The organism is Xanthomonas sacchari, assembly GCF_040529065.1.
Classification (GTDB): Bacteria; Pseudomonadota; Gammaproteobacteria; order Xanthomonadales; family Xanthomonadaceae; genus Xanthomonas_A; species Xanthomonas_A sacchari.
This window is the reverse complement of record NZ_CP132343.1, coordinates 3,946,377-4,171,469: the sequence shown is the minus strand read 5'-3', so window position 1 is coordinate 4,171,469 and position 225,093 is coordinate 3,946,377. Positions and strand designations below refer to the sequence as shown.

The following is a 225,093-nucleotide window of genomic DNA, read 5'->3' as shown; positions in this document are numbered from 1 at the left end:
AGTCGCTGCCCTCGCGCATCGGCCTGATGCTGGACATGACCCTGCGCGACATCGAGCGCGTGCTGTACTTCGAAGCCTACGTGGTGACCGAGCCCGGCCTGACCGCCCTGGAGCGCCGCCAGCTGCTGACCGAAGAGCAGTACCTGACCGCGCGCCAGGAGCACGGCGACGACTTCGACGCCGCCATGGGCGCCGAAGCCGTGTACGAACTGCTGCGCACCATCGACCTGCAGTCGGAAATGACCCGCCTGCGCGAAGAAATCGCCAGCACCGGTTCGGAAACCAAGCTCAAGCGTCTGACCAAGCGCATCAAGCTGATCGAGGCCTTCATCGAGTCCGGCAACCGTCCGGAGTGGATGGTGATGACCGTGCTGCCGGTGCTGCCGCCGGATCTGCGTCCGCTGGTGCCGCTGGACGGCGGCCGCTTCGCGACCTCCGATCTGAACGACCTGTACCGCCGCGTCATCAACCGCAACAACCGCCTGCGCCGCCTGCTCGAGCTGAACGCGCCGGACATCATCGTGCGCAACGAAAAGCGCATGCTGCAGGAATCGGTCGATGCGCTGCTGGACAACGGCCGCCGCGGCCGTGCCATCACCGGCACCAACAAGCGCCCGCTGAAGTCGCTGGCCGACATGATCAAGGGCAAGCAGGGCAGGTTCCGCCAGAACCTGCTCGGCAAGCGCGTGGACTACTCCGGCCGTTCGGTGATCGTGGTCGGCCCGACCCTGCGCCTGCACGAGTGCGGCCTGCCGAAGAAGATGGCGCTGGAGCTGTTCAAGCCGTTCGTGTTCGCCAAGCTGCAGCGTCGCGGCCTGGCCACCACCATCAAGGCCGCCAAGAAGCTGGTCGAGCGCGAAGAAGCCGAGGTCTGGGACATCCTGGAAGAGGTGATCCGCGAGCACCCGGTGCTGCTGAACCGTGCGCCGACCCTGCACCGTCTGGGCATCCAGGCGTTCGAGCCGGTGCTGATCGAAGGCAAGGCGATCCAGCTGCACCCGCTGGTCTGCACCGCGTTCAACGCCGACTTCGACGGTGACCAGATGGCCGTGCACGTGCCGCTGTCGCTGGAAGCGCAGCTGGAAGCGCGCGCGCTGATGATGTCCACCAACAACATCCTGTCGCCGGCCAACGGCGAGCCGATCATCGTGCCGTCGCAGGACGTGGTGCTGGGTCTGTACTACATGACCCGCGCGCTGGAGAACAAGAAGGGCGAGGGCATGGTCTTCGCCAACATCGCCGAAGTGAAGCGCGCCTACGACAACCGTGCGGTCGAACTGCACGCCAAGGTCAAGGTCCGCATCACCGAGACGGTGATCGACGAGGACGGCAACCGCACCAAGAAGGCCTCGATCGTGGACACCACGATCGGGCGCGCGCTGCTGGCCGAAATCCTGCCGGAAGGCCTGCCGTTCGCGCTGGCCAACACCGAGCTGACCAAGAAGAACATCAGCCGCCTGATCAACTCCAGCTACCGTCAGCTGGGTCTGAAGGACAGCGTCGTGTTCGCCGACAAGCTGATGTACACCGGCTTCGCCTACGCCACCCGCGCCGGCGTGTCGATCGGCATCGACGACATGCTGATCCCGTCGGAGAAGAAGGGCATCCTCGGCGAAGCCGAGCAGGAAGTGCTGGAGATCCAGGAGCAGTACCAGTCCGGTCTGGTCACCGCCGGCGAGCGCTACAACAAGGTCGTGGACATCTGGTCGCGCACCAACGAGCGCATCGCCAAGGCGATGATGGACACCATCGGCACCGAGAAGGTGGTCAACGCCAAGGGCGAGACCATCGACCAGAAGTCGATGAACTCGCTGTACATCATGGCCGACTCCGGCGCGCGTGGTTCGCAGGCGCAGATCCGTCAGCTGGCCGGCATGCGCGGTCTGATGGCCCGCCCGGACGGTTCGATCATCGAGACGCCGATCAAGGCGAACTTCCGCGAAGGCCTGAACGTGCAGGAGTACTTCAACTCCACCCACGGTGCCCGTAAGGGTCTGGCCGATACCGCGCTGAAGACCGCCAACTCCGGTTACCTGACCCGCCGCTTGGTCGACGTGGCGCAGGACGTGGTGATCACCGAGCCCGATTGCGGCACCACCGACGGCCTGACCATGACCCCGATCGTGGAAGGCGGCGACGTGGTCGAGCCGCTGCGCGACCGCGTGCTCGGCCGCGTGGTGGCCGAGGACGTGTTCCTGCCGGGCAACGACGAGGATCCGATCGTCACCCGCAACACCCTGCTCGACGAGCAGTGGGTGGCCAAGCTGGAAGAGGCCGGCGTGCAGTCGGTCAAGGTCCGCTCGACCATCACCTGCGAATCGGCGTTCGGCGTGTGCGCGCGCTGCTACGGCCGCGACCTGGCCCGTGGCCACCTGGTCAACATCGGCGAAGCGGTCGGCGTCATCGCCGCGCAGTCGATCGGCGAGCCGGGTACCCAGCTGACCATGCGTACCTTCCACATCGGCGGCGCGGCCTCGCGTGCGGCGGCGGTGGACAACATCACGGTCAAGACCACCGGTTCGATCAAGTTCAACAACCTCAAGTCGGTCGAGCACGCCAACGGCTCGCTGGTGGCGGTGTCGCGTTCGGGTGAACTGTCGGTGCTCGACGGCCACGGCCGCGAGCGGGAGCGCTACAAGCTGCCGTACGGCGCCACCATCACCGCCAAGGACGGTGATGCGGTCAAGGCCGGCCAGTCGGTGGCGAACTGGGATCCGCACAACCACCCGATCGTGTCGGAAGTGGCCGGTTTCATCCGCTTCATCGACTTCATCGACGGCGTCACCGTCATCGAGAAGACCGACGAACTGACCGGCCTGGCCTCGCGCGAGATCACCGATCCGAAGCGTCGCGGCACCCAGGCCAAGGACCTGCGCCCGATCGTGCGCATCGTCGACGCCAAGGGCAACGACCTGACCATCCCGGGCACCGATCTGCCGGCGCAGTACCTGCTGCCGCCGCGCTCGATCGTCAACCTGCAGGACGGCGCGCCGGTCGGCGTGGGCGACGTGGTCGCCAAGATCCCGCAGGAAGCGTCCAAGACCCGCGACATCACCGGTGGTCTGCCGCGCGTGGCCGACCTGTTCGAAGCGCGCAAGCCGAAGGATCCGGCGATCCTGGCCGAGCGTTCGGGCATCATCAGCTTCGGCAAGGACACCAAGGGCAAGCAGCGCCTGATCATCAAGGACACCGACGGGTCGGAGCACGAAGAGCTGATCCCGAAGTACCGCCAGATCATCGTGTTCGAAGGCGAGCACGTGGCCAAGGGTGAAACCGTGGTGGACGGCGAGCCGAGCCCGCAGGACATCCTGCGTCTGCTGGGCGTCGAGCCGCTGGCCGCCTACCTGGTCAAGGAAATCCAGGACGTGTACCGCCTGCAGGGCGTGAAGATCAACGACAAGCACATCGAGGTCATCACCCGGCAGATGCTGCGCAAGGTCGAGATCACCGACCAGGGCAACAGCAAGTTCCTCAACGGCGAGCAGGCCGAGCGCCAGCGCGTCATCGAGGAGAACGCCCGCCTGGCGACCCGCAACGAGCTGCCGGCCAAGTACGAGCCGGTGCTGCTGGGCATCACCAAGGCCTCGCTGGCGACCGAGTCGTTCATCTCGGCCGCGTCGTTCCAGGAGACCACCCGCGTCCTCACCGAGGCGGCGGTCCGCGGCACCAGCGATACGCTGCGCGGCCTGAAGGAAAACGTGATCGTGGGTCGCCTGATCCCGGCCGGTACCGGCCTGGCGTACCACAACACGCGCCGCCGCAATGCCAGCGGCCTGACCGAGTCGGAGATGCAGACCCTGTCCGGCGGCAGCGCCGAGCCGGCGGTCGAGACCTCCGCCCCGGCGGCTGCCGGCAGCGAAGAGTAAGCAACACGCCGGACCGGTCCCGCCCGCGGGACCGGTCTACCACGCGAAAGGGGGCGCAGCGGAAGCGCCCCGTATTCCGGCCCCGGATGGGCCAGCAAGTAAAAATTCCGTTGTGTTGACGGCGCTTTGACTTGCCCGCTATACTTTCCTGTCTCGGCAGGCCGTCCTTCGGCCTGCCTTCGTTTTCACGCATCCAGGCCTGACGGCCTCAATCAGAAGAATCCACTGATGGCGACGATCAACCAGCTGGTCCGCAAGCCGCGGCAGGCGACCACCTACAAGAGCGCCTCTCCGGCGCTGGACAAGTGCCCGCAGCGCCGTGGCGTCTGCACGCGCGTGTACACCACCACCCCGAAGAAGCCGAACTCGGCCCTGCGCAAGGTCGCCAAGGTGCGCCTGACCAACCAGGAAGAGGTCATCAGCTACATCGGCGGCGAAGGCCACAACCTGCAGGAGCACTCCGTGGTCCTGATCCGCGGCGGCCGCGTCAAGGATCTGCCGGGCGTGCGCTACCACACCGTGCGCGGTTCGCTCGACGCCGCCGGCGTCGCCAAGCGTCGCCAGGGTCGTTCCAAGTACGGCGCCAAGCGCCCGAAGAGCTAAGGGAAAGTACACATGTCTCGTAAAGGTAATACGCCGCAGCGCGCCGTTCTCCCGGATCCCAAGCACGGGAGCGAAACCATCGCCCGCTTCATCAATATGGTGATGCTGAGCGGCAAGAAGTCGGTCGCCGAAAAGATCGTGTACGGCGCGATGGACGTGATCGGCGAGAAGAACCCCAACGCCATCGAGCTGGTGCAGAAGGCGCTGGACAACGTCGCTCCGGCGGTCGAAGTCAAGTCCCGCCGCGTCGGCGGTGCCACCTACCAGGTGCCGGTCGAGGTGCGTTCCTCCCGTCGCATGGCGCTGGCGATGCGCTGGCTGATCGACTCGGCGCGCAAGCGCGGCGAGAACTCGATGCCGCGCAAGCTCGCGGCCGAGCTGGTCGACGCCTCGGAAAACCGTGGCGGCGCCATCAAGAAGCGCGAAGAGACTCACCGCATGGCGGAAGCGAACAAGGCGTTCGCGCACTACCGCTGGTGACCTTCCGGGCCTTGGAAACGGGGCCCGCTGGCACCATCTGAGTGCCGCTAGCCGCGCCGTTGCGCGTGGCACAAATCCGAAGGCCGCCGCAAGGCGGCGTTCGGCCATCCGAAATCCAAGAAATTTGAGAGGCTCCCTGTGGCCCGTACCACTCCCATCGAGCGTTACCGCAACTTCGGCATCATGGCTCACATCGATGCCGGCAAGACCACCACCTCCGAACGCATCCTGTTCTACACCGGCGTCAGCCACAAGATCGGCGAGGTGCATGACGGTGCCGCGACGATGGACTGGATGGAGCAGGAGCAGGAGCGTGGCATCACGATCACCTCCGCGGCCACCACCGCGTTCTGGACCGGCATGGACAAGTCCATGCCGCAGCACCGCTTCAACATCATCGACACCCCCGGGCACGTGGACTTCACCATCGAAGTCGAGCGCTCGCTGCGCGTGCTCGACGGCGCGGTGTTCGTGCTGTGCGCGGTCGGCGGCGTGCAGCCGCAGTCCGAGACCGTGTGGCGTCAGGCCAACAAGTACGCGGTGCCGCGTCTGGCGTTCGTCAACAAGATGGACCGCACCGGCGCCAACTTCGACAAGGTCGTCGAGCAGCTGAAGGCCCGCCTGGGTGCCTACCCGGTGCCGATGCAGGTGCCGATCGGCGCCGAAGACGGTTTCGAGGGCGTGGTCGACCTGGTCAAGATGAAGGCGATCCACTGGGATACCGCCTCGCAGGGCACCGTGTTCGAATACCGTGACATCCCCGCGCACCTGGTCGACAAGGCCACCGAGGCGCGCGCGTTCATGGTCGAGGCCGCGGCCGAAGCCAACGAAGACCTGATGGACAAGTACCTCAACGAGGGCGACCTGTCCGAGGCCGAGATCCTGGGCGGTTTGCGCGAGCGCACCCTGAAGGTGGAAGTGGTGCCGGTGTACTGCGGTACCGCGTTCAAGAACAAGGGCGTGCAGGCCATGCTCGACGGCGTGATCCAGCTGCTGCCGTCGCCCAGCGACCGTCCGCCGGTCAAGGGCATCGACGAGGACGAGAAGGAAGACAGCCGTCCGGCCACCGACAACGCCCCGTTCTCGGCGCTGGCGTTCAAGATCATGACCGACCCGTTCGTCGGCTCGCTGACCTTCTTCCGCGTCTACTCGGGCACGCTGAACTCCGGCGACCAGGTGTACAACCCGGTCAAGTCGAAGAAGGAGCGCGTGGGCCGCATCCTGCAGATGCACTCCAACAACCGCGAAGAGATCAAGGAAGTGCGCGCGGGCGACATCGCCGCGGCGGTGGGCCTGAAGGACGTCACCACCGGCGACACGCTGTGCGCGCAGGACCACATCATCACCCTGGAGCGCATGGTGTTCCCGGAGCCGGTGATCTCGATGGCGGTCGAGCCGAAGACCAAGTCCGACCAGGAAAAGATGGGCATCGCGCTGAGCCGTCTGGCGCAGGAAGATCCCTCGTTCCGCGTCAACACCGACGAAGAGTCCGGCCAGACCATCATCCGCGGCATGGGCGAGCTGCACCTGGAAATCATCGTCGACCGCATGAAGCGCGAGTTCAACGTCGAAGCCAACGTCGGCAAGCCGCAGGTGGCCTACCGCGAGACCATCCGCAAGGCGGTCAAGCAGGAAGGCAAGTTCGTGCGTCAGTCCGGCGGTAAGGGCCAGTACGGCCACGTCGTGCTCGAGATCGAGCCGCAGGAACGCGGCCAGGGCTACACCTTCGAGAACGCGATCGTCGGCGGCGTGGTGCCGAAGGAATACATCCCGGCGGTGGACAAGGGCATCCAGGAAGCGGTGGCCAACGGCGTGATGGCCGGCTACCCGATCGTGGACGTCAAGGTGCGCCTGATCGACGGTTCGTACCACGACGTCGACTCGTCGGAAATGGCGTTCAAGATCGCCGGCTCGATGGGCTTCAAGGAAGGCTTCAACAAGGCCAACCCGGTGCTGCTGGAGCCGATCATGAAGGTCGAGATCGTCACCCCGGAGGATTACCTGGGCGACGTGATGGGCGACGTGAGCCGTCGTCGCGGCATCCTGCAGGGCCAGGACGACAGCCCGTCGGGCAAGGTGATCAACGCGATGGTGCCGCTGGGCGAAATGTTCGGCTACGCCACCACGCTGCGCTCGATGTCGCAGGGTCGCGCCACCTTCTCGATGGAGTTCGACCACTACGCCGAAGCGCCGGCCAACATCGCCGACTCGGTCATCAAGAAGAACTGAGATTAGAGCGACGGGATGCGTGCCGCGGACTCCGTCCGCGCCGCATCCCGCTCGCTCGTTCCCCAATACGAATCACGAGGTAGAGAAGACATGGCAAAGGGTAAGTTCGAGCGCACCAAGCCGCACGTCAACGTCGGCACCATCGGTCACGTCGACCACGGCAAGACCACGCTGACCGCGGCGCTGACCAAGATCGGCGCAGAGCGCTTCGGCGGCGAGTTCAAGGCGTACGACGCGATCGACGCGGCGCCGGAAGAGAAGGCGCGCGGCATCACGATCTCGACCGCCCACGTGGAATACGAATCCCCGACGCGCCACTACGCGCACGTGGATTGCCCGGGTCACGCGGACTACGTCAAGAACATGATCACCGGTGCGGCGCAGATGGATGGCGCGATCCTGGTGTGCTCGGCCGCTGACGGCCCGATGCCGCAGACCCGCGAGCACATCCTGCTGTCGCGCCAGGTCGGCGTGCCGCACATCGTGGTGTTCCTGAACAAGGCCGACATGGTCGACGACGCCGAGCTGCTCGAGCTGGTCGAGATGGAAGTGCGCGAGCTGCTGAGCAAGTACGACTTCCCGGGCGACGACACCCCGATCATCCACGGTTCGGCCCGTCTGGCGCTGGAAGGCGACCAGAGCGAGATCGGCGTGCCGGCGATCCTGAAGCTGGTGGACGCGCTGGACTCGTTCATCCCGGAGCCGCAGCGCGACGTGGACAAGCCGTTCCTGATGCCGGTGGAAGACGTGTTCTCGATCTCGGGCCGCGGCACCGTGGTGACCGGCCGTATCGAGCGCGGCATCATCAAGGTGGGCGACGAAATCGAAATCGTCGGCATCCGTGCCACGCAGAAGACCACCGTGACCGGCGTGGAAATGTTCCGCAAGCTGCTGGACCAGGGCCAGGCGGGCGACAACGCGGGCCTGCTGCTGCGCGGCACCAAGCGTGACGACGTGGAGCGCGGCCAGGTGCTGTGCAAGCCGGGTTCGATCAAGCCGCACACCGAGTTCGAAGCCGAGGTGTACGTGCTGTCGAAGGACGAGGGCGGCCGTCACACCCCGTTCTTCAAGGGTTACCGTCCGCAGTTCTACTTCCGCACCACCGACATCACCGGTGCGGTGCAGCTGCCGGAAGGCGTGGAAATGGTGATGCCGGGCGACAACGTCAAGATGGTGGTGACGCTGATCAACCCGGTGGCGATGGACGAAGGTCTGCGCTTCGCGATCCGCGAAGGCGGCCGCACCGTCGGCGCCGGCGTGGTGGCCAAGATCATCAAGTAATGCCCTCTGGCGGCGCAGGCCGCCGGTGACATCGCCAGCGACTGCGGTCGCCGGCATCGCGAAGGGTCGGCGCATGCCGGCCCTTCGTCGTTTCGGGCTATGCAAAATTCTTGCGATTTGCTCCGCCGCGGTGTTGCGGAGGCGTGAAGTCGTCGCTATAATGCGCAGCTCGGCGTTCCTGGGTAGGGCGCCGGTAAGACAGCGAAAAGAGAGGCAGGACGCCGCTCGTGTTCGCAGGACCGGGAAGGTCGCGTCGCATGGAGCACTCAACAGCCCCGGGTTGTTGACGCTGCTCTAGCTGCGCATTATGCTTTTCCGTCTGGGCAGGCCGGGTCGACTGGTCTGCCCCAGTTTTTGGGGCGGAGGAATGCCCCCGCCGAGCCGGATGCTCTGCGGTACGACATCAGGAAACAACCGGGGCAGGTATCCCAGAGGCCTTGCCCGTCGCTCTTTTAACGAAGGAACCCACCGTCATGGCGGACCAAAAGATCCGGATTCGGCTGAAGGCGTTCGATCATCGTTTGATCGACCGTTCGGCCAGCGAGATCGTCGAGACGGCCAAGCGGACCGGCGCGCAAGTGCGTGGCCCGATCCCGCTGCCGACCAAGATCGAACGCTACACCATTCTCGTTTCCCCGCACGTCGACAAGGACGCGCGTGACCAGTACGAGACCCGCACGCACAAGCGCGTGCTCGACATCGTCGACCCCAACGACAAGACCGTGGACGCGCTGATGAAGCTCGAACTCGCGGCTGGCGTCGATGTCCAGATCAAGTTGACCTGAGGACTACGACCATGACGAAGAAGTATTCGTTGGGCTTCGTGGGCCGCAAGGCCGGCATGAGCCGCGTCTTCACCGAAGACGGCCGCTCCATCCCGGTCACCCTGATCGAAGCGACCCCGAACCGCATCACCCAGCTCAAGACCGTCGAAGCCGACGGCTACAGCGCCGTGCAGATCACCGTGGGCGCCCGTCGCGCCGCGCTGGTCAACAAGCCGGCGTCCGGCCATTTCGCCAAGGCGAAGGTCGAAGCGGGTCGCGGCCTGTGGGAGTTCCGCGTCGAGGACGCGCAGCTGGGCGAGTTCGCCGTCGGCGGCGAAATCAAGGCGGACATCTTCGCCGTCGGCCAGAAGGTCGACGTGCAGGGCGTCACCAAGGGTAAGGGCTTCCAGGGCACCATCAAGCGGCACAACTTCCGCATGGGCGATGCCACCCACGGTAACTCGCTGTCGCATCGCGCGCCGGGTTCGCTGGGTCAGCGCCAGACCCCGGGTCGCGTTTTCCCGGGCAAGAAGATGTCCGGCCACATGGGCGCGGTGCAGCAGAGCACGCAGAATCTGGAAGTGGTCAAGGTCGACGTCGAGCGTGGCCTGATCGCCATTCGCGGCGCTGTGCCTGGCGCTGCCGGTGGCGACGTGATCGTGCGTCCGGCTAGCAAGGCATAAGGAGAGATGACGATGGAACTCGTTATCACGGGTAGCAACAACAAGGTCTCGGTCTCCGACGCCGTGTTCGGCCGCGATTTCAGCGAGGATCTGGTCCACCAGGTCGTCGTCGCCTATCGCAACGCCGGCCGCGCCGGCACCAAGGCGCAGAAGACGCGTTCGGAAGTCAACGGCACCACCAAGAAGTCGAAGAAGCAGAAGGGCGGTGGCGCTCGCCACGGCGCGCTGACCGCTCCGATCTTCGTCGGCGGTGGCGTGACCTTCGCGGCCAAGCCGCGCAGCTTCGAGCAGAAGGTCAACCGCAAGATGTACCGCGCGGCCATCTGCGCGATCCTCTCGGAACTGAACCGCCAGGGCCGCCTGATGGTCGTCGACGCGTTCGACGTCGAGGCCAGCAAGACCAAGGGCCTGGTCGAGAAGCTGAAGGGTCTGGAAGTGGGCAAGCGCCCGCTGATCGTGACCGAAGAAGCGTCCGAGCATCTGTACCTGTCCGCCCGCAATCTTCCCTACGTGGAAGTGCGCGACGTGCAGGGCCTGGATCCGGTGTCGCTGGTCGGGGCCGACACGGTCGTGATCACCGCCGATGCGGTCAAGAAGGTCGAGGAGTGGCTGGCATGAGCAGCAACGAAAAAATCTTCAGCGTGCTGCGCGCTCCGCGTGTCTCCGAAAAGACCGCGCGCCTGCAGGAACTCTCCAATCAGTACGTCTTCGAGATTTCGAACGAAGCCACCAAGGCCGATGTCAAGGCCGCGGTCGAGCAGCTGTTCGACGTCAAGGTCGAGTCGGTCAACGTGTTGAACGTCAAGGGCAAGAACAAGTCCTTCCGTTCGCGCAGCGGTCGTCGCGGCGATTGGCGCAAGGCGTACGTGCGTCTGGCCGAAGGCCAGTCCATCGACGTAACGGCCAAGGCCTGAGGTACATCCCATGCCATTGATGAAATTCAAGCCCACCTCCGCAGGCCGTCGTTCGGCCGTGCGCGTGGTCACGCCCGATCTGCACAAGGGCGCCCCGCACGCTGCACTGGTGGAAAAGCAGAGCAAGTCCGGTGGTCGTAACCACCACGGCCGCATCACCACCCGCCACGTCGGCGGTGGCCACAAGCAGCACTACCGCGTCATCGACTTCAAGCGCAACAAGGAAGGTATCCCGGCGCGCGTGGAGCGGATCGAATACGATCCCAACCGCACCGCCCATATCGCCCTGCTGTGCTACGCCGACGGCGAGCGCCGCTACATCATCGCGCCGAAGGGCCTGAAGGCCGGCGACCAGGTGATCGCAGGTTCGGATGCCCCGATCAAGACCGGCAACACCCTGCCGCTGCGCAACATCCCGGTCGGTACCACCGTCCACGGGATCGAGCTGAAGCCTGGCAAGGGCGCGCAGATCGCGCGTGCCGCCGGCGCCGCGGTGCAGCTGGTCGCGCGCGAAGGCATCTACGCCACCCTGCGTCTGCGCTCCGGCGAAATGCGCAAGGTGCCGTCCGAGTGCCGCGCCACCATCGGCGAAGTCGGCAACGACGAGCACAACCTCGAGAAGCTGGGCAAGGCGGGCGCCAAGCGCTGGCGCGGCGTGCGTCCGACCGTTCGCGGTGCGGCCATGAACCCGGTTGACCATCCGCACGGTGGTGGTGAGGCGAAGGCCGGTCAGGGTAATCCGCATCCGGTCACCCCGTGGGGTGTCCCGACCAAGGGTTACAAGACGCGCCATAACAAGCGCACCGAACAATTCATCGTCCGCGATCGTAGGGGCTAATCGACCATGGCACGTTCACTCAAGAAGGGCCCGTTCGTCGATCACCACCTCGTCAAGAAGGTGGAGGCCGCGGCCGGTAGCAAGCGTCCGATCAAGACCTGGTCGCGTCGCTCGATGATCCTGCCGGAGATGGTGGGTTTCACCATCGCCGTGCATAACGGCAAGAACCACGTTCCGGTGCTGGTCAACGAGAACATGGTCGGCCACAAGCTCGGCGAATTTGCCGTCACCCGGACCTTCAAGGGTCACGGTGGCGACAAGAAGTCGGGCCGGTAAGGAGAGATGACGATGGAAGCGAAAGCAATCCTGCGCACCGCGCGCATCTCCCCGCAGAAGGCCCGCCTGGTCGCCGACCAGGTCCGTGGTCTTTCCGCCGAGCGGGCGGTCAACCTGCTGAAGTTCTCGGACAAGAAAGCTGCCCACCTGATCAAGAAGGTGGTGGAGTCGGCGATCGCCAATGCCGAGAACAACCAAGGCGCGGATGTCGACGAGCTGAAGGTCAAGACCATCATGGTTGATGAAGGTCCGACCCTGAAGCGTTTCATGGCGCGGGCGAAAGGCCGCGGTACCCGCATCCTCAAGCGCACCAGCCACATCACTGTGGTTGTGGGCGCCGCCAAGTAAGCGGAAAGGAAAAGACGATGGGTCATAAAGTTCATCCGATCGGAATCCGCCTGGGTATCGCCAAGGACTGGAATTCCAAGTGGTACGCCAACAAGGCCGAGTTCGCCGGTTACCTGGCAGCCGACCTCAAGGTCCGCGAAATGCTGCGCAAGAAGCTGGCGCAGGCGGGCATCAGCAAGATCCTGATCGAGCGTCCGGCCAAGACCGCGCGCGTGACGATCCACACCGCCCGCCCGGGCGTGGTGATCGGCAAGCGTGGTGAGGACATCGAGAAGCTGCGCAAGGAAGTGAGCGAGATGATGGGCGTCCCCGCCCACATCAACGTCACCGAAGTGCGCAAGCCGGAGCTGGACGCGCAGCTGGTCGCCGAGTCGATCGCGCAGCAGCTGGAGCGTCGCATCATGTTCCGCCGCGCGATGAAGCGCTCGGTCGGCAACGCGATGCGCCTGGGTGCCCTGGGCATCAAGGTCAACGTCGCCGGCCGTCTGAACGGTGCGGAAATCGCCCGTTCCGAGTGGTACCGCGAGGGCCGCGTGCCGCTGCACACGCTGCGTGCCGACATCGACTACGGCTTCGCCGAAGCCAAGACGACCTACGGCATCATCGGCATCAAGGTCTGGATCTACAAGGGCGAGATCTTCGATTTCTCCCAGGTTGGCCAGGAAAAGCAGGACGATTCCCCGCGCAACGATCGTAACGATCGCGGCGACCGTGGCGACCGTCCGTCGCGTCCGGCCCGTGAAGCGAGGTAACGGCAATGTTGCAACCCAAGCGAACCAAATACCGCAAGATGCACAAGGGTCGTAACGACGGCCTGGCGTGGAGCGGAAACGCCGTCAGCTTCGGCGAGTACGGGCTGAAGGCCACGGCGCACGGTCAGCTGACCGCGCGCCAGATCGAGGCGGCGCGCCGCTCGATCAGCCGCTACGTCAAGCGCGGCGGCAAGATGTGGATCCGCGTGTTCCCGGACAAGCCGATCACCAAGAAGCCGATCGAAGTGCGAATGGGCTCCGGTAAGGGTAACGTCGAGTACTGGGTCGCGCAGATCCAGCCCGGTCGTATGATCTATGAAATCGAAGGCGTCGGCGAAGATGTCGCGCGCGAGGCGTTCCGCCTGGCCGCTGCCAAGCTTTCGGTGACCACCACCTTCGTGACCCGGACGGTACGCTGATGGACATCAAACAACTCCGCGAGAAGTCGGCCGACGATCTGAAGGCCCACCTGACCGATCTGCGCAAGGAGCAGTTCGCCCTGCGCATGCAGCAGGTCACCGGGCAGCTGCCGAAGACTCACGAAACCCGCCGGGTGCGCCGCGAGATCGCTCGCGTCAAGCACCTGCTCGGCAGCACGAAGTAAGGATGGCCGCGATGAGCGACAATAACGAAAGCAAGACGCTGCGCACGGTCGAAGGCCGTGTGGTCAGCAACAAGATGGACAAGACCGTCACCGTGCTGGTGGAGCGTCAGGTCAAGCATGCGCTGTACGGCAAGTACATCAAGCGCTCGACCAAGCTCCACGCCCACGACGCCGACAACGCCTGCAACGAAGGCGATGTCGTGCGCGTGACCGAGATTGCGCCGATGTCCAAGACCAAGAACTGGCGGGTGGTGGAAATCGTCACCCGCGCGGCCGAATAAGGGAGATCTGAATCATGATCCAGATGCAGAGCTACCTCGACGTCGCCGACAATTCCGGTGCCAAGGAAGTGATGTGCATCAAGGTGCTCGGCGGCTCCAAGCGCCGCTACGCGCACATTGGCGACATCATCAAGGTCACCGTCAAGGACGCGATCCCGCGCGGCAAGGTCAAGAAGGGCGAAGTCTACGACGCCGTCGTCGTGCGTACCCGCAAGGGCGTGCGTCGTCCGGACGGTTCGTTGATCCGCTTCGATGGCAACGCCGCGGTGTTGCTCAACAACAAGCAGGAGCCGATCGGTACGCGCATCTTCGGGCCTGTGACCCGCGAGCTGCGTTCCGAGAAGTTCATGAAGATCGTCTCGCTCGCTCCCGAAGTGCTGTGAGCGGAGGACATACACATGGCTAACCGTATCAAGAAGGGCGACCAGGTCGTCGTCACCACCGGCAAGGACAAGGGCAAGCAGGGCGAAGTCGTCCGCGTCGACGGCGACCGCGTGGTCGTCTCCAACGCGAACATCGTCAAGCGCCACACCAAGCCGAACCCGCAGGCGGGCGTCGCCGGCGGCGTGGTCGAGCGCGAAGCGTCGATCCATATTTCCAACGTTGCGATCCTCAACCCGGCCACGGGCAAGGGCGACCGCGTTGGCTTCAAGGTGCTGGAGGATGGACGCAAACTGCGTGTGTTCCGCTCCAGCGGTGAGGCGCTCGACGCCTGAGGAATGACACAATGACTTCCCGTCTCGAAAAGATCTACAAGGAAGAAGTGGTACCGGCTCTGATGAAGAAGTTCGGTTACACCAATCCGATGGAAGTGCCGAAGCTGGTCAAGGTCACGCTGAACATGGGCGTGGGCGAAGCCGCGACGAACAAGAAGATCCTGGAAAACGCCGTCGCCGACATGGCCAAGGTCTCCGGCCAGAAGCCGGTGGTGACCAAGTCGCGCATCTCGGTGGCCTCGTTCAAGATCCGCGATGGCTGGCCGATCGGCTGCAAGACCACGCTGCGTCGCGCCAAGATGTACGAGTTCCTGGACCGCCTGATCAACATCTCGCTGCCGCGCGTGCGCGACTTCCGTGGTGTCTCGGGGCGTTCGTTCGACGGCCGCGGCAACTTCAACATGGGCGTGAAGGAGCAGATCATCTTCCCGGAAATCGACTTCGACGCCGTCGACGCGATCCGCGGTATGGATATCGCCATCACCACCACCGCCAAGACCGACGCCGAAGCCAAGGCGCTGCTCGAAGCGTTCAAGTTCCCGTTCCGTAACTGATTGACAGCCGGGATTCGGGATTCGGGATTCGGGATGGAAGGGCGCTGCGCCCGTCACATCCCGGATTCTGGAAATCTCCAATCCCCACTCTCGAATCCCGAGGATTTACAGATGGCAAAGACCTCCATGGTCAACCGCGACATCAAGCGCAAGAAGCTGGCGAAGAAGTTCGCCGACAAGCGTGATGCGCTGAAGAAGATCATCGCCTCCGGCACCGCCTCGTACGACGAGAAGGCCGAGGCCGTGACCAAGCTGCAGAAGCTGCCGCGCGATTCGTCGCCGAGCCGCCAGCGCACCCGTTGCGAACTGTCCGGCCGCCCGCGTGGCGTGTACGGCAAGTTCGGCCTGGGGCGCAACATGCTGCGCAAGGCGACCATGAACGGCGACGTTCCGGGCCTGCGCAAGGCCAGCTGGTAATTCCAGCGGCACCGGTCCCGTCCGCGGGGCCGGGCAGGGCGGTCCAGCCGCCCGCGTGTCGTTCAGACAACGAGTCCGACGCAAGTCGGACTTTTTGTCGTATACTCCCGCTCCTTGCCTCGCGGCAGGGACGGGTATGGCAGCCGCCGCGGGTTCCTCCGGCGGCTGCGCGCTTCACCCCCTGCGTCATTCCACCGCTCCACCACAAGATTTTCGCGAAAGCGGATATCGGTGCACTCAAAGGTAGACACCATGAGCATGACTGATCCCATCGCCGACCTGCTGGTCCGCATCAAGAATGCGGCCGCGGTTGGCAAGCCGACGGTGAAGATGCCGTCCTCCAAGATCAAGGTTGCGATCGCGGAAGTGCTGAAGGCCGAAGGCTATATCAGCGATCTGCGCGTCAACGCGATCGAGAACAACAAGTCCGAACTGGAAATCGTGCTGAAGTATTTCGAGGGCCGTCCGGTCATCGATACGCTCAAGCGCGTTTCGCGTTCGGGTCTGCGTCAGTATCGCGGCAAGACCGAGCTGCCGAAGGTTCTCGGCGGTCTGGGCGTTGCCATCATTTCCACGTCCAAGGGCATCATGACCGATGCGCAGGCCCGTCAGGCCGGCGTCGGTGGCGAAGTCCTGTGCTTCGTGGCCTAAGGGAAGGAGCACTCACATGTCCCGCGTAGCCAAGAAGCCGATCTCCCTCCCGAAGGGCGTCGAACTCACCGTCCAGGCCGATCAGGTCAGCGTCAAGGGCCCGAAGGGCGCCCTGTCGCTGCCGAAGCCGGCCGGCGTCGAAATCAAGCAGGAAAACGGTGTCGCCACGCTGTCGGCGAACGATCCGTCGCACATCGCCATCACCGGCACCGTTCGCGCCATCCTGGCGAACATGGTGCAGGGCGTGTCCGCGGGCTTCGAGCGCAAGCTCGAGCTGGTGGGCGTCGGCTACCGCGCCACGATGCAGGGCAAGGACCTGAGCCTGGCGCTCGGTTTCTCGCACCCGATCGTGTTCAGCGCGCCGGAAGGCATCACCCTGGCCGCTCCGACCCAGACCGAGATCCTGGTGCAGGGCGCAGACAAGCAGCGCGTCGGCGAAGTCGCCGCCAAGATCCGCGGTTTCCGTCCGCCGGAGCCCTACAAGGGCAAGGGTGTGAAGTACGCCGGTGAAGCCATCATTCGCAAGGAAGCCAAGAAGGCCTAAGGCAGGTCCTTCTGCGAGGAGCCCGGCCTCCATGGCCGGACTCTTCAATGCAAAAGCCTGTTCCCCTTCAGCTTTCCTAGGACACATACCATGAGCATCAACAAGAACATCGCCCGCCTGCGTCGCGCCAAGTCGACCCGCGCCCACATCCGCGAGCTCGGCGTCGCCCGCCTGTCGGTGCTGCGCACCGGCCAGCACCTGTACGCGCAGGTCTTCACCGCCGACGGCTCCAAGGTCCTCGCCGCGGCGAACACCCTGCAGGCCGACGTCAAGGACGGCCTGAAGAACGGCAAGAACAGCGACGCCGCCGCCAAGGTCGGCAAGCTGATCGCCGAGCGCGCCAAGGCCGCGGGCGTCGAGAAGGTCGCCTTCGACCGTTCGGGCTACCGCTACCACGGCCGCATCAAGGCGCTGGCCGACGCCGCGCGCGAAGGCGGCCTGCAGTTCTGATCCTTGCGGACGCGGCGATGCCGCGCCCGTCCCGCCGATGCGGGCTGCATCGGACCTTGGCGCGCCTTCTGCGCGCGCCCGGGGAACACGGCTCCAGACCACAACCACAAGCGGCAACGAAGCCGTAAATCTTTTCCTCTATCAAGGACATCACAATGGCTGAAGAACAGCGTGCACCGCGGGGTCGTGATCGCGACCGCAACCGCGAAGAGAAAGTCGACGACGGCATGATCGAGAAGCTGGTCGCGGTCAACCGCGTCAGCAAGACGGTCAAGGGCGGTCGCCAGTTCACCTTCACCGCGCTGACCGTGGTCGGCGATGGCAACGGCAAGATCGGCTTCGGTTACGGCAAGGCGCGCGAAGTGCCGGTCGCGATCCAGAAGTCGATGGAGTATGCGCGCAAGGGCATGCTCAACATCGATCTGAACAACGGCACCCTGTGGCACCCGGTGAAGTCCGGCCACGGTGCGGCGCGCGTGTTCATGATGCCGGCCTCGGAAGGTACCGGCGTGATCGCCGGCGGCGCGATGCGCGCCGTGCTGGAAGCGGTGGGCGTGAAGAACGTGCTGGCCAAGGCCGTCGGCTCGCGCAACCCGATCAACCTGGTGCGCGCCACCCTGCGCGGCCTGGAAGACATGCAGTCGCCGGCCCGCATCGCGGCCAAGCGTGGCAAGAAGGTGGAGGATCTGACCCATGGCTAATGAATCCACCAAGACCGTCAAGGTGCGCCTGGTGCGCGGCCTGCGTGGTACCCAGTCGCGTCACCGCCTTTCGGTGCGTGCCCTGGGCCTGAACAAGCTCAACGATGTGCGCGAACTGAAGGACAGCCCGCAAGTGCGCGGCCTGATCAACAAGGTTCAGTACCTCGTCCAGGTTGAGGAGTAATCGACCATGACTTTGCATCTGAATGATCTGAAGCCCGCGCCGGGCGCGCGCACCGAGCGCACCCGCGTCGGTCGCGGCATCGGTTCCGGCCTGGGCAAGACCGCCGGCCGCGGCCACAAGGGTTCGTTCGCGCGCAAGGGCGGCGGCAAGATCAAGGCCGGCTTCGAAGGCGGCCAGACCCCCATGCAGCGCCGTCTGCCGAAGATCGGCTTCCGTTCGAAGATGGCCAAGGACACCGCCGAAGTGCTGTCCTACCAGCTCGACAACCTGCCGGCCGGCGAGATCGATTTCGCCGCGCTGCGCGCCGCGAAGCTGGTCCCGAGCACCGCGAAGAAGGCCAAGGTGGTCCTGAAGGGCGAACTGACCAAGAAGTTCGTGCTGAAGGGCGTTGCCGCGACCGCCGGTGCCAAGGCGGCAATCGAAGCTGCCGGCGGCAGCGTGCAGGAGTAACACGCAGATGGCGCAGGCTGGCATGGGGAATCTCGGCGGCGGGCTCGGCAAGTTCACTGAACTTCGCCAGCGCCTGTTGTTCGTCATCGGCGCATTGATCGTCTACCGCATCGGCTGCTATGTGCCGGTGCCGGGCGTCAATCCCGAAGCCATGCTTGCGCTGATGCAGGCGCAGGGCGGCGGCATCGTGGACATGTTCAACATGTTCTCGGGCGGCGCCCTGCACCGTTTCAGCATCTTCGCGCTGAACGTGATGCCGTACATCTCGGCATCGATCGTGATCCAGCTGGCCACGCACATCTTTCCGTCGCTGAAGGCGATGCAGAAGGAAGGCGAGTCGGGCCGGCGCAAGATCACCCAGTATTCGCGCATCGGCGCGGTGCTGCTGGCGGTGGTGCAGGGCGGCAGTATCGCCCTGGCGCTGCAGAACCAGACCGCACCGGGCGGCGCGCCGGTGGTGTACGCCCCCGGCATGGGCTTCGTGCTCACCGCGGTGATCGCGTTGACCGCCGGCACCATCTTCCTGATGTGGGTCGGCGAGCAGGTGACCGAGCGTGGCATCGGCAACGGCGTCTCGCTGATCATCTTCGCCGGCATCGTCGCCGGCCTGCCGGCGGCGGCGATCCAGACCGTCGAGGCCTTCCGCGACGGCAACATGAGCTTCATCGCGCTGCTGCTGATCGTGCTGACTATCCTCGCCTTCACCCTGTTCGTGGTGTTCGTCGAGCGCGGGCAACGGCGGATCACGGTGAATTACGCGCGCCGCCAGGGCGGCCGCAACGCGTACATGAACCAGACCTCGTTCCTGCCGCTGAAGCTCAACATGGCCGGCGTGATCCCGCCGATCTTCGCCTCGAGCATCCTCGCCTTCCCGGCGACGCTGTCGATGTGGTCGGGCCAGGCTGCCTCCAACAGCACCTTCGGCAGCGTGCTGCAGCGCATCGCCAATGCGCTCGGCCCGGGTGAACCGGTGCACATGATCGTGTTCGCTGCGCTGATCATCGGCTTCGCGTTCTTCTACACCGCGCTGGTGTTCAACTCGCAGGAAACTGCGGACAACCTGAAGAAGTCCGGCGCGCTGATTCCGGGCATCCGTCCGGGCAAGGCCACTGCCGATTACGTGGACGGCGTGCTGACCCGCCTGACCGCGGCTGGTTCGGTGTACCTGGTGATCGTGTGCCTGCTGCCGGAAGTGATGCGTGCCCAGCTCGGCACCTCGTTCCACTTCGGCGGCACCTCGCTGCTGATCGCGGTCGTGGTGGTGATGGACTTCATCGCGCAGATCCAGGCGCACCTGATGTCGCACCAGTACGAAAGCCTGTTGAAGAAGGCCAACCTCAAGGGTGGCTCGCGCGGCGGCGGTTTTGCCCGCGGTTGATTGCTATACTGTTTGAATCCTTCCGCGAAGACGCCCCGGCTCCCGGGCGCAGTCTTCCGACTTGAAGGGCGGCCCGTGCAGCGGTCTCGTGCGCGGGTGAGACGTGGTGGTCCTGCGCTGGAGTAGCGCGGGCGGCAGGGCGGAGGTTTCTCCCTGTCAACGACGTCCGGCGCCGGAGCATGGGCACACTCCCCATGCCGGGCTTGCGGAACCTCGCGGTTCCGCGGGCTTCCATGTAACCCGAGACCTTGCTAGACTTACAAGTTCACTTTTTGATCCATCCTGCCGGATGGCGCCGTGGTGCGCCGTCGGGCCATCACTCAGTTGGAGAACCGCGTCATGGCGCGTATTGCAGGCGTCAACCTGCCAGCCCAGAAGCACGTCTGGGTCGGGTTGCAAAGCATCTACGGCATCGGCCGTACCCGTTCGAAGAAGGTCTGCGAAGCCGCAGGCGTGACCTCGACCACCAAGATCCGCGACCTGTCCGAGCCGGAAATCGAGCGCCTGCGTCTCGAAGTCGGCAAGTACATCGTCGAAGGCGACCTGCGTCGCGAAATCGGCATCGCCATCAAGCGACTGATGGACCTGGGCTGCTACCGCGGCCTGCGTCACCGCCGTGGCCTGCCCCTGCGCGGTCAGCGCACCCGTACCAACGCCCGCACCCGCAAGGGTCCGCGCAAGGCGATCAAGAAGTAAGGGACCGACATGGCTAAGCCCGCAGCAGCAAAGACCAAGAAGAAGATCAAGCGCGTCGTCACCGACGGCGTCGCCCACGTCCACGCTTCGTTCAACAACACCATCGTGACCATCACCGACCGTCAGGGCAATGCGTTGTCCTGGGCGACCTCCGGTGGCGCCGGTTTCCGCGGTTCGCGCAAGTCCACGCCGTTCGCGGCGCAGGTGGCCGCCGAGAAGGCCGGGCGCGCTGCGCTCGACTACGGCGTGAAGTCGCTGGAAGTGCGCATCAAGGGCCCGGGTCCGGGTCGCGAGTCCGCCGTCCGTTCGTTGAACAACGTCGGATACAAGATCACCAACATCATCGACGTGACGCCGATCCCGCACAACGGGTGCCGTCCGCCGAAGAAGCGTCGCGTCTAAAGGAGCGATAAGAAATGGCTCGTTATATCGGTCCTACCTGTAAGCTCGCGCGCCGCGAAGGCGCCGATCTTTCCCTCAAGAGCCCGGCGCGTGCGCTGGACTCCAAGTGCAAGCTGGAGCAGAAGCCCGGCCAGCACGGCGCGACCGCCCGCAAGGGCAAGCTGTCCGACTACGCCACCCAGCTGCGCGAAAAGCAGAAGGTCAAGCGTATCTACGGCCTGCTGGAGCGTCAGTTCCGCAACTACTACAAGAAGGCCTCGACCAAGAAGGGCAACACCGGCGAGAACCTGCTGCAGCTGCTGGAAACCCGCCTGGACAACGTCGTCTACCGCATGGGCTTCGCCGTCACCCGTCCGGCCGCGCGCCAGCTGGTGTCGCACCGTGGCGTGCTGGTCAACGGCAAGTCGGTGAACCTGGCCTCGTACCAGGTCAAGGCCGGCGACGCGATCGCCCTGTCGGAAAAGGCGCAGAAGCAGCTTCGCGTGCAGGAAGCGCTGACCGTTGCCGAAACGCATGACCTGAACCCGTCGTGGGTCGAGGTCGATTCGAAGAAGTTCAGCGGCATCTTCAAGGCCGTGCCGGACCGTGCGGACCTGCCTGCCGACATCAACGAAGCGCTGATCGTCGAGTTGTATTCGAAGTAATCACATCGGAGAGCCTCCGGTCCACGGAGGCTCGTCAGGAGAACCCGCAACATGACGGTTACCGCCAACCAGGTTCTGCGCCCGCGTGGGCCGCAGATCGAACGCCTTACCGACAACCGCGCCAAGGTCGTGATCGAGCCCTTGGAGCGCGGGTATGGGCATACGCTGGGCAACGCCCTGCGTCGCGTGCTGCTGTCCTCGATTCCCGGCTTCGCGATCACCGAAGTCGAGATCGACGGCGTGCTGCACGAGTACACCACGGTCGAAGGGCTGCAGGAGGACGTGCTGGAAGTCCTGCTGAACCTCAAGGACGTGGCCATCCGCATGCATACCGGTGACAGCGCCACGCTGTCGCTGTCCAAGCAGGGTCCGGGCACGGTCACTGCCGCCGACATCAAGACCGACCACAACGTCGAGATCCTCAACAACGACCACGTGATCTGCCACCTGACCAAGGACACGGCGATCAACATGCGTCTGAAGATCGAGCGTGGCTTCGGCTACCAGCCGGCCGCCGCGCGTCGCCGTCCGGACGAAGAGACCCGCACCATCGGCCGCCTGGTCCTGGACGCCTCGTTCTCGCCGGTGCGCCGCGTCGCCTACGCGGTCGAGTCGGCCCGCGTCGAGCAGCGTACCGACCTGGACAAGCTGGTCCTGGACATCGAAACCAACGGCACGATCGATGCCGAGGAAGCCGTGCGCACCGCCGCCGACATCCTCAGCGACCAGCTGTCGGTGTTCGGCGACTTCACCCATCGCGACCGTGGCGCGGCCAAGCCGGCCAGCAACGGCGTGGATCCGGTGCTGCTGCGTCCGATCGACGATCTGGAACTGACCGTGCGTTCGGCCAACTGCCTGAAGGCCGAGAGCATCTACTACATCGGCGATCTGATCCAGAAGACCGAAGTGGAGCTGCTCAAGACCCCGAACCTGGGCAAGAAGTCGCTCACCGAGATCAAGGAAGTGCTGGCCCAGCGTGGCCTGTCGCTCGGTATGAAGCTGGAGAACTGGCCGCCGGCCGGCGTCGCCCAGCACGGCATGCTCGGCTGAGTGTTGCGCATCCGGCCGGTGCCGCAAGGCATCGGCCGCGTGTCGTTCGCTTCATCCGCATCACCACGTCGACGGGTCGCCAAGCCCGCGGCGTCGCCCGGTCAGGGACGGCCGGCACGGACCATCCGCAGTCCACATTCAACGCCAGGACGGCGACAGCGATCTCCAACAGTCCCACTCTTCCATAGGAATCCCAACCCATGCGTCACCAGAAATCCGGCCGCAAGTTCAGCCGCACCAGCGCCCACCGCGAAGCGATGTTCAAGAACATGGCGGCGTCGCTGATCAAGCACGAGCTGATCAAGACCACCCTGCCGAAGGCCAAGGAACTGCGCCGCGTCGCCGAGCCGCTTATCACCCTGGCCAAGGTCGACAACGTCGCCAACCGCCGCCTGGCCTTCGCGCGCCTGCGCGACAAGGAAGCGGTGGGCACCCTGTTCACCACGCTGGGCCCGCGCTACCAGGCGCGCCCGGGTGGCTACCTGCGCATCCTCAAGTGCGGCTTCCGCGCCGGCGACAACGCGCCGATGGCGTACGTCGAGCTGGTCGACCGCCCGGCCGTGGCCGAGGAAGTGGCCGAGTAATCGGTTCGCACCTGCAGCAGCAAGAAGCCCGGCATGTCCGGGCTTTTTTGCTTTTGGGGCGGGGATTTGGGAGTCGGGATTCGGGATTGGTAGCGCCGTTGTCGCCGGGCTGGCGAACGGTTGCAAAAGCGCCGTAGCGCATGGTGATGGAGCGCACGATCGCGGATAATGCGCGGATCGTCGATGCGAGTTCTAGTCCGATGAATCCGTTACGTTGGGGTTTCCGCGCGCAGTTCCTGCTCGGCTTTCTGGTCTGCGCCGGCTTGCTGGGCTATGCGATCTTCGTGCAGCTGCAGCTGGGCATCGAGCCGTGCCCGCTGTGTATCTTCCAGCGCATCGCCTTCGCCGCGCTGGGCGTGCTGTTCCTGCTCGGTGCCCTGCACGGGCCGCGCAGCGCCGGCGGGCGCAAGATCTACGGCGTCCTCGCGTTCCTGGCCGCGCTCGTGGGCGCCGGCATCTCCACCAAGCACGTCTCGGTGCAACTGTTCCCGGATCCGATGGCGTCCTGCGGCCCGCCGCTGAGCTTCCTGCGCGAGACCATGGGGCCGTTCGAGGTGCTGCGCCGGGTGCTGACCGGCACCGGCGACTGCGGCAACATCGACTGGCGTTTCCTTGGCCTGTCGATGCCGATGTGGTGCCTGATCTGCTTCGTGCTGCTGGCGGTGTTCGCGCTGTATGCGGGCTTCAAGAGCCGGCGGCGCACGCTGATCTGAGCGTGCCCCTGGCTGCGCGCTGATCGCTCGGCCTGGCCGCCTCTGGCGGCGCCGCTGGGCCGTCCCTTTGGCAACCCCCCGGGGCCGCCCGCGCCTGCCGCCGCGCAGCCACGTTCTGCAAACGGTCCGGCCGCCGGCTCCACCGCTGATCGCGCGATGCGGCCTGCGTCAGCGCGGCGCGCTGGCCGGTGCAGGCGCGCTTGCGGGCTGCGCCATGACCTGAGCGAGAAATGCTGCCACTGGTTCGGCCCACACCGATGGATCGGCCTGGGCGAAGGTCTTGTGGCCGTCGTCGCCGAATGGCGGTAGATCGACGAAGGTTACCGGCGGCGTCGAGCCGGCCCGGTAGGCGGCATACATGCGGTGCGCCAGTTCGCGTCGGAAGAAGTGATCGTTCTCGGCGTACAGCCACAGCTGCGGCAGCGTGTTGGCCGCGCCCAGGGTCTTCTCCGCCTCGACCAGGCGGTCCTCGCCGGCGCAGATGACCTCCTTGCCGTTGCTGCCGCGCCCGCCAGCGAAGCTGATGACGCCGCGCACGCCCGGCGGCGGCGCATCGGCCAGCGCCACCGCGCCGAGGCCGCCGGCGGACTGGCCGACCACGACGATGCGCTGCGGGTCCACGTCGGGAAGACGCGCGGCGGCGTCGACGATCGCCGCCTCGGCCGCCGCGATCCTGTGCCCGGTGACGACGAAATCGACGTCGTGGCAGTTGCCTGCGCCTTCCAGGTAGCTGCCGCTGGAGCTGCCGTAGCCGGGCCGCAGCGCCAGCACCACCATGTAGCCGCGGGCGACGAACCAGCGCGCGGCGCGGGCGAAGCCAAGGCGGGTGTCGGCGAGCTTGCGCTTGTCCGCAGGCGTGCCGTGGTGGATGACGATCAGCGGGAACGGACCGTGGCCCGTGGGGCGATACATGCGCGCGGCGAGATCGTAGTCGACGCCTTCCACGACCACCGGCATCCGGAAGTCCGTGACGCGATCGGCATGCACCGGCAACGGCGTAGCGCAGGCGAGGAGGGTGGCCGCGAAGGCGGCGAATAGGTACTTGCGCATGTGCGAAACCTGCCTGGACGGATGCGTGGCAATGCGTCGTGGCGGTTCATGTGCGATCGGCGTGCCGTGTGGCGCTGCCTCCGCTGGGCGACCCCACGGCCACGACGCGGCGCGCGGCCTCGTGTACTGCTGGACGTGTCTTGGTCGGATATTCCGGATGCATCTTACCTGGCGATTGGCGGCGGCCCCTCGACCGGCCGGGAGCCACTTCCAGGTGGTGGCTGCGCCTGCATCAGTCCGCCGCAACCACCGTCGTCCACTGTGTTGCGCCCTGCGGCACGTCGATCGACATGCCGCAGGCCGCCGTCAGGCACTTGCTCAGAAGTCCTGCTGCAGGCTCAGGTAGACGCCACGGCGCGGCGCCCACTGCGGCGCGAATACGCCGATGCCGCCGCCGTCGCGCAACTGGTAGTGGCGGTCGAGCACGTTGAGCACCGCCAGTTGCGCGTGCAGCGGGTGGCTGCTGGCCAGGGCGAAGTCGTGGCCGGCGCTGAGGTTGAGCTGGAAGTACGCCGGCAGCTCGCCGCCGTTGGGCACGCCGTCGGCGTCGGTGCGCAGGCCGCTGCCGAACAGGTAGTCGGCGCCGATGCGGCTGTCGTCGGCCAGGGCGTAGTTGATGCCGCCGGAGGAGGTCAGCTTCTGGTCGTGGTCCAGGTGGATCCAGTGGTCGTTGGCGTAGGCCAGCGCATCCGGGTCGAAGTTGTACAGGCTGGTCATCACCTGCTTGCCCATGGCCTTGCTGTAGGCCGCGTTGAAGTAGGCGTTGATCGGGCCATTGCTGTAGTCGGCGCTGAACTCGGCGCCGCGGATGCGGCCGTAGCGGTAGTTGAAGGTGGAGTAGACGTAGGCGGCGCCGAACTGGCCTTCGTCCTGCAGGCGATCGGCCTTGCGGTAGTAGGTGTCCAGGCCCAGGGTCAGGTGATCGCCGACCATCTGCGAGATGCCGAGGTCGTAGTAGTCGCTGCGCTCGCTCAGCGGCTTGGTCGAGGCGCCGTTCGGCGACTGCTGGTTGGTGGTGCCGTCGTACAGGGCGATGTCGCTGGTGGAGATCAGCTCGGTGGCCGGCGGGGTGAAGTAGCGCGCATAGCCGGCGTGCAGGGTGGTGCTGTCGCTGGCGTGCCAGACCATGCCCAGGCGCGGGCTGAGCTGGCCCTCGGTGGTGCCGAAGGCCTTGTAGCGGTCGCCGCGCACGCCGTAGTTGATGGTCCAGGCGTCGCTCGGCTGCCATTCGTCCTGCAGGTAGACCGCGTAGGTGCTGGCGTGGAAGCGGCTGCTGTCGGGAATGAACAGCGGCACGTCGCTGCTCTGGCTGCCGTCGTCGTTGGCCGGGAACACATAGGCGTTGTTGCTGGCGTTGGCGTGTTCGAAGTTGCCGTACACGCCGTAGCGCAGGGTGTGGGTGCTGCCCCACGGCGTGGAGAAGTCGGCCTGCAGGGTGCTGGCGCGGTTGGCGCGCTGCACCTGCGAGGCGATGCCGTTGAAGATCAGGTCGCCGGCGATGTCCGGGGAAAAGGCGACGCTGCTGTAGCGCTGGCCGGCCGACAGCTGGTAGCTGGTGTCGCCGAGCGCGCCCTGCAGCACCAGGGTGCCGAAGCGGGTGTTCTCACGCTGATTCTCGTCGAGCTGGGAGGAATCGAAGGTATTGGTGCCCTGGTAGGTGAACGCCGGCGTCTGCCCCGGGTTGTTGGGGATCTGGAAGCGGTTGTTGGCGTAGCCGACCAGCAGGCTGAGCCGGGTGTTCTCGTTCAGCAGGTAGCTGAGGTCGGCGAAGCCCTTGCCCTGGTGGGTCTTGTCGTGGATCGGGTTGTCGCTGTCGGTCGGGTTCTCCATGCCGATGCGGTTCTGCAGGTAGTTGCCGCTGGCGAACCAGCTGAAGCGGCCGTCGCTGCCCCACCACGAGGCGTTGGGGTTGAGCGTGCCGTAGGAGCCGGCGGTGATGCCGACGCTGCCGCCGTTGCCCAGTTCCACCCCGTTCTTGGTGGTGATGTCGACCACTGCCGCGGTGCGGTCGCCGAACTGCGCCGGCAACGCGCCATCGAGCAGGCGGATGTTCTTGATCGTGCGCGGGTCCAGGGTCTGGCCGAAGCCGGAGATCGACTCGGGGATCATCACGCCGTTGATGCGGTACTGCAGGTTGGCGTGGTCGCCGCGCACGTGCACGCCGCCGTAGGAGTCCTGTACCACGCCCGGCGCCTGCAGCAGCACCTGGTTGAGCGGTGTGGAGGCGCCCAGCGGCAGGCGCGCGATGTCCTCGGCGCTGATCGCGTACTGGCTGCTGCCGATGTCCGGCGACAGCGCGTTGCGCGCGGCTTCCAGCTTGGCGGTGACGGTGACCGGGTCGAGATCGACGGTCGGTTCGGCGGCAGCGGTGCTGTCGGTGGCGTCCGCGGCGAAGACGAGGCCGGGGGCGAGCAGCAGGACCAGGGCGATGGCGGAGGAGAGGGGGCGAGGTGTCATGGCGAGGCGGACCGAAGGGGAAGGAATTGTTACTTAATAACAGTGTGCTTTCGCAAAAACGCCGGCGTAGGCCGGAAGTCATGGTGGCATCGTGGTGTTGCTTGCCGTTCATGTCCTGGCGCTGCCAGCGTGACCGGGGTGCGGCGCTATGCGGCGCGCCCCGGCTCTGCGAACATCGCACACTGCCAAGGAGTCCTTTCATGAATCTGTCCGCCGCCGCCGTGTCCACCTCCCCCTCGCCGTCCTGGTCACCTGCCAGTTGGCGTGAGCGGCCGGCGCTGCAGATGCCGGTGTATCCGGACCCGCAGGCGCTGGAGGCCGCGCTGGCGGAACTGCGGCACTTGCCGCCGCTGGTCACGTCCTGGGAGATCTTCGCGCTGAAGAAGCAGCTGGCCGAGGCGCAGGAGGGCAAGCGCTTCCTGCTGCAGGGCGGCGATTGCGCGGAGAACTTCAACGATTGCGAATCCGGCACCATCTCCAACCGGCTCAAGGTGCTGCTGCAGATGAGCCTGGTGCTGGTGCACGGCCTGCGCCTGCCGGTGGTGCGGGTCGGCCGCTATGCCGGGCAGTACGCCAAGCCGCGCTCGGCCGATACCGAGACCCGCGACGGCGTGACCCTGCCCAGCTATCGCGGCGACGTGGTCAACGGCCCGGAGTTCACCGCGCAGGCGCGGGTGCCGGATCCGCGACGCATGATCACTGCGCACTCGCGTTCGGCGATGACCATGAACTTCGTGCGTGCGCTGATCGACGGCGGCTTCGCCGACCTGCACCACCCCGAATACTGGAACCTGAGTTGGGTCGGCTATTCGCCGCTGGCCGAGGACTACCAGAAGATGGTGGCCTCGATCGGCGATGCGGTGCGCTTCATGGAGACCCTGTCCGGCGCGCAGCTGTACAACCTCAATCGCGTCGATTTCTACACCTCGCACGAGGCCTTGCTGCTGCCCTACGAGGAAGCGCTGACCCGTGAGGTGCCGCGGCAGTGGGGCTGGTTCAACCTCAGCACGCACTATCCGTGGATCGGCATGCGCACCGCGGCGCTGGACGGCGCGCACGTGGAGTACTTCCGCGGCATCCGCAATCCGATCGCGATCAAGGTCGGGCCGTCGGCGCAGCCGGATCAGTTGCTGCGCCTGATCGACGTGCTCAATCCGGAAGACGAACCGGGCCGACTGACCTTCATCCATCGCATGGGTGCGGCGCAGATCGCCGAGAAGCTGCCGCCGCTGCTGGACGCGGTGAAGCGCGACGGCCGCCGCGTGCTGTGGGTGTGCGATGCGATGCACGGCAACACCGAGAGCACCAGCAACGGCTACAAGACCCGCCGCTACCAGAACGTCCTGGGCGAGGTGGAGCAGTCGTTCGACATCCATGCCGCGGCCGGGACCCGCCTGGGCGGCGTGCATCTGGAGCTGACCGGCGAGGACGTCACCGAGTGCACCGGCGGCGCGCGCGAACTGACCGAGCGCGACCTCGAGCGCGCCTACCGTTCCAGCGTCGATCCGCGCCTGAACTACGAGCAGTCGCTGGAGATCGCGATGGCGATCGTGCGCAAGCAGAACGGGCGTACCGTCGCCACGCCGCTGGCGTAGTCGCTTGCTGTCGCCGGCGGCGCGCGCAGCGCGCGTCGCCGCGGGCAGTGTGCAAGGACCTGTGCTGCGGCGTTGCGCAGCGGGTCGGGACGCAACTGGTTTCTGAAACGTGCACAGGCGCGGTGCCCTCCGCGATGGCGGCCGTCGCCTGGCGCCGCCGCACCCGCTCGACATCGCGCTAATCCCCGCGCTGCCAGACTGTCGCGACTCCTCCCCCCAACAAAGGAGCGCATCTTGACCCTCGATCTTCATTGGGTGCCCTGGCGCGCCTATACGCTGCCGATCGGCGCCGCACTGATTCTCGGTTTCCTGGCCTGGTGGCTGCTGCTGCGCATCGCCCAGCGCATGCGCGGCCGCGACTACCGCCGCGCGCGCATCGTGCGCGTGATCAGCGTGCCGGTGGCCTTCCTGCTGCCGATGCTGATGCTCAGCTTCGCGCTCGAATCCACGCCGCTGGACGAGAAGGCGTTGACCGACCTGCAGCACCTGCTGCACATCGGCATGATCGGTTGCGTGACGTGGTTGCTGGTGCGCGGCGTGGCGGCGCTGGAAACGGCGATCCTGCGCAGCCATCCGATCGAGGTGGCGGACAACCTCACCGCGCGCCGCGTGCAGACCCAGACCCGGGTGCTGGCACGGGTGGCGATGGGCACGATCATCCTGGTCGGCACCTCCATCGTGCTGCTGACCTTCCCGGCGGTGCGGCAGATCGGCACCACCTTGCTGGCCTCGGCCGGCATCATCGGCCTGGTCGCCGGTATCGCCGCCAAGCCGGTGTTCGGCAACCTGATCGCCGGCCTGCAGATCGCGCTGACCCAGCCGATCCGGCTCGACGACGTGGTCATCGTCGAAGGCGAGTGGGGTCGCATCGAGGAGATCGGCAGCTCCTACGTGGTGGTGCGGATCTGGGACGAGCGGCGCATGGTGGTGCCGCTGACCTGGTTCATCGAGAACCCGTTCCAGAACTGGACGCGCAACAGCGCCGACCTGCTCGGCACCGCATTCCTGTGGCTGGACTACCGCACGCCGATCGCACAGGTGCGAGCCGAACTGGAGCGCATCTGCAAGAGCGAGCCGCTCTGGGACGGCCGGGTCTGCGTGACCCAGGTGACCGACACCAGCGAACGCACGATCCAGGTGCGCCTGCTGGTCAGCGCACGCAACTCCGGCGATGCCTTCGACCTGCGCTGCATCGTGCGCGAGCGCATGCTGGATTTCCTGGTGCGCGAGCATGCCTACGCCTTGCCGCTGCTGCGCGCGGAAATCGCGCCGGAGCCAGCACGTGTGTCGCATCCGCCGGTGCGCGCCAGCGATTCGGAGGCGATGCGGTCGCCTGGCGCCGAGGATGGCGTGCCGGCTGCGCCAGTTCCTGCGCAGCGCGGTACTGGGTAAGAGGCGCCGCGACGCAGGTCCCGCGAAACGCACGTCGCCGGCACGCGATGCGGTGCCGGCGATGGTCTTGCCTGGCTGACAGGCGTGTCAGTTCGACTGCAATTCCCAGGTCTGATTGACGTTGCCCAGGCATTCCCACATCTGCACTCGTGCGCCATTGAGAGTGCCGCCGGCAGAGTCGTCCAGGCACTTGCCGTGTAGTTCGCTGCGGATCTGGCCACGGATCCGCCACGCTTGTGCGCTGCTGCCGGTGCATGTCGCCATCCGGATGGAAGTGCCGTTCTGGGGTGTACTCGCTATTTCCAGGCAGTTGCCGCCATACCCCACGATCGCGCCGTTCTTGCCGAGCTGCCAGGCCTGATTCTGGGTGCCGTTGCAATCCCAGATCTGCACCGGCGTTCCGGGGGCGGTGCTGAAATTCACGACATCCAGGCAACGTCCGGTCGAGACCCGGATTTCGCCGCTTGCGGGGTTGAACGACCAGCGTTGGTTGGCACCACCGAGGTTGTCCCAGAGCTGCAGCGGCATGCCGTTGGTCGATCCGTAAGCCACTACGTCCAGCACCTTGCCGCCGGTGGCGATGAGCGAAGCGTTGGTGAAGTACCAAGCCTGGTTCGCCGTGTTCAATGATTGATAAAGCTGCATAGGTGCACCGTTGGCGCGGCTCACGGCGCTAATGTCGAGGACCTTGTCGGTGCCCTGGCCGCGCAGGCTGCGGCTGCCGCGCTGGAAAGACCACTTCTGCTGGCGGAACCCGTTGCAGTCCCACATCTGGATCGGGGTGCCGTTGCCTGTCTCCCCATTGATGACATCGATGCATTTGCCGGACGGACCCATGATCTGTCCGGGGGAACTGGAATCGTCGAATGGCACCACGGTCTGTCGGTACTGGACCACGTTGGGCACCGTGGTGAGGAAGGCGCGGGCATTGTCGGCCTGGTCCGGCACGCCGCAGGATTGCCCGTTGCAGGTGCTGATCGCCGGCGACGAATACACCAGGATCTCGCTCTGTCCATTGACCGCGTAAGCCATCGTGGTGTGGAAGCTGCCGGTGTCGCTGCGGTGGCCGAAGTTGAAGCCCGGCTCCTGGCCGGTCTCGTGCTGGTGCCCGGAGCCGAGCAGATGGCCGAACTCGTGGGCGAGGGTACCGCGGGTGCAATAGTAGCCGCCGTCGACACCGTCGGAGATCACCGAATACCCCCAGCGCGAATCCGTGCCGCCCGATTGCCAGGCGACGCCGCAGCTTTGTTGGGAGTTGTTGAAGCGCCGCACCAGGCCGACCAAGTCGGCGCCGAATCGGTCGCGGGCGTCGTGCAGCGGCACCAGCGCTGCGGCGGTGGCCTGGCTGACGCCGGTGAGCTCGTTGAGGGTGCCGTCGTTGGGCGTGTTGTCCGGGTAGTCGACCTGCACGGTCCCGACCAGGCGATAGCGCACATTGATGTTGGCGTTGGCGAAGGATTGGTTCGCCGTTTCCACCAGATTGGTCAGCACGGTGTCGATTGCCGTTGCCCCGCCGCGATAGTCGCGGTAGCCGGGCGTATAGCCGAGCAGCACGTCGATCGTGTTGGTCGAGGTGGTGCCGGCTTGTGCGTTGACCTGCGCGAGGCTGCTGTACCCGGCGATATAGCCCTCGGCGGTGTTGCCTGCCGGCAGTTGTGTGACCGACTCTGCCAGGCGCCGCGCATCCGCGTGGCTTCCGGCCGAATGCAGGTCGGCGCTGGCGGCCGCCATGATGTAAGGCTTTCCCTCGATGGTGGTGAGCTGGTAGGTCATGCCATCGATGGTGCCCAGCGATCCGAACACCGCGTCCTTGCCGAAACTGATGACCGTCTCGTTGCCCATCGGTTGGCCATTCACCCGGCCGACCCAGGTCCAGATGCCACGCTTCGCGTCGCGTCGGCTCTGGTAGGTGATTTGCAGGTTCTTCCCGTCCGGCGTCGGCACCGTCATCGTGCCGTCGACGCTGGCCTTGATGGCGTGCGCCTCGCTGAGGGTGATGGGGTACAGGGCGAACGCGCCGTCGTGTCCGGTCGGGGTGCGGCTGGTGTAGCGGATCAGGGCGCCGCTGTCCTTCGCGTCGAACAGGGACGCGCGCTGAGTGGCTGCCATTGGCTGCGCGACGGTGGCCGCAGCGGACGCGTGCATGCCGCCCGAGGCTGCGCTGTGTTTTTGATCGATAGCGCCACCACAGGCGCTCAGGCCGGCGCAAAGTAACGCTGCCACACTCCAACCCATCGCGTTCGCGAGTCGCATCGTTGATTCCCTTGTGTTGGTCTCCGCCATCGGCCGATTGGTAATGGCGCGCGTTCCGGGGTGCCCGGACCGTGTCAAGGGTCAGAATCGACCGGATTGGACAATTCTGTAGACAATTTTGTGGCGCGATCGCGTTGCGGGGATTGTGCACATAAGTGCGGTGGAAGACATCACAAATCCAACGGCCGGGCACGCTGTCGGCTGAGGCGCCCTGTCCTCAGGATGGCAGCGTTCCGAGACGGGATGCCCGCCGAGCCCGTGGTGCGGCGAGGCGGTCGTCAGGAGGATGTCCGTTGGGGCGTCACGGCGGTGGCCGCCGTGGCAGGGATGCGGCGCGGCTCAGGCCGGAGGATGCCGCCGGCGCCGCACCAGGTCGCGGGCCAGGATGCCGACCACGGCGAGGTTGATCGCCAGTACCGCCCACGAGGCCCAGCCGGGGTGGCGCACGATCGCGTAGACGTCGAATGGCAGGTAGATGGCCGCGGAGATGCAGCCCAGCAGCGAGGCCCAGGCCTTGGCGCGCCACAGGCCCCAGGCCTCGATGATGTGCAGCACGCCGTAGGCGAGCATGCCGGCGGCGGCCAGATGCACCGCGCCGGGGTTGATCATGGTCAGTAGCGAGGGCAGGGCGCCGTGGTCCGGGTCCAGGCTGAAGCGCACGATCAACCGGTCCACCCCCGCGCGCAGCGGGGCCGGACCCATCAGTTCCAGCCCCGTGGCCGCCAACACCGCGAGCAGGCCCTTGCCGGCCTCCAGCAGTGCGATCAGGTGCAGACCCGGATGCGCATGCGGATCCGGGTTGTACGCCTTGTCGGCGGCCATGGGCGTGCGCTGCCGCTCAGCCCGCGCGGCCGGCGCGCTTGCGCTCGTTTTCGGTCAGGTGCTTCTTGCGCAAGCGGATCTCCTTCGGGGTGACTTCGACCAGTTCGTCGTCCTCGATGAAGTCCAGCGCCTGCTCCAGCGTGTACTTGATGGCCGGGGTCAGCTTGATCGCATCGTCCTTGCCCGAGGCACGCATGTTGGTCAGCGGCTTGGTCTTGATCGCGTTGACGGTCAGGTCGTTGTCCTTGGAGTGGATGCCGACCAGCTGCCCTTCATACACGTTGTCGCCTTCGGCGGCAAACAGGCGGCCGCGCTCTTCCAGCGGGCCCAGCGCGTAGGCGGGAGTGGCGCCCGGCGCGTTGGCGATCATCACGCCGTTCTGGCGCTTGGCGATGGCGCCCTGTTCCTTCGGGCCGTAGTGGTCGAACACGTGGAACAGCAGGCCCGAACCCTGGGTCAGGGTGCGGAACTCGTTCTGGAAGCCGATCAGGCCACGCGCCGGGATCATGTAGTCCAGGCGCACGCGGCCCTTGCCGTCCGGCTCCATGTTCTTGAGCTGGCCCTTGCGGATGCCCAGCTTCTCCATGACGCCGCCCTGGTGCTGCTCCTCGATGTCCACCACCAGCTGCTCGACCGGCTCCATCAGCTGCCCGTCGATCTCCTTGATGATCACTTCCGGGCGCGACACGGCCAGTTCGAAGCCCTCGCGGCGCATGTTCTCGATCAGCACCGACAGGTGCAGTTCGCCGCGGCCGGAGACCAGGAACTTGTCGGCGTCTTCCAGCTGCTGCACCTTCAGCGCCACGTTGTGCACGGTCTCGCGCTCCAGCCGGTCCTTGAGCTGGCGGCTGGTCAGGAACTTGCCGCCGGACAGGTCCTTGTTGCCGGCGAACGGCGAGTTGTTGACCTGGAAGGTCATCGAGATGGTCGGCTCGTCCACGGTCAGCGGCGGCAGCGCCTCGGGGGCTTCCAGCGCGCACACGGTGTCGGAGATGGTCAGCTCCTGGATGCCCGAGATGGCGACGATGTCGCCAGCCTGCGCGCTGTCCTGCTCGATGCGCTCCAGGCCCAGGAAGCCCAGCACCTGCAGCACCTTGCCCTGGCGCTTCTTGCCTTCGCGGTCGATCACCGCCACCGGCATGTTCTTCTTCAGCACGCCGCGCTGGATGCGGCCGATGCCGATCACGCCGACGAAGTTGTTGTAGTCCAGCTGGCTGATGCGCATCTGGAACGGGCCGTCCGGGTCCACGTCCGGCTTCGGCGCGTGCTGCATGATCGCTTCGTACAGCGGGGTCATGTCGCCGTCGCGCACGCTGTCGTCCAGCGAGGCGTAGCCGTTCAGCGCCGAGGTGTAGACGATCGGGAAGTCGAGCTGCTCGTTGGTGGCGCCGAGCTTGTCGAACAGGTCGAACACCTGGTCGATCACCCAGTCCGGACGCGCGCCCGGACGGTCGATCTTGTTGACCACCACGATCGGCTTGAAGCCCATTGCGAACGCCTTCTGGGTCACGAAGCGGGTCTGCGGCATCGGGCCGTCCATCGCGTCGACCAGGATCAGCACGGTGTCCACCATCGACAGCACGCGCTCCACCTCGCCGCCGAAGTCGGCGTGTCCGGGGGTGTCGACGATGTTGATGCGGTTGCCCTGCCAGGTGATGGCGGTGTTCTTGGCCAGGATGGTGATGCCGCGTTCCTTTTCCTGGTCGTTGCTGTCCATCACGCGCTCGGCCAGCACCGTGCGCTCGGACAGGGTGCCGGACTGCTTCAGCAGGCAGTCGACGAGGGTGGTCTTGCCATGGTCGACGTGGGCGACGATGGCGATATTGCGAAGATTTTCGATGGACATGCGAAAGGGGGCCAGCCGGCGCCAGGAGGAAGGAAAGGAAGCCACCTAGTATACCCGGATCCCGTGGCGCCTGCCGGCGCCCGGCGGCGGTGGGCCGGGCGGGCCCGTTCAGGCGCCGGCGGCGGGTGCGGGCGAAGCCTGAACAAGGCGCCGTGTATCCTATGCGCCCCTCATGACGCCCCCGTTTCCAAGGAATCCCATGTCCCTGATCGCCCATTTCGACACCGCCCGCGGCCCGATCAAGATCGAGCTGTATCCCGACAAGGCCCCGCTGACCGTGGCCAACTTCGTGAACCTGGCCAAGCGCGGCTTCTACGACGGGCTGAACTTCCACCGCGTGATCGCCGACTTCATGATCCAGGGCGGTTGCCCGGAAGGCTCCGGCCGCGGTGGCCCGGGCTACCGTTTCGAGGACGAGACCAACAACGGCGTGCGCCACGAGCGCGGCGTGCTGTCCATGGCCAATGCCGGCCCCAGCACCAACGGCAGCCAGTTCTTCATCACCCACACCGCCACCCCGTGGCTGGACGGCAAGCACACCGTGTTCGGCAAGGTGCTCGAGGGCCTGGACGTGGTCGACAGCGTCGCCCAGGGCGACGTGATCAACAAGATCACCATCGAAGGCGATGCCGACGCGGTGCTGGCGGCCAAGGCCGACCGCGTCGCCGAGTGGAACCGCACCCTCGACGCCTGATCCGGCGCTGTCCGCGCGACCGGCCCTGCGGCCGGGCGCGCGGAGCCTGCGTGCTACCATTTTCCTGATCGATTGCCGCACCCGACCGCCGATGACGATGCGCCCCCTTGTGTTGTGCCTGCTGCTGCTCGCCATCGGCAGCGGCGTGCATGCCTGGTGGCGCAGCGCGGATTCGGCGCCGTCGGCCGCACTGGCCGCGGGCGACCCGCGGCGGCTGACCGGCGACGACGGCATCGTCATGCTCGCCGCCGACTGGTGCGGCTACTGCCGCCGGCAACAGGCCGATTTCGCCCGCGCCCAGGTCCGCTACACGGTCCTGGACGTGGAACAGGAGGCCGGCCGCCAGGCCGCTGCCGCGCTGGGCCTGGAAGGCGTGCCGATCACCGTGATCGGCCAGCATGTGGTCGAAGGCTACGACACCGCCGCCCTGGACCTGCACCTGCAGCCGCTGGGCTATCGCGTCTACTGATCCACCCCACCCACTTTCTTAGCAGAGGAATCCCCCATGAAAGCACCCGTTCGTGTTGCCGTGACCGGCGCCGCCGGCCAGATCGGTTATGCCCTGCTGTTCCGCATCGCCTCCGGCGAAATGCTGGGCAAGGACCAGCCGGTGATCCTGCAGTTGCTGGAACTGCCGATGGAGAAGGCCCAGGCCGCGCTGAAGGGCGTGATGATGGAGCTGGAAGACTGCGCGTTCCCGCTGCTGGCCGGCATGGTCGGCACCGACGACGCCGAAGTGGCGTTCAAGGACGCCGACATCGCCCTGCTGGTCGGCGCGCGTCCGCGTGGCCCGGGCATGGAGCGCAAGGACCTGCTGCTGGAAAACGCCAAGATCTTCACCGCGCAGGGCGCGGCGCTGAACAAGGTGGCCAAGCGCGACGTCAAGGTGCTGGTGGTCGGCAACCCGGCCAACACCAACGCCTACATCGCCATGAAGTCGGCGCCGGACCTGAACCCGAAGAACTTCACCGCGATGCTGCGCCTGGACCACAACCGCGCGCTGAGCCAGCTCTCGCTCAAGCTCGGCAAGCCGGTCGGCGGCATCGAGAAGCTGGTGGTGTGGGGCAACCACAGCCCGACCATGTACCCGGACTACCGCTTCGCCACCGCCGACGGCGCCTCCATCGCCGACGCGATCAACGACCAGGAATGGAATGCCGGCACCTTCATCCCGACCGTGGGCAAGCGCGGTGCGGCGATCATCGAAGCGCGCGGCCTGTCCTCGGCCGCCTCGGCCGCCAACGCCGCCATCGACCACGTGCGCGACTGGGTGCTGGGCAGCAACGGCAAGTGGGTGACCATGGGCGTGCCGTCCGACGGCTCCTACGGCATCCCGGAAGGCGTGATCTTCGGGTTCCCGGTCACCACCGAGAACGGCAAGTACACCATCGTCAAGGATCTGCCGATCGACGACTTCAGCCAGAAGTACGTCGACAAGACCCTGGCCGAGCTGGAAGAAGAGCGCAGCGGCGTGGCCCACCTGCTGGGCTGATCGCCAACGCGATCGCGTCGTCACGGAACGCCGGGCCCCGCCCGGCGTTTCGCGTTGTGGGAGCCTGACATGATGAATCTGATCCACTGGCGGCTGTACGTCGCCGTCGTCGAGTGCGGCAGCATCAGCGCTGCCGCCGCGCGCTGCGGCATCACCCAGTCCGGCGCCAGCCAGGCCATCGCGCAGATGGAACACGTGCTCGGCGCGGCGCTGCTGCTGCGCGAGCGCGGGCGGGTCCGGCCGACCCCGTTCGGCATGCGGGCGCTGGCACATGCACGGGCGATGCTGGCCGAACTGGGGCAGATCCAGGCCCTGGCCAGGGTGCAACGTGCAGCGGGTGCGGCCTCGCTGCGGGTGGCCGGCTTCGCCTCGTCGCGGCCGTGGCTGGCACCGCGCCTGCGTGCGTTCGAGCGGGCGCATCCGGACGCCAGCGTGGTCTGGCTGGAAGGCAGCGACGAGGAGGTCGAGGCTTGGCTGGCGGCCGGCACGGTCGACCTGGGCGTGGTGCTGGATCCGGCGCCGGAGCGCGACGCCACCGTGTTCGGCCGCGATGAATGGCTGGCGGTGCTGCCGCCGGCGCTGGCGCGTCCGCAGGCGCGCGACATCGCCCTGGCGGAACTGCTGGCGCTGCCGTTCGTGCTGGCCACCGGCGGCTGTTGGCTGCACGCGCAACGCCTGGCCGAACGCGCCGGGCTGGCGATCGCCGACCTGCGCCTGCAGGTGCGCGACTGGTCCAGCGCCTGGGCGCTGGTGCGCGATGGCGCGGGCGCCAGCCTGCTGCCGGCGTCGGTACTGCCGGCCGAGCGCGACGGCGTGCAGGTGCTGCCCTTGCAGCCGCGGCTGCAGCGCCGCTTCGCGTTGGTCTCCGCTGCGCAACCGGCGTCGGCCGCACTGCAGTTGCGCGAGTTCCTGGAGCAGGCCATCAGCAGCGCTACTGACCCGCACTGACATTCTTGTTTCTCTGCAGGCCGCCATGCCGCGCACACTGCGTGCGCCGACTGTCCGGCGCCCCTGCGAGACCGTTCCGATGCTCCTCTATGCCGCTCCTGGCGCCTGTTCCCTGGCGCCGCACATCGTGTTGCGCGAACTGCAGCTGCCGTTCCGGCTGCTGCGCGTGGACAACCGCAGCAAGCGCACCGACGAGGGCGGGGATTACCTCGCGATCAACCCCAAGGGCTACGTGGCCGCGCTGCAGCTGGACGACGGCCAGGTGCTGACCGAAGGGCCCGCGATCCTGCTGTATCTGGCCGATCGCTGCCCACAGGCGGCGCTGGCGCCACCGGCGTACGCAGACACTTTGCCGCTCTACCGCCTGTACGAGTGGCTGGCCTTCATCAACAGCGAACTGCATGCCGGCAGCGTGCCGCTGTTCGATGCCGCGCTGGAACCGGAGCGGCGCACCGCGGTCGCCGCCCGGCTGCTGCAGCGCTACGCCCATGCCGAGGCCGCGCTGCGCACGCAGCCGTACTTGCTGGGCGAGCGCTTCGGCGTGGCCGATGCCTATCTGTTCACCGTGCTCGGCTGGCTGCCGCGGTTCGGCCTGTCGCTGGACGCGCATCCGGCGTTGGCCGCCTATGTCGCACGCATCGCGCAGCGTCCCAGCGTGGTCGCGGCGTTGGCCGCCGAGCAGGCGTTGGCGCCGGCCTGAGCGCGGCGCGCGGTCGGGCAGGGCATGACCTTCGGCGCTCGGCTGCGGCGCGGCGGCCGTGCTAGGTTGCCGGGGTCATTCGAAAGGGGATTTCGACCATGCTCATGCCGTTCCGCTGGATCGGCGCGCTGGCGCTCGCCAGTGCGTTGCCCGTCGTCGCCCACGCCGCCACCGCCGACAGCGGGTATCGGCAACCGCCCGAGCCGCTGCTCGGGGTGATGCGCGCGCCGCTCAATCCGTCGCCGCGGCTGGATCCGACCGGCCGCACCCTGTTGCTGGTGGAACGCCAGGCCTACCCGCCGATCGCGCGCGTCGCCGAGCCGTACCTGAAGCTGGCCGGGGTGCGCGTGGAACCGCGCACCCATGCCCGCCACGACATGTCCAACGGTTATGGCATCCGCGCCTGCCTGGACGGCTTCAGCCTGGTCGACGTGGCCAGTGGCAAGCAGACCGCGGTGACCCTGCCGGCCGGCGCCTGCCCGGCGCAGCCGGTGTGGTCGCCGGACGGGCGCCGCTTCGCCTTCAACAACACCGCCGCCGACCGTGTCGAGCTGTGGCTGGGCGACGTCGCCACCGGCGCGGTGCGCCGCATCGACGGCGTGCAGCTCAATCCGGTGCTGGGCGGCGAGATCCAGTGGCTGGGCGGCAGCGACACGCTGCTGGTGCGCGCGGTGCCGCAGGATCTGGGGCCGGCGCCGGTGAAGGCGGCGGTGCCGCCGGGGCCGGAGGTCAAGGAAGCGATCCGCGGCAAGGGCGAGAGCAGCACCTACGAGGCCCGCGACACCCTGTCCAGCCCCGAGGACGAGGCGCAGTTCACCTACTACGCCACCTCGCAACTGGTCACCGTGGACGCCGCCAGCGGCAAGCTGCGCACGGTCGGCAAGCCGGCGGTGTACTCGGTGGTCGACGGTGCGCCGGACGGCCGCCACGTGCGCGTGGAGCGCCTGCAGCGCCCGTACTCCTACGTCACCACCTACGGCCGCTTCGCCCACGACGTGGCGGTGCTGGACCTGGCCGACGGCAGCGAGCGGGTGCTGGCGAACCTGCCGGTGGCCGACCGGGTGCCGGTGCATGGCGTGCCGACCGGGCCGCGCGCCTACAGCTGGCGCGCCAATCAGCCGGCGACACTGGTGTGGGCCGAGGCGCTGGACGGCGGCGACTGGAAGACCAGCGTTCCTGCCCGCGACAAGCTGCTGACCCTGGCGGCGCCGTTCACCGGCAAGCCGCGCGAACTGGCCAAGGTGACCCAGCGCTACGCCGGCCTGAGCTGGTTCGCGCAGGGGGGCCAGGTGCTGCTGGACGAGGACGACGAGAACCGCCATTGGCGCCGCACCACGCTGCTCGACGCCGACCGCCCCGGCAGTGCCGGGCGGGTGCTGTTCGACCTGTCCACCGACGATCTGTACGCCGATCCCGGCACGCCCGAGCTGCGCCGCCTGGCCAACGGCGAGTACGTGCTGCGCGAGGACAACGGTGCGCTGTTCCTGAGCGGGAAGGGCGCGACTCCGGCCGGCGACCGGCCGTTCCTGGACCGCTACGACCTGGCGAGCGGCAAGACCCAGCGCCTGTTCCGCAGCGGCACCGACGTGGACGAGGCCTTCGCCGGGTTCGCCGGCGACGACGCCGCCCGCCTGCTCACCTGGCGGCAGTCGCCGAGCGACCCGCCGAACGTGTACCTGCGCACGCTGGGCCTGCCGCAACCGGCCGCGGCAGCCGGCGAGGCGGTGGTCGCCTCCACCCTGGCGCCGGTGACCCGCTTCCCCGACCCGACCCCGGTGGTACGGCAGATCAAGAAGCGCCTGGTGACCTACAAGCGCAAGGACGGCGTGGAGTTGTCCTTCACCCTGTACACGCCGCCCGGCTACAAGGAAGGCACGCGGGTGCCGGCGATCCTCTACGCCTATCCGCTGGACTACGCCGATGCGTCCAAGGCCGGCCAGGTCAGCGGCGCCAACGACCGCGACTTCACCCGCCTGCATTCCTACCAGCTGCTGTTGCTCGCGGGTTACGCGATCATCGACGATGCCGCGTTCCCGATCGTCGGCGATCCCAAGACCGCCTACGACACCTATCTGCAGCAACTGGTCGACAACGCCCAGGCGGCGGTGGACAAGGCGGTGGAGTTGGGCGTGGTCGACCGCGACCGCATCGGCGTCACCGGGCACAGCCACGGCGCGCTGATGGCGGCCAACCTGCTGGCGCACACAGACCTGTTCCGCGCCGGCGTGGCGACCAGCGGTAGCTACAACAAGACCCTGACCCCGTTCGGCTTCCAGAACGAGCGGCGCTCGTTCTGGGCCGCGCCGGAGGTGTACGCGCAGGCCTCGGCGTTCTTCCACGCCGACAAGATCAACGAGCCGCTGCTGCTGGTGCACGGCATGGACGACGCCAACCCCGGCACCGAGACCACCCAGGCCCCGCGCATGTTCCAGGCCATCCGCGGCCTCGGCGGCACCGCGAGGCTGGTGCTGCTGCCGTTCGAACCGCACTGGTACACCGCGCGCGAGTCCAACGAGGACGTGGTGGCGGAAATGCTGGAGTGGTTCGATCGTTATGTGAAGCAGGCGCCGCCGCGTGCGACGTCGCCGACCGCGGCGGCACAGAAGCAGTAACGCGACGATCTGGGAGCGCACAATGAAATTGCGTTTTCTTTGTGCGCCAGTGCTGCTGACGCTCACCGCATGCGGTGCCGTCGACACGGTGAAGAATGCGTATGCGTATGCGTATGCGCATTCGCAGGAGGTAGCTGCCGACCTGGAGAAATCCGTCGGCAGCAAGCCCGCGGTCGGCTTCAACTGGGCGAACGGCTCGCTGGTCCAGGTCACGGTCAATTTCCAGGGCGTGCCGCACAAGCCACTGGCGCAGATCGTGCAACTCAGCAAGGATTCGGTGGCCACGCGCTTCGAGCAGGCGCCGGGGAATGTGGTGGTGACGTTTACGGTGCCGGGGAAATAGGTCCGTCTCCGGCGATTCGTCCAGCCGACGCCGCATTGCGGCGCAAGGTTGCTACACGCAGTGCTACTACACGCATGTTTTGCGAGACTAAGCTATGTCAGAGCAAAGTTGGCTTGCTTACGCCGGAGCAATTGCAGGCATCGTCGGCGGAGTGACTGGCGCTATAGGAGCAGTGGTCGCAATTCTGGCGTTCCGCCGAACCGGCGAAATCAAAGCTCTTGATCTCCGTGTGGAACTTAGACGCATGGAGAGCACACTGCGATCGGACATCCAAGGTTTAATTCCGCTTCTTGAACGCGCAAAAAAATCCCACACAAGACTAGCCGCTGCCCAAGGTTGTTACCGATCAGGCGCTATGGTCCATTGGCTATCCGAGTGGGATATAGACTTCGCTGAATCTAATCAATTGGTCGCCGGCGCTTCTGGACTGGATCTAGACTGTTCTAAGTTTTCTCAAAGAGACCTTGAGGCAAGAATAGTCACTGTTCACAAGCTGCAGCGCCAAGTCGCTGAACTTTCTGACAAGTACCGAACATGCCTTGCATCTGATGATGCGGATCGGCAGCAGCTTCGAGCAGACCAGAGGCTAATCACTCAGGCGCGCATCGACGGAAAGCTATAGATCGGCCCCTTCGACCAAGGTCGGAACGACGCCCTCCCCGCCGAAGGACTATGCTCGGAGCCGGTGCACCGGCCTTGGGAGGGGCGGCATGGACTACGCGACGCTGTACCGACGTTCGATCGAGCGGCCCGAAGAGTTCTGGGCCGAGCAGGCCAAGGCGATCCACTGGAAGCGCCCGCCGCAGACGATCCTGGAGTACGACACGCCGCCGTTCCGGCGCTGGTTCGCCGGCGGCCTGACCAATCTTTGCCACAATGCGGTCGACCGGCACTTGCCGGCGCGCGCCGCGCAGTTGGCGCTGGTGGCGGTGTCCAGCGAAACCGGGCAGACCCAGGAAATCACCTATGCGCAGCTGCACCGCGAGGTCAACGCCTTCGCCGCAGTGCTGCAGCGGCTGGACGTGCAGCGTGGCGACCGCGTAGTCATCTACATGCCGAACATGGCCGAGGCGGTGTACGCGATGCTGGCCTGCGCGCGCATCGGCGCGGTGCACTCTGTGGTGTTCGGCGGCTTCGCCGCGCACAACCTGGCGCTGCGCATCGACGATGCGCGGCCCAAGCTGCTGATCGCCGCCGACGCCGGCAGCCGCGGCGGCAAGCGCATTCCCTACAAGCCGCTGGTCGATGCGGCGTGCGCCGAAGCCAGCGCGCCGCCGCCCAAGGTGCTGATCGTCGCGCGCGGGCTGGATCCGGCGCAGCCGCGCGTGCCCGGGCGCGACGTCGACTATGCCGAGTTGCGTGCCGACGTCGGCGATGCGCAGGTGCCGGTGGTGTGGCTGGAATCCAACGAACCCAGCTACCTGCTGTACACCTCCGGTACCACCGGCAAGCCGAAGGGCGTGCAGCGCGATGTCGGCGGCCATGCGGTGGCGCTGGCGCTGTCGATGCGCACGGTGTTCGACTGCGGCCCCGGGCAGACCATGTTCTCCACCTCCGACGTGGGCTGGGCGGTGGGGCATTCGTACAACGTGTACGGTCCGCTGATCGTCGGTGCGACCTCGCTGTTGTACGAAGGCCTGCCGGTGCAGCCGGATCCGGGTGTGTGGTGGGCGCTGTGCGAGAAGTACCGGGTGCGCACCATGTTTTCCTCGCCCACGGCGATCCGCGTGCTGAAGAAACATCCGGCGCGTTACCTGCGCGAGCGCGACCTGAGCGCGCTGCGCTATCTGTTCCTGGCCGGCGAGCCGCTGGACGAGCCCACCGCGCTGTGGATCGGCGAGGCGCTGGGCAAGCCGGTGATCGACAACTACTGGCAGACCGAAACCGGCTGGCCGGTGCTGACCCTGTTGCCGGGCGTCGAACTGCGGCCGGTCAAGCCGGGGTCGCCGGGCTTTCCCAATCTCGGCTATCGCACGCGCATCGTCGACGAGCACGGTGTCGAGGTGCCGGCAGGACGCAAGGGTGTGCTGGTGATCGAGCCGCCGTTGCCGCCTGGCTGCATGACTACGGTGTGGAACGACGACGCGCGCTTCCTGCGCAGCTACTTCAGCCACTTCGACACGCTGCTGTACAGCTCGCTGGACTGGGCGATCCGCGACGAGGACGGCTACACCTTCATCCTCGGCCGCACCGACGACGTGATCAACGTCGCCGGGCATCGCCTGGGCACGCGCGAGATCGAGGAAGCCATCGCTGGCCACGCCGATGTGGCCGAAGTGGCGGTGATCGGCATGCACGACGAGTTGAAGGGGCAGGTGCCGGTGGTGTTCGCGACGCTGAAGCAGGCTGCGCCGGATGCCGCGGCGGTGGTCGAGGAACTGCGCCAGTGCGTGGTGGAGCGTCTTGGCGCGGTGGCGCGGCCGGCGCAGGTGTATCTGGTGCAGGCACTGCCGAAGACGCGCTCGGGCAAGCTGTTGCGGCGTTCGCTGCAGGCGCTGGCCGAGCAGCGCGATCCGGGCGATCTGTCCACGCTCGACGATCCCGGCGCGCTGGAGGAAATCCGTCGCGCCTTGCGCGGTTGACGTGCGACGCCGGCGCAGACGCGCCGGCGTTCGCTGCGCCGATCAGCTCAGCCCTTCGGCCTGCAGCGCCGCCTGCACCTGCGGATCGGCGCACATGCGTTCGAAATGCAGCTGCAGATTGGGGCCGAGCGCGATCTGCTGCGCGCGCGCCCAGCGCAGGGTGACGAACAGGTACGCATCGGCGATGGAACGGCGCGCGCCGCCCAGCCAGGTCTGCTGTTCCAGCGCGGCTTCCACGCGCGCGTACAGCGTGCGCACGCGCTCGCGCGCATGCTCCTGGGTGCGGGCGATCACCGCGGCATCGTCGAGATAGCGGGTGCTGCCGAACAGCGGATGGAAGGCTGGATGCAGATCGGCGTTGAGGAAGGCCAGCCAGCGCTGCACCTCGGCACGACTGCGCGGGCTGCCGTCGCCGGCCAGCTGTGCGTCGGGCGCGAGATCGGCGATGTAGTTGAGGATCGCCGAGTTCTGGGTGAGCACCCAGTCGTCCATCTGCAGCGCGGGCACCGCGCCGGCCGGATTGATCGCCAGATATGCGGGCGCCTTCATCGCGGCGGCGTCGAGCAGCTTCAGCTCGAACGGCAATCCGGCCCAGCGCAGCGCGATGTGATCGGCCAGCGAACAGGCGCCGGGCTTGGAATAGAGTTTCATGGCAGGCGGCTCCGCATCGGTCAGAACGCCAGAGCGTACCCGCTGCGCGGGGCGCTTGGCGATCATGGCGCGCCATGCGTGGCGCGCGGGAGCCTGCGTCAGGACGTGCCTGCGCGGCGAACGCTTACGACGCGTTGCGCGGACGCAGCTTCTGCACGCGATAGAAGGTGTGGTCGCCGATGGTCGCGACCTGGTAGGCATTGCGCCAGCTCGGGCTGGCGATCGCGTGCGCGGCGAAGTGGCTGGCGCCGGGCACGATCTCTTTGCGCTGGCCCTGCGGCAATGCCCAGTTGCGCTCGGCGTCGAAGGAGACCTTGACCGCATCGGCCCAGGCGTCGTCGTTCTTCAGTTCGGTGCCCGGCTTCACCAGGCCCGGCGCGAACTGCTTGCGTGCGGTGACCACCTCGCACATGGAATCGCCCCAAAGGCCGCTGTCCAGGCGACGCAGCGCGACTTCGGCGACAGCTTGCTGTCCGCGCAGCGTCTGGTCGCGCGCTTCCAGGTACACGGTGGTGCTGAGGCAAAGCGAATCGGCAGCGGGTTGCGGCAACAATTGCGACAGCCAGAGGATCCAGGCCAGTTTCATCGTACTCCTTGCTCCGTATGGGCCGTGGTCGTGGCGCTGCGCCGGGATGGCGCGGCAAGCGATGCGGCTTGGCGTCATGGGGAGGCGGCCTGTCACGGGCCGCCCGGGTGCCGGCAATCTGAAGTCCGGCGGGACCCGCCAAGATGGGCGGATCGGAAGAGGGGCGCACAATAGGCGCCGCTTCCCGAATCGCAACTGAACCCCGTGCCTTGACAGGGTTCACATCTCGCTCTGCGGCAATGCCGTCGCGTCTGGCTGCGCGACGGCATGGTGCAGTGCCGCAATGGTGACATCACACTCAGGGAAATTGTTTGCGCTGCATCAGCATCGCGTACACCTTCACCACCGGATCGGCGTGTCCGCTTAGTTGCGCCAGACGTTGGTCGCGATCCGGCCAACGCTGCGCCTGTTCGGCGAGCACGTGCAGATCGCCGAACCAGGTGTCGTGATCGCGTGCGTAGTAGGGGCCGCTCAGCAACGTGGCAAGCAGGCGCATGCCGCGGTCGCGCGCCGCGCCGGCCGGTGCATACTCGAGATAGCGCAGCAGCTCGCGCAGGCGCGCGCGCTGCACGCGGCCGCTGTCGTCGCTGGCTGCGGCCTGCTGCAGCACGCCGTGGTCGAGCTGGTCGAGAAATTCCATCGATGCCTTTTCCGTGGCGGGATCGCCCGCACTGGCGGTGGGATCCAGCAATTGCGCGCGGATGTTGTAGCCGGCCTGTCGGATCAGCGAGATCGCATCGGCATCGACCGTCATCGCGGGCACCGGCGGCGCCGGCATGATGCGTTCGGCCGGCACGTCGGCGACGAAGCGCTGCTCCAGCAGCCAATGGTCGCCGAGCATGCTGGACGCACAGCGGGTCTGCGCCAGATGCGCGGCGACATAACCGCGGTAGGCGCCATGCAGGCGCTCGCGCAGCGCAGGGTCGGACACTTGTTGCAGCAGCAGTGGCATGTCGCCGGCCACGCTCAGTTCGGTGGCAGTGAATCCGGCATCGTCGCCGCGGATGCGCTCGAACATGCGCACCAGGCTGTCGGCGAGCTGTGCCTGCCCCGCGCTGTCCAACGGCGCCGCAGCGAGCGCCATCTTCAGCGCCGGGGCGGTGTCGGTTTCGTGTTGCGCCGCGTCCACGCGTGCGGCGATTGCGCTGGCGCGCGCTGCCGGTTGTGCCGGCTGCAGTGCGCTGGCCAACGCATAGGTCGGGCTGGGATCGTCGAGATAGTCCGCATCGCAACTGCCAGCGTGCGGCGTCGGCAGTGCGGCGAACACCGTCTGCGCCTGCGCCGGGGCGGCACGCTGGGCGGCGCGCGTCTGCAGCGTCAGTTGATCCAGGCCGGCGGTGCGCAGCGTCCGCAATTCGTTGTCGCGCTCTTCGTCGATGCTGCCGACGCGGGCCAGACCAGGCATGCGCCGTTGTGCGCGCTCGGCCAATGCCACGGCCTGTTGCGTCAGCCGTTGCGCAGCAGCGGCGCGATCGCCGTCGGCTGGCAGATCGGCGGATGCAGCCAGACGCAGCAGCACATCGGCCTGGAAGTCGGCCGGCAGCGCCTGCGCCGCGGCCAGCACCGCACTCGCAGGTGGCCCGGGCACGGCGCTACCGTTCATCGAAGCGGCGCCAGTGGATGGCGGCGTCTGCGCACCGGTCGGACCGGCATGCGGGTGCGTTGCGAGGGAGGCCGGCGCTGCGGTTTGCGCGCCGTGGGCGGTGGCCGCGCGTTGCAGCAGCGGCACGCAGGCGCCGGCGACCAGCAGCGCGAGAAGCAGATGGCGGGGACGTGGGGCGGAACGCATGGGAGCTCCTGATGGCGGGCGACGGGCTGCACGGCGCATGGGCGCCGTGCAGGGCCGGGGAGCGCGCTCCCCGGCGCGACCAGCCAGTGGTCAGTTGTAGCGCGCGGTGTTGCGCGGCACGTTGGCGCGGATCACGCCGAGCGGATCGTCGGTGATGATGCTGGTGAAGCCAGCGGTGACCTGCGCGCGGAAGTCCGGACGGTCGTCGGCGGTCTCGTTGCCGAAGTACTTGGTACGCGTCAGGTAGTCGTCCAGCGACGCACAGCAGGTGCCATTGCTGCGCACGTAGTGCTGGCCGTCATGGCTGCTGAGGCGGTACTCGGGCACCGGCGAGAACGCACCGATCGCCTGCTTCTGGGCCTGGTTCTCGGCCAGCAGCTCGGCAGTCGGGTCGCCGCGGCGCGGCTGCTTGTTGCCGATTTCCAGCCAGGCGAACCCGCTCTGCTTGCGTACTTCGGTGATCCAGGCGCTGACCCGGCACTGCGGCGTGTTGGGCGCGGTGAAGCCGCACAGGCCGACGTAGTTGTCGGCGATCCTGTCCATGTCGCCCGCATAGACGGTCGGGGCGAACGGCACGCCCTTGGTGAAGCGGGTGATGTCGCTGGGCGTCTTCGGCAGCAGCGAGGCGCTGAACTTCAGCACCACCTGGTTCTGCATCTTGAACGCATTGACCTGGTCGGCCGCGCGCGACACCGCATCCAGCGACTTCAGGTCCAGCACCACCACCATGTGGTTGGCATAGTGGCTCACCGCGTCCAGTGCGATGCCCAGCGAGGCCGGATGGTCGTTGGTCTTGGCGAAGTTCTTGTCGCGCAGGTACATGTTGATCAGATCATGGCTGCTCAGGGTGCTGATATCCGGATTCCAACCCGACGGATTGGCGGCGGGCTGGAAGATGTTGAAACCGGGGGTGTGATCGATGACGCGGCCGGCGTTCTGGTCGTGGAACAGCCAGAGGATGCCGTCGGACGCCTGCTTGACGTCCAGTTCGATCGCTTCGATGTTCTCGTTGTAGGTATCGAGGATCGAGCAGGTGGAGTTCTCGGCGCAGCCGTTGCCGACCAGCCCGCGATGCGAGATCACCACGACGTCGGCGTGATTCCCCTGGTAGGGATTCTTCATCACGTTGAGGATGTGTTCCGGGTTCCAGTTGCTGGCGGCCGACGCCATGCCGGACAGCGCCGTCAGCGACGCGCAGGCCAGCGCCAGGGCGAGAACCTTGGCGGGTTTCTTGGGCAGTTTCATGTGCTCTCTTCCGTTCGGGGTTGATGGAATGAAGTGAAGCAGGCGCAGCGCACTGCAAGCGACGGACGCATGGGCGTGGTCGTCTGCAGCGCAATGCTCGAAGCGACGGGCATCGTCCTGGGTTGCATGCCACCCGTCTGAAACTGAGCTCCTGGCGACACCCCGCGTGGGCCACCGGGTGGCGTCGCCGGGATTTGGACCGAAGCCGGCTACCGCGGCGTGTCCGTGCCGTGCAGGTAGCGTTGCAATGCCAACGGTTCGTCGGTTTGGATCATGCTGACGCCGTGCTTGCGCAGCCCACCCCAGACCGCGGCCGGATCGCGCAGCGCGCGCTGGTCGGTGTAGTTGGCCGACAGCCGCATCGGCCTGCCGCTGGCGATGTCGTTGGTCATGGTGTTGACGAACAGGCGCGTGTGCGGCGTCAGTTCGCGCTGCGCGATGTCCAGCACCGCCGGGTCGTCGAACATCAACTGCACCACCGCCGGCTGCAAGCTGGCGGCGCGGCGCAGGGCCTGCTCGGGCGGCAGCGTCGATTCGCGCTGCAGGTACAGTGCCTGCACCGCGATGTCGGCCTTGCGCGCGCGCTGCAGCACCGCTGCGGGAACGTCCAGCGGCACGTTGAGCAGCACGTCGCGTTGCGCGCCGGCGGCCTCCACCGCGTCGATCACCTGGTCCAGTGCCGCGGCCTTGATGTCCAGGTTCACCAGCACCTTGCCGCGCGCCTCGGCCAGTGCCTGCGCCAGCGTCGGCGGGTGCCGCGCGGTGAGCGTGCTGTCGCGTCCGCCGCCCCGGCTGCGCACGCGCAAGGCGGCGATCTGCGCCGCCGTCAGGTCGGCCACCGCGCCGTGCCCGTCGGTGGTGCGGTCCACGGTGTCGTCGTGCATCAGCACCAGCGCGCCGTCGCGGCTGGTGCGCACGTCGATCTCGACCATGTCTACGCCGTGCGCGATGCATGCGGCGATGCCGTCCAGGGTGTTCTCGGACGCGAACGTCCAGCAGGCGCGGTGCGACACCACCAGCGCCGGTCCGTGCGGGTCGCGCAGGCGCTCGGGCAGGCTCGGTGTCGCCGCCAGGGCCAGCATCGGCGCCGACAGCGCTGCGCTCATCAGCAGTCTCCGGCAGCGCATGCTCACCACCTCCAGGTCAGCGACGCGTTGTAGTTGCGGCCGAAGATCGGCCGGGCGTAGATCGCGTCGGCGGTGCCTTGCCCGGACAGCGTGTCCACGCGCGCATTGCCTTCGGTCAGGCCGAGCGCGTTGCTGACGTTGGCCGCGTGCAGCTGCAGTTCCAGGTGGTCGGTCAGCCGCGCGAACAGGCCCAGGTCGTAGGCGGTGTAGGCGGGCAGGGCGGTGGCGTTGGTGTAGTCCACATAGCGCTGGCCCATGCGATAGGCGGTGGCCGACAGTTCGACCGGTCGGCCATCGATGTCGACGTACAGGGTCGGGCTGAGCGAGGCCATGAACTTGGGAATGCGCGAGATCTGCTTGCCGTCCAGGTCGCCGTAGCTGAGGCCGCTGGTCGCGTTGCTCAGGCCACGCGTCTGCGGATCCTGCAGCGTGGCCGAACCGGTGATGCCGAACATGGGCAGCGGCCGCCAGGTGAACTCCGATTCCAGGCCCAGGGTGCGGGTCTTGCCGACCAGCGCCAGGCTCTGCACCGCCCCGCTGCCGTCGAGCACGATGGCGCTGATCGACAGATCGTTGAAGCGGCTCCAGAAGCCGACCGTGGAGAACGAGAAGGTGTCGCCGAAGCTGCCGCGCAGGCCGGCCTCGGCCTGGTCGATGTCGGTGACGTCCGCGTTCTGGGTCTGGTAGACGTTCTGCAGCCGCGGTAGGCGCTGCGACTGGGTGTAGCGGGCGAAGGTCTGCAACTGCGGGGTGAGCGCGAACTCGGCGCCGAGCGTCCACTGCGTGGCGTGGCGATGATCGGTGCGCGGACTGAACGCGCCGCTGAGGCCGCCGACGTTGTCGTCGGCCAGGGTGGTCGGGTCGCCGAGATTGCGCGTGGTGGTGGCGTCGACGCCGCCGTTGGCGTTGTAGCGGGTGTAGCGCACGCCGGCATCCAGGCCGAGGCGGCCGAAGCGCACCGAATTCCATAGGTACGGCGACAGGTAGGTGCCGTTGGCGAAACCGCTGGTGACGCCGTTGCCGTAGCGCACGAAGCCGTTCTGGGTGACCGAGCCCACCACGTTGCCGGTGGCGTCGTAGGCCAGCACGTCCAGCCGCTGCGCGTTGTTCTGCAGCGTGGTCAGCACGGTGTTCTGCAGCCGGTCCTGGCGGTACTCGAAGTGCTGCACGTCGAGGCCGGCGGTGAGCGTGTGCTGGCCCAGCGCCGTGTCGTCGAACGCCTTGCTCAGGCGCAGGTCGTCGGACAGCGTGCGCAGATGGGTGCGCGCATTCCACAGGCCGCTCTCCAATACCAGGCCGTCGGCCGCGGCGGGATCGTAGGCGGCACCGTTGCGGGTGGTGACGTAGCCGACCCGCGCCACCCGCGCGCCGAAGCCACTGCGTGCACGGCCGAGTTGCGTGTTGAGGTAGGCGCCGGCGTCGTAGGGTGCCGCGCCGGAGAACAGCGCGGTGTAGTCCACCTCCGCATCGACGAAGCGCATGCGGTTGTTGAGGGTCAGGCCGTCGCCCAGGTCCCATTCCAGGTGCGTGCCGAGTTGCTTGACCTTGTTGTGGATGCCGTCGGCCAGGTCCAGGTTGCGCGCCAGCGGTGTAGTGCCGTCGAAGGTCAGCGCCGTGGTGTGGCGCAGGTCGTTGGACAGCAGCGTGCCGTCCAGCGGGTCGAGCAGCGCCGACAGCGATTGCGACGGATTGCGCGGGTCGGCCAGCGGGATCGGGTTGTAGAAGGCGGTGCGGTCGTTGAGGTACTTGGCGTCGACGTCGAGTACCGCGTCGCCCATCAGGAAGGTCAGGTTGCCGCGCAGCTGGCCGCCCTGGTCGGCGGTGTAGCCGGTGCGGCGCAGGCCGTCGTCGCTGCGGTGGTAGCCGCCGATGCTGTACAGCACGTTCTCGCTGAGCGGGCCGGCACTGTAGGCGTCCTCGCGGCGCAGGCCGTCGCTACCGACGGTCATGCGCACCGCGCCTTCGGGCGTGGCGGTGCCGTGGCGGGTGATGGCGTTGACCGTACCGCCCGGCGCGTTGGTCGCGAACAGCGGCGAGGTGCCGCCGCGGACCACTTCCAGACGCTCGGTCATCATGTCCAGCGCGAACAGGGTGTCGACGTTGAAGAAGCTTTCCTGCGGCTCGTCGAACAGGGTCAGGCCGTCTTCCTGGTATTGCACGTAGTACCAGCCGCCCGCCGGCAGGCCGCGCACGTAGAGGTTCTGGCCGCCACCCTGGCCGCCGGAGGGTTCGGCGGAGAAGCCGGGGACCGCCCGCAGCATGTCCACGCTGCTGCTCGGGGTGCTGCGCTCCAGGCGTTCCTTGGACACCACGCTGATCGCGAAGGGGGCGTCCTTCTGCGATTGGCCCTGCGGCGTGCCGGTGACCACGATCTGGTCCAGCGTGGTGGTGGCATCGGCCGGCGGCGCCGGCGCGTCCTCGGCGTGGACGGCGGCGGCGCTGCCGAGGATGGATGCGAGCGCCAGTGCCAACAGGCTCGGGTGCGGGTGAACGGTACGCATGAAGACCCCCAGTAAAAGAATGTGGGGTTAATAGTATTTACCATGTATGAAACTTCCATGTCCACGTGCTAGGTTGTCGCGGTCGTGCATCCATCACGCTTTGCGCCTGCCTATGCCGCATCCCGATTTCCCGCCGCGCGTCAGCGCCGGCGGCCGCCAATTGCTCGACCGTGTGTTCAAGACCGGGGTGCAGACCCAGGCGGCGCTGAGCCGCGACCTGGACCTGTCGCAGCCCACCGTGGCGCGCCTGCTGCAGGGGTTCGTGCAGGACCGCATGGTCCAGCTCAGCGCCCGTGCCGCCGAGGGCCGCGGCAATCCCAGCGTCGACGTGCGGCTGGCGCCGGACTACGCCTATGCCTTCGGCATCGGCCTGATGGGCGACGTGGTGGCGCTGGCGCTGGTGGATTTCGCCGGCAACGTGCGTGGCCAGCGCCGCATCGGCCTGGCCGACATGCGCCGCGCGCCGGTGCTGGCACAGTTGCAGCGGTTCCGTGCCGAGTTGCTGGCCGAGAGCGGGGTGGACCCGGCGCGGGTGGTCGGCACCGGCATGGCGATCTCGGCGTTCTTCACCGGGCAGGGCCGGCAGATGGCCGGGCCGCCAGCGCTGGAGGACTGGACCCAGGTGGACCTGGTGCCGATCATGGAAGAGGCCCTGGGCGGCGCGGTCACGCTGGAGAACGACGGCGCGGCGGCGGCGGTGGCCGAAAGCCTGTACGGGGTCGGCCGCGACTGCCGCGACTTCGTCTACCTGCACCTGACCAACGGTTTCGGCGGCGGCATCATTGCCGATGGCCGGCTGTTCCGCGGCTACCGCGGCAATGCCGGCGAGTTCGGCGGCATCTGGACCGTCGGCGGCATGGCCTATCCGAACCTGGACGCGCTGCTGTCGCTGGTGCGCGCCGCCGGCCAGGACTACGCCGGGGTCGAGCAGATGCTCGGCGCGATCGACGCGCACACGCCGGGCGTGGACGCCTGGCTGGACATGGCCGAGGCACCGTTCTCGCAGCTGTGCGCCTACCTGGCCTACGCGCTGGATCCGCAGGCGATCGTGATCGGCGGGCGTCTGCCGGCCGCGATCGCGCAGCGCCTGGTCGAGCGTATCCGCATCCCGCGCGCGCCCAACCGCCACGGCCTGGCGCCGCCGCTGCCGCAGTTGTGCATTGCGCGCACCGTCGGCGACGCGGTGACCCTGGGCGCTGCGTTGATGCCGCTGCAGCAGGCGTTTTTTGCCTGAGGCGTGCAGCGGCGGGCGCAGTGTGCGCGCCGCGCTGCGGATGCTGCTGGCCAGGCGCTCGCTCGCGGTGCATCGCGGCGGTATCGACCGTGCGCCTCGGTCTCAGCCGCTGCTCGCGTGCGCCGCCAGGCCGGCACCGAGCGGAGGCGATCGGCCACGCCCGGTGAGCCATGCCAGCAGCAGGCACAACGCCCCGCACAGCAGCGGGCCGGCCGCCATCGCCCAGCACAGCAGCAGGCAGTGCCCGTCGCGGTAGTCCAGCGCATCCAGCAGCACGCCGATCAGCACCACCCCGGCGGCCAGCGCGACCTGCGCGGCCGCGGTCAGCGCGGCGAAGCACAGTGCGTGCTCGGCGACCGCCCGGGTCGCGGTGCACTGCGCATGCCAGGCCCACACCAGTTGCCCGCCGCTGCCGCCGATGGCGCCGATGCAGGCGGCCGCGGCCAGGCTCAGCAGTGGCTGCGCCGGCAACGCCAGCGCGAACAACGGGGCGCACAGCAGCAGGGCGCCGCCGAGCCAAGCTAGCCGTTGCGTCGGCGTGCGCTGCCGGCCCCAGCGCGCGGCCAGCGGTTGCACCAGCACCGTGCCGAGCGCGTAGGCGATCAGGACCGCACTGCCCCAACCGGGCGAGAGCAGGCCGTAGGCGGCCACGTACGGGGCGAGCTTGGTGAACGCGGGCAGGGTCAGCGAGACCGCCGCGATCAGCGCCAGCGGCTGCCAGGGAATCGCGCGCCAGGAGGGCGCTTGGTCGGTTGCGGCCACGGCCTGGGTGTCGGCGGGTGCGGCGTGGACGGCGGCGTGGCGCAGCACGCGCTGCAACTGCCAGGCGCACAGCATCGCCACGGCCGCCAGCACCGCGCTGGCCTGCAGCGCCAGGCTGCCGCCATCGGCGCCGCGCGCCAGCACGGCGCCGACCACGCTGCTGATCAGCAAGGCCGCGGCGCCGCTGCCGGCCAGGCGCAGCGCGCTGGCGCCGTCGTGGCCGCGCCAGGGCCACTGCGCCAGGCTCAGCAAGGTGTTCTGGGCCACGTCACAGGCGGCGTAGGCCAGCCGGAACAGCAGGCTCACCGCCAGCACGTAGCCCAGCCGCCACGGCGGCGGCAGCAGTGGCGCGGCGAACACCAGCAGCAGCGCCAGCGCCGCTGCGGCCAGGCCATGCCATTGCAGGCGCCCGGCGCTGCGCACGTCGCGCAGGCGCCGGCGCAGGCCCCAGCCGGCGCCGAGGCCGATCGCGGCGCTGAGCAGCAGGCCCAACGCCAGCACCAGCCCGGCCGCGATCGCGCGCAGGCCGGCGTGTTCGGTCAGCGAATAAATCAGCAGCAGCTCGCCGGCGTACCACAGCAGGCTCTTGCCGAAATGCGCGCCGGCATACGCCGCCAGGGCCGCCTGCGGCAGGTGGGGCAGAACGGGCAGGGGCGAGGGACGCGGCATGCCCAGGCTTATATCCGCGCGATGCGACAGCACCAAGTCCGCTGCCCTGGCCGGCGGCCTCCCGGCTACCGGCGGACCATCCCTACAGTTGCGCCGCCAGCCGGCTGCCCTGGGCGATGGCGCGCTTGGCGTCCAGTTCGGCGGCGACGTCGGCGCCGCCGATCAGATGCGCGCTGCGGCCGGCGGCCTGCAGCGCCGCCTGCAGGTCGCGCCGCGGTTCCTGGCCGGCGCAGATCACCACGGTCCCGACCGGCAATAATTGCTCGGCACCGTCCACGCGGATGCGCAGGCCGCTGTCGTCCACGCCCAGGTATTCGACGCCGCCGAGCATGGTCACGCCCTTGGCCTTGAGCGTGGCGCGATGGATCCAGCCGGTGGTCTTGCCCAGCCGCGCGCCGGGCCGGCCCGGGCTGCGCTGCAGCAGCCACACGCTGCGCGCCGGCGGCTCCGGGCGCGGCTTGCACAGCGCGCCGCGGCCTTCGAACTGCGGGTCCACGCCCCACTCTGCCATCCAGCGCGCCGGGTCCAGCGCGGTCGACGCACCGGCGTGCACCAGGAACTCGCCGACATCGAAGCCGATGCCGCCGGCGCCGATGATCGCGACCTTGTCCGCCGCCTGCACCCGGCCCTGCAGCACGTCCAGATAGCTGACCACGCTGGGATGATCGGCGCCGGGGAAGTCCACCGCGCGCGGCACGATGCCGGTGGCCAGCACCACCTCGTCGAAGTCGGCCAGCAGCGCCGCATCGGCGGTGGTGTGCAGGCGCAACTCCACGCCGGTGACGTCGATCTGGTGGCGGAAGTAGCGCAGCGTCTCGTGGAATTCCTCCTTGCCGGGAATCCGCTTGGCCACGTTGAACTGGCCGCCGATCTCGCTGGCGCTGTCGAACAGGGTGACGCGGTGGCCGCGCTGTGCGGCCACGGTCGCGCAGGCCAGGCCGGCCGGGCCTGCGCCGACCACGGCGATGCGCTTGGGCGCGCGGGTCGGCAGGTAGTTCAGTTCGGTCTCGGCGGCCGCGCGCGGATTGACCAGGCAACTGGCGGTCTTGTTCTCGAATACGTGGTCCAGGCAGGCCTGGTTGCAGGCGATGCAGGTGTTGATCGCCTGCGCCTGGCCGCGCTGCGCCTTGTTCGCCCATTCCGGGTCGGCCAGCAGCGGCCGCGCCAGCGACACCATGTCGGCGCCGCCGCCGGCCAGGATGCGCTCGGCCACGTCGGGCATGTTGATCCGGTTGGTGGCGATCAGCGGCAGCCGCACGTGCGGCTTGAGCTTGGCGGTGACCGCGGCGAAGGCGGCGCGCGGCACCGAGGTGGCGATGGTCGGCACGCGCGCTTCGTGCCAGCCGATGCCGGAGTTGATGAGGGTCGCGCCGGCGGCCTCGATCGCCTGCGCCTGCAGCACGATCTCCTGCCAGTCGCTGCCGTCCTCGACCAGGTCCACCAGCGACAGCCGATAAACGATGATGAAGTCCGGCCCGCAGGCGGCGCGGATGCGGCGCACGATCTCCACCGCGAAGCGCATGCGCTTGGCGGCGTCGCCGCCCCAGGCGTCGTTGCGGCGGTTGCTGCGCGGGGCGATGAACTCGTTGATCAGATAGCCTTCCGAGCCCATCACTTCGACGCCGTCGTAGCCGGCCTCGCGCGCCAGCTTGGCGGCATGGGCGTAGGCATCGATCTGGCGTTCGACGCCGCGCGCCGACAGCGCACGCGGGGTGAACGGGTTGATCGGCGCCTTCAGTTTCGACGGCGCCACCGACAAGGGGTGATAGGCGTAGCGCCCGGCGTGCAGCAGCTGCAGGCAGATCTTGGCGCCATGCGCGTGCACCGCGGCGGTCACCTGCCGGTGCGGGCGCACCTCCCACGGCCACGACAGCTTGCCGCCGAACGGTTTCAGCCAGCCGACCACGTTCGGCGCGAAGCCGCCGGTGACGATCAGGCCTACGCCGCCGGCGGCGCGCTCGGCGAAGTACGCGGCCAGTTTGGGGAAGTCGCGGGCGCGGTCTTCCAGGCCGGTGTGCATGGAGCCCATCAGGATGCGGTTGCGCAGCTGGGTGAAGCCCAGGTCCAGCGGGGCGAACAGGTGCGGGTAGGCGGTGGGGGTGGGGTCGGGCTGGCCGGGGGCGGGCGACATGGCGTGGATACGCAGGCGTACGGAAGGGCGCAGGGTGCCGTGAAACCTGGCTGGCGGCAAGAGGGGTGTTGGCCTTACGTGCCCTGCCATGCCTTACGGTGACGTTGAGGGGGCACTCGTTCTGGCGCTTCGATTTGAAGCATGAAGCTTTGAATCAAGAGCAAAAGCTTCCGCTGGCGCGGGTCACTTTTCTTTGCTTGTGCAAAGAAAAGTAACCAAAAGAAAGCACACCCCGCAGCGCGCCTTCCGCGCTAACGCGCTCCAGGTTCGCAGCCACGTCGGGCATTTTCCGACGGCACATCCATGTGCCGGCGGAAAACGACGCGCATCCTGCGCGTCGCCCTTCGGGTATTCGCCCGCCGTGGCTGCCGCGCCGAGGGGACCCGGTAGATCAAAAGCAAAGCGAAAGCACAGCAACAGCACAGCAACAGCACCAGCACCAGCACCAGCACCAGCGGGAGCGGTTACGGTCGGCGGCGCGATCGCGCCAATGTTCTGGTCGCTGCGCCGCCCGCTCAGCCCCAGCCGACCAGGGCCAGTTTGCCGATGGTGCTGCCCGACTCCAGGCGCCGGTGCGCCTCGCGCAGGGTGGTGGCGTTGATCGGGCTCAGTGTCTCGGTCAGGGTGGTGCGCAGTTCGCCCGCGTCCACCAGGCTGGCGGTGCGCGCCAGGATGCGGTGCTGTTCGATCATGTCGTCGGTGCGGAACCGGGCGCGTGCGAACATCATTTCCCAGTGGATGCCGATGCACTTGGCCTTGTACGGGTCGCCGATGTGCAGCGGACCGCTCGGTTCGACGATCAGGCCGACGTGGCCCTGCGGCGCCAGCAGCTCGCCCAGCGGTTGCCAGTAGCGGTCGGTGTCGGCCAGGTTCAGCGCCGCCTGCACCTGGTCGATGCCCAACGCCTGCAATTGCGGCGCCAGCGGCCGGCGATGGTCGATCACGTGGTGCGCGCCGAGTTGCAGGCACCAGTCGCGGGTTTGCGGCCGCGAGGCCGTGGCGATCACCTCGAAGCCGGCATGCCGCGCCAACTGGATCGCGATCGAGCCGACCCCGCCGGCGCCGCCGATCACCAGCAGGCGGCGGCCGCGGTTGCGTGCGTCGTCGAAGTCGAACGGCATGCGCTGGAACAACAACTCCCAGGCGGTCAGCGTGGTCAGCGGCAGCGCCGCGGCCTGGGCGAAGTCCAGCGTGGCCGGCTTGCGCGCGACGATGCGCGCATCCACCAGTTGGTACTGCGCGTTGCTGCCGGCGCGGGTGATGTCGCCGGCGTAGTAGACCTCGTCGCCCGGCTCGAAGCCGTCGACCTCGGGCCCGACCGCCTCGACCACGCCGGCGGCGTCGTAGCCCAGCACCTTGGGCTGGCCGTCGCTCGCGCCCTTGGCGCGGACCTTGGTGTCCACTGGATTGACCGACACCGCCTCCACCCGCACCAGCAGGTCGTGGCCGCCGGGCGCGGGCGGCGCCGGCAGGTCGAGGTCGTGCAGCGACTGCGGATCGTCGATCGGCAGGGGGTGGAGGGTGGCGACCGCTTTCATGGAGGCTCCTGGACGTGAGGGAAAGGAGGGCACGGCCGCGGCTCAGACCGGCCGCGGGTTGCGCTCGGCGAAGCCGCGCTGGTGCCAGTACGGATACGCCGGCACTGCGGCGCTGGCTGCATCCAGTTGTTGCAGGTGCGCGGCATCGAGGGTCCAGCCGACCGCCCCCAGATTCTGCCGCAACTGCTCCTCGGTCCGTGCGCCGATGATCACGCTGCTGACCGTCGGCCGCTGCAGCAGCCAGTTCAGCGCGATCTGCGGCACGCTTTTGCCGGTCTCCGCGGCGATCGCCTCCAGCGCGTCGATCACGCGGTACAGGCGCTCGTCCTCCACCGGCGGGCCGGCCTCGGTCACCGCCTTGTCGTGCAGGCGGCTGCTGGCCGGCAGCGGCTGGCCGCGACGCAGCTTGCCGGTCAACCGGCCCCAGCCCAGCGGACTCCACACCAGCGCACCCACGCCCTGGTCCAGGCCCAGCGGCATCAGTTCCTCCTCGTAGTCGCGGCCGATCAGCGAGTAATAGGCCTGGTGCGCGATATAGCGCGACCAGCCGTGGCGGTCGGCCACCGCCAGCGACTTCATCAGGTGCCAGCCGGAGAAGTTGGACACGCCCAGGTAGCGGATCTTGCCGGCACGCACCAGGTCGTCGAGCGTGGACAGGGTCTCCTCCACCGGCGTGTGCGCGTCGAAGCCGTGCAACTGGAACAGGTCGAGATAGTCGGTGCCCAGGCGGGTCAGCGCCGCCTCCACTGCACGGATCAAATGGAAGCGCGAGGAACCGACGCTGTTGGGCGACGCGCGGTCGAAGCGGAAACCGGCCTTGGTCGAGAGCAGCACCTGGTCGCGGCGGCCCTTGATCGCCGCGCCCAGCACCGATTCGGCGGCGCCGCCGGAATAGACGTCGGCGCTGTCGAACAGGGTGACGCCGGCTTCCAGGCAGATGTCGATCAGGCGCCGCGCCTGGTCCACGTCCGAATTGCCCCAGGTGGCGAAGAACGGATCGGTGCCGGCGAAGGTGCCGGTGCCGAAGCTGAGCACGGGAACCTTGAAGCCGGATGCGCCGAGATGACGGTATTCCATGGAGAACTCCTGATAGCGAAGGGGGAGTGAGGGTGGAGAAGGCGTCAGCGCGCCGCCGCGTCGGTGTCGACGGCGGCGGTCGCAGCGGAGGTGGAAGCGGGCGTGGTGGCGCCGAGCAACTGCGCAGCGGCCTCGGCCATGGCCGCGTAGCCGGCATCGCCGGGATGCAGGTGATCGCCCGAGTCGAAATCCGCACGCATCCGCGTGGGGTGCGCGGGATCGCGCAGTAGCGCATCGAGATCCAGGATCGCGTCGAAGCCATTGCCGGCGCGCAGCCAGGCATTGACCTGCTGGCGCACGGCCTCCTTCTGCGCGGTGTAGTAGCCGGGGATCGGCGAGTCCGGCAGCGCGCCCTCGAACGGGGTGAGGGTGGCGCCGATCACCCGCAGGCCGCGTGCCTGCGCGCGCTGCAGCAATTGCCGGTAGCCGGCGATCAGGTCCTCGGCCGGCACCGGCGCATCGTCCGGCGCGAACGGCGTGCCGTACCAACTGATGTCGTTGATGCCCATCAGCAGGATCACGGTGTGCACGCCGGGCTGCGCCAGCACGTCGCGGTCCAGCCGCGCCAGCGCGTTCTGGCCCATGCGGTCGCGCAGCACGCGCCCGCCGGAGATGCCAGCGTTGAGCACCGCCACCCGCTGCGCGGCCAGCCGCGTGGCCAGTTGGTCCGGCCAGCGCCTGTCCTGTCCCGGCGTCGAGGCGGCCCCGTCGGTGATCGAATCGCCCAGCGCCACCACCGCGCCGATGGCATCGGCCCGGCGCACCTGGATGCCGCTGACGAACAGCCGCACCGGCAGCGCCGTCGCGTCGGCCAGGCTGGCGTCGGCGGTGCGCTCGCCCTCGGCCAGCCAGGCGCTCTGCAGGCCTTCCCAGTGGAAGGTGGACGGTGCGGTCGGCTGCGGCAGGTACAGACTGATGCTGAGCCGGGCCAGGTCCGGCACGCTCAGCGCCACCGGGTCGCTGAGCACCGGCGCGCCCGGCGGCACGGTCACCTCGGTCCTGCCGCCGAAGCGCAGAGGCCGCTGCGAGCCGGGCAGGATTGCCGCGCCGTCGCCGGCCAGCGCCAGCGACGCGGCGCCGATGTGCAGCGGCGCATCGCCATAGGCGTTGCTCAGTTCCACCCGCACCTCGCTGCCGCCGAGGCTCACCCGCGCCACCTGGCGCACGGTCTGCCGCCACAGGTGGAACGGCGTCTGCGTCGGGAACGGGAAGTCCGCGCTCCACAGCGGCTGCGGGCTGGCCTGCCAGGTCGCGATCCAGTCGCGCGGGGCCGCATCCGCCATGATCGCCGTGCCCAGCAGCGCCGCCGCCAGCCCGGCCGTCGCCATCGGCCGGCTCATGCCGCACCGCCGGCGGCGCAACCCGCGCCGTGATTGGCGGCGGGTGTGGCGGCAGCCGGCGACAGCCGCAGCGCGCCCAGCGCCACCGCCAGTCCGGCCAGGGTCAGCAGTGCCGCCACCCAGGGCAGTTGCGACAGGTTGCCGCCATGGCCGAGCACCAGGCCGCCGAGCCAGGCGCCCAGTGCATTGCCCAGGTTGAACGCACCGATGTTCAGGCTCGAGGCCAGATGCCGGCCGGCCTCGCCGGCCTTGCCCAGCACCCACACCTGCAGTGGCGCCACCGTGGCGAACGCGGCCACGCCCAGCAGACCGATGCCCAACGCCATCGCCGGCGCCGAGGGCAGGGCGAGGGTCAGCGCCGCCAGCACCACCGCCAGCACGCCCAGGCTCAGCGGCAGCGCCTGCCGCGGGCGGCGGTCGGCCAGGCGTCCGCCGAGCACGTTGCCGACGATCATGCCCACGCCGAACACCAGCAGCAGCGGCGACACCGCACTCTCGGAAACCCCGGTGATCTGGGTCAGCAGCGGCTGCACATAGGTGTACACGGCGAACACGCCGGCATAGCCCAGCACTGTCGTCGCCAGGCCGAGCAGCACCGGCGCGCGGCCGACCGCGCGCAGTTCCTCGCGCAGCGGCACGGTCGCCGGTGCGGCGCGGTCGGCCGGCACCAGCGCGGCGATCACCACGGTGGCCAGCGCGCCGATCCCCGCCACCGCCCAGAACGTGGCACGCCAGCCGTCATGCAGGCCCAGCCAGGCCCCGGCCGGCACCCCGAGCAGGGTGGCGACGGTGAGGCCGGTGAACATGGTCGAGATCGCCGAGGCCTTGCGCTGCGGCGGCACCAGGGTGGTGGCGACCACCGCGCCGACGCCGAAGAAGGTGCCGTGCGCCAGCGAGGTCACCACCCGCGCCGCCATCAGCGCCGCGTAGTTCGGCGCCAGCGCGCAGGCCAGGTTGCCGGCGGTGAACACCAGCATCAGCGCCAGCAGCACGCGCTTGCGCGGCCAGCGCCGGCTGGCCACGGTCAGCAGCGGCGCGCCGAGGAACACGCCCAGCGCATAGCCGGAGATCAGCAGCCCGGCGGCCGGAACGCTGACCCGCAGGTCGGCGGCGACCTGCAGCAGCAGGCCCATGATCACGAACTCGGTGGTGCCGATGCCGAAGGCGCCGGCGGTCAGCGCGTACAGCGCGAGCGGCGTGCGCCCTGCAGCGGGTTGTTGGGGAGGTGGAGCGAGCGAGGCGGCCATGCGGCGGCTCCGGAAGTGGCGGGAGGACGGCAGCCTAGGCCTGCATGTCTTCAGTAAAAACAGTAAAAATGTTGAACGACTTTCAATGGAATCCACACAATGGACCGGATCGGCGACATCGCCCTGTTCCTGCGCGTGCTCGACCTCGGCTCGATCAGTGCCGCCGCGCGCAGCCTGGACCTGTCGGTGGCGGTCGCCAGCCAGCGGCTGCAGCGGCTGGAACGCGCGCTCGGCGTGCGTCTGCTGCACCGGACCACGCGGCGCCTGCACCCGACCCCGGAAGGCCTGCAACTGGCCGAGCAGGGGCGGCCGCTGGTCGAGGACCTGGAATCGCTGGCCGGCGGCCTGCGCCAGGCCGGCGCCAGCGCCGCCGGCACCCTGCGTGTGACGATGTCAGCCGCGTTCGGGCGCCTGTATGTCTCGCCCGTGCTGCCACGCTTCATGGCCCTGCATCCGCAGGTGCGGCTGAGCGTGCACCTGAGCGACAACGTCGTGGACCTGGTCAGCGAAGGTTTCGATTTGGCGATCCGCATCGGCACCCTGCGCGACTCCAGCCTGGTCGCGCGGCGCCTGGCCGGCAATCGACGCATGCTCTGCGCCTCGCCCGACTACCTGCGCCGCCACGGCACCCCGGCCATGCCGGCCGATCTGGCCGCGCACGCCTGCCTGCTGTTGACCGGCAGCGACGGCCGGCAGGACACCTGGCGGCTGCAGGGACCCGACGGCGAGATCGCGGTGCGCGTGGCTGGGCCGCTGGAGACCAACTTCGGCGAGGTGCTGCGCGATGCCGCGGTCAACGGCCAGGGCATCGCCCTGCATTCGGAATGGCACGTGGCCGAGGACCTGCGGCAGGGACGGCTGTGCCAGGTGCTGGCCGACTACCCGCTGACCGAGACCGGCATCTACGCGGTGATGCCGCAGCGGCGGCTGGTGCCGCCACGGGTGCGGGCCTTCGTCGAGTTCATGCAGGTCGAGTTGGCCGACCCGCCGCCGTGGGCACGGCCGGGGTGAGACCTCGGTCGCCCTGCGGGTCCTTGTCTACGACCGCAAACGGTCACGCGCCTGCCGCATTGCGGGATTTCATCAAGCTGTATAGGGTGTATCCACGGCCTGGCAGCGGCTGGCGTTGACTTTCACATGTTACGTGCTCGTTAACGCCATCTTCACTATGCCGCGCATAATGTGCGCGGCGATGGCGTGCGGAAACGGCCGTCTGGATGTGACGAGACATCTGTACAGAACCATGCCTCTACCGGTTTCTATCTCCCCGAAACAAGGAGTTGTATTAATGAACAAGAAAATTCTCACCGCCGCGTTGCTGGGCGGTCTGGCCGTCGCCCAGGCAGCGTCCGCGCAGGAATTCGACGACCGCTGGTACCTGACCGGTTCGGCTGGTTTCAACTTCCAGGACAAGGACCGCACCACCAACGATGCGCCCTTCGTCACCCTGGGCCTGGGCAAGTTCATCAACCCGAACTGGTCGCTGGACGGTGAGCTGAACTATCAGAACCCGAACTTCGACAAGAACCAGGACCTGAACTGGAGCCAGTACGGCATCTCGTTCGACCTGCGTCGCCACTTCATCCAGGAAGGCCGCGGCTGGAACCCGTACCTGCTGTTCGGCCTGGGCTACCAGCGCTCGGAAGAAGAGTTCGACACCGGCGGTCCGGTCTCCCCGGGCCAGCGTAAGGACGGCAACTTTGCCGCCAAGGCCGGCGTCGGTCTGCAGACCACCTTCGACAAGCGCGTTGCCGTGCGTGCCGAAGTGGCCTACCGCGCTGACTTCGACGACCAGAGCGTTGCCGCTCCGTCGCAGAACTGGTTCGGCGACGTGCTGGCCTCGGTCGGCGTCGTGATCCCGCTGGGCCCGCCGCCGGCCGCCCCGGTCGCCCCGCCGCCGCCGCCGGCCGCTGCGCCGAGCTGCGCCGATCTGGACGACGACGGTGACGGCGTCAACAACTGCGACGATAAGTGCCCGAACTCCCAGCCTGGCCAGACCATCGGTCCGGACGGCTGCCCGGTGCCGGTGTCGATCGACCTGAAGGGCGTCAACTTCGACTTCAACAAGGCGAACCTGCGTCCGGACGCCGTGGCGATCCTGGGCGAGGCCACCGAGATCCTGAAGCGTTACCCCGACCTGCGCGTCGAGGTTGCCGGTCACACCGACTCGAAGGGTACCGAAGCCTACAACCAGAAGCTGTCCGAGCGCCGCGCCCGCGTCGTGTACGACTACCTGGTGAAGAACGGCGTGGACGCTTCGCGTCTGGTCGGTCCGATCGGCTACGGCGAGAGCCGTCCGATTGCGCCGAACACCAACCCGGATGGTTCGGACAATCCGGAAGGCCGCGCCAAGAACCGTCGTACCGAGCTGAACGTCCAGAACTAATCGGACGCTTCCAGTCTCAAGCAAAGCCCGGCCTCGCGCCGGGCTTTGTTTTTGTGGGGTGGGGATGTATGTCGGTGTCGTTGTAGGAGCGGCTTCAGCCGCGACAGACGTCCCGGAAATGCCTGTCGCGGCTGAAGCCGCTCCCGCAGGATGCACAAAGCGTTCAAGCTGAACTTTTTCAGCAATCCCAATTATTTAGCGCATGTAGTGCCGGTAACAGTTGAAAGCACGCCGGGGCCTGCCTACACTCGCTCGTCGACTCGCCTGAATGGAAAAAAACCGATGCTGCGTATCGTGACGGCCAGCCTGCTCGCGCTTGCCCTGATTCCTGCGGCCCACGCCGCACCGGATTGCTCCGGCGATCTGCTGCCCAAGCCGCTGGCGTTGCCGGCCACGGTCGCCGCGCCGGTCGCTTCGGAACTGTTCAGCCGCAACGTGCAGCTGGGCATGCCCAGCGGCGTGCTGACCCAGTCCTACAGCAGCGACCAGTCGCTGGACCGCGTGCTGCTGCGGTTGCGCGCCGAAGGTTGCCAGAGCCTGGCCAACGCCACTCCTGGCGCGGTGAAGCCGAACGATCCGGCCGCCTACAAGCCGGCCACCGCGTTCGACAACACCCCTTGGCGGTTCGACATGAGCCAGAACGGCAAGCGCATGACCGCCGAGGAGTTCGACGCCTGGATGAAGGCGCGTGGCGTGCGCGTGGTCAAGGCGCGTCCGGCGCCGGCACCGGCTGCCGCCGAAGCGCCGGCACCGGCTCCGGCCGAGGCCAACAAGCAGTAAGTCCGGTGCGCGGCCGCCCGCGGCCGCGCCCGTCGACGCCGTGCGAGGGGTGAAGCCGCCGCGTTCCCGCCGTCCGGCGTCGCCCCAGGCGGCGCCCGCGCGTCCGCGCCCGCCGGCGCGCGACGCCACGCCGGCCGCGCCGCGGCACGGCCTGGCCCGCACCCTGTCCAAGCTGGGCCTGTGCTCGCGCACCGAGGCCGCGCGCTGGATCGCCGCCGGCCGCGTCGCCGTCGACGGACGCATCGTCACCGATCCCGAATTCCCGATCCTGCAGGGCCGCCACCGGCTGGCCCTGGATGGCGCGCCACTGGCCGATACCAAGCGCCTGTACCTGATGCTCAACAAGCCGCGCGGGCTGGTCACCAGCGCGCAGGACGAACGCGGCCGCGACACCGTCTACCGCTGTTTCGATGGCGCCGGCCTGCCGTGGCTGGCCCCGGTCGGGCGCCTGGACAAGGCCAGCGAGGGCCTGCTGCTGTTCAGCAACGACCCGCAGTGGGCGGCGCGGGTGACCGATCCGGTCAGCGGTCCGGACAAGACCTATCACGTGCAGGTGGATGCGATCCCCGACGCGGCGCTGCTGGCGCGGATGTGCGCCGGCGTGGTTGCCGAGGGCGAAGCCCTGCGGGCCAAGCAGGTGCGCCCGTTGCGCCAGGGCGAGCGCCATGCCTGGCTGGAAGTGGTGCTGGACGAAGGCCGCAACCGGCAGATTCGGCGGCTGCTCGCCGCGCTGGGCCTGGACGTGCTGCGGCTGGTGCGGGTGGCGATCGGCGAGCTGGCGCTGGGCGAGCTGGGCAAGGGCGCGTGGCGCGAACTCAGCGCCGCCGAAGTCACGGCGTTGGCGCCGGCGGCGGACGCCAGCGCGCCAGCCGCGCGCTGAGCAGGGCGGCGACTACCTCACGGGCGCGCGCGTCCTGCGGCCCGCGCGCATCGTGGTGGCGGCCCTTGGCATGATTGCAGCCGGCACAGGCCAGCGCCAGGTTGCGGGCATCGTTGGGATCGTCGCCGACCTGGGCGCACAGTGCCGTGGCGACGCGGCGCCCGAACCAGGCCTGCGGCACTACGTGTTCCAGCGTGCTGTGCCCGAGCGGTTCGCCATCAGCGCGCAGGCGCAGGCGCCGGCGGCAATGCAGGCAGCGGGTCTCCCAGCCGTCCTCCAGCGTTTGCGCCTGCGCGTCGGTCTGCGCCGCCAGCAACAGCCGTTGGCGCAGCGCGGCGCGCATCTCAGGCGGTGATGACGCCCAGTTCGCGGCCGATGCGGGTGAACGCGTCGATCGCCCGGTCCAGGTGCTCGCGGGTGTGCGCGGCGCTGATCTGGGTGCGGATCCGCGCCTGGCCCTTGGGCACCACCGGGAAGAAGAAGCCGATGGCGTAGATGCCTTCCTCCAGCAGCCGTTCGGCGAAGCGCTGCGCCAGCGGCGCGTCGTACAGCATCACCGGGCAGATCGGATGGGTGCCGGGCTTGATGTCGAAACCGGCGGCGGCCATGCGCTCGCGGAAGTAGGCGGTGTTCTCGACCAGCCGCGCGCGCAGGTCGTCGGCGGCGTCGAGCATCGCGAAGGCCTTGCTCCCGGCGGCGACCACGTGCGGCGGCAGCGAGTTGGAGAACAGGTAGGGCCGCGAGCGTTGGCGCAGCAGTTCGATCACTTCGCGGCGGCCGGTGGTGAAACCGCCCAGCGCCCCGCCCATGGCCTTGCCCAGGGTGCCGGTGAAGATGTCGATCCGGTCCAGCACGCCCTTGACCTCGGCCGAGCCGCGGCCGCTGGCGCCGAGGAAGCCGGTGGCATGGCATTCGTCGATGTGCACCAGCGCGTTGTACTTCTTCGCCAGCGCGGTGATCTCGTCCAGCGGAGCGATGAAGCCGTCCATCGAGAACACGCCGTCGCTGGTGATCAGCTTGGTCTTGCAGCCGGCGGCGTCGGCCGCCTGCAGCTGCGCTTCCAGGTCGGCCATGTCGCAGTTGGCGTAGCGGAAGCGCTTGGCCTTGCACAGGCGCACCCCGTCGATGATCGAGGCGTGGTTGAGCGCGTCGGAGATGATCGCGTCGTGCTCGCCGAGCAGCGGTTCGAACAGGCCGCCGTTGGCGTCGAAGCAGGCGGCGTAGAGGATGGTGTCCTCGGTGCCGAAGAACGCGGCGATCTGCGCCTCCAGTTGCTTGTGCAGGTCCTGGGTGCCGCAGATGAAGCGCACCGAGGCCATGCCGAAGCCGTGCGTGTCCAGCGCGTCCTTGGCGGCCTGGATCAGTTCGGGATGATCGGCCAGGCCCAGGTAGTTGTTGGCGCAGAAGTTGAGCACGCGGCGGCCGTCGGCAAGGACGATTTCCGCCGCCTGCGGGCCGACGATGATACGCTCGGACTTGAACAGGCCCTGGGCGCGGATCGCGTCCAGTTCCTCGGCGTAGTGCTGGGTGAGGCGGGAGTCGGTCATGACGGGCACGCGCGGCGAAAGAAGTGGCGATTTTACCGCGGTGCCCGCAGGCGTCGGTGTCGTCATGCGCAAATGGCATGAGCCGCTGCCCGGAAGTCATTTCACCCGTCGCCTGCCGCTGCGCAGCATGCGTCATGGTCCGCGGCGGGCATTGGCCGCGGCGTTTGCCTGTGGGTTTCCCGGAGAACCATCCATGTCCAGCCTTCCGTCGCGCCGCTGGCGCCTGCTCCTCGCGCTCGCCTTGTGCACGCTCGCCGGGGCCGCGGCCGCCGCCGAGACGCAACTGCTCAACGTGTCCTACGATCCCACCCGCGAGCTGTACCGGGACTACAACGCCGCCTTCGCCAAGCACTGGGCGCAACTGCATCCCGGCGAGCAGGTGGCGGTGGAGACCTCGCACGGCGGCTCCGGCAAGCAGGCGCGCGCGGTGATCGACGGGGTCGAGGCCGACGTGGTGACGCTGGCGCTGGCCTACGACGTCGACGCGATCGCCGCCAAGAGCAAGCTGATCGATGCGAACTGGGCCACGCGCCTGCCCGACAACAGCGCGCCCTACACCTCGACCATCGTGTTCCTGGTGCGCAAGGGCAATCCCAAGGGCATCAAGGACTGGCCGGATCTGCTGCGCAGCGGCGTGTCGGTGATCACCCCCAATCCGAAGACCTCCGGCGGCGCGCGCTGGAACTACCTGGCCGCGTGGGCCTACGCCGACCACATCTTCAAGGGCGACCGCGAACGCATCCTCAACTACATGCGCGCGCTGTTCCGCAACGTGCCGGTGCTGGACACCGGCGCGCGCGGCGCCACCACCACCTTCGTCCAGCGCGGCATCGGCGATGTGCTGCTGGCCTGGGAGAACGAGGCGTTCCTGGCGCAGCAGGAACTGGGCCAGGACAAGTTCGAGATCGTCGTGCCGAAGCTGTCGATCCTGGCCGAGCCGTCGGTGGCGCTGGTCGACAAGAACGTGGACAAGCACGGTACCCGCGCGGTGGCCGAGGAATACCTCAAGTACCTGTACTCGCCGGAAGGACAGAAGATCGCGGCCAGGCACTACTACCGGCCGCGCCATCCCGAGTATGCCGACCGCGCCGACCTGGCGCGCTTGCCGAAGGTGCGCCTGGTGACCATCGATCAGGCATTCGGATCCTGGGCCAAGGCACAGGCCACGCACTTCGACGATGGCGGCCTGTTCGATCAGATCCAGGCGAGCAAGTGACGCGATGGCCGTGACCGCCGATGCCGTTCCCCGCGCACCGCGCCAGCGCCGGGTGATGCCCGGCCTGGGGTTGAGCCTGGGCATCACCCTGACCTGGCTGGGGCTGGTGGTGCTGATCCCCTTGCTCGCGTTGCTGCTCAAGACCAGCGGGCTGGGCTGGGAGGGCGTGTGGCGGGTGTGGAGCGAGCCGCGGGTGCTGGCGGCGTTGCGCCTGAGCTTCGGCACCGCGCTGGCCGCGGCCGCGTTCAATGCGGTGATGGGCACCTGGGTGGCCTGGGTGTTCGTGCGTTATCGCTTTCCCGGCAAGCGCCTGTTCGACGCGATGATCGACCTGCCGTTCGCGCTGCCGACGGCGGTGGCCGGCATCGCCCTGACCGCGCTGTACGGCAGCAACGGCTGGATCGGCCGTTGGCTGGAGCAGCCGGCGCAGGCACTGGCGGCCAGCCTGCCGGTGCTGGCCTGGTGGTGGCCGCGGCTGGCACTGTTGCTGGTGTTGTCGGCCATCGGTTACGCGCTGCTGCGGCGCAGCCAGCCGCTGCTGCCGGCACCGCTGCGCGCACTGCAGCGCCTGTTCGGCACGGTCGCGGTGCTCAGCCTCGCCGCGCTCGGCGTGGGTGGCCTGCTGATCGGCTATGCCGGGCTGATGCACAGCAGCGGCGCAGGCGGGATCAAGGTCGCCTACACGCCGCTGGGCATCGTCGTGGCGCTCGTGTTCGTGGGGCTGCCGTTCGTGGTGCGGATCGTGCAGCCGGTGCTGGCCGAGGCCGAGCGCGAGCTGGAAGAGGCGGCGGCCACGCTCGGTGCCGGGCGCTGGCAGACCGTACGCCGGGTGCTGCTGCCGACGCTGTGGCCGGCGGTGCTGACCGGGTTCGCGCTGGCGTTCGCGCGCGGCGTCGGCGAGTACGGCTCGGTGATCTTCATCGCCGGTAACCTGCCCAACGCCACCGAGATCGCGCCGTTGCTGATCACCATTCGTCTGGAAGAATTCGACTACGGCGGCGCCAGCGCGATCGCCGCGGCGATGCTGCTGTTGTCGCTGCTGTCGTTGTTGCTGGTCAACGCGGCGCAGGCCTGGTTCGCGCGGCGCGGCCGGGCGGTGGCGTGATGGCGTCGGTGGTGGCCGCGCTGGCGGCACGCGGCCCCGGGCAGGCCGGTGCGGGCGCCGTCCAGGCGCACGTGCAGGCCTCGGTGGTCGACGAGCCCCGCTGGGTGCGGCGGCTGCTGATCGGCGGCGCGCTCGGCTTCCTGCTGGCGTTCCTGCTGCTGCCCTTGCTGCTGGTGTTCGTCGAGGCGTTGCGCGGCGGCGCCGGCGTGTTCTGGCGTGCGATCTCCGATCCCGATGCGCTGGCGGCGATTGGCCTGACCCTGGTGGTGGCGGCGATCGTGGTGCCGTTGAACCTGGTGTTCGGCGTGGCTGCGGCGTGGGCGGTCAGCAAGCACCGCTTCCCCGGCAAGCGCCTGCTGGTGAGCCTGATCGATCTGCCGTTCTCGGTGTCGCCGGTGGTCGCCGGCTTGCTGTTCATCCTGCTCTTCGGCCGCAACGGCTGGGCCTGGCCGCTGATCGACGAGGGCGTGCGCCTGCACCTGCCGCTGTTCGGCGAGGTCCTGCTGCACCTGCCGCGGATCGTGTTCGCGCTGCCGGGCATCGTGCTGGCGACCACTTTCGTCACCTTCCCGTTCATCGCCCGCGAGCTGATGCCGCTGATGGAACAGCAGGGCGACGACGAGGAACTGGCAGCGCTGAGCCTGGGCGCCAGCGGCTGGCAGACGTTCCTGCGGGTGACCTTCCCGAACATCCGCTGGGGCCTGCTGTACGGCGTGCTGCTGTGCAGTGCGCGGGCGATGGGCGAGTTCGGCGCGGTGTCGGTGGTATCCGGGCATATCCGCGGGCGCACCAACACGCTGCCGCTGCATGTGGAGATCCTCTACAACGAATACGCCTACAGCGCTGCCTTCGCCTGCGCGAGCCTGCTGGCGCTGACCGCGCTGCTGACGCTCGCCGTGAAGTCCTGGCTGCACTGGCGCCACGGCGCGGCGCTGGCCGCCACTCACCGACATTGAGGTTGCAATGAGCATCCGCGTACAGCACCTGAGCAAGCGCTTCGGCGACTTCGCCGCGCTCGACGACATCAGCCTGGACATCCGCCAGGGCGAACTGCTGGCGTTGCTGGGGCCGTCCGGCTCCGGCAAGACCACGCTGTTGCGGGTGATTGCCGGACTCGAACACGCCGATCGCGGACGCGTGCTGATCCACGGCGAGGACGCCACCGCGCTGTCGGTGCAGGCGCGCCGGGTCGGCTTCGTGTTCCAGCACTACGCCTTGTTCAAGCACATGAGCGTGTACGAGAACGTCGCCTTCGGCCTGCGTGTGCGCCGCGAGGCGCGCTGGACCGAGGCGCGTATCCGCGCGCGGGTGCAGGAGCTGCTGGCGTTGGTGCAGTTGCACGACTTGGAGCGGCGCTACCCGGCGCAACTGTCCGGTGGTCAGCGCCAGCGCGTGGCGCTGGCGCGCGCGCTGGCGATCGAGCCGCGCGTGCTGCTGCTCGACGAACCGTTCGGGGCGCTCGACGCACAGGTCCGCCGCGACCTGCGGCGCTGGCTGCGCGAACTGCACGAACGCACCGGCCTGACCACGGTGTTCGTCACCCACGACCAGGAAGAGGCGCTGGAGCTGGCCGACCGCGTGGCGATCCTCCACCGCGGACGGATCGAGCAGGTCGGCAGCCCGGCGCAGGTCTATGAGCAGCCGGCCTCGCCCTTCGTGTACGGCTTCGTCGGTGCGGTGAACCGGCTGCCGGCGCGCCTGCACGACGGGGCGGTGCAGGTCGGCGGGTTGGCCTTGCCGGCGCCGTCGACCCTGCTGTCCACCGGCCCGGTCGAACTGTACGTGCGACCGGAAGACCTGGCGCCCGGCAGCGAGGGCTGGGCGGCGACGGTGCTGTCGATCCAGCGCAGCGGCCCGCGCCTGCGCCTGCGTGCGCAACTGGCGCATGGCCACGACGAGGTGGAGGTGGAACTGCCGGCGGGCGAGGGCGCATCCGACTATGCGCCGGGCCAGCCGCTGCACCTGCGCGCGCGCCGCTACGGTGTCTTCGCCCGGCCGGATTGAGGCGCCATCGCGGCATTTTCAGCGGCCGCTGACACGCTTGCGTGCCGGTGCCCCTGGCGGCTGTCCGCTCGGTCGCGGCCTGACCACCACGGCGCCGGCCGCCCCTCCTGTCTGGCGGGCCCGTGACCGCGATCGACGGACCGGGGATGTCCGCGCCTGACCCGGACTGGCGGCTGTGTGTCCGGTCATGTCGCGCGGCAGACGAAAAGTTGTTGCGCTGCAAGATCAAAGCGGTTAAAAAACCGTGAAGGCGCTTCTGCGCCAGCGCTGCAACCCCCTCCCTCGTCAACCACAGGAGAATGACCGGTGAACAAGACCACTCTCGCCCTGGCCGTCGCACTGGCCGCTTCGCCGCTCACCGTCCTGGCCCAGGACGCGCCCACCTCGCCGATCACCGGCTCCTACGGCGTGGTCAGTGACTACGTGTTCCGCGGCGTCTCCCAGACCGACAAGGGTCCGGCGTTCCAGGCTGGTCTCACCTACACCTCGCCGTTCGGCCTGTACGTGGGCGCCTGGGGGTCCAACGTCGATTTCGGCGCGGGCGATCCGGATTGGGAAACGGACGGCTTCGTCGGCTACAACGTCGATTTCTCGCCGGACTGGAACTTCGACGTGATGGTCAACCGCTACGGCTACCCGGGCGCCGGCCGGTTGAACTACAACGAACTGATCACCAAGACCAAGTTCCTCAAGACCTACACGCTGACCGTGGCGTACACCGACAACGTGTACAACCTGGACAAGGACAGCTTCTACTACGCGCTGGACGGAAACTGGTCGCTGCCGCAGGGCTTCAGCGTCGGCGCGCACGTCGGCCGCACCACCTACGAAAGCGCGCTGACCGCGTACCAGGACTACACCGACTACAACGTCAGCGTGGGCAAGATGGTCGGCCCGCTGGCGCTGAGCGTGGGCTACTACGACACCGACAACAAGGGCCCGGAGAACTTCACCGAGCGCCTGGCCGGTCACCGCGTGGTGGTTTCGGGCACGATCGCGTTCTGATCGCGTCGCTGCCGCGATGAACGACGAAGGGCGCCGCAAGGCGCCCTTCGTCTTTTCCAGCACCGCCGCGTTGCCGCGGCGCGCGCATTACCAGCTCAGCACGACCTTGCCGGCCTTGCCTTCTTCCATCAGGTCGAAGCCCTTCTGGAATTCGTCGATGGTCAGCTGGTGGGTGAGGACCTTGCCCAGCGGGAAGCCGGACAGCACCAGTTGGGTCATCTTGTACCAAGTCTCGTACATCTTGCGGCCGTAGATGCCCTGCACGGTCAGGCCCTTGAAGATGATCTTGTCCCAGTCGCAGCCGGCGCCGCGCGGCATGATGCCGAGCATGGCGATCTTGCCGCCGTGGTACATGCAGTCGAGCATGTCGTTGAACGCGCGCGGGTTGCCGCTCATCTCCAGGCCCACGTCGAAGCCTTCCATGTGCAGGTCGGCCATCACGTCCTTGAGCGAGGTGTTGGCGACGTTGACCACGCGGGTCGCGCCCATGTCCGCGGCCAGCTTCAGGCGGAAGTCGTTGACGTCGGTGACCACCACGTTGCGCGCGCCGATGTGCTTGCAGATGCCCGCGGCGATGATGCCGATCGGGCCGGCGCCGGTGATCAGCACGTCCTCGCCGATCACGTCGAACTCCAGCGCGCAGTGCGCGGCGTTGCCGTAGGGGTCGAAGAACGCGGCCAGCTCGGACGGGATCTGGTCGGGGATCGGCCACAGGTTGGAGGCCGGCATCACCATGTACTCGGCGAAGGCGCCGTTGACGTTGACGCCGATGCCGACCGTGTTCGGGCACAGATGCGGACGCCCGCCGCGGCAGTTGCGGCAGTGGCCGCAGACGATGTGGCCTTCGGCCGAGACGCGCTGGCCGACCTCGTAGCCGGTGACCGCCGAGCCGAGCTGGGCGATGCGGCCGACGAATTCGTGGCCGATGGTCAGGCCGGGCTTGATGGTGCGCTGGCTCCACTCGTCCCACAGATAGATGTGCAGGTCGGTGCCGCAGATCGCGGTCTTTTCCAGCTTGATCAGCACTTCGTTGGGGCCGGGGACCGGCACCGGCACCTGTTCCAGCCAGATGCCCTTGGCGGCGTCGCGCTTGACCAGCGCCTTCATTGTTTGCGCCATGTCGGTGCAGATTCGATAGGAAGAGGGCGCGCAGTATAAGCGCCCGGCCGATGCGCCCATGTTGCGGCGCGGTCAGGGTGCCATTGGTCACGGTCCGGGCAATTGGTTGCAGCCGTTACACTCTAACGTCTGTCATCAAGGAAACCGCTCGATGCGTTCGAATTCGTTGGCTGTCGCCATCGCCGCCGTGGCCGCCCTGTCCGGCGCCCCCGCCGCCCATGCCGGCGAGGGCATGTGGGTCCCGCAGCAGTTGCCGGACATCGCCGGGCCGCTGCAGCAGGCCGGCCTGAAGCTGTCGCCGCAGCAACTCTCCGATCTCACCGGCGACCCGATGGGCGCGGTGGTCTCGCTCGGTGGCTGCACCGCCAGCTTCGTCTCCCCGCAGGGCCTGGTGGTGACCAACCACCACTGCGCCTACGGCGCGATCCAACTCAACTCGACCCCGCAGAAGAACCTGATCCGCGACGGCTTCAGCGCCGCCAGCCAGGGCGCCGAGCTGAGCGCCGGCCCGAACGCGCGTATCTATGTGCTGGACCGCATCACCGACGTCACCGCGCAGGCCAAGGCGGCCATGGCCGCCGCCGGCACCGACGCGCTCAAGCGCACGCAGGCGCTGGAGGATTTCGACAAGACCCAGGTCGCCGCGTGCGAAGCCGACGCCGGCTACCGCTGCGAGCTGTACAGCTTCTCCGGCGGCAACACCTACCGCCTGGTCCGCACCCTGGAAATCCGCGACGTGCGCCTGGCCTACGCGCCGCCGTCGGGCATCGGCAAGTTCGGCGGCGACGTCGACAACTGGATGTGGCCGCGCCACACCGGCGATTTCTCGTTCTATCGCGCCTACGTCGGCAAGGACGGCAAGCCGGCCGCCTACGCCAAGGACAACGTGCCGTACCAGCCCAAGCACTTCCTGAAGTTCGCCGACCAGCCGCTGGGCGCCGGCGATTTCGTCATGGTCGCCGGCTACCCGGGCCGTACCAATCGCTATGCGCTGGCCTCCGAGTTCGATGCCACCGCGAGCTGGGGCTATCCCACCGCCGCGCGCCAGTACCGCGACCTGATCGCGCTGGTGGAGCAGGCCGGCAAGCAGAACCCGGACATCCAGGTGAAGTACGCCGCGACCATGGCCAGTTGGAACAACGTCGCCAAGAACTACGAGGGCCAGCTGGAAGGCTTCAAGCGCATCGACGCGGCGGCCAAGAAGCACGCCGAGGAAGACGCGGTGCTGGCCTGGCTCAAGCGCCAGGGCGGCGAGGGCAAGGCCGCGTTGCAGGCGCATGCGCAGCTGCTGGCGCTGGGCGAGCAGGCCAAGGCCACCCGCGACCGCGACCTGGTGCTGCGGCAGATGCAGCGGACCGGAACGCTCGGCAGCGCGATCATGCTGTACCGCCTGTCGATCGAACGCGCCAAGCCGGATGCCGAGCGCGAGCCGGGCTACCAGGAGCGCGACCTGCCCGAGCTCGAGGGCGCGATGAAGCAGATGGAGCGCCGCTATGTCGCCGCCATGGACAGCCAGCTGCAGCGCTACTGGTTCGAGCAGTACCTGAAGCTGCCGAAGGCGCAACGCCTGCCGGCGCTGGACCAGTGGCTGGCCGGTGCCGACGCGCAGGCCGCCGCCACGCGCCTGGCCGGCACCCAGCTGGGCAACACCGATGCGCGCCTGAAGTGGCTGCATGCCGACCGCGCCGCGTTCGAGGCCAGCGACGACCCGGCGCTGCGCTATGCGGTGGCGTTGATGCCGACCCTGCTGCAACTCGAGCAGGACCAGAAGCGCCGCGAGGGCGAGGAACTGTTGGCGCGGCCGCGCTACCTGCAGGCCGTGGCCGACTACAAGAAGAGCCAGGGCGAGTTCGTGTATCCGGACGCCAACTCCTCGCTGCGCATCACCTTCGGCAACGTCAAGGGCTATGCGCCCAAGGATGGCGTGGAATACACCCCGTTCACCACGCTGGAGGGCGTGGTCGCCAAGGACACCGGCACGGAGCCGTTCGATTCGCCCAAGGCGCTGCTGGATGCGGCCAAGGCCAAGCGCTACGGCGGCCTGGAGGACAAGCGGCTGGGCACGGTACCGGTGAATTTCCTCTCCGACTTGGACATCACCGGCGGCAACTCCGGCTCGCCGGTGATGGACGCGCACGGCAAGCTGGTCGGCCTGGCCTTCGACGGCAACTGGGAGTCGGTGAGTTCGAACTGGGTGTTCGACCCGGCGATGACCCGGATGATCGCGGTCGATGCGCGCTACCTGCACTGGATCATGCAGGAAGTCATGCCGGCACCGCGGCTGTTGAAGGAGTTGAACCTGGCCAAGTGAGCCAGATCCCGGCGGGCGGCGGCCACGGCCGCCGTCTGTGTGTCCGCCCCGGTGCGCCGGGGGGGAGGCACGGGGATGCAGCGCAGGGTTTCCGGCGACGGAGCGGGTATCATGCCGCTCCGTTTTCGTTTGCGAGACGGGCCCTTCCTCCCCCCAAGGATTCCAGCGCATGCGCATTCTGCTCGCCCGCCATGGCGAAACCCCGTGGAACGCCGAAGGCCGCTACCAGGGCCAGATCGACATCCCGCTGTCGCCGGTCGGCGACGCGCAAGCGCAGGCGCTGGGCGCACGCCTGCGCGAGGTGCCGCTGACTCGCGCCGTGGCCTCGCCGCTGGCCCGCGCGCAGCGCACCGCGCGCTTCGCGCTGGGCCCTGAGCGCGAGGCGTTGCTGCAGACCGATCCGGACCTGCAGGAGATCGCCCACGGCGAGTGGGAAGGCCTGTTGGCCAGCGAGATCCACGAGAAGGACCCGGCGCGCCTGCGCGCCTGGCGCGAGGAGCCGGATACGGTGCTGATGCCGGGCGGCGAGTCGCTGCGGCAGGTGCTGGAGCGCTCCTGGCGCGGCCTGGCCCGCGCCGCCGAGGGCCTGGGCGAGCACGACACGCTGTTGGTGGTGGCGCACGATGCGGTGAACCGGGTGATCCTGTGCCGTGTGCTGGGTCTGCCGATCGCGCGGCTGTGGAGTTTCCGCCAGGCGCCGACCACGCTGAACCTGCTGGAAGGGCCGGACGTGGAGCATCTGGAAGTGGTGCGCTTGAACGATTGCGCGCACCACACGCCGTTCTTTGGCGAGGCGAAGCATCGGGCGCTGTAGGGCGGATCATGATGCGCGTATAGCGTGCGTCGTCTCGTCGACGAGTTAATCCGTCCCGCTTCCGATGCGGTTTGTTTGGCCGTTGCCGTTGCCGTTGCCGTTGCTGTGCTTTTGCTGTCGCTTTTGCTTTGCTTTCCGGGATCCCGTGAGCCGCGGCACTTGGCATGGGCGAAAACCCCGAAGGGGCGGCGCGCAGGAAGCGCGCCGTTTTTCGCCGGCACATGGATGTGCCGTCGAAAAATGCCCAGGCCAAGTGCGAACCCGGAGCGCGCAGCGCGTAGGGCGCGGCGCCCGGGTGTGCTTGACCAGCCATTCGGCTGTGTTGAAGCGTTTCTTTTGGTTACTTTTCTTTGCACAAGCAAAGAAAAGTGACTCGCGCGTCAGCGCGAAAGCTGTTGCTCCTGAGTGGTGAGCGAGCAAGCGCGCACCTCTCGTCGAAAGGTTGAAAATACCCACATGAACACCCTTCCCGAATGGCTCGCCTATATCGAGCGCCAACACCCCCAGGACATCGCCATGGGCCTGGAACGGGTGCGCGCCGTGGCAGCGCGCATGGGCCTGACCAAGCCGGCCAAGCACGTCATCACCGTCGGCGGCACCAACGGCAAGGGCTCGACTGTCGCCTTCGTCGAGGCGATCGCGCGTGCCGCCGGCTGGCGCGTGGGCAGCTACACCTCGCCGCACCTGCTGCGCTACAACGAACGCGTACGCATCGACGGCGAAGAGGCCAGCGATGCCGACCTGGTGAGTGCCTTCGCGGCAGTGGAGGCCGCGCGCGGCGACACCGCGCTGACCTACTTCGAGTACGGCACGCTGGCGGCGCTGTGGCTGTTCCAGCAGGCCAAGTTGGACCTGGCCGTGCTGGAAGTCGGCCTCGGCGGCCGGCTGGATGCGGTGAACTTGGTCGATGCCGATGTGGCGGTCATCACCACCGTGGACATCGACCACACCGACTGGCTCGGCACCGACCGCGAAGCGATCGGTGCGGAAAAGGCCGGCATCGCGCGGCCGTGGAAACCGCTGGTGCTCGGCGAGATCGATCCGCCCTCCAGCGTGCTGCGCCGCGCTTATGCGATCGGCGCCAATGCGCTGCGCGCCGGCAGCGACTTCTTCCACGAGCCGATCGACGCCGAACGCTGGCGCTGGCGCGATGTCGGCACCGAACTGCAGTTGCCGCTGCCGCAGTTGCGCGCGCCGGTGCAGCGCGCCAACGCCGCCACCGCCATCGCCGCCCTGCGCGCGCTGCGCCGGTCGTTGCCGCGCAACGCCTACGCCGAGGGCATCGCCGCCGCGCGCCTGCGCGGGCGCCTGCAGCCCTGCGTGCGCGACGGGGTGGAGGTGCTGGTCGACGTCGGCCACAACCCGCAGGCCGCGCGCGAGCTGGCCGCCGCGCTGCAGGCGCAGCCGGTCGCCGGCCGCACCTGCGCGGTGTTCGCGGCGCTGGCCGACAAGGACGCCGCCGGGGTGGTGGACGCCCTGGCCGCGCAGGTCGATGCCTGGCACCTGGCCGGCCTGGGCGGCAACCGCGGCCAGAGCGCTGCGCAGTTGCGCACGCGGCTGGCGGACACGGCCGCCGCCGGGGCCGGCATCGCCGAGAGCGTGGCGCAGGCGCTGCAGTCGGCGCTGGCGCAGGCGCAGCCGGGCGACCGGGTGCTGGTGTTCGGCTCGTTCCATACCGCCGCCGAGGCGCTGCACTGGCTGCATTCAGCCGCCTGATCCCGCCTCCGCGCGGGCCGACCTTATAATCGGCACGGCACTCCGCCACGCCGCCCCCTCAGCCTTTCCGTGGATACCGTCCTGAAACAGCGATTGATTGGCGCCCTTGTCCTGGTAGCGCTCGCCGTGATCTTCCTGCCGATGCTGGTGAAGGGGCCTGCGCCCGACAGCGGCGTGGCCAACGTTCCGCTGAAGGCGCCCGAGGCGCCGGCCGACGGCCAGTTCGAGACCCGCGAGCTGCCGCTGGTGACCCCGGGCGACGCGCCCAGCGGCGGGGCAGTGGGCATGGCCAAGGCGCCCGGTGCCGCCGCGGCGCCAGCCGCCGCGCCGGCGCCGGTCCAGAACAATCCCGATGCCGCCGACCTGGCGGATCCGGCCGCCGGCAGCGCCGCGCAGCCGTTGCCGCCGAGCACGGCCGCCGGCAACTACGCGGTGAACTTCGGTGCCTACGCCACCGCTGCCGACGCCGATGCGGTGATCGCACGGCTCAAGCAGGCACAACTGCCGGGCTTCCGCGAGCAGGCCACGATCGGCGGGCGCCAGGCCTGGCGGGTGCGGATCGGGCCGTATGCCGATCGCGCCCAGGCCGAATCGGTGCGCCTGCAGGCGGTCAAGGTCCGCAACGACGTCAATGCCCAGGTGGTGACCCTGGACGCGGCGCCGAGCAACGCCACCCCGGCCAGCGTCGCGCCGGCCGCCGCCAGCAACGTCGCCGCCGCTGCGCCCGCCGCCCCGGCCAAGACCGAGGCGCTGCCGCCGGAGCCGGCCAAGCTCGTCGCCACCGCCAAGCCGGCGACGCCGCCGGCGCCCAAGCCGGAACCGGCCAAGCCGGCCGTGACCAAGCCCGAACCCACCAAGCCGGCGGCCACCCCGGCCACCACGGCGGCGGCCAAGCCGGCGCCGAGCGTGCCGGCCGCGCCGGCGGCCTCCGGCACCGGCTTCGCCGTGCAGTTGGGCGCCTTCGGCAAGGCCGAGGACGCCAATGCCCTGCGCGACAAGGTGCGCGCGGCCGGCTTCAGCGCCTTCGTCGAACAGGTGCGCACCGACAAGGGCGCGCTGAACCGGGTGCGGGTCGGCCCGGTCGCCAATCGCGCCGATGCCGAGCAGTTGCGCGCCCAGGTCGCGGCCAAGGTCGGCATCAGCGGTATGGTACGTCCACATCCTTGATCGGGCCTCGGCCCATGGAGTAGCACGATGGTCCAGGGAAGGCAGGCGCGACGCGCGATCGGCGCGATGCAGCGGCTCGGCCGCGGGAGGCGCGCATGATCGACATGGTGCTGTTGACGGTGATCCTGGTCTCGGCGCTGCTCGGCGCCCTGCGCGGGTTCGTCGGCATCGTGGTCGGCACGCTGTCCTGGTTCCTGGCCGGCTGGGCCACGTTCCAGTTCGGCGGCAATGCCGGGCAGTGGCTGGCCAACGGGTCCCGGCCGAGCATGAGCTACTACCTGGGCGGCTACGCGTTGACCTTCGTGACGGTGATGGCGGTGGTCGCCATCGTCGGCATGGTGATCCGCACGGCGGTGCGCTCGACCGCGCTGTCGGGCACCGACCGCGCGCTTGGCTTCGGCCTGGGTGCGGCGCGCGGCGGCTTCTTCGCCGCGGTGCTGGCATTCCTGATGAGCTTCACCCCGCTGACCCGCGAGCCGGACTGGCAGCGCTCGATGGTGCTGCCGGTGCTCAGCCCGGGCGTGGGCTGGATGCGGGCGCAGCTGCCGGACTGGCGCATGCCGCAGATGCCGCAGCTGAACCTGTCGCAGATGCCGCAACTGAACGTGTCGCAGATGAATTTGGGCAACATGCCCGCGGCAGGCGATAATGCCGCGTTGGGCAACGCCCTGCAGGCCAGTGGGCTGCAGGAGATGATGTCCAAGGCCCTGGGGCGTCCCGGGGTGCGGTCCGCGCAGCCCGGGGGCGATCCGTCGCAACTGATGCCCGCGAACATCGATCCGGCGCAGGCGCGTCCGGCGCAATCCGACCCGGCACGGGTCGAACCCAACGGCCAGGCACGGCCACCTTCCCAATAGCGGCGTCCCCGCCGCGGAGAGCGTTGACATGTGTGGCATCGTCGGAATCGTCGGCAACCAGAACGTGGCCGGGCAACTCTATGACGGCTTGGCCGTGCTGCAGCATCGTGGCCAGGACGCGGCGGGCATCGCCACCGCCGACGGCACCCGCCTGCGCGTGCAGAAGGCCAACGGCCTGGTCCGCGACGTCTTCGACGAGAAGCGCATGGCGGTGCTGGAAGGCCGTGTCGGCATCGCCCATTGCCGCTATCCGACCGCCGGCTCGGAGGGCATGGACGAGGCGCAGCCGTTCTACGTGAACTCGCCGTACGGCATCGCGCTGGCCCACAACGGCAACCTGGTCAATACCGAGGCCCTGCGCCAGCAGGTGTTCGAAGCCGATCGCCGCAACATCAACACCGACTCGGACAGCGAAGTGCTGCTGAACGTGTTCGCCTACGAACTGGACGCGCAGCGCATGCTGACCCCGGAAGCGGCGATCCGTGCGGTGGCCGGCGTGCACCGCCGCTGCAAGGGCGGCTACGCCGTGGTCAGCGTGGTGCTGGGGCTGGGCCTGGTCGCGTTCCGCGATCCGCACGGCATCCGCCCGCTGGTGCTGGGCAAGCGCGAGGGCGTGGAGGGCGACGAATACATCGTCGCCTCCGAATCGTCGGCGCTGGACATCCTCGGCTTCACCCGCGTGCGCGACGTGCGCCCCGGCGAGGCGCTGGTCATCACCGGCCGCGGCGAGCTGTTCTCGGAAGTGTGCGCCTCGCCGACCGACCACACCCCGTGCATCTTCGAGTACGTGTACTTCGCGCGCCCGGACTCGATGATCGACAACGTCTCGGTGCACAAGGCGCGCATGCGCATGGGCATGAAGCTGGGCGAGAAGATCCTGCGCCTGCGCCCGGACCACGACATCGACACCATCATCCCGATCCCGGACACCTCGCGCGACGCCGCGCTGGAGATCTCCAACGTGCTCGGGGTGAAGTACCGCGAGGGCTTCGTCAAGAACCGATACATCGGCCGCACCTTCATCATGCCGGGGCAGGGCGAGCGGGTGAAATCGGTGCGCCGCAAGCTCAACCCGATCCACCTGGAATTCCGCAACCGCGTGGTGCTGCTGGTCGACGACTCGATCGTGCGCGGCACCACCAGCCGGCAGATCGTGCAGATGGCGCGCGACGCCGGCGCGCGCAAGGTGTACCTGGCCAGCGCCGCGCCGCCGGTGCGCTACCCCAACATCTACGGCATCGATATGCCCGCCGCCGACGAACTGGTGGCGCATGGCCGCAGCGAGCAGGAGATCCAGGAGTTCCTCGGTTGCGACTGGCTGATCTACCAGGACCTGGAAGACCTGGAGACCGCGGTGCGCGAGGGCAATCCGGAGCTGAAGACGTTCGATTCCTCGTGCTTCAACGGCCAGTACACCACCGGCATCGAATCCGGCTATTTCGAGCGGATCATGCAACTGCGTTCGGACGAGGCCAAGCGCAAGCGCCGTGCCTGAGTTCCGCGGCGCGCGCGCCCGCGCGTGGCCCCTGTTCGCGCTGGCGGGCCTGGCCGCGCTGTGTGGCGGCTGCGTCGGCGATGACGCCACGCGACCGGTGCGCACGCTGGACGATCCGCGCCTGCGCGACGGCAGCGTGCCGAGCGCGCAACTGACCGCCCTGCAGCTGTACATGACCCCGGACCAGTTGGCGCTGCTGCAGCCGGACTACCGCGCGCCGCTGGCGATCGTCGGCGCGCAGCGCATCGGTGACGACCTGCTGCTCCTGCGCCTGCGCGCGCAGCGCTCCTCCGATGATGTGCGCGCCGATGCGCCGCAGTGGGGATATGCGGTCGACTGCCGCGACGGCGCCTCGCGCCTGCTCGCCGCCGGCATCGGCGTCGATGCCGGCTGGCCGTCGGGCGCACCGCTGGCGCAGATTCCGGAACCGGCAGCGGCCGACCGCCGCAGCGCCTTCGCCCTGGCCTGCGCGCACCGTGTGGACTGCGTGTTCAAGGTACCCGGCAACCGTTGCGAGCAGGCCCAGCGCACCTGGCTGGAACGGCGCGAGGCGGCCGCGCATCCGCCGGCGGCAGCGCCGTGAGTGGCGACCTGTACCAGGCGGCGCGCGCCTGCCTGGACGCGGCCGACCCCGACGAGAAGGTCGCGCTGACCCAGCGCCATGCCGCGGCCTGGCGTAATGGCGACTTGGCAGTGCCGGCCACGGCGCCGGCACCCGAGCCGATCCGCATGCCGGGGCGGCCGCCGCGGCCGCTGCTGGTGCATCCGCGCGAACTGCCGCGGCGCGGCCTCGGCAGTGCCGAGGGCCGCGCCGCCTTCATCCACGCCATCGCCCATATCGAACTCAACGCCATCGACCTGGCCTGGGACGCGGTCTACCGCTTCCGCGGGCTGCCGCCGGCGTTCTACGCGGACTGGGTGGCGGTGGCGGACGACGAGTCGCGCCATTTCGTGCTGCTGCGCGACCGCCTGCGTGCGCTGGGCCATGCCTATGGCGACTTCGCCGCGCACAACGGCCTGTGGGAGATGTGCGAGAAGACCGCGCACGATGGCCTGGCGCGGATGGCGCTGGTACCGCGCGTGCTGGAAGCGCGCGGCCTGGACGTGACCCCGGGCATGATCGCCAAGCTGCGCGCGCTCGGCGACGACGCCACCGCCGACATCCTGGAGATCATCCTGCGCGAGGAAGTGGCGCACGTGGCCGCCGGTTCGCGCTGGTACCGCTGGTACTGCGCACAGGCCGGGATCGAACCGCGCGCCCGCTTCGCCGCCCTGCTGCGCGAATACGCCGGCGGCTACCTGCACGGCCCGTTCAACCTGCAGGCACGCCTGCTGGCCGGCTTCGACGAGGACGAATTGCTGGCCCTGCAGCAGCAGGCCGGCTGAGGCGGCGGGATTCTTCGACACGGCATGAGCGCCAGGTGGCGCTTTCTGTGACATCTATCTCCGAGTTGCGACCCGGCTGCATTTGTTGCTTGCGCTGAACGGTGGCTGAGCGGCTAATCGAACTCCCCCGCGCGGCCTCCCCCGATCTGGCCGCGCGCGGGGCGACGTTCGTCCCTACTCACCACCCAGGAGTCCGACATGAAGTCGATGTGCAGCCTGACCGCGATGCTTGCCCTGTGTGTCGCCGGTTCCGCCTCCGCAGCCGGAACGCCCCTGTTCCAGAGCAGCCAGTACGTGTCCAAGTCCATCGCCGGCGAGCCGGCGCTGAGCCGCCTGCTGGCCAATCCCGCCACCGGTGCGGTGCAACGGGTCGGCGTGAATGCCGCCGCGGTCACCGCCGGGCAGAAGCAACTCGAGCTGGACCTGCTGGGCCAGCGCATCACCGCCACGCAACTGAAGACCGAGCAACTGGAAGGCGGCAACAGCATCTGGTACGGCAATCTCGGCAATGCCGCGGTGGCCCGCACCCGTGCGCTGTCCGGCCTGGATCCGCTGAACTCGGCGATCCTGGTACGCAGCGGCGACACCATCACCGGCAGCATCCGCAGCAACGGCACGCTGTTCCACCTGCGTCCGATCGCCGGCGGCGGCCACGTGCTGGTGGAGGTCGACGAACGGCGCATGCCGGCCGAGCATCCGGCCGATTACGCGCTGCTGCCGACCGTGCAGATGCCGCAGTCGGTGATCGATGAACGCGTGACCGCCGCCGGCGCCTCGTCCGGCTCGCCCGCGACCATCCGCGTGCTGGTGGTGGCGACCAACAAGGCGGTGACCAGCTATGGCGGCAACATGCAGTCGCTGGTGCAGCTGGCGGTGGCCGAGTCCAACCAGGGCTACACCAACAGCAACGTCGGCATCACCATGCAGCTGGCCGGCTACGAGACCACCAACTACACCGAGTCCGGCGACTTCAACACCGACCTGACCCGTTTCCGCGGCACCAGCGACGGCTACATGGACAGCATCCATACCTCGCGCAACAACACCGCGGCCGACGTCGGCGTGCTGATCATCGACAACTCCGCCTATTGCGGCCTGGCCTCGGGCATCGGCTCCACCGCCGCCACCGCGTTCGCGGCGGTGTACTGGGATTGCGCCACCGGCTACTACAGCTTCGCCCACGAGATCGGCCACCTGCAGAGCGCGCGCCACGACGTGGCTACAGACTCCAGCACCTCGCCGTACGCCTACGGCCACGGCTATCGCTACGGCAACAGCTGGCGCACGATCATGGCCTACAACTGCACCAGCAGCTGCCCGCGGCTGAACTACTGGTCCAATCCGAACGTGTCCTACAACGGCGTACCGATGGGCAACGCCAGCACCGCCGACAACCAGCGCGTGCTGGTCAACACCAAGGCGACGGTGGCCGGGTTCCGCTGAGCCGGCCCGCACGTGGCGCGGGCCGCTGCCTGCGCCACGTGCGGCGAAGACGGCCGGAGCGGGCGCGGCGGCGCCCGCTTCGGCTATGCTGGGAAGCGGTGCCGGCACGGCCGGTGGCGACCGACTTCCTGGGAACGACGATGTTCAAGCGCATGCGACTGCCGGCCGCGCTGTTGCTGGCGATGCTGAGCGCGGGCTGCGGCCCCGCCCCCGATCGGCAGACCGACACGCCGTCGCCGACCGCCAAGACCGAGGCGCCACGGGCCACCCCGCCGGCCACGCCCGCCGATACCTTCGACGACCAGCGCGCGATCGACCTGTTGCAGGCGCGCCTGTCCGCCGATCACGCCTATCCCGACCTGCAGTGCCTGGGCTACGCCGTCGAGGACGACGCGAGCGCGGACGACGCGGCGGCTGCTGCGGGCGCGGCCGCCTCCGCGGCTTCTGCGCCGGCGGCGATCGAGATCGCGGTGCGCGAGAAGCACGGCGACGGCTGTCCGGGCGACCCGCAGACCGAGCCGGTCCGCGACCGTTTCCGCGTCGAGCGCTCCGGTGCGATCGGCTGGTACGACGTGGTCGACGGCGACTTCGTCGATTACGCGCAATGGCGGCAGCAGCGTGCAGGCGGTGGTCTGCCCTGATCGCTGGTGTTGGCACCGTGCTATGGGCGTGGTTGCGGCGTTGCGCGGCGAGGAAGTGCGGATGGACGAGTACTGGCTCGAAGTTTGCCGGTGTCGACGCCGCACGCGATACAGGCCCGATCGCGGCGTTGTATGAGCCAGACAGAGATGGTCAGGCGCGTTCAGACACTGTCGTCAGCGGCCCTGCGAAATCCAGGGCCTAAGCGCAGTTCGGTGCCGTCCTGCAGCCGCGCCGCGGTCGCAAGGCGCGGCGTTGCCCCTGAGTGCTGAGCAAGCGTCGCCTAGCCGCGCGCGCCGCGCCAGACCTTGGCGCTAGAGCTGTTGCAGCTTGCAGCCCTGCGCATCGACGCGCAGCACCGAACCCTGTTCGTACCAGTCGCCGAGCACGATGCGGGTGCAGGCGCGGCCGTCCACGTCCAGCGCATGCACCGCCGGCCGATGGGTGTGGCCATGGATCATCTTCGCCACGCCGTAGCGGGCGAAGGTGGCGGCGACTTCGGCCGGGGCCACGTCGGTGACGGTTTCGAACTGCGCGCTGTCGTCCTGTTTCAACTCGGCCTGGCGCGCCTGGCTGGCGGCGCGCGCCTGCTGCGCGTAGGCGATGCGCGCGGCCAGCGGCTGCGCCAGGAACTGCTGCTGGAAGGCGGGGTCGCGGGTCTGCGCACGGAATGCCTGGTAGGCGGTGTCGTCGGTGCACAGCAGGTCGCCGTGCAGCAGCAGGGTCGGCTCGCCGTACAGGTCGATCACGCAGGGATCGGGCAGCAGGCGCAGGCCGGCGCGCTGCGCGTAGTCGGCGCCGAGCAGGAAGTCGCGGTTGCCGTGCATGAAGAACACCGGCACCCCGGCCTGGTGCAGCGCGTGCAGCTCCAGCGCCACCGCATCGGCCGCTTCGGACGGCGTGTCATCGCCGATCCAGGCCTCGAACAGATCGCCGAGGATGTACAGGGCCTCGGCCTGGCGCGCTTCCCCGCGCAGAAAGTCGAGGAACAGCGCGGTGATCGCCGGCCGTGCCGGGTCCAGATGCAGGTCGGAGATGAACAGCGTGGTCATTTGGCCATTGTAGTACGGCCGGGATTGGGGATTCGGGATTTGGGATTGGATGAAGCCGCGAGTGCAGGCGTAGCCGCTCCTACGCTGACCGCTGGGATGGTCGGACGCCATCCCGAATCCCCAATCCCGAATCCCGGCTCCTCATCAAATCAACCACAACGACACGCCCGCCAGCAGCGCGCCGATGCCGGTGGCGGCGAGCACGTCGCTGGGGTAGTGCAGGCCCAGGACCACCCGCGACAGCGCCACGCAGACGATGAAGGGCACCAGCAGCGGCGCCAGCCAGGGGTAGTAGGCCAGGGCGACGATGCCGAAGGACACCGCGTGCAGGGTGTGGCCGGAGGGGAAGCTGAACTCGTCCAGCGGCGCCACCCAGGCGCGGATGCGCAGGTCGGCGGCGTAGGGGCGCGGGCGCCGGGTCCAGCGCTTCAGGCCCTTGTACAGGCTCAGCGCGACCACGCCGGTGGCGGCCATGTGCGCGGAGGCGAACACGCCGTCCATGCCGTCGCACAGCACCAGCAGGGTCATCAGCGCGTACCAGAACACGCCGTCGCCGAGCCGGCTGATCGCCGAGAAGAAGCGCCGCACCGAACGCCGCCGGCACCAGTGGTTGGCGCGCCGGCACCAGCGGGTCTCGTGCCCGCGCAGGATCTCAAGCCGCGTCGACATGCGTCCTCCGGGTGTTCGCCAGTTCGGTGAGCAGTGCATCGAAATCGGCCACCACGCGCTCCGGGCGCAGTTGCTGCATCGACGCGCAGGCGGCCTCGCCCAGCCGGCGACGCAAGGCGTCGTCGCTGCCCAGACGCAGGGCGGCGGCGATGAACGCCGCGTCGTCGGCCACCGCCGCGCCGTTGAGGCCGTCGCGCAGGTATTCGCGCGCCGCGCCGTAGTCGAAGGCGACCGTGGCCACGCCGCTGGCCATCGCTTCCAGGGTCACGTTGCCGAAGGTCTCGCTGCGGCTGGGGAACAGGAACAGGTCGCCGCTGGCGAAATGTCGCGCCAGCGCGTCGCCGCGCTGCACGCCGCAGAAGATGAAGTCGGGATTCTCCTGCGCCAGGCGCTCGCGCAGCGGGCCGTCGCCGACCCAGACGAAGCGCGCACGCGGGCGCAGCTGTTGCAACTGGCGGAACGCGCGCACCGCCAGCGGCAGGTTCTTCTCCGAGGCGATGCGGCCCACGTACAGCACCGCACAATCCTCGTCCTGCAGGCCCCATTGCTGGCGCAACTGCTGATCGCGGCGCTGCGGCTCGAATTGCTTGCTGTCCACTGCGCGCGCCAGCAGGCGCACCCGCTCGAAGCCCTGGGTGGCGAGGAAGTCGCGCAGCTCGCGGGTCGGCACCAGGGTCGCTTGGGCCTGGTTGTGGAAGCGCCGCATCCAGCGCAGCGCGGTCGACTGCAGCCAGGCCGCGCCGTACTGCGGCAGGTATTCGTCGAAGCGGGTATGGAAGCCGGTGGCGATCGGAATACTCAGGCGCCGCGCGCTGCGCAGCGCCGACCAGCCCAGCGGACCCTCGGTGGCGATGTACACCGCATCCGGTGGCGCCGCCTGCCACAGCCGGGTCAGGCGCCGCGGCGCGGGTAGGCCGAACTTCAGTCCGGGATAGCGCGGCAGCGCCGCACCGCGCACCAGCCGCAGATCCGCCGGGTCGGCATCGCCGACCTGGCGCGGACGCACCACGTCGACGGTATGGCCGCGCGCGCGCAGCCCCAGTTCCAGCCCCTGCACGGTCAGCGCAACGCCGTTGACCTCAGGGGGATACGTCTCGGTGACGATCGCGTAGCGCATGCGGGGGCTCCGGTTTGACTAAGCCTCGCGCACCGCAGTGAAGCGAACATGTCCAGCGCATGTAGGAACGATGACGCCAAACGCCGGGATTCGGGATTCGGGATTTTCGCAAGTTCGTCGCCGTGCCGCTTTTCTGTGGGAGGGGCTTCAGCCCCGACGCGGTATCGGTAAGGCGTCGGGGCTGAAGCCCCTCCCACAAAAAAGCCGCGGTGTCGCGGCTTCAGGGAGGGCGGCTTTTCTTTCAAAAACCCGCACCTTTTCATCAAATCGCTTGACCGCGATTTGACCGCGGACAGCATGCTGCCATCCCGAATCCCGAATCCCGAATCCCGAATCCCGAATCCCGAATCCCGAATCCCGGCCTTCAAGCCACAAACGGCCGGAAATTGATCCCCAACCCCGCCATGCCCTCGACCTCGCCGATCAGGTCGGCGCGCTGCAGCGGCCGCGACTCGATCCACGGCTGCGACAGGATCAGGTGCAGGTTGGCGCCGTCGGCCTTCAGTTCCAGCGCCGGGATCGGGTCGGCCTCGTGCGCGCGGTGCAGCAGCACCGCCAGGCGCAGCAGCGCGGCCTTGCGCTTGGCGCTGAGCAGCAGGCGGTCGGGCAGCGCGTCGAACGCGGTCTTGGAGACGTTGCGGCGGTGCGTGCGCACCAGCGTGGCCAGCACCTGCTGCTCCTGCCGCGAGAAGCCGGCGATGTCCGAGTGCTCCAGCACGTAGGCACCGTGCACGTGGTACTGGCTGTGCGCAATGGCCTGGCCGAGTTCGTGCAGGCGCGCGGCCCAGCCGAGCATGCGCGCGTCGTCGGCATCCAGCGCCCAGTCGCCGGCGACCTGCTCGAACAGCGCCATCGCGGTGTGCTCCACGCGCGCGGCCTGCGCTTCGTCGATGCCGTAGCGCTGGGTGAGCGCGGCGATCGCGGTTTCGCGCGGATCGTTCTCGCCGCCGCGGCCGAGCATGTCGTAGAGGATGCCTTCGCGCATGGCCGCCTTGCTCACCATCAGCCGTTGCAGGCCCAGCGCCTGGAACGCCGCCTCCAGCACCAGCACGCCGCCGGCGATGATCGGCCGGCGGTCGGCGGACAGGCCGGGCAGGTCGATGTCCTCGATGCGCTTGGCCAGCAGCAGGCGGTCGCGCAGTTGCGGCAGCGCCTCTGCGGTGATCGCGCCCTTGGTCAGCTTCATCGCTGCGCAGATCTCGCCGATCGCCTTGTGCGTGCCGGACGAGCCGAGCGCCTCGTGCCAGCCCAGCGCACGGTACTGCCCGGCGAACTGCTGGAACTCGGCGCCGATCTCGGTCAGCGCGTCCTTCCACTTCTTCTTGGACAGCTTGCCGCCCGGGAAGAAGCGCCGCGTGCTGGCGATGCAGCCGGCCTGCAGGCTCTCGCGTTCCAGGGTCTGGAAGCCGCTGCCGATGATGAACTCGGTGGAGCCGCCGCCGATGTCGATCACCAGGCGGCGTTCGTTCGGCTTGGGCGGCTGCGCATGGGCCACGCCCAGGTAGATCAGGCGCGCCTCCTCGCGGCCGCTGACCACTTCGATCGGATGGCCGAGCGCGGTTTCGCCGGGAATCAGGAAGGTCTGCGGCGAGCGCAGCTGGCGCACGGTGTTGGTCGCCAATGCGCGCACGCGCAGCGAGGGCAGGTCGCGGATGCGCTGGCCGAAGCGCGCCAGGCATTCCAGCGCGCGCTGCCGCGCCTCGGCGGACAGCCCGCCCTTGTTGTCCAGGCCGTCGGCCATGCGCACGGTCTCGCGCAGGCGGTCCACCACCCGCAGCTGCCCGAGCTGATAGCGGGCGATGACCATGTGGAAACTGTTGGAACCCAGGTCGATGGCGGCCAGTAGGTCGCCGTCGCGCAGCGGCGGATGAGTGGGGGAAGTGGCAGGCATGGCGGAATGGTAGCCGATGCGCGGCGCACGCCGTGGAGACGGCCGCGCTGCGCTCAGAGCCCGTCGAGCAGGGCCAGCTGCGCCGAATGCGGCGGCTGGTCCTGGCCCGGCGCCAGCTTGCGATAATTGCCGTCGGCGTCCAGTTCCCAGGCGTTGAGATTGTCGGCGAGGTAGTTCTGCAGCACCTCGCGGTGGATGCGCTTGACCAGGTCCGGATCGAGGATCGGGAAGCCGGTCTCCACGCGTCGCAGCAGATTGCGTTCCAGCCAGTCGGCGCTGGCGCAGAACAGTTCCGGCGCGCCGTCGTTGCCGAACCAGTAGACCCGGCTGTGCTCGAGGAAACGACCCACGATCGAGCGCACCCGGATGTTGTCGGACACGCCCGGCACGCCGGGGCGCAGGGTGCAGGCGCCGCGCACGATCAGGTCGATCTTCACGCCTGCCTGCGAGGCCGCATACAGCGCGCGGATCACCTGCGGCTCGTTGAGTGCGTTCATCTTGGCGATGATGCGGCCCGGGCGGCCGGCGGTGGCCAGCTTGGTCTCGCGCTCGATCCGGTGCAGCACGCCCGGGTGCAGGGTGAAGGGCGATTGCAGCAGGCGCTTGAGGCGGATCTTCGGCGCCAGGCCGGACAACTGCTGGAACAGCAGGTGCACGTCGTTGCCGATGTCCACGTCGGCGGTGATCAGGCTCAAGTCGGTATAGGCGCGCGCGGTGCCGCTGTGGTAGTTGCCGGTGCCCAGGTGCACGTAGCGGCGCAGCTTGCGGCCTTCGCGGCGCACGATCAGCAGCATCTTGGCGTGGGTCTTGTAGCCGACCACGCCGTACACCACCTGCACGCCGGCTTCCTGCAGGCGGTCGGCCAGGCCCAGGTTGGCCTCTTCGTCGAAGCGCGCACGCAGTTCCACCACCACGGTGACGTCCTTGCCGTTGCGCGCGGCCAGGACCAGCGCATCGACGATCGCCGAGTCCTTGCCGGTGCGGTACAGGGTCTGCTTGATCGCCAGCACGTTGGGGTCGACCGCGGCCTGCTTGATCAGGTCCAGCACCGCGGTGAAGGCGTCGAACGGGTGGTGCAGCAGCACGTCGCCGGCGGCGGCGATCTCGAAGATGCCTTCGCTGTCGCGCAGCGTGCGCGGGTTCATCGGCGGATACTTCAGGTCCGGGCGCTGCACCAGGTCGTAGACCTGGTTGACCCGGCTCAGGTTGACCGGGCCATTGATGCGGTAGACCGCGTTTTCCGGAAGCTCGAAGTTCTGCAGCAGGGTGCGCACGATCGACTTCGGGCAGTCCTCGGCGATCTCCAGCCGCACCGCCGGCCGGTAGCCGCGGTTGACCAGTTCGTCGCGCAGCGCCAGCGCCAGGTTCTCCACTTCCTCCTCGTCCACCACCAGTTCCGAGTTGCGGGTGACGCGGAACTGGTAGGAGCCCATCACCTCCATGCCCGGGAACAGCTCGTCGACGAAGGTGGACAACACCGAGGACAGGAACACGAAGCTCTGGCCGCCCTCGGCCAGGCTTTCCGGCAACTGGATGATGCGCGGCAGCGAGCGCGGCGCGCGCACGATCGCCAGGTGGCCGACACGGCCGAACGCGTCGGTGCCCTTGAGCACCACCACGATGTTCAGCGACTTGTTGAGGATCTTCGGGAACGGATGCGCCGGGTCCAGGCCCAGCGGCGACAGCACCGGCATGATCTCGTTGCGGAAGTAGGCGCGCAGCCAGCGCTTCTGCCGCGCGTTCCAGGAGTGTCGGCCGAGCACGCCGATGCCGGCGTCCTTCAGCGCCGGACGCAGCACCTCGTTCCAGCAGCGGTACTGCTGGTCGACCAGTTGCGCGGCGCGGTCGTGGATCGCGTTGAGGATGGCGTTGGGGCTCATGCCGTCCGGCGCCGGCGGCAGCCCGAACTCCTGGGCATGGCGCACGGTGGCGGCGCGGATCTCGAAGAATTCGTCCAGGTTGGTGCAGGAGATGCACAGGAAGCGCAGCCGCTCCAGCAACGGCACCTGCGGGTCCTGCGCCTGTGCCAGCACCCGGAAATTGAAATCCAGTTGCGACAGTTCGCGGTTGAGGTACAGCGCCGGATCGCGCAGCGGATCGCTGGGAACGTCCGGTGGCGGCGTGGGCGGCAGGGCGGCGGCGCGGGGCATGGCGATACTCGTTAGGCGGAAGTCAGGGTGGCATGGTCGTGCCGCGGATGCACGCGCCCGGCGCCGAAGTGACAGGAGAAGGTGCTGCCCTTGCCGACTTCGCTCTCGATCTCCAGCCGCGCCTGGTGCAGGCCGAGCACGTGCTTGACGATCGACAGGCCCAGGCCGGTGCCGCCGCTCTCGCGCGAACGGCTGCTGGAGACGCGGTAGAAACGCTCGGTGATCCGCGGCAGGTGATGTGCGGGAATGCCGTAGCCGCTGTCGCGCACCGACAGCACCGCACCGTCACCCTCGCGGGCGAAGGTGATGCGGATGGTGCCGCCGGCCGCGGTGTAGCGCACCGCATTGGTGACCAGGTTGGAGAAGGCGCTGTGCAGTTCCTTGTTGGAGCCGACCAGGTCGCAATCGGCCTCGTCGTGGACCTCGATGCGGTGCCGGCCCTGGCTGTGCGCCTCGGCCTCGCGGCGCAGCGTGGCCAGCATCGGCGCCATCGCGATCGACTCCTCGTTGGCGTGTTCCTGCGATTCCAGCCGCGACAGGGTGAGCAGGTCCTCGACCAGTTGGGTCATGCGCTGCGACTGCTTGCGCATCTCGGCGATCATCGGCCCCGAATCCGGGAAGTCCTCCGGATCGAGCATGTCCAGATAGCCATGGACCACGGTCAGCGGCGTGCGCAGTTCGTGCGAGACGTTGGCGACGAAATCGCGGCGCACCTGCTCCAGTTGCAGCAGCTTGCTGACGTCGCGGGCGACCAGCAGCCAGTGGTCCTCGGAATAGGGAATCAGGCGCAGGTTCAGGCGCAGGCGCTCGTCGACCGGCGAGGGCATGTCCAGCATCGGCTCGGCGTTGCGGCCGGCGCTGAGCCAGTGCGCCAGCGGCATCGGCTGCAGCCGTTCGACCACCGGTGCGCCGAGGTCGCCGGGATGGCGCAGGCCGAGCAGGGTGCCGGCGGCCTCGTTGAACCACTGGATGCGCTGGCTGTTGCGGTCCACCACCACCACCGCGTCGGGCAGCGCCGCGGCGGCGGCGCGGTAGGCGCGCAGCATGTCCAGCAGGCGCCGCTTGCGCACGCGCATTTCCGCCTGGCTGCGGTACAGCAGCCGGTCCAGCTCGTTCCACACGCCGGTGCCGGCCGGCGGCTCCCAGCGCTGGCGCGCGGTCAGCCGCCGCAGCACGCGCCGCAGTCGCCAGTAGTGCCAGCCCATCACCCCCAGCGACATCAGGGTCAGCGCCATCCACACGTGGCCGCCGATCCAGCCGGCCAGCAACGCCAGCAGCAGCATGCCGGCGAGCGTGCCGAGGGTCTTCAACCAGGCGGAGCGGATGTGGCGGGGCATCGGGAACGCACTCTGTCGCAAAGGATCGTGATCCGTCCGCCGTTATAGCAGGCCAAGCTGGCGGTCAGATGGACGCAGAGAAGCGATAGCCGGACCCGCGTACGGTCTGCACCATGTTTTCCACCGCGAACGGCTCCAGCGTCTTGCGCAGGCGACGGATGTGCACGTCGATGGTGCGCTCTTCCACGTAGACGCTGCCGCCCCAGACGTGGTCGAGCAACTGCGCGCGGCTGTACACGCGCTCGGGATGGGTCATGAAGAAGTGCAGCAGGCGGTACTCGGTCGGGCCGATCGGCACCGGGGCGTCCCCGGCGAACACCCGGTGCGCGGCGCCGTCGATGCGCAGGCTGCCGACCGAGACGCTGCCGTCCTCGTCGTCCTCGCGGGTGCGACGCATCACCGCGCGGATCCGCGCCAGCAGCTCGCGCGCGGAGAACGGCTTGACCACGTAGTCGTCGACGCCGGCCTCCAGGCCGCCGACCCGGTCGTTCTCCTCGCCGCGGGCGGTGAGCATGATGATCGGCACTTCGCGGGTCATCGCATCCTTGCGCCAGCGCCGGGCCAGTTCCAGGCCGCTGGTGCCGGGCAGCATCCAGTCCAGCAGGATCAGGTCCGGGACCCGGTCGGCGATCGAGGTCTGCGCCTCGCGGGCATCGCCGGCATGCACCGGCTCGAAGTCGCCCTTGCGCAGGGCGAACGCGACCATGTCGCGGATGGCCGGCTCGTCGTCGACGATCAGGATGCGTTTCTGCACAACGGCACCGTGGAACTGGGGAGGAAGGTCGCCAGTAGACTACGGTTTTATTACGTTTAAATGACGTCTGCCATGGGCGCGTTTCAGCGCCGTTGCATGTCCGGGTCCTGCACGCCCTGGCGGCGCAGTTCCAGCACCGTCGGAGTGATCGCGGCGATGCGCGCATCGATACGCGCGCGGGCCACATAGTCCAGGTCGCTGCGCTTCTTGAGGTTGTTGAGCTGGATCAGCGCCTGCTCCGGGTGCCCGTTCAGGTAGGCGGCCTCGGCATAGGCCTCGCCGGCGCGGGTCTCGTCGCCGGCCAGTTCGCAGGCGCGGGCGAAGGTGCGCTGGAACACCGGATCCTCCGCAGCCGCCCCCAGCAGCGGCCGCAGCACCGCCTGCGCGCGCTGGCCGGCCTGGCGGCCGCCCTGTTCGTTGAGGGCGGTGGCATAGCTCAGCGCTACCGCGCGGTTGCTGGGCATGCGCTTGACCAGCGCCTCGAAGCGCTGGTCGGCGGCCTGGGGCCTGCCGGCCTTGGCCTCGGCCTCGGCCACCGCCACGGTCAGCCACCAGTTGTCCGGGTGCGCCTGCAGCAGGCTCTCCAGCGTCTGCGCCACCTCCTGCGCGCCGCCGCCGGCACGTAGCCGGGCCAGCGCCAGGCCGTAGCGCTGGGCATCGCTCAGACCCTGCTTGCTGCCCTGGCGCAGGCCCTCGTACTCGCGGATCGCATCGGCCGGGGTGTTGGCGCTGAACACCCGCAGCCGCTCGCGGGCCCACTCGAACTGGCCGCTGGGGCCGCGCGCGTAGTTGGCGAACGGCAACTGCAGGCCGCCCGGCAGCAGCGGATTGCTGGGCGCGCCCAGCGGCTGGCTCAGCGACACGTCGTTCGGATCGACCCGCTCCTGCAGGGTGCCGCCGGGCACGCTGGTGGTCACGGTCAGGGTGTTCTTCTTCATCTGCTCGGCGCGCTCGCGCGCCTCGCTGATGCGGGTGGTGGTGACCGGGTGGGTCATCAGGAAATCGGGGGTGCTGTAGCCGCCCTGGTTGCCGCGCATCGCCAGCGACATGCGCTCGAAGAAGCCGGCCATCGCATCGACGTCGTAGCCGCTGCGCGCCAGGGTGCGGATGCCCAGGCGGTCGGCCTCCGATTCGTTGGAGCGGGTGTAGTCGATCTGGCGCTGCTGCATCAGCCCCAGGCCGCTGGCGATCGCCGCCTGGGTGGCGTCGCCGCTGGAGCGCCCGCCGGCCTGCTGCGCGGCGACCACCGCGGCGAGCATGCCGAGCAGGATCGGAATCTGGTCGCGCTGCGCCCGCTCCACCCCGCGCAGTACGTGCTGCTGGGTGACGTGAGCGATCTCGTGCGACAGCACCGCGGCCACCTCGTCCTCGCGCTCGGCGGTCAGCACCAGGCCGGCGTTGACCGCCACGTAGCCGCCGAGGGTGGCGAAGGCGTTGATCTGGCGGTCGCGCAGCATGAAGAAGGTGAATTTCTGCTGCGGCTGGTCGCTGTTGGCGCCGAGCCGGGTGCCCATGGTCTGCAGCCAGTCGTCGATCAGCGGGTCCTCGAGCACGTAGCCGTAGCTGCGCAGCTCGGCCAGCATCATCTTGCCGTACTCGGCCTGGCGCGCCGGGGTCAGCAGCTCGCCGGCCGAGGAGCCGATGTCCGGCAGCTTGTTCTCCTGGGCCGGCGCGACGGCGCAGGCGGTGGCCAGGGTGATCGCGAAGGCGAGCGGCAGCAGGCGCAAGACGGGCTCCAAGAGGGCAGGCGGACGCCGGGTGGCGGCCGGGACGACGGTGAATCCGGGATGATTCGCAGTGTTGCGGCAGCGGCCTCGAAAATCCACCCGGCCGCTACCATAGTGGCTTGGACCCTCTACACCGCCCGGAGTTTCCCGTGGACAACCCAACTGCCGACACCGGCCACGCCGGCGGCCCGCCGATCACCCTCTATTCCACCGCCATCTGCCCGTACTGCGTGGCGGCCAAGAACTTCCTCAAGAGCAAGGGCCGCACCTGGAACGAGGTGCGGATCGATCTGGACCCGGCCGAGCGCGAGAAGATGGTCGCCCTGGCGCGGCGCACCAGCGTGCCGCAGATCTTCGTCGGCGACGTCCACGTCGGCGGCTACGACGACATGATGGCGCTGCACCGCGCCGGCAAGCTGGAGCCGCTGCTCGACGGCAAGGCCCCCGAGGCGCAGGCATGAGCGGCGCTGCGACGGGCGAGGGCGGCGCGTCCGGGCAGGACCGCGTCCGCGAGTTCACCGAGTTCCGCCAGCGCATGAACCAGCGCATCCTGGCCGAGCCGAACCAGGTGGTGCGGCGCTTCTTCGCGCTGGACACTCAGACCTACCAGGCCGGCGCCCTGGACGTGAAGACCAAGGAACTGCTCGGCCTGGTCGCCTCGCTGGTGCTGCGCTGCGACGACTGCATCAGCTACCACGTCGCCCAGTGCAAGGAGGCCGGGGTCAGCCGCGAGGAGTTCTTCGAGACGTTCTCTGTGGGCCTGGTGGTCGGCGGATCGATCGTGATCCCGCACCTGCGCCGCGCGGTGGACTTCCTCGACACGCTGGAGGCCGGCGAGGCCGCCGCCCCGGCGCAGCACGCGCACGACTGAGCTCGCCGCGGCTTACCGACGGCCGCCGGCGCCGCGCCGGCGGCCGTCCGGTTTTGGGCGCCTTCACCGGCTTCGGGCATAATTACCGCTGAAACCTCCTTGCGCCTGCAGCCCCGGTTCCCGGGCGGCGCTCCCCCCTCTTGTACGGAAACCGCAACCCTATGACGCAGACAATCACGGTCATCCGTGGCGATGGCATCGGCCCGGAGATCATGGACGCCACGCTGTTCGTGCTCGACGCGCTAAACGCCGGCCTCACCTACGAATACGCCGACGCGGGCCTGGTGGCGCTGGAGAAGCACGGCGACCTGCTGCCGGCCGCCACGCTGGAGTCGATCCGCAAGAACAAGGTGGCGCTGAAGAGCCCGCTGACCACGCCGGTGGGCGAGGGCTTCAGTTCGATCAACGTGGCCATGCGTCGCCAGTTCGATCTGTACGCCAACGTGCGTCCGGCCAAGTCGTTCCCGAACACCAAGTCGCGTTTCGGTGCCGGCGTGGACCTGATCACCGTGCGCGAGAACACCGAAGGCGCCTACCTGAGCGAAGGCCAGGAAGTGTCGGCCGACGGCGAGACCGCGCTGTCGATGGCCAAGGTGACCCGCAAGGGCTCCGAGCGCATCGTCCGCTATGCCTTCGACCTGGCCCGCGCGACCGGCCGCAAGAAGGTCACCGCGGTGCACAAGGCCAACATCATCAAGTCCACCTCGGGCCTGTTCCTGAAGGTGGCGCGCGAAGTGGCGGCGAACTACCCGGAGATCGAATTCCAGGAAATGATCGTCGACAACGCCTGCATGCAGTTGGTGATGCGCCCTGAGCAGTTCGACGTCATCGTCACCACCAACCTGTTCGGCGACATCCTGTCGGACCTGTGCGCCGGCTTGGTCGGCGGCCTGGGCCTGGCCCCGGGCGCCAACATCGGCGTGGACGCGGCGATCTTCGAAGCCGTGCACGGCTCGGCCCCTGACATCGCCGGGCAGGGCAAGGCCAACCCGTGCGCGCTGCTGCTGGGCGCGGCGCAGCTGCTGGACCATATCGGCCAGCCGCAGAACGCCGAGCGCCTGCGCAACGCCATCGTCGCCACCCTGGAAGCCAAGGACGGGCTGACCCCGGACCTGGGCGGCAGCGGCAACACCATGGGCTTCGCCCAGGCCATCGCCAGCCGCCTCTGAGCGCGCCGGAAGATCGCACGAAAAGAAAGGGCGCCTCTTGGCGCCCTTTCTTTTGCTCGGAAGCCTGCCCGAGGCCGCTTCCGGTCATCGATCACGGGGAGCCGCTGTTGCGATTCCCCAATCCCGATTCCCGACTCCCGGCTTCAATTCCGCGACTGCAGCTTCGACAGCAGGCGCAGGAACTCCAGGTACAGCCACACCAGCGTCACCATCAGGCCGAACGCGCCGTACCACTCCATGTACTTGGGCGCGCCCTGTTCGACGCCGCTCTCGATGAAGTCGAAGTCCAGCACCAGGTTCAGCGCCGCCACCACCACCACGAACAGGCTGAACAGGATGCCGACCGTGCCGGAGGCGTGGATGTAGGGGATCTGGATGTTGAAGAAGTCCAGCACCATGGTCGCCAAATACACCAGCGCGATGCCGCCGGTGGCCGCGACCACGCCCAGCTTGAAGTTCTCGGTGGCCTTGATCATGCCGCTGCGGTAGGCGAACAGCATCGCGAACAGCGTGCCGAAGGTCAGCATCACCGCCTGCAGCACGATGCCGTTGAAGCGCACTTCGTACATTGCCGAGATAGATCCCAGGAAGAAGCCTTCCACTAGCGCATACAGCGGGGCGGTGATCGGCGACCATTCCTTCTTGAAGATCGTGATCAGGGCCAGGATGAAGCCGCCGACCAGGCCGCCCAGCGCGTAGCCGGCCACGCCCGGGGCGATCATCGCGTTGCCCGCGGCATCGATCGAGACCGACTGGCTCCAGGCGAATACGGCGGTGATCGCCGTCAACATCAGCAGGATGCCGGTCTTGTTGGCGGTACCGTTCAGTGTCATCGCGTCGCTATCGCGCGCGGCGACCGCGCTGCTCCCGGGCGAGACCACGGTGCCGCTGCGCAGATCGAGGAAGGTGGATTCCTTTAGGGCGGGATTGCCGCTGCGAAGCATGCTGTTTTCTCCTTACAAAAAGGCGCTCGGCTGATGCCGATGGCAAGACTTGAGGATAGTTCAGGCGATGTTGTGTGCATGCGACGTTGACAGCGGGCCGCAAGCTTCCCACAATAGCCGACCTTTCCGGCCTTGGTCGCGAGGGATGTTCCGCCGGGGTATAGCGCAGTCTGGTAGCGCGCCTGCTTTGGGAGCAGGATGTCGGGGGTTCGAATCCCTCTACCCCGACCAATCCGATGTCCAACGGCGGAAAGGAATGCGACAATCCAGCCAGGGCGCCCGTAGCTCAACTGGATAGAGCACCGGCCTTCTAAGCCGGCGGTTACAGGTTCGATTCCTGTCGGGCGCGCCAACACCGGCGCCGGGCGGGAGATGCAAGGTTTCAATGGTGGCTGTAGCTCAGTTGGTTAGAGTACTGGATTGTGATTCCAGATGTCGGGGGTTCGAGTCCCCTCAGCCACCCCATCGATCGTGTGACCCGATGCTTCGCGGGGTGTTGCAACGAAGCAAAAAAGCACATAGAATGTGCGACTCAGTTTCAGGGCCGTTAGCTCAGTTGGTAGAGCAGTTGACTCTTAATCAATAGGTCCAAGGTTCGAATCCTTGACGGCCCACCAAAACGAAAGGCACCTGCTCCGGCAGGTGCCTTTTTCTTTGCCGGCCGGCCTGCAACAATGTGCCGGCAGGCGCCATCCGGCGCCGCAGCGCGAAAGTGGCGGAATTGGTAGACGCCCTGGTTTTAGGTACCAGTGCCGCAAGGCGTAGGGGTTCGAGTCCCCTCTTTCGCACCATCCAGCCCCCTGCGGCCCCTCGCGGCGATGGCGGGTTCGGCGTCGCCACGGCGGCCTCCAGGCCCTGCGCTGGCAGGCGTCGCGGGAATAGGCGAAACTATCCGGCTGCGGCGGCTGTCCCGTGCCCGCGCCAACCCGTACTTTTCTACATCGTGCCGAGAGCCGTGGGCTCCCGGTGGCAGGAGTCCACATGCAAGCTTCGATCGAAACCACCGGTACCCTGGAACGGCGTCTGACCTTCACCCTGCCGGAGGACCGCCTGGAAACCCACGTCGGCGGCCGCCTGCGCGAAGTCGCGCGCACCGCGCGGATCAAGGGCTTCCGTCCGGGCAAGATTCCGGCCAAGGTGATCGAGCAGCGCTTCGGGCCGCAGATCCGCGCCGAGGCGCTGGACGGCCTGCTGCGCGAGACCTTCGACTCGGCCGTGCGCGAGCACGAACTGCGCCTGGCCGGCAACCCGCGCATCGACCGCGCCGGCGACAACGAGCTGCAGTTCGTGGCCACCTTCGAAGTGGTGCCGGACTTCGGCGACATCGACGTGTCCACGCTGCAGGTGATCCGCCACACCGCCGAGGTCACCGACGCCGACATCGAACAGATGATCGAGAACCTGCGCCTGCAGCGTCGCACCTGGCAGCCCGCCGCGCGTCCGGCGCAGGACGGCGACCTGGTGACCCTGGAGACCTGGTCGCAGGTGGGCGACGAGCGTCTGCCGGCCGAGGGCGTGGAGAAGGGCAGCAGCGTGATCGGCTCGGGCGTCATGTTCCCGGCGATCGAACAGGGCCTGGTCGGACTGTCCAAGGACGAAGAGAAGACGCTGACCGTCGACTTCCCGGCCGACTGGCGCGTGCCGCAGTTCGCCGGCAAGCAGGTCCAGGTGCACGTGAAGGCGGTCGACGTCGCCGCGCCGGTGCTGCCGGAGGTGGACAAGGAGTTCATCAAGAGCTTCGGCGTGAAGAGCGGCGATGCCGAGCAGTTCCGCAAGGACATCCGCATCAACCTGGAGCGCGAGCTCAAGGGCGCGCTGATGAACCGCCTGCGTCGCGAAGTGGGCGAGCAGCTGATCGCCGCCTACGCCTCGGTGGAAATGCCGCCGCGCCTGGTCGAGAACGAGGCGCGCGCCATGCTGGCGCAGCAGGTCGAGCAACTGCGCCGTTCCGGTCGCGACCCGGGTCAGGTGCCGGACGATGCCCACCAGGGCTTCATGGACGCCGCGCGCAAGCGCGTGCTGGTCGGCCTGCTGGTCGGCGAGGTCGCCCGCCGCAACGAACTGCGCCTGGACCCGAAGCGGGTCTCGGAGACGCTGCGCCTGATCGCCTCGACCTACGAAGAGCCGGAGCAGGTCATTGAGATGTACCGCAACGATCCCCAATTGATGGGGGGACTGCAGAGCCGCGTGATGGAAGAGCAGGTGATCGACTGGATCGCCGAGCGCGCCCAGCACACCGAGCAGGCGATGTCGTTCCAGGACGCGATCCGTCAATAAGACGACGCGTCGCCGCGTTGCGCAGCCGACCTGCGCGACGCGGATCCCATTTCACCTCCCCGCGGCGGCGGGGCGCAACACGATGCGAAGCCCTGCACACCCCCGTGCAGGGACGGACCCCGAGCAGCAGGAGATCACCGCGTGGACAATGTGACCAAGGCCTTGAATCTGGTTCCGATGGTGGTCGAACAGACCAGCCGCGGCGAGCGCGCCTACGACATCTATTCGCGCCTGCTGAAGGAGCGCCTGATCTTCCTGGTCGGCCCGATCGACGACCACATGGCCAACGTGATCGTGGCCCAGCTGCTGTTCCTGGAAGCGGACAATCCGGAGAAGGACATCAGCATCTACATCAACTCGCCGGGCGGCGTGGTCACCGCCGGCATGGCGATCTACGACACCATGCAGTACATCAAGCCGGACGTGAGCACCATCTGCGTCGGCCAGGCCGCCTCGATGGGCGCGCTGCTGCTGGCGTCGGGCGCGGCCGGCAAGCGCTACGCGCTGCCGAACTCGCGGGTGATGATCCACCAGCCGCTGGGCGGCTTCCAGGGCCAGGCCACCGACATCGACATCCACGCCCGCGAGATCCTGACCCTGCGCGCGCGGCTGAACGAAATCCTGGCCAAGCACACCGGCCAGTCGCTGGAGACCATCGCCCGCGACACCGAGCGCGACAACTTCAAGAGCGCCATCGACGCACAGGCCTACGGCCTCGTCGACCAGGTCCTGGAGCGTCGTCCGGATGAGTCCATCCAGCCGGCATAAGGCTTGCATGTACTGCAAAACGCAGCGTATTCCGCAGGGCCGGGGTCGGGCTAGCGTCCTCCCGGCCCTGTGCTATTCTCGAAATCGAACCCCCGTTCATCGGGTGGGGTAACTGGGTAAGCGAAGCAATGAGCGAAGACCGGCAAGGCCGTTCCGGCGACAGCAACAAGATCCTGTACTGCTCGTTCTGCGGCAAGAGTCAACACGAGGTCCGTAAGCTGATCGCCGGGCCCAGCGTGTTCATCTGCGACGAATGCGTCGAGTTGTGCAACGACATCATCCGCGAGGAGCTTGAGGAGAAGGCGCAGTCGGCACGCAGCAGCCTGCCCAAGCCGCGCGAGATTCTCGAAGTGCTCGACCAGTACGTGATCGGCCAGCAGCGCGCCAAGCGCACGCTCGCCGTGGCCGTGTACAACCACTACAAGCGCATCGAGAGCCGGCAGAAGAACGACGAGGTCGAACTGGCCAAGTCCAACATCCTGCTGGTCGGTCCGACCGGTTCGGGCAAGACGCTGCTGGCCGAAACGCTGGCGCGCCTGCTCAACGTGCCGTTCACCATCGCCGATGCGACCACGCTGACCGAAGCCGGCTACGTCGGCGAGGACGTGGAGAACATCATCCAGAAGCTGCTGCAGAAATGCGACTACGACGTCGACAAGGCGCAGCAGGGCATCGTCTACATCGACGAGATCGACAAGATCTCGCGCAAGAGCGAGAACCCGTCGATCACCCGCGACGTGTCCGGCGAAGGCGTGCAGCAGGCGCTGCTGAAGCTGATCGAGGGCACGGTGGCCTCGGTGCCGCCGCAGGGCGGACGCAAGCATCCGCAGCAGGAATTCCTGCAGGTGGACACCAAGAACATCCTGTTCATCTGCGGCGGCGCGTTCGCCGGCCTGGACAAGGTGATCCAGCAGCGCTCCAACGACGCCGGCGGCATCGGCTTCGGCGCCAAGGTCAAGAGCGTCGAGCGCAAGCGCGAGGTGGGCAAGATCCTGGCCGACGTCGAGCCGGAAGACCTGATCAAGTTCGGCCTGATTCCCGAGTTCGTCGGCCGCCTGCCGGTGGTCGCCACGCTCGAGGAACTTGACGAGCCGGCGCTGATCAAGATCCTGACCGAGCCGAAGAACGCCATCACCAAGCAGTTCAAGAAGCTGTTCGAGATGGAAGGCGTGGAGCTGGAGTTCCGCCAGGACGCGCTGCTGGCCATCGCCAAGAAGGCGCTCAAGCGCAAGACCGGCGCGCGCGGCCTGCGCACCATCGTCGAGTCGGTGCTGCTGGACACGATGTACGAGTTGCCGTCGCAGGAGAACGTCAGCAAGGTGGTGGTGGACGAGTCGGTGATCGAGCACAAGTCCGAGCCGTACCTGATCTACCAGACCCCGCCGGCGGCGCCCAAGGTCGCCTCCGCGGAGTGACCCCGGGCCGGAGGCGCGCGGCGGCCCTGCCGCGTGCCCCCGGCTTGCTGGTAAGTCGTTGAAATATAAAGGGGTTCTGCGCTCCCCTTGCATCGTCCAGCCGATGGCCCCATAACGGGGCCATCGGCGTTTTTATGGCCGCCCGCATCGCGTTCCCGCCTCCCAAATCGGAATCCTCATGGCCCAGTCCCAATCCGAAGTCCTCGACCTGCCGGTCCTGCCATTGCGCGACGTCGTGGTCTTCCCGCACATGGTCATCCCGCTGTTCGTCGGTCGCGACAAATCTATGCGCGCGCTCGAGCACGCGATGGAGGCCGACAAGCGCATCCTGCTGGTCGCGCAGAAGTCCGCCGAGACCGACGATCCGGCGGCGGCCGACCTGTACAACGTCGGCACGCTGGCGCAGGTGCTGCAACTGCTGAAGCTGCCCGACGGCACCATCAAGGTGCTGGTCGAAGGCCTGTCGCGGGTCAGCGTCGACAAGGTCGCCGAGCGCGACGGCGCGCTGCAGGGCGAAGGCCGCGAGATCGATGCCGCCGAATCGCGCGAGGAGCGCGAGGTCGAGGCGATCGCGCGTTCGCTGATGTCGCTGTTCGAGCAGTACGTCAAGACCAACCGCAAGCTGCCGCCGGAGCTGCTGCAGACCCTGTCCGGCATCGACGAGCCCGGCCGCCTGGCCGACACCATCGCCGCGCACATCGGCGTGCGTCTGGCCGACAAGCAGCGCCTGCTGGAAACCCTGGAAGTGGGCGAGCGCCTGGAGATGCTGGTCGGCCTGGTCGACGGCGAGATCGACGTGCAGCAGCTGGAAAAGCGCATCCGCGGCCGGGTCAAGTCGCAGATGGAGAAGAGCCAGCGCGAGTACTACCTCAACGAGCAGATGAAGGCGATCCAGAAGGAACTGGGCGACCTCGACGATGCGCCGGGCGAGCTGGAGGAACTGGCGCGCAAGATCGCCGAGGCCGGCATGCCCAAGCCGGTGGAGACCAAGGCCAAGGCCGAACTCAACAAGCTCAAGCAGATGTCGCCGATGTCGGCCGAAGCCGCGGTGGTGCGCAACTACCTCGACTGGCTGCTGGGCGTGCCGTGGAAGAAGCGCAGCAAGGTGCGCAAGGACCTGAAGGTCGCGCAGGAAACCCTCGACGCCGATCACTACGGCCTGGAGAAGGTCAAGGACCGCATCCTCGAGTACCTCGCGGTGCAGTCGCGGGTGAAGCAGATGAAGGGGCCGATCCTGTGCCTGGTCGGACCGCCGGGCGTGGGCAAGACCTCGCTGGGCCAGTCCATCGCCAAGGCAACCAACCGCAAGTTCGTGCGCATGTCGCTGGGCGGCGTGCGCGACGAGGCGGAGATCCGCGGCCATCGCCGGACCTACGTCGGTTCGATGCCGGGTCGCATCGTGCAGAACCTCAACAAGGTCGGCAGCAAGAACCCGCTGTTCGTGCTCGACGAGATCGACAAGATGTCGATGGACTTCCGTGGCGATCCGTCCTCGGCGCTGCTGGAAGTGCTCGACCCCGAGCAGAACAACGCCTTCAACGACCACTACCTGGAAGTGGACCTGGACCTGTCCGAAGTGATGTTCGTGGCGACCTCCAATTCGCTGAACATCCCCGGCCCGTTGCTGGACCGTATGGAGGTGATCCGCATCCCCGGCTACACCGAGGACGAGAAGCTCAACATCGCCACGCGCTACCTGGTGCCCAAGCAGCTCAAGGCCAATGGCCTGAAGCAGGACGAGTTGGAGATCGGCGCCGACGCGATCCGCGACATCGTGCGCTACTACACGCGCGAATCCGGTGTGCGTAACCTCGAGCGCGAAGTCGCCAAGATCTGCCGCAAGGTGGTCAAGGAGATCGCCCTGGCCGGTCCGCAGCCGGCCGCCCCGGCGAAGAAGGCCGCAGCGAAGAAGGGTGCCGTGCGCAAGGACAAGGCGCGCGTGAGCGTCGGCTCGAAGAACCTGGACAAGTACCTGGGCGTGCGCCGTTACGACTTCGGCCGTGCCGAGGAGCAGAACGAGATCGGCCTGGTGACCGGCCTGGCCTGGACCGAGGTCGGCGGCGATCTGCTGCAGATCGAATCGACCCTGGTCCCGGGCAAGGGCGCGGTGATCCTGACCGGCCAGCTCGGCGACGTGATGAAGGAATCGGCGTCGGCCGCGTTGTCGGTGGTGCGCTCGCGCGCCGAGCGGCTCGGCATCGAGGCGGACTTCCTGCAGAAGCACGACGTCCACCTGCACGTGCCGGACGGCGCCACGCCGAAGGACGGCCCCAGCGCCGGCATCGCGATGGTGACCTCGCTGGTGTCGATGCTGACCAAGGTGCCGGTCAAGTCGGAGGTGGCGATGACCGGCGAGATCACCCTGCGCGGCCGCGTCTCGGCGATCGGCGGACTCAAGGAGAAGCTGCTGGCCGCACTGCGCGGCGGCATCCGCACCGTGCTGATCCCCGAGGAGAACCGCAAGGACCTGGCCGACATCCCGGAGAACGTCACCCGCGATCTGAAGATCGTGCCGGTGAAGTGGATCGACGAAGTGCTGGATCTGGCACTGGAGCGTCCGCTAGCGCCCAAGCCCGCCGCCGATGCCGAACAGGCACCGTCGCGGCGCAAGCAGAAAGCATCCTCGAACCCGCGCGTCAAGCACTGACGCGCGCTGAACCGCACCCGCGCAAACGGCTCAAACCCGCGCCGTTGTTGGCTTTTCGGCTTGCGCGGGTATGGGCCCGCTGGTATAAATGCAGCGCTTGCGAGCACCGCGAACGGGCGTGCTTGGTAGTGCAAAACATATCCATCGGGGTCTCGCCCAGGCGAGGCAGGCCACGCCGACACCCGATCCTCAATCCGCGGTCTTCTGCCGCACATGGAGTCATCAAGAAATGAATAAAGCCGAACTGAACGACGCGATCGCCGCTGCCGCCGACATCTCCAAGGCCGAAGCCGGTCGTGCCATCGACGCCTTCGTGTCGGAAGTGACCAAGGCCCTGAAGAAGGGCGACAGCGTCACGCTCGTGGGCTTCGGCACCTTCCAGGTGCGCGACCGTGCCGAGCGCACCGGCCGCAACCCGAAGACCGGCGACTCCATCAAGATCGCGGCGTCGAAGAATCCGACGTTCAAGGCTGGTAAAGCGCTGAAGGATGCCGTAAACTAATCGACTCGCTAGGGTGCTTAGCTCAGCGGTAGAGCGTCTCCTTTACACGGAGAGGGTCGGGGGTTCGAAACCCTCAGCACCCACCAGAGCACCAAGCGACAGGTTTCAAAAGCGGAGTGGTAGTTCAGTCGGTTAGAATGCTGGCCTGTCACGCCGGAGGTCGCGGGTTCGAGTCCCGTCCACTCCGCCAGTTGTACCGAAGCCCCCGAGCGATCGGGGGTTTCGTTTCTCGCAGTCGCCGCCACGCGCCAGCGTCGGCCCGGCAGCTCCGGGAAAGCGGGCCTCGCGCCTGCCTCCGTTCAAACGCGGAGTGGTAGTTCAGTCGGTTAGAATGCTGGCCTGTCACGCCGGAGGTCGCGGGTTCGAGTCCCGTCCACTCCGCCATTTGTACGCGAAACCCCCGAGCGATCGGGGGTTTCTTTTTTTCCGCAACGCACTGGAACGCACTGGCGTTCGCCCCCGATTGCCGCCGCGGCGCATGAGCGGCGCGGGTTGCCGGGCCGCCGGTTCTGCCGCAAGGCGTGAAGCGGGTTAAACTGCGCGGCTCGCCAATAGGCCGTCGGTTCCCAATGCTGCAGAAACTTCGCGAAAAGACCTCGGGCTGGATCGCCACCGCGATCATCGGTCTGTTGATGATTCCGTTCCTGTTCGTCATCGACAACAGCTACCTCGGTGGCGTCGGTGCCAACAATGTCGCCAAGGTGCAGGCGCCGCCGTCGTGGTGGTCGTCGGCGCCGTCGTGGTGGCCGGTGTCGCTGCTGTGGCAGCACCACGAAGTGAGCACGGAGCAGTTCCGTACCCGCTTCGAGCAGGCGCGCATCCAGGCGCGCGAGCAGCAGGGCGAGAACTTCGATCCGCGTGCGTTCGAAAGCATCGACAACAAGCGCAAGCTGCTCGATCAGCTGATCGACGAGCAGGTGGCGAAGTTGTCGGCCGAGCGCGCCGGCGTGGTCATCGGCGATGCCGCGGTGCGCGATTACATCAGCTCCATGCCTGCGTTCCAGAACGACGGCAAGTTCGATCCGGAGCGCTACCGCCTAGCGCTGGCCTCGGGCACGCCGCCGCGCACGCCGACCATGTTCCAGCAGTTGGTGCGCGATGCGCTGCAGCAGTCGGTGATTCCGTCGGGCATCGCCGAATCGGCGTTCGCCACCAAGCAGGAAACCGATCGCCTGCTGAAGATGCTGGGCGAAACCCGCGACGTGGAAATGGCGCTGTTGCCGGAGATGCCGGCCGACACCGCGCCGGTCAGCGACGCGCAGGTGCAGCAGTGGTACGACTCGCACAAGTCCGACTTCAAGCAGCCGGAAACCGTGACGATCGAGTACGTCGACCTCAACGCGGCCAGCCTGCCGCCGGTCAAGCCGGCCGACGAGGCGACGCTGCGCAAGCGCTACGACGACGAGAAGGCGCGCTTCGTCGAGCCCGACCAGCGGCTGGCCTCGCACATCCTGATCAGCGCCGGCAAGGACGCGGCCTCGCAGAAGGCGGCCGAGGCCAAGGCCGCCAAGCTGGCGGCCGAAGCCAAGCAGCCCGGCGCCGATTTCGCCGCGCTGGCCCGCGCCAACTCCGACGATCCCGGTTCCAAGAACGCCGGCGGCGACCTGGGCTGGGTGGAGAAGGGCGTGATGGTCAAGCCGTTCGAGGATGCGCTGTTCGCGATGAAGCCCGGCGAGATCGTCGGTCCGGTGAAGAGCGAATTCGGCTATCACGTGATCCAGCTGCGCCAGGTCAAGGGCGGCCAGGGCAAGTCGTTCGAGCAGGTGCGCGACCAGCTCGCCAGCGAGCAACTGAAGGCCGACAGCGAGAAGGCCTTCAGCGACCTGAGCGGCAAGCTGGTGGACCTGGTCTACAAGAACCCGACCGCGCTGGCCTCGGCGGCGAAGGAAGTGGGCCTGCCGGTGCAGACGCTGGGGCCGTTCTCGCGCGCCAACGCCAGCGGCATCGCTGCGCAGCCGGCGGTGCTGCGCGCCGCGTTCTCCGACACCCTGGTGCAGGACGGCACGGTCAGCGACCCGATCAACCTGGGGCCGAACCACAGCGTGCTGATCCGCGTGACCCAGCACCAGCCGGAGCAGATCCAGCCGCTGGCCAAGGTGCACGAGCAGGTCGTCGCCGCGGTGCATGCCGATCGCACCGCCAAGGCGGCCGCCGCCAAGGCTGACGCGCTGCTGGCGCGCCTGCGCAAGGGCGAAACGCTGCAGGCCCTGGCCGGTCCGGAGAAGCTGCAGATCAACCCGATGCCGGGGCTGCCGCGCAACGTGCCGATGCCGAGCGCACAGGCCAGCCAGGCGATCTTCAGCGCGCCGCAGCCGGCCGAGGGCAAGCCCTCGGTGGGCAAGGTCGAGCTGCCTGCCGCGCCGGGCACGGTGGGCAAGCGCTATGCGCTGTTTGCCGTCACCAAGGTCACGCCGGGCGACCTGAGCAAGGTGCCGGCCGAGCAGCAGACGATGTTCCAGCAGCAGCTGGCGCGCATCGAAGGCGAGGCCGATGCCAAGGCCTACGTCGATGCGATGCGCAAGCACTTCAAGATCAGCGTGCAGGAGTCGCAGCTGTAACGGTTGCGCCGTCGTACGTGCTTTCACGCAACAGGCCCGGCATTGCCGGGCCTGTTGCGTTTCAGGGTGGCATCAAGGTGTGCGTCTTGCCGCGCACAGCGGTGCGGCAACGCGCGCGCAAGCACAGGGCGTGCGCCGGCTGGCAGGTTGGGTGGGCACGAAGAGCGGCAGCGGCCGCCATCGCTTGGCCCGAGGCGCTGTGCAAGCTGGCTGTGATCAAGGCAAAGCGTCCTGCCCGTCGGGCAATGCGCCCGTTGCCGCAGGTGCTGTGCGCGGTGAGGCGCCAGGCTCGCAGAGGTTCGCGTCGTGTCAGGCGCCGCTCGGGTCGTGGTCATTCCCGCGACGCGGCTGCATGTCCTCGGGCGTTGCAGCGTGTTCCGGACGTCGTCCCGCCGAAGCGGGAGCGCTCAGTCCTCGTAGCTCAGCACCATGCCAGGACGCAGCACGCTGCGCGCGGACAGGCCGTTCTTCATCAGCAGCGCCTGCACGGTGATGCCATAGCGCTTGGCGATATTCCAGGCGGTGTCGCCGTCGCGCACGGTGTGGGTATGGCGGGAGCGTGTGCCAGCGCGGGTGGCGCGGCTCGGCGCGGGGCTGTCGTCGGCGCTGGCCACGGTGGCGACAACCGGAGCGTCGTCCTGCGTGGGCGGTGCGGTGTCCTGCTGGGCCAGCACGGGGCCGCCCACGCTGCGTGGCGCTAGCACCGGCAGTGCGCGCCTGGCGCCGCGGCCGTTGCCCAAGGCCGGATTCAGCCGGGCGAGCTGGTTGCCCTGCAGCGCCTGGCGCCGTGCCCACTCGTCCAGCGCCATGCCGGCGGGCAGGGTCTGCGCCTGCAGGATCGGCACGTCGCGGTCCAGCGAGGCCATCCATTCGTCGCGGGTCTGCGCCTGTTCCAGCACGCAGGCCAGCGCGTGTAGCTTCTCGACGTAGGCATAGGTGACCGAGGACAGCCCGGGCAGCTTGTCCGGCTGCGCGTTCTGCGCGTTCATGCCGGCGCGGCGCATCGACTGCAGCACGCGGTATTCGCCGGCGTTGTAGGCCATGATCGCCAGGCGCCAGTCGCCGCCGAACATGCCGTGCAGGGTCTTCAGGTAGCGCACCGCGGCGCGGGTGGAGTCGACCGCGGACAGGCGGCCGTCGTAGCCGTTTTCCAGCGGAACGTCGTGGTTGCGCGCGGTGCCGGGGATGAACTGCCACAGGCCGGCGGGGCCGCCGCTGTTGCGCGCGGCCGGGCGGTAGCCGCTTTCCACGAACGGGATCAGCGCGAACTCGGTCGGCAGGTTGGCCGCGCGCAGCTCGTCGACCACGTAGCCGAACAGCGGCAGCACGTCCTCGTCCTCGTCGGCCAGGCGCGAGGGAGCGCGCGAGAACTGCTGCTGCCAGCGCGCATCGGTGGCACCGGCGTCGCAGCGCGCGTCGGCCAGGCCGTCGCGGAAGCGGGCCAGGATGTCGTGCCCGTTACGGGTGGTGGGCGGCGGCAGTGCCGCCGCATCCGTCGGCAGGCCGTTCAGGCCGGCTACGGTCTGCTCGAGTGCCGCCGCAAGCGGGGTCGCGGCCGCCGCGGGGGGCGCCGCCGACGCCATCGCCAGCGTCAGCGCCGCCGTCAACGCCAACGCCCTCATGCGCGGAAATCGTCTTTCCAGCGCCTCAATTCGGCGAAGACTTCCACTTCGTCGGACACCCCCCGGCCGAGCCGGGCGCCGATCGCCTGCTGGATCGCCGCCGAGGCGGTACGCAGGAACGGATTGGTCGCCAGTTCGCTGGCGAGAGTGACGGGGACGGTGGGACGGGCAGCGTGACGCATGGCCTGGGCTTCCTGATGGCGCTGCCGCAGGGCAGCGTTGGTGGGATCGACCGTGACGGCGAATGCCGCATTGGCCAAGGTGTATTCGTGTCCGCAGCAGACCAGCGTCTGCCCCGGGAGGGCGGACAGGCGCTGCAGCGAACCCAACATCTGGGAGGGCGTACCTTCGAACATGCGCCCACAGCCCAGGCTGAACAGCGTATCGCCGCTGAACAGGTGACCGTGGCCGACATAGGCCAGGTGCGAGCGGGTGTGGCCGGGGACGGACAGGGTATCGAACTGCCAGTCCAGCACCTTCACGACATCGCCGTCGCCCACCCGCTCGCACGCAAATCCGGCGATCCGCGGGTCGTCCGGCGCGTACACCGGGATGTCCGGCCAGCGTTCGCGCAGCGCCGCCACGCCGCCGATATGGTCGTCGTGGTGGTGAGTGAGCAGGATGGCGGTCGGCTGCAGGCCTTGTGCCGCGGCCTCCAGGACCGGTTCGGCCTGGCCTGGATCGACCAGCAACGCACGCCCGTCGTCCGTGGCGATCGCCCAGATGTAGTTATCCTGGAATGCGGGCAGGGCGATCAGTCGCATAGAATTGGCACCATGCCTGCCGTGTCGCTCCCTCGTCAAGCCAACGTCTCATCCTGGTTTGATACGGCCGGGGCGCAGGCGTTGCTCCAGGCCGAGCAGCCGCTGATCCTCGACGCCCTGCTCAAGCGCCCCGCGCAGCCCTGGCTGTGGCTGGCGCCGGTACCGCTGCCGCCTCCCGGGCGCGAGCTGCCGGGGCGGGGCATCCGCCTGCACCGTAGCCCGCGCGGCTATGCCGGCGACCTGGTGTGCACGCTGCCGCTGCCGCTGCCGTCGGAGAGCGTCAACGCCATCGTCCTGCAGCACGTGCTCGCCGCCGACGCGGCGGAGCTGCTGGAGGAATGCGAGCGCATCCTGATGCCGGGCGGCCGCGTGTGGCTGTTCGCGCTCAACGCGATGAGCCCGTACCGGCTGCGCTGGCGCCGCCAGGGCCTGGTGGCGCGCCCGCCGGGCAGTTGGCGCGGCCTGCTGGAACAGGTCGGCCTGCCGTGCGTGGAGCAGTTGCGCTATCTCGGGCCGGTGTGGCCGACCCGCGGCGGCGTCGGCCCGGCCACCTCCACCGCGCCGCTGCGCGCGGTCTGCATGCTGCAGGCGGAAAAACGCACCGCCGCCGGCATCGGTCCCATTCCGCTGCGCGCGCCGGTCCGCTGGCGCGGCTCGGTCGCTTCGATCTGAACACGGAGTTTCATGAAGACTGTCGACATCCATACCGATGGCGCCTGCCTCGGCAATCCCGGCCCCGGCGGCTGGGCCGCGCTGCTGCGCTACAAGGGGCTGGAGCGCGAGGTGGCCGGCGCCGAGGCGCACACCACCAACAACCGCATGGAACTGATGGCCGCGATCATGGCCCTGGAGACGCTCAACGAGCCCTGCCAGATCGTGCTGCACACCGACTCGCAGTACGTGCGCCAGGGCATCACCGAATGGATGCCGGGCTGGGTGCGGCGGCAGTGGAAGACCGCTGGCGGCGATCCGGTCAAGAACCGTGATCTGTGGGAGCGGCTGCACGCCGCGGCGCAGCGGCATACGATCGACTGGCGCTGGGTCAAGGGCCACAACGGCGATCCGGACAACGAGCGGGTCGACCAGCTGGCGCGCAACCAGGCCCTGCACGTGCGCGCCGGTGGCGCCGTGGTCGCGCCTTGATCCCGTCTTCCTTTTCCGCTGCGAGTCCCATGCGTCAGATCATCCTCGATACCGAAACCACCGGCCTGGAATGGAAGAAGGGCAACCGCGTCGTCGAAATCGGCGCGGTGGAACTGCTCGAACGCCGCCCCAGCGGGCGCAACTTCCATCGCTACCTGCGTCCGGACTGCGATTTCGAACCCGGCGCGCAGGAAGTCACCGGCCTGACCCTGGATTTTCTTGCCGACAAGCCGGAATTCCACGAAGTGGTCGACGAATTCCTGGAGTTCATCGACGGCGCCGAGCTGATCATCCACAACGCCTCGTTCGACCTGGGCTTTCTGGATTACGAACTGTCGCGGCTGGGCGAGTCCTACGGCCGCATCCTCGACCGCGCCACGGTGATCGACACCTTGCTGCTGGCGCGGGAGCGCTTCCCCGGCCAGCGCAATTCGCTGGACGCGCTGTGCAAGCGGCTGGGCGTGGACAACTCGCACCGGCAACTGCACGGCGCGCTGCTCGATGCGCAGATCCTCAGTGACGTGTACATCGCGCTGACCTCCGGCCAGGAGGAGATCGGCTTCGCCCTGGCCGAGGACGGTGCCGCGCATGCGGCGGCGCAGGGTCCGGCATTCGACATGACCATGCTGTTGCCGCGGCCGCGGGTGGTGCCGACGGCCTCGGAACTGGAAGCGCACCAGGCGCGACTGGAGAAGCTGCGCAAGAAGGCCGGCCGCGCGCTGTGGGACGACGCCGAGCCGGTCGTGGCGGACGCGCTGGCCGGCTGAAGGGTGCCTCCAATAACCACGGGACGTATCTTGTAGGAGCGGCTTCAGCCGCGATGAGGCGTCCCCGGTAAGGCCCTGTCGCGGCTGAAGCCGCTCCTACAGGGCAGCCTGGCCGGCTTGGGCGTGAAGAATGCAGGTGCCCAGCGGTGCCCTGACGTCGTTTGCGTGGCCGGAGCCGCCGCGCCGCACCGAATTCAGTGACAGCGCACCAGGATCGCGGTGATGTTGTCCGAGCCGCCTTCGTCGAGTGCGGCGGCGACCAGCATGTCCACGCACTCCTGCGCGCTGCAGTCGTCGTGGCCCAGCGCGTTGGCCAGGCCGGCATCGTCCACTTCCTCGGTGAGCCCGTCGCTGCACAGCAGCAGGCGCATGCCTGGGCGCAGTTCGCCGGTCATCGTGGCCACGTTGAGGTGCTGCGGATCGGTCACGCCCAGCGCTTGGGTGACGACGTTGCGGTGCGGATGGGCGCGGGCCTGCTCGGCGGTGAGCGCGCCCTGCGCGATCAGTTCCTGCACGTAGCTGTGGTCCTGGCTGAGCTGGGCCAGCTTGCCGTCGCGCCACAGATAGGCGCGGCTGTCGCCCACCCAGGCGACCTCGAAGCGGTTGCCCTGCACCCGCGCGGCCACCACGGTGGTGCCCATCGGCAGGGTGTCGTTGCGGCGCTGCGAGGCGCGGATGATCTCCGCGTCGGCGATGCGGATGGCTTGCGCCAGCGCGGTGCCGCCGCGCACTTCACGGACGATGGCCTCGCGCGCCAGGGCGCTGGCGACCTCGCCGCAGGCATGGCCGCCCATGCCGTCGGCCACCAGCCACAGCCCCAGTTCGTGGTCGCCGTAGTAGGTGTCCTCGTTGAGGTCGCGGCGCAGGCCGACGTGGGTGAGGTGTCCGAATTCGATCATTGCGCGCCTGCGGCCGGCCGGTGTTTTCTGGGGTCGACGGGCATCATCGCGGTCGCGCGCGGATCAGGCAATCGCCGCGCGCGGCGCCAAGCAGGCGGGGTTCATCGCCCCGCGCCACCAGACGCTTGCGGGGCCTCCGCGCCAGGCCGCTTGTCCGCGCGCGGCGGGAACCGTATGATGCACGCCCCCGGTCCGCCGGGGACCACCCGGGAAGGTGGCAGAGTGGTTGAATGTACCTGACTCGAAATCAGGCAGGCGTTTATAGCGCCTCGGGGGTTCGAATCCCCCCCTTCCCGCCAGTTCTCGCGTCTCGCGCTTCCGCGAGGCCGCGTCTCCAGGGCATGTCCCTGCTCCGCGCCGGGCCGGCAAACGACGCTGGCGATGCCATCCGCGCTTGTCGGTAGCCCCGGATCAATCCCGTGTCCCCGCGCCGCGATGATGCCTCAGCGGTCCGTGCGCGGCGGCAAGCCAGCATGCTGGCTTGCCGCCCTGTCGCAGGCCAATCACCACAGCCCCTGCGCGTGGTGTGCCCCCGTTGCGTTCGCCGCTTGAACCGATCCTGCTCGCTACGAGTGATGCGGTCGACTGGCTCGCCGCTGCGGTGCGTCGTCGGGCCTGGACCCGTCGCGTCGCAGGCGCTCCCACCCTGAGTCGGACAAGCCCGTTCTCCCGGTTCATCCGTCGTCCAGCGGTCGTGTTCGCATGCTGTCGCCCCCTGGTTTCGGCATCGGCGCAATGGACAGTCGGGTTGGCTTCGAGCGTGCGGATCGACATGCCGACGCGTGTTCCGGCGTCACCAGGGCGTTGCAGCGCGCGCAGGCGATGAAAACGGTGAGCGCAGCTGGGCGCCCAGGATCGCGCCGGTGTTCCTCCTTCATCACGATGTGCATCCTGCTGTTTGCCGCGGTTGGTGCCACGGCCCAGCGCGGCGCTGCGGCGCCGATATCGGACGCCCCGGCGTCCGCGCGCGCGGCAGGGTTCGGGCTCAGCGAACGCCCGGATGCCTATGTCGTCGACACCGGTGCGGGGTTGACCTTCGCCGTGCGGCGCATCGCCGGCCGTAGTGGATTGCAGAGCGCGGGCGGCCTGTGTTCGCTGCGCTGGCAGGGCGTGGAGTACCAGGATCCGGCCAAGGACAGCCACGTCAACTCGGGTTTCGCCGGCCTCTACGCGGATGCCGGGCCGGTCGCCGTCGAGGCGCGACAGCTCGATGCCGACACGATCCGGGTGACGGTGCGCTCGGGCGATCTGGTCCATTACTACCTGGCCCGGCGCGGCGAGCCGCGCATCTACATGGCCGACCGCTTCGGCAGCGAACCGAAGCCCGGGTTGCTGCGCTTCGTCGTGCGCGTGCCCTGGGCGCTGCTCCCGCATGGCCCCGAACCCGCGAACCTGCACGGGACTGACCGGACGATCGAGGCGCACGATGTGTTCGCCCGCCCGGACGGGCAGACCCGCTCGAAGCACTACTCCAACATGCGGCTACTCGACTGGCGCTACTTCGGCGCGACCGGTGCGCATGTCGGGATGTGGATGGTGCGCGACGACAACGAGGGCGGCTCCGGCGGCCCGTTCTACCGCAGTCTGCTGGACCAGGGCACCGTCGACCAGGAACTGACCTATATCGTCAATTACGGCGAAGGCCAGACCGAGCCGTTCCGCACCGGCGTCCTCGATGCCTATACGCTGGTCTTCACCGATGGTGCGCTGCCGGGGCCGGTCGATACCGGCTGGTTCGCCGGTGCGGACCTGGACGGCTACGTGCCGCCGGCGGCGCGCGGCGCGGTGGCCGGTACGGCACGCGGCCGCGATCGCGCCTTTGCCTACACGGTGGGTTTCGCCTCGGCGCAGGCGCAGTACTGGACCGGCGTCGGCGCGGACGGGCGTTTCGAACGCAGCGGCATGCTGCCGGGCGTCTACCGGGTGACGCTCTACAAGAACGAACTGGCCGTCGCGCAGGGCGAGGCCACGGTGGCGGCAGGCCATGCCGTGGCCACCGGGACGCTGCGCGCCGACGATCCGGACGCCGTGCCCGCGTTGTGGCGGATCGGGCGCTGGGACGGCTCGCCGCGCGAGTTCTTGAATGGCGACAAGGTGACGACCATGCACCCGTCGGACGTGCGCATGGCGAACTGGCGGACCGCGCCGTTCACGGTCGGCGCGTCGTCAGCGGCGCAGGACTTTCCTGCGTATCAATGGCAGAACGTGAACAACGCACTGCACGTGCGCTTCGTGCTCGAGCGCCTGCCGGCGGTGCCGCCGACGTTGCGCATCGGCATCACCACCGCCGCTTTTCATGGGCGCCCGGTGCCCGCGATCGGCGGGTGGCAGGCGGCGGTTCCCACGGCGTCGCAGCAACCGACCTCGCGCACGCTGACGGTGGGCACCTATCGCGGCAACAACACCGTCTATCGCTTCGTCATCCCGTTGTCCGCGTTGAAGGTCGGGAGCAACGACCTGACGTTGAGCGTCGCCAGCGGTCAGCACGGGCAGGGTTTCCTCAGTCCGGGCGTTTCGTACGATGCGATCGATCTGATCCAGGACGTGCCGGCGGGCGTCGCTGCGGCGCGCTGACGTCCGTACTCCGCTCCAGGCTGGCGCGCCGCCGCGACGCAGCGCCGACGCCGTCTTAAGGCAGAGCCGTTACACTGGCGCGACTTCTGTTTTTGGTGTCTGCCATGTCCGAAATCCTGGTGCCCGTGTCCTTCGGCGAACTGCTCGACAAGATCGCCATCCTGCAGATCAAGTCCGAGCGCATCGAGGATCCGGGCAAGCTGGCCAATGTGCGCGCGGAACTGTCGGCGCTGGAAAAGACCTGGATGGCGCATCCGGCGGCCGGTGGCGACGTGGCGCGCCTGCGCGCGGAGCTGAAGGCGGTCAACGAGCGCCTGTGGGTGATCGAGGACGAGATCCGGATCAAGGAGAAGGCGCAGGCCTTCGACGAGGAGTTCATCCAGCTGGCGCGCAGCGTGTACTACGAAAACGACGAACGCGCGCGGCTCAAGAAGGAGATCAACCTGGCGCTGGGCTCCAGCTACGTGGAAGAGAAGTCCTACCAGGACTACCGCAACGCGTCGGCGTGAGGGCGTTGACCGGGAGGCGTTGCCGCCTCCCGGAACGCCGCGCTTCTCAGTCGCGCGCCACCAGCAGGCCGGTCAGGCGCCGCACCAGCGGCAGGACCAACAGCAGGGTGGGGAAGGCGACCAGCCAGGACAGCGCCCAGGTGCCGAGCCAGAGCGTGCCGACACCGGGCGCGAGCCCGACGCTGCGCAGGGTGCTGATCATCGAGACGATGCAGGTCATCAGCACCGACAGCAGCAGCGGTGTCACCCACGCGGCATGGCGCGGGGACAGCTTGCGGGAAAACAGCGGGGAACGTGACATTGCGGACTCTCCGTAAGCCGGTCGATCGAAGGCGCCACCCGCCAGCGGCCTGCCAGGCCCGGGCGGGAAACAGCCCCGGACGGATCCGGCGCAGTTGGCGCGTTGATTGACGTAAACGCTTACGGCGGCTCCTGCAGGCCGGGTCGGCGGCAGGACGCGCGGCGGATGGTAGAGCGATGCCAGCGCCGCCGCAACTGGCCTCAGTGGCCGTGGTCGGCGCGGTAGCGCTCGAACGCGGCGATCGCATCTTCCACGCCGATCAGTTCCATCACGCCATCGAATTCGATCTTGCTGCCCCACTTCAACTGCGCGGCCGGCTTGCCCAGGTATTTGCGCGCAGCCGCGTCGTACTTGTCCACGCAGTAGCGGATATCCGAATACGGGCCGCTGCGGCGCGGGTTGCTGGCCGCGTGCAGGCCCAGCACCTTGGTTCCCATGGCGTTGGCGATGTGCATGGGGCCGGAGTCGGGTGTCATCACCAGTGCGGCGCGCTGCAGCAGCGCCGGCAGTTGCTTGAGCGTGTCACGGCCGACCAGGTCGAGCACCGGCGTGCGCGCCGCCGCGACGATGGCGTCGGCGGTGCCGCGCTCCAAGTCGCTGCGGCCGCCGCACAGCACCACCCGCCAGCCCTGCGCGGCGGCATGGTCGGCCACCGCGGCGTAGCGCTCGGCATACCAGTTGCGACGCTGGTGGCTGGAGCAGGGCGAGATCAGCAGCGCCGGCCGGCCGTCCTCGGGCCATTGCGCGCGCGCCCAGGCATGGGCGTCCTCAGGCACCGGCAGGTCCCAGCGCACCTCGGTCTGGCGCAGGCCCAGCGGCTCGCAGAAGCTGCCGATCGCCTCCAGCACGTGGATGCCGGGGCGGTCGGGGATGCGCTCGTTGACGAACAGGCCGTGCAGATCCTTGGAGCGGCTGCGGTCGTAGCCGATGCGGCGGCGCGCCGGCACGAACGCCGACAGCACGTTGGCGCGCAGCGCCACCTGCATCTGCAGCAGCGCATCGAAGCCGTGTGCCGGCAGTTCGCGGCGCAAGGCGCGCATGCCGGCCAGGCCGCTGCGCTTGTCGTAGGTGTGGAACACCACGCCCGGCAGGCCGTCCAGCAGCTTGTGCCCGGCCTTGTCGATGATCCAGTGCAATGCCGGCGCCTGCGGCCAGGCGCGCTGCAGGGTCCGCACCAGCGGCACCACGTGGGTCACGTCCCCCAGCGCCGACAGGCGCAACAGGCACAACGAAGGGAGCGTTGCCGGCATGGTGTTGTTAGACTCGCTGGATGGTTGCATTCGACGCCACCGAAGCGCTGACGCCGTACCGCGAGGGCCGCGGCTACGGGGCCATTCTGTTCGACCGCGAACGACTGCGGCAAGCCGAACCGACGCTGTTCTCCGCCGCCGCCTGGGGCGAACGTGCGCGCCCGGTGGATGCCGGCGGCCGCGGCGGTGCCTGGTTCGTCGATGCGCCGTTCGGCAGTTGCGTGTTGCGCCAGTACCGTCGCGGCGGGCTGGTCGCCAAGCTGGTCCGCGACCGCTACCTGTGGACCGGCGCCGACCGCACCCGCAGCTTCGCCGAGTTCCGGCTGATGCGCGCGCTGATCGCGCGCAAGCTGCCGGTGCCGCGGCCGCTGGCGGCCTGCTATCTGCGCCAGGGGCTGCGTTACCGCGCGGCGATCCTGATGGAGCGGCTGGAGGGTGTGCGCTCGCTGGCCGATCGTGCGCATCTGGCCGGTCGCGGCGCGCCGTGGGAGGAGGCGGGGCGGCTGATCGCGCGCTTCCATCGCGCCGGCCTCGACCACGCCGACCTCAATGCGCAGAACATCCTGTTCGACGGCAACGGCCGCGGCTGGCTGATCGATTTCGACCGCGGCGTGCTGCGCATTCCCGCCACCCGCTGGCGCGAGCGCAACCTCAAGCGGCTGCGTCGTTCGCTGCTGAAGCTGCGCGGCGAGCGCAGCGTCGATGCGGTGGAGAAGGACTACGCGCGCCTGCGCCGCGCCTACGACCTGGCCTGGGAGCGCGGCTGCTGATGACGGACTGGGCGCTGCGCTTCCAGGGGGTGGGCAATGCCTCGGCGGTGGCGCTGGGCTCGCCGATGGCCACCATCGAGCGCGATGGCCGGCCATGGCTGACCATCGACTGCGGCGGCGAGGGCCTGACCGCCTACCAGGCGCACTATGGCGCGATGCCGCAGGCGCTGTTCGTTACCCACGTGCACCTGGACCACGTCGCCGGCTTCGAGCGGCTGTTCGTGGACAGCTATTTTTCCGCGCGCCGCGGCAAGGTGCGGCTGTATGTGCCGGCCACGGTGGTGCCGCTGTTGCACCGGCGGGTGGCCGATTATCCGAACGTGCTGGCCGAGGGCGGCGCCAACTTCTGGGATGCGTTTCAGCTGATCGTGGTGGGCGATGCGTTCTGGCACGAGGGCGTGCGCCTGGAGGTGTTCCCGGTGCGTCACCACTGGCCGGAGACTGCTTACGGCCTGCGCCTGCAGGGCGCGCTGGTGTGGAGCGGGGATACCCGGCCAATCCCGGAAATGCTGAACCGGTATGCCGACGACGGCGAACTGGTGGCCCACGACTGCGGTCTTCACGGCAACCCGTCGCATACTGGGGTCGACGACCTGGAGCGGGAATACCCCGCCGAGCTGCTGCAACGGACCATGCTCTACCACTACGCCAGCGACGAGGATGCCGAGGCGCTGCGCGCGCGCGGCCACCGCGTGGCGCGGCCGGGCGAGCGCGTGGTGCTGTCCGCACCGCGCGCGCCGCAGGTACCGGCGGGATGAACGCGCTGCCGCGTCCGCCGCTCGCGTCGGCGACGCCGGCGGACCGGCGCGGGCGGCCGTTGCGCGACCTGCGCCTGTCGGTGATCGAGGCCTGCAACTTCCGCTGCGGCTACTGCATGCCGGCCGACAAGGTGCCGGACGACTACGGCTTCGACGCCGCATCGCGGCTGTCGTTCGCGCAACTTGAGACGGTAGCCCGCGCCTTCGTCCGCAACGGCGTCAACAAGCTGCGCCTGACCGGCGGCGAGCCGCTGCTGCGCCGCGATCTGCCCGAGCTGGTGCGGCGGCTGGCGCGCATCCCCGGGGTGGACGATCTGGCCATGACCACCAACGGCACGCTGCTGGCGCGGCATGCGCAGGCCTTGCGCGAGGCCGGCCTGCGCCGGGTCACGGTCAGCCTGGATGCGATCGAGCCGGCGGTGTTCCGGCAGCTGTCCGGCGGCCGTGGCGAGATCGCGCAGGTGCTGGAGGGCATCGACGCGGCGGTGGCGGCCGGGCTGGGGCCGGTCAAGCTCAACTGCGTGGTCCAGCGCGGCATCAACGACGACCAGGTGCTGCCGTTGCTGGCGCATTTCCGCGGCAGCGGCCACGTGCTGCGCTTCATCGAATACATGGACGTGGGCACCTGCAACGCCTGGCGTCGCGAGCGGGTGGTGCCGGCCGCCGAGTTGCGCGACCGCATCGCCGCGCGCTGGCCGCTGCAGGCGCTGGCGCCGCACTATTCCGGCGAGGTCGCCGCGCGCTATGCCTTCGCCGATGGCGGCGGCGAGATCGGCTTCGTGACTTCGGTCAGCGCGCCGTTCTGCGGCGACTGCCACCGCGCCCGGGTTTCCGCCGACGGCCATCTCTACACCTGCCTGTTCGCGGGCGAGGGCACCGACCTGCGGCCGGCGCTGGCCGGCGGCGAGGAGGCGCTGGCCGAGCGCGTGCGCGCGCTGTGGGAGCGCCGCGACGATCGCTACAGCGAACTGCGCGGTGCGGCGTCGGCCACGCGCGGCAAGCATGTCGAAATGTTCCTGATCGGCGGTTGAGTCATGGACGCCGCGGTGCAAGACGCGCTGGTCGCGCTGGAGCTGGAATTGCTGGAGCCGGCGGTGCGCGCCTCGGCCGAGCGCGTGGCCGAACTGCTCGACGACGCCTTCGTCGAGTTCGGCGCCTCCGGCCGCCGCTTCGACAAGTCGGCAGTGCTGCAGGCGTTGGCGGCGGAGTCGGGCGCATTTCGCTACCGTGCCTTCGACATCGATGTGCAACTGCTGGAGCTGGAGTTGGCGCATCTGCGCTATCGCAGCGAGCGCAGCGGCGGCGGCGAGCCGCCGCGGCAGGCGCTGCGTAGTTCGCTTTGGCAGTATCGCGACGGCCGATGGCGCATGCTGTTCCACCAGGGCACGCCGATCCCCGGCGGCGCCTGAAGATCGCGCCGTGGGAGCGGCAGCGCAATCCATGACCAAGAAGACCTCCGCCACGCCCGCGCGCGCAGCCGCGCCGGCGCTGACCCACCTGGACCCGCAGGGGCTGCCGACCATGGTCGACGTCTCCGCCAAGGCCGCCACCGCGCGCGTTGCGGTGGCCGAGGCGCAGGTGCGCTTTCCCGCGGCCGTGGCCGCGCAATTGCGCGCCGATGCGTTGCGCAGCGCCAAGGGCGGCATCGTCGACACCGCGGTGATCGCCGGCACCATGGCGGTCAAGCGCACCCACGAACTGATTCCGTTCTGCCATCCGCTGCCGATCGACGGCTGCCGCTTCGCCATCGACTGGCGCTCGCCGCAGGTGCTGGGCATCGAATGCACGGTGCGCACCGTGCACCGCACCGGCGTGGAGATGGAGGCGCTGACCGGTGCCAGCGTCGCTGCGCTGACCGTCTACGACATGTGCAAGGCGCTGACCCATGCGATGACCATCGGCCCGGTGCGGCTGGTCGGCAAGCGTGGCGGCAAGCGCGACGTCGGGAGCATGGCATGAGCGCAGAGGTGAGCGTGCTGTACTTCGCCAGCCTGCGCGAGGCCGCGGGCCTGGAGCGCGAACAGGTGCGCACCGATGCGCCGGACCTGCGCGCGCTGTATGCCGAACTCGATGCCCGCCATGGCCTGCGCTGGCCGCTGGATCGGTTGCGGGTGGCAGTGGACGGCGCCTTCGTCGGCTGGGACGAGGCGGTGCGCGACGGCAGCGAAGTGGTGTTCATCCCGCCGGTCTCGGGAGGCTGAGCCATGTCCACCGAACCGCGTTTCCGGCTGGACGACCACCCGCTCGACATCGCCACGCTGCGCGCCCCGCTGGCGCACGCCCAGGCCGGCGCCTACGCCAGCTTCGAAGGCTGGGTGCGCGATCACAACGACGGCCGCGCGGTCGACGGCCTGCACTACGAGGCCTATGCCGCGCTGGCCGAGGCCGAGGGCCAACGCATCGTCGACGAGGCCGTGGCCCGCTTCGCCATCCTCGACCTGCGTTGCGTGCACCGCGTCGGCGAACTGGCGATCGGCGACCTGGCGGTGTGGGTGGGCGTGGTCGCTGCGCATCGCGGCGCGGCGTTCGACGCCTGCCGTTACGTCATCGACGAGGTCAAGGCGCGCGTGCCGATCTGGAAGCGCGAACGCTACCGCGAGGGCGATGCGGGGTGGTTGCATCCGGAGGCGCAGGCGACGTCGCGCGGATAGCGGCGTGCGCGATCGAGATCGAGGCTGATCATTCGTCGTCTTAGAAGGGTGGTAACCCCGCCGGCTGACCGCGCCGCGCCAAGCATATCCTGCCGCCGCAAAGATCTCTGTGCCGTCGCCACGGCCGGAACGAATGACAGGCCGGGATGGCTGTTGCTTTCTGCAGACGCAGTCTGCTGCTTGCGATCGAGGGCTGATCGTTCGTCGTAGAAGGGTAACCCCGCCGGCTGACCTCGGCGCCCGCGTCGATCGATATGCGCCGAAGTAGCGCCGCCGGTGCAGGGATGCCTGCGCCGTCGCCACGGCCGGTGCCAACGACTAGCCAGGGGCACGAAGCTAGCCGGGCGCGGTGTGTGCCGCAAGGACGCTCATGCTCGGTAGGGCACATCGCACAGGCGAGAATGTGTCCATGCGGCAGGCAGCGTTGCGGTAGGAGGGTGGTAACCCCGCCGGCTGACCTCGGCGCCCGCGTCGATCGATACCGTTGCTGCCTTCCGGCCCTGGCGGGGTTTTCGACCTAGCGTCGCGAGGGGCCGACGGGGCCACCATAGAGACGAAACCGCGCCAGTGGCGCGGTCTTTCCCTTTGAGTTCTTACGCCATGGGCGAAGCAACTCTGCGAGGGAAGCGCATTCGAATCTGGCGGAGAGAGGGGGATTCACTCGGCATCTTCGATGCCTCGCCCTTCGGGCGGCTTCGCCGTGCAGGTGGCTACGCCACCTGTCGAACCCGGGGGTTCTCACCCCCTCCCAGGCGCCGGCGAAACTCACGCGACTGGGCCATCTCAACACTTTCAATCTGGCGGAGAGAGGGGGATTCGAACCCCCGAAGCGCGGTTTAGACGCTTACACACTTTCCAGGCGTGCTCCTTCAACCACTCGGACACCTCTCCGGGTCTTGCGCGGGCCATGCGGTCCGGGCAAGGGCGGGAATTCTAGCCGTCATGGCCGCCGTTCACAAGGCGAGCCGCCGCGGCCGCGCTGACCGGCGTCAACTTTGCCCTGTTCATCGTCACAGGTGGCCCTGCGCCGGAGGCGGCGCGCGTCGGGACGGCGGCTGAGCGGGCGACTGAACGATCGCGGTGGCCCGGCGTGGCACAATGGTGGTTCAGATGAAGACGGTCGCCTGATGTCCTATCTCGTTCTCGCCCGCAAGTGGCGCCCCAAGCGTTTCGCCGAGTTGGTGGGGCAGGAGCATGTGGTCCGCGCGCTCACCAACGCGCTGGACAGCGGCCGGGTGCACCACGCGTTCCTGTTCACCGGCACCCGCGGTGTCGGCAAGACCACCATCGCGCGCATCTTCGCCAAGTCGCTGAACTGCGAGCAGGGCACCAGCGCCGACCCGTGCGGCCAGTGCGCGGCCTGCCTGGACATCGACGCCGGCCGCTACATCGACCTGCTGGAGATCGACGCCGCGTCCAACACCGGTGTGGACGACGTGCGCGAGGTGATCGAGAACGCGCAGTACATGCCCTCGCGCGGCAAGTTCAAGGTCTACCTGATCGACGAAGTGCACATGCTCTCCAAGGCGGCGTTCAACGCGCTGCTGAAGACCCTGGAAGAGCCGCCGGAGCACGTGAAGTTCCTGCTCGCCACCACCGACCCGCAGAAGCTGCCGGTGACGGTGCTGTCGCGCTGCCTGCAGTTCAACCTCAAGCGTCTGGACGAGGAGCAGATCCAGGGGCAGATGACCAAGATCCTGGCCGCCGAGCAGATCGAGGTGGATGCCTCGGCGATCGTGCAGCTGGCCAAGGCCGCCGACGGCAGCCTGCGCGATGGCCTGTCGCTGCTCGACCAGGCCATCGCCTACGCCGGCGGCGCGCTGCGCGACGACGTGGTGCGGACGATGCTGGGCACGGTCGACCGCACCCAGGTCGGGGCGATGCTGGACGCGCTGGCCGATGCCGACGGGCAGCGGCTGCTGCAGGTGGTGGCCGGGCTGGCCGAGTTCTCGCCCGACTGGGGCGGGGTACTGGAGGCGCTGGCCGAGGCCCTGCACCGCATCCAGGTGCGGCAGCTGGTGCCGGGCGCGGCCACGCCCGCGCTGGACGGACTGGACCCGGCGCCGCTGGCCGAGCGCCTGCGGCCGGAGATCGTGCAGCTGTGGTACCAGATGGCGCTGAACGGGCGCCGCGACCTGTACCTGGCGCCGAGCCCGCGCGCCGGGTTCGAGATGGCGCTGCTGCGCATGCTGGCGTTCCGGCCGATGGGCGCCGCGGCGCTGCCGGCCGGCACCGCGACCGGTGCGGCGGCGCAAGGACACGGCACTGCGCCGGCCGCTGCGGCCAGTGCGCCTGCTGCGCCGGCCGCGGTGGCTGCCGCTGCCCCGGCGGCGCCTGCCGTTGCCGCGCCGGTTCCCGCTGCGCCCGTGGCGGCTGCGCCCACCGCCGCAGCGGCCCCGCTGGATCCGCCCTGGGATCCGCCGGCAGCACGCCCGGCGCCGTCCGCGCCCGTCGCGACGCCGGCGCCAGTGGTGGTCCCGGCCGCCGCCGCCGAACCGGAAATGGCGATGGTGCCGCCGCTGGCGCCGCCGCCGCGCACCCATGCACCCGTGTCCGATACGCCGCGCGCGCTGCACAGCGCCGAGGACTGGCTGGAGCTGGTCGCCGATTGCGGCCTGAACGGCCCGTCGCGGCAGCTCGCCGCCAATGCCGCCTTCGTCAGTCATGCCGAGGGCGTGCTGCGCCTGTCGCTGTCGCCGGGCTTCGAATACCTGCAGTCCGAGCGCTCGCTCGGCGAACTGGCCGCGGCCCTGGCCGACGCGCTGGGCCAGCGCCCGAAGATCGTCATCGAAAGCGGCATCGCGGTCGATGCCGAAACCCTGCATGAGCGCTCGCACCGGCAACGCGGCGAGCGCCAGAACGCGGCCGAGGCCGCGTTCATGAACGACCCGGCGGTGCAGGCGCTGATCCAGCAGCAAGGCGCGCGGGTCGTTCCCGATTCCATCCGTCCCTACGATGAGTGAACCACGATGCGCGGCAATATCGCCCAACTGATGCAACAGGCGCAGAAGATGCAGGAAAACCTGCAGCGCGCCCAGGAAGAACTGGCCAAGCTGGAAGTCATCGGCAGCGCCGGCGGCGGCATGGTCAACGTGACCCTGACCGGCGCCAAGGAGTGCCGCAAGGTGCGGATCGATCCGAGCATCCTGGCCGACCAGGAAATGGCCGAGGACCTGATCGCCGCCGCCTTCAACGATGCGTCCAACAAGATCGATGCCGAGTCCAAGGCGCGCATGGGCGCGGCCACCGCCGGCATGCCGATCCCGCCGGGCATGAAGCTGCCGTTCTGAGAGGCCGGGATTGGGGATTCGGGATTGGGGATTTGCGGTTTTTCGCGAGTGCGCTGCCCTTCCTGCTTCGGTGAATTCCTCTTGTAGGAGCGGCTTCAGCCGCGATGGGCATTACCGGTAAAACTCCTCGCCGCTGAAGCCGCCCCTACGAAAACATCGCGTGACAGCGATGCTTCTTTTACGAATCCCCAATCCCCACTCCCGAATCCCCACCCACAATGAGCTCGCCGCTGCTCGAACAACTGATCGATGCGTTCCGCGTGTTGCCTGGCGTCGGCCAGAAGACCGCGCAGCGCATGGCCTACCACGTGCTCGAGCGCGAGCGCGAAGGCGGGCAGCGGCTGGCCGAGCGGTTGCACGAGGCGATCGAGCGCATCGGCCATTGCGCGCAGTGCCGCGATTTCAGCGAAACCGAGATCTGTGCGATCTGCGCCAGTCCCGCCCGCGATCGCCAGCAGCTGTGCGCGGTGGAATCGCCGGCCGACCGGTTGGCGATCGAGCACGCCACCGGCTACCGCGGCCTGTACTTCATCCTGCAGGGCCGGCTGTCGCCGCTGGACGGGATCGGCCCGCGCGAACTGGGCTTGGACCGGCTGGGCGCGCGGCTCGCGCAGGGCGAGGTGGCCGAGCTGATCATCGCCACCAACTCCACGGTCGAGGGCGAGGCCACCGCGCATTACCTGGCGCAACTGGCGCGCCAGCACGGTGTGCGGCCGAGCCGGCTGGCGCAGGGCCTGCCGCTCGGCGGGGAGCTGGAGTACGTGGATCGCGGCACGCTGTCGCACGCATTCGGCAGCCGCAGCGAAGTGCCGCGCGCCGGCGCCGGCGAGTAAGCGCCGCACGCGGCTGCGGCGCGACGCCGAATTGGGCTATAACGGCGGCCCCTTCTTTCGTTCCGGGCGCGCTCCATGGACACCATCTTCGGCAAGATCATCCGTCGCGAAATTCCGGCCAGCATCGTCTACGAGGACGACGCCGTGCTCGGTTTCAAGGACATCGCGCCGCAGGCGCCGGTGCATGTGCTCTTCATCCCCAAGCAGGTGGAGATTCCGACCCTGGACGACCTGGCGCCGGAGCAGGCGACCCTGGTCGGCCGGCTGGTGCTGGCCGCGGCCAGCTACGCGCGCGAGCAGGGCCTGGCCCAGGACGGCTACCGGGTGGTGATCAATTGCCGCGAGCACGCCGGGCAAACCGTGTTCCATCTGCACCTGCATCTGCTCGCCGGCGCGCCGCTGGGACGCTTCGGCACGCCCTGAGTCGCGCGGCCGGCGCCAACCGGCAGGTATGTATAAAAAAACGCCGCTGGGATCAGCGGCGTTCTTCGTTGCGGCAGAAACGCAGGGCTTACCACCAGCCCCAGCGCGGGCCCCACGGACCCCACGGGCCGCCCCAGGGGCCGTACGGGTAGGCGGGCACCACTTCGACCTGGCGCACCACCGGCCACAGGTAGACCACGTCCGCGTCCATCTTCGGCAGGCGGTAGTCGTAGTCGCCGATGCGGGTGTTGTCGTAGCCGGACACGTGGCCGATGAAGGTCACCTCGCGGCCGGGCTCGAACACCGCCGGATCGTAGAAGCCGGCGCGGCAGGCGATGAAGCGACCATCGCTGGCGTCGGCCGAATCGCTGTCCGGGCGGCCGCTGGCATTGAGCGGACGCGACAGCATCTGGAAGCAGGTCTGGCCCTGGCCAGGCGTGGTCTTGATGATCTTGCCGCCCCAGCGCACCGGCGCGCCGGCCTGCTGGCCGGCGACCGAGTCGCGCGGGCTGACGGGCGCGAACTGGCCCTGCAGCGGCTTGGGGGCGGTGGCGCAGGCGCCGAGCGCCAACGCAGCGATCACGGGGAACAGCAGGCGAATCTTCATCGGGATGCTCCAGTGGGCGGACGGTGCCTGCGCAGGTCGCGCAACAATGAAGCGCTGTCCGAATCAGCGCCAGCGTAGCGCGCATCGGCGAAACGCCGGCTGAGCGGAATCAGGCTCGCATCGCCGGTTTCCCGCTGCACGCGCGCGGCCCAGGTCAGTGCCGGTTCGTGCGGGTCGCGGCCCAGCCCGCGCCGGGCGTAGCGTCGGCCCAGCGCCCGCCAGGCGCGCAGCAGCGGATCGCGTTCGCGCTCGCCGCGGGCCAGCCACCAGGCCATCGCGCCCAGCAGCACAGCGGCGAATCCGGCGAACAGCGCCACCAGTTGCCCGGGTTCCAACCGGGCGATGCCGAACTGGCTGAGCAGGCGCTGCTGGCGGCTGGCGTCGAAGGACAGTACCAGGTCGTTCCAGCCGCGCCGCGCCCAGTCGGCGAGGTCGCGCCAGCGCCAGTCGCCGGCGCCGCCCTGCGCGCCGGTGCCGCCATCGAGCCGGTCCTCCAGGGTGTCGTAGATGCGTTCCGGCGCCACCGCCGCGGTCGGGTCCACCCGCACCCAGCCGCGTTGCGGCAGCCACACCTCGGCCCAGGCGTGCGCGTCCATCCGCCGCACCACCCAGTAGTCGCCGAAGGTATTGCGGGTGCCGCCGGCATAGCCGGTGACCACACGCGCGGGAATGCCGGCGCCGCGCATCAGCACCACGAATGCCGAACTGAAGTGCTGGCAGAACCCGGCCTTCTGCTGGAACAGGAACTCATCCACGCCGTCGCGGCCGGGTGGCGGCGTCTCCAGGGTGTAGGCGAAGTCGCGGCGGATCCATTGCAGGGCGCGGGCGACGATCGCCGCATCGTCGGCACCGGCCTGCTGCCGCCACTGCCGGGCCAGCGCCAGGGTGCGCGGGTTGTAGCCCGGCGGCAGCGCCAGCGCGCGCTGCCGTTGCGCCGACGCGAGATCGGGCTCGACCCGCTGCGGCAGTGCCGAACGCAGCCGCCAGCGGGTCAGGGCGCTGAGCGGGCGCTCGGTCTGCAGCACGGCGTCGGCCGTCAGCCGGGTGCCGGACGGCGCCTGCCGCGGCAGGTCCAGGGCGACCAATTGCCGGCGGTCGGTCGGTTCCACCTCGAGCTGGTAGTCCCAGCCGCCGGGTGCGAGCTGGATCGGCGGTGCCGGCGCGAAGGCGTTGTCGCGCGGCGCACGCCAGGTCTGGCCATCGAAGTCCCACAGCACCGGCCCGCGCCAGTAGCGCTGCGCCGGCGCCGGCACCGGGCCGAAGAACTGCACGCGCAACGCCGGGGTGTCGTCGGCCAACAGGTCCAGCCACTGCCCCGGACTCATCGTGTCCGACAGGCCGGGTCGGCCCAGCGCACGTTCCGGAACGCCCCACAGCGGCGAGCCCAGGCGCGGGAACAGCCAGAACGCGGCCAGCGCCAGCGGCAGGCCCAGCGCCAGCAGGCGGCCGACGCCGCGCAGTTGCCCGCGCAGCGGCCGCCGCGCGCTGTGGCCTTCCTGGTCGGCCAGGCGCTGCATGCACAGCAACGCCGCGATCACCGCGGCCAGCCCCAGCGCCATCGTCACCGGCCCCTGGTCGAGCAGGAAGGCGGCGAACGGCGCGAACAGGGCGAAGCCGAGCAGGCTGCGCGCATCGCGCAGGCTCTTCAGTTCCGAGGGCTTGATCGCCAGCATCGCCGCCAGCAGTGCGCAGCCGGTGTCGCGGCCGAAGCGCAGGCCGACCTGCCAGTACAGCGCCGCGAGCATGACGGCGACCAGGACCAGGCGCAGCAGCGCCGGCAGCGGCCGCCACGCCGAACTGGCGCCGATCAGCAGCGCCGACAACGCGATCAGCCAGGCCAGGGTGCCGGGCAACTGCAGCAGCAGCGGCAGCAAGGCCAGCAGCGCCGCGCCCAGGGCCCAGGCGCGGCTGACGGCATGCAGCGTCGGCGAGCGCGGCTCAGCCATGCGGCAGCAGCGCCAGCGCGCGCAGGCACAGATGCCGGTGCTGCGGCCCGCGGCCCGGCCCCAGCGCCGGCTGCCCCGGTAGCAGCAGGCGATAGCGACGGCCGTCGCGCTCGGCTTCTTCGACCCAGCGCGCCAGCCGTGCGATGCGGCGTTCGTGCGGCAACGCCGGCAGCGTGCGCCAGTCCAGCACCACGTCCACCCCGATCGGGCGTTCGTACTCGCGCACCAGCAGGGTGTCGCGGCGTGCCGAGTGCTTCCAGGCGATCGCCCGCGGCGCGTCGCCGGCGCGATACGGGCGCAGCTGGTGCAGCTCTTCGCCGAGCGCGTGCAGGCGGGTCTGGGTCGGGGTGCCGGCGCCTGCAGGCAGCGGCGGGCCGTCGGCTTCCGGTTGCGGATAGACCAGCAGCGGGGTGTCCGGCCAGAACCAGGCCCAGGCGCGCAGCAGGCCCAGCGGCTGGGTGGTGGAGACCTGGATGCGTTGCAGGTCGAGCCAGCCGCGACGCTCGGTGGGCACCTCCAGGTCGGCCTCGTTTCGATCGTCGCGGTGCAGGTCGAGGTAGGTGTGCGCGGCGCCGTGGCGCACGCGCAGGCCGCGCCGGCGGCGGCCGTCGGCGGTGGCCAATGCCAGCCGCAGGCGCAGCGGTTGCCCGGCCGCGACCGGCTCGGCCGACAGTGCCTCCAGGCGCAGTCCGGACAACTGCAGATGGGCGACGATGGCGCTGGCCATTGCCGCCGCGCCGAGCAGCATCGCCAGCAGCAGCGCCGGGTTGTTGTTGTAGTTCAGCGCGCCGAGCAGCATCGCCGCCAGCAGCAGTGCCAGGAAGCCGCCGAACGGCGTCGGCAGGATGTAGATGCGGCGCCGGTCCAGATGCACCGGCAGCGCTTCCGGCGCGCGCGGCGCGGCCAACTGCGCCAGTCGCTGCCGCCAGTCGCGCCGCCCGCCCGGCATCGGTGTCAGTCCACCGCGACGCTGTGCAGGATCGCCTTGGCCAGGGCCTGGCCGGAGGCCGATTCCTGTTCGGCCACCAGGCGATGCTCGGCCACGGCCACGAACAGCGCCTGCACGTCCTCGGGCAGCACATGGCCGCGGCCGAGCAGCAGCGCATGCGCCTTGGCCGCGCGCAGCAGGGCGATGCCGGCGCGCGGCGACAGGCCCACGCGTACGCCCGGATGCTGGCGGCTGCGCGCCAGCAGCGCCTGCACGTAGCCGACCAGCGCCTCGCTGGCATGGATCTGCTCCACGCCCTGGCGCAGGGTCGCCATGTCGGCCTCGCCGAGCAGCGGCTGCGCCTGCGCGATCAGGTCGCGGCGGTCGCTGCCGCTGAGCAGCGCGCGTTCGGCCTCGGCGTTGGGATAGCCCAGCGCCAGCCGCAGCAGGAAGCGGTCCAGTTGCGAGTCGGGCAGGGGGAAGGTGCCCGACAGGTCCACCGGGTTCTGCGTGGCGATCACGAAGAACGGCGACGGCAGCGGATGGGTGGTGCCGTCGAGGGTGACCTGCTGTTCGGCCATCGCTTCCAGCAGCGCGCTCTGCGTGCGCGGCGGCGCGCGGTTGATCTCGTCAGCGAGCAGCACGTGGGTGAACACTGGGCCGGGATGGAACTGGAACTGGCGCGACTGCGCGTCGTACACCGACACGCCGAGCACGTCGGCCGGCAGCAGGTCGGAGGTGAACTGCACGCGCTGGAAGCCCAGCCCCAGGCTCGCCGCCAGCGCATGCGCCAGCGTGGTCTTGCCCAGGCCGGGCAGGTCCTCGATCAGCAGATGTCCGCCGGACAGCAGGGCGACAAACGCCATGCGCACCTGTTGCGGCTTGCCCAGGACCAGCGCGTTGACCTGCTGCTGGGCGCGCGTGAGCGCCTCGCGCAACGTATCGGTTAGCATTTCCGGCAAGCGGGGCGGACTAGGCATCGCATTCTCGCAACGGTTTCAGGGAGTTTACGGGCAATGCAAGGGGAACAACGTGCACGCAGCGTCTTCATCGTGCTGTGGACGCTCGTCACTGCCGCCAAACTGCTGGTCGCCGCGCGCCTGCCGTTGTTCGTGGACGAGGCATTCTATTGGCAGGAAGGCCAGCACCTGGCGCTGGCCTACTCGGACCTGCCCGGGCTGACCGCGTGGCTGGCGCGGCTGGGCGTGGCGCTCGGCGGCGATCACCTGCTGGCGCTGCGCGCGCCGTTCCTGCTGCTGGGCGCGGCCGTGCCGTGGCTGATCGCGCGCATCGCCACGCGCTGGTTCGGCGCAGTGGCCGGCTGGCGCGCCGGCAGCCTGGCCTTGCTGATGCCGCTGTCCGGCACCCTGGGCATCCTGGCGCTGCCGGACGTGCCGATGGCGCTGGCGACGATCCTGTGCATCGACGCCACCGCGCGGCTGCTGCGCCAGACCGAGGCGCTGAGCGCGGTGGAGCTGGCGCTGGGCCTGGTCATCGGCGCGCTGAGCCATTACCGCTTCGTCGGCGTGATCGGCGTCGGCGCGATCGCGCTGCTGCTGATCCCGCAGGGCCGGCGCATGCTGCGCGATCCGCAGGTCTGGGTCGCGCTGGCGCTGGGCATGGTCGCCTGGCTGCCGCTGCTGGCCTGGAACGCGGACAACGGCGAGGCCGGTCTCAAGTTCCAGTTGGTCGACCGCCATCCCTGGAGTTTCCAGCCCGCCGGCATCGCCTTCCTGCTAATCCAGTTGCTGCTGGTCACGCCGTTGCTGGCGGTGGCGATGACCAAGGTGGCGCTGATGGCCACGCGCGGCGGCAGCAGCGGCACGCGCGTGCAGTGGCGGTATTTCGGGCTGCTCGGTGGCGTGTCCACGCTGGGCATCTTCCTGCTCGGGTTCTTCACCGACGCCGAGCGGGTCAGTTTCCACTGGCCGCTGCCGGGCTATCTGGCGCTGCTGATCGCCACGCCGGTGATCCTCAACGGCTGGAGCAAGCCGCTGCGCCGCGCGACCTGGCTGCTGGCCGGGCTGGGCCTGGTCGGTGCGTTCGGCTACTACCTGGCGGTGTCGGTGCCGGCGGTGCGCGAGCACACTGCCGGCGACAAGTACTATCCGCGCAACTTCGCCGGCTGGCGGCCGCTGGCCGGCGCGGTGCGTCGCGAACTGGCGAGCATGCCGCCCGGCACCAAGGTGCTGGCGGACAACTTCAAGGTCGGTGCCGAACTCGGCTTCGAACTGCGCGATCCGAACATCCAGGTGCTGCCGCATCCGTTGAACGACAAGCACGGGCGCAGCGCGCAACTGCAGCAGTGGGGCCTGCTCAACGACGGCCACCGCGACGGTCCGCGGCTGCTGGTGCTCTCGCCCAGCGACATGAAGTACCGGCTGCTGCTGCAGCGCTACCACGCGGTGTGCGACCTGGTCGGTCCGCTGCCGCCGCCGCGGGTGGTGTCCAGCGACCACGGCAGCCAGCGTTTCCTGCTGTTCGCGCTGCCGGCGCAGCGTGCGAGCGGGCCTTGCACCACGCCGGCGATGGCCTGGTTCAACACCCCGGACGTGGACGCCAGCGTCGGCCGCCGCTTCGACGTGTCCGGCTGGGCGTTCAAGGACGGCGTGGGGATCGACCGGATCGAGGTGCTGCTCGACGGCAAGGTCGCGGCGCAGGCGCACTACGGCGACGTCTACGACGTGACCAGATTCTGGAAGATCTCCACCGATCCCAACCATCCGAACATCGGTTTCCGCGCCGCCGTCGATGCCAGTGGCCTGGCACCGGGCACGCACTGGTTGGGCCTGCGCCTGCATGGCCGCGACGGCAGCGTCGAGGACTGGTGGGAACAACCGATCGTGCTGCGCCCGCACTGAGCTAGGATGGCGCGCCTTTCCGCCGCCGCGCAGGACCGCACGCCGCCCATGTCCAGTTTCCCCTCCGATCGCCCCGCGGCCGCGCCGCGGATCGCGGTGCTGGTGCCGTGCCACAACGAAGCGGCCACCATCGGCCAGGTGGTGGCCGATTTCGCCACGCATCTGCCCGGCGCGCAGGTCCACGTGTTCGACAACAACTCCAGCGACGCCACCATCGCCCGGGCGCGGGCGGCCGGCGCGGTGGTGCGCGAGGTCGCGCTGCAGGGCAAGGGCAACGTGGTGCGGCGCCTGTTCGCCGACATCGAGGCCGACGTCTACGTGCTGGTCGACGGCGATGCGACCTACGATGCGGCGATGGCGCCGGCGCTGGTCGAGCGGCTGCTGCGCGACGGGCTGGACATGGTGGTGGGCGCGCGCCGCAGCGACGCGGCGGCCGCCTACCGCGCCGGCCATCGCACCGGCAACGTGCTGCTGACCCGCTGCGTCGGCTTTCTGTTCGGGCGCAGCTTCGACGACATGCTGTCCGGCTACCGGGTGTTCTCGCGGCGCTACGTGAAGTCGTTTCCCGCGCATGCCGCCGGCTTCGAGACCGAGACCGAACTGGCGGTACACGCGCTGCAACTGCGCATGCCGGTGGCGGAGGTGGACACCGCCTACGGCGCGCGTCCGGAAGGATCGCAGAGCAAGCTGCGCACCTGGCACGACGGCACCCGCATCCTGTTGACCATCCTGCGCCTGTTCAAGGCCGAGCGACCGTTGCTGTTCTTCTCGCTGGGCTTCGGTGCCTGCGTGCTGCTGGCGCTGGCGCTGGCGGTGCCGTTGTTGCAGACCTACCTGGAGACCGGCCTGGTGCCACGTTTTCCCACCGCGATCCTGTGCTCGGCGCTGGTGTTGCTCGGCGTGCTGCTGCTGGCCTGCGGGCTGATCCTGGATACGGTCACGCGCGGCCGCATCGAGGCCAAGCGCCTGGCCTACCTGGCGATCCCGGCCTGGCCGGTGGACGCGCAGGGCACGCAACGGAGCGACGCCGCATGAGCACGACCGTTGCTGCGGCGGCACTGCCGCGCCCGACCCGCCGCCAGCGCCTGCTGGCTGCACTGGATCGCCGCTTCGCCTTCCACAGCCGCGGCAACGTGATCGCGGCAGGCGTGGCGGTCGCGCTGCTGGGCGGACTGCTGTCGCTATGGCTGGGCCAGGACGCCAACTGGGACCTGCGCAACTACCACCTGTACAACGGCTACGCCGTCCTGCACGGCCGTCTCGGCATCGACCTGGCGCCGGCGCAGATGCAGAGCTACTTCAATCCGCTGCTGGACGTGCTGCATTACGCGCTGTTCGTCGGCTTGCCTGCCCCGCTGGCCGGGTTCGCGATGGGGGTGCTGCACGCACTGGCGTTCCTGCTGCTGGCCGGCATCGTCTGGCAGGTGCTGGATCCGCGGCTGGACCGCGCGCGGCTGGTGCCGTGGCTGGCGCTGGCCGGGCTGTGCAGCGCCGCGTTCCTGTCCGAGTTCGCCGGCACCATGGGCGACAACACCAGCGCGCTGCCGGTGCTGGGCGCGCTGCTCGCCGCGCTGCATGCGCAACGCCGCCAGCAGGCCGCGGGGCAGGGCGTGGCGCTGGGCTGGTGGACGCTGGCCGGCGCCCTGCTCGGGCTGGCGATGGCCTGCAAGCTGACCAATGCGCTGTTCGCGCTGGCCCTGGGCGTGGCCGCGCTGGTCGCCGGCGGGCGCCCGCGGCAGCGGATCGGCGGCGCCGCGGTGCTGACTGCGGTGACGCTGCTCAGTTTCGCGCTGCTCGCCGGGCCGTGGCTGCTGCGGGTGTGGCAGACCTTCGGCAATCCGCTGTTTCCGCAGTTCAACAGCCACTTCCTGGCGCCGCTGGCGCAGCCGGTGGCGGTCAGCGACACGCGCTGGTTGCCGAAGACGCTGTGGGAGTGGCTGACCTGGCCGTTGCAGTTCTCGCTGGCGCCGAACCGGGTCAGCGAGGTGCGCCTGCGGCAACTGGTATGGCCGCTGCTGTATCTGCTGGGCCTGGTCGCGCTGCTGCGCTGGGCGCTGCGGCGTCCGCGCGCCTCCGCGCCGGCGGAGGTGGTCGCGCCGGCCTGGTGCGCGGTGCTGGTGTTCGTGGTGGTGGCCTTCCTGGCCTGGCAGGCGGCCTTCAGCATCCAGCGCTATCTGGTGGTGCCGGAGCTGCTGGCGCCGCTGCTGCTGTGGGTGGGGCTGCGGCGGCTGTTGCCGGCGCGCATCGCCGCGCCGGCGGCGCGTTGGACCCTGATCGCCTGTGCGGCCTTTGCGCTGTACGGCTGGGGCGAGTGGGGGCACGAGCGCTGGGCGCGCGAGGCGTTCCGGGTGCAGGCGCCGCCGATGCCGCAGCCCGAGCGCAGTCTGGTGCTGCTGGTCGGCGATGCGCCGGAGTCCTGGCGCATTCCGTTCCTGCCCGGGCAGGCGGCCTACGCGTCGGTCGCCTCCAATTTCCCGGAAACGCCGGCCTACGCTGCGCGGGTCCGCGAGATGCTGGCGGCGCGCGGGCAGGGCTACGCGATGCTGCCGGCGGAAGTGGATCGCAATGTCGAGCGCCTGCAGCGGCTCAATGCGGTGGCCGCGCGCCTGGGCCTGGATCGCGGCCCCGACTGCGCGCTGATGCGGCGGCTGGCGTATCGCCCGGTGCGCGCGGGCGTGAACGTCGATGCCGGCCGCTGCCGCTGGGTGCTGCTGCCGGAACGGGCCGTGAATGTCGCCGCCGCGGACCGCCAGACCCAGGCACTGGCGGCGCAGCAACTGGCGCGCTACGGCCTTGCGCTGCAGCCGGGGTCCTGTCAGCTCTACGCGTCCTGGGTCGGGCAAGCGCGCTTCCCGTACCAGTGGTGCCGTCTGCAGTGAACTAGGGCAGGGTGTAGCCGGCCTCGCGCAGCAGTTCGGACAGCGCGATCAACGGCAGGCCGATCAGCGCAGTCGGATCCTGGGTCTGGATCGCGCGGAACAGGCTGATGCCCAGGCCTTCGCACTTGAAGCTGCCGGCGCAGTCCAGCGGCTGTTCGGCGGCGACGTAGCGGGCGATGGCATCGGCCTGCAGGTCGCGGAACCGGACCTCGGTGAGATCGCAGGCATGCAGGGTGCGCGCGCCGCGCTGCAGGCACACCGCCGTGTGGAAGCGCACGCTGCGCCCGGACATGGCCGCCAGTTGCGCGTGCGCCGCGGCCACCTCGCCGGGCTTGCCCAGCGGCTGGCCGTCCAGTTCGGCGACCTGGTCCGAGCCGATCACCCAGGCCTCCCCGGCAGTGGCCGCGACCGCCGCCGCCTTGGCCGCCGCCAGCCGCTGCGCCAGCGCCAGCGGCGCTTCGCCGGGCAGCGGGGTCTCGTCGACCTGCGGGCGGGCGCAGTCGAAGGGCAGGCGCAGCCGCTGCAGCAGTTCGCGGCGGTAGGCGGAAGTGGAAGCCAGGATCAGTGGCGGCATTGGCGGTGGGCAGGGCGGCGGTGGCCGGGGCCGGCAGTCTGCGGCGGCCGGCGCGGGCCGGCAAGGCAACCCGGGGCCGGGCGGGGGCGGTTTGACAGCGGCCCCGGCAGTCCTTAACATTCTGCGGCTTATGTCCGCGAACGTGCCCGAACTGTTGGATGCCTGGCGGATGGTCGCAGCGCGCAGGGTCTTCGAAGATCGCCTGCCGCTCTCGGCGATGACCCGTCTGCAAGGCAGCCTGGCCGACACCGAAGGCGAATGCCGCTACACGCTGGAATTCGGCCGCGACGCTGTACTGCAAGTGTCCTATGTCGAATTGAAGATCGAAACCGAGCTGCCGCTGATCTGCCAGCGCAGCCTGCAGCGCTTCCTGCTGCCGGTGTCGAGCGTGCAGCGGCTGGGGCTGATCCGCAGCGAGGAAGAAGAAGCCGCGCTGCCGCCGGATCACGAGGCTCTGCTGGTGCCGGAAGACGGCATGCTGCGGCCGGCCGATCTGGTCGAGGACGAGCTGGTGCTGGCGGTGCCGCTGGTGCCGGTGGCGCCCGGAAGCGAGGCGGTCGATCGCGACTGGCCGGCGACCGAGGAAGAAACGAGCAAGGTCAACCCGTTCGCGGCGTTGGCGGCGCTGAAGAAACAGTAGCGGTCGGTCCGCCTGCCGCTGCCTGAGGTTGTTGCCGGACGCGCGCGTCCTGCGCGACGTAATGACGACAGATGTAAACGAACCGAGTTTGGAGCAATCCCATGGCTGTGCAGAAATCCCGTGTCACCCCGTCCCGCCGCGGCCAGCGCCGTTCGCATGACGCCCTCAGCGCCAAGCAGCTGTCGACCGATCCGACCAGCGGCGAGATCCACCTGCGCCACCACGTCACCGCCGACGGTTACTACCGTGGCAAGAAGGTGATCGCCACCAAGACCGCGCAGGTCGAAGAAGATTGATCCGTGCCCGTCCACCGCGCTGCGGCGGACGGAGTCACCCATCTTCACAGGCCGCGCCGCACCGGGGCGGCCTGCGTAACAGGCAACAGGAACCAGCATGAGCAAGCGGATCTATTCCAGGATCGCGGGCACCGGCAGCTATTTGCCTGAAAAAGTGTTGACCAACGACGATCTGTCGCACATGGTCGACACCAGCGACGAATGGATCCGCAGCCGTACCGGCATCCGCGAGCGGCACATCGCCGCCCCCGGCCAGACCGCTGGCGATCTGGGCTACGAGGCCGCGCTGAAGGCGATCGAAGCCGCCGGCATCGATGCCGCCGAACTCGACATGATCGTGGTCGGCACCACCACGCCGGACCTGATCTTCCCGTCCACCGCCTGCCTGATCCAGGCCCGCCTCGGCGTGGTCGGCTGCCCCGCGCTGGACGTCAACGCCGCCTGTTCCGGCTTCGTCTACGCGCTCAGCGTGGCCGACAAGTTCATCCGCAGCGGCGACGCCAAGACCGTGCTGGTGATCGGCACCGAAACCCTCAGCCGCATCGTCGACTGGACCGAGCGCACCACCTGCGTGCTGTTCGGCGACGGCGCCGGCGCGGTGGTCCTGCGCGCCGACGAAGACACGGGCATCCTCAGCACCCATCTGCATGCCGACGGCAGCAAGAAGGAACTGCTGTGGAATCCGGTCGGCATCGCCACCGGGCTGGGCGACGGCACCGGCGATCCGGCCGCCGGCGGCATCCAGATGAAGGGCAGCGAGGTGTTCAAGTACGCGGTCAAGGCGCTGGACGCCGTGGTCGACGAGACCCTCGAGGCCAACGGCCTGGACAAGCACGACCTGGACTGGCTGATCCCGCACCAGGCCAACCTGCGCATCATCGAAGCCACCGCCAAGCGCCTGGAGCTGCCGATGGAGCAGGTGGTGGTGACGGTGGACATCCACGGCAACACCTCCTCCGCCTCGGTGCCGATGGCGCTGGACGTGGCGGTGCGTTCGGGCCGCGTGCAGCGCGGCCAGTTGCTGCTGCTGGAAGCCTTCGGCGGCGGCTTCACCTGGGGCTCGGCGCTGCTGCGCTACTGAGCCTGTTTCCGCGCCCGGCGCCGTTGGCGGCGTCGTGGTGCGCGATCTCGATCCGATGCCGGGCGCCGTGCGTCGTCTCCACGACGCGCGGTGATGCGCTGGCTCTCATGACGTCAGTACGTCTGCCGCGTGCACCACGATGCGCGGGTGCGGTGCGCCTGCCCGCGCGACCTGCACTTGGATGCGTCGCGTCCTTGCGGTCTCGCATCGCCGACCATGCCCGCTCACTTGCGGAAAGCGCGATCGCCCAGCGTGCCGGTCGGTGCATGCGCGCCCCTCGCGCTGTCGCCTGGATGCCCAATGCTGCTCATGGGGGCGCTGCCTGCGCCGAGATGCGCTCCATCGCCTTGCCTGACCCGCGCGAGCGCAACGCCTTGCGCCCTTGCGCGTCCTGCTCGCCACCTGCGCCGTTCCTACGCGCCGCGTGCGCTTCCGGCCTGATACCGCGCACCACCAAGCCAGGGGTTGCCGCTGCGATGCGGCACGCCAGCCGCCATTTCACATACGCCCGGGTACAGACGCCCGGCCGGTTTCGCCCGTATCATCGCCGCTCGATTTTCGCAGGGCCAACCGCGTGACCGATTCCACACTCGCCTTCGTCTTCCCCGGCCAGGGTTCGCAATCGCTGGGCATGCTGGCCGAACTGGCCGAATTGCATCCGCAGTTGCGCGACAGTTTCGCCGAAGCCTCCGAGGGCGCCGGCGTGGACCTGTGGGCGCTGAGCCAGGGCGGCCCGGAAGAAATGCTCAACCGCACCGAGTACACCCAGCCGGCGCTGCTGGCCGCGAGCGTGGCGCTGTGGCGGCTGTGGCTGGCCGAAGGCGGGGCGCGTCCGGCGCAACTGGCCGGGCACAGCCTGGGCGAATACAGCGCGCTGGTCGCCGCCGGCGCCCTGTCGCTGCACGACGGCGCGCACCTGGTGCGGCTGCGCGGGCAACTGATGCAGGACGCCGCGCCGGCCGGCGTGGGCGCAATGGCCGCCGTGCTCGGCGCCGAGGACGCGCTGGTCGAAGAGGTCTGCGCGCAGGCCGCCGGCAGCCAGGTGGTGGTGCCGGCCAACTACAACTCGCCGGGGCAGGTGGTGATCGGCGGCGATGCCGCGGCGGTCGACCGCGCGCTGGCGCTGCTGGCCGAGCGCGGCGTGCGCAAGGCGGTGAAGCTGGCGGTCAGCGTGCCCTCGCACACCCCGCTGATGCGTGAGGCGGCCAACCGCCTGGCCGATGCGATGCGTGGACTGGCCTGGCAGGCGCCGCAGCTGCCGGTGGTGCAGAACGCCGATGCGCAGGTGCACGAGGGCGTCGAGGCGATCCGCCAGGCGCTCGTCGAGCAGTTGTACCTGCCGGTGCGCTGGACCGGTTGCGTGCAGGCGTTGGCCGCCGGCGGCGCCACCCGCCTGGCCGAGTGCGGCCCGGGCAAGGTGCTGACCGGGTTGGTCAAGCGCATCGACAAGTCGCTCGACGGCCGTGCCCTGGGCACGCCCGCCGAGTTCGCCGGCGCGCGCGAGGCCTGGGCCTCCTGATCGCCGGCCGCCGCGCGGTGCGTGTCGCGCCCGCGCCGGCCTCCTTCTCCTTCCCCGGCGCCATGCGCCGTCCGTCTCCAAGGAAACCCAGATGAGCAAGCCATTGCAGGGCGAGATCGCGCTGGTCACCGGCGCCAGCCGCGGGATCGGCGCGGCCATCGCCGACGAACTGGCCGCACAGGGCGCCACCGTCATCGGCACCGCCACCTCCGACGCCGGCGCGCAGGCGATCGGCGCGCGCCTGGCCGCCCACGGCGGGCACGGCCGCGCGCTGGACGTCACCGACGGCGCCGCGGTCGATGCGCTGATCGAGGCGATCGCCAAGGAATTCGGCCCGGTCTCGATCCTGGTCAACAACGCCGGCATCACCCGCGACAACCTGCTGATGCGGATGAAGGACGACGACTGGCAGGCGATCATCGACACCAACCTGACCAGCGTGTTCCGCACCTCCAAGGCGGTGCTGCGCGGCATGATGAAGGCGCGCAAGGGCCGCATCGTCAACATCGCTTCGGTGGTCGGCGTGACCGGCAATCCTGGCCAGGCCAACTACGCCGCGGCCAAGGCCGGCATCATCGCCTTCTCCAAGTCGATGGCCAAGGAAATCGGCTCGCGCGGCATCACCGTCAACGTGGTCGCGCCGGGCTTCATCGATACCGACATGACCAAGGCGCTGCCGGAAGCGCAACGCACCGCGCTGCTGGAGCAGATCGCGCTCGGCCAGCTCGGCCAGCCGTCCGACATCGCCAACGCGGTGGCGTTCCTGGCCGGGCCCGGCGCCGGCTACATCACCGGCGAAACCCTGCACGTGAACGGCGGGATGTACATGCCGTGAGCCTGCGGCGCAACGGACGCGCCTAAGTGGCTGATCGGCCGGCATTTGTGCAGCGCTGCAAGGGCCAGTCGGTTTCCACTACACTATCCAACGCGGCCATCGCAGCCCGATGGCGTTTTGTGAGTCCCTCACAGGAGCACCGCACATCCGTGTGCGGGGATCCTAAAACTCGAACCACCACTACTCCATCTGGAGCGATATCCCAATGAGCACCATCGAAGAACGCGTCAAGAAAATCGTCGTCGAACAGCTCGGCGTCAAGGAAGAAGAAGTCACCAACAACGCATCGTTCGTCGATGACCTGGGTGCCGACTCGCTGGACACCGTCGAGCTGGTGATGGCCCTGGAAGAAGAGTTCGAGTGCGAGATCCCGGACGAAGAAGCCGAAAAGATCACCTCGGTGCAGCAGGCCATCGACTACGTCAAGGCGCACGTCAAGAGCTGAGGCTGCGTTCGCGATCGCCATCGGCGCCTGCGTGGGCCCGATGCGCGTGACAATCCCATGGGGCCGCGCATGCGGCCCTGTGTTTTTACAGCGTCAAGGCCGCGCGTATCGCGGTGAGGAGATTTCGCAATGAGCCGTCGTGTCGTCGTAACCGGCATGGGCCTGGTGTCGCCGTTGGGCAATGACCTGGCCAGCAGTTGGGAAGGGATCGTCAACGGACGCTCCGGCATCGGCCCGATCACCCAGATCGATGCGTCTCAGTTCACCACCAAGATCGCCGGCGAGATCAAGGATTTCGATCCGACCAAGTTCATCTCGTCCAAGGACGCGCGCAAGATGGACTCGTTCATCCATTACGGCGTCGGCGCCTCGTTCATGGCGCTGGACGATTCCGGCCTGGAGATCACCGAGGCCAATGCCGAGCGCATCGGCGCGATCCTCGGCTCCGGCATCGGTGGCCTGCTCGGCATCGAGGAACAGACCGTCAAATTCCACGAGGGCGGCGCGCGCAAGATCTCGCCGTTCTACGTGCCCAGCACCATCATCAATATGCTGCCGGGCCAGGTGAGCCTGATCAAAGGGCTGAAGGGGCCGACCTTCTCCGCGGTCTCGGCCTGCGCCACCTCCAACCATTCCATCGGCACCGCGATGCGCATGATCCAGCACGGCGACGCCGACGTGATGCTGGCCGGCGGTGCCGAGCGCGGCTCCTCGCCGACCTCGGTGGGCGGCTTCTGCTCGATGAAGGCGATGTCCACCCGCAACGACGATCCCGCCGCCGCCTCGCGCCCGTGGGACAAGGAGCGCGACGGCTTCGTGCTCGGCGACGGCGCCGGCGTGCTGGTGCTGGAAGAGTACGAACACGCCAAGGCGCGCGGCGCGCGCATCTACGCCGAGCTGGTCGGTTTCGGCGCCAGTTCCGACGCCTTCCACATGACCGCCCCGAGCGAGGACGGCGAAGGCGCCGCGCGCAGCATGGTGGCGGCGATGAAGGACGCCAAGCTCAATCCGGACCAGATCGACTACCTCAACGCGCACGGCACTTCCACGCCGCTGGGCGACCTGGCCGAGACCCTGGCGATGAAGCGTGCGCTGGGCGATCACGCCTACAAGACCATGGTCAGCTCCACCAAGTCGATGACCGGCCACCTGCTCGGCGCCGCCGGCGGTGCCGAGGCGATCTTCTCGGTGATGGCGATCCACGCCGGCATCATCCCGCCGACCATCAACCTGCACGAGCCGGGCGAAGGCTGCGACCTGGACTACGTGCCGAACGTGGCGCGCGAGAAGCAGATCGACGTGGCGATGTCCAATGGGTTCGGCTTCGGTGGGACCAACGGGACGTTGGTGTTCAAGAGGGTCTGAGGGGGCGTAGCCCCCTCGGGATTCGGGAGTGGGGATTCGGGATTGGGAGAAGCCGGCGCCTGATTGATGTCGCGCTTTCCTCCCTGACACGGGTGCGCGGCATGTCCGCGCTGCCATTCCCCGGCGCCGCATCGCCCGGTGGCGCCCGCGCCGCCTCACGTTTTCATTCTTCCAGCGGATCTTCGATGCTGCGTACCGTTCCCTTGCCGGCCGAGGTCGATCTGCTGGCGCTGCATCGCCTGGCGCCTGATCGGTATCCGGTGTTGCTGGAATCGGCGGCGTCGGGCACGGCGCAGGGGCGCTGGGATCTGTTGCTGGTCGCCGACGGGCAGGGCCTGCGGCTGGATCGCGACGGGGTCACTCGCGCGTTGGATGGCACGGCGGTCGCCGGCGATTTCCTCGATGCGCTGGACGCGCACTGGCAGGCCGAGCGCTGCGAACGCGACGAGCCGCGCTGGCCGTTTCGTGGCGGCTGGGCGTTGCTGCTGGATTACGAACTGGCCGCGCAGGTGGAGCCGGTGCTGCAGTTGCCGCCCTCCGCCGCGGCTACGCCCGCGGCGCTGGCCTTGCGCTGTCCCGCCGCGTTGCTGCGCGATCACGTCACCGGCGATTGCGTGGCGCTGGCCGAGCCCGCGCATGCGGCGCTGCTGGACGCCGTACTCGCTGATCTGCAGGCGCTGACCGCGGCCGCACCGGCGCCGGCCTGGCAGGCGCCGCTGGCGATCGAGGAAGACCCGCCGCAGCGCTTCGTTGACGGCGTGCGCCGCATCCTCGACTACCTGCGCGCCGGCGACGTGTTCCAGGTCAATCTGTCGCGACGCTGGTCGGCGCGCTTCGCCGCGCCGCTGGCGCCGGCCGCGCTGTACGCGCAGCTGCGTCGCGCCAACCCGGCACCGTTCGCTGGCCTGTTCGTCGGCCACGGCCGCGCCGTGGTCAGTTCTTCGCCGGAACGGCTGGTGTCGGTGCGCGGCGACGTGGTCGAGACCCGGCCGATCGCCGGCACCCGCGCACGCGCGCCGGGCGACGACGAGGCCGCGCGCATCCGCGAACTGGTCGGCCACCCCAAGGAGCGCGCCGAGCACGTGATGCTGATCGACCTGGAGCGCAACGACCTGGGGCGGATCTGCGCGCCGGGCAGCGTCGAGGTCGACGAACTGATGACCGTGGAGAGCTACGCCCACGTGCACCACATCGTCAGCAACGTGCGTGGCCGGCTGCGTGCGGGCACCACGCCGGGCGAGACGATCCGCGCCACCTTCCCGGGCGGCACCATCACCGGCTGCCCCAAGGTGCGCTGCATGCAGATCATCGCCGAGCTGGAGCAGACCCCGCGCGGCGCCTATACCGGCGCGTTCGGCTGGCTCAATCGCGACGGCGACATGGACCTGAACATCCTCATCCGCACCGCCGAGGTGGACAGCGCGCAGGTGCAGTTCCGCACCGGCGCCGGCATCGTGTTCGATTCCGACCCGGAGCGCGAACTCGACGAGACCCGGGCCAAGGCGCGCGGCCTGCTGCGCGCGCTGGAGCCATGAGCGGGGCCGCGCGATACCGGGCCATGCCGGCCGCGCGGTATCCTGCACGCCATTGAATTCGCTCCGAGGTGGTCGTGGCTTGGGCTAAACGCGGGTGTCTGACCCTGCTGGGAACATTGCTGGTGCTGGCGCTGCTGGTGGCCGCGGCCGGCGCCTGGTGGTGGCACAGCTATCGCGCCTTCGCCGAGCAACCGCTGCAGGCGAGCCAGCCCAGCGTGGACGTGGCGCGCGGCGCCTCGCTCAACGGCGTGCTGCGCAAGCTGCGCGCTGCCGGCGTGACCCAGGGCAGCGACCTGCAGTGGCAGGTGCTGGCGCGCGAACTGGGCGTGGCCGGCAAGCTCAAGTTCGGCGAATACGCGTTGCAGCCGGCACTGAGCCCGCGCGAGCTGCTGCTGCGCATGCGCAAGGGCCAGGTGATCCAGTACCGCTTCACCATCGTCGAAGGCTGGAACGTGCGCCAGTTGCGCAGCGCCTTGAACGCGGCCACGCCGCTGGTACACACCACCGCCGACCTCAGCGACAGCGAACTGATGGCCAAGCTCGGCCAGCCCGGCCAGCACCCGGAAGGCCGCTTCCTGCCCGAGACCTACCTCTACCAGCGCGGCGACACCGATCTGCAGGTGCTGCGCCGCGCGCATGCGGCGATGGACAAGGCCCTGGCCGAGGCCTGGGACGCGCGCGCCAAGGACCTGCCGCTGCAGTCGCCGGAGCAGGCACTGATCCTGGCTTCGATCGTGGAGAAGGAAACCGGCCTGGCCGCCGAGCGCCCGCAGATCGCCGGCGTGTTCGTGCGCCGCCTGCAACTGGGCATGAAACTGCAGACCGACCCGAGCGTGATCTACGGCATCGGCAGCGCCTACGACGGCAACATCCGCAAGCGCGACCTGGAGACCGATACACCGTACAACACCTACACCCGCACCGGCCTGACCCCGACCCCGATCGCCATGCCCGGCCGCGACGCGCTGCGTGCCGCCACCAACCCGGCGCCGGGCGACAGCCTGTACTTCGTGGCCATCGGCGACGGCAGCGGCGCGCATGCGTTCTCCGCCAACTACGCCGAGCACAACGCGGCGGTGGCGCGCTACCTGCAGCGCCTGCGCCAGGCGCGCAGCGACGCGGCGGTGTCGCCATGAGCGAGGCCGTGCTGCGCCACCATCGTTTCGTCACCCTGGAAGGCGGCGAGGGCGCCGGCAAGACCACCGCGATCAACGCGATCCGCGATGCGTTGCAGGCGCAGGGCCACGAAGTGGTGCTGACCCGCGAACCGGGCGGCACGCCGCTGGCCGAGCGCATCCGCGCGCTGCTGCTGGACAAGACGCCCGGCGAGGTCGCCGAGCCGCTGGCCGCCGAGACCGAGTTGCTGCTGGTGTTCGCCGCCCGCGCGCAGCACGTGCGCGAGGTGATCCGCCCGGCGCTGCAGCGCGGCGCTTACGTGGTCAGCGACCGCTTCACCGATTCCAGCTACGCCTACCAGGGCGAAGGCCGCGGCCTGGACCGCGCCTGGATCGCCGACCTGGAACGGCGCGCAGTCGGCCTGCAGCCGGGCCTGACCCTGCTGCTGGACCTGGACGTGCAGATCGGCCGTGCCCGCACCAGCGGCCGCGATCTGTGGCCGGACCGCATCGAGAGCGAGCAGGACGATTTCTTCCAGCGTGTGCGTGCCGGCTTCCGCCAGCGCGCCGCGCAGGATCCGCAGCGCTTCCGCGTCATCGACGCCAGCCAGCCGCCGCAGGCGGTCGCCCAGGCGGTCGCCGCCGCGCTGGCCGCGTGGGTGCAGCAGCAACAGGAGCCGACGCCATGAGCGACGTGCCGTTCGCGCCGTGGCAGCAGCGCGCCTACGACCAGACCGTGGCCGCGCTCGATGCCGGCCGCCTCGGCCATGGCCTGCTGATCTGCGGGCCGGAAGGCCTGGGCAAGCGCGCGGTGGCGCTGAAGCTGGCCGCGCACGTGCTCGGCCAGGGCGAGCCGGCCGCGGCCCTGCGCAGCGCGCAACTGATCGCCGCCGGCACCCATCCCGACCTGCAACTGATCTCGTTCATCCCCAACCGCACCGGCGACAAGCTGCGCACCGAGATCGTCATCGAGCAGGTGCGCGAGATCTCGCAGAAGCTGGCGCTGACCCCGCAGTACGGCGTGGCCCAGGTGGTGGTGGTGGACCCGGCCGACGCGATCAACCGCGCCGCCTGCAACGCCTTGCTGAAGACGCTGGAAGAGCCGCAGCCCGGCCGCTATCTGTGGCTGATCAGCGCGCAGCCGGCGCGCCTGCCGGCGACCATCCGCAGCCGCTGCCAGCGGCTGGAGTTCAAGCTGCCGCCGGCCGACGAAGCGATCGCCTGGCTGCTTGCGCAGGATTTCCCAGAGAAGACCGCGCGCGAAGCGCTGGACGCCGCGCGCGGCCATCCCGGCCTGGCGGCACAATGGCTGCGCGAAGACGGTTTGAAGCTGCGCCGGCAGGTGGCCGCCGACCTGGAGCAGGTCGCTGCCGGCAAGCTCGGCGCGCTGGACGCCGCGCAGCGTTGGAGCGGGGACGCACTCGCCGAGCAGTGCCTGGGCCATGCCGCCGACCTGGCGCTTGCCCAGGCGTCGCAGGCCGGCTTGACCGACCCGGCGCGATTGCACAAGCTGGCCGCGTGGTTCGACGCCGCCAATCGCACCCGCGATCTGCTGCGGACCACCGTGCGCGCCGACCTGGCGATCGCGGAACTGTTGCTGGCCTGGCGCGATGGCGATCGCCCGGCCCGGAGAGGGGCACAACGATGAGCGCGATGAGCGGACGCCAGGGCATTTTGTCGCTGGCGGTGAAGGACAAGGCGGCGCTGTACAACGCCTACATGCCGTTCGTGAAGAACGGCGGCATCTTCGTGCCCACCCCCAAGCGCTACTTCCTCGGCGACGAAGTGTTCCTGCTGCTGACCCTGCCCGATTCCAGCGAGCGCCTGCCGGTGGCCGGCAAGGTGATCTGGGTGACCCCGGTCGGCGCCCAGGGCAACCGCGCCGCCGGCATCGGCGTGCAACTGCCGGACAACAGCGAAGGCGAGACCATCCGCACCAAGATCGAGACCCAGTTGGCCGGCATCCTCAACGCCGACAAGCCCACCCAGACCATGTAGCGGCCGCGCGGCGATGCCGCGCAACGGACCTCGCAAGGACCCATTGACGCCGCGCGCCACAGCCCTATAATGTGCGGCTCGCGACACGGGCGGTTAGCTCAGCGGTAGAGCATTGCCTTCACACGGCAAGGGTCGCAGGTTCGAACCCTGCACCGCCCACCACGAATTCAACTGCATAGGCCACTTCCGAGTGGCCTATGTTGTTTTAGTCCTTCGCCCATCCTGCAAAGCGTCATCCAACTGTCGGCAGGCAACGGCGCGCTTCGTAGCACGCCGGTTCGATACACACCGTGCCCTAATCCCGGCCGGAATGACCACGCCGGCACCGCGCGATCCCCCATAGTTCATCCAGATGCGCGCGGCAATGCATCCCTACGCGGCTGGCCGACCCTTACACTCGGAGCATACCAATGGGATAGGGTCTCAATCGATGACGACGGATATTGCCGTTCTACTTGATAGGTCGGACACCTTCCACAATGCGTTGCGTATCACGTTGCAGGGTGAAACAGGGCGCGTCATTCCGTCAGGTGCACGAAATAATGCTGCGTTTTCCTATGGATGCATCGCGTTAGAGCACGGCTCCGCTTTTCAGCATCTTCTCTCCGTTGACAACCCTACGTCAGCTCTGGCGCTTGTTCGCTTGCAATATGAGGCAGTGCTGCGGGGGGCATGGGTTTTCTATGCTGCGCCCGATCAATGGATTGATTCGTTTGGGTCACAACCGGGCAGCAATTCTCGGGAAGAGCCGGTCGGGTTCCCGTATGTTTACAAGATGCTTGGCGAATTGGCCGCGTCACCTGCGGAGCCGGTGCTTGCTCAGTCACTTTCATCATTGAAGGAAAGGGCGTGGGATGCCTTGAACTCATACACGCATGGGGGTTTGAGGCTTATGGTCAGATCGCTTGACGGTTTTGAGCCTGAATTATTGGCGTGGATGCTTAGAACAACTAATTCGCTTTGCTACATTGCTGCGCAGCTGATTGCGCACGTTGCAAACGACCCCGCTAGGAGTAACCAGCTTTTGACGACGCGCAATGCAATGTCAGATTGCATGCACGAAGGCTAAATGTGAGTTATGAACGGCAATGCATGCGCAAAGGTTCGGCTTTCCGATGCCCTGGAGGGGATTGCAATGAATGACCTTGATCAGATTTTTGATGCGTTCTAGCATCTTTTTGTTGCCCTGTTGCCCTGTTGCCCTGTTGCCCTGTTGCCAGCAGAGGTAGTCCCACTCAGGTGTTGTCCAAGAACTGCAGCGTCACTCGCTGAGTTCCCGCGCATTGCTGCGGCCGGATTCGAGTTGAGCGATGGATTCCAGCAGGCGCAGCGCGTTCTTCGGGCTGCGCAGCAGATAAGCGGTTTCCTCCATTGCTTTGTAGTCCTCCAGCGATAGTATGACCACTGTTTGCCTGCGTCCACGCGTGATGATCGCTGGTTCGTGGTTTTTGATCACGCGGTCCATGATGTCCGCTAAAGAAGAACGTGCGGTGCTGTAGGTGATGTTGTCCATGCTGTGCTCGAAGTTGTACAAGAATTTGTACGCTCGTTAGGAGGCTTATCAATGGACATTATCAAACTAGCACTGTTGGTGACTGGCGATCTTCGGTCGAACGGATAGTGCTGTAGTTGGGCGCGTTAGGCTCACAGCCTGCTCACGGCATCGCTCGATACTGCAGGCATGCCCGAAGGTCCCTCGATCGTCATCCTCAAGGAAGAAGCCGCCGCGTTTGCCGGGCGCAAGGTGTTGCGGGTGTCCGGCAACAGCAAGCTGGATCTGGAGCGGATGCGCGGTCGCAAGATCCTGTCGCTGCGCAGCTGGGGCAAGCATTTCCTGATCGAGTTCGATGCCTTCAGTGTGCGCATTCATTTCCTGCTGTTCGGCAGCTATCGGATCAATTCACGCAAGGACGCGTCGGCGCGCTTGAGCCTGGGTTTCGCCAAGGGCGAGGAGCTGAATTTCTACGCGTGTTCGATCAAGTTCATCGACGGTCCGCTGGATGCGGCCTACGACTGGACCGCGGACGTGATGAGTCCGGACTGGGATGCGGCGCAGGCGCGGCGCAAGTTGCGGCTGCGGCCGCATACACTCGCCGCCGATGCCTTGCTGGATCAGGATGTGTTCGCCGGGGTCGGCAACATCATCAAGAACGAGGTGCTGCATCGGATTCGCGTGCATCCGGAGAGCGAGATCGGTGCGTTGCCACCGCGCAAGCTGGGCGAACTGGTGACGCAAGCGCGCGAGTACAGCTTCGATTTCTATCGCTGGAAAAAAGCCTACGAACTGAAGAAGCACTACCAGGTGCACACCAAGACGGTCTGTCCGCGCGATGGCCATCTGCTCACCTATCGCAAGCAACTCGGCAAGGCGCAGCGGCGCGCGTTCTTTTGCGAGCATTGTCAGCGGCGGTATGCGTTGGATGATGGGCTCCAGACCGAGATGTTCAAGTAGTCCTGCTATCGCCAGCGAAGTGCGGATCGTGTTGGCAGCTAAAGAGGGATGTACCTTGGCTGCAGTGTCCGCATTGGATGAGGTGGAGGGGACCGCGTAGTCGGTGCCGGCGATCGGCGGCCGGCGTGCATGCGTCAGGCAGGGCAATGGGGCGTCGCCGTCCGCCATACGCGCGCTGATCGTTCTTCGTCAGGAGCGCAGCGCCACGGCCTCGTCTTCGCACCGTCGGATGCCCAGTTCGGCGAGCAGGCCGGCCCAGCCGAGATCGGTGACCACTAGTGCGCGCGAGCCGTCGACGCGACGCAGCCAGTGTCTGGCGCAGAACTGATCGAGCAGGGCGGCGCCCAGGGCGCCGGCGAGGTGGTGGCGGCGTTCGGTCCAGTCCAGGCAGCGCCGGGCCAGAGTGCGGCGGTCTTGGGCAAGCTGTGGCAGATCCACGCCCATGTGTGCGAACCATGCCGCGCCTTCGGGAGAGACGGCGTAGCGGGTGGTGTCATCGTCGCCGGTCAGCCAGGCGCGTTGTTCCAGTGCTTCGGTGATCGCCACGCCGAGACGCCCGGCGAGGTGGTCGTAGCAGCAGCGTGCCAGGCGCAGCGATTGGGCGTCGCGGTGCGGGCGGCGGCGTGATGTCTGTGGTGGCGCGAGGGTGGTCAGCGTCTCGAGCACGGTGGCGACGTGCGCGTTGGCCAGGCGGTAGTAGCGGTAGCGGCCCTGGATATCGACCGCCAGCAGGCCGCCGTCCAGCAGCTTTGCCAGGTGCGCGCTCGCGGTCTGCGGGGTGACGCCGCCGGCGAAGGCCAGTTCGCCGGCCGGCAGTGCGCGTCCATCGACCAACGCCACATCAGCATGGCGGCGCGTGCCGGATCGGCGATCAGGAACGCGGTCGCCGCCAGCTTGGGGTGTGCCAGATGCATTGCCGCGCTCCCGATGGACGTGGCCATGATAGGGCCGGTTGTGCCGCGACGTTTCGATGTCCACCGAAACGATGTGTCTGGCGGATTCCTAGACTGCGCGGATTTCCACCGGAGCCTGCCGATGCAGACGAACGAAACGTCGCCGAACCCCACCGAGCGCGCTGCGCATGATGTGTTCGAACACTGGCATCGGCATGTGGTGGCGCGAGATCTGCCGGCGTTGATGGCGTTGTATGCGCCGGATGCGCAGTTGGAATCGCCGTTGGCCTATGTGGCGTCGGCGGCGCGGCAGGACGGGCGGCTGCAGGGCCGCGATGCCATTGCGGCGTTCTTTGCCGCGTCCTTCGCCCAGCCCGAGAACGGCCTGGGGCGCTGGTACCGCAGCGGCCACTGTCATGTCGCGGGGCGGCAATTGGTCTGGGAGTATCCACGCGAAACCCCGCAGGGCGATCAGGTCGATCTGGTGGAAGTGATGGACCTGGACGCCGCCGGATTGATCGCCTGCCATCGCGTGTACTGGGGCTGGAAAGGCGTGCAGACGTTGCTGGCTGCGCTGGGTAGGCAGTCCTGAACTTGTGGATGTCACAGTAGCGAGCGCAGCTGCACGTGCGCAGGCATCGCGTCCATCCGCGCGCCGCCGCGGCGCCGCCTCAATGAAAATCCCGGCTGCGGATGTCCAGGCCGAGCAGCATGGGCGTCAGGTCTTCGAGATGGCCGGCGATCAGGTGGCGGACCTTGCCTTCGGTTTCGACGCGGCCGCGTACCAGTAGCAGCCGGGATTCGAGCAGGGCCTGGCGCTGGCATTCGGCCAGACGCCGCCACACAACCACGTTGACCAGGCCGTGCTCGTCCTCGAGGGTGACGAAGGTGACGCCGCTGGCGGTCTGCGGGCGCTGGCGCATGGTCACCAGGCCGGCGATGGCGACGGTGCTGGCATGCGGCAGCGCGCGGAGTTCGCCGGAATGGCGGTAGCGGCGCGCGCGCAGCTGCGCGCGCAGCAGGGTCAGCGGGTGCTTGCCCAGGGTGGTGCCGAGCGTCGCGTAGTCGGCGCGGATGTCTTCGCCCTGGCTGGGCAGCGGCAGCGCGACCTGCTGCTCGGGCGTGGCCGACAGCGCTTCGAACAGTGGGCGCTGCGCCTCGACGCCGGCCACGGCCCAGCGTGCGCGATGGCGATGGCCGGCCAGGGCTTTCAACGCGCCGGCGTCGGCGAGCGCGGCGCGGGCCTTGTCGTCGAGTGCAGCGCGGTGACACAGGTCGGCGAGGTCGTGGAACGGCGCCTGCGCGCGCGCCTGCTGCAGGCGCAGCGCGGCGTCCTCGGCCAGGCCGCGGACCAGGCGCAGGCCCAGGCGGATCGCCGGCTGCACCTGCGGGGCGGGACTATGCGCTTCCAGGCTGCAGTCCCAGTCGCTGTAGCGCACGTCCACCGGCCGCACCTGCAGGCCGTGGCGGCGCGCGTCCTGCAGCAACTGGTCGGGACTGTAGAAGCCCATCGGCCAACTGTTGATCAGCGCGCAGGTGAATGCCGCCGGCTCGTGGCACTTGAGCCAGCAACTGGCGTAGGTGAGCAGGGCGAAACTGGCGGCGTGGCTTTCGGGAAAGCCATAGCTGCCGAAGCCCTTGATCTGCTCGAAGATGCGTGCGGCGAATTCGGCGCTGTAGCCGCGCTCCAGCATGCCCTGCAGCAACTTGTCGCGATGCGGTTCCAGTCCGCCGTGGCGTTTCCAGGCCGCCATCGAACGGCGCAACTGATCGGCCTGGCCCGGCGTGTAGCCGGCGGCGACCACCGCGAGTTGCATCACCTGTTCCTGGAACAGCGGTACGCCGAGCGTGCGTTTGAAGACCTCGCGCAACTCGTCTGGCAGATCGTCGGTGGCTTCCTCGCCGCTGCGCCGGCGCAGGTACGGATGCACCATGCCGCCCTGGATCGGGCCGGGGCGCACGATCGCCACTTGGATGACCAGGTCGTAGAACTCTTTCGGCTGCAGTCGCGGCAGCATCGCCATCTGCGCGCGCGATTCGATCTGGAACACGCCGATGGTGTCGGCGCGCTGGATCATCGCGTAGGTCTGCGGATCTTCGGCAGGAATGCTGGCGAGCGTGTAGTCGCGGCCGCGGTGCGCGCGCAGCAGGTCCAGGGTGCGCCGCAGCGCGCTGAGCATGCCCAGCGCGAGCACGTCCACCTTCATCAGTCCGACCAGTTCCAGGTCGTCCTTGTCCCACTGGATCACCGTGCGCTCGGCCATGGTCGCGTTCTCCACCGGCACCAGGGTGTGCAGCGCATGCTCGGAGATGACGAAGCCGCCGGGATGCTGCGACAGGTGCCGCGGGAAGCCGATCAATTGGCTGGCGAGCACCAGCAGCCGGCGCATCACCGGCGTGTCCGGGTCGAAGCCGCGTTCGCGCAGCAGCTCCTGCGCCGACTCCACCGGGTCGCGCTGGCCCAGTGCGGACGACAGCGCGTCGACGGTGTCGCTGGGCAGGCCCAGTGCGCGCGCCACGTCGCGCACCGCGCTGCGCGTGTGGTAGCTGATCGCCACTGCGGCCAGTGCGGCGCGCTCGCGGCCGTAGTGGCTGAAGATGTACTGGATCACTTCCTCGCGGCGGTCGTGCTCGAAATCGATGTCGATGTCCGGCCGCTCCTTGCGCTCTTCGGAAATGAAGCGTTCGAACAGCATGCCGATGCGGTCCGGATCGATCGCGGTGATGCCCAGCGCGTAGCACACCGCCGAGTTCGCCGCCGAGCCGCGGCCCTGGCACAGGATGTCCTTTGAGCGCGCGAAGCGCACCAGGTCGTAGACGGTGAGGAAGTAGGATTCGTACTGCAGCCGCTCGATCACGCCGAGTTCGTGTTCGATCAGGCGCCGCGCCTTGTCCGGCACGCCGTGCGGCCAGCGCTTGGCCACGCCGCGTTCGGTGAGGATGCGCAGCCATTGCGTGGGCGTGTGCCCGGGCGGCACCAGTTCGTGCGGGTATTCGTATTGCAGTTGGCCAAGGTGGAATTCACAGCGTTGCGCGATGCGCACCGTTTCGGCCAGCAGCGCCGGCGGATACAGCGTCGCCAGTGTCGCGCGCGCGCGCAGGTGGCGTTCGCCGTTGGGGTACAGGTAGGCGCCGGCTTCGTGCAGCGGCAGGCGATGACGGATCGCGGTCAAGGTGTCCTGCAGGGCGCGACGGCCGCGTGCGTGCATGTGCACGTCGCCGCTGGCCACGGCCGGTAGCTGCAGCGCATGCGCCAACTGCAGGCGCGCCTGCAGCAGCGCGGCATCGTCGGGGCCGCGCAGCAGTTCCACTGCCAGCCAGAGCCGCTGCGGAAAACGTGCTTGCAGCCAGGCGCCGTCCGCGGCGTCGTTGCCGTCGCCGCGCGGCAGCCACAGGCACAGCAGGCCCGAGCCGTCGTCCGCGCTGGCCAGATCCTCGCGCAGCGCGCGGTAGCTGCCCTTGTCGGCGCGGCGCCGCGCCAGCGTGATCAGCCGGCACAGCCGCTGGTAGCCGTGCAGGGTCTCGGCCAGCAGCACCAGCTTGGGGCCGTGCTCGAACTGGATCTCGCTGCCGACGATGAGGTGCAGGCCCATGTCCCGCGCCGCCTGCCAGGCGCGCACGATGCCGGCCAGGCTGCATTCGTCGGTGATTGCCAGGGCGCGGTAGCCGTGGCGCAGCGCGCGTTCGCACAGTTCCCAGGGGTGCGAGGCGCCGCGCTGGAAGCTGAAGTTGGACAGGCAATGCAGCTCGGCGTAGTCCGGTAGCGTGGGGTCCGTTGGCGTGCGCGGCGCGTTGGCGGCGGGCGCGCTGGTTTGCGCAGGCGCCGGCGTCGGCAGCAGCCGCAGGCGCGGCGGCATGCGTGGATGCGGCGGTGTGTGGCTCATGCGAACCAGCCGTGCAGCATCAGTGCGTCCGGCGCGTCGGCCGGGGCGAAGGCCCAGGCGCGCTGGCCCTGGCGGGTGCGCACGACGTAGTAGTCGCGACGCACGTCGCCATCATCCCACCAGCCGCTCTCGATGCGTTCCGGCCCGGCCAGGCGTTCGGGCGCGCGTTCGCGCAGCGGCACTGGCCGCGCCAGCAGCCAGCCGGGCCGTGGTGGCGCGTTGGCGGCGGGCGTGGCCGTGCTGCGCGCCGGCGTGGACTCGGCGCGCCAGGCCAGTTCCGGGCGGTGGTCGGCGTGCGCGCGCAGGCCATGCACGGCGTCGTCGCCCAGGCGCGCACGCAGGCGTTCGCGCAGTTGCTCCCACGGCAGCGCCTGCTGCGCGCGCTCGTCGAACAGTTCGCGCGCGGCCGGCACGAACGGCGGCAGTTCGTCGGCGCACAGGCGCAGCGCCTGCACCGGCGCCGGCACACTGGCCTGCTGCAGGCGCCCGCGCGCCAGTTCGAACAGCATCGCCGCATCGCGCTCGGCGGCGAGCAGGCCCACCGGCACCACGCTGGGCTCCAGGTCCTCGTGTTCCAGCAGCAGGCGGAAGCGCTGCACGCCACCGTCGCGCCCGGCCAGGAACGCGGCCAGGTCCTGGGTCAGCCGGCGCAGCGGGAACAGCAGCGCCTGGTTGGATTCGGTGGCATAGCCCAGTTCCACGCGCGCATCGAAGCGATCCGGCGGCAGGTAGTACTGCAGCGGCAGCGGCGCCTGCCCGCGCAACGCGTCCAGGTGCTGCAGCAGGGCCGGTGGATAGCGCCGCGCCAGCCCGGTGCGCGGCAGCGCGAACACCTGCTGCAGGCGGCGCAGGCCCATCCGCGCGAAGCCCTCGGCCAGGGCCGGCGACAGCCCGGCGCGGGCGATCGGCAACTGCCCCAGCGCGCGCTGCAGCGCGGCGTTGTCGAGCAGGGCGATGCCGTCGTGCGCGTTGACCAGCGCGCGCGCGGCCAGCGGATGCGGCGCGACCACGATGCGGTGGCGGAAGCCCAGCGCGGTCAGTTCCTCGCGCAGTCGCGCCTCGAAACGCGGCCACGGCCCGAACAGGCCGAGGCTGGCTTCGATCTCCAGCAGCAGCGCGCCGGGGTAGTCGGTGCTGACCAGCGAACTGAAGCGGTACGCCCACGCCGCGAGGAACTGCTGGCTGCGGCGGCTTTCTTCGGCATCGTGCAGGGCGGTGGCGAAGCGGTCGCACAGCGCCTGTGCGGTAACCAGCGATTGCCCGGGGCGCAGGCCGCGGGCGCGCGCGGCGGCGTTGACCGCCTTCAGCGTGCGCCGCTGCGGCGGGCCGTCGAGCAACGCCAGCGGTTCGTCCGGCGTCGGCCAGCGGCGCAGGACGGTGTCCAGCGCCAGTTGCGGCAACAGGATGCAGGCCCAGCGCACGGCAGCGGCCTCACCCGGTCGCCAGGGCGGACAGCGCGATCGGCTGCGTCGGCGGCAGCCCGCCGCGGCACTTGAGCACGCGCAGCTGCGCCGGCGCGGCGTCGAGGGCGATGCGCAGCGCGGCCGGCGACGGATTGGCGGCGGCCTTCAGCGGCCGGTAGGCGAAGCCCAAGGTGCGCCCGGTCTCGGCGGCCACCTGCAGCCGGCGCAGGGTCTTGTCGGCGGCCAGCCCCGGCCAGCACAGCACCGCCGCGCAACTGCCGGCGCGCAGGCACTGCTCGGCGGCCCAGGCCGCATCCGCACCGGCACGGACGATCTGCACCTGCGCCAGCGCCACCCCGGCCTGGGCCCAGGCGGCGGGGTAGGGCAGGTACGGCGGATCGACCAGCACGATGCGGCCGCCGCCCTGCGACAGCCGCGCCAGCGTCGGCCACAGCAACTGCAGCTCGCCGATGCCGTCTGCAGCGTGCAGCAGTTCGGTCAGCGCCATCTCCGGCCAGCCGCGCGCGGGCAACACCGCGTCCAGCGCGGCGTGCCCGGTGGGCTGGGCGCTGGGCGGCAGCGCCGTCGGCTGGCCGCGCCAGACCCGGCGCTCGGCCAGCAGGCGGTCGAGGGCGACGACGGCGGCCATCAGCCCGGCCGGATCAGGCCGCAGTAATGCCCTTCGATGGCGAAATCCTGCCCGGGAGCGACCACGATGGGCGCATAGGCGGGATTGCGCGGCAGCAGCGCGATGCCGTCGCCCTCGGCGCGGTAGCGCTTGATGGTGAGTTCGCCGTCCAGCCGCGCCACCACGATCTGGCCGTTGCGCGCATCGGCGGCGCGGCGCACCCCGACCAGGTCGCCGTCGAGGATGCCGTCGTCGATCATCGAATCGCCCTGCACCCGCAGCAGGTAGTCCGGGCGCAGCGCGAACACCGCGCGGTCCAGGCGCAACTGCTGGTCCAGGCCGATGTCGGCGCCGATCGGCGCGCCGGCGGCGACCCGGCCCAGCACCGGCAACTGCAGCAGTTCGCTACGCGTGCCGGCCTGCGCCGGGCGCAGGCTGCGCGCCTGCTGCGGCACCTGCGCCAGCAGCCCGGCCTCGACCAGCGCCTGCACGTGCTTGCGCGCGGCATTGCGCGAGGCGAAGCCGAAGCGTTCGGCGATCTCGGCCAGGCTCGGCGGCCGCCCGTCCTGCTCGGCGCAGGCGTGGACGTAGGCGAGGATGGCGGCGCGCTGCGGGGACAGGGTGGTCATGGTGTACATTTGTACACCGAGGACGCGACCTTGGCGAGATGGGGGCGCTGAACGGGTTTGGACGCCACTCCCGCTCTGAGTCGTCGGCGCAGTCCCCGGTCAGCCCGGCGCGTCCAAGCGAGGCGTCGGAAGAGTGACGACTGCGCTGACGACTGCGCTCAGGTGCCGATGCCGGCCGAAGTCTTGGCCTTCGCCGTTGGCGGTTTGCCGACTGACCTGCCCGATTGCGCGGCGACCAGGTCGATCTGGATCCGGCAGCCCAGCGCCGTGGCGGCGCGGCTCAGCGTATCCAGGGTGAGGCTGGTGTCGGTGGCGTCCAGCACGCGGTCCAGTTGCGAGCGGCTGGTGTTCATGCGCCGGGCCAGTGCACTCTTGGTGAGCTTGGCGGACTTCATCGCTTCGGCGACCTGCCAGGCGATCACGCGCTTGGCGGCGAGCGCGGCGGTGTCTTCGAGGATGCCTTCCTCGTCCAGGAAACTGTCGAAGCTGGACCCGATATGGGGATTGCGGCTCATCGCATCACCTTGTCTCTGCGGCGTTTGGCGGTGGCGAGATCGGCGCTCGGGGTCTTGCCCGACTTCTTGACGATGCCGTGCAGCAGCACCATGTCCGATCCAACGGTGGTGAAAAAAATCCGCGCAATGCCTTCGGGAATCGCACTGCGCACTTCCCACAGGCGCTGGTCCAGCTTGCGCACCAAGGGCATGCCCAGCGGCCATCCCAACTGCACCGTCTTGATGTCGCCGCCGATGGCGCGCCTGGCATCGGCGGAGACGTCTTCCCTAAGCCAGACCCGCACCGGCTCGACGCCCGATGCGGCACGGTAGAAGCGCACGTCCAGTGTGGTCTCCATGGTGGCATGGTGTACCAATTTTGGTGCATGCGCAAGGTGCGTTCGCCGCCCTTTCAGCCGCGCGCAGCGCCATCCTCCGGCATCGCCCCGGTGTAGCGGGCGCGTGGCCGGATCAGCTTGCCCAGCGCCTGTTGCTCCAGGGCGTGGGCCAGCCAGCCGGCCTGGCGGGCGGCGGCGAACAGCACCAGGGCGTGCGCTGCCGGCAGGTCGTGGACGAAGCAGAGTGCGGCCAGCAGGCAGTCGATGTTCGGGCGCTGGCCGCTGCAGTCCTGGGCGGCGGCGATCACCGCGTCCACGTGCTGCATGCGCGCGCTGCCGGCGCTGCGTTCGCGCAGCAGGCGCAGCACTTCGGCCGCGCGCGGGTCGCCGTCGGGATACAGGGCGTGGTGGAAGCCGGGCAGGTCGTCGCCGCGCTGCCAGCGTTCGGCGATCAGGGCGGCGGCGCTGGGCGCGTCCTGGGCGTCGCGCAGCAGGGCGTGGGCGCGGGCGGTGGCGCCGCCGTGGCGCGGGCCGGACAGTGCGGCCAGGCCGGCGCTGACCGTGGCGTGCAGCGGCGCGCCAGTGGAGGCGACCACGCGGGCGGCGAAGGCGGAGACGTTGAGCTCGTGGTCGGCGCACAGCAGCAGCGCGGCGCGCACCAGTTCGGCGAAGTCGGCATCGCCGGGACGCCAGTGGTCGGCGATCAGGCGATGCAGTGGGCGTGCGTCCGGCGCGGTGCCGACCAGTAGCGCGGCGTTCTGCCGCAGCAGGGTGGCGGCGATCTCGCGGCGCACGCCGGGGGCGGCGTTGAGCGATTGGCGCAGCTCCAGGGCCAGCAGCGGGATGCAGGCCATGGCGCGTTCCAGCGGCGGCAGCGCGGCATGCCCGGCCAGCGGCGCCAGCACCGCCGGCCACGGCGCAACCGGCGCGCTGGCGAACGGGTCTTCGCCGTCCGGGCAGTCCCACAGCAGCCGCGCGACGTCCTCCAGGCTGGCGCCGGCGCGGACCATGGCCACCGCCGAACGCCCGCGGTAGTAGGGGCCGTCGGGGCGGATCAGCGAGATCCGCGTCTCCAGCACCGGCAGGCCGCGGTCCAGGCTCTGCGCGGCACCGCGCGCGGCGCCGCGGCCGGCGCGCTTGCGCTGCGCCAGCCGCTCCACTTCGGTGCGCAGGTAGGCACGGCTGCGGTGGTCGGCGCCGGCGCGCGAGCTGAGCAGGCCGCGGCTGACGTAGGCATACAGGGTGGCGCTGCTGATGCCGAGCAAGGCGCAGGCCTGCGCGGCAGAGATCAGGTTGCGGTCAGGGCTGTCGGACATGAAGAGACGATAGGTTGATTCATTGAATCAAGATTGATCCGTGCCGGCGAGAGTGCCAGATTGGCGCCCATCGCGGAACGCCCGGCGGGGCGCCGCCGCCTCTTCGTCAGGAGCCGCCCATGTCCCTCGTTTCCCCCGGCGCCGGTTTCCGCGCCGCCCTGGCCGCCGAAGCGCCGTTGCAGGTGATCGGTGCGATCAACGCCAATCATGCGCTGCTGGCGCAGCGTGCCGGCTACAAGGCCATCTACCTGTCCGGCGGTGGCGTCGCCGCCGGCTCGCTGGGCCTGCCCGACCTGGGCATCAACACCCTGGAGGACGTGCTGATCGATGTGCGTCGCATCACCGACGTGTGCCCGCTGCCGCTGCTGGTGGACATCGACACCGGCTTCGGGCCGAGTGCGTTCAACATCGAACGCACCATCAAGGCGCTGATCAAGGCCGGCGCGGCCGCCTGCCACATCGAGGACCAGGTCGGCGCCAAGCGCTGCGGTCACCGCCCGGGCAAGGAGATCGTCAGCCAGGGCGAGATGGTGGACCGGGTCAAGGCCGCGGCCGATGCCAAGACCGATCCGGATTTCTTCCTGATCGCGCGCACCGACGCGATCCAGACCGAGGGCGTGGACGCGGCGATCGAGCGCGCCATCGCCTGCGTGGAGGCCGGCGCCGACGGCATCTTCGCCGAGGCCGCGTACGACCTGGACACCTACCGCCGTTTCGTCGACGCGGTGAAGGTGCCGGTGCTGGCCAACATCACCGAGTTCGGCAAGACCCCGCTGTTCACCCGCGACGAACTGGCATCGGCCGGCGTGGCGATCCAGTTGTTCCCGCTGTCGGCGTTCCGCGCCGCCAACAAGGCCGCCGAGGACGTGTACACCGCGATCCGCCGCGACGGTCACCAGCAGGGAGTGCTGGAACGCATGCAGACCCGCGAGGAACTGTACGAGCGCATCGGCTACCACGCCTTCGAGCAGCGCCTGGATGCGCTGTTCGCCGGCAAGGGCGCATGATCGGCGGCGATTTTCCTGCCCGAGCCTGCCCATGAATACCCACGCCAGCGCTGCCTCGTTCCTGCGCAGCCGCATCGATCGCCGCCAGACCGCGCGGCACCTGCTGCAGACCGAACTGGACAAGCTGTCCGAGGCTGAGCGCGAGGTGGTGGAGCGCTTCATCGCCAAGCGCCACGTGGCCCGCGACATCGTCACGCAGGCCGACCGCGACCGCTCGCTGGGCGAGCGCGTGGCCGACCGCGTCGCCGCGATCGGCGGCAGCTGGACGTTCATCATCGGCTTCTGCGTGGTGCTGCTGGGCTGGATCGTGCTCAACAGCCTGGTGCTGGCGCACGCCTTCGATCCGTATCCCTACATCCTGCTCAACCTGTGCCTGTCGTGCCTGGCGGCGATCCAGGCGCCGGTGATCATGATGAGCCAGAACCGCCAGGCGGCGGTGGACCGCCTGCATGCGCAGAACGACTACGAAGTGAACATCAAGGCCGAGCTGGAGATCCTGCAGGTGCACGAGAAGCTCAACCAACTGCGCGAGCAGGACTGGGCGACGCTGGTGGAATTGCAGAACCGCCAGATCCTCATGCTGCAGCAACTGCTCGAGCGCGCTGGCGTCACGCCGCCGCCGCCACCGCAGGCCCCCTGATCCACCGCACTCATCCGACCGCAACACCGGGAGATTCGCCATGAACGACACCGCTCCGCAGACCGCCCCCGCCTTCAAGCCGAAGAAATCGGTGGCCCTGTCCGGCACCGCCGCCGGCAACACCGCGCTGTGCACGGTGGGTCGCAGCGGCAACGACCTGCACTACCGCGGCTACGACATCCTGGACCTGGCCCGCACCAGCCAGTTCGAGGAGATCGCCTACCTGCTGGTGCACGGCAAGCTGCCCAGCAACAGCGAGCTGCGCGGCTACAAGGCCAAGCTGCGCTCGCTGCGCGGCATCCCGGCCGCGGTCAAGGCCGCGCTGGAGCAGTTGCCGCCGTCGGCACATCCGATGGACGTGATGCGCACCGGCGTGTCGGTGCTGGGCTGCGTGCAGCCGGAGAAGGACGACCACAACCATCCCGGCGCGCGCGACATCGCCGACAAGCTGATGGCCAGCCTCGGCTCGATGCTGCTGTACTGGTACCACTACAGCCACAACGGCCGGCGCATCGAGGTGGAGACCGACGACGACTCGATCGGCGGGCATTTCCTGCGCCTGCTGCACGGCTTCAAGCCGCACGAGGAATGGGTGCAGGCGATGCACACCAGCCTGATCCTGTACGCCGAGCACGAATTCAACGCTTCCACCTTCGCCTGCCGGGTCATCGCCGGCACCGGCAGTGACATGTACAGCGCCATCGCCGGCGGCATCGGCGCGCTGCGCGGGCCCAAGCACGGCGGCGCCAACGAGGTCGCCTTCGAGGTGCAGAAGCGCTACGACACCCCGGACGAGGCCGAGGCCGACATCCGCGCGCGGGTCGAGCGCAAGGAAGTGATCATCGGCTTTGGCCACCCGGTGTACACGGTGTCCGATCCGCGCAACCAGGTCATCAAGGACGTGGCGCGCGAGCTGTCCGAAGCGCAGGGCAGCCGCAAGATGTACGACATCGCCGAGCGGCTGGAGACGGTGATGTGGGACATCAAGAAGATGTTCCCGAACCTGGACTGGTTCAGCGCGGTCAGCTACCACATGATGGGCGTGCCGACGGCGATGTTCACCCCGCTGTTCGTGATCGCCCGCACCGCCGGCTGGAGCGCGCACATCATCGAGCAGCGTATCGACGGCAAGATCATCCGCCCCAGCGCGCACTACGTGGGGCCGGAGGATCAGGCGTTCGTACCGATCGATCAGCGCCGCTGATCCTCCCCTCTCCCGTCGGGAGAGGGGTCGGGGGGTGAGGGTACGGGCGCAGCCTCGTGGTGTTGGGTTGCATTGAGCTTCGCTCGTAACCTCATCCGCCCTCATGAGGAATCGGGTTGCACCAGGCTTCGCCCGTACCCTCATCCGCCCTCATGAGGAGACTGAGTGCACCAGGCTTCGCTCGTACCCTCATCCGCCCCTCATGAGGAATCGGGTTGCACCAGGCTTCGCCCGTACCCTCATCCGCCCCTTCGGGGCACCTTCTCCCGAAGGGAGAAGGGGTCCTGTCTTCGCTTTTTTTCTACTGTAGCCAGCCATGAACAGCCACTACCGTAAATCCCTGCCCGGCACCGCGCTGGACTACTTCGACGCGCGTGCCGCAGTCGATGCGATCAGCCCGGGCGCCTATGCCGGCCTGCCCTATGTGTCGCGCGTGTTCGCCGAGAACCTGGTGCGCCGCTGCGATCCGGACCTGCTGCACGAGGCCTTGCTGCAGTTGATCGAGCGCCGCCGCGACCTGGATTTCCCGTGGTTTCCGGCGCGGGTGGTGTGCCACGACATCCTCGGCCAGACCGCGCTGGTCGACCTGGCGGGACTGCGCGACGCCATCGCCGAGCAGGGCGGCGACCCGGCCAAGGTCAATCCGGTGGTGCCGGTGCAGTTGATCGTCGATCACTCGCTGGCGGTGGAGTGCGGCGGCGACGATCCGCAGGCCTTCGCCAAGAACCGCGCGATCGAGGATCGCCGCAACGAGGATCGCTTCCACTTCATCGATTGGAGCAAGCGCGCGTTCCGCAACGTGGACGTGATCCCGCCGGGCAACGGCATCATGCACCAGATCAATCTGGAGAAGATGTCGCCTGTGATCTACGTGCACGACGGCGTCGCGTTCCCCGATACCTGCGTGGGCACCGACAGCCACACGCCGCACGTGGACGCGCTGGGCGTGATCGCGATCGGCGTCGGCGGGCTGGAAGCGGAGAGCGTGATGCTCGGCCGCGCCTCGTGGATGCGCCTGCCGGACATCGTCGGCGTCGAACTGAGCGGCCGGCCGCAGCCCGGCATCACCGCCACCGACGTGGTGCTGGCGCTGACCGAGTTCCTGCGCCAGGAGCGCGTGGTCGGCGCGTACCTGGAGTTCTTCGGCGAAGGCGCCGCCGCGCTGACCATCGGCGACCGCGCCACCATCTCCAACATGTGCCCGGAATACGGCGCCACCGCGGCGATGTTCTACATCGACCAGCAGACCCTGGACTACCTGCGCCTGACCGGGCGCGAGGAAACGCAGGTGGCGCTGGTGGAGCAGTACGCGCGCACCACCGGGCTGTGGGCCGATGCGCTGGCCACCGCGCAGTACGAGCGCGTGCTGCGCTTCGACCTGTCGCAGGTCGTGCGCAACATGGCCGGCCCCAGCAATCCGCACAAGCGCGTGGCGACCACCGAGCTGGCCGCGCGCGGCATCGCCGACGCCAGCAAGCTGGCCGCCGGCCAGGCCGAGCAGGCGCAGGGGCGCATGCCCGACGGCGCGGTGATCATCGCCGCCATCACCAGTTGCACCAACACCTCCAACCCGCGCAACGTCATCGCCGCCGGCCTGCTGGCGCGCAATGCGCGCGCGCGCGGCCTGGTCCGCAAGCCGTGGGTGAAGACCTCGTTGGCGCCGGGCTCCAAGGCGGTGCAGCTGTACCTGGAAGAGGCCGGCCTGCTGCCGGACCTGGAGGCTTTGGGCTTCGGCATCGTCGCCTTCGCCTGCACCACCTGCAACGGCATGAGCGGCGCGCTGGATCCGCGCATCCAGCAGGAGATCGTGGAGCGCGACCTGTACGCCACCGCGGTGCTGTCGGGCAACCGCAACTTCGACGGGCGCATCCATCCCTACGCCAAGCAGGCGTTCCTGGCCTCGCCGCCGCTGGTGATCGCCTACGCCATCGCCGGCACGGTGCGCTTCGACATCGAGAAGGACGTGCTGGGCACCGACGCCGACGGCCGCGAGGTGCGGCTGAAGGACATCTGGCCCAGCGACGCCGAGATCGATGCGGCGGTGCGTGCCGCGGTGAAGCCGGAGCAGTTCCGCCGCGTCTATGCGCCGATGTTCAACGTGCGCGTGGAGCAGGGCGCGCCGGTGGCGCCGCTGTACGCCTGGCGCCCGCGCAGCACCTACATCCGTCGCCCGCCGTACTGGGAAGGCGCGCTGGCCGGCGAACGCACGCTGCGCGGCATGCGCGCGCTGGCGGTGCTCGGCGACAACATCACCACCGACCACCTGTCGCCGTCCAACGCGATCCTGGCCGACAGCGCCGCCGGCGAATACCTGGCGCACATGGGCGTGCCGGAGGAGGACTTCAACTCCTACGCCACCCATCGCGGCGACCACCTCACCGCGCAGCGCGCCACTTTCGCCAACCCGAAGCTGATCAACGAAATGGCGGTGGTCGACGGCAAGGTGAAGCAGGGCTCGCTGACCCGGCTGGAGCCGGACGGGCAGGTGCTGCGCATGTGGGAGGCGATCGAAACCTACATGGCGCGCAAGCAGCCGCTGATCGTGATCGCCGGCGCCGACTACGGCCAGGGCTCCTCGCGCGACTGGGCGGCCAAGGGCGTGCGCCTGGCCGGGGTCGAGGCGATCGTGGCCGAGGGCTTCGAGCGCATCCACCGCACCAACCTGATCGGCATGGGCGTGCTGCCGCTGCAGTTCCTGCCGGGCACCACGCGCACGACCCTGGGCATCGACGGCAGCGAGACCTTCGACGTGGTCGGCGCGCGCACCCCGGGCGCCACGCTGACCCTGCGTATCGTGCGCAGGGACGGCGCCGCGGTGGAGGTGCCGGTGCTGTGCCGGCTGGACAGCAACGAGGAAGTGTCCATCTACGAGGCCGGCGGCGTGCTGCAGCGCTTCGCCCAGGATTTCCTCGAGGACGCCCGCAGCGCCTGAGCCGGCTGCCGCTGTCATCGGGCGCGTGCCATGCTGGGCGCGCCCGCCACCGCCGAGGAGACCGCCATGACCACGTCCGCCGCCACCACCGGGACAGTCCACCTGCATCGCGTGCTGCGCGCGCCGGCCGAGCGCGTCTACCGCGCCTTCCTGGAGCCGGCGGCGTTGGCCAAATGGCTGCCGCCGCATGGCTTCGTCGCCACCGTGCACGCGCTGGACGCGCGGGTGGGCGGCAGCTTCCGGATGAGTTTCACCAACCTCGGCACCGGCACCAGCAGTTCCTTCGGCGGCACCTACCTGGAACTGGTGCCCGGCCAGCTGATCCGCCACACCGACCGCTTCGACAACCCGGACCTGCCCGGCGAGATGATCGTGACCGTGCGGCTGCGACCGGTGGCCTGCGGTACCGCGTTGGAGATCGTGCAGGAAGGCATCCCGCCGCAGATCCCGGTGGAGTTCTGCCACCTCGGCTGGCAGGAGTCGCTGACCCTGCTGACGCAACTGGTCGAACCCGAGATTCCCGATTCGCCCTGATCCGCCGTCTCTTCTTTCGTACGCACCCGGAACCGCCATGGCCCACGCTCCGCAACTCCGCATCCCCGCCACCTACATGCGCGGCGGCACCTCCAAGGGCGTGTTCTTTCGCCTGCAGGATCTGCCCGCGGCGGCGCAGACGTCGGGCCCGGCGCGCGATGCGCTGCTGCAGCGGGTGATCGGCAGCCCCGATCCCTACGCCAAGCAGATCGACGGCATGGGCGGGGCCACCTCCAGCACCAGCAAGACCGTGATCGTGGCGCCGAGCACGCGCCCGGACCACGACGTGGACTATCTGTTCGGCCAGGTGGCGATCGAGCGCGCCTTCGTGGACTGGAGCGGCAACTGCGGCAACCTGTCGGCGGCGGTGGGGCCGTTCGCGATCGCCGCCGGGTTGGTCGATCCGGCGCGGATTCCGCGCGATGGCGTGGCCACGGTACGGATCTGGCAGGCCAACATCGGCAAGACCATCGTCGCGCAGGTGCCGATGACCGACGGCGCGGTGCAGGAGACCGGCGATTTCGAGCTGGACGGGGTGACCTTCCCGGCGGCGGAGATCGCGCTGGAATTCCTCGACCCGGCCGCCGACGAGGACGGCGCCGGCGGCGCCATGTTCCCCACCGGCCACCTGGTCGACACGCTGGAGGTGCCCGGCGTCGGCAGCTTCCAGGCGACCCTGATCAACGCCGGCATTCCCACCATCTTCCTCGATGCGCAGGCGCTGGGTTACCAGGGCACCGAACTGCAGGACGCGATCAACGGCGATGTGCAGGCGCTGCAACGCTTCGAAACCATCCGCGCGTACGGCGCGCTGCGCATGGGCCTGATCGCCACGCTGGAAGACGCAGCGACCCGCCAGCACACGCCCAAGGTCGCCTTCGTCGCGCCGCCGGCCGACTACATCGCCTCCAGCGGCAAGCCGGTGGCGGCTGCCGACATCGACCTGCTGGTGCGGGCGATGTCGATGGGCAAGCTGCACCACGCGATGATGGGCACCGCGGCGGTGGCGATCGGCACCGCCGCGGCGATCCCCGGCACCCTGGTCAACCGCGCCGCCGGCGGCGGCGAACGCACGGCGGTGCGCTTCGGCCATCCCTCCGGCACCTTGCGGGTCGGCGCCGAGGCGCGCCAGGTGGACGGCCAGTGGACCGTCACCAAGGCCTTGATGAGCCGCAGCGCGCGCGTGCTGATGGAAGGCTGGGTGCGGGTGCCGGAGACGCCGGCGGGCTGAGCCGGCAGGCCGTGCGCAGGCACAGCTCCGCACGGCACCGCCAACGCTGATGGGACCGCTCAACTGCAGTCCGCGTTGAGCGACGGGTAGGCCGTGTTGAGCAGCCACTTGCCGCTCGTGGCCTTCGAGTTGGCGTACCAGAAGCAGACCTTGACCGGCTTGAACTTGCGCCAGTTGGTGCAGATGCCGTCCCCGTCCGCGGAGGTGCAGGCCCATCCCGCGGTGATGCCGACACTGGCCGCATCGACGATGTCCTTCGGGCCGCCACTGGTGCCGCAGTCGACGTGCTTGCCGGTCGTGGCGGCTGCCCACTTGCTGAAGGCGCCCTGGAACGTCGTCCAGTCGGCGAACGCCGATTTCCCGAGCTGACTCTGCGCGCCGCTGGGCGGCAGCGGCGTCGTGGCGTTCTGCATGTGCAGGCCGACATGCCCGCCAATGCCGCCAGCGTCGCGATTGGCGGTGTCCGACGCGGTGCTGGCCACGATGTTGTCGACCGTGGTGCAGGTCTTGGCCTGGGCGGAACAGGTGAGCAGCGTCGCGCAGAGCACGGCGACGAGGGACAGGGATCGGGGTGTGAACATCGGGGTCTCTCCAGGGCAGCGCGGATGCGCGCTCTTCAGACGTCGGCAGCGGTCGCTGTGTGAAGCGGCGCGCGGCATGCGATGCGATTTCGTGCGGCCTGGGTGGGCTTGCGGCAGCGGGATGGACTTTTGCGCTGCTGGCGTTCCGGCCGCGGGCGCAGGACGTGCGGTTTGGCGTGGTCGCTTGGAAGAGCGGTGTGCCATGGATCGAGCGTCGTCGCGGCATGTTGCTGCCACCGGTGCGCCAAAGCGGTCTGGAGCCTGAGGGCCTCGCGCGTCGGGACTGAAGTCCCTCCCACAGGGCATCTCTGCGGTTCCGTGCTCTGCCGCCAGCGTCACGGCCACGGCCACCGGCGACCGCGCGCTGTGCCTGTCCTTGTGGGAGGGAATTCAGTCCCGACGCGACCAAAAGCGGCTGCGGCCATCCGAGAAGGGAAGCCGGCCGGGGCCGGCAGGCGAGCCGCCGCCGCCAGCCCCGCTTTTGCCAATCCCGACTCCCCAATCCCAAATCCCCACCCCAGCAGATGACGCCGGCCGCCACAGGATGTATATTTTGTGTTAATTATGCTGCGGCGCGGCAAGGACTCGGCGCGCTCCCGATCACGTCCACCCATCCCGGAGTTCCCATGTCTGCCAGTTGGTCGCTGCGCGCCAGTGCGCTTGCCGTTGCCGTCGTTTCCGCGCTTTCGTTCCCCGCCGCCGCCCAGCAGGCGGACAGCACCGACGGGGTCGCCCGTCTGGACACGATCAAGGTCACCGCCGAGCGCCGTGCCGAGGACTCCAAGGACGTGCCGGTGTCGGCCAGCGTGCTGCGCCCGGAATACCTGGACGCCATCGCCACCAGCGGCTCGGACGTGCGCGTGCTGGCCGGCAAGGCGCCCAGCCTCAACGTCGAGTCGTCCAACGGCCGCGTGTTCCCGCGCTTCTACATCCGCGGCTACGGCAACACCGACTTCAACACCTACGCCTCGCAGCCGGTGTCGCTGATCTATGACGATGTGGTCGCCGAGAACGCGTTCCTGAAGGGCTTCCCGATCTTCGACCTGCAGAGCCTGGAAGTGCTGCGCGGCCCGCAGGGCACGCTGTTCGGCCGCAACACCCCCGCCGGCGTGGTCAAGTTCAACTCGGTCAAGCCGACCATCGGCGCCAACGACGGCTATGCCAGCCTGTCCTACGGCACCTACGGCACCATGACCATGGAAACCGGCCTGAGCGTGGCGATGGGCGACAAGTGGGCCGCGCGCCTGTCGGCGCTGGGCCAGCGCCGCGGCGACTGGGTCGACAACACCGTCGACAACCGCTCCTTCGAAGGCTACATGGACTCGGCGGTGCGCCTGCAGGTGCTGTTCCAGCCGGGCGAGGACTTCAGCGCGCTGTTCAACGCGCACGCGCGCCACCTCGACGGCACCGCGCGGCTGTTCCGCGCCAACATCTTCCAGCCGGGCACCAACCAGCTGGTCGCCGGCTTCGACCCGGACAAGGTGTCCATCGACGGCAAGAACACCCAGGAACTGCAGACCTACGGCGGCAGCGCCAACCTGACCTGGGACCTGGGCGACATCGTGCTGCACTCGATCACCGGCTACGAGGGCATCGGCAAGTACTACAGCCGCGGCGACATCGACGGCGGCTACGGCGCGGTGTTCGCGCCGCCGTCCGGCCCCGGGGTGATCCCGTTCCCGGTGGAGACCGCCGGCGGCATCAAGAACCTGGACCAGTATTCGCAGGAGCTGCGCGCCGAGTCGCAGTACGCCGGGCCGCTGAACTGGCAGGCCGGCCTGTACTACTTCAACGATTCGGTGGAAGGCGAGAACTACACCTACAACACCCTGGCCGGCGGCACCCTGGCCAGCTACCAGCTGACCCGCCAGCGCAACACCTCGTGGGCGGCGTTCGGTTCGCTGAACTACGCGGCCACCGAGCGCCTGAACCTGCGCGCCGGCATCCGCTACACCTACGACAAGAAGACCTTCGACGTGCTCGCGCTGGACCGCGTGACCCTGCAGCAGCCCTCCAGCGGCAGCACCGACAATTCCAAGGTCACCGGCGACCTCAGCGCCACCTACACCATCAACGACAACGTCAACGTCTACGGGCGCGCTGCCCGCGGTTTCCGCGGCGCCAGCTTCGGCGTGCCGTCGGCCACCGCGCCGCTGACCGTGGCCGCGCCGGAGACCGTGGACTCCTACGAGATCGGCATCAAGTCCGACCTGTTCGACAAGCGTGCGCGCCTGAGCTTCGACGTCTACGACTTCAAGGTGAAGAACCAGCAGTTGACCGCGGTCGGCGGCGCCTCCAACGACGTGCGCCTGCTCAACGCCAAGGCCTCCAAGGCGCGCGGCGCCGAGTTCGACTTCGAAGCGCTGCTGACCCAGAACCTGCGCATGACCCTGGGCGGCGCCTACAACTGGACCCGCATCGAGGACCCGACCCTGTCGGTGGGCGTGTGCCGCACCTGCACCGTGACCGATCCGATCAATGCCTCCGGCCGCGCGCTGATCGACGGCAACGTGCTGCCGCAGGCGGCCAAGTGGATGGGCAACGCGACCCTGCGCTACGGCATCCCGGTCGGCGACGACGCCGAGTTCTTCTTCTTCACCGACTGGTCCTACCGCAGCGAGATCAACTTCTTCCTGTACGACTCGCGCGAGTTCGTCGGCCAGCCGCTGCTCGAGGGCGGTGCCAAGATCGGCTACAACTGGGGCGCCGGCGCGTACGAGGTCTCGGTGTTCTGCCGCAACTGCACCAACCAGATCCGCGCCACCGGTGCGATCGACTTCAACAACCTCACCGGCTTCATCAACGATCCGCGCATCGTCGGCGCGCAGTTCCGCGCCAACTTCTGATCCGCGGCCCCGCCGTTGCAACACCGACCGCCGGCTATCATGCCGGCGGTTCTTTTTTGGGAGACGCGCATGCGCGTGCTGAAGCAATGGGCGGCGTCGGCGCTGCTGATCGCGGCGACCTGGGCGGCCGATGCGGTGGCGGCGTCAGCGCCAACGACGAGCGCGCCGGTGCAGAAGGTGGTGGTGTCCACCGATGTCGGCGACGACATCGACGATGCGTTCGCGCTGGCGCTGCTGTTGCGCAGCCCGGAGTTGCAGGTGCTGGGCATCGCCTCGGCCTGGGGCGACACCGGCCTGCGCGCGCAACTGCTGCAGCGGCTGCTGCAGCAGGCCGGGCGCAGCGACATCCCGCTGGCGATCGGCCAGCGCACCGACAGCACGATTCCCTTCAGCCAGGCGCGCTGGGCGGCGAAGGGGACGCTGCCGCGCAAGGCGCCGGATGCGGCCGCTTTCATCCTGGCGCAGGCGCGGCGCTATCCCGGCCAGGTCACCCTGCTGGTGCTCGGCCCGCTGACCGACGCGGCGCGCGCGCAGCAGCGCGACCCGGCCGGTTTCGCGCAGCTCAAGCAGGTGGTGCTGATGGGTGGTTCGGTACGCGTGGGCTACGGCAAGTCGCGCTACCGCCCACCGAGTCCGCCGGCGGCCGAATACAACATCGCCGCCGACATCCCCGCCGCGCAGCGCGTGTTCGGCGCCGGCGTGCCGATCGTGATGCTGCCGCTGGACGCCACCCAGGTGACCCTGGAGGAGCCGGAGCGGGTGGCGCTGTTCGCCCATGGCGAGCCGCTGACCGACGCACTGGCGCAGCTCTACTACCAGTGGCGCGACACCGACCAGCCCTGGGCCAGCGCCACCCCGACCCTGTTCGACGTGGTGCCGGTGGCGCAGTTGCTCGACCCGGGCCTGTGCCCCACCGTGCCGTTGCGCATCGTGGTCGACGACAAGGGCTATACCCGCGAGACGCCGACGGCGGACGCGCCGGGGGCTGCGGCCAACGCGCAGGTCTGCCTGGCGCTGGACCGGCCGCGGCTGATCGCGCTGTACATGCGGCGGTTGCTGCGCTGACGTGTCGTCGCGATGAGCGAGGCAGTTGGCTGCTTCGTTGCTCTGCAGTCGGGACTGAAGTCCCTCCCACAGGGGAGTCAATCCGATGGCCCATGCCGAAGGCACCCGCGGCGCAAGCCTCATGTGGGAGGGACTTCAGTCCCGACGAGTGGCGCCATCGGCGCACCCAGTGCCGTCGCGGTGGGGCCGAAGTCCTCCAACCTGGCCTCAAGGCGAGAGCCCATGACTACTCAGGGGTAGGCGCGGCTTCAGCCGCGACCCGCGTTCCCGGTAAAGCCCGTCGCGGCTGAAGCCGCTCCTACGGAGGCTCCATGGCGATCGGTGGCGTGGTTGCGGGACGTGCTTCCGCGCCGACGGCGGCCTGCCGCACACACGCCGACGGATGGTGCACCGTCGCCCCTCCTGACCGTCGCGCCGGCGCTTTATACTCGCGCCACATTCACGGAGCGAACGCATGCACACGGATTCGAAGCGGCGCTGGGCGGGCCTGCGCGCGGGGTTGATGGGGACGTTCTTGCTGCTGGGCTTGGCGCTGGCGCTGGGCGGCTGCAAGCGCAACGAATCCGGGCAGTTGCCCGAAGCCAGCGGCGAGCCGGTGAAGGGGCAGAAGGAAGCGATGAAGGGCTTCGGCCTGGTCCGCGCCTATCCCGACCAGAAGGGCGACGGGCTGTCGCTGGCGCTGGAGTTCTCGCGGCCGCTGGTCGGCACCCAGGATTTCGACAAGCTGCTGCGCTTCGAGGAGAAGGTCGGCACCGACGAGAGCGCCTGGTCGCTGTCCGACGACGGCAAGACCCTGCGCTATCCCTACGTGGAAGCGGCCAAGGACTACACCGTGGTGATCTCGGCCGACCTGCTGGCCGCCGACGGCAGCCGCCTGGGCAAGCCGCTCAAGCAGAAGGTCTACACCGGCGAACTGACCCCGGCGGTCGGCTTCGCCTCGCAGGGCAGCGTGCTGCCGGCGCGCGAGAGCCGCGGCCTGCCGGTGGTCTCGCTCAACGTGCCGGAAGTGGACGTGGAGTTCATGCGGGTCAAGGACAGCGCGCTGCCGGCGTTCTTCGCCCAGTACCAGCGCGGCGGCCGCCGCGGCACCTGGGAGCTGGACAGCGACTACGGCGACCACACCCCGATCTCGCAACTGGCCGACTCGGTCTATACCAACCGCTTCGTGCTCGGTGGCGACAAGAACGAGCGCGCGCTGACCTACCTGCCGATCCAGGAGATCAAGGAACTGCAGGCGCCGGGCCTGTACTTCGCGGTGCTGCGTCGCCCCGGCAAGTTCGACAACGAGTACGACACCGCCTTCTTCACTGTCAGCGACATCGGCCTGCACGCGCGCGCCTACAAGGACAAGCTGTTCGTGCACACCGCCTCGCTGCAGAGCGGCGAGCCGCTGAAGAAGGTGGAACTGCGCGTGCTCAACGCCGACGGCGAGCTGTTCCTGAAGGGCCAGACCGACGATAACGGCAATGCGCTGCTGAACTACACGCTCGACGCCGGCCAGGTGCTGGTGGCGCGCAGCGGCACCGACCTGTCGATGCTGCCGTTCAACCAGCCGGCGCTGGACCTGAGCGAGTTCGCCGTGGCCGGGCGCGAGAACGCCTGGTTCGACGTGTTCGCCTGGTCCGGCCGCGACCTGTACCGCCCCGGCGAGACCGTGCGGGTGTCGGCGCTGCTGCGCGACAACGACGGCAAACCGGTGCCGACCACCGGCAAGGGGGCGCAGCCGGTGTTCCTGCGGCTCAAGCAGCCCGACGGCAAGATCTTCCGCGAGACCCGGCTGCAGCCGGGCGAGCAGGGCTATTTCAGCTTCGAGCAGTTGATCCCCGCCGATGCGCCGACCGGGCGCTGGCAGGTGGAGTTCCGCACCGACCCGACCAGCAAGGAAGCGGTGCAGGGCATGACCCTGCGCATCGAGGAATTCCTGCCCGAGCGCATGAAGCTGGACCTGGACAGCGCGCAGAAGACGCTTAAGCCGGGCGAGCCGTTCAAGCTGCAGGCCACTGCCGCCTACCTGTACGGCGCGCCTGCCGCGGGCAACCGTTTCACCGCCAAGCTGGCGGTGGCGGTCGAGCAGCATCCGGTGGAGGCGCTGCCGGGCTACTTCTTCGGCGACCCGACCCTGCAGTTGCCGCGCGAGGCCAAGGACGTGGTCGATACCGAGTTCGGCGCCGACGGCAAGCTCAGCGAGGACCTGGCGCTGCCCGACGAGGCCAAGCCGACCAGCACCATCGCCGCGCTGGTCTCGGCCAGCGTGTACGAGACCGGCGGCCGCACCGTCACCCGCACGCTCAAGCGCGTGCTGTGGCCAGCGCCGGCGCTGGTCGGCGTGCACCCGCTGTTCGACGACAAGGACGGTGCCGACGCCAACGCCAACGCGCGCTTCGAACTGATGCGGGTGGATGCACAGGGCAAGCCGCAGCCGGCCAAGGGCCTGAAGGTGACCCTGGTGCGCGAGCTGCGCGACTACCACTGGGCGTTCACCGACAACCGCTGGGACTACGACTTCACCCGTCGCTTCGAGAACAAGCAGACGCTCACCGTCGATGCCGGCGCCAGCGCCGCCAAGTTCGATTTCCCGGTGGAGTGGGGCGAGTACCGGGTGGACGTGTTCGACCCGGCCACCGGTCTGACCACGCGCTATCCGTTCCACGCGGGCTGGAGCTGGAACGACGACAACCGCGGCCTCGACGCGCGCCCGGACAAGGTCAAGCTGGCGCTGGACAAGACCGGCTACAAGGCCGGCGACACGCTCAAGGTCACCCTGACCCCGCCGCATGCCGGCCCCGGCCTGCTGATGGTCGAGAGCGACCGCATGCTGTACGTGCAGGACATCGACGTGAAGCCGGGCAGCAGCTTCGAGATCCCGGTGACCAAGGACTGGGAGCGCCACGACGTCTATGTCACCGCCCTGGTGTTCCGCGGCGGCTCGGCGCCGAGCAAGATCACCCCGGCGCGCGCGGTCGGCGTGGCCCACGTGCCGATGGACCGCAAGGCCCGGCGCGTGGCGGTGGGCCTGGTCGCGCCCAAGCAGATGCGCCCGGAGCAGCCGCTGCCGGTGACGGTGAGCGTGCCGGAACTGGCCGGCAAGCAGGCGCACGTGACCATCTCCGCGGTGGACATGGGCATCCTCAACATCACCCGCTTCCCGGTGCCCGACGCCAACGCGCAGTTCTTCGCGCAGCGGCGCCTGGGCGTGGACGCCTACGACATCTACGGCCGGGTCATCGAGAGCTTCGAGGGCGGCACCGGCAAGCTGCGCTTCGGCGGCGACATGGCGCTGGCGGCCTTGCCGCAGGCCAAGCGGCCGACCGCGCGGGTGCAGACGGTGGACCTGTTCTCCGGCCCGGTGCAGCTCGACGCCAAGGGCAACGCCCGCGTGCAGTTGCCGGTGCCGGACTTCAACGGCACCCTGCGCGTGTCTGCGCTGGTCTATTCGGACGAGCGCTACGGCAACCGCGATGTGGAGACCCTGGTGCGCGCGCCGATCGTGGCCGAGGCCAGCATGCCGCGGGTGATGGCGCCGGGCGACCGCAGCACGGTGACCCTGGACGTGCAGAACTTCACCGGCCAGCCGGGCGAGTTCAAGGTGCGGGTGGACGGCGAAGGCCCACTGGCGATCGCCGACAACGCGCGCAGCGCCAAGCTGGGCAAGGACGGCAAGGCCACGCTGAGCTTCCCGCTGGTGGCGCAGGAGGGCTACACGGTGGCCAAGGTGCGGGTGCGGGTGGAAGGCAATGGCTATGCCGCCGACCGTCGCTACGACCTGCCGGTGCGCGCGGCGTGGCCGTCGGTGCTGCGCACGCAGACCCGCGTGCTCGACCCGTTGGCGCCGGTGACGCTGGGCGCCAGCGATGCCGAAGGCCTGATGGCCGGCTCGGTCACCGCGCGCATGCTGGTCAGCGCCTTGCCGCCGATCCCGTTCGCCAGCGCCCTGCAGGGCGCGCTGGAATACCCCTACGGCTGCGCCGAGCAGACCACCAGCAAGGGCTACGCCGCGCTGCTGCTCGACGAGGCCACCGCGCGCCTGCTCGGGGTCAAGGGCCTGGATGCGGCCACGCGCCGCGCGCGCATGGAAGGCGCGTTCGGGCGGCTGGCTTCGATGCAGGTGTCCAGCGGCCACTTCTCGATGTGGGGCGACGACGGCTACGTCAATCCGGGGCTGACCCCGTACATCGCCGAGTTCCTGCTCGACGCCAAGGACGCCGGCTTCGCGGTGCCCGACAACGTGCTGCAGAAGGCGTTGAACCGGCTCAGCGAGGACCTGCTGTCCGGCGGCAACAACTTCTACGGCCAGGACCGCCGCGAGAACCTGAAGTTCGCCAACCAGGCCTGGTCCGGCTACGTGCTGGCGCGGGTCAACCGCGCGCCGCTGGGCACGCTGCGCGCGCTGTACGACAACGACCGCGGCAAGGCGCTGACCGCCCTGTCGCTGGTGCACCTGGGCGTGGCGCTGTCGCTGCAGGGCGACAAGAAGCGCGGCGAAGCGGCGATCGCCGCCGGTTTCGCCAAGGACAGCGCCGACCGGCCGCGCTACTTCGGCGACTACGGCAGCGTGGTCCGCGACGACGCGCTGATGATCGCCCTGCTGCACGAGCGCGGCCTGGCCAAGCCCGAGTACGACGCACGGGTGATGGCGCTGGGCCGCGAACTGGACGCGCGCCGCCGCGGTGGCTGGCTGTGGCTGAGCACGCAGGAGCAGGTGGCGCTGGCGCGCATGGGCAAGGCCTTGCTCAACAGCCAGACCGCGCAGGTGTCCGGGCAGTTGAGCATCGGCGACAGCAGCGAGGCGATCGCCCCGGTCAAGGCCTTCGGCCGCCAGTTCGGCGAGGCCGAGCTCGCGCGCGGCGTGCACTTCGTGCCGCAGGGCCAGCCGCCGCTGTACGCCAGCCTGGAAATCGCCGGCGTGCCGCGCACCCCGCCGGTGGCCGACGACAGCACGCTGAAGGTGGAGCGCAGCTTCTACGGCACCGACGGCAAGCCGTGGACGCCGCAGCCACTGAAGGAGGGCGAGGCGCTGATCGTGCGCGTCACCATCACCTCCGACACCAGCATGCCCGACGCGCTGCTGACCGACCTGCTGCCGGCCGGCCTGGAGATCGAGAACTTCAACCTGGGCGACGCCAAGCAGTGGGCCGACGTGGTGGTGGACGGCATCGAGATCAGCGACCGCTCCAACGCCGCCGACGTCAAGCACGAGGAGTTCCGCGACGACCGCTATGTGGCCGCGCTGAGCCTGTCGGCGGGCAGCAAGGCGCAGGTGTTCTACCTGGTGCGCGCGGTGACCCCGGGCACCTACACGGTGCCGCCGTCGCTGGTCGAGGACATGTACCGCCCCGACCTGCGCGGCGTGGGCCGCAGCAACCCCGGCACGATCAACGTCGTGCAGCCCTGAAGAAAGCCCCCTCTCCCTGCGGGAGAGGGGCCGAGGGTGAGGGTCCGACCGCCAGGGAAGCCGCCTGACTCCCCTCCCCCCGGGAGAGGGGCTGGGGGTGAGGGTACGACCGCCAGGGACGCCCACCAGCAACGCCGCCATCCCCCCAGGGGCCGGAGACGAAGGGACGCCGGCCAGCACTGTCAGCCAGAAGGGACGGCTACCATGACCGCCGCACCCAGCGCACGCCTGGTCCGCCGCTGCGTCCCCCTCTCGTTCCTGGAGCCTGTCATGCCCCCCGCATCCTCTCCGCCTGCCGCCCCCCACCTGGACACCGTGGTGTTCGATCTCGGCGGTGTCCTGATCGACTGGAACCCGCGCCACCTGTATCGCCGCCTGTTCGACGACGAGGCGGCGATGGAAACCTTCCTGCGCGAGGTCTGCAGCCCGCAGTGGAACGAGCGTCAGGACGCCGGGCGGCCATGGCAGGAGGCGGTGGCCGAACTGAGCGCGCTGCATCCGACGCATGCGCCGATGATCGCCGCCTACCACGCGCGCTGGCCGGAGATGCTGGGCGGGGCGCTGGACGCCACGGTGGCGGTGCTGGAGGAACTGCGCGGGCAGGGCGTGCGGCTGTACGCATTGACCAACTGGTCGCACGAGACCTTCCCGATCGCGCGCGAACGCTATCCGTTCCTGCAGTGGTTCGAAGGCGTGCTGGTGTCGGGCGAGGAGCGCCTGGTCAAACCGGACCCGGCGATCTTCGCGCTGCTTTGCGAACGCTATGCGATCGACCCGGCGCGGGCGGTGTTCATCGACGACGCGCCGCGCAACGTGCACGCCGCCGCGGCCACCGGCATGCACGCGTTGCAGTTCCGCGACGCCGTCACCTTGCGCGAGGACCTGGTCGCACTGGGCCTGCTGCCGCCGCGCGCGCCAGCGACCTGATCCGCGCCGCGCCGTCGCCGCGCCCTGGCGATCACGGTGCCCGCGCGTTTGCGCCGGCAGCGATGCCATGGGCCGCTCCACCCCCTGAGAGCGGCCGGCCGTTCGCCGATGCCGTACGAAACGCCGTTGCCAGCGCCGGGCGGGCGCTGTCGCCAGGCTTTCCGATGGCCGCCATCGCTTCGTCATATCCCTGGGATTAAATAACGAACTTTAAGTTACTTAATTAGGTCAACCAGGGGACATCGCCATGCAACCACTCACCCATCGGCGCCGCGCGCTGATCGTCTGCGCGCTCGCCGCCAGCTGCCAGGCCGCGCTGGCGCAGGACGCCGCATCCACCACGGCGACGCTCGCCGCCGACGCCAGCACTGTCGCCGCGCCGGCCGTCGGCGACACCGCGCCAACCTCCACGTCCGATACCGCGCCGAACGCCGCCGCCAGCGACGACGGCACCACCACGCTGTCCAGCGTGATGGTCACCGGCGTGCGCAAGGCCAATGCCGCCGCGATCGAGAGCAAGCGCGCGGCCACCAACATCACCGACGTGGTCAGCTCCACCGACGTGCGCGCGCTGCCCGACACCACCATCGTCGAGGCGCTGCGCCGCATCCCCGGCCTGTCGGTGCTGCCGGCCACCGACAACGAACATCCGCGCGACGAAGCCGCCACCCCGGTGCTGCGCGGCCTCGGTCCGTCCTACAACAACGTCACCATCGACGGCCTGACCGTGGCCTCGCCGGGCACGCCCAACGGCACGCTCGGCTCGATCACCCGCGGCGTGCGCCTGGACATCCTGCCGGCCTCGATGGTCAGCGAACTGCAGGTCATCAAGACCTTCACCCCGGACCTGGACCCGAACGCCACCGGCGGTGCGATCAACCTCAAGACCCGCAGCGCGTTCGAGAACGGCGGCAAGCCGTTCTTCACCGCCGAGGCTTCCCTGGGCCATGCCAACGACGTCGGCAAGCCGCGCGACCAGGACGACCCGGGCTACCGCCTGCTCGCCACCGGCAGCCGCACCTTCGGCAGCGAGGGGCAGTACGGCCTGACCCTGTCCGGCAACTACCAGACGCTGAGCAGCTACACCGAAACCCACATGACCACCGACACGGTGCACTACGGGTTCTACGACAACAGCGGCGTACTGCAGAGCGGCACCAACCTGGGCAACGGCTGGGCCGTGCCGCAGCAGGACAAGTACTGGTACGTGATGGACAAGCGCGACCGCTACGGCCTCACCGGCAAGTTCGAGGCGCGGTTGAGCGAATCCCTCCAGGCCTACGCCGTGGCCGGCTACTACTACTTCCGCGACAACATGGAGCGCAACGAGATCATCCTCGATCCGCGCAACCGCAACCGCGTCTACAACCAGACCGCCACCAGCGGCACGTATCCGGTCGGCGACGTGGAAGTGGGCTACTCCAATCAGATCACCACCACCCGCACCAAGCTCGGCCAGACAGGTTTCGAGTGGCGCCCGGATGACCGCCAGGTGCTGTCGGCGCGCGCGTCCTGGTCCGATGCCACCTATGCCGAACCGATCAAGATGATCAAGTACGTCACCGGCGCGCAGCGCCCGGCCGCGGTGCCCACCGGGCAGACCGGCGCCGGCGTCACCGTGGTGCCGACGGCGGCCTATGGCTTCAACTACGACACCTCCGCGCTCAACCAGCGCTTCCCGATGTCGGCGCAGTCGTACTACAACTACGACAACTACAGCCTGCTGTACTGGCGCCCGGACTACCAGCGCAATGCGCGCGACAAGGTGCTCACCGGGCGCCTGGACTACGCCTTCAACCGCGGCGAGATGGACCGCGGCGTCGGCTTCGGCAGCGGCCTCAGCTACACCCGCGACGAACCCGGCTTCGACATCTACCGCGTCGAATACCAGCCCAACCGCAGCGCGCCGCTGCTGAAGATCGCCGACGTGCTGGCGCCGTCGAACGCGCCGATGCGCTACCTGGGCCTGAACCTGATCGCGATCGATCCGGACAAGGCCAACCAGATCCTCAGCGCCACCCCGCTGAGCGCGTTCAACCGCACCGACCAGAGCGCCTTCAGCAACCAGGACAACTTCAGCCATCGCGAAGAAATCTTCGGTGCCTACGGCCTGGTCGGCTATCGCGCCGACGATTTCGATGTGGAAGCCGGCCTGCACTACGACCATACCGACCAGTCCACGGTCGGCCGCCAGCGGCAACTGGACGCGGCCACCGGCAGCTACGTCTACGTCGATGCGCCGACCGATTCGCGCTATGCGAAGGTGCTGCCGTCGGCGGTGATGACCTACCACGTCAACGACCGCCTGGACCTGCGCGCCGGCGCCAGCCGCACGCTCGGCCGCCCGCCCTACGACGCCTATGCCGCGCGCACCTCGATCAGCTTCGTCAACAGCAGCGACATGGGCAATCCCAACGCGCAGGGCGTGACCGTCACCATCGGCAACCCCGACATCAAGCCGCGCGTGTCCACCAACCTGGACCTGTCGCTGGAATGGCGCCTGCCCGACGATTTCGACGGCATGCTCGCCGCGGCACTGTTCGACAAGCGCATCCAGGACGAGATCTTCACCCTCTCGCGCACCGACCAGTTCAGCTTCAACGGCACCACTTATTCCAACGTGCTGATCAGCACCCCGGCCAACGCCGCCAAGGCGCACGTGCGCGGCCTGGAATTGACCGCGGTGTTCAACACCTTGTTCCCGGGCGTGCCGGCGCTGTCCGGCCTGGGCGCCAGCGCCAACCTGGCGCTGCTCGATGGCGGCATGGACGTGCCGTTCACCAGCGGCAGCGCGCCCAACCTGGTGCAGAGCCAGCGCACCGTCGATCGCCTGGTCGGGCAGCCGGGCTACACCGCCAATGCCTCGCTGTTCTACACCGTCGGCGGGGTGGAGCTGCGCGCGGCCTACAACCGCCAGGGCAAGGCGCTGCGCGCCATCGTCAGCAACATCGCCTGGCAGGATCTGTACTGGGCGCCGCGCTCGCAGTTGGACCTGTCGGCGACCTGGGCGGTGAGCAAGCAGCTCAGCGTGGTCGGCCAGATCAGCAATGTCACCCACAGCCGCCTCACCAGCTTCACTGGCCCCGGCGAGAACCTGCTGAAAGACAGTTATTCGATGCCGACCACCTACTGGCTCGGCCTGCGCTTCACCCCGTCGCTGTGACCGTTGCCGGAGACCTTCCATGAACCTGCTTTTCTCGCGCGGTGCGATCATTGCCGCACTGCTGACCGCCACGGCCCCGGCCGTCGCCGCCATCGCCCCGATCCAGGCGCGCCTGGCCAATCCCGATGGCGGCATCTTCGTCGTCGCCCACCGCGGCTGCCACAACCCCGCGCCGGCGCATGGCTTCGCCGGGCATGCGCCGGAGAACTCGCTGCTGGGCCTGGAGCGCTGCGTGGCGCTGGGCGTGGACATGCTGGAAACCGACATCCGCCGCGCTGGTGACGGTACCCTGGTGATGTTCCATGACGCCACCGTCGACCGCACCACCGACGGCACCGGCAAGGTCGCCGAACTGACCTGGCCGCAACTGTCGCGGTTGCGCCTGCGCGACGACGAGGGCGGGGCCGACGCGCCGCTCACCGACCAGCATCCGCTGACCCTGCAGCAGATGCTGGCCGCGGCCAAGGGCCGGATCATGCTCAACCTCGACGTCAAGGCGCCGATCTACGCCGAGGTGGTCGAGGCGGTGCGCCGCGCCGGCATGGAGCGCCAGGTGGTGGTCAAGACCGAAGTCGGCGTCGCCAGCCAGAATCTGGCATCGATGCCGCCGTTCGACCAGATCAACTTCACCCCGGTGCTGCTCAACCCGCCGGGCACCGACGACCTGGTGCAGACCGTGCGTACCCAGACCGACGGCAAGGTGCGGCCGGTGGCGATCGAACTGCCGCGGATGCGCCTGGCGCAACTGCCGGCGGTGGCGGCGCTGGCCAAGCAGCGCCACGTGCGGCTGCTGGTCAATACGCTGTGGGAGGGCTTCGTCGCCGACGTCGGTGGCGATGCCGATGCGGTGCGCGATCCGGAGGCGGTGTGGGGGCGGCTGTACCGTGCCGGCATCGGCGCCTTCCAGACCGACGAACCGGAAGCGCTGTTGCGCTATCGCGCTTCGCTGGAAAAGCCGTGAGCTGCGCGTGACCGCGCCACTGTCCGGAATCGGTCGGTGGGCGACCGCTTGCGGACGTGGCGATTGCGCGCGTCGCCAGCGCAGCATAGGTAATTCAATGCGTTAGCGTGGTTCGGTGCTTGGCACGCAGCCTGCTGCACAGCAGGCATGGATATCGCGAAATCCCCGAACCGTTCGTTCTGGCGCCAGCGCCGCCGCTGGCTGGTGGCGGCCGCCATTGGCGTGGTGCTGTTGGGCGTGGCGCTGCTCGGCAGCGGCCGCGCCGCACCGCGGGTGGCGCGCAGCGAAGTGTGGATCGATGCGGCCACGCGCGGCGAGATGCGCCGCGAGGTCCGCGCCAACGGCGTGCTGGTGCCGCGGCAGATCCGCTGGATCACCGCAGGGGCGCCGGCCACGGTGCAACAGGAACTGGTCGAGGCCGGCGCGCGCGTGCAGGCCGACACGCCGCTGCTGCAATTGGCCAATCCCGAACTGGAGGCCGGCCTGGACCGTGCCCGCGCCGCGCTGGTCGCTGCCGATGCCGACCTGGCCGCGCTGCACGCGGCACTGGCCTCGCAATTGCTCGACCAGCAGGCGCTGCAGGCGCAGGCCGAGTCCGAGTTGCAGATCGCGCAGATCAAGGCCAAGGCCTACCAACGCGGCCACGACGGCGGCGCGATCTCGGTGATCGACCTGACGCAGAGCCAGATCGTCGAGGCGCAGCAGCGCGGCCACGCCGACATCGAGCGCAAGCGCGTGGCCGCGTTCCGGCAGAACATGGCCGCGCAACTGCGCGCGGCACAGGCACGGCGTGACCAGGCCGCCAGTGCGCTGGCCATCGCCACGCAACAGGCCGACTCGCTGCAGGTGCGTGCCGGCAGCGACGGCATCCTGCAGCAGGTGGACGTGGAGCCCGGCCAGCGCGTCGAGGCCGGCGCCAAGCTGGCGCGGGTGGCGCGCCCGGACGACCTGCTGGCACGCCTGCAGGTGCCCGAAGTCCTGGCCAAGGACGTGATCGAAGGCCTGCCGGTGGCGGTGGACACGCACAACGGCGTGGTTCGCGGGCAGGTGACGCGAATCGATCCGGCGGTGCGCAGCGGCAGTGTGGCGGTCGACGTGCGGCTGATGCCGCCGTTGCCGCCCGGCGTGCGCCCGGACCTGTCGGTGGACGGCCGCATCGTGCTCGGCACGCTGCGTGACGTGATCAGCATCCCGCGCCCGGCGCTGGCCGTGCCCAACGCCGCCGGCAGCCTGTTCGTGCTGCGCGACGGCGGCGACACCGCGCAGCGCATCCGCGTGCGCTTCGGCGCCGCCTCCAGCGACCGCATCGAAGTCCGCGCCGGCCTGCGCGCCGGCGACCGCGTCGTGCTGTCCGACACCAGCCAGTGGAATGCCGACACCACCTTGCGCTTACGCTAGCCTCACCAGGAGAGATCCCGCATGACCGCAGTTCCCGCACCTTCCGCCGCGCCGCTGATCCACCTGCAAGGGCTGAGCAAGGTCTTCCACACCGAAGAAGTGGAGACCCATGCCCTGGCCGAGATCGCACTGGACGTGGCGCCTGGCGATTTCGTCGCCATCACCGGCCCCTCCGGCTGCGGCAAGTCCACCCTGCTGTCGATCCTGGGCCTGCTCGATGCGCCCAGCGGCGGCACCTACCGGCTCAACGGCCGCAGCGTTGCCGAGCTGGATACGGTCGGCCGTGCGCGCATCCGCAACGCCGAGATCGGCTTCATCTTCCAGGCCTTCAACCTGATCGCCGACCTCACCGTGGAAGAGAACGTGGCGCTGCCGCTGACCTACCGCGAGGGCGCCCAGCGCGGCCAGATCCGCCAGCGCGTGCGCGAGGTGCTGGAGTTGGTCGGCATGCAGCATCGCCACAAGCACTATCCGGGGCAGTTGTCCGGCGGCCAGCAGCAGCGCGTGGCGGTGGCGCGCGCACTGGCCGGCAACCCGTCGATCCTGCTCGCCGACGAACCCACCGGCAACCTGGACAGCCGCAACGGCGAGGCGGTGATGCAGTTGCTGGAACAACTGCACGACAACGGCACCACCTTGTGCATGGTCACCCACGATCCCGCGTTCGCGCGGCGCGCGCAGCGCATCGTGCACATGCTCGACGGCCGCATCGTCGACGAGGACACCTTCGAGCGGTTGCGCCACGAACAGGACGTGGCGCTGCCGGCACGCACCGCGGGGCAGGCACGATGAGCGCCGCCCTGCAGTGGGCCGAGATGCGGCAATCCTGGCGCACGCTGGCGCGCAAGCCGGGTTATCTGCTACTGGCGATGCTGACCCTGGCGCTGGGCGTGGCCACCACCACCGCGGTGTTCGCGCTGCTCGACCAGGCCTTGCTGAAGCCGCTGCCGTTCCCGCAGCCGGAGCGGCTGGTCACCCTCGGCCTGTCCAGCGACCCTGGCCGCAATGTCGCGGCACCCGGCTACTACCCGGTGTTGCGGCGCATGTCGAGCCTGCAGTCGATCGGCATCCTGCGCGCGTTTCCGGTGCCGGCCAACATCGCCCGCGGCGATGCCAGCGAGGTGGTTGCCTCGATCAGTGCCGATGCCGGCGTCCTGCGCACGCTTGGCCTGCCGATGGCGGCGGGGCGCAACTTCAGCGACGAGGAAAGCCGGCCTGGCGGGCCGCAGGCGGTGATCCTCAGCCACCGCTTCTGGCAGCGCTATTTCGGCGGCGATCCGGCGGCGGTGGGGCGTGCCCTGCAGGTGGAAGGCAAGCCGGTGCAGATCGTCGGCGTATTGCCGGCGGACTTCCCCTGGGCCGAACCGTTCGACCTGATCCGCAACATGCAGCCGGACCTGGCTGCGACCAACCTGTCCACCAACGAGATCGTGGTGGCGCGGTTGCGACCCGGGGTCAGCGTGGCCGCGGCGTCCGCGCAGACCGCGACGACGCTGCAGGCCCTTTTGCGCAACAGCCCGCACATGGACGCGTCGTGGTGGGCGTCCTTGCAGCGACGGCCGCCCAATGCGCTGCCGTTGCAGGACAGCCTGTACGACGCCAATAGCGGCAACACGCTGTGGCTGTTCTTCGCCGCGGCCGCCTGCGTGCTGGCGATCGCCGCGATCAACCTGACCAGCCTGATGGTGTTGCGCGCGCTCGGGCGCAGTCACGACAGCGCGGTGCGTGCCGCACTGGGCGCCTCGTGGCTGCGGTTGAGCCTGCCGGCGCTGGCCGAAGGCGTGCTGATCGGCGCCCTCGGCAGCCTGGCCGGCCTGGCGCTGGCCTGGCTTGGCCTGCGCCTGCTCGGCGACTGGGTGCCGCTGATGTGGATGCGCGGCGCGGCGCCGCACCTGACCGGTGCCAGCGTGCTGTTCGCGCTGCTCGCCGGTGGCGCGACGGCGCTGTTGGCCGCAGCGCTGGGCATCGTCCGCGGTCGCCGCCGCAACCTGGTGGTGGAACTGGTCGGCGGCGGTCGCGGCGGCTGGAGCCTGCAGGCCGGCCGCCTCGGTCGTGTCCTGGTGATCGCGCAGGTGGCGATCGCCGTGGTGCTGCTGATCGGCGCGGCGTTGTTCACCCGCACCTTGCAGAAGTTGGCGGAGATGCCGATGGGCTTCGAGAGCCGCTCGGCGGTGGTGTTCACCCTGGCGCCGGTGAAGGAGCGCTATGTCACCGCGGCCGCTGCGGTGGAGCAGACCCGTCGCATCGTCGCGCGGCTGCAGCAGGTACCGGGCATCGAACGCGTGGGGGTTTCGACCAATCCGCCAACGGCCACGCAACTGAGCTGGAGCGTGGAGGTCAACGATGGGTCCTCCGTCGACAGCCAGTACCGGCTGGCCACGCCGCAGTTCCTGGATGTGTTCCGCATCCCCTTGCTGGCCGGGCGCGGGATCGCCGACAGCGATGTGGCCGGCGCCGAGCGGGTCTGCGTGGTCAGCGCCAGCTTCGCCGCGCGCTACCTGCACGGGCAGGCGCTCGGCAAGCTCGTCACCTTGCCCGACGACGGCGGCGACCAGCGTTTGACGATGCGGGTGGTCGGCGTGGTCGGCGACGTGCGCCATACCAGCCCGGCCGAGCCGCCGGAGCCGACCGTCTACCAGCCGCTGGCGCAGATGGGCGAGCCGATGTGGCAGATCATCCGCAGCTTCGGCGCATTGACCTACGCCGTGCAGCTGCGTGCCGGCGCGCTGGGTGCCGACGAGCGTGCGCTGCGTGCCGCGATCGACGAAGTGGCGCCACAGCAGCCGATCGCCGGCCTGCAGCCGATGCAGGCGCTGGTCGCCAGCACCACCGGCGAACAGAAGCTCAACCTGCTGCTGGTCGGGCTGTTCGCTGGGCTGGCGCTGCTGCTGGCCGTGGTCGGCCTGTACGCGGTGATGGCGGTGGCGGTGGCCGCGCGCCAGCACGAGTTCGGCGTGCGCGCCGCGCTCGGCGCACCTCCGGCGCGGCTGCGGCGGCAGGTATTGGGCGAGGCCGGCGTGCAGATCGGGGTGGGCCTGCTGCTGGGCCTGGGGGTGGCGATGGCGGTATCGCGGCTGCTGCAGCGGTACTTGTTCGAGGTGCGCGTGGCCGACCCGCTGGCGATCGGCGCAGTGCTGCTGGTGCTGACCGCGGCCGGCCTGCTCGCCGCGCTGGCGCCGGCGCGGCGCGCGGCGCGGGTGCCGCCGATGCAGGCCTTGCGCGCCGAATGATCCGCGTCGCCTCCCGATGCCGGTGCGCCACGACGGTGGGCGTGGCGCGTGTCCCGCGCGCCCGGCCGCTAGACTCTGCGCCATGACCGACACCCGCACACCGCCCTTGCCGCGCATCCTCGTCGTCGACGACCAGGCCGACGTGCGCGAGGCCCTGCGCATGCTGCTCAAGAGCGCCGGCTACGGCATGGTCGGCGCCGAGTCTCCGGAACTGGCGCTGGCCTGCCTGCGCGGCGACGCGTTCGCCGCGGTGCTGGTGGACATGAACTATGCGCGCGACACCACCTCCGGCGCCGAAGGCCTGGCGCTGATTGCGCAGATCGCCGCGCAGTGGCCGGGGCTGCCGGTGATCGCGATGACCGCCTGGGCCAGCATCGAGTTGGCGGTGGCGGCGATGCGCGAGGGCGCGGTGGATTTCATCGAGAAGCCCTGGCAGAACGCGCGCGTCCTGGCGGTGCTGGAGAGCCGCATCGCACTGGACCGCAGCCGCCGCGCCGCGCAACGGCTCGGCGAAGCGCAGGCGCTGTTGCTGCAGGATGGCGCCGCTGGCTTCGTCGCCGAATCGGCACCGATGCAGCGCCTGGTCGAGGATCTGCTGCGCATCGCCGGCAGCGGCGCCAACGTGCTGCTGCTGGGCGAGAACGGCACCGGCAAGAGCCTGCTGGCGCAGTTGCTGCACCAGTGGTCGCCGCGCCGCACGCAGGCCTTCGTCAAGGTCAACATCGGCGGCCTGGCGCCGACCCTGTTCGAGGCCGAACTGTTCGGTCACGTGCGCGGCGCCTACACCGACGCGCGCCAGGATCGCGCCGGCCGTTTCGAACTGGCCGACGGCGGCACCCTGTTCCTGGACGAGATCGGCAACCTGCCGCTGCAGCAGCAGCCCAAGCTGCTGCGCGCGATCGAGGACGGCGAGTTCGAGCGACTCGGCTCCTCGCGCACGCAGCGGGTGGACGTGCGCATCGTCGCGGCGACCAATGCCGATCTGGAGGCGGACGTGGCGGCCGGCCGCTTCCGCCAGGATCTGCTGTACCGGCTCAACACCTTCCAGGTGCGCGTGCCGCCGCTGCGCGAGCGCGGCGCCGACATCCTGCCGCTGGCGCGGCATTACCTCGCCGCCGCCTGCACCCGCTACCGGCGGCCGCTGCCGACGCTGGCACGCGACGCCGAGCGCGCGCTGCTCGGTTATGCCTGGCCCGGCAACGTGCGCGAGCTGGCGCATGCGATGGAGCGTGCAGCGCTGCTGGCCGACGGCAGCGTCCTGGACAGCGACGACCTGCGCCTGCAGCCGGCGACGAACGCTGCGCCGGCACTGTCGACGCAACTCACCCTGGAAGAAGCTGAGGCGCTGCTGCTGAAACAGGCGCTGGCGCAGCACCAGGGCAATCTGCAGCGCACCGCCGACCAGCTCGGCATCACCCGGCAGAGCCTGTGCCGGCGCCTGGGCAAGCACGGGCTGCGCAGCGATGACGCCGGCTGAGCGACAGCGCTTCCGGCCGCTGTGGCTGGTGGCGCCGGCTTCGCTGGCCTTGGTGCTTGTGCTCGCCGCCGGCGCGCCGCGGTGGCCCGAGGCGCTGCTGTTGCTGCTGTGCGTGCTGCTGCTGACCGCGGCGCTGTGGCGCTGGCAGCAGCGCGACGCCGGGCAGCGTCTGCGCACCCTCGGCGGCCTGCTGGACGCGCTGCGCGAAGGCGACTACAGCGTGCGTGCGGCGCAGGACGCGCGCGATGCCGACGGCCTGCTGGGGCGCTTCAACGCCCTGGCGCAACGCCTGCAGGACGAACAGCGCGATTCGCACGAAAGCCTGCAACTGCTGAGCAAGACCCTGGCGGCGCTGGACGGGGCGGTGTTCGCGTTCGAGCAGGACCAGCGCCTGCGCCTGGTCAATCCGGCCGGCGAGCGCCTGCTCGGCGTCGCCGCGCCGCAGGCGATCGGGCAATCCGCGCAGGCGTTGGGACTTGCCGGCCTGTTCGACGTGCCGTCGGGCAGCATCCAGGCGCATGCATTCGCCGGGCAGCAGGGGCGCTGGCAGATCGGTCACGCCGCCTTGCGCAGCCGCAGCCAGGCCGGGCGGTTGCTGCTGGTGCAGCCGATGGAGCGCGCGCTGCGCGAGGAGGAGGCACAGGCCTTCCGCCGCCTGCTGCGCGTGCTCAGCCACGAGATCAACAACTCGCTGACGCCGATCGCCTCGATCGCCGACACGCTCTCGCGGCTGCTGGCGGCCGCGCCGCAGGCACTCGACGCCGAACTGCAGGCCGACCTGCACAACGGACTGGGCGTGATCGAACAGCGCAGCGCGGCGCTGCAGCGCTTCCTGGGCGGCTACGCGCGGCTGGCCAGGCTGCCCGCGCCGGTCCCGGCGCCAGTGGCGCTGGCGCCGCTGTGCGTACGTGTGCAGCGGCTGCTGGACGATGACCGGATCCAGGTGGAGATCGCACCGGCGCTGCATGCGTGCGCCGACGCCGATCAGCTCGAGCAGGTGCTGATCAATCTGCTGCGCAACGCCCTGGAAGCCGGCGGCAGCGCGCCGGTGATGCTGCGCGCCTGCGGCGACGGCACCAATGTGCGGATCGAAGTGCGCGACGGCGGTGCCGGCCTGCCGCCCAGCGACAACCTGTTCGTGCCGTTCTTCACCACCAAGCCCGGCGGTTCGGGCATCGGCCTGGTGCTGTCGCGGCAGATCCTGGAAGCGCAGGGCGGCAGCCTGCGTCTGGAGGCGCGCACCGATGCGCCCGGCAGCGTGGCGACGCTGCGCCTGCCGCTGGCATAGGGTGGGGTGGGGAGCTCCGGCGGGATCCACCCTTGCGCCACATCGTGGCATTGCGCGTCTTCGGGAAGTTCCATGCAGTCGTAGGAGCGGCTTCAGCCGCGACGGGCGTTCCCGATAACCCCCGTCGCGGCTGAAGCCGCTCCTACAAAACACCAGCGCGTCCAATCGTGTCGCGGCAACCGCGAACTGTTGGCGGTGTCCCGACGTGGGCCCCGCGTATCGCCAATGACGCTTTACGCGCCGGGGATATCCCGCTCGCCGCGCCGTCGCCGCAACAGGCAAAATGGCCGCTTCCATCGGGAGCCCGCATGCCACTGGACGACACCGCCGCCCCGCACGCCGCGCGGCGCCCCCGGCGCTGGATGCGCCTGCTGCCGTGGCTGCGCTGGGGCACGGTGGCGCTGCTGTCGAGTCTGTTGTTGCTGGACCTGGCGTTTCCGCTGCCGCTGCCGAAGTCGCGCGACACCTCGACCCTGGTGGTGGCCGCCGACGGCACCCCGCTGCGTGCCTTCGCCGACAGCAACGGCGTCTGGCGTTATCCGGCCACCCCGGACAGCGTCTCGCCGCTGTACCTGCAGGCGCTGCTGAACTACGAGGACCGCTGGTTCTGGCAGCACCCCGGGGTCAATCCCTGGGCGCTGCTGCGTGCGGCCAAGCAGTGGCTGTTTTCGCGCCACATCGTCTCCGGTGGTTCAACCCTGACCATGCAGGTGGCGCGCATCCTGATGCCGCCCGAGGTCAGTACGCGTACGCCGTGGGGCAAGGCCCAGCAGGCCCTGCGCGCGCTGCAGTTGGAAGTGCACCTGAGCAAGCGGCAGATCCTGCAGCTGTACCTGGAGCGCGCGCCCTACGGCGGCACCATCGAAGGCGTGGAGGCGGCGAGCTGGGCCTACCTGGGCAAGCCGGCCGCGCGTCTGTCGCAGGCCGAGGCGGCGTTGCTGGCGGTACTGCCGCAGGCGCCGAGCCGGTTGCGCCCGGACCGGCATCCGGAGGCGGCGCGCGCGGCGCGCGACAAGGTGCTCGAACGCATGGTCGCCCTGCGCGTGTGGCCGCGCGCGCAGGTCGACGATGCGCGCATCGAACCGGTGGTAGCGCGCTCGCTGCAGACGCCGCTGCACGCCGCGCTGCTGGCCGAGCGCCTGCGCCAGCAACATCCGCATGCCGCGCACATCGTCTCCACCCTCGACGCCGACCTGCAGCGCACCCTGGAGGACCGGGTCAGCGCCTACTTCTCGCAACTGCCCGAGCGCACCTCCGCGGCCTTGCTGGTGGTGGACAATCGCGACCTGCAGGCGCGCGCCTACATCGGCTCGGTGCAGTTTGGCGACCGCCGCCGCCTCGGCGACGTGGACATGGTGCAGGCCTGGCGCTCGCCCGGCTCCACGCTCAAGCCGTTCCTGTACGGCATGGCCCTTGACGATGGCCTGATCCATTCCGAAAGCCTGCTGGTCGACGCGCCGCAGAGCTTCGGCGACTACCGCCCGGGCAATTTCGACGAAGCCTTCAACGGCCCGATCGGAGCGGCCAGCGCGCTGCGCCTGTCGCTCAACGTGCCGGCGGTGGACCTGCTCGATCGGGTCGGCCCGGCGCGCTTTGCCGCGCGTCTGAGCAACGCCGGCATCGGCCTGCGGTTCCCGCGCGGCAGCACGCCCAACCTGGCGCTGATCCTCGGCGGCACCGGTGCCAAGCTGGAGGAACTGGTCGGCGCCTTCGCCGCGCTCAATCGCGACGGCATCGCCGGCCACGTGCGCTACAGCGCGACCGACCAGCGCATCGAGCGGCGGCTGATGTCGCCCGGCGCAGCCTGGATCGTGCGCGAGATGCTCGAGGCCAATCCGCGTCCGGGCTACGGCATCGGCACCTTCGACGTCGGCGCGCGCCCGCGCGTGGCCTGGAAGACCGGCACCAGCTACGGCTACCGCGACGCCTGGGCGATCGGCAGCACCCGCCGCTACACCGTCGGCGTCTGGGTCGGCCGCCCCGACGGCACGCCGCTGCCCGGCCAGTACGGCGCGGTGACCGCGCTGCCGCTGATGTTCGAGACCATCGACAGCCTGCCGCGCCTGCGCGGCGACAACGCACCGCGGCCGATGCCGGCGACGGTGCAGCAGGTGGACGTGTGCTGGCCGCTGGGCATCGCCGCCGAGCAGACCCCGCCGGCCTTGTGCCAACGCCGCTTCTCCGCCTATGCGCTGGACGGCGCGGTGCCACCGACCTTTGCCGAGCGCGACGCGCGGCTGTGGAGCGCCGGCCGCGAGACCGTGCAGGTGGACGCGCACAGCGGCCTGCGGCTGTCGCCGGACTGCGCACAGCCGCATGAGGCGGTCACCCGCGACCTGGCACGCTGGCCCGCGCTGCTGACCCCGTGGCTGCACGCCAGCGAGCGCCAGGCCGGGCAGCTGCCGGCGCTGTCACCGGACTGCCGCGACGACGGCCGCGGGCGCAGCGACGTGCTGCGCATCGAAGGCCTCAACGACCGCGCCACCCTGGCGCGCGCGCCGGGCAGCACCACGGTGCGTCTGCAGGTGCGCGCGCTGGGCACGAGCACCCCGGTGGACTGGCTGCTGGACGGCCGCTGGATCGCCCGCACCGAGGGCGCACGCACCTTCCAGCGCGACTTCGCCGACGCCGGCGACCACACCCTGACCGCCCTGGCCAGCAACGGCGCCTGGACCCAGGTACGGTTCCGGGTGCTGCGCTGAGCAGCGGTGGCGCGCAAGCCAACTGTCACGTAACGACGACGATAAGGTTAGGCGGACGATCCGACCTCGGAAGCAGTCGGGACTGAAGTCCCTCCCACAATCGCTCCCGGACACCGATAACTGCGGTCCCTGTGGGCGGCTGTCGCTTGGTTTTGGCTTTGGCTGTCGCTGTCGCTCTTGCTGTTGCTGTTGCTTTTGACTTGCCGGGTTCCCTTCCGAAGCGGCGGCCATCGCGGGGAAAACACCCGAAGGGCGGCGCACATGGATGTGCGCCGTCCGCGGCAGGGGCAGGATGCCCCTTCCGCGGATCCCCGCGATGGACGCGGACCCGGAGCGCGTCAGCGCGGAGGGCGCGAGGCAGGGTGTGCTTTCTTTTGGTTACTTTTCTTTGCACAAGCAAAGAAAAGTGACTCGCCCGTCAGGGCGAAAGCCTTCGCTTTCGCTTGAGATCCGCGTATCGCGCGAAAAGAAAAACAGTAGTAGCAGCTTCAGCCACGACAGGCGCCATCGAGACGGCCTGTCGCGGCTGAAGCCGCTCCTACGAAAGCGCTTGAATGCGGAACCGGCTTACTTGCCGATCCAGCCCTCCAGCATGTCCGAGAACTCGTCGGCATGCTCTTCTTCCTGGGCCAGGATGTCTTCCAGGATGCGCTTGGTGGTGGTGTCCTTGTCGCCGACGAAATTGATCATCTCGCGGTAGCTGTCGATGGCGATGCGCTCGGCGATCAGATTCTCCTTGACCATGTCGCGCAGATCCTCGCCTTCCTTGTACTCCGCGTGCGAGCGCGCGGTCAGCGTGTCCGGATTGAGGTCCGGCTCGCCGCCCAACTGCACGATGCGCTCGGCCAGCTTGTGCGCATGCGCCTGCTCCTGCTGCGCGTGTTCCAGGAACTCGGCCTTCACCGCATCGGCGAGCATGCCGGCGGCCATGAAGTAGTGGCGGTAGTAGCGCAGCACGCACACGTACTCGGTGGCGAGCGCGTCGTTGAGCATCTTGATCACCGCCTCGCGGTCGGCGCTGTAGGTCTTGGTGATCGCGCCGTCCTCGATGCTCTGGCGGGCATTGGCGCGCAGCGTGGCGGTATCGGTCAGGCCGGCGGTGTGCTGCAGCGGCTTGGCATCGCTCTTCGGGGAGGCTGGCTTGTTGTTGGACATGGCTGGCCGTTTCCTGTGGTGGGTAAGGGGGAGGGGATCAGTCGGGAAGATGCTGCAGCACGTAGTCGGCGGCGGAGACCTTGAACTCGCCGGGCGCCTCGACGAACAGCGCACGCACCACGCCGTCGTCGGCGTACAGCGCGAAGCGACGCGCCCGCACGCCCATGCCGTAGCTGCTGGCGTCCAGTTCCAGGCCCAGCGCCTTGGCGAAGTCGCCGTTGCCGTCGGACAGCATCTGCAGGCCGTCCGGCACCAGCTGGCTCTTGCCCCAGGCCTGCATCACGAACGGGTCGTTGACCGCCATGCAGTACACCTCGATGCCGCGCTTGCGGAACTCCTCGAAGTGCTCCACGTAGCCGGGCAGGTGCTTCTCCGAACAGGTGGGGGTGAAAGCGCCGGGTACCGCGAACAGCAACACGCGGCGGCCATCGAACAGGGTGCGCGTGTCCACGGCTTCGACGCCGTCGCGGATGCGCTGCAGCACCACTTCGGGAATGCGTTCGCCGGTCTGGATGGGCATGTCGGGCTCCTTGGATGAACCGAGTCTAGAAACGGAAATGGGAAGGTGGCGTCAACGCCTTGAAAAGCGCCGCGGCAGGCCTATCTGACGGGCATGGACGGCGGGCCGGTCCCGCCGCCGCGAACCGTCCCCTTCGGGGTGTACCTCATTCACGTTTCAGGAGACCACGATGAGCATCGTCCGTTATCGCCAGTGGCCGGCCCAGGCCGCATTCCAGAACGAGATCAAGCAGGTGTTCGACCGCTTCTTCGACCCCAATGGCGGCACCGACGAATCGGCCGTCGTCACCGCGCAGTGGGTGCCGCGCGTGGACATCAAGGAGGAGCCGGAGCGCTTCGTGCTGTACGCCGACCTGCCGGGCATCGACCCGTCGGAGATCGAGGTGTCGATGGACAAGGGCATCCTCTCGATCAAGGGCGAGCGCAAGAGCGAATCGGCCGCCGACACCGAGCGCTTTTCGCGCATCGAGCGTCGCTACGGCAGCTTCCACCGCCGCTTCGCGCTGCCCGACAGCGCCGATCCGGATGGCATTTCCGCCACCGGCTACCATGGGGTGCTGGAAGTGCGCATCCCCAAGCGTCCGGCGAGCACGCCGCGTCGCATCCAGGTCGATACCGGGGCCACGATCGTGCAGTAAGCGCCCGCTCGCAGCGGCGTCGCCATCGCGACGCCGCGCCCTCGCCGCCGGCCGTAGAATGGCCGGGCGATGGCGCGATGCATGCAACCGGCCCGTTGCCGCAAGGCGGCGGGCCGACTCTTTTTGAGGTGATGGATGGAATTCAAGGATTACTACGCGACCCTGGGCGTGGAACCCAGCGCCGGCGATGCCGAGATCAAGACCGCGTACCGGCGGCTGGCGCGCAAGTACCATCCCGACGTCAGCAAGGAGCCTGGGGCCGAAGAGAAGTTCAAGGCGATCAATGAAGCCTACGAGGCCTTGCGCGACCCGCCCAAGCGCGCCGCCTACGACCAGTTGCGCGCGCAGGGCTACCGCCCGGGCGAGGAGTTCCACGCGCCGCCCAACTACGGCGGCGCGCAGGGCTTCGATTTCGAGGAAGTGTTCGGCAACGGCGGCGCCGGCGGCGGCTTCAGCGATTTCTTCGAGAGCCTGTTCGCCCGCCAGCAGCGCGCCCGCCAGGGCGGCGCCGGCCCCGGTCCGGGGCCGGGCGCGCCGCGCGGCGACACCCGCGCCAAGCTGGCGGTGCCGCTGGAAGCGGTGTATGCCGGCGACAGCGTGCGCATCACCATCAACGGCAAGCAACTGGACGTGCGCGTGCCCAAGGGCGTGCGTCCCGGCCAGGTGATCCGGCTGAGCGGGCAGGGCAACGGCGGCAGCAACCTGCTGCTGGAGATCGAGTACGCCGCGCATCCGCAGTTCGAGGTGGACGGCCGCAACATCCTCTACACCCTGCAGGTGACCCCATGGCAGGCGGCGCTGGGCACCAGCATCAGCGTGCCGACCCTGGGCGGGGCGGTGGAACTGAAGATCCCGCCCGAGTCCGATGCCGGCCGCAAGCTGCGCCTGCGCGGCCGCGGCCTGCCGGGCACCCCGCCGGGCGACCAGATCGTCGAACTGGAAGTGCTGGCGCCGGCGCCGGAAACCGAGGCGCAGCGCAAGGCGTATCGCGGGTTGGCCAAGGCGTTTGGCGAGGCCGTTTGATTGGGGCCGGGATTGGGGATTAGGGATTGGGGATTCGCAAGAGCGGTGTCCCCGGCGCTGCAACGTCGTAGGAGCGGCTTCAGCCGCGACAGGCGCCCGTCGCGGTTGAAGCCGCTCCTACAAGGCGCGCCGATTGCGTGCGGCCTTACGCCGCGCACTCAAACGCTGCCCGTAAACCGCCCTTACGAATCCCCAATCCCCAATCCCCAATCCCCAATCCCCAATCCCCAATCCCGGCCTCTAAGGCGCATCCTCGCCACTGAACACGCGCTCGATCACCTCGTACAGCTCGTCCTCGGAGAACGGCTTGGTGATGTAGGCGCGGGCGCCCTGGCGCATGCCCCACATGCGGTCGGTGTCCTGGTCCTTGGTGGTGACCAGGATCACCGGGATGTTCTGCGTGGTCGGCTCGCGGCGCAGGGTGCGGGTGGCCTGGAAGCCGTTGAGGTTGGGCATCACCACGTCCATCAGCACCAGGTCCGGCAAGGCCGCCTTGGCCGCTTCCACGCCGGCCGCGCCGTCGGTGGCGGTGATCGTTTCGTGCCCCAGCTTTTCCACGATGCGTTGGATGCCCAGCAACTGCGACGGCGAATCGTCGACGATCAGAATGCGTGCCATGTCGTTCCCCCTAGGAGGCTCCGAGTGTAGAGGCAGCGGCGCGAAGGCGGAAAGCGTTGCGTGTCACAAAGCGTCGGCGTGGCTACGCGCTTGGATCCAGCCGCACCACGGTGCGCCCGAACGACTGCCCGGCCAGCATCGTGGCGAACACCTCCGGCAGGCCGGCCAGGTCCACTTCGCGGGTGCAGATCGTCTCCAGGTGGCGCGGCTTCCAGTCGCTGCCCAGGTGCTGCCAGATGCGGTCGCGCAGGTCGCGGGCGGTGCCGGCCGAGCCGATGCCCAGCAGCGACACCCCGCGCAGGATGAAGGGCATCACCGTCATGTCCAGCTCCGCGGTCGCGGCCAGGCCGGCGCTGGCGACGTTGCCGTACGGCGCCGTCTGCGCCAGCAGGCTGGTCAGCATCGCCCCGCCCACGTTGTCCAGGCCGCCGCCGAAGCGCACCGATTCCAGCGGCCGGCTGGTCTGCAGGGCCTCGCGGCCCAGCACCTGGCTGGCGCCCCAGGCCTGGAGCTGCGCGGCGCGCTCGGCCTTGCCGCTGACCGCATGCACCTCGAAGCCGGCGCGGCTGAAGATGTCGACCGCCAGCGAGCCGACCCCGCCGGTGGCGCCGGTCACGCACAGCGGGCCGTGCGCCGGGGTCTGGCGGTTGTCGAGCAGGCGCAGCAGCGCCAGCGCCGCGGTGAAGCCGGCGGTGCCCAGCACCATGCTCTCGCGCAGGCTCAGCCCGGCCGGCAGCGGCACCACCCACCTGGATTCCAGGCGCACGTATTCGCTGTAGCCGCCGTCGCGGGTCTCGCTGAGGCCGCAGCCGGTGACCAGCACCGCATCGCCTTCCTTGAACGCCGGGTCGCGGGAGGCGACCACGTGCCCGGCCACGTCGATGCCGCCGACCAGCGGGAAGCGGCGCAGGATCTTGCCCTGGCCGGTGCCGGCCAGCGCGTCCTTGAAGTTCACCGACGACCAGGCCGCGCGGATCACCACCTCGCCCTCGCTGAGCTGGTCCAGCGACAGCGGGACGAGGCCGGCGTGGTAGCCGCTGGCGTCCTGGTGGATGCGGAAGGCGGAGAACTGGGCGGGAACGGACATGGAACACCTTGGTCGGCACGCAGGAATGCACCAAGATACCCTTTCGAAACGGCGGGTCTGCCCCATCTTGTAGAATCGGCGACTCATTTCCGGTGACCGGCGCGTGACCGACGCGGCGCCACCTTCCTTCTTGGAGCATGCATGGCCTGGAACACACCTGGCGGCAAGGGCGGAGACGGCCCGGACAATCACGGGCGCGGTCCCTGGCCGCCGCGTGGCGGCAATGGGGGAGGCAAGTGGGGTGGGTTGCCCGGTCCGTTGAAGGACCTGTTCGGCGACGGCGACGGCGGCGGCATCGGCCGCTGGGTCCTGGGCGCGGTGGTGCTGGTGCTGCTGTTCAGCAGCTTCCAGTTGATCGGCGAGCAGCAGCGCGGCGTGGTGCTGCGGTTCGGCCAGTTCTCGCGGATCCTGCAGCCCGGCCCGAACTTCAAGTTGCCGTGGCCGATCGAGACCGTGCGCAAGGTCGACGCCACCCGCATCAAGACCTTCGACAGCCAGTTGCCGGTGCTGACCGGCGACGAGAACATCGTCAACGTCTCGCTCAACGTGCAGTACCGGGTCGAGGACCCGCGCACCTACGTGTTCGGTGCGCGCAACGCCGACCTGGTGCTGGAGCAGGCCGCGCAGAGCGCGGTGCGCGAGCAGATCGGCCGCTCGGATCTCAACACGGTGCTCAACAACCGCGGGCCGATGGCGGTGGCCGCGCGCGAGCGCCTGCAGGCCGCGCTGAAGGCCTATCACACCGGCCTGATCGTGACCGGCCTGACCCTGCCCGACGCGCGTCCGCCGGAGGAGGTGAAGTCGGCCTTCGACGAGGTCAACGGCGCCCAGCAGGTCAAGGAGCGGCTGATCAACGAGGCCCAGGCCTACGCCGCCAAGGTGGTGCCGGAGGCACGTGGCCAGGCGGCGCGCACCCGTACCGTGGCCGAAGGCTACAAGGAAGCGGCGATCGCCCGCGCCCAAGGCGACGCCGAGCGCTTCACCCTGCTGCAGCAGCAGTACCAGAACGCGCCGGACGTCACCCGCAAGCGGCTCTGGCTGGAGACCATGCAGCAGGTGCTGGCGGAAAACCGCAAGGTCATCGGCAGCGACGGCCGCCAGCTGATCTATGTGCCGATGCCGGCCGACAGCAAGGCGCCGGCGGCGGCGACCCCGCCGACGCCCACCACGTCGCTGCCGACGTTGCCGCAGGAGGTGTTGCTGCCGGCCTTGAACAGCTCGTCGGCCGAAAGTGTCCGCAACCCGGAGCGCACGCCGCGCCCGACCGGCCGTGAGGAGATCCAGCGATGAAACTGTCATTGTGGGCGGGCATTGCCGTCGTCGCGCTCTTCGCGCTGCTCAGCTCGGTGTTCGTGGTGCCCGAGGACAAGGCGGCGATGGTGCTGAACCTGGGCCGCGTGGTGCGTGCCGACCTCAAGCCGGGCCTGCACTTTAAGGTGCCGCTGGTCGAGTCGGTGCGCATGTTCGACCGCCGCTTCCAGGTGATCGACACCAATCCCGCGCGCTACTTCACTGCCGAGCAGAAGGACGTCAGCGTCAGCTTCTTCGCCATCGGCTACATCTCCGACGTGCGCGCCTTCTTCCGCGCCACCCAGGGCGGCGACGAGAAGGTGGCCAACACGCTGCTGGCGCCGATCATCACCGATTCGCTGCGCAACCAGATCAACTCGCGCACCCTGCAGCAGTTGGTGTCCGGCGACCGCAGCGAGCTGATCGCCAAGCAACTGGTGGCGATCAACGCGGCGAGCAAGACCCTGGGTATGCAGATCGTCGACCTGCGCATCAAGCAGATCGACCTGCCGACCGACAGCCAGGTGATCAACGACGTGTACGAGCGCATGCGCGCGCAGCGCAAGCAGGAAGCGGCCAAGCTGCGTGCCGAAGGCGAGGAGCAGGCACTGACCATCCGCGCCCAGGCCGACCGCGAGAGCACCGTGCTGGTCGCCGAGGCCGAGCGCGACGCGCAGAAGCTGCGCGGCGAAGGCGATGCCGAGGCCGCCAGCGTGTACGGCAAGGCCGGCTCCGCCGACCCGTCGTTCTACGCCTTCTACCGCAGCCTGGAGGCCTACCGCGGCGGCATGGCCGACGGCAACGGCGTGATCGTGCTCGACAAGAACGATCCGTTCCTGCAGTACCTCAAGAGCGAGCGCTGAGGGGCGGGATTGGGGAGTCGGGATTGGGGATTCGCAAGAGCGGGTTCCCGGTCGCCAGGCATCTGTAGGAGCGGCTTCAGCCGCGACAGGCGTTACTGAACGCGGCCGGCCAGGGGGTGGTGACTGCCACCCAAAACCCGGATAATGCACAAAAGCCGGCCGGGCCCGCTCCACGCGAGCGTCTCGACCGGCTTTTTCCGTGTATGGGTCCGCCGCCGCCTGGACGCTCCCCGATGGAGCAACCGCGCTGGTGCCGGTCGGTCCCCGCACGGCCACCACATCCGCGTGGCCCCGACGGTCGCGCAGCAAACCAGGAGTTACCCAGCCATGGGTCAGTCAGTTGTCGTGCTCGGCGCCCAGTGGGGCGATGAAGGCAAAGGCAAGATCGTCGATCTGCTCACCGAGGAAATCGGTGCCGTCGTGCGTTTCCAGGGCGGCCACAACGCCGGCCACACCCTCGTCATCAACGGCAAGAAGACCGTCCTGCACCTGATCCCGTCCGGCATCCTGCGCGCCGACGCGCTGTGCCTGATCGGCAACGGCGTGGTGATCTCCCCGGCCGCGCTGCGCAAGGAAATCGAAGAACTGGAGACCTCCGGCGTGGAAGTGCGTTCGCGCCTGAAGATCTCGCCGGCCGCGCCGCTGATCATGCCGTACCACATCGCCCTGGATCAGGCCCGCGAGAAGGCCGCCGGCGGCAAGGCCATCGGCACCACCGGCCGCGGCATCGGCCCGGCCTACGAAGACAAGGTGGCGCGCCGCGGCATCCGCGTCGCCGACCTGCATTACCCGCCGCAGCTGGAAGAGTTGCTGCGCACCGCGCTGGACTACCACAACTTCGTGCTGACCAAGTACCTGGGCGTGGAAGCGGTCGACTTCCAGAAGACCTTCGACGAAGCGCTGGCCTTCGGCGAGTACGTGCAGCCGATGAAGTCCGACGTCGCCGGCATCCTTCACGACCTGCGCAAGCAGGGCAAGCGCGTGCTGTTCGAAGGCGCGCAGGGCGCGCTGCTGGACATCGACCACGGTACCTATCCCTACGTCACCAGCTCCAACACCACCGTCGGCGGCGCGCTGGCCGGCACCGGCGTGGGCGCGCAGGACATCGACTACGTGCTGGGCATCGCCAAGGCCTACGCCACCCGCGTCGGCGGCGGCCCGTTCCCGACCGAACTGGACGACGAGATCGGCCAGGGCATCCGCGACCGCGGTGCCGAGTACGGCGCCTCCACCGGCCGTCCGCGCCGCTGCGGCTGGATGGACATCGTCGCGCTCAAGCGCGCGGTGGCCATCAACGGCATCTCCGGCCTGTGCATCACCAAGCTCGACGTGCTCGACGGCATGGAGAAGCTGAAGGTGTGTATCGCCTACGAATACCGCGGCAAGCGCACCGAGTACGCGCCGCTGGATGCGCAGGGCTGGGAAGAGTGCACCCCGGTGTACCTGGAGTTCCCGGGCTGGAGCGAGAACACCCACGGCATCACCGTGTGGGACGAACTGCCGCCCGCCGCCCGTGCCTACCTGCGCGCGCTGGAGGAACTGGCCGGCTGCCCGATCTCGATCGTCTCCACCGGCCCGGACCGCGAGCACACCATGGTGCTGCAGGATCCGTTCGCCTGATCCTGGCGCACGCTGCAACGTTCAGCGAAAGCCCCGCCTTGGCGGGGCTTTCTGTCGTTTGATGGTGTTTAGGACGCGAGCAGGGATTGGCTTATTTCTGGTTGCCAACAAAGGCGTCAAAAGGATGCTCTACCTTTGGGGCGATTTTCTTGACGTAGAGGTGATTTAAATGTTCTGGATTCTTTCCTCGATCATTCATGGGCATATTGATCCGACCAATCAGGACCCTCCGAAGGATAATGGCTGATCTGAAGGTTGGGGTGCGCATTTTTCCTGAATATGCCTGACTTGATATCCATTTCGACTTTGGTTTGATAGTCCATGTGATGGATTTGCAGTGCGCTTCTTTTTGGAGCGAGGAGTTGTCTCCTCGTTCCATTGATAACTGTTCATTGATCGGGCCGGCAGATAGCGGCGTGCCTTCACTAATTGCGCCTGCTAATGTCGCGTCGCTGTCGATCCGAAGGAAGATCGCCGATGTTCAAGGAGCTGTTCGACACGCTGTTCAACCGCAGACCACCCAATCCGGACGCATTCGCCCGACTGTTCCAGGGGGCTTTGCAGGCACGCGGCTATACCGAGTCATTGAGGTACCAGCCGGACGCGTTCCGCCTGGTCGGCCAGAACGGCCGCACCATCCACCTGCACAACGCTTACCACTCCTACACCCAGGCCGACCGGCGCCGGCGCGACGAAGCGCTGCACAGCTATGTCGCCGCCTTCCTCAACGAGCAGGAGGAAAGCCGCCAGCAACGCAGCTTCGAGGAACTGCGCGCCACGCTGATGCCGGTGATCCGCAACCGCGGCATGTTCGAGGACCTGCGCCTGGAGCAGCAGTGCGAGAAGGGCATGGACGTGCCGTTTCCCTATGCCTGCCGCGACATCGCCGAGGATTGCGTCGAGTTGCTGGCGCTGGATCTGCCCGATTCGACCTCCACCCTGATTGCCGGGCCGCGGGCAGAGTGGGGCATCACCCTGGACGAGGGGTTGGCCATCGCCCGCGACAATCTGCGCGACGCCACCGAGGACCGCTTCGCGGAAGTCGCGCCCGGCGTGTTCCGCGGCGCCTGGTGCGACGCCTACGACACCAGCCGCGCCTTGTTGCCGGATGTGCTGCATCGCGCGCCGGTGGCGGGGCGTCCGGTGTTCATGCTGCCCACGCGCGATTGCCTGCTGGTGGTCGGCGAGCGCGACAACGTGGCCATGGCCCTCATGCTGGAACTGAGTCTGCAAGCGGCCGAGCACGGCCGCTGCATCTCCTGGCTGGCCTTCACCTATGACGACGCGCGCCGCATGGTGCCGTTCGTCCTGACGGCGCCCGAGCACCGGCAGCGCCAGGCTGATCTGCGGCGGAGGCTGGATACACCGGCCTACGCCGGCCAGAAGGTGCTGCTCGACAGGCTGCACGAGGCCAACGACGTGGATGTGTTCGTGGCTTCGTTCAACGTCTACCAGGACCGCAACGACAGCACGCAGCAGGTGTCGGTCGGCACCTGGACCGAGGGCGTGGACACCTTGTTGCCCAGGACCGATCACATCGTCTTCGTCGTCCCGCGCGACGACGGCGAAGCCGACGTGACCGTCGCGGAGTGGGATCCGGCGTTCGCCCTGCTCGGTGACCTGATGGAGCGCCAACCGAATCTGTATCCGCCGCGCTATCGTGTGCGCGCCTTCCCCAGCGCCGAGCAACTGAGGCAATTGCCGCCGGTGTGAATCCCCGCGTGCGGTGTGGTGCCGTGGCGAAGAGCGCACATGGGCAGGATCGCCTTGTGTGGCAACGCTGCACGTCTCGCGCCTGAATCCTCTCGGTGGTGCGTCGTGTGCGCTGCGTAGCTTCCCGCATGAGATGGGGCTCAAGAATCCGGCCATGCAGCCGATTAGCAGTGCACGGGTCGGCGTCGCTGCACATCGGCAGCGACACGCGGGGAACCAGATTGCGCCGGCAACTGCCGCGTCCACGGCTCCGGCGTGCGCCGCGGCATCTTGGGGAGAACGCAGTGCGCAGTCGCTTGGTTTGGCAGCCGCTCGGAGCACTGCTGTGGTGGAACGTGCTGCTGCCGTGCGCGATGGCACACACGACCGCTGTGTCGATGTGCGCGCCGGCACAGGCCTTGCCGGCCTGCGTGGCGGCGGTGCGTGCCGCCGACCCGGCGGCCGCGCTGCAGATGGGCATGCCGGCCTGGGACGCCGCGGCCGACAAGCAAGGCTCGATCGCGCTCGGCCTGGAATTGGTCGATGCGGCTGCCGCTGCGGAGCAGCCCAATACCGTGGTGTCCATCGGCTCGGCGCTGCTCGCCCAGCCGGTGTCGCCGCAACAGCGGGTGCGCCTGTTCACGCAACTCAATGCCGAGATCTGGCGACCGCGCGATGCGGCCCGCATCGCGCAACTCGAAGGCGAGATGCGGCGGCTGGAAACGGAACTGCCGGACGAGCCACACATTGCCGAACTCTGGCGGCTGCTGGCCCGCTCCTACTACAAGATGGGCGCGCAGGACGATGCCTTGCGAGTCGCCCGCATCGCCTTGTCCAAAGTACGTCAGCATCCGGACCCGGTGGAGTACAAGGCCAACCAGACCGTGTTCCTGGTGTCGGCTCAGCAGGGACGTATGCCCGATGCCATCGCTGCCCTGCTTGAGGCGGAGCGGGCGAGCAAGGCACTGGGTGCGCCCGACGACGTCACCATGCTGCACAACGCGACCAGCTTGTTCATCTATGCCAACGAATGGAAAAGGGCGATCGACTACGGGCAGCGCGCGCTGGCGGCCTACGATGTCGCGCCACATAAGGATCTGACGCGCGCGGACGTGCTCAACAATCTGGGCACGGCCTATCAAGGCGCAAACGAACTGCAACGCTCCGAAGCGATCTATCGCCAGGCGTTGGCAGCGGGGCGTGCAGATGGCAAGACGTCGCTGATCGGGCCATTGAACAACCTGGGCAATGTGCTCGAGCTGCAGCATCGCCCGCGCGAGGCCTTGCCGTTGTTGCGTGAAGCGGCCGCGATGCTGAAGGGCGCGGCGCCGGCCGGCGATCACGGCGAAGCAGGCATCGTCTACTCCACGCTCGGCAACATTCTGGCCGATCTGGGCCAACGCGACGCCGCGGCCGATGCGTTCGAGCGCGCGCGGCAGATGTTCATGCGGTGGGACAACGTGCCACGGCGCCTGGAGTTGTACCCGCGCATGATCGACAACCTCGATGCGCTCGGCCGCGACCGTGAGGCGCTGGCGCTGATGCGCGAGTACAAAGCGGTCAACGACAAAGCCGTGAACGTCGAATCCAAGACCCGCATCGCGCAGCTCGAATCGGCGGTGGACCTGGCGCGCAAGAAGAGCGAACTGGCCGCACTCGGCCGCGCCCGCGCCGCCGAGCAGACCGCCTACGCGCAACTGCAGGCGCGCGAACAGCGCCAGCGCAGCGTGCTCTACGGCCTGCTCGCCGCGCTGCTGGCACTGGCCGGCTTCTTCCTGCTCAAGGTGCGCGAAGGTCGCGTGCGCCGGCGCATCAACGCCGAACTGGCGCGCAAGAACGACGAGATCCAGACTCAGCACCGCGAACTCGAACAGCTCGCCGCCACCATCCGTCGCCAGAGCGAAGAGGACGCCCTCACCGGCCTACGCAACCGCCGCTACGTTACCGCCTGGCTGCAGGCGCGCGAGGCTGCAGTGACGCCCGAGCGCAGGCAGGAGCCGCTGCTGATCGCCCTGCTGGACATCGACCACTTCAAGCGCGTCAACGACCTGCACGGCCACGAAGGCGGCGACCACGCGCTGATACGCCTGGGCGATCTGCTGCGCGAGTGTGCACGCAGCTCGGACATCATCGCCCGCTGGGGCGGCGAAGAGTTCCTGTGGATCTGCCCCGGCGGCACCCTGGCCGACGCGCCGCGCCTGTTCCGCCGCCTGCGCGACCGCCTGCATGCCGACCCGCTGGTACGCCCGACCGGCCGCATCGCCCTTACCGTGTCGATGGGCGTGAGCCTGTTCCCCGCCCACCCCGGCGGCGACTGGCCGCTGAGCCTGCGCATCGCCGACGCTGCCCTGTATCGCGCCAAGCATGCTGGCCGCGATCGTTGGGTGGGGCTGACGCTGGAAGGCGGGGCGACTGACCTCGGCGCCGATGTGTCGCTGGAGGTGCTGGAGGCAGAGGGGCGGTTGCGGCAGAGTGGCGGCGGGGGTGATGGGGTGGTATTTGTGGTGGGGCAGGGGGTGGCCTGAGGAATTGGCCTGGCGATTCGAGTGGCGCCCACACGAGTTGGTTCTTGGTTGAAGACATTGCGTCCGCCTGTCATCATGCGTTGCAATTGCAACGCATGAGGTGTCGCATGAAATCAGCATCCCTACCTTCGCTCCGGGTCGATCCTGCGCTGCGCGAGGCCGCCGAGGCGGTGCTGCAAAAGGGCGAAACCTTGTCCAGCTTCGTCGAGCAGTCCGTGCGCGCCCAAGTGCAGCTGCGACAGCAGCAGGACGCGTTTATCGCGCGCGGCCTGGTATCGCGCAATAGCGCTCGGCAGTCGGGCCGCTACATCGACGCAAAAGACGTGCTGGCTGGGCTGCAGTCCCGGCTGGATATGGCCCGTAAGAGCTAAGCCAGCGTGGGATTCACCGTCCGCTTCACGGAGGAAGCGCGCGAAGACCTCTCGCGCCTCTACGACTGGCTACTGCAACGCGCAGAGGGCGATTTCACCGTGGCCGAGCGTGCGCTGCAGGCCATCCGAGACGGCATCACCGTGCTTGAACTTGCGCCGTTGAGCTGTCGCAAGGCAGGCCCTGGGGATCCATTTCTGCGCGAGCTTGTGATCGGCTTTGGCGCCAGCGGCTATGTGCTGCTGTTCGAGGTCGAGGACAGCCAATGCGTGACCGTAATGGCGGTTCGGCATCAGCGCGAAGACGACTATCACTGACTTATGCGGCGGGCTGCGCGTTACCGACCTGCTACTTATTGAAGACGCTGAGAGCTGAAGATATGAGCCCGCGGATGCATTCGCTTCGACAGGGCGTGTGCGCGGCAAAGCGTGGCTGGAACTCCGCAAGGCGTGAAGGCGGATATCATCACCCGCGCCCCGCGCCAACACACAGGAGACATGGTAAGCCGATGGCCAACATCACCAAGCGCCGCAAAGGCGAGCTGATCCGCATGCTGTTCCAAATCCTCAAGGCGCAGCCTGAGGGAATGCGGGCCAGCGACGCGCTGGAGGTGCTGGCCAAGCAGGTCACGATGACCGAGTACGAAGCTGGGGATTACCAGACCGGCGGCCGCCGCTTCGAGAAGATCGTGCGCTTCAGCACCGTGGCGCCAGTGAAGGCTGGTTGGATGGTCAAGGACAAAGGGATCTGGACCCTGACGCCCGACGGTGAGGCTGCCTTGCAGACCTATCCCGACCCCGAACAGTTCACCCGCGCGGTCGGCCAGCTCTACCGTAAATGGAAGAGCGCTCAGCCGGACCCCATCGAGGACGGGGAAGGCGAGGAAGAACTCGGCGAAGGCTCGGCCACCATCACCCTGGAAGAGGCCGAAGAGAGGGCCTGGACCGAGATCGAGGCGTACCTGGCGGCGATGCCGCCATACGACTTTCAGGAACTGGTCGGCTCGCTGCTGAAGGCGATGGGCTACCACGTGGCGTGGATTGCGCCGCCCGGCAAGGACGGCGGCACCGACATCATCGCCTACAACGACCCGCTCGGCACCCGGCCGCCGCGCATCAAGGTGCAGGTCAAGCGTAACGCCAACTCCCCGCGCATCGACGTGAGAGACCTGCGCAGCTTCATGGCCGTCCTCGGCGAGGGCGACGTGGGCCTGTTCGTGGCCCTGTCCGGCTTCACCAAGGACGCGGACTACGAAGCGCGGCAGTCGCATCGGCGGATCAGCCTGATCGATGCGCGCCGGTTGGTGGAGCTGTGGACCACGCATTATGGACAGCTCGACGATGTTGCGCGCGTCCGTCTTCCGCTCAAGCCGGTGTGGTTTCTGGCCGGGGAGCGCTAATTGTCGATTTTTGAATAAATGATGTATTGGGAAGTCTCTCTAGAATGGAACGGATAGAACACAAATTTTTCAAAGAGCTCGAAAAGAAGCTCTGGACCGCTGCCGACAAGCTGCGCTCGGCGCTGGACGCGTCTGTCTACAAGCATGTCTTTTCGGGCCCGGTCTTCCTTAAGTACGTCTCAGATGCCTTGGAGGAGCGACAACGCGAACTCGAAGAACATTGGATCCTTGCCGCTGCCACTGGCAATGCCGCCGACATTACGGCGAGCTGAGAAAATTACCGATGCAGAAGAAGCAACAAGACCAAAGCCAGATCAAGTGGATTTCCGACTTCATATGGAACATCGCTGACGACCGCTTGCGCGACGTTTATGTGCGCGGCAAGTACCGTGACGTGATCCTGCCGTTTACTGTATTACGTCGGCTTGACGCCGTGCTGGAAGGCACAAAGAACGCGGTGCTGGAGCAAAAGAGGTTTCTCGACAGACACAAGGTGGCTGAGCAGGACGGCGCGTTGCGCATGGCGGCAGGCCAGGCCTTTTATAACGTCTCGGAATTCACGCTGGCAAAGCTAAAAGCCAGTGCGGCAGGACAGCGCCTGCGCGATGATTTTATTGCGTATCTGGACGGGTTCTCGCCCAATGTGCAAGAAATCCTCACCAAGTTCAGCTTCCGCAATCAGATTCAGAAGCTGGTGGATTCCCACGTCCTTGGCTACCTGATCGAGGACTTCCTCGACCCGGAGGTCAATCTCGCGCCGCTGCCAGTCAAAGATGCCGATGGCCGCATCAAACTACCTGCGCTGCACAACCACGGCATGGGCACGGTGTTCGAGGAGTTGATTCGCCGCTTCAACGAAGAAAACAATGAAGAGGCGGGCGAGCATTTTACCCCGCGCGACGTTGTGCAGCTCATGGCTAAGCTGCTGTTCCTGCCGGTGGCCGATCGCATCGAGTCCAGCACGTATTCGCTCTACGACGGCTCCTGCGGCACCGGCGGCATGCTCACCGTGGCTGAAGAAGCGCTGCACGAGCTCGCCGAGCAGCATGGCAAGGAAGTGTCGATCCACCTGTTCGGGCAGGAGATCAGTGACGAAACCTACGCCATCTGCAAGGCCGACCTGCTTCTGAAGGGCGAAGGGGCGGAGGCCGAGAATATCGTCGGTGGCGCCGACAAATCCACCCTGTCTGCCGACCAGTATCGTGGCCAAGAATTCGATTTCATGATCTCCAACCCGCCCTATGGTAAGAGTTGGAAGACTGATCTGGAGCGAATGGGCGGCAAAAAGGAAATCAACGATCCGCGCTTCATCGTCAGCCACGCTGGAAACGCCGAGTTCAAGCTCCTCACTCGTTCCAGCGATGGGCAGCTTATGTTCCAGGTGAACAAGCTGCAGAAGATGAAGCACAACACGCCGTTGGGTAGCCGCATCGCGTTGGTGCACAACGGCTCTGCGCTGTTCACCGGCGACGCGGGCCAGGGCGAGAGCAACATTCGACGCTGGGTGCTGGAGAACGACTGGCTCGAAGCCATCATCGCGCTGCCGCTCAACATCTTTTACAACACCGGCATCGCCACCTACATCTGGGTGCTGGCCAACAAAAAGGCCACAGCGCGCCGTGGCAAAGTGCAGTTGATCGACGCATCGCAGTGGTTCCGGCCGTTGCGCCGCAACCTTGGCAAGAAGAACTGCGAACTGGCCGACGCCGATATTGCCTGCATCCTCGACCTGTACCTCGGCGAGGCGCAGGAATCTGCTCAATCAAAATGGTTCGATACCCAAGACTTCGGCTATTGGAAGATCACCGTCGAGCGCCCGCTGCGCCTGAAAAGCCAGCTCTCCGACGAACGCATCGAGACTCTGCGTTTTGCCTCCGGCGACGAGGCGCTGCGAGCCGAGATCTATGCTGCCCACGGCGATGCGCTCTATACCGAGTTCGCCAAGCGCAAACCGGCCATCGAAGCGTGGCTGAAAGGCGATGACGAGAACGAAGACGATGACAGCGGAGATGACGATGAGACTTCCACCTCGCGCAAGGCCGTGCCCGCCAAGCACCGCAAGAAGCTGCTCGACGCATCGACGTGGCAACGTGACAAGGAGCTGATCGAGATGGCACGACAGGCGCAGAGGGTGCTGGGTAGTTCCGTGTTTGACGACCACAATGAATTCCGCTCCCGCTTCGATGCTGCCCTGAACGCACAGGGCGACAAGCTCGGCGCGCAGGAAAAGAAGGCCATCTACAAAGCGGTGAGCTGGCGCGACGAGGCAGCGCCCCCGGTCATTGCCAAGCGTAGCAAGCTCAAGGCGCGCGAGCTTTTCGAGCCCGGCTTCGATGGCGCTTACCTGGAAATCGTGGGCAAGGATCGCTTTATGGTCGAGTACGAGCCCGACAGCGAGCTACGCGACACCGAGCATGTGCCGCTCAAGGAACCGGGCGGCATCGATGCCTTCTTCGCCCGCGAAGTGTTGCCGCACGCGCCCGACGCATGGATCGCCACGGGCAAGACCCAGATTGGCTACGAGATTTCGTTCGCTCGCTACTTCTATAAGCCCGCGCTGCTGCGCACGCTGGCGGAGATACGCGCTGACATCCTCGAATTGGAGCAGCAGAGCGAAGGCTTGCTGCACAAGATCGTAGGGGGCGCGTGATGGCGAAAGAGGGCGCGTACCCCACCTATCGCGCATCCGGATTGCCTTGGGCTCCTCGGCTGCCGGAGGGCTGGCAGGTGCTACGCAATGGTCGCCTTTTTGGACATCGTGTTGAAACAGGTTTTCCCAATCTGCCCATCTTAGAAGTGTCGCTTCGCACCGGCGTGCGTGTGCGTGACATGGAAAACCTGAAGCGAAAGCAGGTGATGAGCCAGAAAGATAAGTACAAACGCGCAGTTAAAGGCGACATTGCCTACAACATGATGCGGATGTGGCAAGGCGCGCTCGGCTCCGCGCCAGTTGACGGGCTAGTAAGCCCGGCGTATGTCGTGGTGAAACCCTACGACGAGGCCAACAGCAGCTACTACAGCTACCTGTTCCGCACAGCGGCGTACATGCAGGAGGTCAATAAGTTCTCGCGCGGCATCGTGGCGGATCGCAACCGGCTGTATTGGGAATCCTTTAAGCAGATGCCCTCGCTTGTGCCCCCGCGCCCTGAGCAAAATCAGATCGTTGCCTATCTCCGTGTGCAAGATGCCCACATCGCCCGCCTCATCAAGGCCAAGCGCGAACTCATTGCGCTGTTGACCGAACAGAAGCAAACCATTATCGAGTGCGCGTTAACGCAAGGGCTTGATGCCCACAATGAGAAGCGCGATTCAGGTATCGACTGGGTTCCGTTCATCCCGGCGCATTGGGAAACGTGCAAGCTAAAACACGTTGCTGTATTCAACCCATCGCGGTCAGAGAGCGCTGCGTTTCGCCTCGGCGATGCCTCGGTGTCGTTTGTGCCGATGGAGTGCATCACAACGGATGGGAAGCTACGCAGCGTTGAGAACAGAAGAACCTCGGAAGTTTGGGAGGGCTACACTTACTTCCGTCGCAACGATGTGGTGATGGCGAAGATCACTCCGTGCTTCGAAAACGGGAAAGGCGGGTTGCTTGACAGGTTACCGACGGAGATTGGCTTTGGCACAACGGAGTTCATCGTGCTCAGGGCAGTGGAGCGGCGAATTCGACCAGCGTTCTTGGCGACGTTGTTGTCGCTTAGGACATTCCGTGTTCTTGGAGCCGACGCGATGACGGGAGCAGCAGGCCAGCAACGCGTGCCGCTCAGCTTCGTAAAAAACTTCGGAATCGCTCTGCCTCCGCTGGACGAACAGGACCGGATTCTGGGCGCGATCCAAACTGCAACAGCAGAGCAAGACGTCACTATTGGAAAAATTCGGAGCGAGATAGCACTGATCCGCGAATACCGCGACCGCCTGATTGCCGATGTGGTTACCGGCCAAGTGGACGTGCGCGACTGGCAGCCCGGCCCGGATGACGTGGTGGACGACGTGGCGCTGGCCGTGCTGGGCGATGAACAGGAAGATGTGACCGAAGAGGAGGATGGCGATGGCGAAGACTGACACCAGCGAGCGCTGGTTCGAGGCGCGCGTGGTGCGCGGCCTGACCGGCATGCCGCAGCCCGAGTACAGCCATGCGCTGGCTCCCATGGATTTCGCCGCCACCCACAACTGCTACGTGCAGGGCAAGCCCACCGACTACAACCGCGATGTGGCGCTGGATGTGGTCAAGTTGCTGGCCTTCTTGCAGGCCACCCAGCCCGAGACGGTGGACACACTGGAGCTGGCGGCGGACGGCATCAAGCGCACCCAGTTCCTGCACCGCCTGCAGGGCGAGATCACCAGGCGCGGCGTGGTGGATGTGCTGCGCAAGGGCGTGAGCCACGGGCCAGTAAACGTCGATCTCTACAAGCTGCTGCCCACGCCAGGCAACGCTGCCGCAGCGGACGCCTTCGGCAAGAACATCTTCAGCGTTACCCGGCAGGTGCGCTACAGCAACGATTCTGGCAACGAACTGGACTTGGCGATCTTCATTAACGGCCTGCCGGTGCTGACCTTCGAGTTGAAGAACTCGCTGAGCAAGCAGACCCTGGCCGACGCCATAGTCCAGTATCAGACCACCCGCAGTTCGCAGGAGCTGCTGTTTCAGTTGGGCCGTTGTGTGGCGCACATCGCGGTCGATGACGCGGAGGCCGCGTTCTGCACCGAGCTAAAGGGCAAGGCGTCGTGGTTCCTGCCGTTCAATCAGGGCTGGAACAGCGGCGCAGGCAACCCGCCCAACCCGGATGGTCTGAAGACCGATTACCTGTGGAAGCAGGTGCTGACCCGCGAATCGTTGGCCAATATCATCGAGAGTTACGCGCAGGTGGTGGAGGAGGAAGAAGCAGACGCCAGCGGCAAGAAGCGCAAGAAGCGCAAGCAGATCTTCCCGCGCTTTCATCAGTTGCGCACGGTGCGTGCGCTGCTGCGCCGTGCCCATGCCGATGGCGTGGGCAGGCGCTATCTGATCCAGCATTCGGCAGGCAGCGGCAAGAGCAACACGATTGCTTGGCTGGCGCACCAGTTGGTGGAGCTGCGCCGCAAGGGCGATCCGATGACGGCGCAGTTCGACTCCATCATCGTTATCACCGACCGACGCGCGCTGGACACACAGATTGCCCTCACCATCAAGGGTTACGACCACGTGGCGGCGATCTTCGGCCACTCCGACAACGCGCAGGAGCTGCGTGAGTACCTGCGCCGGGGCAAGAAGATCATCGTCACCACGGTGCAGAAATTCCCGTTCATCCTCGATGAGCTGGGTGACCTATCCGGTAAGAGCTTCGCGCTGTTGATTGACGAAGCGCATTCCAGCCAAGGCGGCAAGACCACGGCGCGTATGCACGAAGCCCTCGGCGGCAAGGTGGCCGAGGAGGAGTTCGAAGAGGACAGCACGCAGGATGCGGTAAATGCCGAAATCGAGAAACGCATCGCCTCGCGCAAGCTTTTGGCCAACGCCAGCTACTTTGCGTTCACTGCCACGCCCAAGAACAAGACGCTGGAGTTGTTCGGCGAGAAGACCGTAGTCGGCGACAAGGTGCAGTTCCGCTCACCCGAAGAACTGACCTACACCACAAAGCAGGCCATCCAAGAGAAGTTCATCCTCGACGTTGTGGAGAACTACACCACCTACGACAGCTTCTACCAAGTGGCGAAGACGGTCGCGGACGACCCGGAATTCGACAAGGTGAAGGCGCTGAAGAAGATTCGCCACTATGTCGAGTCGCACGACAAGGCCATTCGCCGCAAGACCGAAATCATGGTCGATCACTTCATCGCGCAGGTCGTCGGCAAGCAGAAGATCGGTGGCAAGGCGCGGGCAATGATCGTGTGCAACGGCATCGCACGTGCTATCGAGTATTGGCGCGAGGTGTCGGACTACCTCACGCAGATCAAGAGTCCGTACAAGGCCGTCGTAGCTTACTCGGGTGACTTTGAGATTGGTGGCCAGAAGAAAACGGAGGCCGATCTCAACGGCTTTCCGAGCAAGGATATTCCGACCAATCTCAAACAAGACCCGTATCGCTTCCTGATCGTTGCCAACAAGTTCGTCACCGGCTTCGATGAGCCTTTGCTGCACACGATGTACGTGGACAAACCATTGGCGGGCGTGCTGGCGGTGCAGACGCTGTCACGCCTGAATCGCGCGCACCCGCAAAAGCATGACACTTTCGTGCTCGACTTCGGGGACAACGCCGAGGCGGTGAAGGCGGCGTTCCAGGACTACTATCGCGCTACCATCCAGACCGGCGAAACCGATGCCAACAAGCTGCACGACCTGAAGGCCGAGCTCGACGGGCAGCAGGTCTATAGCTGGCAGCAAGTGGAGGACTTGGTTGCGCTGTACGTTAGCGGTGAAGACCGGGACAAACTCGACCCAATCCTTGATACGTGCGTGGCCGAATACGCCAATAGGCTCGGCGAGGACGATCAGGTCAAGTTCAAGGGTAAAGCCAAGAAGTTCGTGCGCAGCTACGGCTTTCTTGCCGCGATTCTGAGTTATGGCCACCCGACGTGGGAGAAGCTGTCCATCTTCCTGAACTTCCTCATTCCCAAGCTGCCTGCGCCTAAAGAGGAGGACCTCTCCAAGGGAGTGCTGGAGACCATCGACATGGACAGCTACCGTGTGGAGGCCAAAGCTGCGTTGAGGATGGCGATGACTGATGCCGATGCCACGGTCGAACCAGTGCCGCCGGGCGGCGGTGGCGGCAAGGGGGAGGCGGACATCGACAAGCTCTCCGCGATCCTCAAAACCTTCAACGACCTGTTCGGCAATATCGAGTGGAAAGACGAGGACAAGATCCGCAAGGTCATTGCCGAGGAAATCCCGGCGCGGGTGGCGCAGGACAGGGCGTACCAGAACGCACAAGCAAACTCCGACAAGCAAAACGCCAAGCTGGAGCACGACAAGGCGCTCAACCGCGTGGTGCTGGAGCTGCTGTCGGACCACACAGAGCTGTTCAAGCAGTTCAGCGACAATCCCAACTTCAAGCGTTGGCTAACCGATATGGTCTTCGATTCGACGTATCACCAAGGATCCCCGTCGTCAGGCGCGTCGCCACAGCAAGGAGCGTCACCGCAGTAACGGATCAGCTGATTTGGTGCCCGCAGAGTAAGTTCTGTTTTTATTTAGCACCTTGACGCGTCACCTAAACAAGTAGCAAAATTACTAAACGGAGCCTAGAAACTCCACAGACAGCGGCACCCACCTCCGATAAACCGGTGGTTTTTTGTGCCTGCGTGCTTTGCAGGTGCAGCCGACGCGACGTTCTGCGTCGGGAGGGCGGTGAATACAACACCCGCAAGGGGAATAAACCCGCCGGCTGTCTGCGGTTTCTAGCCTCCCGACTTCCCTTCCGCCGTGCAACGGCGGGTGGGCAACTTCACGGATGGAGGCGGCGGCGATGTCGGATGACAACGTGGATTTCGAGGCTACGGGCTATTTTCTGCCGGAGGAGAGTCAGTTCCGGTTGGTGCGGTTGGGCGAGCACATTCGGTTCCTGGCACGGCTGGCGCGCCCGCGAAGCGCGGACGAGGAACGCGAGATCGCGGCGATCGCGCGGACTGGCGAGTTGTCGGCGTGCATGGAGCTGCTGGCCGAGCAGGTGGAGCTAGTGCTGCGCGAGATCTCGTGGCCGGGGCTGCAGCAGTCGTCTTACTCGCGAAAGACACGGCGATAGCCGGTCTTTACAGATCTCTATCTGGCGTTGGTGCCTCGCTCACTACCGTCAGTTCAGAGCGCGTGCGCCATCGGCCGTATCTGCCCTTCCTGTTTGCCCGGTGCGTGATACCGCAGTTCCTCGGTGCGTTCCGGCGACAGCATCCGGTTGCCGATGCTGGGTTCGAGGCGTCCAGGGAAACCCCGCACCGACACGTCCATCAGCTCGCCGAAGGTGCGGTAGGCGGAGTTGCTGTTGACGGTCTCGCCGAAGACCTTGAAGCCGTAGTTCGGATAGTCGCGGTCCTGCGCGTTGAGTTCCGGCATGGCGCGCACCGCGGTGTTCCAGCGCTCCAGGATCTCGTGCTTGTCGCCGGTGGCGACCGTGCGCGCCGGTTGGTCGTCGCGGATGTAGGTGGTGCTGTCGACCTTTTCGCCGATGGAGCGGGCATAGGCAGGATCGTGCGGGTAATGCCAGGCGCGCAGCGAGTGCCGGGCCGCGTCGGTGCCGATGGGGATGGCCTGGCCGGTCTGGCGGTCGGTGGCCAGGCCGTGCAGTTCCGCCACGGCCTGGCCGTGTTCGTCGCGCAGCACCCAGAAGGCGTGGCCGGCGATGCCGATGACGCCGAGCGAGCGGGCTTCGATGGCGTAATTGGGCATGGTCGTGTCCTTCCTTGGCCGCTGTGATGGCGCGGGGTCAGAACTGCTGTGTCCTATTCAGGCTCACAGCGGCTGCGTGGCGACGCAGCGATCCAGTGCGGTCTTGAGATCCTGCATCGCCTGGTCGACGCCCAGGTCGACGAAATAGGCGCCGGCACCCTTGAGGGCGAGTTTGGCCTGGCTCGCGCCCGGCGGCCGCTCCAGGCGCAGGCGAAAACCGCTGCGGTTCGCTTCGGGGAAGTCGCCCGATTCCAGGATGCCTTGCGCCGAATCTTCGCGGGTGACCTTGGGCCAGGAGCTGCTGGTCTCGGACAGGGTGGCGATGCTGGATTCGGCGCAGTCGAACAGGCGCTGGTTGGGCAGGTCGGCCGGGACGCGCAGCACCGCCGAGGCCATGGGCGTCTTGCGGACGGCGGCGGACATGCTGCAGGCGCTGGCGACCAGCGCCAGGCCGGCGAATTGGGCGATGCGGTGCCATGGCGTCATGAGGACGTTCCTTGCGTGGGCTGCGGCGAGCTTCCTGCTCGGCGCATGCTGCCGAATGCGCTGTGTGCTGTTGCGCGGTCAGCGCCGCGCGCGCCGCCAGGCAATCAGCGCCACGGCGGCCAGGGCGGCGACGGTACCGACCGCGGCCACCTGCGCCGCGCGCTTGGCGCGTTGTTCGCGCAGGCGCAGCGCCTCCGCGTCGGCGTCGGCGTTATCGGCGGACAGCGGCGAGCGGTACACGCTGTGCGCGGCGGCGCGGCCGGAGATGGCGGCACGGCGCGCGGGCGGGGTCGGGGCGCTGTCGGTGGCGGTGTCGTCCACGGCGTGGGCGGTGTCGGTGATCATGGTGGGTTGCATCCTCGGCGCTGCGTTCATGCGTGTCTGTGATCGAGCGGTCGGTTGGTGGCTGACGCCCTATCTTTCCAAGCGCCACGTTAACGCGGCGCGGGGGAAAAGTAATGTGCAGACGCCGCGGTCCCGCTGGCGTTGGCTCAGCCGACCTGGCGGACCATCAGCAACACGCGGGTGCCGTAGGAATCGGCTTCCTGCACGGGCTGCCAGCCGTGGCGGGCGTACAGGCCGCCGTCCAGATGCTCGGTCTGCAGGTGCAGGGCGCCCAGGCCCAACTTCGCGGCGTCGGCCAAGGCATGGGCAAGCAGGCGGCCAGCGATGCCGCGTCCGCGGTAGGGATCGGCGACGTACATGCCGCCCAACCAGTACGGATATTGCGGGAAGGCGTCCATTTCCCGGTATTTCAGCTGCACGGCGGCGATCAGTTCAGGGCCGTCGAAGGCCGCCAGCACGCGCGGCAGGCCGTGCGCATCCGGGGCGCGCTGGAGCTGGCGCACTTCGTCGTCCAGCGAGAAGCCCGCCTCGCGGCCCCAGGCCGCGTGGTACCAGACGGCGATCTGCGGCAGCTCCGGGGCGTGCTGGTCGAGATGACGGACGTCCATGTGCGGGCGTTGCGGTAATAGGGAAGCAGGCAAGTGTAAGCGGGGAAGGAGCTTCGACCAGGGCAGGGCGACGCAGCAGCCTGCGTCTATGCGGGCTATCGGCCGATCACGCACGCAATGCCCGCACCCGCGGCTTGAACAGCGCCTTGGCCACGCGCGTCTCCACGCGCTCACGTCGGCAAGTTTGGCGATAATGCCGGCCTGTTCCGTCAGGATCGCCGCATGACTGCTCTCACCGAACGTTACGCGCGCGCCGTCGACTACGCGCGCATCGCCCACGCCGGCCAGTTCCGCAAGGGCGGCACGGTGCCGTATCTGAGTCATGTGCTGGGCGTGTCGACGCTGGTGCTGGAGGCCGGCGGCGACGAGGACCAGGCGATCGCGGCGCTTCTGCACGATGTGGTGGAGGATTGCGGCGCCGGCCATGAGGCGGTGATCCGCGCGCAGTTCGGCGAGGCGGTGGCGGACATGGTGATGGCGTGCACCGATGCCACGGCCGAGCGCAAGGCGGTGCCCGCAGACGTTCCGGCCAGGCGCCGCGACTGGCGCATCCGCAAGCAGGCGTACCTGGCGCACCTGGCCGAGGCCCCGGACGCGGTGCTGCTGGTGTCGGCCTGCGACAAGCTCTACAACGCGCGCAGCATCGTCGCCGACCTGGAAGACCCCGACGTCGGCATCGCAGTGTTCGAGCGCTTCACCGCCGGCCGCGACGGCACGCTGTGGTACTACCAGGCGCTGCATGCGATCTACGCCGAACGCGGCGTGGCGGTGCTGCGCGCCTTCTCCAGCGCGGTGACGCGGATGCAGGCGCTGGCCGTGCGCGCTGAAGATGCCGATACGCTGACGGCGCCCGCGTTGAGCTGAGACCTGCGTCACCGGCGACGCTGCGCCTTCGCCGACGACCGACCGAGCGCGCTGCAGCGCGGTGGCCGCGACACGTCCATGTCGGCCGACCGGCTAAGCTTGCGCGCTCCTTCGCGTTGCCGGTCCTGCCCATGTCCACCCCTCCCGCTTTCGCCGCTTCCGGCTTCGTGCGCGTCCGCGGTGCGCGCGAGCACAACCTCAAGGACGTGGACGTGGAACTGCCGCGCAATGCGCTGGTGGTGTTCACGGGGGTGTCCGGTTCCGGCAAGTCGTCGCTGGCGTTCGGCACGCTGTTCGCCGAGGCGCAGCGGCGTTATCTGGATTCGATCTCGCCGTATGCGCGGCGCCTGATCGACCAGGCCGGCGTGGCCGACGTCGACGCCATCGATGGCCTGCCGCCAGCGGTGGCGCTGCAGCAGCATCGCGGCGCGCCGAGCACGCGCTCGTCGGTGGGCAGCGTCACCACCATCTCCAACTCCTTGCGCATGCTGTATTCGCGCGCCGGCACCTATCCGCCGGGACAGGGCATCATCCATGCCGACGGTTTCTCGCCGAACACCCCGGCCGGCGCCTGTCCCACCTGCCACGGGCTGGGGCGCATCTACGACGCCACCGAGGCGTCGATGGTGCTGGACCGTTCGCTGAGCATCCGCGAGCGTGCGGTGGCGGCGTGGCCGCCGGCTTGGCACGGGCAGAACCTGCGCGACATCCTCACCACGCTCGGCCACGACGTCGACGTGCCGTGGGCGAAATTGCCGAAGAAGACCCGTGACTGGATCCTGTACACCGACGAACAGCCGACCGTGCCGGTGTATCCCGGCTTCACCCTGGCCGAGACCCAGCGCGCGCTCAAACGCAAGCAGGAGCCGGCGTACATGGGCACCTTCAGCAGCGCGCGCCGTTATGTGCTGCACACCTTCGCCACCACGCAGAGCGCGCTGATCAAGAAGCGCGTGGCGCAGTACCTGATCAGCACCGCATGCCCCAGTTGCGACGGCAAGCGGCTGCGCCGTGAGGCGCTGTCGGTGACCTTCGCCGGGCTGGACATCGGCGCACTGTCGCAGCGCCCGCTCGGCGAGGTGGCCGACCTGTTGCGGCCCGCGGCGGAAGGACGCCTGCAAGGCCGCTCACGGCATCCCGAGCAGGCGCTGGCCGCGCAGCGCATCGCCCAGGATCTGCTGGCGCGGATCCAGGTGGTGGAGGCGCTGGGCCTGGGCTATCTGACCCTGGAGCGCAGCACGCCGACGCTGTCGCCCGGCGAACTGCAGCGGCTGCGCCTGGCCACGCAGATCCGCTCGCAGCTGTTCGGCGTGGTCTACGTGATGGACGAGCCGTCGGCGGGCCTGCATCCGGCCGACACGCAGGCGCTGCTGGGTGCGCTGGACCAACTCAAGGGCGCGGGCAATTCGCTGTTCGTGGTCGAGCACGAGATCGACGTGATCCGCCACGCCGACTGGATCGTCGATGTCGGCCCGGGGGCTGGCGAGCATGGCGGGCAGGTGCTGTACAGCGGGCCGCCGGCCGGACTTGCGCAGGTGCAGGCGTCGTCCACGCGTCGCTACCTGTTCGCCGAACCGCAGGCCGCTGCGCATGCGCATGCGCCGCGCACGCCGGAGGCATGGCTGCAGTTGCGCGAGGTCACCCGCAACAACGTGGTCGCGCTGGACGTCGACATCCCATTGGGCGTGTTCACCACCGTCACCGGCGTGTCCGGCTCGGGCAAGTCCTCGCTGGTCAGCCAGGCGCTGGTGGAGTTGCTGGGCACGCAACTGGGGCAGGCGCCGGCTGAGGAGGAAGAGGAACTGGATCCGCTGGAGCGCGGTGCGCGCGTCGCCACCGACGGCTACATCGCCGACGGCCTGCAGCATGTGCGGCGGCTGGTGCAGGTGGACCAGGCGCCGATCGGGCGCACCCCGCGCTCCAACCTGGCGACCTACACCGGCCTGTTCGATCACGTGCGCAAGCGCTTCGCCGCCACGCCGGCGGCGCGCAAGCGCAAGTACGACGCCGGGCGTTTTTCCTTCAACGTGGCCAAGGGCCGTTGCGACACCTGCGAAGGCGAGGGCGCGGTGAGCGTGGAACTGCTGTTCATGCCCAGCGTATATGCGCCGTGCCCGACCTGCCATGGCGCGCGCTACAACGCCAAGACGCTGGAGATCGAACTGCGTGGCCAGAACATCGCCCAGGTGCTGCGCATGACCGTGGCGCAGGCGCTGGACTTCTTTGCCGACGATGCGGCGATCGCGCGGCCGCTGCAGGTGCTGGTGGAGGTGGGCCTGGGCTATCTGCGGCTGGGCCAGCCGGCCACCGAGCTGTCCGGCGGCGAGGCGCAGCGCATCAAGCTGGCCAGCGAGCTGCAGCGTGCGCAGCGTCGCGGCACCGTGTACGTGCTGGACGAACCCACCACCGGCCTGCACCCGGCCGATGTGGACACGCTGCTGCGGCAATTGCACGGGCTGGTGGAGGCTGGCAACACGGTGGTGGCGGTGGAGCACGACATGCGCTTGGCCGCGGCCAGCGACTGGATCATCGACATGGGGCCGGGTGCGGGCGGCGCGGGCGGCAAGGTCGTGGCGGCGGGTGTGCCAGCTGTGGTGGCGCAGCAGGCCGACAGTCGAACCGCGCCGTTTCTGGCGGCGGAGTTGGCGGGGTGATCGGGCTGCTGCAGTGAGTGCCTGTCGCCTGATGTAAATCCCACGTAGGAGCGGCTTCAGCCGCGACCTGGGGCCGATGACGGGTCGCGGCTGAAGCCGCTCCTTGTATCTGGACATGTCGCCCCTAAACAGGCGTCATGTCTTCCGACTGATCATCGGAGGAGGTGTGGGAGGTCCAGTCGCTCCTAAAGCTTCGAGCTTGCATCGTAGATCGGCTCCGCCCTCTACATGCTGGCCCTTGTGTGTCCGAACGGTATCCAGAGTCCGCCCCCGGGCGTGAACTCGCATCGACAAGGCAGGACCGGGCCCAGCGCCGATCATGACCCTGACACGATGGAGGAATCGCGTATGTCTCCCGTCATCGGCATCGACGTCGCCAAACGCAGTTTCGATGTGGCCATCGATCTGACCAATGGCAAGCACCGTACCAAGGCCAAGTTGTCCAACGATGCCAAGGGCTTCCAGGCCCTGCAGGCATGGCTGCAGACGCATGCGCAGCCCGATAGCTGGATCGCCATGGAGGCCACCGGCACCTACCACCAGGCGCTGGCCGAGTTCCTCCACGCACGCGGCTATCGGGTGTGCGTGCTCAACCCGGCGCAGACGGCCGCGTACGCACGCAGCCAGCTCAGCCGGGTCAAGACTGATCGCAGCGATGCCAAGCTGATCGCCAGCTATGCCTTGCGTCACCGCGAACAGTTACGCCGTTGGCACCCTGATCCGCCGGCGCTCAAGCAGCTCAAAGCGCTGGTGCGCCGGCGCCAGGACCTGCAACAGATGCTGCAGATGGAGCGCAACCGGCTGGAGGTCGCTCCGGCCCAGGTAAAGGACTCGATCCAGGTCCATCTGGCCGATCTGCAACACCACATCGCCCAGATCGAGCAGGCCATCGATGACCATATCGACCAGGATCCGACCTTGCGTGGGCAGCGCGAGTTGCTGGTGAGCATCCAGGGGATTGCCGACACCAGCGCGGCCTTGATGCTGGCCGAACTTGGCGATGTGAGGCGCTTCGCCGATGCCTCGGCGGTGACCGCCTTCGCGGGCCTGAATCCGTGCCTGCAGCAGTCGGGCGAGCGCAAAGGCCACGTCTGCATCTCGCGCACCGGCTCGCCCCGCCTGCGCGCGGGCCTGTTCATGCCGGCCCTGGTGGCCATGACCCACAACCCGATCATCCGGACGCTGAAACAGCGACTGAGCGAACGCGGCAAAGCCGGCAAGCAGATCGTGTGCGCCGCCATGCGCAAGCTCCTGCACCTGGCCTACGGGGTTCTCAAGTCGGGCACGGCGTTCGATCCGAAAAGGGGCCTTGCCTGCTAGGGGGTAAGACGGTATCTACGACGGTCGACGAGCCCGCCTGCGCGCCTGGGGCGTGCGCTGCAGCGGCCGACGATGGCTACTGGTCGTCCAGCCCGACGTTTTGCGCCGCGCTGGCCGGCGGTACGTAGATCCGTTCGTGCGGCACCTGCAGCGCCGCCTCGCCGCGCTGCAGGTTCAGCGCCTGCGCGTGCACGAAATCGGTGATGTCGGTGATCGAAATGGCCTGCCGTTCGCCGTACTGGCGCAGCGCCTGGCCGCGCAGCCCCAGTTGCAGTGCGCGACGCGGCAGCGCGCTGCCGTCGGGCGCGTGGTCGGGGTCCCACTGCAGGCGTACGTCGGACTGCTGGACCGCGTCCTTCCACGCGGCATGGCTGGCGAAGCGCGCCGGATCGAACGTCGACGGGACCGCGGCACGCAGCAACGCGTCGAAGAAGGCGCGCGGCAGCCGGATCGCCAGGATCCGCTCCTGCCCTTGCTTCTGCGCCCAACCGGCGCGGTACATCATCCACAGGAAGTTCGGCTTGATCCAGCTCATGCGGTCGTAGCTGAACTCGCCGCCGAAGCGTTGATGGGCCACCGCGAACTGCGCGATCGCGGGACGATAGGCCTGGTAGACATCGATCGCATCGGCGTCGAAGTGCGCCAGGATGTGACGGCCCTGGCGGGGCCAGGTGGGCTGCAAGGCAGCATAGGAAACGGAATGCATCTGCGCGCAGTCTACGTCGCCGCAACAACGGCGTCGATCCTCTGCCGCGTGTCCCCTGGCCGGTTGCCTGCGGTCACACCTGCGTGTACTGAACCGCTCAGGCAGCGCTCGCCCCCAGGCTCGCGCGCTGAGACCGGCACTGGCTACCCTGGTGCACCGCCCTTCCCGGAGTCCCCATGAGCCGACGTTCCGGCAGCGCCGACCTGCCCTTGCACGGTGGCCGCGTGCCGCACTGGCTGGGTGCGCGCATGACCCGGCTCGGCGCGGTGATGTGCCAGGCCATCGTGCACAGCTACGGCCGCGACGAACTGCTGCGGCGGCTGGCGCATCCCTTCTGGTTCCAGTCGCTGGGCGCGGTGATGGGCATGGACTGGCATTCCTCCGGTATCACCACCAGCGTGCTGGGTGCGCTCAAGCGCGGCCTGACGCCGCTGTCGGGCGAACTGGGCCTCCACGTGTGCGGCGGCCGCGGGCGGCATTCGCGGGCCACGCCGGACGAACTGCAGGCGGTGGGCGAGCGCACCGGCCTGGACGGCGTGGACCTGGCGCGGGTCAGCCGCCTGGTGGCCAAGGTCGACAGCGCCGCGGTGCAGGACGGCTTCGATCTGTACCTGCACGGCTTCATCGTCAGCGACGACGGGCGCTGGGTGGTAGTGCAGCAGGGCATGCACGGCGCGCGCAAGCAGGCGCGCCGCTACCACTGGCTGTC

201 protein-coding genes, 11 tRNA genes, 1 other RNA gene and 1 pseudogene (2 of these 214 running past the window's edge) are annotated in these 225,093 nt (G+C 68.5%); 153 read left to right on the top strand and 61 right to left on the bottom strand.

The window, feature by feature from the left end:
• The 33 genes from rpoC to RAB71_RS17510 form a co-directional block, all read left to right on the top strand.
• Positions 1-3,866: the 3' portion of a DNA-directed RNA polymerase subunit beta' gene (gene rpoC, locus RAB71_RS17670; protein WP_010341336.1), read on the top strand. Its footprint begins 352 nt before the window's first position; only the last 3,866 of its 4,218 coding nucleotides appear in the window; its start codon lies off the left edge, out of view; the stop codon is at positions 3,864-3,866.
• Positions 3,867-4,094: 228 nt separating this feature from the next.
• The gene (gene rpsL, locus RAB71_RS17665; RefSeq protein ID WP_003469157.1) at positions 4,095-4,469 is read left to right on the top strand and encodes a 30S ribosomal protein S12; all 375 of its coding nucleotides are present in this window, start codon (positions 4,095-4,097) and stop codon (positions 4,467-4,469) included.
• Between the two features lie 12 nt (positions 4,470-4,481).
• Positions 4,482-4,949, top strand: a complete 468-nt coding sequence (gene rpsG, locus RAB71_RS17660; RefSeq protein ID WP_010341334.1) for a 30S ribosomal protein S7 — start codon at positions 4,482-4,484, stop codon at positions 4,947-4,949.
• Positions 4,950-5,087: 138 nt separating this feature from the next.
• Complete coding sequence (fusA, locus tag RAB71_RS17655; RefSeq protein WP_010341333.1) at positions 5,088-7,178, top strand: elongation factor G; 2,091 nt, start codon at positions 5,088-5,090, stop codon at positions 7,176-7,178.
• Between the two features lie 90 nt (positions 7,179-7,268).
• Positions 7,269-8,459, top strand: a complete 1,191-nt coding sequence (gene tuf, locus RAB71_RS17650) for an elongation factor Tu (protein ID WP_043093035.1) — start codon at positions 7,269-7,271, stop codon at positions 8,457-8,459.
• Positions 8,460-8,932: 473 nt separating this feature from the next.
• The gene (gene rpsJ / locus RAB71_RS17645; RefSeq protein ID WP_010341589.1) at positions 8,933-9,244 is read left to right on the top strand and encodes a 30S ribosomal protein S10; all 312 of its coding nucleotides are present in this window, start codon (positions 8,933-8,935) and stop codon (positions 9,242-9,244) included.
• 11 nt (positions 9,245-9,255) lie between these two features.
• Positions 9,256-9,906 carry a 50S ribosomal protein L3 gene (gene rplC / locus RAB71_RS17640; RefSeq protein WP_010341590.1) on the top strand — a complete coding sequence of 217 codons (651 nt, stop codon included), beginning with the start codon at positions 9,256-9,258 and terminating at the stop codon, positions 9,904-9,906.
• Between the two features lie 12 nt (positions 9,907-9,918).
• The gene (gene rplD / locus RAB71_RS17635) at positions 9,919-10,524 is read left to right on the top strand and encodes a 50S ribosomal protein L4 (protein ID WP_010341591.1); all 606 of its coding nucleotides are present in this window, start codon (positions 9,919-9,921) and stop codon (positions 10,522-10,524) included.
• Positions 10,521-10,820, top strand: a complete 300-nt coding sequence (gene rplW, locus RAB71_RS17630) for a 50S ribosomal protein L23 (protein ID WP_010341592.1) — start codon at positions 10,521-10,523, stop codon at positions 10,818-10,820. The genes rplD and rplW overlap by 4 nt, the downstream gene beginning before the upstream one ends.
• Before the next feature lie 10 nt (positions 10,821-10,830).
• The gene (gene rplB, locus RAB71_RS17625; RefSeq protein ID WP_010341593.1) at positions 10,831-11,658 is read left to right on the top strand and encodes a 50S ribosomal protein L2; all 828 of its coding nucleotides are present in this window, start codon (positions 10,831-10,833) and stop codon (positions 11,656-11,658) included.
• Between the two features lie 6 nt (positions 11,659-11,664).
• Positions 11,665-11,934 (top strand): 30S ribosomal protein S19, encoded by a 270-nt coding sequence (gene rpsS, locus RAB71_RS17620; RefSeq protein ID WP_010341594.1) that lies wholly within the window; start codon positions 11,665-11,667, stop codon positions 11,932-11,934.
• 12 nt (positions 11,935-11,946) lie between these two features.
• Entirely contained in the window at positions 11,947-12,282 is a 336-nt protein-coding gene (gene rplV / locus RAB71_RS17615; protein ID WP_003470663.1) for a 50S ribosomal protein L22, read from the top strand.
• A gap of 17 nt (positions 12,283-12,299) precedes the next feature.
• Positions 12,300-13,034 carry a 30S ribosomal protein S3 gene (rpsC, locus tag RAB71_RS17610; RefSeq protein WP_010341595.1) on the top strand — a complete coding sequence of 245 codons (735 nt, stop codon included), beginning with the start codon at positions 12,300-12,302 and terminating at the stop codon, positions 13,032-13,034.
• Positions 13,035-13,039: 5 nt separating this feature from the next.
• Positions 13,040-13,453 (top strand): 50S ribosomal protein L16, encoded by a 414-nt coding sequence (gene rplP, locus RAB71_RS17605; RefSeq protein WP_003470657.1) that lies wholly within the window; start codon positions 13,040-13,042, stop codon positions 13,451-13,453.
• Positions 13,453-13,638 carry a 50S ribosomal protein L29 gene (gene rpmC, locus RAB71_RS17600; RefSeq protein WP_010341597.1) on the top strand — a complete coding sequence of 62 codons (186 nt, stop codon included), beginning with the start codon at positions 13,453-13,455 and terminating at the stop codon, positions 13,636-13,638. The genes rplP and rpmC overlap by 1 nt, the downstream gene beginning before the upstream one ends.
• An 11-nt stretch (positions 13,639-13,649) precedes the next feature.
• Positions 13,650-13,919, top strand: coding sequence for a 30S ribosomal protein S17 (gene rpsQ / locus RAB71_RS17595; protein WP_010341599.1), 270 nt, complete (start codon positions 13,650-13,652; stop codon positions 13,917-13,919).
• A gap of 14 nt (positions 13,920-13,933) precedes the next feature.
• Positions 13,934-14,302: a 50S ribosomal protein L14 gene (gene rplN / locus RAB71_RS17590; protein WP_003486699.1), complete on the top strand. Its 369-nt coding sequence runs from the start codon at positions 13,934-13,936 to the stop codon at positions 14,300-14,302.
• 15 nt (positions 14,303-14,317) lie between these two features.
• Complete coding sequence (gene rplX / locus RAB71_RS17585) at positions 14,318-14,635, top strand: 50S ribosomal protein L24 (RefSeq protein WP_010341604.1); 318 nt, start codon at positions 14,318-14,320, stop codon at positions 14,633-14,635.
• Between the two features lie 11 nt (positions 14,636-14,646).
• Positions 14,647-15,189: a 50S ribosomal protein L5 gene (gene rplE, locus RAB71_RS17580; protein ID WP_010341606.1), complete on the top strand. Its 543-nt coding sequence runs from the start codon at positions 14,647-14,649 to the stop codon at positions 15,187-15,189.
• Positions 15,190-15,300: 111 nt separating this feature from the next.
• Complete coding sequence (rpsN, locus tag RAB71_RS17575) at positions 15,301-15,606, top strand: 30S ribosomal protein S14 (RefSeq protein WP_010341607.1); 306 nt, start codon at positions 15,301-15,303, stop codon at positions 15,604-15,606.
• A 252-nt stretch (positions 15,607-15,858) separates the two neighbouring features.
• Positions 15,859-16,257 carry a 30S ribosomal protein S8 gene (gene rpsH, locus RAB71_RS17570; protein WP_010340446.1) on the top strand — a complete coding sequence of 133 codons (399 nt, stop codon included), beginning with the start codon at positions 15,859-15,861 and terminating at the stop codon, positions 16,255-16,257.
• Between the two features lie 16 nt (positions 16,258-16,273).
• Complete coding sequence (gene rplF, locus RAB71_RS17565; protein ID WP_010340447.1) at positions 16,274-16,801, top strand: 50S ribosomal protein L6; 528 nt, start codon at positions 16,274-16,276, stop codon at positions 16,799-16,801.
• 90 nt (positions 16,802-16,891) lie between these two features.
• Positions 16,892-17,251: a 50S ribosomal protein L18 gene (rplR, locus tag RAB71_RS17560; protein ID WP_010340448.1), complete on the top strand. Its 360-nt coding sequence runs from the start codon at positions 16,892-16,894 to the stop codon at positions 17,249-17,251.
• 155 nt (positions 17,252-17,406) lie between these two features.
• Positions 17,407-17,952 (top strand): 30S ribosomal protein S5, encoded by a 546-nt coding sequence (gene rpsE / locus RAB71_RS17555; protein WP_010340449.1) that lies wholly within the window; start codon positions 17,407-17,409, stop codon positions 17,950-17,952.
• Entirely contained in the window at positions 17,945-18,136 is a 192-nt protein-coding gene (rpmD, locus tag RAB71_RS17550) for a 50S ribosomal protein L30 (protein ID WP_010340450.1), read from the top strand. The genes rpsE and rpmD overlap by 8 nt, the downstream gene beginning before the upstream one ends.
• Before the next feature lie 6 nt (positions 18,137-18,142).
• Complete coding sequence (gene rplO, locus RAB71_RS17545; protein WP_010340451.1) at positions 18,143-18,586, top strand: 50S ribosomal protein L15; 444 nt, start codon at positions 18,143-18,145, stop codon at positions 18,584-18,586.
• Between the two features lie 7 nt (positions 18,587-18,593).
• Complete coding sequence (gene secY, locus RAB71_RS17540) at positions 18,594-19,964, top strand: preprotein translocase subunit SecY (protein ID WP_010340452.1); 1,371 nt, start codon at positions 18,594-18,596, stop codon at positions 19,962-19,964.
• A gap of 339 nt (positions 19,965-20,303) precedes the next feature.
• Positions 20,304-20,660: a 30S ribosomal protein S13 gene (rpsM, locus tag RAB71_RS17535; protein ID WP_010340453.1), complete on the top strand. Its 357-nt coding sequence runs from the start codon at positions 20,304-20,306 to the stop codon at positions 20,658-20,660.
• Positions 20,661-20,669: 9 nt separating this feature from the next.
• Complete coding sequence (rpsK, locus tag RAB71_RS17530; RefSeq protein WP_003470632.1) at positions 20,670-21,062, top strand: 30S ribosomal protein S11; 393 nt, start codon at positions 20,670-20,672, stop codon at positions 21,060-21,062.
• Between the two features lie 14 nt (positions 21,063-21,076).
• Positions 21,077-21,706: a 30S ribosomal protein S4 gene (gene rpsD, locus RAB71_RS17525; protein WP_010340454.1), complete on the top strand. Its 630-nt coding sequence runs from the start codon at positions 21,077-21,079 to the stop codon at positions 21,704-21,706.
• 51 nt (positions 21,707-21,757) lie between these two features.
• Positions 21,758-22,756, top strand: coding sequence for a DNA-directed RNA polymerase subunit alpha (gene rpoA / locus RAB71_RS17520; protein WP_010340455.1), 999 nt, complete (start codon positions 21,758-21,760; stop codon positions 22,754-22,756).
• A gap of 200 nt (positions 22,757-22,956) precedes the next feature.
• Entirely contained in the window at positions 22,957-23,340 is a 384-nt protein-coding gene (gene rplQ / locus RAB71_RS17515) for a 50S ribosomal protein L17 (protein ID WP_010340456.1), read from the top strand.
• Positions 23,341-23,540: 200 nt separating this feature from the next.
• Positions 23,541-24,053 (top strand): disulfide bond formation protein B, encoded by a 513-nt coding sequence (locus RAB71_RS17510; protein WP_010340457.1) that lies wholly within the window; start codon positions 23,541-23,543, stop codon positions 24,051-24,053.
• Between the two features lie 168 nt (positions 24,054-24,221).
• On the opposite strand, the gene RAB71_RS17505 is transcribed toward RAB71_RS17510, so the two are convergent.
• On the bottom strand, positions 24,222-25,103 hold the full coding sequence (locus RAB71_RS17505; protein ID WP_010340458.1) for a S9 family peptidase: 882 nt from the start codon (positions 25,101-25,103) through the stop codon (positions 24,222-24,224).
• A 318-nt stretch (positions 25,104-25,421) separates the two neighbouring features.
• Entirely contained in the window at positions 25,422-27,560 is a 2,139-nt protein-coding gene (locus RAB71_RS17500; protein ID WP_010340459.1) for a TonB-dependent receptor, read from the bottom strand.
• A 200-nt stretch (positions 27,561-27,760) separates the two neighbouring features.
• Here RAB71_RS17500 and RAB71_RS17495 point away from each other — a divergent pair, with 200 nt between their 5' ends.
• Complete coding sequence (locus RAB71_RS17495; RefSeq protein WP_029561749.1) at positions 27,761-29,155, top strand: class II 3-deoxy-7-phosphoheptulonate synthase; 1,395 nt, start codon at positions 27,761-27,763, stop codon at positions 29,153-29,155.
• Positions 29,156-29,389: 234 nt separating this feature from the next.
• Positions 29,390-30,547 carry a mechanosensitive ion channel family protein gene (locus RAB71_RS17490; RefSeq protein WP_010340461.1) on the top strand — a complete coding sequence of 386 codons (1,158 nt, stop codon included), beginning with the start codon at positions 29,390-29,392 and terminating at the stop codon, positions 30,545-30,547.
• Positions 30,548-30,634: 87 nt separating this feature from the next.
• Here the strand turns inward: RAB71_RS17490 and RAB71_RS17485 are convergent, their stop codons facing one another.
• The 3 genes from RAB71_RS17485 to typA form a co-directional block, all read right to left on the bottom strand.
• Positions 30,635-32,830, bottom strand: a complete 2,196-nt coding sequence (locus tag RAB71_RS17485) for a ricin-type beta-trefoil lectin domain protein (RefSeq protein ID WP_234006531.1) — start codon at positions 32,828-32,830, stop codon at positions 30,635-30,637.
• A gap of 309 nt (positions 32,831-33,139) precedes the next feature.
• A complete protein-coding gene (locus RAB71_RS17480; protein WP_010340463.1) occupies positions 33,140-33,622 on the bottom strand; it encodes a DUF2127 domain-containing protein in 483 nt (160 codons plus the stop codon).
• Between the two features lie 16 nt (positions 33,623-33,638).
• Complete coding sequence (gene typA / locus RAB71_RS17475) at positions 33,639-35,468, bottom strand: translational GTPase TypA (protein WP_010340464.1); 1,830 nt, start codon at positions 35,466-35,468, stop codon at positions 33,639-33,641.
• A 199-nt stretch (positions 35,469-35,667) separates the two neighbouring features.
• On the opposite strand from typA, the gene RAB71_RS17470 reads away from it, so the two are divergent.
• The 8 genes from RAB71_RS17470 to prpE all read left to right on the top strand — a co-directional run bounded on the left by RAB71_RS17470 (position 35,668) and on the right by prpE (position 44,839).
• A complete protein-coding gene (locus tag RAB71_RS17470; protein ID WP_010340465.1) occupies positions 35,668-36,162 on the top strand; it encodes a peptidylprolyl isomerase in 495 nt (164 codons plus the stop codon).
• Positions 36,163-36,253: 91 nt separating this feature from the next.
• Positions 36,254-36,631, top strand: a complete 378-nt coding sequence (locus RAB71_RS17465; protein WP_029561751.1) for a glutaredoxin — start codon at positions 36,254-36,256, stop codon at positions 36,629-36,631.
• A 36-nt stretch (positions 36,632-36,667) separates the two neighbouring features.
• Positions 36,668-37,654 (top strand): malate dehydrogenase, encoded by a 987-nt coding sequence (locus RAB71_RS17460; RefSeq protein ID WP_010340467.1) that lies wholly within the window; start codon positions 36,668-36,670, stop codon positions 37,652-37,654.
• A 69-nt stretch (positions 37,655-37,723) separates the two neighbouring features.
• Positions 37,724-38,602 (top strand): LysR family transcriptional regulator, encoded by an 879-nt coding sequence (locus RAB71_RS17455; RefSeq protein ID WP_010340468.1) that lies wholly within the window; start codon positions 37,724-37,726, stop codon positions 38,600-38,602.
• Between the two features lie 79 nt (positions 38,603-38,681).
• Positions 38,682-39,302: a glutathione transferase GstA gene (gene gstA / locus RAB71_RS17450; RefSeq protein WP_010340469.1), complete on the top strand. Its 621-nt coding sequence runs from the start codon at positions 38,682-38,684 to the stop codon at positions 39,300-39,302.
• A gap of 98 nt (positions 39,303-39,400) precedes the next feature.
• Positions 39,401-41,914, top strand: a complete 2,514-nt coding sequence (locus tag RAB71_RS17445; protein ID WP_010340470.1) for a prolyl oligopeptidase family serine peptidase — start codon at positions 39,401-39,403, stop codon at positions 41,912-41,914.
• 22 nt (positions 41,915-41,936) lie between these two features.
• Positions 41,937-42,257: a hypothetical protein gene (locus RAB71_RS17440; RefSeq protein ID WP_138985709.1), complete on the top strand. Its 321-nt coding sequence runs from the start codon at positions 41,937-41,939 to the stop codon at positions 42,255-42,257.
• A gap of 710 nt (positions 42,258-42,967) precedes the next feature.
• Positions 42,968-44,839, top strand: coding sequence for a propionate--CoA ligase (gene prpE / locus RAB71_RS17435; protein ID WP_010340472.1), 1,872 nt, complete (start codon positions 42,968-42,970; stop codon positions 44,837-44,839).
• A 42-nt stretch (positions 44,840-44,881) separates the two neighbouring features.
• On the opposite strand, the gene RAB71_RS17430 is transcribed toward prpE, so the two are convergent.
• From RAB71_RS17430 to RAB71_RS17405, 6 genes are all read right to left on the bottom strand, one after another.
• The gene (locus RAB71_RS17430; RefSeq protein ID WP_010340473.1) at positions 44,882-45,490 is read right to left on the bottom strand and encodes a glutathione binding-like protein; all 609 of its coding nucleotides are present in this window, start codon (positions 45,488-45,490) and stop codon (positions 44,882-44,884) included.
• Between the two features lie 124 nt (positions 45,491-45,614).
• Complete coding sequence (locus RAB71_RS17425; protein WP_010340474.1) at positions 45,615-46,076, bottom strand: cell wall hydrolase; 462 nt, start codon at positions 46,074-46,076, stop codon at positions 45,615-45,617.
• A gap of 298 nt (positions 46,077-46,374) precedes the next feature.
• Positions 46,375-47,865 carry a hypothetical protein gene (locus RAB71_RS17420; RefSeq protein WP_010340475.1) on the bottom strand — a complete coding sequence of 497 codons (1,491 nt, stop codon included), beginning with the start codon at positions 47,863-47,865 and terminating at the stop codon, positions 46,375-46,377.
• 90 nt (positions 47,866-47,955) lie between these two features.
• Entirely contained in the window at positions 47,956-49,110 is a 1,155-nt protein-coding gene (locus tag RAB71_RS17415) for a glycerophosphodiester phosphodiesterase family protein (protein WP_010340476.1), read from the bottom strand.
• A gap of 209 nt (positions 49,111-49,319) precedes the next feature.
• Positions 49,320-50,216 (bottom strand): glycerophosphodiester phosphodiesterase family protein, encoded by an 897-nt coding sequence (locus RAB71_RS17410; protein ID WP_010340477.1) that lies wholly within the window; start codon positions 50,214-50,216, stop codon positions 49,320-49,322.
• Between the two features lie 23 nt (positions 50,217-50,239).
• Positions 50,240-52,738 (bottom strand): TonB-dependent receptor, encoded by a 2,499-nt coding sequence (locus tag RAB71_RS17405; protein WP_029561752.1) that lies wholly within the window; start codon positions 52,736-52,738, stop codon positions 50,240-50,242.
• A 112-nt stretch (positions 52,739-52,850) separates the two neighbouring features.
• Between RAB71_RS17405 and RAB71_RS17400 the strand changes: the two genes are divergently transcribed.
• Positions 52,851-53,972, top strand: a complete 1,122-nt coding sequence (locus RAB71_RS17400) for an ROK family protein (RefSeq protein WP_010340479.1) — start codon at positions 52,851-52,853, stop codon at positions 53,970-53,972.
• A gap of 102 nt (positions 53,973-54,074) precedes the next feature.
• Here RAB71_RS17400 and RAB71_RS17395 read toward each other — a convergent pair whose 3' ends face one another.
• From RAB71_RS17395 to RAB71_RS17370, 6 genes are all read right to left on the bottom strand, one after another.
• Positions 54,075-55,403, bottom strand: a complete 1,329-nt coding sequence (locus RAB71_RS17395; protein WP_010340480.1) for an MFS transporter — start codon at positions 55,401-55,403, stop codon at positions 54,075-54,077.
• Between the two features lie 82 nt (positions 55,404-55,485).
• Positions 55,486-57,534 carry an NADPH-dependent 2,4-dienoyl-CoA reductase gene (locus RAB71_RS17390; protein ID WP_041499947.1) on the bottom strand — a complete coding sequence of 683 codons (2,049 nt, stop codon included), beginning with the start codon at positions 57,532-57,534 and terminating at the stop codon, positions 55,486-55,488.
• A gap of 515 nt (positions 57,535-58,049) precedes the next feature.
• Positions 58,050-59,072, bottom strand: a complete 1,023-nt coding sequence (locus RAB71_RS17385) for a zinc-binding alcohol dehydrogenase family protein (RefSeq protein ID WP_010341833.1) — start codon at positions 59,070-59,072, stop codon at positions 58,050-58,052.
• Positions 59,073-59,114: 42 nt separating this feature from the next.
• A complete protein-coding gene (locus RAB71_RS17380; RefSeq protein ID WP_010341834.1) occupies positions 59,115-60,149 on the bottom strand; it encodes an aldo/keto reductase in 1,035 nt (344 codons plus the stop codon).
• Positions 60,150-60,193: 44 nt separating this feature from the next.
• Complete coding sequence (locus RAB71_RS17375; RefSeq protein ID WP_029561933.1) at positions 60,194-61,489, bottom strand: SGNH/GDSL hydrolase family protein; 1,296 nt, start codon at positions 61,487-61,489, stop codon at positions 60,194-60,196.
• Positions 61,486-62,736 carry an MFS transporter gene (locus RAB71_RS17370; protein WP_104609546.1) on the bottom strand — a complete coding sequence of 417 codons (1,251 nt, stop codon included), beginning with the start codon at positions 62,734-62,736 and terminating at the stop codon, positions 61,486-61,488. Before RAB71_RS17370 ends, RAB71_RS17375 begins: the two co-directional genes overlap by 4 nt.
• A 99-nt stretch (positions 62,737-62,835) precedes the next feature.
• On the opposite strand from RAB71_RS17370, the gene RAB71_RS17365 reads away from it, so the two are divergent.
• From RAB71_RS17365 to RAB71_RS17350, 4 genes are all read left to right on the top strand, one after another.
• A complete protein-coding gene (locus RAB71_RS17365; protein ID WP_010341837.1) occupies positions 62,836-63,747 on the top strand; it encodes a LysR family transcriptional regulator in 912 nt (303 codons plus the stop codon).
• Positions 63,748-64,024: 277 nt separating this feature from the next.
• Entirely contained in the window at positions 64,025-65,122 is a 1,098-nt protein-coding gene (locus tag RAB71_RS17360) for an OmpA family protein (protein ID WP_104609545.1), read from the top strand.
• A 282-nt stretch (positions 65,123-65,404) separates the two neighbouring features.
• A complete protein-coding gene (locus tag RAB71_RS17355; RefSeq protein WP_019801306.1) occupies positions 65,405-65,902 on the top strand; it encodes a hypothetical protein in 498 nt (165 codons plus the stop codon).
• 151 nt (positions 65,903-66,053) lie between these two features.
• Positions 66,054-66,782: a pseudouridine synthase gene (locus tag RAB71_RS17350; RefSeq protein WP_052471023.1), complete on the top strand. Its 729-nt coding sequence runs from the start codon at positions 66,054-66,056 to the stop codon at positions 66,780-66,782.
• On the opposite strand, the gene RAB71_RS17345 is transcribed toward RAB71_RS17350, so the two are convergent.
• Entirely contained in the window at positions 66,733-67,125 is a 393-nt protein-coding gene (locus RAB71_RS17345) for a hypothetical protein (protein ID WP_010341352.1), read from the bottom strand. The genes RAB71_RS17350 and RAB71_RS17345 overlap by 50 nt on opposite strands.
• A gap of 1 nt (position 67,126) precedes the next feature.
• Positions 67,127-68,329 (bottom strand): glycine C-acetyltransferase, encoded by a 1,203-nt coding sequence (kbl, locus tag RAB71_RS17340; protein ID WP_010341353.1) that lies wholly within the window; start codon positions 68,327-68,329, stop codon positions 67,127-67,129.
• 193 nt (positions 68,330-68,522) lie between these two features.
• On the opposite strand from kbl, the gene RAB71_RS17335 reads away from it, so the two are divergent.
• The 5 genes and pseudogenes from RAB71_RS17335 (at position 68,523) to RAB71_RS17315 (ending at position 73,659) form a co-directional block, all read left to right on the top strand.
• Positions 68,523-69,545 carry a sulfate ABC transporter substrate-binding protein gene (locus RAB71_RS17335; protein WP_010341354.1) on the top strand — a complete coding sequence of 341 codons (1,023 nt, stop codon included), beginning with the start codon at positions 68,523-68,525 and terminating at the stop codon, positions 69,543-69,545.
• Between the two features lie 256 nt (positions 69,546-69,801).
• The gene (locus RAB71_RS17330) at positions 69,802-70,650 is read left to right on the top strand and encodes an ABC transporter permease subunit (protein ID WP_234006643.1); all 849 of its coding nucleotides are present in this window, start codon (positions 69,802-69,804) and stop codon (positions 70,648-70,650) included.
• Between the two features lie 89 nt (positions 70,651-70,739).
• Positions 70,740-71,606: pseudogene (gene cysW, locus RAB71_RS17325) on the top strand (sulfate ABC transporter permease subunit CysW); the annotation flags it as partial.
• 7 nt (positions 71,607-71,613) lie between these two features.
• A complete protein-coding gene (locus RAB71_RS17320) occupies positions 71,614-72,654 on the top strand; it encodes a sulfate/molybdate ABC transporter ATP-binding protein (RefSeq protein ID WP_010341357.1) in 1,041 nt (346 codons plus the stop codon).
• Between the two features lie 327 nt (positions 72,655-72,981).
• The gene (locus RAB71_RS17315; protein WP_234006644.1) at positions 72,982-73,659 is read left to right on the top strand and encodes a TorF family putative porin; all 678 of its coding nucleotides are present in this window, start codon (positions 72,982-72,984) and stop codon (positions 73,657-73,659) included.
• A gap of 87 nt (positions 73,660-73,746) precedes the next feature.
• Here the strand turns inward: RAB71_RS17315 and tdh are convergent, their stop codons facing one another.
• Positions 73,747-74,778, bottom strand: coding sequence for an L-threonine 3-dehydrogenase (tdh, locus tag RAB71_RS17310; protein WP_029561876.1), 1,032 nt, complete (start codon positions 74,776-74,778; stop codon positions 73,747-73,749).
• A gap of 151 nt (positions 74,779-74,929) precedes the next feature.
• Here tdh and RAB71_RS17305 point away from each other — a divergent pair, with 151 nt between their 5' ends.
• From RAB71_RS17305 to RAB71_RS17260, 10 genes are all read left to right on the top strand, one after another.
• A complete protein-coding gene (locus RAB71_RS17305) occupies positions 74,930-77,089 on the top strand; it encodes a S46 family peptidase (RefSeq protein ID WP_010341360.1) in 2,160 nt (719 codons plus the stop codon).
• Positions 77,090-77,258: 169 nt separating this feature from the next.
• A complete protein-coding gene (locus tag RAB71_RS17300) occupies positions 77,259-77,903 on the top strand; it encodes a histidine phosphatase family protein (protein WP_010341361.1) in 645 nt (214 codons plus the stop codon).
• Between the two features lie 456 nt (positions 77,904-78,359).
• Positions 78,360-79,619, top strand: a complete 1,260-nt coding sequence (gene folC, locus RAB71_RS17295) for a bifunctional tetrahydrofolate synthase/dihydrofolate synthase (protein ID WP_104609543.1) — start codon at positions 78,360-78,362, stop codon at positions 79,617-79,619.
• A gap of 69 nt (positions 79,620-79,688) precedes the next feature.
• Complete coding sequence (locus RAB71_RS17290; protein ID WP_104609542.1) at positions 79,689-80,786, top strand: SPOR domain-containing protein; 1,098 nt, start codon at positions 79,689-79,691, stop codon at positions 80,784-80,786.
• Positions 80,787-80,881: 95 nt separating this feature from the next.
• Positions 80,882-81,643, top strand: coding sequence for a CvpA family protein (locus RAB71_RS17285; protein WP_010341098.1), 762 nt, complete (start codon positions 80,882-80,884; stop codon positions 81,641-81,643).
• Between the two features lie 28 nt (positions 81,644-81,671).
• Complete coding sequence (purF, locus tag RAB71_RS17280) at positions 81,672-83,138, top strand: amidophosphoribosyltransferase (RefSeq protein WP_010341100.1); 1,467 nt, start codon at positions 81,672-81,674, stop codon at positions 83,136-83,138.
• The gene (locus tag RAB71_RS17275) at positions 83,131-83,721 is read left to right on the top strand and encodes a hypothetical protein (RefSeq protein WP_010341102.1); all 591 of its coding nucleotides are present in this window, start codon (positions 83,131-83,133) and stop codon (positions 83,719-83,721) included. Before purF ends, RAB71_RS17275 begins: the two co-directional genes overlap by 8 nt.
• The gene (locus tag RAB71_RS17270; RefSeq protein ID WP_010341103.1) at positions 83,718-84,524 is read left to right on the top strand and encodes a ferritin-like domain-containing protein; all 807 of its coding nucleotides are present in this window, start codon (positions 83,718-83,720) and stop codon (positions 84,522-84,524) included. The genes RAB71_RS17275 and RAB71_RS17270 overlap by 4 nt, the downstream gene beginning before the upstream one ends.
• A gap of 198 nt (positions 84,525-84,722) precedes the next feature.
• Positions 84,723-85,967: a zinc-dependent metalloprotease gene (locus tag RAB71_RS17265; RefSeq protein ID WP_010341104.1), complete on the top strand. Its 1,245-nt coding sequence runs from the start codon at positions 84,723-84,725 to the stop codon at positions 85,965-85,967.
• Positions 85,968-86,107: 140 nt separating this feature from the next.
• Positions 86,108-86,608: a hypothetical protein gene (locus RAB71_RS17260; protein ID WP_010341105.1), complete on the top strand. Its 501-nt coding sequence runs from the start codon at positions 86,108-86,110 to the stop codon at positions 86,606-86,608.
• Positions 86,609-86,920: 312 nt separating this feature from the next.
• On the opposite strand, the gene lpxH is transcribed toward RAB71_RS17260, so the two are convergent.
• From lpxH to RAB71_RS17220, 8 genes are all read right to left on the bottom strand, one after another.
• The gene (gene lpxH, locus RAB71_RS17255) at positions 86,921-87,658 is read right to left on the bottom strand and encodes a UDP-2,3-diacylglucosamine diphosphatase (protein ID WP_010341106.1); all 738 of its coding nucleotides are present in this window, start codon (positions 87,656-87,658) and stop codon (positions 86,921-86,923) included.
• 144 nt (positions 87,659-87,802) lie between these two features.
• Entirely contained in the window at positions 87,803-88,327 is a 525-nt protein-coding gene (locus tag RAB71_RS17250; protein WP_010341108.1) for a phosphatase PAP2 family protein, read from the bottom strand.
• Positions 88,311-89,444, bottom strand: a complete 1,134-nt coding sequence (locus RAB71_RS17245) for a glycosyltransferase family 1 protein (RefSeq protein ID WP_010341109.1) — start codon at positions 89,442-89,444, stop codon at positions 88,311-88,313. The genes RAB71_RS17250 and RAB71_RS17245 overlap by 17 nt, the downstream gene beginning before the upstream one ends.
• A gap of 364 nt (positions 89,445-89,808) precedes the next feature.
• Positions 89,809-91,335, bottom strand: a complete 1,527-nt coding sequence (gene ppx / locus RAB71_RS17240) for an exopolyphosphatase (RefSeq protein WP_010341110.1) — start codon at positions 91,333-91,335, stop codon at positions 89,809-89,811.
• A 53-nt stretch (positions 91,336-91,388) separates the two neighbouring features.
• On the bottom strand, positions 91,389-93,485 hold the full coding sequence (ppk1, locus tag RAB71_RS17235; protein ID WP_010341112.1) for a polyphosphate kinase 1: 2,097 nt from the start codon (positions 93,483-93,485) through the stop codon (positions 91,389-91,391).
• Between the two features lie 11 nt (positions 93,486-93,496).
• The gene (gene phoR, locus RAB71_RS17230) at positions 93,497-94,822 is read right to left on the bottom strand and encodes a phosphate regulon sensor histidine kinase PhoR (RefSeq protein ID WP_010341113.1); all 1,326 of its coding nucleotides are present in this window, start codon (positions 94,820-94,822) and stop codon (positions 93,497-93,499) included.
• A gap of 64 nt (positions 94,823-94,886) precedes the next feature.
• Positions 94,887-95,576 (bottom strand): phosphate regulon transcriptional regulator PhoB, encoded by a 690-nt coding sequence (gene phoB / locus RAB71_RS17225; protein ID WP_010341114.1) that lies wholly within the window; start codon positions 95,574-95,576, stop codon positions 94,887-94,889.
• Positions 95,577-95,659: 83 nt separating this feature from the next.
• Positions 95,660-97,303, bottom strand: coding sequence for a M48 family metalloprotease (locus RAB71_RS17220; protein ID WP_010341115.1), 1,644 nt, complete (start codon positions 97,301-97,303; stop codon positions 95,660-95,662).
• A 149-nt stretch (positions 97,304-97,452) separates the two neighbouring features.
• On the opposite strand from RAB71_RS17220, the gene grxC reads away from it, so the two are divergent.
• The 3 genes from grxC to RAB71_RS17205 all read left to right on the top strand — a co-directional run bounded on the left by grxC (position 97,453) and on the right by RAB71_RS17205 (position 99,343).
• The gene (grxC, locus tag RAB71_RS17215) at positions 97,453-97,764 is read left to right on the top strand and encodes a glutaredoxin 3 (protein ID WP_010341116.1); all 312 of its coding nucleotides are present in this window, start codon (positions 97,453-97,455) and stop codon (positions 97,762-97,764) included.
• Positions 97,761-98,174 carry a carboxymuconolactone decarboxylase family protein gene (locus tag RAB71_RS17210; protein WP_010341117.1) on the top strand — a complete coding sequence of 138 codons (414 nt, stop codon included), beginning with the start codon at positions 97,761-97,763 and terminating at the stop codon, positions 98,172-98,174. The genes grxC and RAB71_RS17210 overlap by 4 nt, the downstream gene beginning before the upstream one ends.
• Before the next feature lie 161 nt (positions 98,175-98,335).
• Positions 98,336-99,343, top strand: coding sequence for an isocitrate dehydrogenase (locus RAB71_RS17205; protein WP_010341118.1), 1,008 nt, complete (start codon positions 98,336-98,338; stop codon positions 99,341-99,343).
• A 143-nt stretch (positions 99,344-99,486) separates the two neighbouring features.
• Here the strand turns inward: RAB71_RS17205 and RAB71_RS17200 are convergent, their stop codons facing one another.
• The gene (locus RAB71_RS17200; RefSeq protein WP_010341119.1) at positions 99,487-100,287 is read right to left on the bottom strand and encodes a Bax inhibitor-1/YccA family protein; all 801 of its coding nucleotides are present in this window, start codon (positions 100,285-100,287) and stop codon (positions 99,487-99,489) included.
• Between the two features lie 154 nt (positions 100,288-100,441).
• Here RAB71_RS17200 and RAB71_RS17195 point away from each other — a divergent pair.
• The 14 genes from RAB71_RS17195 (at position 100,442) to RAB71_RS17130 (ending at position 110,454) form a co-directional block, all read left to right on the top strand.
• A tRNA-Pro gene (locus tag RAB71_RS17195) sits at positions 100,442-100,518 on the top strand.
• Positions 100,519-100,562: 44 nt separating this feature from the next.
• Positions 100,563-100,639 (top strand) — tRNA-Arg (locus RAB71_RS17190).
• 36 nt (positions 100,640-100,675) lie between these two features.
• Positions 100,676-100,752, top strand: a tRNA-His gene (locus tag RAB71_RS17185).
• Positions 100,753-100,828: 76 nt separating this feature from the next.
• A tRNA-Lys gene (locus RAB71_RS17180) sits at positions 100,829-100,904 on the top strand.
• An 89-nt stretch (positions 100,905-100,993) separates the two neighbouring features.
• A tRNA-Leu gene (locus RAB71_RS17175) sits at positions 100,994-101,078 on the top strand.
• A gap of 190 nt (positions 101,079-101,268) precedes the next feature.
• Entirely contained in the window at positions 101,269-102,564 is a 1,296-nt protein-coding gene (gene tig, locus RAB71_RS17170; RefSeq protein WP_010341120.1) for a trigger factor, read from the top strand.
• A 141-nt stretch (positions 102,565-102,705) separates the two neighbouring features.
• Positions 102,706-103,332 carry an ATP-dependent Clp endopeptidase proteolytic subunit ClpP gene (gene clpP, locus RAB71_RS17165; protein WP_010341121.1) on the top strand — a complete coding sequence of 209 codons (627 nt, stop codon included), beginning with the start codon at positions 102,706-102,708 and terminating at the stop codon, positions 103,330-103,332.
• A 128-nt stretch (positions 103,333-103,460) separates the two neighbouring features.
• On the top strand, positions 103,461-104,747 hold the full coding sequence (gene clpX / locus RAB71_RS17160) for an ATP-dependent Clp protease ATP-binding subunit ClpX (protein WP_010341122.1): 1,287 nt from the start codon (positions 103,461-103,463) through the stop codon (positions 104,745-104,747).
• 178 nt (positions 104,748-104,925) lie between these two features.
• Complete coding sequence (gene lon, locus RAB71_RS17155) at positions 104,926-107,394, top strand: endopeptidase La (RefSeq protein WP_010341123.1); 2,469 nt, start codon at positions 104,926-104,928, stop codon at positions 107,392-107,394.
• Between the two features lie 229 nt (positions 107,395-107,623).
• A complete protein-coding gene (locus RAB71_RS17150) occupies positions 107,624-107,896 on the top strand; it encodes an HU family DNA-binding protein (protein ID WP_010341124.1) in 273 nt (90 codons plus the stop codon).
• Positions 107,897-107,907: 11 nt separating this feature from the next.
• Positions 107,908-107,982: transfer RNA gene (locus RAB71_RS17145), tRNA-Val, on the top strand.
• 27 nt (positions 107,983-108,009) lie between these two features.
• Positions 108,010-108,086, top strand: a tRNA-Asp gene (locus RAB71_RS17140).
• A 117-nt stretch (positions 108,087-108,203) separates the two neighbouring features.
• A tRNA-Asp gene (locus tag RAB71_RS17135) sits at positions 108,204-108,280 on the top strand.
• Positions 108,281-108,465: 185 nt separating this feature from the next.
• Positions 108,466-110,454, top strand: coding sequence for a peptidylprolyl isomerase (locus RAB71_RS17130; protein WP_010341126.1), 1,989 nt, complete (start codon positions 108,466-108,468; stop codon positions 110,452-110,454).
• Between the two features lie 407 nt (positions 110,455-110,861).
• On the opposite strand, the gene RAB71_RS17125 is transcribed toward RAB71_RS17130, so the two are convergent.
• Together RAB71_RS17125 and gloB are read right to left on the bottom strand one after the other, a co-directional pair.
• A complete protein-coding gene (locus RAB71_RS17125) occupies positions 110,862-112,076 on the bottom strand; it encodes a lytic transglycosylase domain-containing protein (RefSeq protein ID WP_041499960.1) in 1,215 nt (404 codons plus the stop codon).
• Positions 112,073-112,840 (bottom strand): hydroxyacylglutathione hydrolase, encoded by a 768-nt coding sequence (gene gloB, locus RAB71_RS17120; protein WP_010341130.1) that lies wholly within the window; start codon positions 112,838-112,840, stop codon positions 112,073-112,075. The genes RAB71_RS17125 and gloB overlap by 4 nt, the downstream gene beginning before the upstream one ends.
• Positions 112,841-112,852: 12 nt before the next feature.
• Between gloB and RAB71_RS17115 the strand changes: the two genes are divergently transcribed.
• Genes RAB71_RS17115 through dnaQ form a run of 3 tightly spaced genes read left to right on the top strand, consistent with a single transcriptional unit; the run spans position 112,853 to position 114,750 of the window.
• Positions 112,853-113,512, top strand: coding sequence for a hypothetical protein (locus tag RAB71_RS17115; protein ID WP_029561849.1), 660 nt, complete (start codon positions 112,853-112,855; stop codon positions 113,510-113,512).
• A 12-nt stretch (positions 113,513-113,524) separates the two neighbouring features.
• Complete coding sequence (rnhA, locus tag RAB71_RS17110) at positions 113,525-113,983, top strand: ribonuclease HI (protein ID WP_010341132.1); 459 nt, start codon at positions 113,525-113,527, stop codon at positions 113,981-113,983.
• 29 nt (positions 113,984-114,012) lie between these two features.
• Positions 114,013-114,750, top strand: a complete 738-nt coding sequence (dnaQ, locus tag RAB71_RS17105; protein WP_010341133.1) for a DNA polymerase III subunit epsilon — start codon at positions 114,013-114,015, stop codon at positions 114,748-114,750.
• A gap of 194 nt (positions 114,751-114,944) precedes the next feature.
• Here the strand turns inward: dnaQ and RAB71_RS17100 are convergent, their stop codons facing one another.
• Positions 114,945-115,649, bottom strand: coding sequence for a PP2C family serine/threonine-protein phosphatase (locus RAB71_RS17100; RefSeq protein WP_010341134.1), 705 nt, complete (start codon positions 115,647-115,649; stop codon positions 114,945-114,947).
• 208 nt (positions 115,650-115,857) lie between these two features.
• Here RAB71_RS17100 and RAB71_RS17095 point away from each other — a divergent pair.
• The 3 genes from RAB71_RS17095 (at position 115,858) to RAB71_RS17085 (ending at position 118,732) form a co-directional block, all read left to right on the top strand.
• A tRNA-Ser gene (locus tag RAB71_RS17095) sits at positions 115,858-115,948 on the top strand.
• Between the two features lie 403 nt (positions 115,949-116,351).
• Complete coding sequence (locus RAB71_RS17090) at positions 116,352-118,223, top strand: rhamnogalacturonan lyase B N-terminal domain-containing protein (protein ID WP_100223997.1); 1,872 nt, start codon at positions 116,352-116,354, stop codon at positions 118,221-118,223.
• Positions 118,224-118,327: 104 nt separating this feature from the next.
• Positions 118,328-118,732: a DUF6165 family protein gene (locus RAB71_RS17085; RefSeq protein ID WP_010341136.1), complete on the top strand. Its 405-nt coding sequence runs from the start codon at positions 118,328-118,330 to the stop codon at positions 118,730-118,732.
• A 46-nt stretch (positions 118,733-118,778) separates the two neighbouring features.
• Here RAB71_RS17085 and RAB71_RS17080 read toward each other — a convergent pair whose 3' ends face one another.
• Both RAB71_RS17080 and RAB71_RS17075 read right to left on the bottom strand, forming a co-directional pair.
• Positions 118,779-119,033 carry a DUF2798 domain-containing protein gene (locus RAB71_RS17080; RefSeq protein WP_010341137.1) on the bottom strand — a complete coding sequence of 85 codons (255 nt, stop codon included), beginning with the start codon at positions 119,031-119,033 and terminating at the stop codon, positions 118,779-118,781.
• A 200-nt stretch (positions 119,034-119,233) separates the two neighbouring features.
• Positions 119,234-120,283, bottom strand: coding sequence for a glycosyltransferase family 9 protein (locus RAB71_RS17075; protein ID WP_010341138.1), 1,050 nt, complete (start codon positions 120,281-120,283; stop codon positions 119,234-119,236).
• A gap of 20 nt (positions 120,284-120,303) precedes the next feature.
• On the opposite strand from RAB71_RS17075, the gene RAB71_RS17070 reads away from it, so the two are divergent.
• Genes RAB71_RS17070 through RAB71_RS17040 form a run of 7 tightly spaced genes read left to right on the top strand, consistent with a single transcriptional unit; the run spans position 120,304 to position 124,462 of the window.
• On the top strand, positions 120,304-121,053 hold the full coding sequence (locus RAB71_RS17070; protein ID WP_010341139.1) for a 3-deoxy-D-manno-octulosonic acid kinase: 750 nt from the start codon (positions 120,304-120,306) through the stop codon (positions 121,051-121,053).
• Positions 121,053-121,811, top strand: coding sequence for an MBL fold metallo-hydrolase (locus RAB71_RS17065; protein ID WP_010341140.1), 759 nt, complete (start codon positions 121,053-121,055; stop codon positions 121,809-121,811). Before RAB71_RS17070 ends, RAB71_RS17065 begins: the two co-directional genes overlap by 1 nt.
• Positions 121,808-122,842 (top strand): GTP 3',8-cyclase MoaA, encoded by a 1,035-nt coding sequence (moaA, locus tag RAB71_RS17060; protein WP_010341141.1) that lies wholly within the window; start codon positions 121,808-121,810, stop codon positions 122,840-122,842. The genes RAB71_RS17065 and moaA overlap by 4 nt, the downstream gene beginning before the upstream one ends.
• 3 nt (positions 122,843-122,845) lie before the next feature.
• Positions 122,846-123,220 (top strand): DUF4440 domain-containing protein, encoded by a 375-nt coding sequence (locus RAB71_RS17055; RefSeq protein WP_010341142.1) that lies wholly within the window; start codon positions 122,846-122,848, stop codon positions 123,218-123,220.
• A 31-nt stretch (positions 123,221-123,251) separates the two neighbouring features.
• On the top strand, positions 123,252-123,770 hold the full coding sequence (gene moaC / locus RAB71_RS17050; RefSeq protein ID WP_010341143.1) for a cyclic pyranopterin monophosphate synthase MoaC: 519 nt from the start codon (positions 123,252-123,254) through the stop codon (positions 123,768-123,770).
• On the top strand, positions 123,767-124,012 hold the full coding sequence (locus RAB71_RS17045) for a MoaD/ThiS family protein (protein WP_010341144.1): 246 nt from the start codon (positions 123,767-123,769) through the stop codon (positions 124,010-124,012). The genes moaC and RAB71_RS17045 overlap by 4 nt, the downstream gene beginning before the upstream one ends.
• Before the next feature lie 3 nt (positions 124,013-124,015).
• A complete protein-coding gene (locus RAB71_RS17040; protein WP_010341145.1) occupies positions 124,016-124,462 on the top strand; it encodes a molybdenum cofactor biosynthesis protein MoaE in 447 nt (148 codons plus the stop codon).
• 443 nt (positions 124,463-124,905) lie between these two features.
• Here the strand turns inward: RAB71_RS17040 and ffs are convergent.
• Positions 124,906-125,002, bottom strand: an RNA gene (ffs, locus tag RAB71_RS17035) — signal recognition particle sRNA small type.
• A 258-nt stretch (positions 125,003-125,260) separates the two neighbouring features.
• Positions 125,261-125,353 (bottom strand) — tRNA-Ser (locus RAB71_RS17030).
• 236 nt (positions 125,354-125,589) lie between these two features.
• Here RAB71_RS17030 and dnaX point away from each other — a divergent pair.
• From dnaX to RAB71_RS17010, 4 genes are all read left to right on the top strand, one after another.
• Positions 125,590-127,425 (top strand): DNA polymerase III subunit gamma/tau, encoded by a 1,836-nt coding sequence (gene dnaX, locus RAB71_RS17025; protein ID WP_104609541.1) that lies wholly within the window; start codon positions 125,590-125,592, stop codon positions 127,423-127,425.
• 6 nt (positions 127,426-127,431) lie between these two features.
• The gene (locus tag RAB71_RS17020; RefSeq protein ID WP_010342494.1) at positions 127,432-127,752 is read left to right on the top strand and encodes a YbaB/EbfC family nucleoid-associated protein; all 321 of its coding nucleotides are present in this window, start codon (positions 127,432-127,434) and stop codon (positions 127,750-127,752) included.
• Positions 127,753-127,970: 218 nt separating this feature from the next.
• Positions 127,971-128,585, top strand: coding sequence for a recombination mediator RecR (recR, locus tag RAB71_RS17015; RefSeq protein ID WP_010342492.1), 615 nt, complete (start codon positions 127,971-127,973; stop codon positions 128,583-128,585).
• 75 nt (positions 128,586-128,660) lie between these two features.
• The gene (locus tag RAB71_RS17010) at positions 128,661-129,008 is read left to right on the top strand and encodes a histidine triad nucleotide-binding protein (protein WP_010342491.1); all 348 of its coding nucleotides are present in this window, start codon (positions 128,661-128,663) and stop codon (positions 129,006-129,008) included.
• Positions 129,009-129,096: 88 nt separating this feature from the next.
• Here the strand turns inward: RAB71_RS17010 and RAB71_RS17005 are convergent, their stop codons facing one another.
• Genes RAB71_RS17005 through RAB71_RS16990 form a run of 4 tightly spaced genes read right to left on the bottom strand, consistent with a single transcriptional unit; the run spans position 129,097 to position 133,469 of the window.
• Positions 129,097-129,615 carry a Slp family lipoprotein gene (locus tag RAB71_RS17005; protein ID WP_010342490.1) on the bottom strand — a complete coding sequence of 173 codons (519 nt, stop codon included), beginning with the start codon at positions 129,613-129,615 and terminating at the stop codon, positions 129,097-129,099.
• A complete protein-coding gene (locus RAB71_RS17000) occupies positions 129,612-131,561 on the bottom strand; it encodes a DUF3488 and transglutaminase-like domain-containing protein (RefSeq protein WP_010342488.1) in 1,950 nt (649 codons plus the stop codon). The genes RAB71_RS17005 and RAB71_RS17000 overlap by 4 nt, the downstream gene beginning before the upstream one ends.
• Positions 131,554-132,510 carry a DUF58 domain-containing protein gene (locus tag RAB71_RS16995; RefSeq protein ID WP_041499967.1) on the bottom strand — a complete coding sequence of 319 codons (957 nt, stop codon included), beginning with the start codon at positions 132,508-132,510 and terminating at the stop codon, positions 131,554-131,556. The genes RAB71_RS17000 and RAB71_RS16995 overlap by 8 nt, the downstream gene beginning before the upstream one ends.
• Before the next feature lie 5 nt (positions 132,511-132,515).
• Positions 132,516-133,469 (bottom strand): MoxR family ATPase, encoded by a 954-nt coding sequence (locus RAB71_RS16990; RefSeq protein WP_010342485.1) that lies wholly within the window; start codon positions 133,467-133,469, stop codon positions 132,516-132,518.
• Between the two features lie 36 nt (positions 133,470-133,505).
• Between RAB71_RS16990 and RAB71_RS16985 the strand changes: the two genes are divergently transcribed.
• Genes RAB71_RS16985 through RAB71_RS16975 form a run of 3 tightly spaced genes read left to right on the top strand, consistent with a single transcriptional unit; the run spans position 133,506 to position 138,229 of the window.
• A complete protein-coding gene (locus RAB71_RS16985; RefSeq protein WP_010342484.1) occupies positions 133,506-135,350 on the top strand; it encodes a glycosyltransferase family 39 protein in 1,845 nt (614 codons plus the stop codon).
• Between the two features lie 48 nt (positions 135,351-135,398).
• Complete coding sequence (locus RAB71_RS16980) at positions 135,399-136,385, top strand: glycosyltransferase family 2 protein (RefSeq protein ID WP_029562016.1); 987 nt, start codon at positions 135,399-135,401, stop codon at positions 136,383-136,385.
• Positions 136,382-138,229: a glycosyltransferase 87 family protein gene (locus RAB71_RS16975; protein ID WP_010342482.1), complete on the top strand. Its 1,848-nt coding sequence runs from the start codon at positions 136,382-136,384 to the stop codon at positions 138,227-138,229. The genes RAB71_RS16980 and RAB71_RS16975 overlap by 4 nt, the downstream gene beginning before the upstream one ends.
• Before the next feature lies 1 nt (position 138,230).
• On the opposite strand, the gene RAB71_RS16970 is transcribed toward RAB71_RS16975, so the two are convergent.
• Complete coding sequence (locus tag RAB71_RS16970; protein ID WP_010342481.1) at positions 138,231-138,803, bottom strand: nucleoside triphosphate pyrophosphatase; 573 nt, start codon at positions 138,801-138,803, stop codon at positions 138,231-138,233.
• A 130-nt stretch (positions 138,804-138,933) separates the two neighbouring features.
• On the opposite strand from RAB71_RS16970, the gene RAB71_RS16965 reads away from it, so the two are divergent.
• From RAB71_RS16965 to RAB71_RS16900, 14 genes are all read left to right on the top strand, one after another.
• A complete protein-coding gene (locus RAB71_RS16965; protein ID WP_010342480.1) occupies positions 138,934-139,443 on the top strand; it encodes a DUF177 domain-containing protein in 510 nt (169 codons plus the stop codon).
• Positions 139,444-139,544: 101 nt separating this feature from the next.
• Positions 139,545-139,739, top strand: a complete 195-nt coding sequence (gene rpmF, locus RAB71_RS16960) for a 50S ribosomal protein L32 (protein ID WP_010342479.1) — start codon at positions 139,545-139,547, stop codon at positions 139,737-139,739.
• A 97-nt stretch (positions 139,740-139,836) separates the two neighbouring features.
• A complete protein-coding gene (locus RAB71_RS16955; protein ID WP_010342478.1) occupies positions 139,837-140,820 on the top strand; it encodes a beta-ketoacyl-ACP synthase III in 984 nt (327 codons plus the stop codon).
• Between the two features lie 574 nt (positions 140,821-141,394).
• Complete coding sequence (fabD, locus tag RAB71_RS16950; RefSeq protein WP_010342477.1) at positions 141,395-142,339, top strand: ACP S-malonyltransferase; 945 nt, start codon at positions 141,395-141,397, stop codon at positions 142,337-142,339.
• 91 nt (positions 142,340-142,430) lie between these two features.
• Complete coding sequence (gene fabG, locus RAB71_RS16945; protein WP_010342476.1) at positions 142,431-143,174, top strand: 3-oxoacyl-ACP reductase FabG; 744 nt, start codon at positions 142,431-142,433, stop codon at positions 143,172-143,174.
• Between the two features lie 205 nt (positions 143,175-143,379).
• The gene (acpP, locus tag RAB71_RS16940; RefSeq protein ID WP_010342475.1) at positions 143,380-143,619 is read left to right on the top strand and encodes an acyl carrier protein; all 240 of its coding nucleotides are present in this window, start codon (positions 143,380-143,382) and stop codon (positions 143,617-143,619) included.
• A gap of 129 nt (positions 143,620-143,748) precedes the next feature.
• On the top strand, positions 143,749-144,984 hold the full coding sequence (fabF, locus tag RAB71_RS16935) for a beta-ketoacyl-ACP synthase II (protein ID WP_010342474.1): 1,236 nt from the start codon (positions 143,749-143,751) through the stop codon (positions 144,982-144,984).
• 185 nt (positions 144,985-145,169) lie between these two features.
• Positions 145,170-146,519, top strand: a complete 1,350-nt coding sequence (locus RAB71_RS16930; protein WP_010342473.1) for an aminodeoxychorismate synthase component I — start codon at positions 145,170-145,172, stop codon at positions 146,517-146,519.
• Positions 146,520-146,593: 74 nt separating this feature from the next.
• Entirely contained in the window at positions 146,594-147,655 is a 1,062-nt protein-coding gene (gene mltG / locus RAB71_RS16925; RefSeq protein WP_040901678.1) for an endolytic transglycosylase MltG, read from the top strand.
• Positions 147,652-148,323: a dTMP kinase gene (tmk, locus tag RAB71_RS16920; protein WP_010342471.1), complete on the top strand. Its 672-nt coding sequence runs from the start codon at positions 147,652-147,654 to the stop codon at positions 148,321-148,323. The genes mltG and tmk overlap by 4 nt, the downstream gene beginning before the upstream one ends.
• Positions 148,320-149,282, top strand: a complete 963-nt coding sequence (locus RAB71_RS16915; protein ID WP_010342470.1) for a DNA polymerase III subunit delta' — start codon at positions 148,320-148,322, stop codon at positions 149,280-149,282. Before tmk ends, RAB71_RS16915 begins: the two co-directional genes overlap by 4 nt.
• Positions 149,279-149,632: a PilZ domain-containing protein gene (locus tag RAB71_RS16910; RefSeq protein WP_010342469.1), complete on the top strand. Its 354-nt coding sequence runs from the start codon at positions 149,279-149,281 to the stop codon at positions 149,630-149,632. The genes RAB71_RS16915 and RAB71_RS16910 overlap by 4 nt, the downstream gene beginning before the upstream one ends.
• An 87-nt stretch (positions 149,633-149,719) precedes the next feature.
• A tRNA-Val gene (locus tag RAB71_RS16905) sits at positions 149,720-149,794 on the top strand.
• A 268-nt stretch (positions 149,795-150,062) separates the two neighbouring features.
• Positions 150,063-150,701 (top strand): hypothetical protein, encoded by a 639-nt coding sequence (locus RAB71_RS16900; protein ID WP_138985739.1) that lies wholly within the window; start codon positions 150,063-150,065, stop codon positions 150,699-150,701.
• Here the strand turns inward: RAB71_RS16900 and RAB71_RS16895 are convergent.
• A complete protein-coding gene (locus RAB71_RS16895) occupies positions 150,678-150,806 on the bottom strand; it encodes a type II toxin-antitoxin system YoeB family toxin (RefSeq protein ID WP_081481954.1) in 129 nt (42 codons plus the stop codon). The genes RAB71_RS16900 and RAB71_RS16895 overlap by 24 nt on opposite strands.
• Positions 150,807-150,893: 87 nt before the next feature.
• Entirely contained in the window at positions 150,894-151,145 is a 252-nt protein-coding gene (locus RAB71_RS16890; RefSeq protein WP_010342467.1) for a type II toxin-antitoxin system Phd/YefM family antitoxin, read from the bottom strand.
• 168 nt (positions 151,146-151,313) lie between these two features.
• Between RAB71_RS16890 and RAB71_RS16885 the strand changes: the two genes are divergently transcribed.
• A complete protein-coding gene (locus tag RAB71_RS16885; protein WP_010342466.1) occupies positions 151,314-152,084 on the top strand; it encodes a DNA-formamidopyrimidine glycosylase family protein in 771 nt (256 codons plus the stop codon).
• Between the two features lie 189 nt (positions 152,085-152,273).
• Here RAB71_RS16885 and RAB71_RS16880 read toward each other — a convergent pair whose 3' ends face one another.
• A complete protein-coding gene (locus RAB71_RS16880) occupies positions 152,274-153,062 on the bottom strand; it encodes a helix-turn-helix transcriptional regulator (protein ID WP_234006534.1) in 789 nt (262 codons plus the stop codon).
• A gap of 57 nt (positions 153,063-153,119) precedes the next feature.
• Here RAB71_RS16880 and RAB71_RS16875 point away from each other — a divergent pair, with 57 nt between their 5' ends.
• The gene (locus tag RAB71_RS16875; RefSeq protein WP_010342464.1) at positions 153,120-153,569 is read left to right on the top strand and encodes a nuclear transport factor 2 family protein; all 450 of its coding nucleotides are present in this window, start codon (positions 153,120-153,122) and stop codon (positions 153,567-153,569) included.
• A gap of 79 nt (positions 153,570-153,648) precedes the next feature.
• Here RAB71_RS16875 and RAB71_RS16870 read toward each other — a convergent pair whose 3' ends face one another.
• The 7 genes from RAB71_RS16870 to RAB71_RS16840 form a co-directional block, all read right to left on the bottom strand.
• Positions 153,649-156,861: an error-prone DNA polymerase gene (locus tag RAB71_RS16870; protein ID WP_040901676.1), complete on the bottom strand. Its 3,213-nt coding sequence runs from the start codon at positions 156,859-156,861 to the stop codon at positions 153,649-153,651.
• The gene (locus RAB71_RS16865; RefSeq protein ID WP_010342462.1) at positions 156,858-158,282 is read right to left on the bottom strand and encodes a DNA polymerase Y family protein; all 1,425 of its coding nucleotides are present in this window, start codon (positions 158,280-158,282) and stop codon (positions 156,858-156,860) included. The genes RAB71_RS16870 and RAB71_RS16865 overlap by 4 nt, the downstream gene beginning before the upstream one ends.
• Before the next feature lie 10 nt (positions 158,283-158,292).
• Positions 158,293-158,913, bottom strand: coding sequence for a translesion DNA synthesis-associated protein ImuA (imuA, locus tag RAB71_RS16860; RefSeq protein ID WP_010342461.1), 621 nt, complete (start codon positions 158,911-158,913; stop codon positions 158,293-158,295).
• Entirely contained in the window at positions 158,913-159,521 is a 609-nt protein-coding gene (gene lexA, locus RAB71_RS16855) for a transcriptional repressor LexA (protein ID WP_010342460.1), read from the bottom strand. Before lexA ends, imuA begins: the two co-directional genes overlap by 1 nt.
• Positions 159,522-159,679: 158 nt before the next feature.
• The gene (locus RAB71_RS16850) at positions 159,680-160,036 is read right to left on the bottom strand and encodes a helix-turn-helix transcriptional regulator (RefSeq protein ID WP_010342459.1); all 357 of its coding nucleotides are present in this window, start codon (positions 160,034-160,036) and stop codon (positions 159,680-159,682) included.
• On the bottom strand, positions 160,033-160,374 hold the full coding sequence (locus RAB71_RS16845) for a type II toxin-antitoxin system RelE/ParE family toxin (protein ID WP_010342458.1): 342 nt from the start codon (positions 160,372-160,374) through the stop codon (positions 160,033-160,035). Before RAB71_RS16845 ends, RAB71_RS16850 begins: the two co-directional genes overlap by 4 nt.
• A gap of 53 nt (positions 160,375-160,427) precedes the next feature.
• The gene (locus RAB71_RS16840; protein WP_104609540.1) at positions 160,428-161,669 is read right to left on the bottom strand and encodes a citrate synthase family protein; all 1,242 of its coding nucleotides are present in this window, start codon (positions 161,667-161,669) and stop codon (positions 160,428-160,430) included.
• A gap of 119 nt (positions 161,670-161,788) precedes the next feature.
• Here RAB71_RS16840 and prpB point away from each other — a divergent pair, with 119 nt between their 5' ends.
• The 6 genes from prpB (at position 161,789) to prpF (ending at position 169,217) form a co-directional block, all read left to right on the top strand.
• On the top strand, positions 161,789-162,676 hold the full coding sequence (gene prpB, locus RAB71_RS16835; RefSeq protein WP_010342451.1) for a methylisocitrate lyase: 888 nt from the start codon (positions 161,789-161,791) through the stop codon (positions 162,674-162,676).
• A 31-nt stretch (positions 162,677-162,707) separates the two neighbouring features.
• Positions 162,708-163,316, top strand: coding sequence for a DUF1003 domain-containing protein (locus RAB71_RS16830; RefSeq protein WP_010342450.1), 609 nt, complete (start codon positions 162,708-162,710; stop codon positions 163,314-163,316).
• A gap of 40 nt (positions 163,317-163,356) precedes the next feature.
• On the top strand, positions 163,357-164,520 hold the full coding sequence (prpC, locus tag RAB71_RS16825) for a 2-methylcitrate synthase (protein ID WP_010342449.1): 1,164 nt from the start codon (positions 163,357-163,359) through the stop codon (positions 164,518-164,520).
• 316 nt (positions 164,521-164,836) lie between these two features.
• Positions 164,837-167,452: a Fe/S-dependent 2-methylisocitrate dehydratase AcnD gene (gene acnD / locus RAB71_RS16820; RefSeq protein ID WP_010342448.1), complete on the top strand. Its 2,616-nt coding sequence runs from the start codon at positions 164,837-164,839 to the stop codon at positions 167,450-167,452.
• Between the two features lie 66 nt (positions 167,453-167,518).
• A complete protein-coding gene (locus RAB71_RS16815) occupies positions 167,519-167,986 on the top strand; it encodes an SRPBCC family protein (RefSeq protein WP_029562013.1) in 468 nt (155 codons plus the stop codon).
• Positions 167,987-168,023: 37 nt separating this feature from the next.
• A complete protein-coding gene (gene prpF / locus RAB71_RS16810; protein WP_104609539.1) occupies positions 168,024-169,217 on the top strand; it encodes a 2-methylaconitate cis-trans isomerase PrpF in 1,194 nt (397 codons plus the stop codon).
• A gap of 59 nt (positions 169,218-169,276) precedes the next feature.
• Here the strand turns inward: prpF and RAB71_RS16805 are convergent, their stop codons facing one another.
• Positions 169,277-169,876: a hypothetical protein gene (locus tag RAB71_RS16805; RefSeq protein ID WP_234006535.1), complete on the bottom strand. Its 600-nt coding sequence runs from the start codon at positions 169,874-169,876 to the stop codon at positions 169,277-169,279.
• 548 nt (positions 169,877-170,424) lie between these two features.
• On the opposite strand from RAB71_RS16805, the gene RAB71_RS16800 reads away from it, so the two are divergent.
• The 12 genes from RAB71_RS16800 (at position 170,425) to pbpC (ending at position 194,247) form a co-directional block, all read left to right on the top strand.
• Entirely contained in the window at positions 170,425-172,644 is a 2,220-nt protein-coding gene (locus RAB71_RS16800) for a TonB-dependent receptor (RefSeq protein WP_010342442.1), read from the top strand.
• A gap of 75 nt (positions 172,645-172,719) precedes the next feature.
• Positions 172,720-173,709, top strand: coding sequence for a nucleoside hydrolase (locus RAB71_RS16795; protein WP_029562012.1), 990 nt, complete (start codon positions 172,720-172,722; stop codon positions 173,707-173,709).
• A 502-nt stretch (positions 173,710-174,211) separates the two neighbouring features.
• Positions 174,212-179,101: an alpha-2-macroglobulin gene (locus tag RAB71_RS16790; protein WP_175300593.1), complete on the top strand. Its 4,890-nt coding sequence runs from the start codon at positions 174,212-174,214 to the stop codon at positions 179,099-179,101.
• 270 nt (positions 179,102-179,371) lie between these two features.
• Positions 179,372-180,028: an HAD family phosphatase gene (locus tag RAB71_RS16785; RefSeq protein WP_050946564.1), complete on the top strand. Its 657-nt coding sequence runs from the start codon at positions 179,372-179,374 to the stop codon at positions 180,026-180,028.
• Positions 180,029-180,275: 247 nt separating this feature from the next.
• Positions 180,276-183,191 carry a TonB-dependent receptor gene (locus RAB71_RS16780; RefSeq protein ID WP_010342437.1) on the top strand — a complete coding sequence of 972 codons (2,916 nt, stop codon included), beginning with the start codon at positions 180,276-180,278 and terminating at the stop codon, positions 183,189-183,191.
• 19 nt (positions 183,192-183,210) lie between these two features.
• Positions 183,211-184,152 (top strand): glycerophosphodiester phosphodiesterase family protein, encoded by a 942-nt coding sequence (locus RAB71_RS16775; protein ID WP_010342436.1) that lies wholly within the window; start codon positions 183,211-183,213, stop codon positions 184,150-184,152.
• Positions 184,153-184,299: 147 nt separating this feature from the next.
• Entirely contained in the window at positions 184,300-185,550 is a 1,251-nt protein-coding gene (locus RAB71_RS16770; protein WP_041499976.1) for an efflux RND transporter periplasmic adaptor subunit, read from the top strand.
• A gap of 21 nt (positions 185,551-185,571) precedes the next feature.
• The gene (locus RAB71_RS16765; protein WP_010342434.1) at positions 185,572-186,342 is read left to right on the top strand and encodes an ABC transporter ATP-binding protein; all 771 of its coding nucleotides are present in this window, start codon (positions 185,572-185,574) and stop codon (positions 186,340-186,342) included.
• A complete protein-coding gene (locus RAB71_RS16760) occupies positions 186,339-188,780 on the top strand; it encodes an ADOP family duplicated permease (protein WP_104609538.1) in 2,442 nt (813 codons plus the stop codon). Before RAB71_RS16765 ends, RAB71_RS16760 begins: the two co-directional genes overlap by 4 nt.
• An 82-nt stretch (positions 188,781-188,862) precedes the next feature.
• A complete protein-coding gene (locus RAB71_RS16755) occupies positions 188,863-190,257 on the top strand; it encodes a sigma-54 dependent transcriptional regulator (RefSeq protein WP_010342431.1) in 1,395 nt (464 codons plus the stop codon).
• A 799-nt stretch (positions 190,258-191,056) separates the two neighbouring features.
• Entirely contained in the window at positions 191,057-191,545 is a 489-nt protein-coding gene (locus tag RAB71_RS16750; protein WP_199774655.1) for a PAS domain-containing sensor histidine kinase, read from the top strand.
• A gap of 308 nt (positions 191,546-191,853) precedes the next feature.
• Positions 191,854-194,247, top strand: a complete 2,394-nt coding sequence (gene pbpC, locus RAB71_RS16745) for a penicillin-binding protein 1C (RefSeq protein ID WP_010342429.1) — start codon at positions 191,854-191,856, stop codon at positions 194,245-194,247.
• A gap of 567 nt (positions 194,248-194,814) precedes the next feature.
• Here the strand turns inward: pbpC and RAB71_RS16740 are convergent.
• Positions 194,815-195,402, bottom strand: a complete 588-nt coding sequence (locus tag RAB71_RS16740; RefSeq protein ID WP_010341347.1) for a bacterioferritin — start codon at positions 195,400-195,402, stop codon at positions 194,815-194,817.
• Between the two features lie 37 nt (positions 195,403-195,439).
• A complete protein-coding gene (locus tag RAB71_RS16735) occupies positions 195,440-195,922 on the bottom strand; it encodes a peroxiredoxin (protein WP_010341348.1) in 483 nt (160 codons plus the stop codon).
• Between the two features lie 169 nt (positions 195,923-196,091).
• Here RAB71_RS16735 and RAB71_RS16730 point away from each other — a divergent pair, with 169 nt between their 5' ends.
• Together RAB71_RS16730 and RAB71_RS16725 are read left to right on the top strand one after the other, a co-directional pair.
• Positions 196,092-196,559, top strand: a complete 468-nt coding sequence (locus RAB71_RS16730) for an Hsp20/alpha crystallin family protein (protein WP_010341349.1) — start codon at positions 196,092-196,094, stop codon at positions 196,557-196,559.
• Positions 196,560-196,694: 135 nt separating this feature from the next.
• Positions 196,695-197,582: a DnaJ C-terminal domain-containing protein gene (locus RAB71_RS16725; protein ID WP_048490191.1), complete on the top strand. Its 888-nt coding sequence runs from the start codon at positions 196,695-196,697 to the stop codon at positions 197,580-197,582.
• Positions 197,583-197,822: 240 nt separating this feature from the next.
• Here RAB71_RS16725 and pilH read toward each other — a convergent pair whose 3' ends face one another.
• Together pilH and RAB71_RS16715 are read right to left on the bottom strand one after the other, a co-directional pair.
• Positions 197,823-198,200, bottom strand: coding sequence for a twitching motility response regulator PilH (pilH, locus tag RAB71_RS16720; RefSeq protein WP_010340114.1), 378 nt, complete (start codon positions 198,198-198,200; stop codon positions 197,823-197,825).
• A gap of 82 nt (positions 198,201-198,282) precedes the next feature.
• Positions 198,283-199,287 carry an acryloyl-CoA reductase gene (locus RAB71_RS16715; protein ID WP_010340113.1) on the bottom strand — a complete coding sequence of 335 codons (1,005 nt, stop codon included), beginning with the start codon at positions 199,285-199,287 and terminating at the stop codon, positions 198,283-198,285.
• A 141-nt stretch (positions 199,288-199,428) separates the two neighbouring features.
• Here RAB71_RS16715 and hflK point away from each other — a divergent pair, with 141 nt between their 5' ends.
• From hflK to RAB71_RS16650, 13 genes are all read left to right on the top strand, one after another.
• Positions 199,429-200,577 carry an FtsH protease activity modulator HflK gene (hflK, locus tag RAB71_RS16710; RefSeq protein ID WP_010340112.1) on the top strand — a complete coding sequence of 383 codons (1,149 nt, stop codon included), beginning with the start codon at positions 199,429-199,431 and terminating at the stop codon, positions 200,575-200,577.
• Positions 200,574-201,440, top strand: a complete 867-nt coding sequence (locus RAB71_RS16705; RefSeq protein WP_010340111.1) for a protease modulator HflC — start codon at positions 200,574-200,576, stop codon at positions 201,438-201,440. The genes hflK and RAB71_RS16705 overlap by 4 nt, the downstream gene beginning before the upstream one ends.
• 327 nt (positions 201,441-201,767) lie before the next feature.
• The gene (locus RAB71_RS16700; protein ID WP_010340110.1) at positions 201,768-203,060 is read left to right on the top strand and encodes an adenylosuccinate synthase; all 1,293 of its coding nucleotides are present in this window, start codon (positions 201,768-201,770) and stop codon (positions 203,058-203,060) included.
• A gap of 477 nt (positions 203,061-203,537) precedes the next feature.
• Positions 203,538-204,773: a hypothetical protein gene (locus RAB71_RS16695; RefSeq protein ID WP_010340109.1), complete on the top strand. Its 1,236-nt coding sequence runs from the start codon at positions 203,538-203,540 to the stop codon at positions 204,771-204,773.
• Positions 204,774-204,901: 128 nt separating this feature from the next.
• Complete coding sequence (locus RAB71_RS16690; protein WP_081481856.1) at positions 204,902-207,277, top strand: diguanylate cyclase; 2,376 nt, start codon at positions 204,902-204,904, stop codon at positions 207,275-207,277.
• Between the two features lie 107 nt (positions 207,278-207,384).
• Positions 207,385-207,648, top strand: a complete 264-nt coding sequence (locus RAB71_RS16685; protein WP_010340107.1) for a YlcI/YnfO family protein — start codon at positions 207,385-207,387, stop codon at positions 207,646-207,648.
• Positions 207,649-207,654: 6 nt separating this feature from the next.
• The gene (locus RAB71_RS16680) at positions 207,655-207,963 is read left to right on the top strand and encodes a type II toxin-antitoxin system RelE/ParE family toxin (RefSeq protein ID WP_010340106.1); all 309 of its coding nucleotides are present in this window, start codon (positions 207,655-207,657) and stop codon (positions 207,961-207,963) included.
• 191 nt (positions 207,964-208,154) lie between these two features.
• A complete protein-coding gene (locus tag RAB71_RS16675) occupies positions 208,155-209,045 on the top strand; it encodes a restriction endonuclease (RefSeq protein WP_010340105.1) in 891 nt (296 codons plus the stop codon).
• A gap of 44 nt (positions 209,046-209,089) precedes the next feature.
• A complete protein-coding gene (locus tag RAB71_RS16670) occupies positions 209,090-209,317 on the top strand; it encodes a type I restriction-modification system subunit M N-terminal domain-containing protein (protein ID WP_010340104.1) in 228 nt (75 codons plus the stop codon).
• An 11-nt stretch (positions 209,318-209,328) separates the two neighbouring features.
• Positions 209,329-211,695 (top strand): class I SAM-dependent DNA methyltransferase, encoded by a 2,367-nt coding sequence (locus tag RAB71_RS16665; RefSeq protein ID WP_010340103.1) that lies wholly within the window; start codon positions 209,329-209,331, stop codon positions 211,693-211,695.
• Positions 211,695-213,107: a restriction endonuclease subunit S gene (locus tag RAB71_RS16660; protein ID WP_029561684.1), complete on the top strand. Its 1,413-nt coding sequence runs from the start codon at positions 211,695-211,697 to the stop codon at positions 213,105-213,107. The genes RAB71_RS16665 and RAB71_RS16660 overlap by 1 nt, the downstream gene beginning before the upstream one ends.
• Entirely contained in the window at positions 213,094-216,168 is a 3,075-nt protein-coding gene (locus tag RAB71_RS16655; protein ID WP_010340101.1) for a type I restriction endonuclease subunit R, read from the top strand. Before RAB71_RS16660 ends, RAB71_RS16655 begins: the two co-directional genes overlap by 14 nt.
• A 319-nt stretch (positions 216,169-216,487) precedes the next feature.
• A complete protein-coding gene (locus tag RAB71_RS16650; RefSeq protein WP_234006536.1) occupies positions 216,488-216,763 on the top strand; it encodes an XAC0095 family protein in 276 nt (91 codons plus the stop codon).
• Between the two features lie 53 nt (positions 216,764-216,816).
• Here the strand turns inward: RAB71_RS16650 and RAB71_RS16645 are convergent, their stop codons facing one another.
• The 4 genes from RAB71_RS16645 to RAB71_RS16630 form a co-directional block, all read right to left on the bottom strand.
• The gene (locus RAB71_RS16645; protein ID WP_010340099.1) at positions 216,817-217,401 is read right to left on the bottom strand and encodes a hypothetical protein; all 585 of its coding nucleotides are present in this window, start codon (positions 217,399-217,401) and stop codon (positions 216,817-216,819) included.
• Between the two features lie 63 nt (positions 217,402-217,464).
• Positions 217,465-217,887, bottom strand: coding sequence for a hypothetical protein (locus RAB71_RS16640; RefSeq protein ID WP_010340098.1), 423 nt, complete (start codon positions 217,885-217,887; stop codon positions 217,465-217,467).
• Between the two features lie 78 nt (positions 217,888-217,965).
• Positions 217,966-218,232: a hypothetical protein gene (locus RAB71_RS16635; RefSeq protein ID WP_234006537.1), complete on the bottom strand. Its 267-nt coding sequence runs from the start codon at positions 218,230-218,232 to the stop codon at positions 217,966-217,968.
• A gap of 146 nt (positions 218,233-218,378) precedes the next feature.
• Positions 218,379-218,840, bottom strand: coding sequence for a GNAT family N-acetyltransferase (locus RAB71_RS16630; protein ID WP_010340096.1), 462 nt, complete (start codon positions 218,838-218,840; stop codon positions 218,379-218,381).
• A 222-nt stretch (positions 218,841-219,062) separates the two neighbouring features.
• On the opposite strand from RAB71_RS16630, the gene RAB71_RS16625 reads away from it, so the two are divergent.
• From RAB71_RS16625 to RAB71_RS16615, 3 genes are all read left to right on the top strand, one after another.
• A complete protein-coding gene (locus RAB71_RS16625) occupies positions 219,063-219,704 on the top strand; it encodes an HD domain-containing protein (protein ID WP_010340095.1) in 642 nt (213 codons plus the stop codon).
• 131 nt (positions 219,705-219,835) lie between these two features.
• Positions 219,836-222,358, top strand: coding sequence for an excinuclease ABC subunit UvrA (locus tag RAB71_RS16620; RefSeq protein ID WP_029561683.1), 2,523 nt, complete (start codon positions 219,836-219,838; stop codon positions 222,356-222,358).
• Positions 222,359-222,706: 348 nt separating this feature from the next.
• A complete protein-coding gene (locus tag RAB71_RS16615; RefSeq protein WP_353940059.1) occupies positions 222,707-223,678 on the top strand; it encodes an IS110 family transposase in 972 nt (323 codons plus the stop codon).
• Positions 223,679-223,754: 76 nt separating this feature from the next.
• Here RAB71_RS16615 and RAB71_RS16610 read toward each other — a convergent pair whose 3' ends face one another.
• On the bottom strand, positions 223,755-224,384 hold the full coding sequence (locus tag RAB71_RS16610) for a DUF4291 domain-containing protein (RefSeq protein WP_010342154.1): 630 nt from the start codon (positions 224,382-224,384) through the stop codon (positions 223,755-223,757).
• A gap of 176 nt (positions 224,385-224,560) precedes the next feature.
• On the opposite strand from RAB71_RS16610, the gene RAB71_RS16605 reads away from it, so the two are divergent.
• On the top strand, positions 224,561-225,093 hold the 5' portion of the coding sequence (locus RAB71_RS16605) for a DUF763 domain-containing protein (protein WP_010342153.1). Its footprint extends 850 nt past the window's final position; 533 of the gene's 1,383 nt are visible here — the first part of the coding sequence; the start codon lies at positions 224,561-224,563; the stop codon falls past the right edge of the window.

Excerpts from the sequence above, each read along its gene's own strand:
- rpsL (WP_003469157.1), top strand. The coding sequence starts at position 4,095 with ATGGCGACGATCAACCAGCTGGTCCGCAAGCCGCGGCAGGCGACCACC.
- rpsG (WP_010341334.1), top strand. The coding sequence starts at position 4,482 with ATGTCTCGTAAAGGTAATACGCCGCAGCGCGCCGTTCTCCCGGATCCC.
- tuf (WP_043093035.1), top strand. The coding sequence starts at position 7,269 with ATGGCAAAGGGTAAGTTCGAGCGCACCAAGCCGCACGTCAACGTCGGC.
- rpsJ (WP_010341589.1), top strand. The coding sequence starts at position 8,933 with ATGGCGGACCAAAAGATCCGGATTCGGCTGAAGGCGTTCGATCATCGT.
- rplC (WP_010341590.1), top strand. The coding sequence starts at position 9,256 with ATGACGAAGAAGTATTCGTTGGGCTTCGTGGGCCGCAAGGCCGGCATG.
- rplD (WP_010341591.1), top strand. The coding sequence starts at position 9,919 with ATGGAACTCGTTATCACGGGTAGCAACAACAAGGTCTCGGTCTCCGAC.
- rplW (WP_010341592.1), top strand. The coding sequence starts at position 10,521 with ATGAGCAGCAACGAAAAAATCTTCAGCGTGCTGCGCGCTCCGCGTGTC.
- rplB (WP_010341593.1), top strand. The coding sequence starts at position 10,831 with ATGCCATTGATGAAATTCAAGCCCACCTCCGCAGGCCGTCGTTCGGCC.
- rpsS (WP_010341594.1), top strand. The coding sequence starts at position 11,665 with ATGGCACGTTCACTCAAGAAGGGCCCGTTCGTCGATCACCACCTCGTC.
- rplV (WP_003470663.1), top strand. The coding sequence starts at position 11,947 with ATGGAAGCGAAAGCAATCCTGCGCACCGCGCGCATCTCCCCGCAGAAG.
- rpsC (WP_010341595.1), top strand. The coding sequence starts at position 12,300 with ATGGGTCATAAAGTTCATCCGATCGGAATCCGCCTGGGTATCGCCAAG.
- rplP (WP_003470657.1), top strand. The coding sequence starts at position 13,040 with ATGTTGCAACCCAAGCGAACCAAATACCGCAAGATGCACAAGGGTCGT.
- rpmC (WP_010341597.1), top strand. The coding sequence starts at position 13,453 with ATGGACATCAAACAACTCCGCGAGAAGTCGGCCGACGATCTGAAGGCC.
- rpsQ (WP_010341599.1), top strand. The coding sequence starts at position 13,650 with ATGAGCGACAATAACGAAAGCAAGACGCTGCGCACGGTCGAAGGCCGT.
- rplN (WP_003486699.1), top strand. The coding sequence starts at position 13,934 with ATGATCCAGATGCAGAGCTACCTCGACGTCGCCGACAATTCCGGTGCC.
- rplX (WP_010341604.1), top strand. The coding sequence starts at position 14,318 with ATGGCTAACCGTATCAAGAAGGGCGACCAGGTCGTCGTCACCACCGGC.
- rplE (WP_010341606.1), top strand. The coding sequence starts at position 14,647 with ATGACTTCCCGTCTCGAAAAGATCTACAAGGAAGAAGTGGTACCGGCT.
- rpsN (WP_010341607.1), top strand. The coding sequence starts at position 15,301 with ATGGCAAAGACCTCCATGGTCAACCGCGACATCAAGCGCAAGAAGCTG.
- rpsH (WP_010340446.1), top strand. The coding sequence starts at position 15,859 with ATGAGCATGACTGATCCCATCGCCGACCTGCTGGTCCGCATCAAGAAT.
- rplF (WP_010340447.1), top strand. The coding sequence starts at position 16,274 with ATGTCCCGCGTAGCCAAGAAGCCGATCTCCCTCCCGAAGGGCGTCGAA.
- rplR (WP_010340448.1), top strand. The coding sequence starts at position 16,892 with ATGAGCATCAACAAGAACATCGCCCGCCTGCGTCGCGCCAAGTCGACC.
- rpsE (WP_010340449.1), top strand. The coding sequence starts at position 17,407 with ATGGCTGAAGAACAGCGTGCACCGCGGGGTCGTGATCGCGACCGCAAC.
- rpmD (WP_010340450.1), top strand. The coding sequence starts at position 17,945 with ATGGCTAATGAATCCACCAAGACCGTCAAGGTGCGCCTGGTGCGCGGC.
- rplO (WP_010340451.1), top strand. The coding sequence starts at position 18,143 with ATGACTTTGCATCTGAATGATCTGAAGCCCGCGCCGGGCGCGCGCACC.
- secY (WP_010340452.1), top strand. The coding sequence starts at position 18,594 with ATGGCGCAGGCTGGCATGGGGAATCTCGGCGGCGGGCTCGGCAAGTTC.
- rpsM (WP_010340453.1), top strand. The coding sequence starts at position 20,304 with ATGGCGCGTATTGCAGGCGTCAACCTGCCAGCCCAGAAGCACGTCTGG.
- rpsK (WP_003470632.1), top strand. The coding sequence starts at position 20,670 with ATGGCTAAGCCCGCAGCAGCAAAGACCAAGAAGAAGATCAAGCGCGTC.
- rpsD (WP_010340454.1), top strand. The coding sequence starts at position 21,077 with ATGGCTCGTTATATCGGTCCTACCTGTAAGCTCGCGCGCCGCGAAGGC.
- rpoA (WP_010340455.1), top strand. The coding sequence starts at position 21,758 with ATGACGGTTACCGCCAACCAGGTTCTGCGCCCGCGTGGGCCGCAGATC.
- rplQ (WP_010340456.1), top strand. The coding sequence starts at position 22,957 with ATGCGTCACCAGAAATCCGGCCGCAAGTTCAGCCGCACCAGCGCCCAC.
- RAB71_RS17510 (WP_010340457.1), top strand. The coding sequence starts at position 23,541 with ATGAATCCGTTACGTTGGGGTTTCCGCGCGCAGTTCCTGCTCGGCTTT.
- RAB71_RS17505 (WP_010340458.1), bottom strand. The coding sequence starts at position 25,103 with ATGCGCAAGTACCTATTCGCCGCCTTCGCGGCCACCCTCCTCGCCTGC.
- RAB71_RS17500 (WP_010340459.1), bottom strand. The coding sequence starts at position 27,560 with ATGACACCTCGCCCCCTCTCCTCCGCCATCGCCCTGGTCCTGCTGCTC.
- RAB71_RS17495 (WP_029561749.1), top strand. The coding sequence starts at position 27,761 with ATGAATCTGTCCGCCGCCGCCGTGTCCACCTCCCCCTCGCCGTCCTGG.
- RAB71_RS17485 (WP_234006531.1), bottom strand. The coding sequence starts at position 32,830 with ATGGCGGAGACCAACACAAGGGAATCAACGATGCGACTCGCGAACGCG.
- RAB71_RS17480 (WP_010340463.1), bottom strand. The coding sequence starts at position 33,622 with ATGGCCGCCGACAAGGCGTACAACCCGGATCCGCATGCGCATCCGGGT.
- typA (WP_010340464.1), bottom strand. The coding sequence starts at position 35,468 with ATGTCCATCGAAAATCTTCGCAATATCGCCATCGTCGCCCACGTCGAC.
- RAB71_RS17470 (WP_010340465.1), top strand. The coding sequence starts at position 35,668 with ATGTCCCTGATCGCCCATTTCGACACCGCCCGCGGCCCGATCAAGATC.
- RAB71_RS17465 (WP_029561751.1), top strand. The coding sequence starts at position 36,254 with ATGACGATGCGCCCCCTTGTGTTGTGCCTGCTGCTGCTCGCCATCGGC.
- RAB71_RS17460 (WP_010340467.1), top strand. The coding sequence starts at position 36,668 with ATGAAAGCACCCGTTCGTGTTGCCGTGACCGGCGCCGCCGGCCAGATC.
- RAB71_RS17455 (WP_010340468.1), top strand. The coding sequence starts at position 37,724 with ATGATGAATCTGATCCACTGGCGGCTGTACGTCGCCGTCGTCGAGTGC.
- gstA (WP_010340469.1), top strand. The coding sequence starts at position 38,682 with ATGCTCCTCTATGCCGCTCCTGGCGCCTGTTCCCTGGCGCCGCACATC.
- RAB71_RS17445 (WP_010340470.1), top strand. The coding sequence starts at position 39,401 with ATGCTCATGCCGTTCCGCTGGATCGGCGCGCTGGCGCTCGCCAGTGCG.
- RAB71_RS17440 (WP_138985709.1), top strand. The coding sequence starts at position 41,937 with ATGAAATTGCGTTTTCTTTGTGCGCCAGTGCTGCTGACGCTCACCGCA.
- prpE (WP_010340472.1), top strand. The coding sequence starts at position 42,968 with ATGGACTACGCGACGCTGTACCGACGTTCGATCGAGCGGCCCGAAGAG.
- RAB71_RS17430 (WP_010340473.1), bottom strand. The coding sequence starts at position 45,490 with ATGAAACTCTATTCCAAGCCCGGCGCCTGTTCGCTGGCCGATCACATC.
- RAB71_RS17425 (WP_010340474.1), bottom strand. The coding sequence starts at position 46,076 with ATGAAACTGGCCTGGATCCTCTGGCTGTCGCAATTGTTGCCGCAACCC.
- RAB71_RS17420 (WP_010340475.1), bottom strand. The coding sequence starts at position 47,865 with ATGCGTTCCGCCCCACGTCCCCGCCATCTGCTTCTCGCGCTGCTGGTC.
- RAB71_RS17415 (WP_010340476.1), bottom strand. The coding sequence starts at position 49,110 with ATGAAACTGCCCAAGAAACCCGCCAAGGTTCTCGCCCTGGCGCTGGCC.
- RAB71_RS17410 (WP_010340477.1), bottom strand. The coding sequence starts at position 50,216 with ATGAGCGCAGCGCTGTCGGCGCCGATGCTGGCCCTGGCGGCGACACCG.
- RAB71_RS17405 (WP_029561752.1), bottom strand. The coding sequence starts at position 52,738 with ATGCGTACCGTTCACCCGCACCCGAGCCTGTTGGCACTGGCGCTCGCA.
- RAB71_RS17400 (WP_010340479.1), top strand. The coding sequence starts at position 52,851 with ATGCCGCATCCCGATTTCCCGCCGCGCGTCAGCGCCGGCGGCCGCCAA.
- RAB71_RS17395 (WP_010340480.1), bottom strand. The coding sequence starts at position 55,403 with ATGCCGCGTCCCTCGCCCCTGCCCGTTCTGCCCCACCTGCCGCAGGCG.
- RAB71_RS17390 (WP_041499947.1), bottom strand. The coding sequence starts at position 57,534 with ATGTCGCCCGCCCCCGGCCAGCCCGACCCCACCCCCACCGCCTACCCG.
- RAB71_RS17385 (WP_010341833.1), bottom strand. The coding sequence starts at position 59,072 with ATGAAAGCGGTCGCCACCCTCCACCCCCTGCCGATCGACGATCCGCAG.
- RAB71_RS17380 (WP_010341834.1), bottom strand. The coding sequence starts at position 60,149 with ATGGAATACCGTCATCTCGGCGCATCCGGCTTCAAGGTTCCCGTGCTC.
- RAB71_RS17375 (WP_029561933.1), bottom strand. The coding sequence starts at position 61,489 with ATGAGCCGGCCGATGGCGACGGCCGGGCTGGCGGCGGCGCTGCTGGGC.
- RAB71_RS17370 (WP_104609546.1), bottom strand. The coding sequence starts at position 62,736 with ATGGCCGCCTCGCTCGCTCCACCTCCCCAACAACCCGCTGCAGGGCGC.
- RAB71_RS17365 (WP_010341837.1), top strand. The coding sequence starts at position 62,836 with ATGGACCGGATCGGCGACATCGCCCTGTTCCTGCGCGTGCTCGACCTC.
- RAB71_RS17360 (WP_104609545.1), top strand. The coding sequence starts at position 64,025 with ATGAACAAGAAAATTCTCACCGCCGCGTTGCTGGGCGGTCTGGCCGTC.
- RAB71_RS17355 (WP_019801306.1), top strand. The coding sequence starts at position 65,405 with ATGCTGCGTATCGTGACGGCCAGCCTGCTCGCGCTTGCCCTGATTCCT.
- RAB71_RS17345 (WP_010341352.1), bottom strand. The coding sequence starts at position 67,125 with ATGCGCGCCGCGCTGCGCCAACGGCTGTTGCTGGCGGCGCAGACCGAC.
- kbl (WP_010341353.1), bottom strand. The coding sequence starts at position 68,329 with ATGACCGACTCCCGCCTCACCCAGCACTACGCCGAGGAACTGGACGCG.
- RAB71_RS17335 (WP_010341354.1), top strand. The coding sequence starts at position 68,523 with ATGTCCAGCCTTCCGTCGCGCCGCTGGCGCCTGCTCCTCGCGCTCGCC.
- RAB71_RS17330 (WP_234006643.1), top strand. The coding sequence starts at position 69,802 with ATGGGCACCTGGGTGGCCTGGGTGTTCGTGCGTTATCGCTTTCCCGGC.
- RAB71_RS17320 (WP_010341357.1), top strand. The coding sequence starts at position 71,614 with ATGAGCATCCGCGTACAGCACCTGAGCAAGCGCTTCGGCGACTTCGCC.
- tdh (WP_029561876.1), bottom strand. The coding sequence starts at position 74,778 with ATGGCGCAAACAATGAAGGCGCTGGTCAAGCGCGACGCCGCCAAGGGC.
- RAB71_RS17305 (WP_010341360.1), top strand. The coding sequence starts at position 74,930 with ATGCGTTCGAATTCGTTGGCTGTCGCCATCGCCGCCGTGGCCGCCCTG.
- RAB71_RS17300 (WP_010341361.1), top strand. The coding sequence starts at position 77,259 with ATGCGCATTCTGCTCGCCCGCCATGGCGAAACCCCGTGGAACGCCGAA.
- folC (WP_104609543.1), top strand. The coding sequence starts at position 78,360 with ATGAACACCCTTCCCGAATGGCTCGCCTATATCGAGCGCCAACACCCC.
- RAB71_RS17285 (WP_010341098.1), top strand. The coding sequence starts at position 80,882 with ATGATCGACATGGTGCTGTTGACGGTGATCCTGGTCTCGGCGCTGCTC.
- purF (WP_010341100.1), top strand. The coding sequence starts at position 81,672 with ATGTGTGGCATCGTCGGAATCGTCGGCAACCAGAACGTGGCCGGGCAA.
- RAB71_RS17265 (WP_010341104.1), top strand. The coding sequence starts at position 84,723 with ATGAAGTCGATGTGCAGCCTGACCGCGATGCTTGCCCTGTGTGTCGCC.
- RAB71_RS17260 (WP_010341105.1), top strand. The coding sequence starts at position 86,108 with ATGTTCAAGCGCATGCGACTGCCGGCCGCGCTGTTGCTGGCGATGCTG.
- lpxH (WP_010341106.1), bottom strand. The coding sequence starts at position 87,658 with ATGACCACGCTGTTCATCTCCGACCTGCATCTGGACCCGGCACGGCCG.
- RAB71_RS17250 (WP_010341108.1), bottom strand. The coding sequence starts at position 88,327 with ATGTCGACGCGGCTTGAGATCCTGCGCGGGCACGAGACCCGCTGGTGC.
- RAB71_RS17245 (WP_010341109.1), bottom strand. The coding sequence starts at position 89,444 with ATGCGCTACGCGATCGTCACCGAGACGTATCCCCCTGAGGTCAACGGC.
- ppx (WP_010341110.1), bottom strand. The coding sequence starts at position 91,335 with ATGCCTGCCACTTCCCCCACTCATCCGCCGCTGCGCGACGGCGACCTA.
- ppk1 (WP_010341112.1), bottom strand. The coding sequence starts at position 93,485 with ATGCCCCGCGCCGCCGCCCTGCCGCCCACGCCGCCACCGGACGTTCCC.
- phoR (WP_010341113.1), bottom strand. The coding sequence starts at position 94,822 with ATGCCCCGCCACATCCGCTCCGCCTGGTTGAAGACCCTCGGCACGCTC.
- RAB71_RS17210 (WP_010341117.1), top strand. The coding sequence starts at position 97,761 with ATGAGCGGCGCTGCGACGGGCGAGGGCGGCGCGTCCGGGCAGGACCGC.
- RAB71_RS17205 (WP_010341118.1), top strand. The coding sequence starts at position 98,336 with ATGACGCAGACAATCACGGTCATCCGTGGCGATGGCATCGGCCCGGAG.
- RAB71_RS17200 (WP_010341119.1), bottom strand. The coding sequence starts at position 100,287 with ATGCTTCGCAGCGGCAATCCCGCCCTAAAGGAATCCACCTTCCTCGAT.
- tig (WP_010341120.1), top strand. The coding sequence starts at position 101,269 with ATGCAAGCTTCGATCGAAACCACCGGTACCCTGGAACGGCGTCTGACC.
- clpX (WP_010341122.1), top strand. The coding sequence starts at position 103,461 with ATGAGCGAAGACCGGCAAGGCCGTTCCGGCGACAGCAACAAGATCCTG.
- lon (WP_010341123.1), top strand. The coding sequence starts at position 104,926 with ATGGCCCAGTCCCAATCCGAAGTCCTCGACCTGCCGGTCCTGCCATTG.
- RAB71_RS17150 (WP_010341124.1), top strand. The coding sequence starts at position 107,624 with ATGAATAAAGCCGAACTGAACGACGCGATCGCCGCTGCCGCCGACATC.
- RAB71_RS17130 (WP_010341126.1), top strand. The coding sequence starts at position 108,466 with ATGCTGCAGAAACTTCGCGAAAAGACCTCGGGCTGGATCGCCACCGCG.
- RAB71_RS17125 (WP_041499960.1), bottom strand. The coding sequence starts at position 112,076 with ATGAGGGCGTTGGCGTTGACGGCGGCGCTGACGCTGGCGATGGCGTCG.
- gloB (WP_010341130.1), bottom strand. The coding sequence starts at position 112,840 with ATGCGACTGATCGCCCTGCCCGCATTCCAGGATAACTACATCTGGGCG.
- RAB71_RS17115 (WP_029561849.1), top strand. The coding sequence starts at position 112,853 with ATGCCTGCCGTGTCGCTCCCTCGTCAAGCCAACGTCTCATCCTGGTTT.
- rnhA (WP_010341132.1), top strand. The coding sequence starts at position 113,525 with ATGAAGACTGTCGACATCCATACCGATGGCGCCTGCCTCGGCAATCCC.
- dnaQ (WP_010341133.1), top strand. The coding sequence starts at position 114,013 with ATGCGTCAGATCATCCTCGATACCGAAACCACCGGCCTGGAATGGAAG.
- RAB71_RS17100 (WP_010341134.1), bottom strand. The coding sequence starts at position 115,649 with ATGATCGAATTCGGACACCTCACCCACGTCGGCCTGCGCCGCGACCTC.
- RAB71_RS17090 (WP_100223997.1), top strand. The coding sequence starts at position 116,352 with ATGCTGTCGCCCCCTGGTTTCGGCATCGGCGCAATGGACAGTCGGGTT.
- RAB71_RS17085 (WP_010341136.1), top strand. The coding sequence starts at position 118,328 with ATGTCCGAAATCCTGGTGCCCGTGTCCTTCGGCGAACTGCTCGACAAG.
- RAB71_RS17080 (WP_010341137.1), bottom strand. The coding sequence starts at position 119,033 with ATGTCACGTTCCCCGCTGTTTTCCCGCAAGCTGTCCCCGCGCCATGCC.
- RAB71_RS17075 (WP_010341138.1), bottom strand. The coding sequence starts at position 120,283 with ATGCCGGCAACGCTCCCTTCGTTGTGCCTGTTGCGCCTGTCGGCGCTG.
- RAB71_RS17070 (WP_010341139.1), top strand. The coding sequence starts at position 120,304 with ATGGTTGCATTCGACGCCACCGAAGCGCTGACGCCGTACCGCGAGGGC.
- RAB71_RS17065 (WP_010341140.1), top strand. The coding sequence starts at position 121,053 with ATGACGGACTGGGCGCTGCGCTTCCAGGGGGTGGGCAATGCCTCGGCG.
- moaA (WP_010341141.1), top strand. The coding sequence starts at position 121,808 with ATGAACGCGCTGCCGCGTCCGCCGCTCGCGTCGGCGACGCCGGCGGAC.
- RAB71_RS17055 (WP_010341142.1), top strand. The coding sequence starts at position 122,846 with ATGGACGCCGCGGTGCAAGACGCGCTGGTCGCGCTGGAGCTGGAATTG.
- moaC (WP_010341143.1), top strand. The coding sequence starts at position 123,252 with ATGACCAAGAAGACCTCCGCCACGCCCGCGCGCGCAGCCGCGCCGGCG.
- RAB71_RS17045 (WP_010341144.1), top strand. The coding sequence starts at position 123,767 with ATGAGCGCAGAGGTGAGCGTGCTGTACTTCGCCAGCCTGCGCGAGGCC.
- RAB71_RS17040 (WP_010341145.1), top strand. The coding sequence starts at position 124,016 with ATGTCCACCGAACCGCGTTTCCGGCTGGACGACCACCCGCTCGACATC.
- dnaX (WP_104609541.1), top strand. The coding sequence starts at position 125,590 with ATGTCCTATCTCGTTCTCGCCCGCAAGTGGCGCCCCAAGCGTTTCGCC.
- RAB71_RS17020 (WP_010342494.1), top strand. The coding sequence starts at position 127,432 with ATGCGCGGCAATATCGCCCAACTGATGCAACAGGCGCAGAAGATGCAG.
- recR (WP_010342492.1), top strand. The coding sequence starts at position 127,971 with ATGAGCTCGCCGCTGCTCGAACAACTGATCGATGCGTTCCGCGTGTTG.
- RAB71_RS17010 (WP_010342491.1), top strand. The coding sequence starts at position 128,661 with ATGGACACCATCTTCGGCAAGATCATCCGTCGCGAAATTCCGGCCAGC.
- RAB71_RS17005 (WP_010342490.1), bottom strand. The coding sequence starts at position 129,615 with ATGAAGATTCGCCTGCTGTTCCCCGTGATCGCTGCGTTGGCGCTCGGC.
- RAB71_RS17000 (WP_010342488.1), bottom strand. The coding sequence starts at position 131,561 with ATGGCTGAGCCGCGCTCGCCGACGCTGCATGCCGTCAGCCGCGCCTGG.
- RAB71_RS16995 (WP_041499967.1), bottom strand. The coding sequence starts at position 132,510 with ATGCCGGGCGGGCGGCGCGACTGGCGGCAGCGACTGGCGCAGTTGGCC.
- RAB71_RS16990 (WP_010342485.1), bottom strand. The coding sequence starts at position 133,469 with ATGCCTAGTCCGCCCCGCTTGCCGGAAATGCTAACCGATACGTTGCGC.
- RAB71_RS16985 (WP_010342484.1), top strand. The coding sequence starts at position 133,506 with ATGCAAGGGGAACAACGTGCACGCAGCGTCTTCATCGTGCTGTGGACG.
- RAB71_RS16980 (WP_029562016.1), top strand. The coding sequence starts at position 135,399 with ATGTCCAGTTTCCCCTCCGATCGCCCCGCGGCCGCGCCGCGGATCGCG.
- RAB71_RS16975 (WP_010342482.1), top strand. The coding sequence starts at position 136,382 with ATGAGCACGACCGTTGCTGCGGCGGCACTGCCGCGCCCGACCCGCCGC.
- RAB71_RS16970 (WP_010342481.1), bottom strand. The coding sequence starts at position 138,803 with ATGCCGCCACTGATCCTGGCTTCCACTTCCGCCTACCGCCGCGAACTG.
- RAB71_RS16965 (WP_010342480.1), top strand. The coding sequence starts at position 138,934 with ATGTCCGCGAACGTGCCCGAACTGTTGGATGCCTGGCGGATGGTCGCA.
- rpmF (WP_010342479.1), top strand. The coding sequence starts at position 139,545 with ATGGCTGTGCAGAAATCCCGTGTCACCCCGTCCCGCCGCGGCCAGCGC.
- RAB71_RS16955 (WP_010342478.1), top strand. The coding sequence starts at position 139,837 with ATGAGCAAGCGGATCTATTCCAGGATCGCGGGCACCGGCAGCTATTTG.
- fabG (WP_010342476.1), top strand. The coding sequence starts at position 142,431 with ATGAGCAAGCCATTGCAGGGCGAGATCGCGCTGGTCACCGGCGCCAGC.
- acpP (WP_010342475.1), top strand. The coding sequence starts at position 143,380 with ATGAGCACCATCGAAGAACGCGTCAAGAAAATCGTCGTCGAACAGCTC.
- fabF (WP_010342474.1), top strand. The coding sequence starts at position 143,749 with ATGAGCCGTCGTGTCGTCGTAACCGGCATGGGCCTGGTGTCGCCGTTG.
- RAB71_RS16930 (WP_010342473.1), top strand. The coding sequence starts at position 145,170 with ATGCTGCGTACCGTTCCCTTGCCGGCCGAGGTCGATCTGCTGGCGCTG.
- tmk (WP_010342471.1), top strand. The coding sequence starts at position 147,652 with ATGAGCGAGGCCGTGCTGCGCCACCATCGTTTCGTCACCCTGGAAGGC.
- RAB71_RS16915 (WP_010342470.1), top strand. The coding sequence starts at position 148,320 with ATGAGCGACGTGCCGTTCGCGCCGTGGCAGCAGCGCGCCTACGACCAG.
- RAB71_RS16910 (WP_010342469.1), top strand. The coding sequence starts at position 149,279 with ATGAGCGCGATGAGCGGACGCCAGGGCATTTTGTCGCTGGCGGTGAAG.
- RAB71_RS16900 (WP_138985739.1), top strand. The coding sequence starts at position 150,063 with ATGACGACGGATATTGCCGTTCTACTTGATAGGTCGGACACCTTCCAC.
- RAB71_RS16895 (WP_081481954.1), bottom strand. The coding sequence starts at position 150,806 with ATGCTAGAACGCATCAAAAATCTGATCAAGGTCATTCATTGCAATCCC.
- RAB71_RS16890 (WP_010342467.1), bottom strand. The coding sequence starts at position 151,145 with ATGGACAACATCACCTACAGCACCGCACGTTCTTCTTTAGCGGACATC.
- RAB71_RS16885 (WP_010342466.1), top strand. The coding sequence starts at position 151,314 with ATGCCCGAAGGTCCCTCGATCGTCATCCTCAAGGAAGAAGCCGCCGCG.
- RAB71_RS16875 (WP_010342464.1), top strand. The coding sequence starts at position 153,120 with ATGCAGACGAACGAAACGTCGCCGAACCCCACCGAGCGCGCTGCGCAT.
- RAB71_RS16870 (WP_040901676.1), bottom strand. The coding sequence starts at position 156,861 with ATGAGCCACACACCGCCGCATCCACGCATGCCGCCGCGCCTGCGGCTG.
- imuA (WP_010342461.1), bottom strand. The coding sequence starts at position 158,913 with ATGGCCGCCGTCGTCGCCCTCGACCGCCTGCTGGCCGAGCGCCGGGTC.
- lexA (WP_010342460.1), bottom strand. The coding sequence starts at position 159,521 with ATGACCACCCTGTCCCCGCAGCGCGCCGCCATCCTCGCCTACGTCCAC.
- RAB71_RS16850 (WP_010342459.1), bottom strand. The coding sequence starts at position 160,036 with ATGAGCCGCAATCCCCATATCGGGTCCAGCTTCGACAGTTTCCTGGAC.
- RAB71_RS16845 (WP_010342458.1), bottom strand. The coding sequence starts at position 160,374 with ATGGAGACCACACTGGACGTGCGCTTCTACCGTGCCGCATCGGGCGTC.
- RAB71_RS16840 (WP_104609540.1), bottom strand. The coding sequence starts at position 161,669 with ATGTCCGACAGCCCTGACCGCAACCTGATCTCTGCCGCGCAGGCCTGC.
- prpB (WP_010342451.1), top strand. The coding sequence starts at position 161,789 with ATGTCCCTCGTTTCCCCCGGCGCCGGTTTCCGCGCCGCCCTGGCCGCC.
- RAB71_RS16830 (WP_010342450.1), top strand. The coding sequence starts at position 162,708 with ATGAATACCCACGCCAGCGCTGCCTCGTTCCTGCGCAGCCGCATCGAT.
- prpC (WP_010342449.1), top strand. The coding sequence starts at position 163,357 with ATGAACGACACCGCTCCGCAGACCGCCCCCGCCTTCAAGCCGAAGAAA.
- acnD (WP_010342448.1), top strand. The coding sequence starts at position 164,837 with ATGAACAGCCACTACCGTAAATCCCTGCCCGGCACCGCGCTGGACTAC.
- RAB71_RS16815 (WP_029562013.1), top strand. The coding sequence starts at position 167,519 with ATGACCACGTCCGCCGCCACCACCGGGACAGTCCACCTGCATCGCGTG.
- prpF (WP_104609539.1), top strand. The coding sequence starts at position 168,024 with ATGGCCCACGCTCCGCAACTCCGCATCCCCGCCACCTACATGCGCGGC.
- RAB71_RS16805 (WP_234006535.1), bottom strand. The coding sequence starts at position 169,876 with ATGCCGCGCGCCGCTTCACACAGCGACCGCTGCCGACGTCTGAAGAGC.
- RAB71_RS16800 (WP_010342442.1), top strand. The coding sequence starts at position 170,425 with ATGTCTGCCAGTTGGTCGCTGCGCGCCAGTGCGCTTGCCGTTGCCGTC.
- RAB71_RS16790 (WP_175300593.1), top strand. The coding sequence starts at position 174,212 with ATGGGGACGTTCTTGCTGCTGGGCTTGGCGCTGGCGCTGGGCGGCTGC.
- RAB71_RS16785 (WP_050946564.1), top strand. The coding sequence starts at position 179,372 with ATGCCCCCCGCATCCTCTCCGCCTGCCGCCCCCCACCTGGACACCGTG.
- RAB71_RS16780 (WP_010342437.1), top strand. The coding sequence starts at position 180,276 with ATGCAACCACTCACCCATCGGCGCCGCGCGCTGATCGTCTGCGCGCTC.
- RAB71_RS16775 (WP_010342436.1), top strand. The coding sequence starts at position 183,211 with ATGAACCTGCTTTTCTCGCGCGGTGCGATCATTGCCGCACTGCTGACC.
- RAB71_RS16770 (WP_041499976.1), top strand. The coding sequence starts at position 184,300 with ATGGATATCGCGAAATCCCCGAACCGTTCGTTCTGGCGCCAGCGCCGC.
- RAB71_RS16765 (WP_010342434.1), top strand. The coding sequence starts at position 185,572 with ATGACCGCAGTTCCCGCACCTTCCGCCGCGCCGCTGATCCACCTGCAA.
- RAB71_RS16760 (WP_104609538.1), top strand. The coding sequence starts at position 186,339 with ATGAGCGCCGCCCTGCAGTGGGCCGAGATGCGGCAATCCTGGCGCACG.
- RAB71_RS16755 (WP_010342431.1), top strand. The coding sequence starts at position 188,863 with ATGACCGACACCCGCACACCGCCCTTGCCGCGCATCCTCGTCGTCGAC.
- pbpC (WP_010342429.1), top strand. The coding sequence starts at position 191,854 with ATGCCACTGGACGACACCGCCGCCCCGCACGCCGCGCGGCGCCCCCGG.
- RAB71_RS16740 (WP_010341347.1), bottom strand. The coding sequence starts at position 195,402 with ATGTCCAACAACAAGCCAGCCTCCCCGAAGAGCGATGCCAAGCCGCTG.
- RAB71_RS16735 (WP_010341348.1), bottom strand. The coding sequence starts at position 195,922 with ATGCCCATCCAGACCGGCGAACGCATTCCCGAAGTGGTGCTGCAGCGC.
- RAB71_RS16730 (WP_010341349.1), top strand. The coding sequence starts at position 196,092 with ATGAGCATCGTCCGTTATCGCCAGTGGCCGGCCCAGGCCGCATTCCAG.
- RAB71_RS16725 (WP_048490191.1), top strand. The coding sequence starts at position 196,695 with ATGGAATTCAAGGATTACTACGCGACCCTGGGCGTGGAACCCAGCGCC.
- pilH (WP_010340114.1), bottom strand. The coding sequence starts at position 198,200 with ATGGCACGCATTCTGATCGTCGACGATTCGCCGTCGCAGTTGCTGGGC.
- RAB71_RS16715 (WP_010340113.1), bottom strand. The coding sequence starts at position 199,287 with ATGTCCGTTCCCGCCCAGTTCTCCGCCTTCCGCATCCACCAGGACGCC.
- hflK (WP_010340112.1), top strand. The coding sequence starts at position 199,429 with ATGGCCTGGAACACACCTGGCGGCAAGGGCGGAGACGGCCCGGACAAT.
- RAB71_RS16705 (WP_010340111.1), top strand. The coding sequence starts at position 200,574 with ATGAAACTGTCATTGTGGGCGGGCATTGCCGTCGTCGCGCTCTTCGCG.
- RAB71_RS16700 (WP_010340110.1), top strand. The coding sequence starts at position 201,768 with ATGGGTCAGTCAGTTGTCGTGCTCGGCGCCCAGTGGGGCGATGAAGGC.
- RAB71_RS16695 (WP_010340109.1), top strand. The coding sequence starts at position 203,538 with ATGTTCAAGGAGCTGTTCGACACGCTGTTCAACCGCAGACCACCCAAT.
- RAB71_RS16690 (WP_081481856.1), top strand. The coding sequence starts at position 204,902 with ATGAGATGGGGCTCAAGAATCCGGCCATGCAGCCGATTAGCAGTGCAC.
- RAB71_RS16685 (WP_010340107.1), top strand. The coding sequence starts at position 207,385 with ATGAAATCAGCATCCCTACCTTCGCTCCGGGTCGATCCTGCGCTGCGC.
- RAB71_RS16675 (WP_010340105.1), top strand. The coding sequence starts at position 208,155 with ATGGCCAACATCACCAAGCGCCGCAAAGGCGAGCTGATCCGCATGCTG.
- RAB71_RS16670 (WP_010340104.1), top strand. The coding sequence starts at position 209,090 with ATGGAACGGATAGAACACAAATTTTTCAAAGAGCTCGAAAAGAAGCTC.
- RAB71_RS16665 (WP_010340103.1), top strand. The coding sequence starts at position 209,329 with ATGCAGAAGAAGCAACAAGACCAAAGCCAGATCAAGTGGATTTCCGAC.
- RAB71_RS16660 (WP_029561684.1), top strand. The coding sequence starts at position 211,695 with ATGGCGAAAGAGGGCGCGTACCCCACCTATCGCGCATCCGGATTGCCT.
- RAB71_RS16655 (WP_010340101.1), top strand. The coding sequence starts at position 213,094 with ATGGCGAAGACTGACACCAGCGAGCGCTGGTTCGAGGCGCGCGTGGTG.
- RAB71_RS16650 (WP_234006536.1), top strand. The coding sequence starts at position 216,488 with ATGTCGGATGACAACGTGGATTTCGAGGCTACGGGCTATTTTCTGCCG.
- RAB71_RS16645 (WP_010340099.1), bottom strand. The coding sequence starts at position 217,401 with ATGCCCAATTACGCCATCGAAGCCCGCTCGCTCGGCGTCATCGGCATC.
- RAB71_RS16640 (WP_010340098.1), bottom strand. The coding sequence starts at position 217,887 with ATGACGCCATGGCACCGCATCGCCCAATTCGCCGGCCTGGCGCTGGTC.
- RAB71_RS16635 (WP_234006537.1), bottom strand. The coding sequence starts at position 218,232 with ATGATCACCGACACCGCCCACGCCGTGGACGACACCGCCACCGACAGC.
- RAB71_RS16630 (WP_010340096.1), bottom strand. The coding sequence starts at position 218,840 with ATGGACGTCCGTCATCTCGACCAGCACGCCCCGGAGCTGCCGCAGATC.
- RAB71_RS16625 (WP_010340095.1), top strand. The coding sequence starts at position 219,063 with ATGACTGCTCTCACCGAACGTTACGCGCGCGCCGTCGACTACGCGCGC.
- RAB71_RS16620 (WP_029561683.1), top strand. The coding sequence starts at position 219,836 with ATGTCCACCCCTCCCGCTTTCGCCGCTTCCGGCTTCGTGCGCGTCCGC.
- RAB71_RS16615 (WP_353940059.1), top strand. The coding sequence starts at position 222,707 with ATGTCTCCCGTCATCGGCATCGACGTCGCCAAACGCAGTTTCGATGTG.
- RAB71_RS16610 (WP_010342154.1), bottom strand. The coding sequence starts at position 224,384 with ATGCATTCCGTTTCCTATGCTGCCTTGCAGCCCACCTGGCCCCGCCAG.